The 230,686-nt window shown below is 64.8% G+C and carries 191 protein-coding genes, 1 tRNA gene, 6 pseudogenes and 1 riboswitch (1 of these 199 cut by a window edge); of the genes and pseudogenes, 72 read left to right on the top strand and 126 right to left on the bottom strand.

Annotation, left to right across the window (positions count from 1 at the left end):
- The 13 genes and pseudogenes from urtE (BGP02_RS09560) to ureG form a co-directional block, all read left to right on the top strand.
- On the top strand, positions 1–117 hold the end of the coding sequence (gene urtE, locus BGP02_RS09560) for an urea ABC transporter ATP-binding subunit UrtE (protein ID WP_017234029.1). It extends 585 nt beyond the left edge of the window; only the last 117 of its 702 coding nucleotides appear in the window; the start codon falls outside the window, past its left edge; it ends in the stop codon at positions 115–117.
- A gap of 77 nt (positions 118–194) precedes the next feature.
- Positions 195–1,046, top strand: coding sequence for an urease accessory protein UreD (locus BGP02_RS09555; RefSeq protein ID WP_286798399.1), 852 nt, complete (start codon positions 195–197; stop codon positions 1,044–1,046).
- Positions 1,047–1,470: 424 nt separating this feature from the next.
- Positions 1,471–2,241, top strand: coding sequence for a transporter substrate-binding domain-containing protein (locus BGP02_RS09550; protein ID WP_286798496.1), 771 nt, complete (start codon positions 1,471–1,473; stop codon positions 2,239–2,241).
- Between the two features lie 40 nt (positions 2,242–2,281).
- On the top strand, positions 2,282–2,968 hold the full coding sequence (locus BGP02_RS09545) for an amino acid ABC transporter permease (RefSeq protein ID WP_017234026.1): 687 nt from the start codon (positions 2,282–2,284) through the stop codon (positions 2,966–2,968).
- Positions 2,965–3,615 carry an amino acid ABC transporter permease gene (locus BGP02_RS09540; RefSeq protein WP_286798398.1) on the top strand — a complete coding sequence of 217 codons (651 nt, stop codon included), beginning with the start codon at positions 2,965–2,967 and terminating at the stop codon, positions 3,613–3,615. The genes BGP02_RS09545 and BGP02_RS09540 overlap by 4 nt, the downstream gene beginning before the upstream one ends.
- Complete coding sequence (locus BGP02_RS09535; protein WP_017234024.1) at positions 3,602–4,324, top strand: amino acid ABC transporter ATP-binding protein; 723 nt, start codon at positions 3,602–3,604, stop codon at positions 4,322–4,324. Before BGP02_RS09540 ends, BGP02_RS09535 begins: the two co-directional genes overlap by 14 nt.
- A gap of 164 nt (positions 4,325–4,488) precedes the next feature.
- On the top strand, positions 4,489–4,791 hold the full coding sequence (locus BGP02_RS09530) for an urease subunit gamma (RefSeq protein ID WP_017234023.1): 303 nt from the start codon (positions 4,489–4,491) through the stop codon (positions 4,789–4,791).
- 233 nt (positions 4,792–5,024) lie between these two features.
- Entirely contained in the window at positions 5,025–5,600 is a 576-nt protein-coding gene (locus tag BGP02_RS09525; protein WP_017234022.1) for a HupE/UreJ family protein, read from the top strand.
- A gap of 45 nt (positions 5,601–5,645) precedes the next feature.
- A complete protein-coding gene (locus BGP02_RS09520) occupies positions 5,646–5,951 on the top strand; it encodes an urease subunit beta (RefSeq protein WP_017234021.1) in 306 nt (101 codons plus the stop codon).
- Positions 5,948–7,648, top strand: coding sequence for an urease subunit alpha (gene ureC, locus BGP02_RS09515; protein WP_286798396.1), 1,701 nt, complete (start codon positions 5,948–5,950; stop codon positions 7,646–7,648). The genes BGP02_RS09520 and ureC overlap by 4 nt, the downstream gene beginning before the upstream one ends.
- Positions 7,649–7,708: 60 nt before the next feature.
- Positions 7,709–8,377 (top strand): annotated as a pseudogene (gene ureE / locus BGP02_RS09510) (urease accessory protein UreE); the annotation flags it as partial.
- 94 nt (positions 8,378–8,471) lie between these two features.
- Positions 8,472–9,197: an urease accessory protein UreF gene (locus tag BGP02_RS09505; RefSeq protein ID WP_017234018.1), complete on the top strand. Its 726-nt coding sequence runs from the start codon at positions 8,472–8,474 to the stop codon at positions 9,195–9,197.
- Between the two features lie 98 nt (positions 9,198–9,295).
- Positions 9,296–9,934 carry an urease accessory protein UreG gene (ureG, locus tag BGP02_RS09500; protein WP_017234017.1) on the top strand — a complete coding sequence of 213 codons (639 nt, stop codon included), beginning with the start codon at positions 9,296–9,298 and terminating at the stop codon, positions 9,932–9,934.
- A 32-nt stretch (positions 9,935–9,966) separates the two neighbouring features.
- Here ureG and BGP02_RS22350 read toward each other — a convergent pair whose 3' ends face one another.
- The 14 genes from BGP02_RS22350 to BGP02_RS09435 all read right to left on the bottom strand — a co-directional run bounded on the left by BGP02_RS22350 (position 9,967) and on the right by BGP02_RS09435 (position 23,033).
- A complete protein-coding gene (locus BGP02_RS22350; RefSeq protein ID WP_083902303.1) occupies positions 9,967–10,269 on the bottom strand; it encodes a type II toxin-antitoxin system RelE/ParE family toxin in 303 nt (100 codons plus the stop codon).
- Complete coding sequence (locus BGP02_RS09495) at positions 10,266–10,676, bottom strand: hypothetical protein (RefSeq protein ID WP_017234016.1); 411 nt, start codon at positions 10,674–10,676, stop codon at positions 10,266–10,268. Before BGP02_RS09495 ends, BGP02_RS22350 begins: the two co-directional genes overlap by 4 nt.
- A gap of 146 nt (positions 10,677–10,822) precedes the next feature.
- Positions 10,823–11,788, bottom strand: a complete 966-nt coding sequence (locus BGP02_RS09490; RefSeq protein WP_150562112.1) for a TraB/GumN family protein — start codon at positions 11,786–11,788, stop codon at positions 10,823–10,825.
- 32 nt (positions 11,789–11,820) lie between these two features.
- Complete coding sequence (locus tag BGP02_RS09485) at positions 11,821–12,867, bottom strand: peptide ABC transporter ATP-binding protein (protein ID WP_083902301.1); 1,047 nt, start codon at positions 12,865–12,867, stop codon at positions 11,821–11,823.
- On the bottom strand, positions 12,864–13,868 hold the full coding sequence (locus BGP02_RS09480; RefSeq protein WP_261939383.1) for an ABC transporter ATP-binding protein: 1,005 nt from the start codon (positions 13,866–13,868) through the stop codon (positions 12,864–12,866). Before BGP02_RS09480 ends, BGP02_RS09485 begins: the two co-directional genes overlap by 4 nt.
- Positions 13,865–14,785 (bottom strand): ABC transporter permease subunit, encoded by a 921-nt coding sequence (locus BGP02_RS09475; protein ID WP_017234012.1) that lies wholly within the window; start codon positions 14,783–14,785, stop codon positions 13,865–13,867. The genes BGP02_RS09480 and BGP02_RS09475 overlap by 4 nt, the downstream gene beginning before the upstream one ends.
- A gap of 12 nt (positions 14,786–14,797) precedes the next feature.
- Complete coding sequence (locus BGP02_RS09470) at positions 14,798–15,802, bottom strand: ABC transporter permease subunit (protein ID WP_017234011.1); 1,005 nt, start codon at positions 15,800–15,802, stop codon at positions 14,798–14,800.
- A gap of 229 nt (positions 15,803–16,031) precedes the next feature.
- A complete protein-coding gene (locus BGP02_RS09465; protein WP_017234010.1) occupies positions 16,032–17,672 on the bottom strand; it encodes an ABC transporter substrate-binding protein in 1,641 nt (546 codons plus the stop codon).
- 204 nt (positions 17,673–17,876) lie between these two features.
- Complete coding sequence (gene metF / locus BGP02_RS09460) at positions 17,877–18,707, bottom strand: methylenetetrahydrofolate reductase [NAD(P)H] (protein WP_017234009.1); 831 nt, start codon at positions 18,705–18,707, stop codon at positions 17,877–17,879.
- Between the two features lie 26 nt (positions 18,708–18,733).
- A complete protein-coding gene (locus BGP02_RS09455) occupies positions 18,734–19,573 on the bottom strand; it encodes a TlyA family RNA methyltransferase (RefSeq protein ID WP_261939384.1) in 840 nt (279 codons plus the stop codon).
- A gap of 47 nt (positions 19,574–19,620) precedes the next feature.
- Positions 19,621–19,980: a phage holin family protein gene (locus tag BGP02_RS09450; RefSeq protein ID WP_017234007.1), complete on the bottom strand. Its 360-nt coding sequence runs from the start codon at positions 19,978–19,980 to the stop codon at positions 19,621–19,623.
- Between the two features lie 173 nt (positions 19,981–20,153).
- The gene (ahcY, locus tag BGP02_RS09445) at positions 20,154–21,569 is read right to left on the bottom strand and encodes an adenosylhomocysteinase (RefSeq protein WP_017234006.1); all 1,416 of its coding nucleotides are present in this window, start codon (positions 21,567–21,569) and stop codon (positions 20,154–20,156) included.
- A 32-nt stretch (positions 21,570–21,601) separates the two neighbouring features.
- Positions 21,602–21,727: riboswitch (S-adenosyl-L-homocysteine riboswitch) on the bottom strand.
- A 108-nt stretch (positions 21,728–21,835) separates the two neighbouring features.
- Positions 21,836–22,519, bottom strand: a complete 684-nt coding sequence (locus BGP02_RS09440) for an LrgB family protein (RefSeq protein ID WP_017234005.1) — start codon at positions 22,517–22,519, stop codon at positions 21,836–21,838.
- 70 nt (positions 22,520–22,589) lie between these two features.
- Positions 22,590–23,033, bottom strand: a complete 444-nt coding sequence (locus BGP02_RS09435; protein ID WP_017234004.1) for a CidA/LrgA family protein — start codon at positions 23,031–23,033, stop codon at positions 22,590–22,592.
- 196 nt (positions 23,034–23,229) lie between these two features.
- Here BGP02_RS09435 and BGP02_RS09430 point away from each other — a divergent pair, with 196 nt between their 5' ends.
- Complete coding sequence (locus BGP02_RS09430; RefSeq protein ID WP_017234003.1) at positions 23,230–24,174, top strand: LysR family transcriptional regulator; 945 nt, start codon at positions 23,230–23,232, stop codon at positions 24,172–24,174.
- Between the two features lie 93 nt (positions 24,175–24,267).
- Positions 24,268–25,041, top strand: coding sequence for an exodeoxyribonuclease III (locus BGP02_RS09425; protein WP_039830358.1), 774 nt, complete (start codon positions 24,268–24,270; stop codon positions 25,039–25,041).
- 88 nt (positions 25,042–25,129) lie between these two features.
- Here BGP02_RS09425 and BGP02_RS09420 read toward each other — a convergent pair whose 3' ends face one another.
- The 19 genes from BGP02_RS09420 to BGP02_RS09330 form a co-directional block, all read right to left on the bottom strand.
- Entirely contained in the window at positions 25,130–26,425 is a 1,296-nt protein-coding gene (locus BGP02_RS09420) for an AmpG family muropeptide MFS transporter (protein WP_286798395.1), read from the bottom strand.
- Between the two features lie 106 nt (positions 26,426–26,531).
- On the bottom strand, positions 26,532–27,194 hold the full coding sequence (gene metW, locus BGP02_RS09415) for a methionine biosynthesis protein MetW (RefSeq protein ID WP_017234000.1): 663 nt from the start codon (positions 27,192–27,194) through the stop codon (positions 26,532–26,534).
- Positions 27,191–28,372, bottom strand: coding sequence for a homoserine O-succinyltransferase MetX (gene metX, locus BGP02_RS09410; RefSeq protein ID WP_017233999.1), 1,182 nt, complete (start codon positions 28,370–28,372; stop codon positions 27,191–27,193). The genes metW and metX overlap by 4 nt, the downstream gene beginning before the upstream one ends.
- Positions 28,373–28,683: 311 nt before the next feature.
- The gene (slmA, locus tag BGP02_RS09405; protein ID WP_017233998.1) at positions 28,684–29,340 is read right to left on the bottom strand and encodes a nucleoid occlusion factor SlmA; all 657 of its coding nucleotides are present in this window, start codon (positions 29,338–29,340) and stop codon (positions 28,684–28,686) included.
- Positions 29,341–29,350: 10 nt separating this feature from the next.
- Complete coding sequence (locus BGP02_RS09400) at positions 29,351–30,154, bottom strand: HAD-IA family hydrolase (protein WP_017233997.1); 804 nt, start codon at positions 30,152–30,154, stop codon at positions 29,351–29,353.
- A gap of 270 nt (positions 30,155–30,424) precedes the next feature.
- Positions 30,425–31,504, bottom strand: coding sequence for a porin (locus tag BGP02_RS09395; protein ID WP_369751577.1), 1,080 nt, complete (start codon positions 31,502–31,504; stop codon positions 30,425–30,427).
- Between the two features lie 195 nt (positions 31,505–31,699).
- The gene (locus BGP02_RS09390) at positions 31,700–32,182 is read right to left on the bottom strand and encodes a nuclear transport factor 2 family protein (protein ID WP_017233995.1); all 483 of its coding nucleotides are present in this window, start codon (positions 32,180–32,182) and stop codon (positions 31,700–31,702) included.
- Complete coding sequence (locus BGP02_RS09385) at positions 32,179–32,934, bottom strand: alpha/beta fold hydrolase (RefSeq protein WP_286798394.1); 756 nt, start codon at positions 32,932–32,934, stop codon at positions 32,179–32,181. The genes BGP02_RS09390 and BGP02_RS09385 overlap by 4 nt, the downstream gene beginning before the upstream one ends.
- Positions 32,931–34,049, bottom strand: a complete 1,119-nt coding sequence (locus BGP02_RS09380; RefSeq protein WP_017233993.1) for a 4-oxalomesaconate tautomerase — start codon at positions 34,047–34,049, stop codon at positions 32,931–32,933. Before BGP02_RS09380 ends, BGP02_RS09385 begins: the two co-directional genes overlap by 4 nt.
- A 10-nt stretch (positions 34,050–34,059) precedes the next feature.
- Positions 34,060–34,764 (bottom strand): 4-carboxy-4-hydroxy-2-oxoadipate aldolase/oxaloacetate decarboxylase, encoded by a 705-nt coding sequence (locus BGP02_RS09375; protein WP_017233992.1) that lies wholly within the window; start codon positions 34,762–34,764, stop codon positions 34,060–34,062.
- On the bottom strand, positions 34,761–35,516 hold the full coding sequence (locus tag BGP02_RS09370) for a PIG-L deacetylase family protein (protein ID WP_286798393.1): 756 nt from the start codon (positions 35,514–35,516) through the stop codon (positions 34,761–34,763). The genes BGP02_RS09375 and BGP02_RS09370 overlap by 4 nt, the downstream gene beginning before the upstream one ends.
- 35 nt (positions 35,517–35,551) lie before the next feature.
- Positions 35,552–36,271: an ABC transporter ATP-binding protein gene (locus tag BGP02_RS09365; RefSeq protein ID WP_017233991.1), complete on the bottom strand. Its 720-nt coding sequence runs from the start codon at positions 36,269–36,271 to the stop codon at positions 35,552–35,554.
- Entirely contained in the window at positions 36,264–37,016 is a 753-nt protein-coding gene (locus tag BGP02_RS09360; protein WP_017233990.1) for an ABC transporter ATP-binding protein, read from the bottom strand. The genes BGP02_RS09365 and BGP02_RS09360 overlap by 8 nt, the downstream gene beginning before the upstream one ends.
- Positions 37,013–38,101 (bottom strand): branched-chain amino acid ABC transporter permease, encoded by a 1,089-nt coding sequence (locus BGP02_RS09355; RefSeq protein WP_261939390.1) that lies wholly within the window; start codon positions 38,099–38,101, stop codon positions 37,013–37,015. The genes BGP02_RS09360 and BGP02_RS09355 overlap by 4 nt, the downstream gene beginning before the upstream one ends.
- Before the next feature lie 10 nt (positions 38,102–38,111).
- Positions 38,112–38,984: a branched-chain amino acid ABC transporter permease gene (locus BGP02_RS09350; protein WP_286798392.1), complete on the bottom strand. Its 873-nt coding sequence runs from the start codon at positions 38,982–38,984 to the stop codon at positions 38,112–38,114.
- A 37-nt stretch (positions 38,985–39,021) separates the two neighbouring features.
- Entirely contained in the window at positions 39,022–40,218 is a 1,197-nt protein-coding gene (locus tag BGP02_RS09345; protein ID WP_261939391.1) for an ABC transporter substrate-binding protein, read from the bottom strand.
- A 389-nt stretch (positions 40,219–40,607) separates the two neighbouring features.
- Entirely contained in the window at positions 40,608–41,948 is a 1,341-nt protein-coding gene (locus BGP02_RS09340; protein ID WP_150562099.1) for a LysR family transcriptional regulator, read from the bottom strand.
- Between the two features lie 19 nt (positions 41,949–41,967).
- Entirely contained in the window at positions 41,968–42,327 is a 360-nt protein-coding gene (locus tag BGP02_RS09335; RefSeq protein ID WP_017233985.1) for a hypothetical protein, read from the bottom strand.
- Positions 42,324–43,166, bottom strand: coding sequence for a gallate dioxygenase (locus BGP02_RS09330; protein WP_017233984.1), 843 nt, complete (start codon positions 43,164–43,166; stop codon positions 42,324–42,326). The genes BGP02_RS09335 and BGP02_RS09330 overlap by 4 nt, the downstream gene beginning before the upstream one ends.
- A gap of 211 nt (positions 43,167–43,377) precedes the next feature.
- Here BGP02_RS09330 and BGP02_RS09325 point away from each other — a divergent pair, with 211 nt between their 5' ends.
- The 3 genes from BGP02_RS09325 to BGP02_RS09315 all read left to right on the top strand — a co-directional run bounded on the left by BGP02_RS09325 (position 43,378) and on the right by BGP02_RS09315 (position 46,145).
- Positions 43,378–44,046, top strand: coding sequence for a GntR family transcriptional regulator (locus BGP02_RS09325; protein WP_017233983.1), 669 nt, complete (start codon positions 43,378–43,380; stop codon positions 44,044–44,046).
- An 84-nt stretch (positions 44,047–44,130) separates the two neighbouring features.
- On the top strand, positions 44,131–45,204 hold the full coding sequence (locus BGP02_RS09320; RefSeq protein ID WP_268567149.1) for a Rieske 2Fe-2S domain-containing protein: 1,074 nt from the start codon (positions 44,131–44,133) through the stop codon (positions 45,202–45,204).
- Positions 45,201–46,145, top strand: coding sequence for a PDR/VanB family oxidoreductase (locus BGP02_RS09315; RefSeq protein WP_017233981.1), 945 nt, complete (start codon positions 45,201–45,203; stop codon positions 46,143–46,145). Before BGP02_RS09320 ends, BGP02_RS09315 begins: the two co-directional genes overlap by 4 nt.
- A 115-nt stretch (positions 46,146–46,260) precedes the next feature.
- On the opposite strand, the gene BGP02_RS09310 is transcribed toward BGP02_RS09315, so the two are convergent.
- The 3 genes from BGP02_RS09310 to mdlC form a co-directional block, all read right to left on the bottom strand.
- Positions 46,261–47,628 (bottom strand): MFS transporter, encoded by a 1,368-nt coding sequence (locus BGP02_RS09310; RefSeq protein ID WP_017233980.1) that lies wholly within the window; start codon positions 47,626–47,628, stop codon positions 46,261–46,263.
- A gap of 94 nt (positions 47,629–47,722) precedes the next feature.
- Positions 47,723–49,192 (bottom strand): aldehyde dehydrogenase, encoded by a 1,470-nt coding sequence (locus tag BGP02_RS09305; RefSeq protein WP_261939394.1) that lies wholly within the window; start codon positions 49,190–49,192, stop codon positions 47,723–47,725.
- A gap of 53 nt (positions 49,193–49,245) precedes the next feature.
- On the bottom strand, positions 49,246–50,874 hold the full coding sequence (gene mdlC / locus BGP02_RS09300) for a benzoylformate decarboxylase (RefSeq protein ID WP_286798391.1): 1,629 nt from the start codon (positions 50,872–50,874) through the stop codon (positions 49,246–49,248).
- Positions 50,875–51,125: 251 nt separating this feature from the next.
- Between mdlC and BGP02_RS09295 the strand changes: the two genes are divergently transcribed.
- The gene (locus tag BGP02_RS09295) at positions 51,126–52,031 is read left to right on the top strand and encodes a LysR family transcriptional regulator (protein WP_268567146.1); all 906 of its coding nucleotides are present in this window, start codon (positions 51,126–51,128) and stop codon (positions 52,029–52,031) included.
- A 15-nt stretch (positions 52,032–52,046) separates the two neighbouring features.
- On the opposite strand, the gene BGP02_RS09290 is transcribed toward BGP02_RS09295, so the two are convergent.
- From BGP02_RS09290 to BGP02_RS09280, 3 genes are all read right to left on the bottom strand, one after another.
- Positions 52,047–52,745, bottom strand: coding sequence for a Dph6-related ATP pyrophosphatase (locus BGP02_RS09290; protein ID WP_286798390.1), 699 nt, complete (start codon positions 52,743–52,745; stop codon positions 52,047–52,049).
- Positions 52,746–52,859: 114 nt separating this feature from the next.
- On the bottom strand, positions 52,860–53,765 hold the full coding sequence (gene argB, locus BGP02_RS09285; RefSeq protein ID WP_017235112.1) for an acetylglutamate kinase: 906 nt from the start codon (positions 53,763–53,765) through the stop codon (positions 52,860–52,862).
- A 662-nt stretch (positions 53,766–54,427) separates the two neighbouring features.
- Positions 54,428–54,955, bottom strand: coding sequence for a copper chaperone PCu(A)C (locus BGP02_RS09280; RefSeq protein ID WP_017235113.1), 528 nt, complete (start codon positions 54,953–54,955; stop codon positions 54,428–54,430).
- 241 nt (positions 54,956–55,196) lie between these two features.
- Here BGP02_RS09280 and BGP02_RS09275 point away from each other — a divergent pair, with 241 nt between their 5' ends.
- Together BGP02_RS09275 and BGP02_RS09270 are read left to right on the top strand one after the other, a co-directional pair.
- Positions 55,197–56,465 (top strand): ATP-binding protein, encoded by a 1,269-nt coding sequence (locus BGP02_RS09275; RefSeq protein WP_286798389.1) that lies wholly within the window; start codon positions 55,197–55,199, stop codon positions 56,463–56,465.
- On the top strand, positions 56,462–57,004 hold the full coding sequence (locus BGP02_RS09270; protein WP_017235115.1) for a response regulator transcription factor: 543 nt from the start codon (positions 56,462–56,464) through the stop codon (positions 57,002–57,004). Before BGP02_RS09275 ends, BGP02_RS09270 begins: the two co-directional genes overlap by 4 nt.
- 75 nt (positions 57,005–57,079) lie before the next feature.
- Here the strand turns inward: BGP02_RS09270 and hslU are convergent, their stop codons facing one another.
- The 7 genes from hslU to BGP02_RS09235 all read right to left on the bottom strand — a co-directional run bounded on the left by hslU (position 57,080) and on the right by BGP02_RS09235 (position 64,983).
- A complete protein-coding gene (gene hslU / locus BGP02_RS09265) occupies positions 57,080–58,438 on the bottom strand; it encodes an ATP-dependent protease ATPase subunit HslU (protein ID WP_017235116.1) in 1,359 nt (452 codons plus the stop codon).
- A gap of 107 nt (positions 58,439–58,545) precedes the next feature.
- Positions 58,546–59,097 carry an ATP-dependent protease subunit HslV gene (gene hslV, locus BGP02_RS09260; protein WP_017235117.1) on the bottom strand — a complete coding sequence of 184 codons (552 nt, stop codon included), beginning with the start codon at positions 59,095–59,097 and terminating at the stop codon, positions 58,546–58,548.
- Positions 59,098–59,385: 288 nt separating this feature from the next.
- Positions 59,386–61,575: a TonB-dependent receptor gene (locus BGP02_RS09255; protein ID WP_286798388.1), complete on the bottom strand. Its 2,190-nt coding sequence runs from the start codon at positions 61,573–61,575 to the stop codon at positions 59,386–59,388.
- A gap of 225 nt (positions 61,576–61,800) precedes the next feature.
- Positions 61,801–62,283: a hypothetical protein gene (locus BGP02_RS09250; RefSeq protein WP_157211529.1), complete on the bottom strand. Its 483-nt coding sequence runs from the start codon at positions 62,281–62,283 to the stop codon at positions 61,801–61,803.
- 236 nt (positions 62,284–62,519) lie between these two features.
- Positions 62,520–62,939, bottom strand: coding sequence for an RNA polymerase-binding protein DksA (gene dksA / locus BGP02_RS09245; protein ID WP_130027651.1), 420 nt, complete (start codon positions 62,937–62,939; stop codon positions 62,520–62,522).
- A 390-nt stretch (positions 62,940–63,329) separates the two neighbouring features.
- On the bottom strand, positions 63,330–64,397 hold the full coding sequence (locus BGP02_RS09240; RefSeq protein WP_017235121.1) for a CobW family GTP-binding protein: 1,068 nt from the start codon (positions 64,395–64,397) through the stop codon (positions 63,330–63,332).
- Positions 64,398–64,488: 91 nt separating this feature from the next.
- Positions 64,489–64,983, bottom strand: a complete 495-nt coding sequence (locus BGP02_RS09235; RefSeq protein WP_017235122.1) for a Fur family transcriptional regulator — start codon at positions 64,981–64,983, stop codon at positions 64,489–64,491.
- A 144-nt stretch (positions 64,984–65,127) separates the two neighbouring features.
- Between BGP02_RS09235 and BGP02_RS09230 the strand changes: the two genes are divergently transcribed.
- Entirely contained in the window at positions 65,128–66,003 is an 876-nt protein-coding gene (locus tag BGP02_RS09230) for an EamA family transporter (protein WP_261939400.1), read from the top strand.
- A gap of 19 nt (positions 66,004–66,022) precedes the next feature.
- Here BGP02_RS09230 and BGP02_RS09225 read toward each other — a convergent pair whose 3' ends face one another.
- The 5 genes from BGP02_RS09225 to BGP02_RS09205 all read right to left on the bottom strand — a co-directional run bounded on the left by BGP02_RS09225 (position 66,023) and on the right by BGP02_RS09205 (position 71,091).
- A complete protein-coding gene (locus BGP02_RS09225) occupies positions 66,023–67,237 on the bottom strand; it encodes a class I SAM-dependent rRNA methyltransferase (RefSeq protein WP_026132182.1) in 1,215 nt (404 codons plus the stop codon).
- A gap of 120 nt (positions 67,238–67,357) precedes the next feature.
- Positions 67,358–68,404: a tyrosine recombinase XerC gene (gene xerC, locus BGP02_RS09220; protein WP_261939401.1), complete on the bottom strand. Its 1,047-nt coding sequence runs from the start codon at positions 68,402–68,404 to the stop codon at positions 67,358–67,360.
- A 58-nt stretch (positions 68,405–68,462) separates the two neighbouring features.
- A complete protein-coding gene (locus tag BGP02_RS09215; RefSeq protein ID WP_130024549.1) occupies positions 68,463–69,131 on the bottom strand; it encodes a DUF484 family protein in 669 nt (222 codons plus the stop codon).
- 168 nt (positions 69,132–69,299) lie between these two features.
- Positions 69,300–70,151: a diaminopimelate epimerase gene (dapF, locus tag BGP02_RS09210; RefSeq protein WP_026132183.1), complete on the bottom strand. Its 852-nt coding sequence runs from the start codon at positions 70,149–70,151 to the stop codon at positions 69,300–69,302.
- A 43-nt stretch (positions 70,152–70,194) separates the two neighbouring features.
- Positions 70,195–71,091, bottom strand: coding sequence for a lipid A biosynthesis lauroyl acyltransferase (locus tag BGP02_RS09205; RefSeq protein WP_017235128.1), 897 nt, complete (start codon positions 71,089–71,091; stop codon positions 70,195–70,197).
- A 188-nt stretch (positions 71,092–71,279) separates the two neighbouring features.
- Here BGP02_RS09205 and metK point away from each other — a divergent pair, with 188 nt between their 5' ends.
- Positions 71,280–72,458 (top strand): methionine adenosyltransferase, encoded by a 1,179-nt coding sequence (gene metK / locus BGP02_RS09200; RefSeq protein ID WP_017235129.1) that lies wholly within the window; start codon positions 71,280–71,282, stop codon positions 72,456–72,458.
- Positions 72,459–72,586: 128 nt separating this feature from the next.
- Here the strand turns inward: metK and BGP02_RS09195 are convergent, their stop codons facing one another.
- Positions 72,587–74,065 (bottom strand): coniferyl aldehyde dehydrogenase, encoded by a 1,479-nt coding sequence (locus BGP02_RS09195; RefSeq protein WP_017235130.1) that lies wholly within the window; start codon positions 74,063–74,065, stop codon positions 72,587–72,589.
- Positions 74,066–74,135: 70 nt separating this feature from the next.
- Positions 74,136–75,800, bottom strand: coding sequence for an isovaleryl-CoA dehydrogenase (locus BGP02_RS09190; protein WP_017235131.1), 1,665 nt, complete (start codon positions 75,798–75,800; stop codon positions 74,136–74,138).
- Positions 75,801–76,089: 289 nt separating this feature from the next.
- Between BGP02_RS09190 and BGP02_RS09185 the strand changes: the two genes are divergently transcribed.
- Positions 76,090–77,769: a GMC family oxidoreductase gene (locus BGP02_RS09185; RefSeq protein ID WP_017235132.1), complete on the top strand. Its 1,680-nt coding sequence runs from the start codon at positions 76,090–76,092 to the stop codon at positions 77,767–77,769.
- On the opposite strand, the gene BGP02_RS09180 is transcribed toward BGP02_RS09185, so the two are convergent.
- The 13 genes from BGP02_RS09180 to gatC form a co-directional block, all read right to left on the bottom strand.
- Entirely contained in the window at positions 77,740–78,633 is an 894-nt protein-coding gene (locus tag BGP02_RS09180; RefSeq protein ID WP_261939403.1) for a prepilin peptidase, read from the bottom strand. The genes BGP02_RS09185 and BGP02_RS09180 overlap by 30 nt on opposite strands.
- Positions 78,633–79,631: a type II secretion system F family protein gene (locus BGP02_RS09175; protein ID WP_157211530.1), complete on the bottom strand. Its 999-nt coding sequence runs from the start codon at positions 79,629–79,631 to the stop codon at positions 78,633–78,635. Before BGP02_RS09175 ends, BGP02_RS09180 begins: the two co-directional genes overlap by 1 nt.
- A 135-nt stretch (positions 79,632–79,766) precedes the next feature.
- On the bottom strand, positions 79,767–81,485 hold the full coding sequence (locus BGP02_RS09170; RefSeq protein ID WP_017235135.1) for a GspE/PulE family protein: 1,719 nt from the start codon (positions 81,483–81,485) through the stop codon (positions 79,767–79,769).
- Positions 81,469–81,930 (bottom strand): hypothetical protein, encoded by a 462-nt coding sequence (locus tag BGP02_RS09165; protein ID WP_286798387.1) that lies wholly within the window; start codon positions 81,928–81,930, stop codon positions 81,469–81,471. The genes BGP02_RS09170 and BGP02_RS09165 overlap by 17 nt, the downstream gene beginning before the upstream one ends.
- Positions 81,920–83,284, bottom strand: a complete 1,365-nt coding sequence (gene pilO2 / locus BGP02_RS09160; RefSeq protein WP_261939404.1) for a type 4b pilus protein PilO2 — start codon at positions 83,282–83,284, stop codon at positions 81,920–81,922. The genes BGP02_RS09165 and pilO2 overlap by 11 nt, the downstream gene beginning before the upstream one ends.
- A 1-nt stretch (position 83,285) precedes the next feature.
- Positions 83,286–85,067, bottom strand: a complete 1,782-nt coding sequence (locus tag BGP02_RS09155; protein ID WP_026132186.1) for a secretin N-terminal domain-containing protein — start codon at positions 85,065–85,067, stop codon at positions 83,286–83,288.
- Positions 85,068–85,119: 52 nt separating this feature from the next.
- Complete coding sequence (locus BGP02_RS09150; RefSeq protein WP_017235139.1) at positions 85,120–85,677, bottom strand: toxin co-regulated pilus biosynthesis Q family protein; 558 nt, start codon at positions 85,675–85,677, stop codon at positions 85,120–85,122.
- Between the two features lie 55 nt (positions 85,678–85,732).
- Positions 85,733–86,380, bottom strand: coding sequence for a type 4 pilus major pilin (locus BGP02_RS09145; RefSeq protein WP_017235140.1), 648 nt, complete (start codon positions 86,378–86,380; stop codon positions 85,733–85,735).
- 491 nt (positions 86,381–86,871) lie between these two features.
- Positions 86,872–87,678 carry a polyphosphate kinase 2 family protein gene (locus BGP02_RS09140; protein WP_017235141.1) on the bottom strand — a complete coding sequence of 269 codons (807 nt, stop codon included), beginning with the start codon at positions 87,676–87,678 and terminating at the stop codon, positions 86,872–86,874.
- A gap of 126 nt (positions 87,679–87,804) precedes the next feature.
- Entirely contained in the window at positions 87,805–89,277 is a 1,473-nt protein-coding gene (gene gatB, locus BGP02_RS09135) for an Asp-tRNA(Asn)/Glu-tRNA(Gln) amidotransferase subunit GatB (RefSeq protein ID WP_017235142.1), read from the bottom strand.
- A gap of 127 nt (positions 89,278–89,404) precedes the next feature.
- Positions 89,405–89,896, bottom strand: a complete 492-nt coding sequence (locus BGP02_RS09130; RefSeq protein ID WP_150562071.1) for a hypothetical protein — start codon at positions 89,894–89,896, stop codon at positions 89,405–89,407.
- 2 nt (positions 89,897–89,898) lie between these two features.
- Positions 89,899–91,389: an Asp-tRNA(Asn)/Glu-tRNA(Gln) amidotransferase subunit GatA gene (gene gatA, locus BGP02_RS09125; RefSeq protein WP_261939405.1), complete on the bottom strand. Its 1,491-nt coding sequence runs from the start codon at positions 91,387–91,389 to the stop codon at positions 89,899–89,901.
- Positions 91,390–91,511: 122 nt separating this feature from the next.
- Positions 91,512–91,811 carry an Asp-tRNA(Asn)/Glu-tRNA(Gln) amidotransferase subunit GatC gene (gatC, locus tag BGP02_RS09120; protein ID WP_017231545.1) on the bottom strand — a complete coding sequence of 100 codons (300 nt, stop codon included), beginning with the start codon at positions 91,809–91,811 and terminating at the stop codon, positions 91,512–91,514.
- Positions 91,812–92,361: 550 nt separating this feature from the next.
- Between gatC and BGP02_RS09115 the strand changes: the two genes are divergently transcribed.
- The 5 genes from BGP02_RS09115 to rodA all read left to right on the top strand — a co-directional run bounded on the left by BGP02_RS09115 (position 92,362) and on the right by rodA (position 98,485).
- Positions 92,362–93,405: a rod shape-determining protein gene (locus tag BGP02_RS09115; protein ID WP_010805637.1), complete on the top strand. Its 1,044-nt coding sequence runs from the start codon at positions 92,362–92,364 to the stop codon at positions 93,403–93,405.
- A 184-nt stretch (positions 93,406–93,589) separates the two neighbouring features.
- A complete protein-coding gene (gene mreC / locus BGP02_RS09110) occupies positions 93,590–94,558 on the top strand; it encodes a rod shape-determining protein MreC (protein WP_261939406.1) in 969 nt (322 codons plus the stop codon).
- A gap of 9 nt (positions 94,559–94,567) precedes the next feature.
- The gene (gene mreD, locus BGP02_RS09105; protein WP_286798386.1) at positions 94,568–95,080 is read left to right on the top strand and encodes a rod shape-determining protein MreD; all 513 of its coding nucleotides are present in this window, start codon (positions 94,568–94,570) and stop codon (positions 95,078–95,080) included.
- A 43-nt stretch (positions 95,081–95,123) separates the two neighbouring features.
- A complete protein-coding gene (gene mrdA / locus BGP02_RS09100; protein WP_286798385.1) occupies positions 95,124–97,337 on the top strand; it encodes a penicillin-binding protein 2 in 2,214 nt (737 codons plus the stop codon).
- The gene (gene rodA / locus BGP02_RS09095; protein WP_286798495.1) at positions 97,337–98,485 is read left to right on the top strand and encodes a rod shape-determining protein RodA; all 1,149 of its coding nucleotides are present in this window, start codon (positions 97,337–97,339) and stop codon (positions 98,483–98,485) included. Before mrdA ends, rodA begins: the two co-directional genes overlap by 1 nt.
- Here the strand turns inward: rodA and BGP02_RS09090 are convergent.
- From BGP02_RS09090 to def, 14 genes and pseudogenes are all read right to left on the bottom strand, one after another.
- Entirely contained in the window at positions 98,482–99,195 is a 714-nt protein-coding gene (locus BGP02_RS09090; RefSeq protein ID WP_157211336.1) for a tetratricopeptide repeat protein, read from the bottom strand. The genes rodA and BGP02_RS09090 overlap by 4 nt on opposite strands.
- Positions 99,196–99,365: 170 nt before the next feature.
- The gene (locus BGP02_RS09085) at positions 99,366–99,788 is read right to left on the bottom strand and encodes a DsrE family protein (protein ID WP_017231977.1); all 423 of its coding nucleotides are present in this window, start codon (positions 99,786–99,788) and stop codon (positions 99,366–99,368) included.
- A gap of 608 nt (positions 99,789–100,396) precedes the next feature.
- On the bottom strand, positions 100,397–100,837 hold the full coding sequence (gene queD / locus BGP02_RS09080) for a 6-carboxytetrahydropterin synthase QueD (RefSeq protein WP_425494863.1): 441 nt from the start codon (positions 100,835–100,837) through the stop codon (positions 100,397–100,399).
- Between the two features lie 12 nt (positions 100,838–100,849).
- A complete protein-coding gene (gene queE / locus BGP02_RS09075) occupies positions 100,850–101,485 on the bottom strand; it encodes a 7-carboxy-7-deazaguanine synthase (protein ID WP_017231980.1) in 636 nt (211 codons plus the stop codon).
- Between the two features lie 22 nt (positions 101,486–101,507).
- Positions 101,508–102,245 (bottom strand): 7-cyano-7-deazaguanine synthase QueC, encoded by a 738-nt coding sequence (gene queC / locus BGP02_RS09070; protein ID WP_017231981.1) that lies wholly within the window; start codon positions 102,243–102,245, stop codon positions 101,508–101,510.
- 210 nt (positions 102,246–102,455) lie between these two features.
- Positions 102,456–102,531 (bottom strand) — tRNA-Phe (locus tag BGP02_RS09065).
- Between the two features lie 105 nt (positions 102,532–102,636).
- Positions 102,637–103,377 (bottom strand): response regulator, encoded by a 741-nt coding sequence (locus tag BGP02_RS09060; RefSeq protein ID WP_261939409.1) that lies wholly within the window; start codon positions 103,375–103,377, stop codon positions 102,637–102,639.
- Complete coding sequence (locus tag BGP02_RS09055) at positions 103,378–105,669, bottom strand: sensor histidine kinase (protein ID WP_254440897.1); 2,292 nt, start codon at positions 105,667–105,669, stop codon at positions 103,378–103,380.
- Positions 105,670–105,868: 199 nt separating this feature from the next.
- Positions 105,869–106,462, bottom strand: a pseudogene (locus BGP02_RS09050) (DUF4390 domain-containing protein); the annotation flags it as partial.
- Complete coding sequence (gene rsmB / locus BGP02_RS09045; RefSeq protein WP_017231985.1) at positions 106,459–107,772, bottom strand: 16S rRNA (cytosine(967)-C(5))-methyltransferase RsmB; 1,314 nt, start codon at positions 107,770–107,772, stop codon at positions 106,459–106,461. The pseudogene BGP02_RS09050 and the gene rsmB, both read right to left, overlap by 4 nt.
- A gap of 172 nt (positions 107,773–107,944) precedes the next feature.
- Entirely contained in the window at positions 107,945–108,805 is an 861-nt protein-coding gene (gene htpX, locus BGP02_RS09040; RefSeq protein WP_017231986.1) for a zinc metalloprotease HtpX, read from the bottom strand.
- A 211-nt stretch (positions 108,806–109,016) separates the two neighbouring features.
- Positions 109,017–110,000 carry a methionyl-tRNA formyltransferase gene (fmt, locus tag BGP02_RS09035; protein WP_150562017.1) on the bottom strand — a complete coding sequence of 328 codons (984 nt, stop codon included), beginning with the start codon at positions 109,998–110,000 and terminating at the stop codon, positions 109,017–109,019.
- A gap of 29 nt (positions 110,001–110,029) precedes the next feature.
- The gene (locus BGP02_RS09030) at positions 110,030–111,778 is read right to left on the bottom strand and encodes an ArnT family glycosyltransferase (protein ID WP_286798384.1); all 1,749 of its coding nucleotides are present in this window, start codon (positions 111,776–111,778) and stop codon (positions 110,030–110,032) included.
- Positions 111,779–111,924: 146 nt separating this feature from the next.
- Entirely contained in the window at positions 111,925–112,428 is a 504-nt protein-coding gene (def, locus tag BGP02_RS09025) for a peptide deformylase (RefSeq protein WP_026131609.1), read from the bottom strand.
- Positions 112,429–112,665: 237 nt separating this feature from the next.
- Between def and dprA the strand changes: the two genes are divergently transcribed.
- From dprA to BGP02_RS09010, 3 genes are all read left to right on the top strand, one after another.
- The gene (gene dprA, locus BGP02_RS09020; protein ID WP_286798383.1) at positions 112,666–114,006 is read left to right on the top strand and encodes a DNA-processing protein DprA; all 1,341 of its coding nucleotides are present in this window, start codon (positions 112,666–112,668) and stop codon (positions 114,004–114,006) included.
- A 91-nt stretch (positions 114,007–114,097) separates the two neighbouring features.
- Positions 114,098–114,487, top strand: coding sequence for a thioredoxin family protein (locus tag BGP02_RS09015; protein ID WP_150562014.1), 390 nt, complete (start codon positions 114,098–114,100; stop codon positions 114,485–114,487).
- Between the two features lie 225 nt (positions 114,488–114,712).
- Positions 114,713–117,400, top strand: coding sequence for a DNA topoisomerase III (locus BGP02_RS09010; RefSeq protein ID WP_286798382.1), 2,688 nt, complete (start codon positions 114,713–114,715; stop codon positions 117,398–117,400).
- A gap of 98 nt (positions 117,401–117,498) precedes the next feature.
- On the opposite strand, the gene BGP02_RS09005 is transcribed toward BGP02_RS09010, so the two are convergent.
- Positions 117,499–118,467 (bottom strand): LysR family transcriptional regulator, encoded by a 969-nt coding sequence (locus BGP02_RS09005; protein WP_017233789.1) that lies wholly within the window; start codon positions 118,465–118,467, stop codon positions 117,499–117,501.
- 614 nt (positions 118,468–119,081) lie between these two features.
- On the opposite strand from BGP02_RS09005, the pseudogene hemN reads away from it, so the two are divergent.
- Positions 119,082–120,443: pseudogene (hemN, locus tag BGP02_RS09000) on the top strand (oxygen-independent coproporphyrinogen III oxidase); the annotation flags it as partial.
- Between the two features lie 106 nt (positions 120,444–120,549).
- Here hemN and BGP02_RS08995 read toward each other — a convergent pair.
- Both BGP02_RS08995 and BGP02_RS08990 read right to left on the bottom strand, forming a co-directional pair.
- A complete protein-coding gene (locus tag BGP02_RS08995; RefSeq protein ID WP_017233791.1) occupies positions 120,550–120,747 on the bottom strand; it encodes a YbdD/YjiX family protein in 198 nt (65 codons plus the stop codon).
- Between the two features lie 16 nt (positions 120,748–120,763).
- Complete coding sequence (locus BGP02_RS08990; protein WP_017233792.1) at positions 120,764–122,830, bottom strand: carbon starvation CstA family protein; 2,067 nt, start codon at positions 122,828–122,830, stop codon at positions 120,764–120,766.
- A 365-nt stretch (positions 122,831–123,195) separates the two neighbouring features.
- On the opposite strand from BGP02_RS08990, the gene BGP02_RS08985 reads away from it, so the two are divergent.
- A complete protein-coding gene (locus tag BGP02_RS08985; protein WP_017233793.1) occupies positions 123,196–124,581 on the top strand; it encodes a cache domain-containing protein in 1,386 nt (461 codons plus the stop codon).
- Positions 124,578–125,210 (top strand): response regulator transcription factor, encoded by a 633-nt coding sequence (locus BGP02_RS08980; RefSeq protein WP_150562011.1) that lies wholly within the window; start codon positions 124,578–124,580, stop codon positions 125,208–125,210. The genes BGP02_RS08985 and BGP02_RS08980 overlap by 4 nt, the downstream gene beginning before the upstream one ends.
- Positions 125,211–125,284: 74 nt before the next feature.
- Here the strand turns inward: BGP02_RS08980 and BGP02_RS08975 are convergent, their stop codons facing one another.
- From BGP02_RS08975 to BGP02_RS08965, 3 genes are all read right to left on the bottom strand, one after another.
- Positions 125,285–125,704: a type II toxin-antitoxin system VapC family toxin gene (locus tag BGP02_RS08975; protein WP_017233795.1), complete on the bottom strand. Its 420-nt coding sequence runs from the start codon at positions 125,702–125,704 to the stop codon at positions 125,285–125,287.
- A 15-nt stretch (positions 125,705–125,719) separates the two neighbouring features.
- The gene (locus tag BGP02_RS08970) at positions 125,720–125,920 is read right to left on the bottom strand and encodes a DNA-binding protein (RefSeq protein ID WP_130024507.1); all 201 of its coding nucleotides are present in this window, start codon (positions 125,918–125,920) and stop codon (positions 125,720–125,722) included.
- A gap of 251 nt (positions 125,921–126,171) precedes the next feature.
- On the bottom strand, positions 126,172–128,061 hold the full coding sequence (locus BGP02_RS08965) for a phosphoenolpyruvate carboxykinase (GTP) (protein ID WP_286798381.1): 1,890 nt from the start codon (positions 128,059–128,061) through the stop codon (positions 126,172–126,174).
- A 562-nt stretch (positions 128,062–128,623) separates the two neighbouring features.
- Here BGP02_RS08965 and BGP02_RS08960 point away from each other — a divergent pair.
- The gene (locus BGP02_RS08960; RefSeq protein WP_130024506.1) at positions 128,624–129,634 is read left to right on the top strand and encodes a D-2-hydroxyacid dehydrogenase family protein; all 1,011 of its coding nucleotides are present in this window, start codon (positions 128,624–128,626) and stop codon (positions 129,632–129,634) included.
- Between the two features lie 23 nt (positions 129,635–129,657).
- On the opposite strand, the gene BGP02_RS08955 is transcribed toward BGP02_RS08960, so the two are convergent.
- The 3 genes from BGP02_RS08955 to BGP02_RS08945 all read right to left on the bottom strand — a co-directional run bounded on the left by BGP02_RS08955 (position 129,658) and on the right by BGP02_RS08945 (position 131,688).
- Positions 129,658–130,506, bottom strand: coding sequence for a patatin-like phospholipase family protein (locus tag BGP02_RS08955; protein WP_261939416.1), 849 nt, complete (start codon positions 130,504–130,506; stop codon positions 129,658–129,660).
- 55 nt (positions 130,507–130,561) lie between these two features.
- Complete coding sequence (locus BGP02_RS08950) at positions 130,562–130,963, bottom strand: PaaI family thioesterase (RefSeq protein WP_130024504.1); 402 nt, start codon at positions 130,961–130,963, stop codon at positions 130,562–130,564.
- Between the two features lie 137 nt (positions 130,964–131,100).
- Positions 131,101–131,688 (bottom strand): hypothetical protein, encoded by a 588-nt coding sequence (locus BGP02_RS08945; protein WP_268567133.1) that lies wholly within the window; start codon positions 131,686–131,688, stop codon positions 131,101–131,103.
- 383 nt (positions 131,689–132,071) lie between these two features.
- On the opposite strand from BGP02_RS08945, the gene BGP02_RS08940 reads away from it, so the two are divergent.
- Together BGP02_RS08940 and BGP02_RS08935 are read left to right on the top strand one after the other, a co-directional pair.
- Positions 132,072–132,479, top strand: coding sequence for a DoxX family protein (locus BGP02_RS08940; protein ID WP_017233802.1), 408 nt, complete (start codon positions 132,072–132,074; stop codon positions 132,477–132,479).
- Between the two features lie 235 nt (positions 132,480–132,714).
- Positions 132,715–133,275, top strand: a complete 561-nt coding sequence (locus tag BGP02_RS08935; protein ID WP_286798380.1) for a Spy/CpxP family protein refolding chaperone — start codon at positions 132,715–132,717, stop codon at positions 133,273–133,275.
- A 57-nt stretch (positions 133,276–133,332) separates the two neighbouring features.
- On the opposite strand, the gene BGP02_RS08930 is transcribed toward BGP02_RS08935, so the two are convergent.
- Complete coding sequence (locus BGP02_RS08930; RefSeq protein ID WP_017233804.1) at positions 133,333–134,019, bottom strand: Fe2+-dependent dioxygenase; 687 nt, start codon at positions 134,017–134,019, stop codon at positions 133,333–133,335.
- A 15-nt stretch (positions 134,020–134,034) separates the two neighbouring features.
- Positions 134,035–136,269: a TonB-dependent receptor gene (locus BGP02_RS08925; RefSeq protein WP_017233805.1), complete on the bottom strand. Its 2,235-nt coding sequence runs from the start codon at positions 136,267–136,269 to the stop codon at positions 134,035–134,037.
- A gap of 527 nt (positions 136,270–136,796) precedes the next feature.
- Between BGP02_RS08925 and BGP02_RS08920 the strand changes: the two genes are divergently transcribed.
- From BGP02_RS08920 to BGP02_RS08910, 3 genes are all read left to right on the top strand, one after another.
- Entirely contained in the window at positions 136,797–140,555 is a 3,759-nt protein-coding gene (locus tag BGP02_RS08920; RefSeq protein ID WP_261939419.1) for an AfsR/SARP family transcriptional regulator, read from the top strand.
- A gap of 109 nt (positions 140,556–140,664) precedes the next feature.
- On the top strand, positions 140,665–141,261 hold the full coding sequence (locus BGP02_RS08915) for a molybdopterin-dependent oxidoreductase (RefSeq protein WP_157211561.1): 597 nt from the start codon (positions 140,665–140,667) through the stop codon (positions 141,259–141,261).
- A gap of 63 nt (positions 141,262–141,324) precedes the next feature.
- Entirely contained in the window at positions 141,325–142,395 is a 1,071-nt protein-coding gene (locus BGP02_RS08910) for an agmatine deiminase family protein (protein ID WP_083902411.1), read from the top strand.
- Positions 142,396–142,611: 216 nt separating this feature from the next.
- Here BGP02_RS08910 and BGP02_RS08905 read toward each other — a convergent pair.
- Positions 142,612–143,454 (bottom strand): annotated as a pseudogene (locus BGP02_RS08905) (FadR/GntR family transcriptional regulator); the annotation flags it as partial.
- A gap of 291 nt (positions 143,455–143,745) precedes the next feature.
- On the opposite strand from BGP02_RS08905, the gene BGP02_RS08900 reads away from it, so the two are divergent.
- The 7 genes from BGP02_RS08900 to BGP02_RS08870 all read left to right on the top strand — a co-directional run bounded on the left by BGP02_RS08900 (position 143,746) and on the right by BGP02_RS08870 (position 151,297).
- Positions 143,746–144,951, top strand: coding sequence for an ABC transporter substrate-binding protein (locus BGP02_RS08900; RefSeq protein WP_017235693.1), 1,206 nt, complete (start codon positions 143,746–143,748; stop codon positions 144,949–144,951).
- Positions 144,952–145,103: 152 nt separating this feature from the next.
- Positions 145,104–145,961, top strand: coding sequence for a branched-chain amino acid ABC transporter permease (locus tag BGP02_RS08895; protein WP_017235692.1), 858 nt, complete (start codon positions 145,104–145,106; stop codon positions 145,959–145,961).
- Positions 145,961–146,950, top strand: coding sequence for a branched-chain amino acid ABC transporter permease (locus BGP02_RS08890; protein ID WP_150562500.1), 990 nt, complete (start codon positions 145,961–145,963; stop codon positions 146,948–146,950). Before BGP02_RS08895 ends, BGP02_RS08890 begins: the two co-directional genes overlap by 1 nt.
- A complete protein-coding gene (locus BGP02_RS08885; RefSeq protein WP_150562000.1) occupies positions 146,947–147,714 on the top strand; it encodes an ABC transporter ATP-binding protein in 768 nt (255 codons plus the stop codon). The genes BGP02_RS08890 and BGP02_RS08885 overlap by 4 nt, the downstream gene beginning before the upstream one ends.
- Positions 147,711–148,412, top strand: coding sequence for an ABC transporter ATP-binding protein (locus tag BGP02_RS08880; RefSeq protein ID WP_017235689.1), 702 nt, complete (start codon positions 147,711–147,713; stop codon positions 148,410–148,412). Before BGP02_RS08885 ends, BGP02_RS08880 begins: the two co-directional genes overlap by 4 nt.
- A gap of 126 nt (positions 148,413–148,538) precedes the next feature.
- Positions 148,539–149,801 carry a Zn-dependent hydrolase gene (locus BGP02_RS08875; RefSeq protein ID WP_017235688.1) on the top strand — a complete coding sequence of 421 codons (1,263 nt, stop codon included), beginning with the start codon at positions 148,539–148,541 and terminating at the stop codon, positions 149,799–149,801.
- On the top strand, positions 149,798–151,297 hold the full coding sequence (locus BGP02_RS08870; RefSeq protein ID WP_017235687.1) for a M81 family metallopeptidase: 1,500 nt from the start codon (positions 149,798–149,800) through the stop codon (positions 151,295–151,297). Before BGP02_RS08875 ends, BGP02_RS08870 begins: the two co-directional genes overlap by 4 nt.
- Before the next feature lie 35 nt (positions 151,298–151,332).
- Here BGP02_RS08870 and BGP02_RS08865 read toward each other — a convergent pair whose 3' ends face one another.
- From BGP02_RS08865 to urtA, 8 genes are all read right to left on the bottom strand, one after another.
- Positions 151,333–152,361 (bottom strand): aliphatic amidase, encoded by a 1,029-nt coding sequence (locus BGP02_RS08865; RefSeq protein WP_026132312.1) that lies wholly within the window; start codon positions 152,359–152,361, stop codon positions 151,333–151,335.
- Positions 152,362–152,440: 79 nt separating this feature from the next.
- Positions 152,441–152,794, bottom strand: a complete 354-nt coding sequence (locus BGP02_RS08860) for an FmdB family zinc ribbon protein (RefSeq protein ID WP_017235685.1) — start codon at positions 152,792–152,794, stop codon at positions 152,441–152,443.
- Between the two features lie 52 nt (positions 152,795–152,846).
- Positions 152,847–154,085: a formamidase gene (fmdA, locus tag BGP02_RS08855; RefSeq protein ID WP_017235684.1), complete on the bottom strand. Its 1,239-nt coding sequence runs from the start codon at positions 154,083–154,085 to the stop codon at positions 152,847–152,849.
- A 68-nt stretch (positions 154,086–154,153) separates the two neighbouring features.
- Positions 154,154–154,843: an urea ABC transporter ATP-binding subunit UrtE gene (gene urtE / locus BGP02_RS08850; RefSeq protein WP_017235683.1), complete on the bottom strand. Its 690-nt coding sequence runs from the start codon at positions 154,841–154,843 to the stop codon at positions 154,154–154,156.
- 14 nt (positions 154,844–154,857) lie between these two features.
- On the bottom strand, positions 154,858–155,601 hold the full coding sequence (gene urtD / locus BGP02_RS08845; RefSeq protein ID WP_261939422.1) for an urea ABC transporter ATP-binding protein UrtD: 744 nt from the start codon (positions 155,599–155,601) through the stop codon (positions 154,858–154,860).
- Entirely contained in the window at positions 155,598–156,782 is a 1,185-nt protein-coding gene (urtC, locus tag BGP02_RS08840; RefSeq protein ID WP_017235682.1) for an urea ABC transporter permease subunit UrtC, read from the bottom strand. The genes urtD and urtC overlap by 4 nt, the downstream gene beginning before the upstream one ends.
- 58 nt (positions 156,783–156,840) lie before the next feature.
- Positions 156,841–157,758 (bottom strand): urea ABC transporter permease subunit UrtB, encoded by a 918-nt coding sequence (gene urtB, locus BGP02_RS08835; RefSeq protein ID WP_017235681.1) that lies wholly within the window; start codon positions 157,756–157,758, stop codon positions 156,841–156,843.
- Between the two features lie 55 nt (positions 157,759–157,813).
- On the bottom strand, positions 157,814–159,088 hold the full coding sequence (urtA, locus tag BGP02_RS08830; protein ID WP_017235680.1) for an urea ABC transporter substrate-binding protein: 1,275 nt from the start codon (positions 159,086–159,088) through the stop codon (positions 157,814–157,816).
- A 206-nt stretch (positions 159,089–159,294) separates the two neighbouring features.
- On the opposite strand from urtA, the gene BGP02_RS08825 reads away from it, so the two are divergent.
- Positions 159,295–162,720, top strand: coding sequence for a hybrid sensor histidine kinase/response regulator (locus BGP02_RS08825; RefSeq protein WP_502688476.1), 3,426 nt, complete (start codon positions 159,295–159,297; stop codon positions 162,718–162,720).
- Positions 162,683–163,669 carry a response regulator transcription factor gene (locus BGP02_RS08820; protein ID WP_198288742.1) on the top strand — a complete coding sequence of 329 codons (987 nt, stop codon included), beginning with the start codon at positions 162,683–162,685 and terminating at the stop codon, positions 163,667–163,669. The genes BGP02_RS08825 and BGP02_RS08820 overlap by 38 nt, the downstream gene beginning before the upstream one ends.
- A gap of 64 nt (positions 163,670–163,733) precedes the next feature.
- Here the strand turns inward: BGP02_RS08820 and BGP02_RS08815 are convergent, their stop codons facing one another.
- Both BGP02_RS08815 and BGP02_RS08810 read right to left on the bottom strand, forming a co-directional pair.
- The gene (locus BGP02_RS08815) at positions 163,734–165,044 is read right to left on the bottom strand and encodes an MFS transporter (RefSeq protein WP_017235677.1); all 1,311 of its coding nucleotides are present in this window, start codon (positions 165,042–165,044) and stop codon (positions 163,734–163,736) included.
- Entirely contained in the window at positions 165,041–166,231 is a 1,191-nt protein-coding gene (locus BGP02_RS08810; RefSeq protein WP_150561990.1) for a M20 aminoacylase family protein, read from the bottom strand. Before BGP02_RS08810 ends, BGP02_RS08815 begins: the two co-directional genes overlap by 4 nt.
- Before the next feature lie 267 nt (positions 166,232–166,498).
- On the opposite strand from BGP02_RS08810, the gene BGP02_RS08805 reads away from it, so the two are divergent.
- From BGP02_RS08805 to BGP02_RS08795, 3 genes are all read left to right on the top strand, one after another.
- The gene (locus BGP02_RS08805) at positions 166,499–167,419 is read left to right on the top strand and encodes a LysR family transcriptional regulator (protein ID WP_017235675.1); all 921 of its coding nucleotides are present in this window, start codon (positions 166,499–166,501) and stop codon (positions 167,417–167,419) included.
- An 85-nt stretch (positions 167,420–167,504) separates the two neighbouring features.
- Complete coding sequence (locus BGP02_RS08800) at positions 167,505–168,932, top strand: TAXI family TRAP transporter solute-binding subunit (RefSeq protein ID WP_268567126.1); 1,428 nt, start codon at positions 167,505–167,507, stop codon at positions 168,930–168,932.
- 133 nt (positions 168,933–169,065) lie between these two features.
- On the top strand, positions 169,066–169,716 hold the full coding sequence (locus BGP02_RS08795) for a GNAT family N-acetyltransferase (protein WP_268567125.1): 651 nt from the start codon (positions 169,066–169,068) through the stop codon (positions 169,714–169,716).
- On the opposite strand, the gene BGP02_RS08790 is transcribed toward BGP02_RS08795, so the two are convergent.
- The 10 genes and pseudogenes from BGP02_RS08790 to BGP02_RS08745 all read right to left on the bottom strand — a co-directional run bounded on the left by BGP02_RS08790 (position 169,683) and on the right by BGP02_RS08745 (position 181,590).
- Positions 169,683–170,420: a glutathione S-transferase gene (locus BGP02_RS08790; RefSeq protein WP_017235672.1), complete on the bottom strand. Its 738-nt coding sequence runs from the start codon at positions 170,418–170,420 to the stop codon at positions 169,683–169,685. The two genes, BGP02_RS08795 and BGP02_RS08790, sit on opposite strands and share 34 nt — an antisense overlap.
- An 18-nt stretch (positions 170,421–170,438) precedes the next feature.
- Positions 170,439–171,482: a diguanylate cyclase gene (locus BGP02_RS08785; RefSeq protein ID WP_502688474.1), complete on the bottom strand. Its 1,044-nt coding sequence runs from the start codon at positions 171,480–171,482 to the stop codon at positions 170,439–170,441.
- A 13-nt stretch (positions 171,483–171,495) separates the two neighbouring features.
- Positions 171,496–172,504 (bottom strand): annotated as a pseudogene (cheB, locus tag BGP02_RS08780) (chemotaxis-specific protein-glutamate methyltransferase CheB).
- Positions 172,501–174,924, bottom strand: coding sequence for a hybrid sensor histidine kinase/response regulator (locus tag BGP02_RS08775; RefSeq protein WP_268567124.1), 2,424 nt, complete (start codon positions 174,922–174,924; stop codon positions 172,501–172,503). Before BGP02_RS08775 ends, cheB begins: the two are co-directional and overlap by 4 nt.
- The gene (locus BGP02_RS08770) at positions 174,921–175,574 is read right to left on the bottom strand and encodes a chemotaxis protein CheW (protein ID WP_286798378.1); all 654 of its coding nucleotides are present in this window, start codon (positions 175,572–175,574) and stop codon (positions 174,921–174,923) included. The genes BGP02_RS08775 and BGP02_RS08770 overlap by 4 nt, the downstream gene beginning before the upstream one ends.
- Positions 175,571–177,049, bottom strand: coding sequence for a CheR family methyltransferase (locus BGP02_RS08765; protein ID WP_268567123.1), 1,479 nt, complete (start codon positions 177,047–177,049; stop codon positions 175,571–175,573). The genes BGP02_RS08770 and BGP02_RS08765 overlap by 4 nt, the downstream gene beginning before the upstream one ends.
- Positions 177,046–177,534, bottom strand: coding sequence for a chemotaxis protein CheW (locus BGP02_RS08760; RefSeq protein ID WP_017233682.1), 489 nt, complete (start codon positions 177,532–177,534; stop codon positions 177,046–177,048). Before BGP02_RS08760 ends, BGP02_RS08765 begins: the two co-directional genes overlap by 4 nt.
- 35 nt (positions 177,535–177,569) lie before the next feature.
- Complete coding sequence (locus BGP02_RS08755) at positions 177,570–179,243, bottom strand: methyl-accepting chemotaxis protein (protein ID WP_017233683.1); 1,674 nt, start codon at positions 179,241–179,243, stop codon at positions 177,570–177,572.
- 155 nt (positions 179,244–179,398) lie between these two features.
- Positions 179,399–180,250, bottom strand: coding sequence for a beta-keto acid cleavage family enzyme (locus BGP02_RS08750; protein ID WP_017233684.1), 852 nt, complete (start codon positions 180,248–180,250; stop codon positions 179,399–179,401).
- Positions 180,250–181,590 (bottom strand): aspartate aminotransferase family protein, encoded by a 1,341-nt coding sequence (locus BGP02_RS08745; RefSeq protein WP_261939430.1) that lies wholly within the window; start codon positions 181,588–181,590, stop codon positions 180,250–180,252. Before BGP02_RS08745 ends, BGP02_RS08750 begins: the two co-directional genes overlap by 1 nt.
- Positions 181,591–181,855: 265 nt before the next feature.
- Here BGP02_RS08745 and BGP02_RS08740 point away from each other — a divergent pair, with 265 nt between their 5' ends.
- Positions 181,856–182,788: a MurR/RpiR family transcriptional regulator gene (locus tag BGP02_RS08740; RefSeq protein ID WP_051060163.1), complete on the top strand. Its 933-nt coding sequence runs from the start codon at positions 181,856–181,858 to the stop codon at positions 182,786–182,788.
- On the opposite strand, the gene BGP02_RS08735 is transcribed toward BGP02_RS08740, so the two are convergent.
- Complete coding sequence (locus BGP02_RS08735; RefSeq protein ID WP_261939431.1) at positions 182,772–183,989, bottom strand: MFS transporter; 1,218 nt, start codon at positions 183,987–183,989, stop codon at positions 182,772–182,774. The genes BGP02_RS08740 and BGP02_RS08735 overlap by 17 nt on opposite strands.
- A 130-nt stretch (positions 183,990–184,119) precedes the next feature.
- Here BGP02_RS08735 and BGP02_RS08730 point away from each other — a divergent pair, with 130 nt between their 5' ends.
- A complete protein-coding gene (locus tag BGP02_RS08730) occupies positions 184,120–185,484 on the top strand; it encodes an aminotransferase-like domain-containing protein (protein ID WP_017233688.1) in 1,365 nt (454 codons plus the stop codon).
- A 130-nt stretch (positions 185,485–185,614) separates the two neighbouring features.
- The gene (locus BGP02_RS08725) at positions 185,615–186,028 is read left to right on the top strand and encodes an RT0821/Lpp0805 family surface protein (RefSeq protein ID WP_017233689.1); all 414 of its coding nucleotides are present in this window, start codon (positions 185,615–185,617) and stop codon (positions 186,026–186,028) included.
- A gap of 113 nt (positions 186,029–186,141) precedes the next feature.
- On the opposite strand, the gene BGP02_RS08720 is transcribed toward BGP02_RS08725, so the two are convergent.
- Positions 186,142–187,377 (bottom strand): MFS transporter, encoded by a 1,236-nt coding sequence (locus BGP02_RS08720; protein ID WP_017233690.1) that lies wholly within the window; start codon positions 187,375–187,377, stop codon positions 186,142–186,144.
- Between the two features lie 411 nt (positions 187,378–187,788).
- Here BGP02_RS08720 and BGP02_RS08715 point away from each other — a divergent pair, with 411 nt between their 5' ends.
- Both BGP02_RS08715 and BGP02_RS08710 read left to right on the top strand, forming a co-directional pair.
- Positions 187,789–189,393 (top strand): EAL domain-containing protein, encoded by a 1,605-nt coding sequence (locus BGP02_RS08715; RefSeq protein WP_286798377.1) that lies wholly within the window; start codon positions 187,789–187,791, stop codon positions 189,391–189,393.
- A gap of 609 nt (positions 189,394–190,002) precedes the next feature.
- Positions 190,003–190,854 carry a TOBE domain-containing protein gene (locus tag BGP02_RS08710; RefSeq protein WP_150561976.1) on the top strand — a complete coding sequence of 284 codons (852 nt, stop codon included), beginning with the start codon at positions 190,003–190,005 and terminating at the stop codon, positions 190,852–190,854.
- Positions 190,855–190,881: 27 nt separating this feature from the next.
- Here BGP02_RS08710 and BGP02_RS08705 read toward each other — a convergent pair whose 3' ends face one another.
- Entirely contained in the window at positions 190,882–192,075 is a 1,194-nt protein-coding gene (locus BGP02_RS08705) for an MFS transporter (protein WP_017233694.1), read from the bottom strand.
- A 180-nt stretch (positions 192,076–192,255) separates the two neighbouring features.
- On the opposite strand from BGP02_RS08705, the gene BGP02_RS08700 reads away from it, so the two are divergent.
- Positions 192,256–193,164 (top strand): LysR family transcriptional regulator, encoded by a 909-nt coding sequence (locus BGP02_RS08700; protein WP_017233695.1) that lies wholly within the window; start codon positions 192,256–192,258, stop codon positions 193,162–193,164.
- Between the two features lie 99 nt (positions 193,165–193,263).
- Here the strand turns inward: BGP02_RS08700 and BGP02_RS08695 are convergent, their stop codons facing one another.
- On the bottom strand, positions 193,264–194,544 hold the full coding sequence (locus tag BGP02_RS08695) for an MFS transporter (RefSeq protein ID WP_017233696.1): 1,281 nt from the start codon (positions 194,542–194,544) through the stop codon (positions 193,264–193,266).
- A gap of 256 nt (positions 194,545–194,800) precedes the next feature.
- Between BGP02_RS08695 and BGP02_RS08690 the strand changes: the two genes are divergently transcribed.
- Both BGP02_RS08690 and BGP02_RS08685 read left to right on the top strand, forming a co-directional pair.
- Positions 194,801–195,694, top strand: coding sequence for a LysR family transcriptional regulator (locus BGP02_RS08690; protein ID WP_017233697.1), 894 nt, complete (start codon positions 194,801–194,803; stop codon positions 195,692–195,694).
- Positions 195,695–195,743: 49 nt separating this feature from the next.
- On the top strand, positions 195,744–196,121 hold the full coding sequence (locus BGP02_RS08685; protein WP_017233698.1) for a hypothetical protein: 378 nt from the start codon (positions 195,744–195,746) through the stop codon (positions 196,119–196,121).
- Positions 196,122–196,183: 62 nt separating this feature from the next.
- On the opposite strand, the gene BGP02_RS08680 is transcribed toward BGP02_RS08685, so the two are convergent.
- Positions 196,184–196,537, bottom strand: coding sequence for a DUF2288 domain-containing protein (locus BGP02_RS08680; RefSeq protein WP_017233699.1), 354 nt, complete (start codon positions 196,535–196,537; stop codon positions 196,184–196,186).
- A 191-nt stretch (positions 196,538–196,728) separates the two neighbouring features.
- On the opposite strand from BGP02_RS08680, the gene BGP02_RS08675 reads away from it, so the two are divergent.
- Positions 196,729–197,151, top strand: coding sequence for a hypothetical protein (locus BGP02_RS08675; RefSeq protein WP_017233700.1), 423 nt, complete (start codon positions 196,729–196,731; stop codon positions 197,149–197,151).
- Between the two features lie 134 nt (positions 197,152–197,285).
- Here BGP02_RS08675 and BGP02_RS08670 read toward each other — a convergent pair whose 3' ends face one another.
- The 3 genes from BGP02_RS08670 to pepE form a co-directional block, all read right to left on the bottom strand.
- A complete protein-coding gene (locus BGP02_RS08670) occupies positions 197,286–198,200 on the bottom strand; it encodes a DMT family transporter (RefSeq protein ID WP_286798376.1) in 915 nt (304 codons plus the stop codon).
- 41 nt (positions 198,201–198,241) lie between these two features.
- Complete coding sequence (locus BGP02_RS08665; protein WP_017233702.1) at positions 198,242–199,216, bottom strand: fatty acid desaturase family protein; 975 nt, start codon at positions 199,214–199,216, stop codon at positions 198,242–198,244.
- Between the two features lie 232 nt (positions 199,217–199,448).
- Complete coding sequence (gene pepE, locus BGP02_RS08660) at positions 199,449–200,162, bottom strand: dipeptidase PepE (protein WP_286798375.1); 714 nt, start codon at positions 200,160–200,162, stop codon at positions 199,449–199,451.
- 462 nt (positions 200,163–200,624) lie between these two features.
- Here pepE and BGP02_RS08655 point away from each other — a divergent pair, with 462 nt between their 5' ends.
- From BGP02_RS08655 to BGP02_RS08645, 3 genes are all read left to right on the top strand, one after another.
- On the top strand, positions 200,625–202,805 hold the full coding sequence (locus BGP02_RS08655) for a malate synthase G (protein WP_017233704.1): 2,181 nt from the start codon (positions 200,625–200,627) through the stop codon (positions 202,803–202,805).
- A gap of 95 nt (positions 202,806–202,900) precedes the next feature.
- A complete protein-coding gene (locus BGP02_RS08650; protein ID WP_017233705.1) occupies positions 202,901–204,178 on the top strand; it encodes a DUF445 domain-containing protein in 1,278 nt (425 codons plus the stop codon).
- Positions 204,179–204,929: 751 nt separating this feature from the next.
- Positions 204,930–205,175 carry a hypothetical protein gene (locus BGP02_RS08645; RefSeq protein WP_017233708.1) on the top strand — a complete coding sequence of 82 codons (246 nt, stop codon included), beginning with the start codon at positions 204,930–204,932 and terminating at the stop codon, positions 205,173–205,175.
- A 99-nt stretch (positions 205,176–205,274) separates the two neighbouring features.
- Here the strand turns inward: BGP02_RS08645 and BGP02_RS08640 are convergent, their stop codons facing one another.
- Positions 205,275–206,582, bottom strand: a complete 1,308-nt coding sequence (locus tag BGP02_RS08640; RefSeq protein ID WP_150551197.1) for an MFS transporter — start codon at positions 206,580–206,582, stop codon at positions 205,275–205,277.
- Between the two features lie 200 nt (positions 206,583–206,782).
- The gene (gene psrA, locus BGP02_RS08635; protein ID WP_026131907.1) at positions 206,783–207,880 is read right to left on the bottom strand and encodes an iron-containing alcohol dehydrogenase PsrA; all 1,098 of its coding nucleotides are present in this window, start codon (positions 207,878–207,880) and stop codon (positions 206,783–206,785) included.
- 148 nt (positions 207,881–208,028) lie between these two features.
- On the opposite strand from psrA, the gene BGP02_RS08630 reads away from it, so the two are divergent.
- Positions 208,029–208,892, top strand: coding sequence for a LysR substrate-binding domain-containing protein (locus BGP02_RS08630; protein WP_150605927.1), 864 nt, complete (start codon positions 208,029–208,031; stop codon positions 208,890–208,892).
- Positions 208,893–208,955: 63 nt separating this feature from the next.
- Here the strand turns inward: BGP02_RS08630 and BGP02_RS08625 are convergent, their stop codons facing one another.
- The 3 genes from BGP02_RS08625 to uvrA all read right to left on the bottom strand — a co-directional run bounded on the left by BGP02_RS08625 (position 208,956) and on the right by uvrA (position 216,564).
- The gene (locus BGP02_RS08625; protein ID WP_017233712.1) at positions 208,956–209,807 is read right to left on the bottom strand and encodes an undecaprenyl-diphosphate phosphatase; all 852 of its coding nucleotides are present in this window, start codon (positions 209,805–209,807) and stop codon (positions 208,956–208,958) included.
- A 415-nt stretch (positions 209,808–210,222) separates the two neighbouring features.
- The gene (locus BGP02_RS08620; protein WP_017233713.1) at positions 210,223–210,525 is read right to left on the bottom strand and encodes a DUF4148 domain-containing protein; all 303 of its coding nucleotides are present in this window, start codon (positions 210,523–210,525) and stop codon (positions 210,223–210,225) included.
- A 36-nt stretch (positions 210,526–210,561) separates the two neighbouring features.
- Positions 210,562–216,564, bottom strand: coding sequence for an excinuclease ABC subunit UvrA (gene uvrA, locus BGP02_RS08615; protein WP_286798374.1), 6,003 nt, complete (start codon positions 216,562–216,564; stop codon positions 210,562–210,564).
- 272 nt (positions 216,565–216,836) lie between these two features.
- Here uvrA and BGP02_RS08610 point away from each other — a divergent pair, with 272 nt between their 5' ends.
- Positions 216,837–218,504 carry a C40 family peptidase gene (locus tag BGP02_RS08610; protein ID WP_286798373.1) on the top strand — a complete coding sequence of 556 codons (1,668 nt, stop codon included), beginning with the start codon at positions 216,837–216,839 and terminating at the stop codon, positions 218,502–218,504.
- A 63-nt stretch (positions 218,505–218,567) separates the two neighbouring features.
- On the opposite strand, the gene BGP02_RS08605 is transcribed toward BGP02_RS08610, so the two are convergent.
- Positions 218,568–219,227, bottom strand: coding sequence for a TetR/AcrR family transcriptional regulator (locus BGP02_RS08605; protein ID WP_017233716.1), 660 nt, complete (start codon positions 219,225–219,227; stop codon positions 218,568–218,570).
- Positions 219,228–219,382: 155 nt separating this feature from the next.
- Here BGP02_RS08605 and BGP02_RS08600 point away from each other — a divergent pair, with 155 nt between their 5' ends.
- The 5 genes and pseudogenes from BGP02_RS08600 to BGP02_RS08585 all read left to right on the top strand — a co-directional run.
- Positions 219,383–220,675 carry an NAD(P)/FAD-dependent oxidoreductase gene (locus BGP02_RS08600; protein WP_268567116.1) on the top strand — a complete coding sequence of 431 codons (1,293 nt, stop codon included), beginning with the start codon at positions 219,383–219,385 and terminating at the stop codon, positions 220,673–220,675.
- Between the two features lie 125 nt (positions 220,676–220,800).
- On the top strand, positions 220,801–221,154 hold the full coding sequence (locus tag BGP02_RS08595) for a DUF3331 domain-containing protein (RefSeq protein ID WP_174974907.1): 354 nt from the start codon (positions 220,801–220,803) through the stop codon (positions 221,152–221,154).
- 601 nt (positions 221,155–221,755) lie between these two features.
- Positions 221,756–223,522, top strand: coding sequence for a ShlB/FhaC/HecB family hemolysin secretion/activation protein (locus BGP02_RS08590; RefSeq protein WP_502688473.1), 1,767 nt, complete (start codon positions 221,756–221,758; stop codon positions 223,520–223,522).
- A 60-nt stretch (positions 223,523–223,582) separates the two neighbouring features.
- Positions 223,583–223,744, top strand: a pseudogene (locus BGP02_RS22345) (ESPR-type extended signal peptide-containing protein); the annotation flags it as partial.
- Between the two features lie 66 nt (positions 223,745–223,810).
- A partial coding sequence (locus BGP02_RS08585; protein ID WP_286798372.1) for a two-partner secretion domain-containing protein occupies positions 223,811–230,686 on the top strand: 6,876 nt, incomplete at its 3' end.

Genomic DNA, 230,686 nt, shown 5'->3' with positions numbered 1-230,686 from the left:
GACTTTGCCCTGCAACTCGCGGATCACTATCGCGTGATGAGTCGGGGCGCCATCGTGGCGAGCGGCCTCGGCAAGGACATGGAAGCCGACGGCGTACGGCATCAGGTGGCCGTGTGAGACAGAGGCGGCAGGTTTCGATGTCGCGCGCGGGCGGCGCGTGCTAGATTCGCGCCATCCATTGCCGAACGATTTTCATGAATTCTCCGCACACGCCCAGCGCCGGCTGGCACGCCGCGCTGACGCTCGGCTTCGCCCGTCACGAAGCGCGCACCGTTCTCGCCACGCGACGCCACCACGGCCCGCTCGTCGTCCAGAAGTCACTTCATCCGGAAGGCCCCGGCATTTGTCATGCCGTTGTCGTACATCCGCCCGGCGGGATTGCGGGCGGCGACACGCTGTCCATCGACGTCGAGGTCGGTCCCAACGCGCACGCCGTATTGACCACGCCGGGGGCGACCAAGTGGTACAAGTCGCAAGGCCGATTCGGGACGCAGGACATCAGCCTCACCGTAAGCGACGGCGCGAAGCTCGACTGGCTGCCGCTCGAGAACATCGTGTTCGAGCATGCGGATGCGCGCCAATGCATCACCGTGAAGCTTGGCGAGAACGCGTCCGTCATCGGCTGGGACGCCACGCTGCTCGGCCGTCAGGCGGCAGGTGAGCAGTGGACGCACGGCCAATGGCGCGCGCGCTTCGAACTGCGCGATGCGACGGATCGTCTGCTGTGGGCGGAACAGGCCGTGCTCGACGCCGACGATGCGCAACGCACCGGCACCACCGCGCTGGCGGGTTTCCCCATCTTCGCCACGCTGTGGGCCGTCGGTGCCGCTTGCACACGCGAGCTGGCCGAGTCGCTCGCCCAAGGCCTGCCGTTCGACGACACGCTGCGCGCGGGGATCACGTGCCTGCCGGGCAACGTGCTCGTGCTGCGCGTGCTCGGCTACGACATGGAGACGGTACGGCGGTTGCTGGTCTCGCATTGGCTGACGCTGCGCCCGCTCGTTCACGGCGTGCCCGCCGAGCCGCTGCGACTCTGGGCGACGTAAGACGGCCTCCCTCCCGTCACACACACCACACGCACCATAACGGTGACGCGCGCGCTGCCGCGTCATCCTCTCCGGCCCGAATTCGCACCAATGCTGGGCTTCCCTCCCCGTTTTCGCCACTTCCCGTTGTCGTCGCCATTGCTGTCGCCGTAGCCGTCGGCACGGCACGTTGCGCGTGCGTGCGCTCCATCTCATCAGCCCCGTGACCTGAAGCATTGCCGGGCACGATTCCTGCTAGATCACTGTATCGACCGGTCAGACCAGATGTACCGGCCGCCGGAACACTCCTGTTACCGGAATGCTTCGCCCCCCGATCCACGAGGTTGCCTCTATGCTGCCGTTCATTCGTAGTGCCTTCTCTCACGACACCGTTGCCGCCACGCTCGGCGCACGCGCACGGACCCGTCGCGCGTTCACCACGCTGATGCTGGTCGTGAGCGCAATCACCGTCTTCGCCGTGGCCGTGCCGCGCACCGCGCATGCCGACGGACTCGACGACATCATCAAGCGTGGCACCCTGCGCGTAGCCGTGCCGCAAGACTTCCCGCCGTTCGGTTCGATCGGCGCCGACATGAAGCCGGTCGGCTACGACATCGACGCTGCCGCCTTGCTCGCCAAGGGCATGGGCGTGAAGCTGGAACTGGTGCCGGTGACGAGCGCCAACCGCATCCCCTACCTCACGACGAACAAGGCCGACCTGGTGATCTCCAGCCTCGGCAAGAACGCCGAGCGCGAGAAGGTCATCGATTTCTCGCAAGCGTATGCGCCGTTCTACAACGGCGTGTTCGGGCCCAAGGATCTCGCGGTGTCCAAGCCCGCCGACCTGTCGGGCAAGACCGTCGGTGTGACGCGCGGCGCCGTCGAAGACCTCGAACTCTCGAAGATCGCCCCGGCCGACGTCACGATCAAGCGCTTCGAAGACAACAACGGCACGATCTCGGCGTTCCTGTCCGGGCAGGTGCAATTGGTCGCCACGGGCAACGTCGTGGCTGCGGCCATTCTCGCCAAGCACCCGCCCAAGTTGCCGGAGCCGAAGTTTCTCATCAAGAACTCGCCGTGCTTCGTCGGCCTGAACAAGAACGAGCCGCGGCTGCTCGCCAAGGTCAACGAGATTCTCGCCGCGGCGAAGAAGGATGGCGCGCTGAGCAACGTCTCGCAGAAGTGGCTCGGCATGCCGCTGCCGACGAATCTCTGATCTTGACATCCCGCCCCTCGCGACTCCTCACCGGCTTCACATGCATTACGTTCTCGATTTTGCCGATCTGCGGCAATACCTGATGCTCTTCGTGCGCGGCGCCGCGCTGACGGTTGTGCTCACGGCCGTGTCCACGGTCGCGGGCGTGAGCCTCGGCGCGCTGTGCGCCGTCGCCCGCGAGGAAGGCGCGGTGTGGCTCAAAGCCATTACCGGGCTGTACGTCGAGCTGATCCGCAACACGCCGTTCATTGTGCAGCTCTTCTTCATCTTCTTCGGACTGCCGAGTCTTGGCATTCATATCGACGAGACGACCGCCGCCGTGCTCGCCATGAGCGTGAACCTGGGCGCGTACGCCACCGAGATCATTCGCGCTGGCATGCGAGCGGTGCCGCGCGGTCTGTCCGAAGCGGGACTGTCGCTCGCCATGACGCGCGGCCAGATCCTGCGTCATGTGATCTTGCCGCAGGCGTTTGCCAAGGTGTTCCCCGCACTCGCCAGCCAGATCGTGATCGTGATGCTGGGGTCGGCCGTCGTCTCGCAGATTTCCGTGCCCGATCTGTCATACGCCGCCAACTTCGTGCAGTCGCGCACGTTCCGGGCGTTCGAGAGCTATCTGATCGTCACCGCCGTGTACCTCGCGCTCGCGATCGCACTGCGCCGTGTGCTGACGCGCTGCGCACGGCGCCTCTTTCGCGGCACGGTCAACGTCAAGGCAGGTGCCCGATGATCGATTTCTCGACGTGGGACATGCTGCACGGCCTGCTGCTGGCAGCCCGCTGGACACTCGCCCTGTCGGCCATCGCCTTCGTCTGCGGCGGCGGCGTCGCCCTGATGTTGCTTGTCGTGCGCGTTGGACGCGTTTCCTGGGCAGCACGCGCCGTGGCGCTGTATATCGAAGTGTTCCAGGGCACGCCGCTGCTCATGCAGTTGTTCCTGGTGTTCTTCGGCTTGCCGCTGCTCGGTCTCGACGTCTCGCCCTGGGTCGCGGCGGCCGTGTGCCTCACGCTCTACACGAGCGCCTATCTCACGGAGATTTGGCGCGGTTGCGTCGACGCGATTCCGCACGGCCAATGGGAAGCCTCGTCGAGTCTCGCCATGCGATACGGCGAGCAACTGCGTCACGTGATCTTGCCGCAGGCACTGCGCATTGCCATCGCGCCCACGGTCGGCTTCTCGGTGCAGGTCGTCAAGAGCACGGCGCTCGCGTCGATCATCGGCTTCGACGAACTCACCAAGACCGGCACCATGCTCACCAACGCGACGTTCCAGCCGTTCACCGTGTACGGCCTCGTCGCGCTGCTCTACTTTGCTGCCTGCTATCCGCTGTCGCTGTGGGCGCGTCATCTCGAAAGGAAACTCCATGTCGCTCATTGAAGTCAGGGGCATGCAAAAGCGCTTCGGCGAAACCCCCGTGCTCAAGGGCATCGATCTGGACGTCGAGCGCGGCCAGGTCGTGTCGATCATCGGCAAGAGCGGGTCGGGCAAGAGCACATTGCTGCGCACGCTCAACGGCCTGGAGCGGTTCGACGCGGGCAGTGTCGCCGTGGAGGGCGTGCACGTCGGAGCGCGCGACACCGATCTGCGCGCATTGCGTCTGAAAGTCGGCATGGTGTTCCAGCAGTACAACCTGTTTCCGCATCTGTCGGCCGGCGAGAACGTGATGCTCGCGCAGAAGGTGGTGAAGAAGACGCCGGGCGCCGAAGCGCGCGACGTTGCCCGCGCCATGCTCGATAAGGTGGGACTGGCCGACAAGTTCGACAGCTATCCATCGCAGCTCTCGGGCGGTCAACAGCAGCGTGTGGCGATCGCCCGCTCGCTCGCCATGCGTCCGGCCGTGATGCTGTGCGACGAGATCACCTCGGCACTGGATCCCGAGTTGGTCGCCGAAGTGCTGGGGGTGCTCGAAAACCTCGCCGCCGAAGGCATGACGCTGATTCTCGTCACGCACGAGATGCGCTTCGCCCGTCATGTGTCGGACCGCGTGGTGTTCATGCATCAGGGCAAGATCTGGGAGTCCGGCGCGCCGGAAACCCTCTTCACGCAGCCGTCGACACCAGAATTGCAGCGCTTTCTCTGCCAATGACGACGCCGATGACCGACACCTGCCGCCGCGTCGTTTCGCACAGTTTTGGTGCGTGCCACGCAGGCGGCAAAACCCAGTGGCGCGGACAAGAACGTGCGCCTATGATGTGCGGCAACGGCGACCGCCCCACGACCCTTTCGCATTGACGTTCCCCCCCGTTCACGATGAAGCTCACTCCGCGCGAAAAAGACAAGTTGCTCATCTTCACCGCCGCCTTGCTCGCCGAACGTCGGCGTGCGCGCGGGCTGAAACTGAATTACCCGGAGGCCGTGGCCTTCATCAGCGCCGCCCTCATGGAAGGCGCGCGCGACGGACGCACCGTGGCCGACCTGATGCATTACGGCACCACGCTGCTCTCGCGCGACGACGTGATGGAAGGCGTGCCCGAAATGATTCCGGACATTCAGGTCGAAGCCACGTTTCCGGACGGCACCAAGCTCGTCACCGTGCACCACCCGATTCCCTGAAGGACGCACGCGCGGAATGCCGAGCGTACGAAGGTGGCCCTCATCGCCGTTCGTTCTCGGTCACCCTTGTCCTTCGCTTCGCATTCGATTCTCTGTCGTCGACAACCCCATCTTAAGGACGTCTCATGTCAGTGGCTCGCCTCCCTATTGCCCATGATGCCCATGAAGTGACCGTCGCGTACGCGGCGGATGCTTCCCCGGCCCCCGGTCGCACGTACCCTCGCGTCGTGCGTGTGACGACTGGCCTCGCGCTGCTCGCCGCTTCGAGTCTGGCGCTCGCGCACCCCGGTCATCCGGGCCATGACGCGGCGGGCAGTTTCGTCGCAGGTTTCGTGCATCCGCTCACCGGCGCCGATCACCTTTGCGCCATGATCGTGGTTGGCTTGTGGAGTGCGCTCACGTCGAAACGTGTCTGGCTCGCCCCGTTGGCTTTCGTCGCCATGCTTGCTGCAGGCGGGTTACTCGGCATGGCGTATGGCGCGGGGCTGCCGGGCGTCGAGCCGATGATTGCCGTCTCGCTGCTCGTGCTGGGACTCATGCTCGCGACGCGCGCGAAGCTACCCGCCGCAGCGGGGGCTGCTGTCGTCGGCGCGTTCGCGATCTTCCATGGGGTGGCTCACGGTGCGGAATTGCCGGTCGAGGCGAGCGCCATGCATTACATGGCCGGCTTTCTGCTCGCGACCGGCGTGCTGCACAGTCTGGGCATCGTGGCCGGCGTTGCGCTGCGTCGCCGTACCGCGTGGTTGCCGCGCGTGCTCGGCGCGGGCGTGCTCGCCTACGGCGCGGCGCTGCTCGTCGCGGCGGCCTGAACGGCCAAGGTTGCGCGCATCCTTCAATTCCTCCAAGAGACGCTCATGATTCCCGGAGAACTGTTGCCCGCCGCAGGTGACGTCACGCTGAACGAGGGTCGCCCGACCCTCAGCGTGAGCGTTGCCAACACCGGCGATCGCCCGATCCAGATCGGCTCGCATTTTCACTTCTACGAAGTCAACGACGCGCTGCAATTCGACCGCGAAGCGACGCGCGGCTTTCGCCTGAACATTGCGTCCGGCACCGCGGTGCGCTTCGAGCCGGGGCAGCAACGCACGGTCGAACTGGTCGCGTTGGCGGGGGACCGCCGCGTCTTCGGCTTCGCGGGTCGCGTGATGGGGGCGCTATGAAGATTTCACGCCGCGCCTATGCGGAAATGTTCGGCCCCACGACGGGCGACCGGCTGCGGCTCGCCGACACGGAACTCATCGTCGAGATCGAGCGCGACTATACGATCTACGGCGAAGAAGTGAAGTTCGGCGGCGGCAAGGTGATTCGCGACGGCATGGGCCAATCGCAGCGCACGCGTGCCGACGTCGTGGATACCGTCATCACCAATGCCGTCATCATCGACCACTGGGGCATCGTCAAAGCCGACATCGGACTCAAGGACGGCCGGATCTGGGGCATCGGCAAGGCGGGCAATCCGGACATCCAGCCCGGCGTGACCATTCCACTGGGCGGCGCGACGGAAGTGATCGCCGGCGAAGGCATGATCGTCACGGCAGGCGGCATCGACTCGCACATCCACTTCATTTGCCCGCAACAGATCGACGAGGCGCTCTCGTCCGGCGTGACCACGCTGCTCGGCGGCGGCACCGGGCCGGCGACCGGCACGAACGCCACCACCTGCACGCCGGGGCCGTGGCACCTGGAGCGCATGCTGCAAGCGGCCGACGGCTGGCCGATCAACCTCGGCTTTCTCGGCAAGGGCAACGTCAGCCAGCCCGCCCCGCTGATGGAGCAGATCGAGGCCGGCGCGATCGGCCTGAAGCTGCACGAAGACTGGGGCTCCACGCCGGCCGCCATCGACGCCTGCCTGTCGGTGGCCGATGCGACCGATACGCAGGTCGCCATCCACACCGACACGCTCAACGAGGGCGGCTTCGTCGAAGCCACCGTTGCGGCCATCAAGGGCCGCACGATCCACACGTACCACACCGAGGGCGCCGGGGGCGGTCACGCACCGGATATTCTCAAAGTGTGCGGCGAGGCGAACGTGCTGCCGTCGTCCACCAACCCGACGCGGCCGTACACCATCAACACGCTCGACGAGCATCTCGACATGTTGATGGTCTGCCATCACCTCGATCCGGCCATCGCGGAAGACATTGCGTTCGCCGAATCGCGCATTCGCCGCGAAACGATTGCCGCCGAAGACATCCTGCATGACCTTGGCGCACTGTCGATGATCTCGTCGGACTCTCAGGCCATGGGGCGCGTCGGCGAGGTCGTCATGCGCACGTGGCAGACGGCGCACAAGATGAAGGTGCAGCGCGGCGCGCTCGGCACCGACTCGGCGCAGGCCGACAACTTCCGCGTCAAGCGCTACGTGGCGAAGTACACGATCAACCCGGCGATCACACACGGCATGGCCCATGAGATCGGCTCGGTGGAGGTCGGCAAATGGGCCGACCTGGTCCTGTGGGAACCGGCGTTCTTCGGCGTGAAGCCGTCGCTGATTCTCAAGGGCGGCATGATTACGTCAGCGCTCATGGGGGACCCGAACGCGTCCATCCCGACGCCTCAGCCGGTGCACTATCGCGAAATGTTCGGCGCGCGCGCCGGGGCGCTGGCGCGCACGGCGCTCACGTTTGTGTCGCAGGCGGCGTACGATGGCGACGTGGCCGGCCGCTATGGACTGGCCAAGCGCATCGTGCCGGTGCGCAATATCCGGCAGGTGACCAAGGCCAACATGATCCACAACGACTGGCTGCCGCATATCAGCGTCGACCCCGAGACCTATCAGGTCATCGCCGACGGGCAGTTGCTGACCTGCGAGCCTGCGAGCGTGCTGCCGATGGCGCAACGTTACTTCCTCTTCTGAGCTATGTCGCAAGCCCCCGAATCGCCCCACCCGGCAGATAACGCCGCCCCTCCCACGACGCTGCGCCGCGTCGAGAAACGCCTCGAGGCCGGACGCCTGGCTGCGCCGCTCATGCGGCGTGCCCCGGCGCTCGTGCTGCCGTTCGATGCGCGCAGCAAGAGCCGCCTGCGCGCCACGCTGGAGACCGGCGAAGACGTCGCCCTGTTCCTGCCGCGTGGCACCGTGCTGCGCGGCGGTGACGGGCTCGTGGCCGACGACGGCGGTCTCATTCGCGTGGAAGCCGCCCCCGAGACGGTGCTGCTCGTCACGGCCGCCACGCCGCTCGCGCTGACCCGCGCGGCATACCATCTCGGCAATCGGCATACGCCTGTCGAAGTGGGCGATGGTTATCTCAAGCTCGAATACGACCCGGTGCTGCGCGACATGTTGCTGCGACTCGACGTCGACGTAGCCGAAGCCTTGATGCCGTTCGAACCCGAAGCGGGTGCCTATGGCGGCGGCCACAAGCATGGTCACGATGCGACCTTCGCCGAAGACATGGCGCTCGCCCAGCGCGTGTTCCATGAGCATCATGGACATTCGCACGAGCATGAGCATGATCACGGGCACGATCATGACCATGATCGCGGCCATGTTCACGGCCCGGGGTGCCATCACGATCACGCGGCGGTTCACGCGCATGGCCCGGATTGCGCGCACTCGCACGCTCACGACGATCATCACGGCCATGCCCATGTTCACGGCCCCGATTGCGGGCATGACCACTCCCATACGCCGGACAGCACCACTACCGGCAATGCGCCTTTCCCTGTGAGTCCGACCGATGACGGCAAGTCTGGCCAGTCCTCTCGCTGAACCGGTTGCCACCGCGTCGTTGCAGTCACTCGCGGCGCTGCTGCATCTCGCATCGCCGGCGCTGCCCATCGGCGCGTTCAGCTATTCACAAGGGCTCGAAGCCGCGGTGGAACATGGCATCATCCACGATGCCCCGAGCGCCGAGCGCTGGATTGCCAGCCAGCTCGACGGCGTATTCACGACCGGCGAGATGGCCCTGCTCGCCAGACAGTGGCGCCACTGGCAAGCGGGCGATGTCGCGTCGCTCACCCGTGTGAACGAATGGCTACTCGCCACGCGCGAGGCGGCCGAGTTGCGTGCGGAAACCGAGCAGATGGGCTGGTCGCTCACGCAACTGGCGATCTCCCTCGAATGGGGGAATCCGATACAGCGCGAACACCTGTCCTCGCTGCGTCCGATCGCGTTGCCAACGGCCTTCGCCTTTGCGGCGCTGACGCATGGCGCTCCGCTGCTGGACACGCTCGTCGCTTACGCGTTCAGTTGGCTCGAGAATCAGGTGGCCGGCGCGCTCAAAGCCGTGCCGCTCGGACAATTGGCCGCGCAACGGGTCATCGTGGCATTGCGCCCTCGTGTGGTCGATGCCGCGCATCGAGCCGCGTCGTTGCCGGATGACCGGATCAATACCTTTTCCCCGGCGCTCGCCATTCTCGCGTCGCGTCACGAAACACAGTATTCACGCTTGTTCCGTTCGTGAGACGCGATACGTCGCGTCCACGATTTTCGTCATTTCGCTATTTCGCTATTTCGCTATTTCGTCACCTCTCCTTTTTTCCGCCACCCACGACATTCGCCATGACGACTTCTGCCAACGCCCGTCGTACCAAGAAGAATCCGCCGCTGCGTGTCGGCATCGGAGGCCCGGTCGGCTCCGGCAAGACCACCCTGACCGAGATGCTCTGCAAAGCCATGCGCGAGCGCTACGATCTCGTCGTCATCACCAACGACATCTATACGAAGGAAGACCAGCGCCTGCTCACGGTTGCCGGTGCGCTGGCGCCCGAGCGCATCCTTGGCGTCGAGACCGGCGGTTGCCCGCACACGGCCATCCGGGAGGATGCATCGATCAACCTCGAGGCCGTCGAACGCATGCTCGAACGCTTTCCTGACGCCGACGTGGTGTTCATCGAATCAGGCGGCGACAACCTCGCGGCCACATTCAGTCCCGAACTCTCGGATCTCACGATCTACGTGATCGATGTGGCCGGTGGCGAGAAGATCCCCCGCAAGGGCGGCCCCGGCATCACCAAGTCCGATCTCCTCGTCATCAACAAGACCGATCTCGCCCCCTACGTCGGGGCATCGCTGGACATCATGCGGTCGGATACGCAAAAGATGCGCGGCATGCGTCCGTTCGTCATGGGGAACATGAGGGAAGGCAAAGGCCTTCAGGAGATCATCCGTTTTATCGAGGCACGGGGGATGCTGGCTTGAGGTCATGCACGAAGCCGCCGGCCGGGGATACGTCAGTCGTGGAATGGGTAGTCCCTGGGAGGCCAGGGACGACTGACGTTGTGTAATTTGAGAATGGTGACTTTGTTCTCCTTTAGACGGTAAATGATTCGGTATCGCTTGTGAGAAACAAGTTCTCGGGTATTGGGTAAGCGCCCGGGACGACCAATGGCAGGAAACGAGCGCAGTGTTTTCACTGCGCGTTTCAGCGAATCCTCAAAATCGAGGGCGACGTGGAGGTTGAAATTCTCCAGCGACATCCTGGCGATGGTGCGATCCCTTTGGGCATGCTTTGACCATTGGATCGTTGCAATCACAGCCGTTTCAGAACGCTCCGTCTCCACGCCTCAGCCTCGGCGCTGACCACCTCATCGGGTACCGTGCGGCCGGCGTCGGCGTCCCGCAGCCCCAGTAGGATGCCCACAAACTCGTCGACGTGGATCTCGCTGGGGTCATGCGGGAACTCGAAATACGCTTCATTGAGGTCGACGGAGCATCCGGTCTTTACGACTTCGCTGGGCAGCTTGCGGCCGGCGGCCACGTCGGCAAGTCCGCGGATCGTTGCTTCGTAGAGGATCTGCGCCTCTTCTTCAACGCTGAGCGCGTAATGCTCTATGCGCTCAACGGGCTCAACCGGCTCGGACGGCTCAAAAGGCGTGGAAGGAATGGCATGCGCCGGCGCTTGGCGCACGGCAAGATCGGCGCTTTGATCGACAATTGGCATCGTGGCTCCTGACAAGGATTTGGGCGGGGGGCCACTCACACGAGTGTGACCAAATTAATCGTCAGGGATGGGGGAGTCAATCGGGTGGGCTTGTTTCTCGGGCGATTCCTAGCCGGATCGCCCGCCTGTCTCAGGTCCGTTTCAGACTACCGCTGCGCCACGGAAAATCCATGCTCCCGCAGCAGTTGCAGCACCCCATGCGGGCCGCCGAGATGGAGCGTGCCGATGGCGACGAAGACCGGCTTGCCCGGGTCCGCCAGAAACAGCATGCGCGCCAGAAAACGCCGATTGCGCGAGTACAGAATGCGCTCGTCGATCGCGTCGGCCAGTGCCACGTTGCGGCGCACTTGCGCCGCCTTGCCCTGAGACCAGTCGAACACCAGCTCGGCATCCCCGGCCCGCCACAGACGGTGCAACTCCTCTACCTGCGCCGTGGCGGTCTTGGGTGTGAGCACCAGCTCCTGCGCCAGCAGTTCGTTTTGCTGAGCCGACGTCAGTCCGGTGAAGGCATCCATCTGCTCCGCCAGCGATTCGAGACCGACGATGCGCCCGCGATAGATGTTCTCCAACTGGTTCTCGGTGCCGTACTCCGTTTGCAGATCGGCCCCCATCGAATCCAGCGTCTCGACGAGCAGCGCCGCCAGCCACGGACGCATGTGACGAATCTCGGCCAGCATTGCCGGATTGCCCTTGAGACGCGCGCGCAGCTTACGCCACAGCGCCCCCGGGATAAGCCTCGGCAGACAGGCGCGTGAGCACATGCCGTACTTCTGCACGTCGTCCTGGGACATCGTCAGGTCGTCGGGCGACAACTCGAATGCCACCACCGACGACACGCGCAGCGCATCGACCACGACTTTGCGAAACGGGTAGTCGTCCGGCTTGCCGACGTGCAGGGTGCCCATCACGTAGATGGTCATGTCGCCCTTGCGGGCTTCGTAAAACGGGAGATTGGCGCCGGGCGGCGATTCGCCCGGCTCGGGCACGACCAGCGGCAACGTTCGCGGCGCCACGGCTTGCGGCGTTACGATCGACGCCGCGTCCAGCGTGATGGCGAACGTCATCAGCAGGCAACCGAGCAGCCAGCCGGCCAATGCAGCGCCCCGACTCACATGCGTCGCGCGTGGTGGTCCACCCAATCTCGTCATCCCTCAATGTCTTCAACCCGATGGCACGCCACCAGACGCCCGTCGAGCTTGCGCAGTTGCGGCACTTCTTCGCGGCAACGGTCTATCGCGTACGGACAGCGCGGTGCAAACGCACACCCCGGCGGTGGCCGCAGCGGCGAGGGCAACTCGCCGGTCAGCGCCATCTTCACGCGCCGCTCGGCGGCCTTGATCGCCGGCGTCGCCGACATCAGCGCCTTGGTGTACGGATGCAGCGGCTTGCCGAACACGGCGGCCTTGGGGCCGTGTTCGACCGCGCGGCCGAGATACATCACCATGACGTCGTCGGCCACATGCTCGACCACGGCGAGATTATGCGACACGAATACGTAACTCGTCGCGTATCGGTCCTGCAAATCCATGAAAAGATTCAGGATCTGTGCCTGAATTGAGACATCCAGGGCCGAAACCGGCTCGTCCGCGACCACGATGGCCGGCGACAGGATCATCGCCCGGGCAATCGCCACCCGCTGCCGCTGCCCGCCAGAGAACATGTGCGGATAGCGCGCCACATGTTCCGGACGCAGCCCCACCGTGCGCATCATCGCCGCGATCGTCTCGCCGCGTTCGGCACGGCTCGCCGAGGTGTTGATGGACAGCGGCTCGTCGAGCGCCTGCCCCACCGTCTTGCGAGGGTTGAGCGACGCATACGGGTTCTGGAACACCATCTGGATCCGCGTGCGCAGCGGCGCCAGCGCCCCCGCCGACGCCGCCGTGGTCTCGGTCGCGTCGACCACGAGTCTGCCGGACGTCGGTGCTTCGATCAACGTCAGCACCCGCGCCAGCGTCGATTTGCCGCACCCCGACTCACCGACCACGGCCAGCGTACGACCGGCGGCCAGCGAGAACGACACGCCGTTGAGTGCCTTGACCGTGGCCTGTGGGCGCATGAAGCCACGATTGACGGCGTAGAAGCGCGTCAAATCGTGCGCGGCGAGCACCACGCGGCTGCCGCCGCGGTCAGCTTCATGTGCGTCCGGGGCCTGCGGCACTCCCGGAGGTGTCGCGAAAACAGTTTCACTCATTGCGCACCTCCTGTCGTGCGTTCTTCCGCCAACGCATGCGGCAGCGGCTTGAAGCATCGCACCTGGGGCGAGCCCGAAGCGTTCGGCCCGACGTAGGGCTGCAACGCCGGGGGCACCGTGCGGCAATGGTCGTCGGCATACGGACAACGCGGCGAAAGCAGACAGCCCGTCGGCCGATCGTCGCGCCCCGGCACCATGCCCGGCAACGTACGCAGTCGCCGCACGCCCCGGTTGTGCTCGGGAATCGCTGCGAGCAACGCCTCCGTGTAGGGATGATGCGGGGCATCGAACAGCGCCGGCACCTGCTGGTTTTCGATCACCTGCCCCGCATACATGACGGCCACCCGGTGCGCGACTTCGGCCACGACGGCGAGATCATGGGAGATCAGCACGAGCGCCATGCCGTGATCCTTCTGCAATTGCAGCAGCAAGGCCATGATCTGCGCCTGGATGGTGACGTCGAGCGCGGTGGTCGGCTCGTCGGCAATGAGCAGCTTCGGGCGACAGGCAATCGCCATCGCAATCATCACCCGCTGGTTCATTCCGCCGGAGAGCTGATGCGGATACGCGCCGACCCGGTTCGCGGCATCGGGAATTTCGACCTGCTCCAGCAACTCGACGACGCGATTGTGCAACGCACGTCCGCGCAGCCCCATGTGGCGGCGCAACACCTCGGCGATCTGATAGCCAACGGTGTAGCTCGGATTCAGGCTGGAAAGCGCGTCCTGAAAGATCATCGACACGTCGCGGCCGACGATGCCGCGCCGCTCGCGCGACGACGCGCGCAGCAGATCGCGTCCGTCGAAGCGTACTTCATCGGCACGTACGCGGCCTGGCGCGTCGACCAGCCCCATGAGCGCGAGCATCGTCACACTCTTGCCCGAACCGGATTCGCCGACCACGCCAAGAATCTCACCCTGGCCGACATCGAGGTCAATGCCCTCGACCGCGCGTGCGCCGTCGAAGTCGACCGAAAGATTTCGAATGGAGAGCAGGCTCATGCGATTCGCTTCAATTTGGGGTCAAGTGCGTCGCGCAGGCCGTCGCCGACCAGGTTGATGGCGAGCACCGAGATGACGATCGCAAGTCCCGGCAGCGTCACAATCCACCAGGCACTTTCCATGTAGTCGCGTGCGGAGGCAAGCATCGAGCCCCACTCGGCGAGCGGCGGTTGCACGCCCAGGCCAAGAAAGCCGAGCGCCGCCGCATCGAGAATGGCCACCGAGAAACTCAGCGTGGCCTGCACGATGAGCGGCGCCGCGCAGTTCGGCAACACCGTCGAGAACATCAGTCGCAGCGTGCCCGCCCCGGCCATGCGCGAGGCAATGACATATTCGCGCTGCAACTCGCCAATCGCCGCTGCGCGCGTCAAACGCACATACGCCGGCAACGTCACGATCGCGATGGCGATGGTCGTGTTGGCGAGGCCCGGGCCGATCACGGCGACCACGGCCACGGCCAGCAACAGCGACGGCAACGCCATCATCATGTCCATCAACCGCATGATCGGCGTGTCGAGCCAGCGTGGGAAGAATGCCGCCAGCAGCCCCAGCAGAATGCCCGGAATCAGCGAGAGCACCACCGACGACAGACCGATCCAGAACGACAGGCGTGCGCCATAGATCAGACGCGAAAGAATGTCGCGGCCGGCCTCGTCGGTCCCGAGCAGGAACTGAAGCTTGCCGCCGTCGAACCAGGCGGGCGGAATCTTCACGAAGTCGCGATATTGCTCGATGGGGCTGTGCGGCGCGATCCATGGCGCGAAGATCGCCGCCACGAACATCGACAACAGCACGATGGCCGCGGCCGTTGCACCACGGTTCGCGGTGAAGCTGCGCAGGAACTCCCGGAACAACCGCGCACGAGGTGTGGCCGTCACGGCGGCGGGGGGCGGCAGCGTAGCCGGTGTATCGCTCATGATTGACGTCCCTCAGTGCCGGATGCGCGGGTTGACGACGCCATAGAGCACGTCGACCAGCAGGTTGACCAGGATCACGCCCGTTGCGATGAGCAAAATGCCGCCCTGCACCACCGGATAGTCGCGTCGCAGAATGGCATCGATCAGCCATTTGCCGATGCCGGGCCACGAGAACACGTTCTCGGTCAGCACCGCACCGGCGAGCAGCGCGCCGACTTGCAGACCAATCACGGTGATGACCGGAATCAGCGCATTGCGCAACGCATGCACGACGATCACGCGCCACGGGGAGAGTCCCTTCGCACGCGCCGTACGGATGTAGTCCTCGCGAAGCACTTCGAGCATTGCCGAGCGCGTCATTCGGGCAATCACCGCGAGCGGCACGGTGCCGAGCACAATGGTGGGCAGAATCAGATGACTCACCGCGGAACTGAACGCCCCTTCGTCGCCCGAGAGCAATGTGTCGATGAGCATGAAGCCGGTGACGTGCGGCACATCGTACTCCACGCCAATGCGGCCGGAGACGGGCGTCCATTGCAGGTAGACGGAGAAGAACATGATGAGCAGCAGGCCCCACCAGAAAATCGGCATGGAGTAGCCCGTGAGGGCCGCGCCCATCGTGGTGTGGTCGAGCATTTTGCCGCGCCGCAGCGACGCCGCCACGCCGGCGGGCAAGCCGACTGCGAGCGCGAAGATCATTGCGCACAGGGCAAGTTCGAGCGTCGCGGGAAAGCGGGCGAAGAACTCGTGAAGCACCCCCTCGTTGGTGACGATGGAGCGCCCGAGGTCGCCTTGCGCCGCGTGCTTCAGATAGACGAAATATTGCGTGGTGAGCGGCTGATCGAGACCCAGGCGCTTCATCGCCTCGGCGTGCATGACCGGGTCGAGATTTCGCTCGCCCACGAGCACTTCGATCGGATCGCCGGGAATCAGGTGAATGAGCGCGAACGCCAGGACGGTGATGCCGATGAACGTCGGGATCACCATGCCCAGTCGTCTCATGACGAATCTCAGCATAGGAGGTTTCCGTGGGGGCTTCGCGCACCGCCCATCCCCTGTGCGGGGACGGATGGCGCTATGCCGCGTGAATCAATCATGGACGATCCTTTGTCCTGTTGCGGCAGGCGGACTCGGGCGCGGCGGCCGAGTCTGCCTGCGTGATACCGGGATGACGACGGACGGCGACAGATAGCGACCGACACCCGGCGTCAGCCGGATGCGGTCATCAACGCGCCCGCCGGGTGCCTTACTCCAGCGATACGCCAATGAAGCTGTTGCGGCCGAACGGGCTCAGCTTGAAGCCCTTCACGTTCGTGGCCATCGGCTTGTACTGCGTGGAGTGCGCGATGGGCGAGAACGGCAGTTGTTGCGCGAAGATCTCCTGTGCCTGCGTGTAGAGCTTCGTGCGCAAGGCGACGTCCGTGGTCTGGCGTGCTTGCTTGATGAGATCGTCGAACGGCTTGTAGCACCACTTCGAGAAGTTGTTGCCGTTGACCGAATCGCAGCCGAGCAACACGCCGAGCCAATTGTCCGGGTCGCCGTTGTCGCCGGTCCAGCCAATGAGCAACGCGTCGTGCTCACCCGCCTTGGCGCGCTTGATGTACTCACCCCACTCGTACGTGACGATATTGGCCTTCACGCCGATCTTTGCCCAGTCGGCCTGAATCATCTCGGCCATGAGCTTGCCGTTCGGGTTATACGGACGTTGCACCGGCATGGCCCACAGCGTGATTTCCATGTTCTTCACGCCCGCCTTCTCAAGCAGCGCACGGGCTTTCTCCGGGTCGTAGCCAGCCGACTTGATGTTCTTGTCGTAGGACCACTGCGTCGGCGGCATCGGTGCGCCGTTCGACAACTGTCCGGCCGAGCCATAGACGGACTGGAGAATCGCCTTCTTGTTGATCGCCATGTCGAGTGCCTGGCGCACTTCCACACGATCGAGCGGCTTCTTCTGCACGTTGTACGCCACGTAGCCGAGGTTGAAGCCGACCTGGTCCGGCATCTTGAGCTTCGACGCCTTGCCCTGCGCCGCGATCTCGGCCTTGATCGCATCGACATCGGCCGGGCGCGGGTAGGTCGTGATCTGGCATTCGTTGCGCTTGAGCTTCTGAATGCGAACGTTGGCGTCGGTCGTGATCGCGAAGATCAGCTTGCTGACCTTCGGCGGCAGACTCGTGTTCCAGTATTCCTTGTTGCCATCGAAGCGCAGCGTGGCATCTTTCGTATAGCTGCGGAAGATGAACGGCCCGGTACCGACCGGCTTGAGCGCGATATCGCGAGCGTTGTTCGCCGCGAGCAGCTTGTCGGCGTACTCCTTCGAGAGGATCGATGCGAACGGCATCGCCAGGTTCTGAAGGAACGGGGCGTCGACCTTCTTCAGCACGAAGCGAACGGTGTACGGATCAACGACCTCGATGTGGTCGATATCAGCCTGCAGACCCATGTCGACGAAATACGGAAACTCCGTCGGATAGGCCTTGCGGAAGGGCATGTCGCGATCGCCCATGCGATCGAAGGTGAACTTCACATCCTCGGCATTGAAATCGCGCGTGGGTTTGAAGTACTCCGTGGTGTGGAACTTGACGCCCTTGCGCAGATGGAATGTGTAGATCTTGTTGTCCGGCGAGATGTCCCACGACTCCGCGAGTGAGGGCATCACGCCCGTCTCGCCCGGCTTGAACGCGATCAGGCGATTGTAGATGGCGTCGGCAGGATCGAAATCGGTGCCGGTAGTGAGCTGGCCCGGATCGAAGCCGACCGGGCTGCCCTCGGAGCAGTACACGAGGGTCTTGTTCGGGATTTCGACAGCTGCGGCGGGCCGGATCACGGCCACACCGGCAAGCAACGTCGCAGCCAAAAGCAAACGCAGGGTGTGAGTCTGTTTCATAGGCTCCTCGGGATCGGGTGTGATGCCCGGCAACGGTCTGTCGCCGAGCCTACCGGGGATATTACTGAAGCTTCCCCCGTGCCACAACACGCCAAATCCCTAGCAAACCGCCTATTTGTGGTGTTTTTGATTAGGAAATCACTGAATTGTGATTAGAATTGACTTCCCATCCGCCCACCGTTCGGCCAACGATTTCGCGACGCGTTACAGACCGAGTCGCTGCCACATCGCCTTGGTGGCCGACGCCGCGTTGAGGGTATAGAAGTGCAATCCGGGCACGCCCTGCGCGAGCAGCCGTTCGCATAGCGCCGTCACCACATCGAGCCCGAAGGCGCGGATCGAGTCGCGATCGTCGCCAAAGCCTTCGAGACGCTTGGCAATCCATCGCGGCACTTCAGCACCGCACATCTCCGAGAAGCGCATCATTTGCGAATAGTTCGTGATCGGCATGATCCCCGGCACGATCGGCACGTCGACACCGAGACGCGATGCATCGTCGACGAAACGGAAATAGGCATCCGCATTGAAGAAGTATTGCGTGATGGCCGCATTCGCCCCCGCCTTCACCTTGTGGGCGAAATGCTCGAGGTCCAGGCGCGGCGACTTCGCCTGCGGATGGTACTCCGGGTAGGCCGCCACCTCGATGTGGAACCATTCGCCGGTTTCGGCACGAATGAACTCGACCAGCTCCGACGCGTAACGAAACTCGCCGATCTCCCCCATTCCCGACGGCAGATCGCCGCGCAGCGCCACGATGTGGCGGATGCCGTGTTGGCGATACGTCTGCAGAATCTCGCGGATGTTGTCCTTGGTCGAACCGACGCAAGAAAGGTGGGGGGCCGCCTCCACGCCTTCGCGTTGGATTTCGACAACCGTATCGAGCGTACCCTGCTGCGTGGAGCCGCCGGCACCGAACGTCACCGAGACAAACTTGGGGCCGAGCGGGAAGAGTTGCTGGCGCGTGGCGCGCAGCTTCTCCGCGCCCTCCGCCGTCTTGGGCGGGAAGAATTCGAAACTGAAGGAAGGTTGCGTCATGATCGTTCTATTATCGAGAGAGTCGTTCATGCCGCGCGCGTCGCGTGCACGAAGAACTCCCGGTTGCCGTCACCGCCAGCGATAGGACTGTCGAGCCATGCGGCTACCGTCAGTCCCAACGTCTCACAGGCGGCGCGGATTTTTGTCTCCACTTGCGCATACTGCGCGGCATCTCGCACCAGGCCGCCGCGGCCAATGTGCTCACGCCCCACTTCGAACTGCGGTTTGACCAGCATCAGCAAATCGCCGGTCGCGCCCAGCAGCGGCGCCACGGCCGGCAACACCAGTGTGAGCGAAATGAACGACACATCCCCGACGATCAGGTCAAAGCCTGCCTCGGGAACAGCCGCCATCGTCGACGCCGGTTCGCCCTGTGCGCCGCCCTCCGCCGCCTGCTGTGCCAGACGCGCATCGAGCGTCTCACGCGACAGATGCCGCGCGTTGATCCCTTCGAGCGACACGAGCCGCGGCTCGCGCGCCAGTCGTCGATGCAGTTGCCCGTGACCGACGTCGACCCCGACCACCCGCGCCGCCCCCGCCTGCAAGAGGCAGTCGGCAAAACCGCCGGTCGACAACCCGACGTCGAGCGCGACGCGGCCGGTGACGTCGAGCCGCGTTTGCGCCAGCGCGCCCGCCAGCTTCAACCCGCCTCGCGACACGTAGCGGTCCTCGCCGGGCAGGCCGTCGGCGGCGGCACGTACTTCCAGATCTTCGTCGCTCGCCACAACCTCGCTGGCTTTCTTCACGGCCGTTTCGGTGCCCGCGTAATAAACACGTGCGGCATCGATCAGACGTTGCGCGGCGGTGCGCGATGCGGCCAAGCCTCGGGCGACGAGGGCTTGATCGGCACGAAGGGCTTGCGACATGACAGCGAATTTCCTGCAATACAAGGTCGACGACGACGCGTCGACCGTTACACGTTGGTAGCGCGGTCGCCGCCGAACACCAGCGCCGACAGAATCCACGAGATCAGGCTATACAGCAGCGAGCCGAAGAGCGCCGCCCAGAAGCCCGAGACTTCAAAGCCCTTGACGACATGCGCCGCCAGCCAGAACAACAGCGCATTGATCACGAAGATGAACAACCCGAGCGTGAGCACCGTGACCGGCAACGTCAGCACGACGAGCAACGGCCGGAGAAACGCGTTGATCAGGCCGAGCACGATCGCAACGACCAGGGCCGTCCCGATGCCCTTGAGCTGAATGCCCGACACAACGTGCGGCAAAACGAGAAGTGCAATGGCATTGATGAGCCAAATCAGCAGCAGACGCATGGCAAGCTCCGAAGGACAGGCCGGTGCGGGAGGTCGTTCCCGGCACCGGCAGTGACAAAAACCAACGCGGCGCACGATGTCGCCGCGCGAAACCGTTGCCCGTCACCCGTGCCTTGCAGCGCACCGGCGACGGTCGGTAAGACACGTTATTGATCGGTAGCGATCGCGACCGATCAATAACGGTAATGCGCCGGCTTGAACGGACCGTTCTTGTCGACGCTGATGTAGTTCGCCTGATCGTCGGTGAGCACCGTCAGTTCGGCGCCGATACGTCCCAGGTGCAGGCGCGCGACCTTCTCGTCCAAATGCTTCGGCAGCACGTACACGCTGTTCTTGTACTTGTCGCCATGCACGAACAATTCGATCTGCGCGAGCGTCTGATTGGTGAACGAGTTGCTCATCACGAACGACGGGTGGCCCGTGGCGCAGCCCAGGTTCACGAGGCGGCCTTCCGCCAGCAGGATGATGCGCTTGCCGTCCGGGAAGATGATGTGATCGACCTGCGGCTTGATGTTTTCCCACTCGTACTTGCGGGTCGACGCCACATTGATTTCCGAATCGAAGTGACCGATGTTGCACACGATGGCCTGGTGCTTCATGGCCGCCATGTGGTCGTGATCGATCACGTGGAAGTTGCCCGTGGCCGTCACGAAGATGTCGGCCTTGTCGGCGGCGTATTCCATCGTCACCACGCGGTAGCCTTCCATCGCGGCCTGCAGCGCGCAGATCGGATCGATTTCCGTGACCCACACCGTGGCGCCCAGACCGCGCAGGCTTTGCGCGCAGCCCTTGCCCACGTCACCGTAGCCCGCCACGAGGGCGATCTTGCCGGCGATCATCACGTCGGTCGCGCGCTTGATACCGTCGACCAGCGACTCGCGGCAGCCGTACAGGTTGTCGAACTTCGACTTGGTGACCGAGTCGTTCACGTTGATGGCCGGGAACGGCAGCGTGCCGTCCTTTTCCATCTGATACAGACGGTGCACGCCCGTGGTGGTTTCTTCGGTCACGCCCTGGATCTGGGCCAGGCGCTTGCTGTACCACTGCGGATCGATGGCGATGTGGCGCTTGATCGACGCATACAGCGCGACTTCTTCCTCGTTGGTCGGGTTGCCGACAACCGACAGATCCTTCTCGGCCTTGCTGCCCAGAATCAGCAGCAGCGTGGCGTCGCCGCCGTCGTCGAGAATCATGTTGGCGAACTCGCCGTTCGGCCATTCGAAGATGCGGTGGCTGTATTCCCAGTATTCGTCGAGCGACTCACCCTTGAAGGCGAACACGGGGATCCCGGCAGCGGCGATGGCCGCCGCGGCGTGATCCTGCGTCGAGAAGATGTTGCACGAGGCCCAGCGCACTTCGGCGCCGAGGGCGATAAGCGTCTCGATGAGCACGCCCGTCTGGATGGTCATGTGCAGCGAGCCGGCGATGCGCGCGCCCTTGAGCGGCTGGCTGGCCTTGAATTCGGCACGCGTGGCCACCAGACCCGGCATCTCGCTCTCGGCGATGGTCAGCTCTTTGCGGCCCCAATCGGCCAATTTGATATCGGCAACATGGAAATCGGAGAATTTTGAATCGACTACGGCGTTCATCACGCCTCCTTTCTCTAAAAGACTAGATAGTTGGGACGTGAGCGCCGTTCTTGGGGCCCACACGCCATGCGCTCCGGAGGTAACCGGCGGCCGGCGGGGCCAATAGGAAGGATCTTGAGCCTGGCAGCACGGTGGCTGTCGCAACGCTCCTCAAGACCCCGGCATTGTAGCAAAACTGATGCGCGCCGTCGGGGCAAGGGCAACGCCCGAAGGGATATTTTTCGAGGGGGAGGCGCGAGCGGCACGGCGCCCGTGCCGACCGGTCGTCAGATGGGCAGATGGGCGAGCAACGGCGCGGCAAAGACCATCACGATGCCGTTGATCATCATGACGAGACTGGCCACGACACCCTCTTCGCTGCCGATCTGGCGCGCCTTGGCGGTGCCGAAGCCGTGGGCCCCCGCGCCGAACGGCGCGCCGCGCGCCATACGGGTGCGCAGCGGCAACCACGACAGCAGCGCCTCGCCGAGCAACATGCCGATAAACCCGGTGATGATGACGAAAAGCCCCACCAGATCGCGCGAGCCGCCGACCTTGTCGGAGACCGCAAGGGCAAACGGTGTCGATATCGACCGGGCGAGCAGGCTGCGCGCCATTTCGGGGGGCAGCTCGAACAGGCGGGCAAGCACGAAGGAGCTTCCCACGGCCACGACCATCGCGACGAGCACGCCGACGATCAGTGCAAAGGCATGCCGGCGAATGATGTCGCGATGCTCATAGATCGGCACGGCAAACGCGATCGTCGTCGGGCCAAGCAGCCACACGAGCCAGCGCGAGTCTGAGATGTACGTCGTGTACGAAATGTCGCCGCCGACCATCACGGCGATGAGCAGGACCGGCGCAAGAATGGCCGGGCCGAGCCACACCTTGCCGAAACGCGCATAGAGACGCTTCGACACGTAATAGAAGACGACCGTGAGAACGAGCAGCAGGAGCGCCGTATGATTCATGGCAAGACCCGGCAAGCGCCAGCAGGATTGGGCGCCGCTGCGACAGCGGCGACTTGGCACACGTCACGCATCAGCGGGCGTCGTGCGCGTGCGCACGGCGAACGAGGGCGCGCTTGAGATGACGCTCGGCGCGGCAGGCCAGATCGACCGCCAACGCCGTCGAGACCATCACGAGCACCGTGCCGACGCCGATCACGGCGAGCAATTGCAGGCCCTCTTGGCGCAGCAGATCGGTGTATTGCATGACGGCCGCGACCATCGGCACGAAGAAGAGAATCATTTCCGCCAGAAACCAGTCGGCACCGCGCTTGATCTTCTCCGTCTTCAGCACACCGCTCATGAGCAGTGCCACCACGGCGAGCAGCCCCAGTACGCCACCCGGCAGCGGGAGATGAAAATGCCGCGATGCAGCATCCGCCACCAGATAGATACCGGTGAGCAGCGCGATCTGCCAAACCACGTCAACCACGCCCTTGCTACGGCGATACATACGGCTGGCAATCATCTTGGTCATGGCGGGCTCCCGGGTGTGGCATCAATATGAGACGGAGTATAGGAAGCACCGCAACATAAATATAATGAATTAGAATTATCAAATCGATTCCAAATTGGAATAATTTAAGTATTAACCCTAATGGTGCGTGAGAAAGCCATACAGGACGGGGCTTTCCCGCCGATCGCACCAAAGCGGTGCAAACGAGAGATCCAAAATGGAACTGCGCGCGTTGCGAGGATTTGTGGAAGTGGTGCGACAGCAGAGCTTCACGGCGGCGGCCGAGGCGCTGTTTGTCACGCAACCGACCGTGAGCAAGATGGTCAAGGCGTTGGAAGACGAGTTGGGTACGCCGCTGATGTTGCGCGAGGAGCGCGGCATGGGGCGCAGGCTCCAATTGACCGATGCGGGACGCGTCGTCTTCGAGCGCGGGCAGGATGTGCTCGCCGCTTACGCGCGCCTGCAGCAGGAGGTGGCCGATCTCGAGACGGTCGCGCGCGGCGAATTGTCGATCGGGATTCCGCCGCTCGGCGGCGACTTGTTCATCCCGGTGATCGGCGCGTTTCATCAGCACTACCCGGATATCGAGATGAAGCTCTTCGAAACCGGCTCGCGTGCCATCGAACAGGCGTTGCTGGCCGGCGACATCGAATTGGGCGCCGTGCTGCTGCCGGTCGATCCCACGATTCTCGACGTGCTGCCCGTGTGCCATTACCCGTTGCGGTTGATTGCACCGCGCGATTCACGCTGGGAAGGCCGCGCCTCCATCGGTCTGGGCGAGTTGCGCGACGAACCGTTTGTCTTTTACGGCGAGGGATTTGCCTTGTCCGAACTGGTCATCACCGCATGTCGTCGCGCGGGCTTCACGCCCAAGATTGCGGGACGCTCCAGCCAGTGGGACTTCATTGCGTCGATGGTGGACAACGGCGTCGGCATCGCCTTGCTGCCCGAGCCCTTCTGCGCGCGGCTCGACCCGAAACGCTTCGTGATCGCGAACGTGCGCGACCCCGAGATTCCGTGGGATCTGGCGATGGCGTGGCGGCGCGACTCGTATCTGTCGCACGCGGCGCGACGCTGGCTCGCGCTCGCGCGCGACCTGCTCGGCCCGGGCGGCGACGGCGAGGCCAAGGCGGCCATCGCCGGCGGCGCCCGGCGGACGTGACATCTGGCCGTCGACCGGCGACCGGCTGGCGATTGCGGTATCCTTGCCGCTGACATTTTCCCCTTGCCGCGTCAGCGCGGCGCATCGACACTCATGCGCATCATTACCGCGAATCTGAACGGCGTGCGATCGGCCGCCAAGAAGGGCTTTTTCGAGTGGTTCGGCAATCAGGACGCCGACATCCTGTGCGTGCAGGAAATCAAGGCGCAGTTGCCGGACATGACAGCGGACTTCCTCACGCCCCACGACTACCAGGGCCACTTCCATTACGCGCAGAAGAAGGGCTACAGCGGCGCGGGCGTCTACGTGCGACGCGAGCCGGACGACGTCGTCGTCGGCTGGGGCAATGCGGAGTTCGATGCCGAGGGCCGCTATGTCGAAGTGCGTTACGGCAACCTGTCGGTCATTTCGGTGTACATCCCGTCGGGCTCGAGTGGTGAGGAACGACAAACCGCCAAGTTCCGCTTCATGGCCGACTTCATGCCGCATCTGCTCGCGCTCAAGGCGGCGGGACGCGAGGTCGTCCTGTGCGGCGACGTGAACATCGCGCACAAGGAAATCGACATCAAGAACTGGAAGGGCAACCTGAAGAACTCAGGCTTCCTGCCAGAAGAGCGCGCCTGGCTCACCCAGTTGTTCGACGACCACGGCTATGTCGACGTCTTCCGCACGCTCGACCCGCGCGCCGATCAATACACGTGGTGGAGCAATCGCGGACAAGCCTATGCGAAGAACGTCGGCTGGCGCATCGACTACCAGATCGCCACGCCCGGCATCGCCGGCAAAGCCAAGACAACCTCCGTGTTTCGCGACATCAAGTTCAGCGACCACGCGCCGCTTACGGTCGACTACGATCACGCGCTGTAATCCAGACGCCCAAGGGGCCGGCACGCTCGTGCCGCGCCCGAGCCATAGCATCACAGCGAAGGCGACGAACGGTGCCGGCCCCTTCGCGTCAGCGCGACCCGCTTGCCGCGGGCACGCCATCGCCGTCGTCATCGTCGGCTCCCCAGGGGGCGACCTTCGGCAAGAGCAGCATGCCCGGCACGGCCAGCAACGTGCAGATGAGGAAGAACGTCACCCAGCCCACGCCGTCGACGATATACCCGGTGCCCGCGTTCGCGAACGTGCGTGGCACCGACGCCAGACTCGTGAACAGCGCGAACTGCGTCGCCGTGTAACGCGGGTCGGTGGTACGGGCAATGTAGGCGGTAAACGCCGCCGTGCCCAACCCGGCCGTGAACGCTTCGAAGGCGATCACCGCGCCCAGCCCCGTGACGACCGGCCCTGCCTTCGCCAGCCACGCGAAGCCCAGCACCGACACCAGTTGCAGCACGCCGAACACCCATAGCCCACGGTTGATGCCAAGTTTGATCAGCCAAACCCCGCCGATGATGCCCCCCGCCACGCTCGCCCACAGGCTCGTCGCCTTGGCGACCACGCCGATCTGCGTCTTCGTGAATCCCAGATCCAGGTAGAACGACGTGGCCAGCGACGTCGCCATCGAATCGCCCAACTTGTAGAGAAAGATAAACGCGAGCACCAACAGCGCCTTTGCCCAGCCGCCGCGCGTGACGAACTCGTGGAACGGCTCGACCACCGCCTCGCGCAGCGTCTTCGGCGGCGTACCGCGAATCGCCGGCTCCTTGACGACGAGCGTCATCACGATGCCCGGCAGCATGAACGCCGCCGTCGCGAAGAACACCTGCGACCACGGCAGATGATCGGCCATGATGAGAGCCAGGGACCCCGGCACGAGTCCCGCCACCTTGTAGGCATTCACGTGCATCGCCGTGCCGAGCCCCTGCTCGCGGTCGGACAGCAACTCACGCCGATAGGCATCCAGAGAAATGTCCAGACTGGCGCTGAAGAACGCCAGCGCGGCCGCGAGCGCGGCAATCGTCATCAGGTCGCGCTGCGGCGAATACGTTCCCATGAGCGCCACCACACCTGCCACCAGCAGTTGCGTGACGAACATCCAGCCGCGTCGCCGTCCCGGCTTCCATCCGAACACGTTGGGCGCGAAGCGATCCATGAGCGGCGCCCACAGGAACTTCCACGTGTACGGAAACTGGATGAGGGCGAACAGGCCGATGGCCTTGAGGTCCACGTGCTCGCTGCGCAGCCACGCCTGCACCAGGTTGAGCAGGATGAACAGCGGCAAGCCGGAGGTGAAACCGAGAATCACGCAGATGAGCATCCGCGTGGGGTGGAAGACGCGCCCGTCGTCGGGCGGCAGCGAATCGGTCATGGAAAGGACAGTTGGGGCCAGCCGCCCGCGGTGCACGGCACCCGGCCCCCTTTGCCTTCACCCGCCAGGGGCCCGGCGCTTCGCTGCCCCGTTAGCTGCCGTCGGTTCAGGAACGCTTGACGCGATAGACCGCAAGACTACCACGCCAGTTCGCGCCCACGGACACGAGTCGCCCGTTATGCAGCACGGCCCGATCGAGAATCTGCACACCGACGTCCGGGGCCAACGCCTCGAAGTCCTTGATGGTCAGCACGCGCACGTTCGGCGTGTTATGCCACTGGAACGGCAGGCTCTTCGACACCGGCATGCGTCCCTGCAACACCGACAGCCGGTGCGGCCAATAACCAAAATTCGGGAACGACACGATCGCTTCGCGGCCGACCCGCACGGTCTCGCGCAGAATGTCCGCCGTGCGGTGAAGCGTCTGCAAGGTCTGCGACAGAATGACCGTATCGAAGCTCTGATCCTCAAAGAGCTTCAGCCCGTCTTCCATGTTTTGCTGGATGACGTTGATGCCGCGCTGCGCCGAGGCCAGCACGCCAGCGTCGTCGATCTCTACGCCGTAGCCGCTCACGTCGAGTTCGTCGATCAGCAAACGCAGCAGCGAGCCGTCGCTGCACCCGAGATCGAGCACCTGCGACGACGGTTCGATCCATCGCGCGATCACCCGGAAATCGGGCCGCTCGGCCAGCGACGCCGCAATACGGCCCCGCGACGCCGCGAGCGCCGCCGCCTGGGCGCTGTTCACCGGTACCGTGGACTGACTCATACCCCGACCTCCTGGGCGATACGTTCGTAGTAGGCGCGCACCAGGTTGTGATAGCGCGCATCGGTGAGCAGGAAGGCGTCGTGCCCGTGCGGCGCGTCGATCTCGGCGTAGCTCACGGTACGGCGCGTGTCGAGCAGCGCCTTGACGATCTCGCGCGAGCGCGCGGGCGCGAAACGCCAATCGGTCGCGAACGACACAATCAGGTACTTGGCCGTGGTGTGCGACAACGCCTTCGCCAGATCGCCGCCCACGGTGCGGGCCGGGTCGAAATAATCGAGCGCGCGCGTGATCAGCAGATAGGTGTTGGCGTCGAAGTACTCGGCGAATTTGTCGCCCTGATAGCGCAGGTACGACTCCACCTCAAACTCCACGTCGAAGCTGAAGCGATAGCCTTCGTCCTGCGCGTTGCCGTCGCCCTTTACGCCGTCGGCCATCACCTCGGCACGGCGCAGCGCGCGGCCGAACTTGGTCGCCATGTCCTCGTCGGACAGATAGGTGATGTGGCCGATCATGCGCGCCACGCGCAGACCGCGACGCGGCACCACGCCATGCGCGTAATAGTTGCCACCGTAGAAGTCCGGATCGGAAAGGATGGCCGAGCGCGCCACTTCGTTGAAGGCGATGTTCTGCGCCGAGAGCTTCGGTGTGGAGGCGATCACCAGACAATGCCCAATGCGCTCCGGATACATGATGCTCCACGCCAACGCCTGCATGCCGCCGAGACTGCCGCCCATCACCGCCGCGAACTTGTGGATGCCGAACGCATCGGCCACGCGCGCCTGCGCATTGACCCAGTCTTCGACGGTCACGACGGGGAAGCGGGCGCCGTACGGTGTGCCTGTGGCTGGGTCGAGACTCATCGGCCCGGTCGAGCCGAAGCACGAGCCGAGGTTGTTCACGCCGATGACGAAGAAGCGATTCGTGTCGAGCGGCTTGCCGGGCCCGACCATGTTGTCCCACCAGCCGATGTCCTTGGGATTGTCGGCGGCGATACCGGCCACATGATGCGACGCATTGAGCGCGTGACACACCAGCACCGCATTGCTGCGATCGGCGTTCAATTCACCGTAGGTCTCGACCATCAGGTCGTAGCCGGCGAGCATGCTGCCGTTCTGCAGTGCCAGCGGCTCAGCGAAGTGCATCCGCTGCGGTGTGACGATTCCGATTGAAGATTCCATAACTCCCTTTCCGAAACATGCCGGGGCCAGCGCCCCAGTCGACAAGGGTCGACGGACGGCGTCCTGAAGCGTTCTGTGCGGGAAAAGGGGTCGACGGAAAAACGGCGGCGTGCGCGCACGACCTCTTTAGCCGCATTTTTAATGAATGCCCTCTGCCGGGAAGCCCCCTGTCAGAGTCATTCGCGCGCCCGCAAGCGAGTCACCAAATCGGCGCGCCAATCATCGCGTCAAAGCCTGTCAAACGTACGTCGGCCTCGGCGCGGGAAGCAAAAGTATAACGTAATCCGCGCCGTCGGCGCAGACCCGGGATCTTAGCGCAGGAGCGCGGCGATCTGGGGCTCGGCCCCCTCGACCGGCGAGCGCTTGAAGCCGCTCTTGGCGAAGCGATGCCAGCGGCCGAGCACGTAAGACACGAGCAGGTTGGCGCGCGAGTTGGCATCGAACGTCTCCGGCAGCGTGCCCTGTGCACACGCCAGACGCAACACCTGGCGCAGCGAGGCCTCGATGCGGTCGAGCAACTGGTTCATGCGCTCCTGCAAGCGCTCGTGTTCGCCGACCAGCGCTTCGCCGGTCAGCACGCGCGTCATGCCGGGGTTCTTCTCTGCGAACCCGAGCAGCATCAGCACGATGGCGCGTGCTTGCGTCACGCCGTCCTGATCCTGCGCGGAGATCTGGTTGATCAAACCGAAGATGGTCTGTTCGATGAACTCGATCAGACCCTCGAACATCTGGGCCTTGCTCGCGAAGTGGCGATAGAGCGCCGCTTCGGAAACGTCGAGACGCGCGGCGAGCGCGGCCGTGGTGATCTTTTCGCCCTTGGGCGTCTCGAGCATGGCGGCGAGGGTCTGCAACACCTGCACCCGGCGCTCACCCGGCTTGGGGCGGGTTGTCTTCACTGGCGCGGGCACGGCCTCAAGCGCATCGGCGGCGCCGTAACCGGCACCGCTCGAAGAGTTTTCCTGCTGCATCGTCTGGTCGTTATCGGTAGGTATTTTTGGGTCGGGCGGCTCGGGCTGCGCGTCTCGCACCGGCCCCGGTCGCAAGGCGCGCCCGTAACTCGCGCAGAGATTGTACTTTGATATCCACGTAGTGTGGGCGCCCACTGCGCGGCATGGCATCGCCAAGACTGTTTCTGGCCGGCAGATGCCCCGTGATCCAGACCGTCTTGATACCGAAATGCCGGAGGTGCTTGAGGTGGGAGCGCGTGTCTTCGACCAGCCACGTCCGATACGGCGCGAGGCCCTCGCGCACCAGCAGACGACGCAACATGATCGCGTCCGGTTTGGCGCGCCAGGCCCGGCGGTCCGCCATGTCCTCGATGCTCACGCAGCGCTCGAAATGTCGGCGAATGCCCAGCGCCTCGACAATCGGCAGGGCGTAATGCGCGGGCGCATTGGTCAGGAGAATTTTGCGCCCGGGCAGGCCGGCGAGCAGGCGGGCGATCCCGCGCTCGGCGCGCAGCACCTCGACCAGCGGCGGCAGCTCGTGCACGCGCGCCAGAAACTCATGTGGATCGATGGCGTGATGCTTGATGAGGCCCAGCAGCACGGCCCCATACTTCGCCGTGTAGTCGGTACGCAGACGATTGGCTTCGTCGGGCGGCAGCCCCAGCTTCTCGACGATATAGGCCGTCATCGCGCGATTGATGCGCGGAAAGATCGCGTGCGACGCGCGATGCAGCGTGTTGTCCAGATCGAACAGCCAGACCGGACCGCGCGTGCCGTGTTCGCTGCGGGCGCGGGGCGCCCGGCGTCGCCGGCTCAGAACGTGAGAAGAAGACACGAAGATAGCGGATTCATGCGAGGAGATACGGGGAGATGGCTGCCGCGCCCCGACAGCCACCCTTCCTGTCGCAGAACACATTGCCGCCATGGCTAGGCACGATGCTAGCGCGTGAATCCCGCTTTGACAAACCTCGGGGCGCAGCACCGCATCACGTGGGGATCGCCCCCCCGGACGATCCCCACGCCTGAACGACACGCGATGCTGCGCGATCTGGCCGTTGTCATGGCGCCTCGATGACGTCTTTCGCGTCATCGCCAGCGCCACCGATCAGAACGTGTGCTGAATGCCCAGCATCGTGCCGAACTGATTACCGCCCGTGGCAACCGAGCCGCCTGCGGCAATCGCCACCGCGCCGTTTTGGCTGTTTGCCACCCAGCCGACCAGGCCATACAGCGACGTGCGCTTCGAGAGCGAGTACGAGGCGCGGCCGATGAGCATCGTCGCGTTGGCACGGCTCTTCAACTGGTAGCGAATGGCCTGCGCGTCGAACGCCCACGTGATCGTCGGCAGATAGCTCACGCCGATGAAGTAGATGTCCGAGCGCAGCGAGGCGGCATCGGCGCTCACGTTACGGTGAATCCAGCCACCGCCCACGCGTCCCGTCGACCATTTGTAGTACGCGTTGATGACCGAGTGCGAGTCGGTGTAACGCGAGCTGGTCAGCGGGGCCGCGGCGCCCGTGTTGCCGCGCATCTGGTCGTACGATGCCGAAATGCCGAAGTTCTGGTAGTCGTAGCCGATCAGGCCCGTGAACTGCTTGCAGGCCTGGTAGTTGCCGGCGACGTTGCCCGCGCAGTTCGTGGCCGACGGACCGCCGGCGGACGAGCCATCGCGCCCGAAGCTATACGTCGCGCCGAGCGTCACGCCGGAGAATTTACCCATGTAGCCGACCGCGCTGTCGCTACGTGCGCTGGCGATGTACGGATCGACGCTGGCCAGCGAGAAGATCGACGGTCCGATCACGTCGGCGTTGCCGGTCACGTAGAACGTCATGTTGTTCTGACGGCCGAGGAGCACCGTGCCCCAATCGCCCGACAGACCGACGTTCGCCTGACGGCCGAACAGACGTCCGCCGTAGTTCAGGTTGCCGGTGCCCGGCTGGAAGCCGCTTTCCAACGTGAAGACGGCTTTCAGGCCGCCGCCCAGATCTTCCACGCCCTTGAAGCCGAAGCGCGACGGCACCTTGCCCGTGAGGGTCGGCTCGCCGATGAAGCTACCGCCCGTGGCGGCGTTGTTGTAGTAGGCGATGCCGGTATCGACGATCCCGTACAGCGTCACGTTGCTTTGTGCGTGCGCCAGGCCCGCCCCCAGCAGCAGGCCAGCGGCCAATGCATGTTTCACTTTCACTTCTGTCCCCTTGTTTTTGAAATACACAGCAACTACAGACTTCAACCTCCGGACCGTTGGCAACCTCGCCGGCCCAGTCTTTTGCAAGACGGCATGCTGGCCGCCTCGGGTACTGCCCTTGGAACCACCGCCCTGACTGCGCCCTCGGCCGGGTTCAAGTGCAGGGATGGCGCGACGTGCGATGCTGTTTTTTCCTCACGCCTCGCGTACGAAAGCGAAACGCGCTTCGCGGCGGGCAATGCGCCAACCCTGCGCGGTCCGCACGAACGTGTCTTCGAACTCCCCCATGACCTGCCGGCCCTGTGCCGGACGTCCGAATGGCCCCGGCACATCGTGTGCCGAGCCGCTCCAGAGCAACACCGTGCTGCTGCCGATTGCGCGCGTCGGCGACGTGACATCGATCAGCACGTTGCCTACGAGATGCCGCGTGAGCCGATCGACTGGACGCTGCGCATAGGCAGCCGCAATGGCGACGGGGCCAATGAGCGCGTCGCCGTTGGGGCGCACGAGCACCCCCGCCTCGGCAAACAGCGCGGCGAGTCCCTGCGCGTCGCGCCGGTCGTTGCAGGCGACGAAGCGCATCACCAGGTCGTGGCAAGCCTGTTTGGCCAGCAGGGCGTCGAGCGATTGCGGGTCGACGCCGGGCGTCAGGTCCTGATCGGCGGCATCGTTCGTCATGCGTCGCGCCCCTCGGTGGGTGCGGTGCCCGACGCGGGCCATGCCAGCCACGTCCGCATGGCCTGCGCCACGTCCTGCGGGCGCTCCATCGGACTCATATGGCCACTGTGTTCTATGACGTGCAGCACGCTCCCCGGGATGAGCCCCGCCATCACTTCGTGACGCGCGAGCGGGCTCCAGGTGTCCTGCCGGGCGCACAACACGAGCGTCGGACAGCGAACGCCGCCCAACAGCGACGTTGCATCCGGTCGACCGAGCAATGCATGAATCTGGGCGGCAAACTGATCGGGGTGGCTGCGCTCGATCATGTCGAGAATCGCGCCGAACAGCGGCGTGCCGATCTGGTCGGGATGCACCATCCCGGTCGCCCATACCTGCCCCATCGCCCGCATGCCGGCTTCGCGCGCGCGCGCGAGCAAGGCGGCGCGTCCGGCACGTTCCTTCTCGGCCGCCTCGCCGTCGGGCAGCGCCTGATAACCCGTGTCGAGCAGCGCAAGATGCGTGACGCGATGCGGTGCGCGACGCACCACTTCCAGCGCCACGCGTCCGCCCATCGAGTGCCCTGCGAGGGCGAAGCACGGCTCGGCGGTACTTGCCAACACGTGATCGGCCATCGCGTCGATGGTGTCGAGCATGCCCCACGTGGGAACGCGGCAATCGTATTGCGGCAGCGCTGCCGCGGTGGCTGCCCAGGCCACGTGATCGCAAAGCAAGCCGGGGAGCAGGAGCAACGGGGAACGTTCGACACTCATGGTTTTCCTCCCTGCGGCCAAGCACGATTCGGTATGCACACCTCGCCGTCGAAGAGCCAGCGCGCGGTGCGCAGCAGGCCGGCGCCGGCGACATCCGGCGCACCGTCGGCATCAACGCCGAGCGCGAGGCGCACGGTGAATTCGCCCGTCGGGTGTTCGATGGCGAGCAGCGGCGCGTCGTCGTCCGGCACCACGGCCATCGCGTGGCAAACGGTGCCCGGCAGCGCGGCAGCCGTCGCCACGCTCACTGCCGCCAACACGCCGATGGACGAGTGGCAACGATGTGGGATGAAACAACGTGTCGCGAGGGCGCCACCGGCCTTCGGCGGCGCGACGAGACACATCTTGGGCACCGTGCGCGAACGCACGTCGCCAAGATGCATGCGCGGGCCGACGGCCAGTCGAATGGCCTCGATCCGGTCGCGCATCGTCTGAAACGCTGGCGCCGAGTCGAGCTGCTCGCAAGACTCAGCGCCAGTGATGCCCAGGTCCGCCGCGCGCAGGAGCACGAGCGGCATGCCGTTGTCGATGCATGTCACCGTGATGCCGTCCACGACGTCCTGACGCTGCCCCGTCGGGAACAGCGCACCGCAGGAGGAACCTGCCGTATCGCGAAACATCAACGGAATCGGGGCAGCCGTGCCCGGCACACCGTCGATGGCCACGTCGCCGTCGTACTTCACCACGCCGCGCGGGGTCTGCACGGTGGCCACCGCCACCTGCCCCGTATTGAGCATGTGAATGCCGACGTCCGTCACGTCACCCGGTGCGCTCACGAGCCCCCGCTCGATCGCGAACGGCCCCACCCCGGCGAGAAGGTTGCCGCAGTTCTGTCCATAGTCGACACGCGCTTCATCGACCACGACCTGGGCAAAGAGATAGTCCACGTCGGCGTCGGGCCGCGTGGCGCGCGAGACGATGGCGACCTTGCTCGTGAGCGGATTCGCACCGCCCATGCCGTCGATCTGACGTGCGTCGGGCGAGCCCATCGCCGCGAGCAGCACGGCGTCGCGCGCGGCGCCCTGCTCAGGCAAATCCTCGGCGAGGAAGTACAACCCCTTCGAGGTGCCGCCCCGCATGACGGCCGCCCGGATACGCGTTTGCGAATGCGTCACGTCGCGGTCCTCATTCGCCTTGCAGCTCGTCGAGCGAATCGACGTAGCGCAAGCCCTTCGCGGCAAGGCGTTCGCGCATCTTGTAATAGTCGAGCCCCAGCGTGCCGCCCGCGAGCACACCGCGCTTGTAGGCTTCGTCGGCACCGCGTGCGGCCGCCGCCTTGGCCACGGCCTCGGCGTTCGCGAACGGCACCACGACCACGCCGTCGTCGTCCGCGACGATCACGTCGCCCGGGTTCACGATCTGATGGGCGCACACGACCGGCACGTTCACCGAGCCGAGCGTCTCCTTGACCGTGCCCTGTGACGAGATGGCCTTCGACCACACCGGAAACCGCATGTCGGTGAGCGTGCCGATGTCGCGACAGCCCGCATCGATGACGAGGCCGGCGACACCGCGCGCCTTCATCGACGTGGCGAGCAGGTCGCCGAAGTAGCCGTCGTCGCAAGGCGACGTCACGCCAACCACAACGATGTCGCCCGGCTGCGCCTGCTCCACGGCAACGTGCAGCATCCAGTTGTCCGAGGGCGGCGCGAGCACCGTGACCGCGCTGCCGGCCACCGCAGCGCCGGCGTAGATCGGGCGCAGGTACGTGGCCATCAGGCCGAGCCGGCTCTGCGCTTCGTGCACCGTGGCACTGCCTGCGCTGCGCAGCACGTCGAGCGTGGCGGCGTCGACACGGGGAATTTGACGAACGACGACGCCGCGGATCATGACAGTTGCTCCGTCACGACCGGCGTGAGGCGCATGAGCCCCTCTGCGTACTTGATGTCGCGCGCGGCGGCGATGCCGATGTTGCGCTTGGCCTGCACGCCGCGTTGCAACGCCACGCGCGTGTAGTAATCCCACAAGTGCTCCTGCCCCGCCATGCACTCGATGGCGGCACGCTTCGTGTCCCACACCGGCGTGATGTCGACGAAGGTGTTCGGGATCCATTCGCACTGCTCGGTCTGATGCGGCTCGAACGCGAGCACGGCGGGAGCGCCGATGATCTTTCCGCCCGGCTTGTGGCCCTCGGCCTGCGCAATGACGCGGGCTTCCTGCGTGACGTGCATCGCGAGCGGATGATCGAAGTTATACGGATCCTTCTCCGAGTGGCTCAGCACGAACGACGGTTGCAGCTCGCGATAGATGTCGACGAGCCGGAAGAGCGTTTCGTCGGATACGCGCATCGGGTAGTCGCCGATATCGAGGAATTCGATTTCCGCGCCGAGAATATCGGCCGCGCGCTGCGCTTCTTCGCGACGCGCGACCTTGACCTTCGCCTCGGTCATGTCCGCGCCCTTGCGCCAGAGCTTGGCCGACTCGCCACGCTCGCCGAAGGACAGGCACACGACCTTCATGCGATAACCCTGCGCGACATGCGTGGCAATCGTGCCCGCCGCACGCCAGACGAAGTCCGCCGAATGGGCGCTGACCACAAGGCCGGCCAATCCGCCGGTGAGGGTGTGCTGTGATGTGCTCATATGTTTGACGTCAATACGTGTTGTGCTGTGCCCGTTCAGGCACTTTCCAAGCCGACCAGCGTGCCGAGCAGTTCCGGCGATGCGGCCAGTTCGCTGCTGCGTCCCGTCCAGACCTCGCGGCCCCGGTCGAGCACCAGTGCGCGGTCCGTCAGCTCCAATCCCAGTTCCGCGTGCTGTTCCACGAGCACCACGCCCATGCCGCCGTCCGCGCGCAGCTTCCAGAACGCATCGACCAGTTGATCGACGATCACCGGTGCGAGCCCTTCGAATGGCTCGTCGAACAGCAGCACGCGCGGATTGCCGATCAACGCGCGGCCGATGGCCAGCATCTGCTGCTCGCCGCCCGAGAGTTGGTTGCCCAGGTTGCGACGCCGCTGGTGCAGGCGTGGGAACAGGTCGTACACGCGATCAAGCGTCCAGGCGCCGTCGGCCGGCCCCATCGCGGACACCTGCAGGTTTTCTTCGACGGTGAGCGACTTGAAGATCTCGCGTTCCTGTGGCACCAGCGCCAACCCGGCGCGCGCTCGCTTGTACGCGGGCCACGACGAGATATCGTCATGGCGATAACGCACCACGCCGCCGTGGCGCGTGGTCAGTCCCAGCAGGCTGAGCAGCAGCGTGCTCTTGCCCACGCCGTTGCGACCGAGAATGGCGAGCGCTTCTCCCGACGCCAGACGCAGGCTCACGTCTTCGAGCACAATGGTCTCGCCGTACCCGGCGCTGAGCCCGCCGGCTTCGAGCACGATGTCAGTCATGATGGCGACGCCCCAGATAAATGTCGCGCACGCGCGGATCGCGGCGCACGTCGTCCTTCTCGCCTTCCATCAGCACCGCGCCTTCGACCAGCACCGTGATGCGGCGCGCGAACCGGAAGACCAGATCCATGTCGTGTTCGATGACCATCACCGCCACGTCTTCGGGCAAGCGCTCCAGCAATTCGAATAGCTTGCGGCCCTGCCCTGACGGCACCCCGGCCACGGGTTCGTCGAGCAGCAGCACCTTGGGATCGAGCGCCAGACCGAGCGCGATTTCGACCTGACGACGTTGGCCGTAGGCCAACTCGTCGATGCGCCTGCCCGCGAGATCGAGCATGCCGAGCGCGCGCAAACGCTCCGCCGCTTCCTCTACGACTGCCGGACGGCTGGCCATCGGCTTGCCGACGCGACCGTCGAGGCCGCTGCGCGCCGAGAGGGCGAGCGCAACGTTCTCGGCCACGGTGAGTGTGTCGAATAGCGTGTTGAGCTGGAACGTGCGCGCCAGACCGAGCTTCACGCGCTTGTGCGACGGCATCGATGTCACGTCGGTGCCCCCCACGCGCACCACGCCCGCGTTCGGTTTGAGCACGCCCGTGAGCAGATTCATCAACGTGCTCTTGCCGGCGCCGTTCGGGCCGATCAGCGCGTGTCGCGCGCCCACGGGCAGCGACAGGCTGACGTTGCGTGTGACGTCGAGCTGGCCGAAACGCTTGGACAGCCCCTGAATGTCGAGTGCAGCGCTCACGGTGTCACCTCCTTGTCCGTGGTCGTTGCCTGGGTGTTGCCGATGGTGTCCGTCACGATCGCGCGCGGGTCGCGACGCCGCGCACGGGAGACGCGAGCGGCAAAGCGATCCACCAGTCCGATCAGGCCGTCGGGCGCGAAGCGCACCACGACAATGAGCAACACGCCGAGGGCGGCGAGCCAGTTCGTCGGGTCGATGGCCGCGATGCGATCGGACAACACCATGAAGACGATGGCACCGAGGGCCGCGCCATAGAGGCGTCCGGTGCCGCCCAGGGCGAGCATCACGAGCACGTTGGCCGACAGCGTAAACGACAGTGTGTCGAGGGCGACGATATTATTGACCTGTGCCGAGAGCGCGCCCGCGACGCCGGCCAGGGCGGCGGCGAGGGTGTAAAGCATCAGGCGCCGCAAGCCGACGCGCACACCGAGCAGCGACATACGCGTGGCGTTCTCGCGAATGCCCTTCACGGTCAGACCGAACGGCGAGTTCACGAGGAATTGCGTGAACAAATACACGACGAGCAGCACCGCGAGTGCGTAGAGATACGCCGTATGTCCATAGATATCGAACTCGAACTTGCCCAGCACCGGCGCGATGGTGTAGCCGGTCAGGCCGTCGTCGCCCATCGTGATCGACTTCGCGACGTTGCCGGCCTCATAGAGCAGCGTGGCGCACACGAGCGTGAGCATGATCTGCGTGAGCCCACTTACCCGTAGCACGACGACGCCGGTGACGAGCCCCACCAGCGCCGCTACCACGGCACCCGCGACCAGCCCGAGCAGCGGGTCGGGCGAGACGTGCAGCGCGAAGAGACCGGCCGCGTAGGCACCGCTGCCGAAGAATGCCGCGTGCCCGAGTGTCTCGATGCCGCAATAGCCCTGCACGAGATCAAGCGAGAGCGCAAAGATGATCATGATCAGCACGCTCGTGGCGAGCGCGAGATACAGATCGGCGAAGAAGTAAGTGGCAACGGCAGCGAGAAGCAACACCGCATCGAGTGCACCGAGACGTTTGCGTCGCAGCGCGGGGACAACGTGCGTCGTGCCTGCGGCCGACGGCAGCGGATTCGTATGAGACATCATGACCCTCCGCTCAGGCGCGCCCGACCAACCCTTGCGGGCGGATCAGCAGAATGGCCAGCACGGCCAGGTAAATCATGAAAGCGCCGAGCGCTGGCACGTAATAGCGCCCCAGCGTGTCGATCAGGCCGAGCAGCAGGCCTGCATAGAGCGAGCCGCGCAGACTGCCGAGACCACCGGCCGCCACCACGATCAGCACGAGCACCAGATACTTCAGACCGTAATAAGGCTCAAGCGGCAGGATCTGGCTCGACAGCGCGCCGCCTAGTCCGGACAGCCCGCATCCGATGGCAAATGTGATCGAGAACACGAGCGGCACGTCGATGCCAACGCAGCGCGCCATGCGCGGGTTGTCCACGGCCGCGCGCAGCTTCGCGCCGAACGGCGTGCGCTCCAGCCCCCACCAGATGCCGAGGGCCACGACCGCGCTGCAGACCAGGGCGAAGATGCGATAGATGGACACGGAGAATGCACCGAAGTCCCATGTGCCGCGCAGTGCCTCGGGAATGGGAATCGACTGCAGCTCGGTCCCGGCGAGATGCTTGGCCAGCGCGCAGATGATGAACGCGAGCCCGATCGTCATGAGCAATTGCCCCAGACCGTTGGCCGTGTAGACCCAGCGATACAACGTGCGTTCGAGCACAGCACCGAGCACCATGGTGCCCGCCACACCGACGAGCAACGCGGCGAAGAAATCGAGCCCGGCACGCTGCATGGCCCACAAGGTGAAATATCCGCCGATCATGGCGAAGGCGGAGTGCGCGAGATTGACCACGCGCATTACGCCCAACGTGACCGTGAGACCCACGGAGATGAGGAACAGCAACATCCCGTAGGCCACACCGTCGATCGACAACGACAGGAAAGTGGCAAGCGATTGCGTCATGACGAATTACCGAACGAACTGAGCGACAACGCCTGCGTTACTTGGCGGCCACTTGGGGGTGGCTCACATGCCACGGCTCGACCACCGACTTGAAGGTCTCGATGGGCTTGTTGCCCAGCTTTCCGTCGATGTTCTCCACCCGGCGGATATACACGTTCTGCACGATCTCACGCGTCTTCGGATCGATCGACACCGGACCCCGGGCGCTCGTCCAGGCGAAACCCTTCACGGCGGCGATCGCCTTGTCGCCATCCTTCTTGCCCTTTGTGGCCTTGATCATCTGTGCGATGACGGTCATCGAGTCGTAGGCCGACACCGAGGCAATCGACGGCAGCGCCCCCGGACCGTACTTCGCCTTGTAGGCCTTCACGAATGAGGTGTTTTCCGGCGACGTCAGGTACGGCGAATAATGCAGGGCGGTAATCGTGCCGATTGCGCTGTCGCCGATGGCCGGCAAATCGGACTCCATCGTCTCCGTCGTTGCGAAGAGCTGGATACCCGCTTTGTCGAGTTCGCGCTCCTTGAACGCCTTGACGAAGCCGGCTGACATCGGCCCCACCGGCATGAACAGGAAGAGGGCATCCGGCTTGGCATCGCGAACACGTTGCAGATAACTCGAAAAATCGGTCGTGCCGAGCGGCACCTTCACTTCGGTGGCAATCTTGCCGCCCGCCTTCTTGAACGTCTCGCTGTAGGCGTCGATCGCGTCGTAGCCTGGCGCGAAGTCGGCCACCACGATGGCCGCGTTCTTCACGCCCTTGCTGGCGGCGTACTCTACGAGCGGCACGCTCACGGCCCACTGCGTGAAGCCCGTACGCACGAAATACGGCGACTTGAGCGTCACACTGGACGTGCCCGAATTGCCAATGACGAGCGGCGTCTTGGTCTGCGTCGCCACATCGGCCATGGCCAGCACGTTCGGCGTGAACGAACCGCCGAACAGGTACTGCACCTGATCGCGCACCACCAGCTCCTGCGCCAGCTGACGCGTGCGTTGCGGGTTGACGCCGCCTTCGTCACGCTCAAGGATCACGAGCGTGTCGTCGCCCACTTTGCTCTTGTGCTGCTCGAGCCACAGGTTGACGCCGCGACGATACTCCGTGCCCCACCAGGACGCCGAGCCTGAGAACAGCCCCAGCATGCCGACCTTGATTTCCTCGGCATGCGCCGAGACAGCGGTGAATTGGCAAACACTCGCAAGTGCTACAGCAAGCCACAGATGGCGCTTCATCATGATGTCGTCTCCTCGTCGGCGTCGAGCGCCGCTCCGCTTTTTCGATGTGGCACGCCGGGGGGCGGGCCTTTTCAAGGTATGGGAAACAGCTTAGGCAGCCGAGCGCGGCGCGTCGAATGAAACTCCCGCGTCGAGCGTCGCGTTTTTCGTATATCCCCGAGATTTCCCTTACGTGACGGGACGCATTTCGCGAGCGAGATTTCGCAGTGCGAGACGTTTTGCGTTCCCATGGTGGAACGCCCGCCGCAAAAGGCGCGGCGGGAAGGCGTCACGGCACATTTCAAGTCGAATGACTCGGAAGGAAGAGAACGCGTCGACACATGCAAGCCATGGCGAAATCAGCGAATTTCGCCGCGCTCGCGAACCGTATCGCGAGCCTGTCACGCGTCTTACGTCGGATGCTGCATTGTCGGGGCCAGCGCGCGCAGCTCGTCGAGCAATTGCTCAGCGGCCGGGGACAGCAAGCCGTCGCGCCGCGTGGCGACACCGATCGCACGACGTGCATGCTGCAACGGCACCGGTACAACGGCCAGCTCGCCGGTGCGCAACTCCGACGTGATCTGCACCGGCGAGAGCAACGCAAGCCGGTCGCTCGATGACAATAACCCGCGTACCACCGGTGAACTGCTCGCGTGCACCTGCGTACGCGGCAATGCCAGACCCTCCGCATGAAACACGCGCTCGAATACCCGGCGCGCGGGCGTGGAGGGCAGCGGGCTCACCCAGCCGTACTCGGCCAGTTCCGCGAGCGTGGGCGTGCGGCCCGACGACAGGCAGGGATGGTCGGCACGGGCGACCACCGACAGGTGATCCTCGAACAGCGCCTCCTGGCGAATGTCCTGCGGCACGTCGCTCGCTCGCAAGGCGCCGACGATCATGTCGACGTCGGCCTGTCGCAACTGGCGAATCAGGGCTTCGTAGGTGCCGTCCACCACTGTCACATTCAGATACGGCGACTGGTACAGCAGACTGTCGATGGCTTTGGGCAGCAGAAAGCCACTGGACAGCGGCAACGCGGCAACGATCACGGTGCCTTGCTGACGCCCCCCGAATGGCGCGAGTTCGTCTTCGGCGATCGCCAGCTCGGCCAGCGCGCGCTTGACCGGGCCGAGCAACGCCTGCGCCTCGTCCGTCAGACGCGTGCCGCGCGGCGTGCGTCGAAACAGCTTGATACCGATCAGATCTTCGAGCTGATCGAGATTGCGCTGGATGGTCGGTTGAGAGCATTGCAGGCGGCTCGCCGCGAGCGGCCCGCTACCCAGCTCCGCGACCGCGATGAAGCTGGTGAGTTGCTGGGGAGCGACAACCGCCGCGAAGCGACTTGCGGCCCGCGCACCGCCGTCGGCCTGCGACGCCGTGGCGGCAAACGCGTCGCGATACCCGTTGGCCAACTCCGCGAGTGCGCGCGTGGCGCGCACACCCAGGCGCTGACCGGCCGCGTTCGGCGTCAGGCCGCGCGCGCTGCGGTGAAACAACGGAAAGCCCAGCTCCGCCTCGATATCGGAGATCGAGCGTGCAACGGCCGACTGTGAGAGATGCAGCATGCGCGCCGCACGCGCTACCGAATCGCATTCCAGCACGGCGACCATCGCGCGCAGGCCGCGCAATTTTCGGCACAGGAGCGTCGCCTCGTTGCTCTGTGGCGCACGGCTCCATGTGCCGCGCTCGTGACAGGCGAGTTGAGGGGCGGCCAACGGCGTGGTCAGGCTGATCGACGTGTCGATGGACATGCGCGGTGCGTCGCCGGGTTCAGCGCAGGGTCGGCACGCGGCGCGTGGCCATGAACTCGTCGAGCGTCTCGCCGCGCATGAGCGCATAGACTTCGAGGTTCGTCTTGCGCACCACGCGAGCGAATTTTTCGAGCACGAAGAAATTCACGCCGTGACGCACGAGTCCAAGCCAGTCCTGCGCTTGCACCATCGCCTGTTCGTCGGCGGTCAGACCGGCGGCGGTCATCGCAGCAACGGGGTCGCCGAGAAACGACTCCCGATTGTCGGCGCGAATCATGTGCCAGAAGAAGCGATTGAGCTTGAGCGTGCGATGGCTCACGCGCAAGTCGAACGCGTACGTGCCGGTGATCGCCTCGATGCCTTCGAGCTGCGGGTTCATGCGGCGTCCTCCTCGTAGAGCGCGACGGTCATGGCCGTCGTCGTCGCCAGGTAGTAGTTCAGATGCAGACGCTTGATGCGCGGGCCCAGCGCACCGCGCATCGACAGCCACATGATTTGCTCCACGCTCTCGGCACCGCCGCGCTCGACGTAATCCACATGCCTGAGTTCGGTCAGCGTCTCGGGCTGATGTTCGAGCAACGACAGGAATTCGCGATCCCACGCTTCGTCGTTGTAGCCCGCGCGCTCGCCGTGGATCTGGTGCGAGAGACCGCCCGTGCCCACCACCACCACGCGCAGATCTTCCGGATACGACTCGATGGCGCGGCGCACGGCCTGACCGAGGCGATAGCAGCGGCGCCCCGTCGGCAATGGGTATTGCAAAACGTTGATGGCGATCGGCACGACCGTACCCGGCCAGTCCGGCTTGTGCGGCCACAGCAGCGGCAGCGGCGACGCGCAGCCGTGATCGATGGGCTTGTCCTGAAATACGGTGATGTCGAATTCGTCGTTCACGAGCGACTCGGCAATGTGTGCCTGCAGCGCGACGTCGCCCCGAATCGGCGGCAACGGACGCAGCCCGGCCCCTTCGTCGGCGATCGGGAACGAGTCACCCACGCCGAGCGCGAACGTCGGATACATGTCGAAGAAAAACGTGGTCGCGTGATCGTTGTAGAAGAACACCAGCACATCGGCCTGCTTCTCCGCCAGCCACTTCGCCACGGGCTCGTAGCCCTGGAACAGCGGCGCCCACGCGGGATCCTGCTGCTTGCCCTTGTCGTACGCCACGCCGATGGTCGGCACATGCGACGTACCGATCCCCCCAATGATCTTTGCCACGTGAAGTCTCCGTCCTTTGTCTTGTCATGCGTGGGCGATGCCATGCGATCCCCCACCGTTATGCTGCGGCGAGTCTATACGGGATCCCATATGCACATAAAGCAGGGTATTTACTGATGCAATGTCTTATTATGGGATCCCATAATAAAAAAGCCGGGTCTGGAAGCCTCCAGAATGACCGGCACGAATTTCCGCCATCGAAAGGAGACGCATGCTGCATCCCACGCCCACCACGGTTCAGTTGCGCGAGATGATTCTCAAGGGTGAACTTGCGCCGGGCGAGCGTCTGGCCGAAGCCAAGCTCGCGGAGCAACTCGGTGTCTCGCGCATGCCGGTGCGGCAGGCATTGCCGGTGCTTGCCGAGGAAGGGCTGGTCGTGCGTGCCGGTCAGCGCGGCTACGCGGTGCGAGCGCATACGCGTGAGGAAAGTGTCGAGGCGCTGCATCTGCGTGGCGCGCTCGAAGGTTATGCCGCGCGTCTGCTGGCCGAAAAGGGCGCAAGCGCCGAGCTGCTCAAGCAGTTGCGCGACCTGTTGGCCGAAGGCGACGCCCTGCTCGCCGACCATACGATGACAGCCGAAGTACAGATCGGTTACGCGTCGCTCAACGCGCGCTTTCATGACCTGCTCGTCGTCGGCGCGCAGAATCCGCTGCTCGAAGGCTTCGTCGCGCGCTGCAATCTGGTGCCTTTCGTCGCGCCGCGTACGGTGGCCTTCGGACACAAGGACCGACGCCAGTACGCCGACATCATCGCGTACGCGCATCGCCAGCATCACGCGATTGTCGAGGCGATTGCCGCCCGTCAGCCCGATCGTGCCGAGTTCATGTGCCGCGAGCACATCGTCACCCAGGAACACAGCATGGGCGCGCAGTTGCTCTGACACGCGTCCCTCGACTTCATCCCGACCATCCTCTATCGACACGAGAGCGCGCCCGTCGACGGCGCGCCAAGGAGACAAACGAACATGTTTCTGAAAAATACCTGGTACGTCGCATGCACGCCGGACGAGTTCGCCGACAAGCCATTGGGCCGCAAGGTCTGCAACGAAGCGATGGTGTTTTTCCGTGAAGCCAACGGCAACGTCGCGGCCCTGGAAGACTTCTGTCCGCATCGCGGCGCGGCGCTGTCGCTGGGCTTCGTCAAGGACGGCCACCTCGTGTGCGGCTATCACGGCCTGACGGTCGACGGCGGCGGCAAGTGCACGAAGATGGTCGGCCAGCGCGTCGGCGGCTTCCCGAAAACGCGCGCGTATCCGTGCGTGGAGCGTTACGGCTTCGTGTGGGTCTGGCCGGGCGACGCCGCGCTCGCAAATCCCGACGAGATTCCTCACCTGGAATGGGCGGTGAGCGATCAGTGGGCCTACGGCGGTGGCCTGTATCACATCAAGTGCGACTATCGACTGATGATCGACAACCTGATGGATCTGACGCACGAGACCTACGTGCACGCGACGAGCATCGGTCAGGACGAGATCGAGGAAGCCCCGCCGAAGACGACGGTCGAGGGGGATAGCGTGATCACGGCGCGTCATATGGAGAACATCAAGGCCCCGCCGTTCTGGGCGAGCGCACTGCGCGCGAACGGCCTGGACGACCAGGTGCCGTGCGACCGCTGGCAGGTGTGCCGCTTCACGCCGCCGAGTCACGTGATGATCGAAGTGGGTGTGGCGCACGCGGGTCATGGCGGTTACGACGCCCCGGCCGACAAGAAGGCCGGCAGCATCGTGGTCGACTTCATCACGCCCGAGACCGACGAATCGATCTGGTACTTCTGGGGCATGGCGCGTAACTTCAAGCCCGAAGATGCCGAGCTGACCGCCGCGATCAAGCGCGGCCAGGGCGGTATCTTCGCCGAGGACCAGGAAGTGCTCGAAGCCCAGCAACGCAACCTCTCGGCGTATCCGGAGAAGAAGATCCTGAAGCTCAACATCGACGCCGGCGGCGTGCAGTCGCGCAAGGTGCTCGATCGGCTGATCGAGGCCGAACGGGCCGCAAAGGGGATCGCGGGCAGCCTGGGGAACGCGGAGAACGCGGCATGAAGGTCCGGCTCGCGAGCAAGCGCGATGTCGCCACCGACATCTGCGAATTCGAATGGGTGAGTGTCGACGGCACGCCCTTGCCGGCCTTCACCGCGGGTGCGCACATCGACGTGCATGTCGCCGACGGGCTCGTGCGGCAGTACTCGTTGTGCAATGCGCCCGGTGAGACCCATCGCTATTGCGTGGGTGTACTGCGCGACCCGGCGTCGCGCGGCGGTTCGACCGCCATGCATGCGCTCACGCCCGGCACGACGGTGGAGATCAGCGCGCCGCGCAATCACTTCCCGTTGGTGGAACACGCCACGCACAGCATCCTGCTTGCCGGAGGGATCGGCGTGACGCCGATTCTGTGCATGGCCGAAGCGTTGTGCGCCCGCGGCGCGTCGTTCGAAGTGCATTACGGCACGCGTGAACCGGCGCGCACGGCGTTTCGCGATCGTTTCGCGCGCGACGATCTCGCGGCGAAGACGCACCTGTACTTCGACAGCGAAGGCGAGCGCGCCGATCTCGACGCGATTCTTGCGCAACCGTCCGTCGGCAAGCACCTGTATGTCTGCGGCCCGGCAGGATTCATCGACGCCGTGCTGGCACGCGCAGAAGCGGCGCAGTGGCCGGAAGGCAATGTGCATCGCGAGTACTTCGCCGCACCGGTGCCGTCGGACACGGCGGGCGACAAGGCATTCCAGGTCAAGCTGCATTCGAGCGGTCGCGTGATCGACGTGAAGGCGGGCGAGACCATTGTCGCGGCGCTCGCCGCGCACGGCGTGGAAGTGCAGATGTCGTGCGAGCAAGGCGTGTGCGGCACGTGCCTCACGCGGGTGATCGACGGCACCCCGGAGCATCGCGATGTCTACCTGACCGACGACGAGCGCGCCGCCAACGACCAGATCCTGCCGTGCTGCTCGCGCAGCCGGTCGCCCATGCTGGTGCTCGATCTGTAACGCATCCTTGTCCTCACCGAAGGAAATCGCCCCGCTTCGCATCGCGAGCGGGGCTGACTTTTCTTGATGACCTGACCGCGTCGCGAACGCCATCGACGTCTCTATGTCGTGGGCCTCACAGCACCCGGGCCTTCGTCTCCCGGACGAGGAACGTCGAGATCAGCGCCATCGCGGCGAGCACGAGGAAGTAGACGATGACCGGCCAGATGTGGCCATGGCTCCAGGCAAGCAGACTCGCCGCGATCATCGGTGCGAGTCCGCCCCCCAGCACGGTACCGATCTGCTTGCCGAGCGACACGCCCGAGAAGCGTACGCGCGTATCGAACAGTTCCGAGAAGAAGCTGCCTTCGGGACCGAACATCATCGGGTGAATCAGGCCCGCGCCGATCACGATGGCGAGCACGACCAGCGCCGTCTCCTTGCTGCCCATCATCAGGAAGAACGGATAGATGAAGATCGCCGTGGCAGCCAGCCCCAACAGGAACATCGGACGGCGGCCCAGCTTGTCGGAGAGCATGCCGAACGTCGGGATCGTCAGCATGGCGAGCAGGTTCGCGTACAACACGCCGTCAGCCATCATGTTGCGCGGCAAGCCGAGCGTCTTGGTGCCATACGACAGCGAGAAAATCGCGACCAGGTAAAAGAAGCTCGTCTCGGCCAGGCAGATGAAGAACGTGACGAGCGTCGGCCGCCAGTAATGCGTGAGCACTTCCACGACCGGCACTTTCGCGATGTCGCGATGCTGCTCCGCCGCCTTGAAGCTCGGCGACTCCTCGACTTTCAGGCGCACGTAGGTGCCCAGCGCCACGAGCAGCAGGCTCACGAGAAACGGCACGCGCCAGCCCCACGCGAGCAGATCCTTTTCGGGCAGGCGGGTAATCAGCACGATAGCGAGCGACGCGCCAACGATCGACGTCGGCCCGGCGGCCTGGATCAGTCCGCCGAACAGGCCGCGTAAGTGCGCGGGGGCCGCCTCGACGGTCATCAGCAACCCGCCGACCGACTCGCCACCGAGCGCAAATCCCTGCACGAAGCGCAGCGTCACGAGCATGATCGGCGCCCACATGCCGACCTGGTCGTAGGTCGGCAACAGACCGATCATCGTGGTGGCCACGCCCATCAGAATCAGCGTGAACAGCAGGATCGACTTGCGACCGATGCGGTCGCCGAAGTGTCCGAATACAATGCCGCCGATCGGCCGCGCGAGGAAGCCTACGGCGAACGTGGCGAATACGGCGATCATGCCGGTCATCGCGTCGAGCTGCGGGAAGAACAGCCGATCGAACACGATGGGCGCGAGAAAGCCGTAGACGAAAAAGTCATACCACTCGATGGCGGTACCGAAGCAACTAGCCGCCACTACGCGGCCGAAATTCGCCGTCGCGCCAGCGGTGTTCGCTTCAGGGTGGTGCGCGTCGCCGGCCTGGGTGTGGCCGGACGTGGCGCCGGCAGTCGCCGGCGCAGTCTCAAACGGTTGTGACACGGTTGTCTCCTCCGGCCGTCTGTTCCGGTGTCCCGGCTGCGGCGGTATGGTGGTCCTGCATGACATCATCGGTGCGCTGGCGACTGGACGTCGCTCAGAACGGGTAATGACGCGGGGTGGTCTGCACCGTCATCCAGCGCAGATCGGTAAATTCGTGAATGCCGGCTTTGCCGCCGAAACGTCCCCAGCCGCTCGACTTCACGCCGCCGAACGGCATCTGCGCTTCGTCGTGCACTGTGGGGCCATTGATGTGGCAGATGCCCGATTCGATGCGCTTGGCCACGCCCATCGCGCGGGCGATGTCGCGACTGAACACGGCGCACGACAGGCCATAGGCGTTGTCGTTGGCGCAGGCGATGGCGGCTTCGTCGTCCTTCACGCGCACAATGCCCTTGACCGGACCGAACGACTCTTCGCGGTAGATCTGCATGTCCGGCGTGACGTGATCGAGCAACGTCGCAGGCATGAGCGTGGTGTCGGCACGGCCGCCGCACAGCAGCGTTGCGCCCTTGGCAAGCGCATCGTCGATCAACGCATTGCAGCGCGCGACGGTCGCCATGTCGATCACCGAGCCCAGTACGACCGGGCCGTCGCGCGGATCGCCCAGCGGCAGTGCGCGCGCCTTGGCGGCGAGCTTGTCGACGAAGGCGTCGGCAATCGATTCCGCCACCACGATGCGCTCCGTCGACATGCAGATCTGGCCGGAGTTGGCGAACGCGCCGAACGCGACACCGTTGACGGCCGCGTCGAGATCGGCATCGTCGAGCACAAGACACGGCGCCTTGCCGCCCAGCTCCAGCACCGCCGGCTTGAGATGCTCGGCGCACAGCGTGGCGATGATGCGGCCGACGCGCGTCGAGCCGGTGAAGTTCACGCGACGCACCGCAGGCGCGGCGATCAGCGCTTCGACGATGGCGCCCGCGTCTTTCGGTGCATTCGTAATGAAGTTCACGACGCCCGGCGGCAGACCGGCTTCGTCGAGCGCATCGGCAATCAGGCCGTGCGTGGCCGGGCACAGCTCCGAGCCCTTGAAGACGACGGTGTTGCCGCAGGCGAGCGGCAGCGCGAGCGAGCGCACGCCAAGAATCACCGGCGCGTTCCACGGCGCGATGCCCAGCACTACGCCGGCGGCCTGACGCACGCCCATCGCGAGGCTGCCCGGCACATCCGAGGGGATGATCTCGCCGGCGATCTGCGTCGTCATGGCGGCGGCTTCGCGCAGCCCCTGCGCCGCCAGATGCACGTTGAAGCCGGCCCACAGACCTGACGCTCCCGTTTCCGCCGCCATGGCCGCCTGAAACGCCTCGATCTTCGCTTCGAGCCGGTCGGCGGCCTTCATCAACAGCGCGCGCCGTTCGCCGGGACCGGTGTTCGACCAGGCGGGGAACGCGTCCCACGCGGCGCGCACCGCGGCGCGGGCGTCGTCGACCGTGGCGGCGGGGGCGCGCGAGGCGACCTCGCCGTCCAGCGGATTGCGTCGCTCGAACGTGGCGCCGTGTGTGGCGCCGACGCGCTTGCCGGCGATCAACATCGTCAGCGCTTTGGGATCTTGCTGGGCTTGCATGGTGTTTTGTCTCCTGGCTCGGTAGTTCGTCTCGGGATGGCACGCGCCGTGCGTCACGTCACCACGATCTCGACAAGACGCGTCTCGCCGCTCGCGAGTGCCTGCGACAGGACGCCGTGCAACTCGCCGCCCTGCGCGACGCGTTGCGCGCGCACGCCCATGCCTTCGGCCAGACGCACGAAATCCAGATCGGGCAGATCGGTCCCCTGCACCGGATCGGTGGGGCCGAAGCCGAACGACGGCGCGAAGTCCTGCAACGCGGCGTAGCGCCGATTATTCAGGATAACGAACGTGATTGGCAGCCTGGCTTGCGCCGCGCTCCACAAGCCTTGAATCGAGTACATCGCGGAGCCATCGCCAATCAGGCCGATGACGCGCCGCCCGGGATGCGCCATCGCCACCCCGACGGCCGCGGGCATCGAGTAGCCGAGACCGCCGCTGTTCATCGTGTAGAACGTGCCCGGCTGCGAGAACGGCAGGTATTGCTGCATGACAGAGCGTGCGCTCGGCGCCTCCTCGACGACGATGTCGTGCGCCGCGCGAACGCTCGCGAGCGTTTGCAGTGCGAAGGCCGTCGACATGCGCTCGCCTGCCGCGTTCGGCAGCGCCACCGGCGGCATGCTGCGCGGCGGCGGCAACGCGCGCTCGCCGGGCACCTCACGCGCAAGCAAGGCTTCGACACCGAGTCGCACGTTACCGACGACGGAGGCGCCGACCGGCGTCCACGCGGCCACGCCCGGATCTTCGATCAACTGGAACAGCGAAGCGCCCTCGGGCACGTGCGGCCCGGTCCCTTCCACGTGATACGTGAACGCCGGGGCGCCAATCACAAGAATCAGATCGTGGCCGCCCAGCAGATCGACGATCTTCTCGCGCATCGGCGGCAGGAAACCGGCAAACAGCCGGTGATCTTCCGGGAACGCGCAGCGCGCGGACATCGGTGCGGTGAAGACGCGCGCGTGATGCCGCTCGGCCAACGCGCGCACGGCATCGAACGCCCCGGCGCGGTCAATCGACGAGCCGACCACGAACACCGGACGCAAGCATGCATCGAGCGCCGCCCCCAGTTGGGCAAGTGCGAACGGATCGGGCTGCACCCGCGTGCTCACCTGACGCGGCGGCAACGCCTCGGCCGGCCGGTCCCAATCATCGACCGGAATGGAGACGAAGACCGGCCCCTTCGGTTCCTGCATGGCGATGTGATAGGCGCGGGCCAGCGCCATCGGCACGTCTTCGGCGCGCGCCGGCTCCAGACTGAACTTGACGTACGGTTGCGGCAACTCGGTCGCACGCACCGACGCGAGGAACGGATCGAACGGGAGAATCGAGCGCGCCTGCTGTCCGGCCGTCACGATGAGCGGCGTCTGGTTCTTGTAGGCGGTAAAGATGTTGCCCATCGCGTTGCCGACACCGGCGGCCGAGTGCAGGTTGACGAACGCCGCGTTGCCGCTCGCCTGCGCATAACCATCGGCCATGCCGACAACGACGGCCTCCTGCAGGCCCAGCACGTACTCGAAGTCCGGCGGGAAGTCGCGGAACAACGGCAGCTCGGTCGAACCGGGGTTGGCGAATACCTTTGTCATGCCATGGCGGCGCATCAGATCGATGACCACCTCGCGAACCGTCAGGGTCTGAGGGTCGCCGGCGCGTTGGCCGGCACGAAGTTCTCGGCTGTCTTTCATGGGGGCTGTCGTCTCCTGCCACCGTCTACGGGCGAACGCGTGACGGCGGGCGGTTGTCGTAGCTCGGGCCGCGCGATCAGTTGCGGGTCTCGGCGAGCGCTTCGACGAGTATAGGGAGTCGATATATGCACCGGAATTGCTTTTGCGTGCCGAAGTCATTACGATTTTGCATGACTTATGCGCCGCCCTGCTGCCACGTTGCCGGAGCGGCGCTCGGTCTCGTTCCGACCTCTGGAGTGCCCTCCCCCCTCATGAGCCTCAATCTCCAGCAATTGCGCGCTTTCACGACCATCGTCGAGACCGGCAGTCTCGGACGCGCCGCGACCGAGCTGCATCTCACGCAGCCCGCGCTGAGCCGTACCATCAAACGGCTCGAAGCCGATCTCGGCGCGCCGCTGTTCGAGCGTCACAGCAAGGGGATGGCCTTGACGGCATTCGGGCAAGCGTTGCTGCCGCACGCCATGTTGCTCGAGCGCGAAGCCGAGCATGCGCGTGAAGAAATCGATGCGCTGCGCGGGCTCGCGAAAGGCACGATCAAGGTCGGCGCGGTCGGCGCCATCGCCAGCCATGTGCTGCCGCTCGCGGTCGAGCGCGTGCTCGACCGCTGGCCGAACCTGCGCGTGGAAATCATCGAAGGGGTTTGGGACCGGCTCGCCCAGGGACTGATGCACCACGAGATCGATCTGGCGCTCTCGACTGTGGCCCCCGACACCGATGACATCGTCGCGATCTCCGACTGCCATTGGAAGGACGACAGCTATGTGGTCGCCGCGTGCGACCATCCGTTGCGCCAGCGCGGCACGCTCACACTGGCCGACACACTCGGAGAACGCTGGGCGATTCCGCCGCGCGGCACCGCGCCATACGCGCATGTGGAAAGCGTGTTCGCCTCGCATGGGCTGGCGTTGCCCAGCATTGTCGTGGAGACGCGCTCCGTCCCGGTGCTCAAGAGCATGGTCGCGCGATGCGGCTTTCTGACGTGGATGCCCGAGCCGATGTATGACGTCGAAGCACGCGCGCGTGTGATGGACACCCTGGCGATCCCGACCGTTCACGCCACGCGCACGCTCACGGCCTTCCGCCGCCGTCAAGGGATCTTGCCAAGCCCCGCCGCCAAGCTGCTCGACGAACTGCGTCGGCTGACGGCGCCCGGCTGATGCCGTGGGCGCCGGTCAGCCGCCCGCTGCCACGATCTGCGCGCGGTGGTACGGCGTGCCGCCGTACTCTTTGGGGCCGTGAATCGTCTCGACACACTCGATGCGCCACGGCACCGGGCGCGTGAAGCGAGGGCCATCGTAGGCGAACGTGTGGAACTCGCCGTTCTCACCGCACGCGTCGACGTGCGCCGGCAGGTCCGCCAGCAGCGAGGCATCGTATTCGCGGCCGACGAATTCCGGCCCGAGGTGCCGACCGTCCACACAGACGATCACCGCCCGATAGCCCAGCGAGATGAATTCGTGCGCGAGTGTCAGGCGCTCGCGTTGCCACAGCGGCAATACGGCGGTCATGCCCGCCGCCGCGCAGACCTTCTCTTCCCAATCGCGATGCGGCTGCAGATCGATATCGCCGAACAAGCCATGCGTGATGCCCTCGGCCCGCATCGCCAGCAAGCGGGCGACGAACGCCGCCTCGTATTCGCGCCAGCCGGCATGGCCGACGTCGAGCGCGATGCCGAGTGCGTCCGCCTGCGCCTGCATCAATTCACGCGGCAAACCATGCGAGCGCGAGCTGTCGCCCGTTTCGTCGAACATCGCAAGCAGACGACGCACCTCGTAGTGCGGCTCGCCGCGCGTGTCGCCAGACAATGCGTGATGCAGGGCAAGGCAGGAATCCTTGCCGCCGCTCCAGGAGAAAAAGGCGGGGGTGGGCATGCGGTCTCGCGAAAAAGGGGTCACACCAAAACAAAGCGGACCCCGCAGGGTCCGCCTTCGATACTCGGGGGGGCCGTGCGATGTTGGCATCGTCACCGCCCCCACACGTCGCACTCAATGCGAGCGGATCATCGTGCCGAATGGCTGTTCCGTCAGGATTTCGAGCAGCACCGAATGCTCGATGCGGCCGTCGACGATGTGCACCGACTTCACGCCGCTCTTCGCAGCGTCGAGTGCCGACGAGATCTTCGGCAGCATGCCGCCCGAGATCGTGCCGTCGGCGAATAGGTCGTCGATCTCGCGCGCCGACAGGTCGGTCAGCAGATTGCCGTCCTTGTCCATCACGCCCGGGATGTTGGTCATCATCACCAACTTCTCGGCGCCCAACACCGTGGCGAGCTTGCCGGCCACGAGGTCGGCGTTGATGTTGTACGCCTGGCCATCTTCCCCAACGCCGATCGGCGAAATCACCGGGATGAAAGCGTCGTCTTGCAGCGCACGCACCACGGCCGGATTGATCGAGTCGACTTCACCGACGAAACCGATGTCGAGCAGCTTGCCGGCGTTTTCGCGATCCGGAATCAACATCTTGCGCGCGTTGATCAGGCCGCCGTCCTTGCCGGTGAGACCCACCGCCTGGCCGCCGTACTGGTTGATCAGCATGACGATGTCCTGCTGGACTTCGCCGCCGAGCACCCACTCAACCACTTCCATCGTCTCTTCGTCGGTCACGCGCATGCCCTGGACGAACGTGCCCTGCTTGCCGATCTTCTTGAGCGCCTGATCGATCTGCGGACCGCCCCCATGCACCACCACCGGGTTGATGCCCACGAGCTTGAGAAGAATGACGTCGCGCGCGAAGCCTCGCTTCAGGCGCTCTTCGGTCATTGCGTTGCCGCCGTATTTAATCACCACGGTCTTGCCGTGATATTTGCGGATATACGGCATCGCCTCAGCCAGAACTTCGGCCTTGAGAGCAGGAGCGATGTCGTCGATGGAAGACGGTTGCAGATCGGACATGGCGGGAAGGTTTTTCGCAGGTGGACCAGAAACACGGCGAATTGTACAGCCAAGGCGCCCGGCCGTGCGGGGCTTTGACGGGATTCGACAGGGTCTGGGACTTGCGTCGGTCGATGCCCATGGCGACCCTTCGTCACATGCGGGGCGGCAACCGCAAATGCGGCGATTCTCGCCCCGTCAGCGGCGCAGGGCCGCGCGTGCGTATCTCCCCTTTGGCCTCTCCATGCACGCCCGTCAGCGGCCGATTTTTACCGCGTCCCCTTTCGCTCCCGATTTACGCGCTGCGCCCCCCCGCCAGAGGCCAGCCCCTGACAACGCCGCCGCTGTTGCAGTTGTGCAACTCGTTTCGCCGCGGGGCACCTGTCTATGCCCCGCCTGTCTTCGCGCGGCGCTGCTTGCGGCCGGTGCGGGAATCAGCGGCACCGCCGCCGCCCGTGCGACGTCCGCCAACCTCACCAACCCCACCGACCTCGCGACCATTGCCAATCCCGACTGACCCCGGCCGACGGCCCGGCACCCCGGGCGCGCCAGGCGCCGGTGACGGAGGCCGCCCCCCCGTGTAACGGGCGCCCACCCGGCCGCCGACACCCGCCGTGCCGCGAAACATCAGCTTCTGCCGGGTACCGAGCGTCTTGTTGGCCATGGCCCGAACCGCCGGCGCTCTATTGACTATGGGCGGCGCCGTGCGCCATGCCGGCCATACCGCTCATACCATTCATACCACTCATGCCGGCGCCCGCAGGCCCGCTCGCCGTCAGGTCGAGCACAGGGATCTGAACCTGCTGCTCGGACATCTTGTGATCGGCGGATTCGAAGCGCAACGTGACCGGTACGGTGTCGCCCTTCTTGAGCGGCGTCTTCAGGTCGCTGAGCATGATGTGATAGCCGCCCGGCTTGAGCTGCACGGGCTGATTGGCCGGCAGCGGCAAACCGCTCGGCAGGGCGCGCATTTTCATGAGCGTGCCTTCGAGCTTCATTTCATGCACTTCGGCGTTTGCGGCGGCGGGGGTGCTCACGCCCACGAGCGTGGTCGCCCGAGGCGCCTGCAACGTCATGAAAATGCCGGTCGCACTCTGACCCGGCACGGTGCCGCGTGCCCACGCGTCGGACACCGTCACCTGCCCCACCTGTGCGTAGGCCGAAGCCATGCCGAGACTCAGTGCGGCAACTGCCCATAGCTTGTGCTTCATGCAAACTCCTTATCGTTGTCGACGGAAGGCTTCCGCCCTGTATCGCATGAGAGGTTACGCGACACCCTGCCGCGCAAGACGTGGATGCTCATTGTAGTCGCGCCCCGCCTCACGCGGGAACGCGTTGCGTGATGCCGATCATCGGCGCCTCATCGGTTCTTCATCGGCACCCATGCGGCAGAGTGTCGCAGCGCCCTGCGACGCGGGATAGGCCGTGACCCGGACTTGGTACACTTGTCGTATGACCCATTTCCCCATCGAGCGAGCCAACGTCGTTCAGCTCTTCTGGTTGCGCTGTCTGGCCATCGTCGGCCAGTTGGCGACGATCGGCGTCGTGCAACTCTGGCTCGGCGTACGTCTGCCGCTCGAGCCGATGCTCACCATCATCGCCCTCGAAGTGCTGTTCAACGTCCTCACGTGGGTGCGCACGCGGCGAGGTATCGAGCGCGCCCGGCGCCGCACCGATCTGGACCTGATGAGCCAGTTGCTCGTCGATCTGGCCGCGCTCACGGCGCTGCTGTTCTTCTCGGGCGGCGCGACCAACCCGTTCGTCTCCCTCTTCCTGCCGGGCCTGGCGATCGCCGCCGCCGTGCTGCCATGGCGCAACGCGTCGCAACTGGCGCTGCTCTCGCTGGTCGCGTATGGCGCGCTGAACTTTCAGTACGTGCCGCTCGATCTGGCAGACCCGGGCAATCTGCTGCGCCTGCATCTGGCCGGCATGTGGGTCAACTTCGTGGTCAGCGTGCTCGTGATCGCGTGGTTCGTTTCGCGGATGTCGCGGGCCTTGCGCGCGCGCGACGCGCAACTCGCCCGCGCCGAACAGCGGCTGCTGCGCGACGAGCGGATGGCCGCTCTCGGCGCTCAGGCCGCGAGCGTGGCGCACGAACTCGGCACCCCGCTCTCGACCATGGCCGTGGTCGTCGGCGAACTGCGCAGCGAGAGCCTGGGCAATGCCGCGTTGAAGCCCTACGAGCCGGATCTGCAGACGCTTGAACAACAAATCGCGCTGTGCAAGAGCGCCATCGGCCACGTGCAGACGCGTGCGGCGGCACCGGTGCGGCAGGCGTTGGCCGAATGGTTGCCGGCGTTCACCACGCAATGGCGCTTACGGCATCCGCAAGTCCAGTTCCAGATGCACGTGCCGCCGAAGTTGACCGCGCGCATCGAAGACACCGTGCAAGTTGGCCAGATCCTGACCATCGTGCTCGATAACGCCGCGTATTTCAGCCCGTCGTCGGTCACCCTCGACGTGGCGGTCACGCCGGACGACATCCGCTTCACGGTCTGCGACGAAGGCCCCGGCATGACCGCCGAGCTGCGTACCCGGCTGGGAAATTCACCCGTCATGAGTACGCACGGCGGACAAGGCATGGGCCTGTATCTGGCCTTTGCCAGTGCCCAGCGTCTCGGCGGCGACATCGTCCTCACCCCCAACACGCCGCAAGGCACGCGCGCCGAGCTGCGCCTGCCGATGGCCACTTTCCTCTTCGGCTCGCGGAGTCAGACATGAACGCCTCCCACTTCCTTCTTATCGACGACGACGTCGTTTTCGCCGAAACGCTCGCCCGCGCGCTGACGCGGCGCGGCTACGACGTGCAGATCGCCGCCGACAGTGCCGCGGCGCTGCTCGCGGCGCGCACGCGCCAGTTCGACCTGATCTCGGTCGACCTCCATCTGGGCCATGACTCGGGACTGCCGCTCATCGCACCATTGCGCGCGTTGCAACCGAAATCACGCATGCTGGTGCTCACCGGCTACGCGAGCATTGCGACGGCGGTGCAAGCCGTCAAGGATGGCGCCGACAACTACCTGGCCAAGCCGGCCAACGCCGACACCATCCTCGCGTCGCTGCGCAGCGATGCGAGCGAGACCCAGGCCGACGAAGCCATCGAAAACCCCTCGCCGCTGTCGGTCGCGCGCCTCGAATGGGAGCACATTCAACGCGTGCTCACCGAGCACAACGGCAACATCTCCGCCACGGCACGCGCGCTGAACATGCATCGGCGCACGCTGCAGCGCAAACTGCTCAAGCGTCCGGTGAAGCAGTAACGCCCATCGTCAAATCGTCAAACGCAAAAAAAGGCCCCGAGGGGCCTTTTTCACATTGCAACGAACGTCACGCCATCACAGCACGTAGCGCGACAGATCTTCGTTCTGCGCCACTTCCTCGAGGAAGCGATTGACGTAGCCGGCGTCGATCGACACCACTTCGTTCGCCTGCTTGCCGGCGTTGTACGAGATGTCCTCGAGCAGCTTTTCGATGACGGTGTATAGACGTCGCGCCCCGATGTTTTCCGTCTTCTCGTTCACAGAGAAAGCGATTTCCGCGAGCCGCTTGATGCCGTCCGGCGCGAAGTCGAGCGTCACGTCTTCCGTGGCGAGCAAGGCCTGATACTGCTTCACGAGGCTGGCATCCGTCTGCGTGAGGATCGCTTCGAAATCCTGGACCGACAGCGATTCGAGTTCGACGCGAATCGGGAAGCGGCCCTGCAGTTCCGGAATCAGATCGCTCGGCTTGGCCAGATGGAACGCCCCGCTCGCGATGAACAGAATGTGATCCGTCTTGATCATGCCGAACTTCGTGCTCACGGTCGTGCCTTCCACGAGCGGCAGCAGGTCGCGCTGCACGCCCTGACGCGACACGTCGCCGCCACCCACTTCGCTGCGCGTGGCGATCTTGTCGATTTCGTCGAGGAACACGATGCCGTTCTGCTCGACGTTGCGCAAGGCCAGTTGCTTGACCTCCTCGTCGTTGAGCATCTTCGACGCTTCTTCGTCGGTCAGCACCTTGAGCGCGTCCTTGATCTTGAGCTTCTGGCGCTTCTTGCGCTGGTTGCCCAGATTCGCGAACATGCCCTTGATCTGCTCGGTCATCTCTTCCATGCCCGGCGGGCCCATGATCTCCATGCCCTGCGCCGGAATTTCCACTTCCAACTCGACTTCCTTGTCGTCGAGCTGACCTTCGCGCAGACGTTTGCGGAACGTCTGGCGCGTGGCGTTATCCTCGCTGCTGGCCTCGACCTCGTGCGACGCCGAACCGAAACGGATGTCGCGCGACGACTCGCGCCCGCTCGGCAGCAACAGATCGAGAATGCGATCCTCGGCGCGATCTTCCGCCGTGGTGCGCACCTTCTTCATTTCAGCTTCACGCGTCTGCTTGATCGCGATTTCCGCGAGGTCGCGCACGATGCTGTCCACGTCGCGCCCCACGTAGCCGACTTCGGTGAACTTGGTCGCCTCGACCTTGATGAATGGCGCGTCGGCCAGCTTGGCCAAACGGCGCGCGATTTCGGTCTTGCCGACACCGGTCGGACCGATCATCAGAATGTTCTTCGGCGTGATTTCCTGACGCAGGGGATCGGCCACCTGCTGACGGCGCCAGCGGTTGCGCAACGCCACCGCGACGGCCTTCTTGGCCTTGTGCTGGCCGATGATGTGTTTGTCGAGTTCGGAAACGATCTCTGAGGGGGTCATATGGGTCATGACGTTCGCCAAATTAGGGGGTTCGCACGGAGGGTGACGTCCGGCCGGTCACCTGCCGACCGGCCAATCGTGCCGCAGGAGGGAGGCCCGCTGCGGCACGCGCGTCGTCACTGCGCTGCCTTCGGGGGCAGCGCCTCGATGATGTGATTGCCGTTGGTGTAGATGCACATTTCGCCCGCGATCGTCAGCGCCTTCTTGACGACTTCCGCCGGCGTCAGGTCCGTGTTCTCGACCAGCGCGCGGGCGGCCGCCTGGGCGTACGATCCGCCCGAACCGATCGCGGCAACGCCACCCTCCGGATCGAGCACATCGCCGTTGCCGGTGATGACCAGCGTGGTCTCGGCATCAGCGACGATCATCATCGCTTCGAGCCGGCGCAGCATGCGGTCGGTACGCCAATCCTTGGCCAGTTCCACCGCCGAGCGCGTCAAATGCCCCTGGTGCTTCTGGAGCTTCGCCTCGAAACGATCGAGCAGCGAGAAGGCATCGGCCGTCGCACCCGCGAAGCCAACCATGACCTTGCCGTCGTAAATCGTGCGAACCTTGCGGGCGGTGCCCTTCATCACGATGTTGCCGAGGGTGACCTGACCGTCGCCGCCAAGCGCGACCTGATCGCCGCGCCGAACGCAGACGATGGTGGTGCCGTGATATTGCTCCATGCCTGTTCCTTTTCGGGGGCGACGTGCGCCCCGTAACGATTGGCCCGGCCGTGCGCGCCACACAACCGTGACGACGTGCCCGACCGGGCGAGATGTCACTGTAGTTTAGGGCAATCGAAAGAATATCAAGAGGCGTCGACGGCAACACGCCCGCCCTGCTTGACGCCCTCGAGGCGATGTCGCACAACGTGGCATGGATCGTGAAATTCGCGCGGCAATGCGCCGCGCGAATCGCCTACTGCGAGGAAATTTCTCGGAAATTACTCCGTTTTTGCGGCACGATCCCGCTCAGAACGTGGTGCGCAAACCCACGCGAACCGAGCGCCCCCCCTGCGGCGCAATGTCGCGCAGCACCGAGCTGGCCAAACGTACCTCCTGGTTGGTCAGGTTCTCTCCCTTCAAGTACGCCAGCCACTGCGCGCCACCCGCCTTGAACTGATAGGTGAGCGCCGCTCCGAGCGTGGTGTAGCCACGGGTCGTCAGATCGTTGGCAGGCACGCGGCCTTGAGGACTCGCGTGCACCATTTCCAGTCGCGCGCCCCAGTGACCCAACGCATAGGCAAGCGCCGCCGTCAGACGCAATGGTGCGATGCGCGGCAGCGGTTCGCCCGTCTCGCGGTTGCGCGCGATCGTGTAGTCGCCGCGCAGTTCGAGATCGAGGTTGCCGTGACCGCGCCAAAGGCGCGCACGGCCTTCGGCTTCCATTCCGTAGAGGTCGGCTGGCACACCCGCGTAGTGATAGACCGGCAAACTCTGGCCGCCCTCATCGATCGTGCGCCCCGTATTGTTGAGTGCGATGAAGTTGTTGAAGCGGCTGTAGAAGAGACCGACGCTGGCCTTGTTCGGGCCCTGTTCATAGCGTAGCGACAGGTCCGTCGAAAACGCCTTTTCAATCGCGGCCTGCGGACTGCCGATTTCCCAGACCCCGGTCGCCAGGTGCGGGCCGTTCGCATACAGCTCATAGAACGTGGGCGCGCGCTCGGTGTACGAGGTGTTGAGCGCGACCGACCACGCGGGGGCCAATGCGAAGACCGCACCCGCCGACACGCTGCCCGGCGTGAAGTCGCGCGACGGCAGATTGTCGAAGCGTTCATTACCGCCCGCCGTCGGCTTGACGCTCGAGTGCTCGATGCGCGCGCCGAACGAGAGGTTGATCGCCGGATGCATCGCCCACTCTTCGAGGGCAAACAGCGCGACGTTGCGCGTGTCGCTCTTCGGCACAAAGGCCTCTTCACCTAGCGCTGAGAAGGTGTTCTGCGAGAACTGCACGCCCACGGCGCCGTCGAGTGGCCCGAGCTTCGCGTGACGCGCTTCGATACGGCCTTCGTAGCCGTGATTCTTGAAGGTCGTCCCCGTCTCGCCGTTTTCGATTTCCTTGTGCTCGTAATCGGTGTAGCCAAAGTTGAACTTGAGAGCGGTGATCGGGCCGCTCAGGTCGCGGATCTCGCTGGCCAATGCCAAACGCTGCTGCCGCAGCCGAATGCGTGTGTCCGCCTCGGCCACGGTGCCGTAATCCGAGTCGTAACCGGAGTACGACAGGCCCGTATAGCCGTCGGCCCACGTCCACGACGCACCGACAGCCGCGCCACCCACCTGCCCCTGGCTGTTGGGCAAGGTGCCCGACGGTTGCGGCGTGTCGTCGTCGTCGCGGGCGCGTTGTTGCGCCGAACGGGCGAAGCCGGGAATGCGCAGGTCCGCGCTTTTTCGGGCGAAGCCGTCAACGTGGAACGCGAACTCGCCGTTGCCGAATTCAAGTTGCGCGGCCCCGGCACGCTCGCGGTTCGCACCGCCATAGCTGAAGTCCGTCGCACCGGAAATGCCGGTGATGGATTCTCGCGGAATGCGGTTGTCAATGGTGTTGATCACGCCGCCGACCGCATTGCCGCCATAGAGCAGTGCCGCAGGGCCCCGCACGACTTCTACGCGTTCGATCGTCAGCGGATCCTGCGCCACGGCGTGATCGTAGGATAGCGACGAGGCGTCGAGCGCCGCCGTGCCGTTCTGCAACACGCGAATGCGGTCGCCGTCGAGGCCACGAATGATGGGGCGACTGACGTTCGGGCCGTACGATGTGGCCGACACGCCCGGCAGCCCGTCAAGCGTCTCGCCCAACGTGCCTGCACGGCGCAACGCCAGCGCCTTCCCGTCGAGTTCGGTAAGTGGCACGGTCAAGTCGGCAGCGGCGCGCCCAAGCGGATTGCCGGTCACGAAGGTGGTTGGCAACGTCACTTCAGGCCTCGCCGGGACGGCAGCGGCAGACGTTGCTTCCAAGGGTGCATCGGACACATCGGCCGCCTGCACGGACGCGCTTGCCGCAGCGAGCGCGCTGAACGTCAGCGCTGCGGCGAGCGGGCGCGGCGAGTTCACCGGCCACGGGCGGCGTGCCCGGCGGGAAGCCGAAGGGGCCTCGATGGGGAAAGCGGGAGCTAGCAAGGGCGTCGCGCGCTCACGCGCGGCGTTCAAAGCAGAAAGTGCCATGTCGGTATCGGGTGTGTTGGGTCGGTGCGCGGGAGCCTCGTCAACGGGCTCCCGAGGATTCCGGGCCTCGGCGCGAACGAAGCCCCGCCGCGTCGGCGATGATGGGCCGACGAGCGTGCAGCCGCCGCCATCGCGGGCCCGAAGGCTGCGAGGGTCGGTACGGACCGTGGCAGGGATTCGCGCAGTCAGCGCGGAGAAGTTCGAATGGCGCGAATACGCGTGGCGTCAGATCGCGAGCGGCGGTGCGCGGGAGTCGAACGGTCGTCGGTGAACGCTCGGGTGACGGCGCCCGGTCGCGCGCTGGGGGAGGCTCGCGATGACGGTATCGCTTCCCCACGACAGGACGGCCACGGCCATGGCCGCGGCCAGCGTGGCGCCTTCGAACAGATGGCAATGGTGGTGGGAGTTGCCGAAATCGACGGACACCGTGCCGACCGCTTGGGCGCGACCGTCTGCGGCCATCGCGAGATCCGCACCTCCCGCCTCGTCCGGATCATTCGCCTCGCCCGCCGCTGACCGGCTCGCATCTGCCGAAACCGGCGGCACGCCGGACAACCTTCGGGCATGCAGAATTTCGTGTTGCAGCCCCCAGATCTGTACGCCGATCAGCGCAACGATGAGCCACGCGACCCAACCGCTTCGCCCACACCCCACCCGCGTGCGCAAACGCGCGCGCCAAAAGCGAGAAGCGGATTCGATAGACGGCATAGGCGGCCACAATTGCAACTGAGTTGCAATTGTGGCATAAAGTTGGCTCGACGGCGAGCGTCAGCAAGCGTTGCGTGCAAGCCACAGTTCCGGGAGGAACGGGCCGCGGTCGACCGGACGACGTCAAAAAACGGCAACAAAAAAGGCACGTCGAGACGACGTGCCTTTGGCAAACCGGGCGCCGACGGACCTGACCTGCCGCCACCGCGCGGCGTCGGGCCGGTTGTGCGATGCGATCAGTCGCCGAACAGCTTCTGACGCAATTCGCGACGCTCTTGCGCTTCGAGCGACAGGGTGGCGGTCGGGCGGGCGAGCAGACGCGGAACGCCGATCGGCTCTCCGGTTTCTTCGCACCAGCCATATTCGCCCGATTCGATGCGAGCGAGCGACTGTTGCACCTTCTTCAGCAGCTTGCGTTCACGATCGCGGGTACGCAGCTCAAGCGCGTGCTCCTCTTCAATCGTGGCGCGGTCGGCCGGATCCGGGACGAGAATGGTTTCGCGCAGGTTCTCGGTGGTTTGACCGGCGTTACGCAAAATGTCAGCCTGCAGGTTTTCCAGACGATCCTTGAAGAAGGCGAGTTGATCTTCATTCATGTAGTCCTTCTCGCCCATCTTCAGAATTTCGGCCTCGGTCAAAAGTCTTTTCTTGCTCATGGGTTTTTGTGGCGTCTCTTTCGGATAGTCCGGTGACGCCCCTGCAGCGAGTGGGACGTCTTGCTTACCGGCGATGCCGCGGGCGGCTTCTTGGGTTACGTTCCTACCGGACGATTTGGGCGCCCCGTGCTTGGCGGCGGCCTTTTCGCCCGTCTTCGAATTACCTGCTGGAGCCCGCTTGGCGCCCGCTTCCGACGCCGGCTCTGACCGGCGCGTGGGGCCTGCGGTGGCAGTCTTGCGAGAGGCGGTAGCCATGGCGGTGCTCCCCTGCCAGCCCTCCGAAGTGCCGCGTTGGTTCGCTGGCGGCAGCCCCAGTGGGCACGTATTGTAACCGAATCGTTCAACAGCCCTGATTAAGGGGTTTCCCGTTGCACGGTTCGCCGGTCCCGCTCAGACCAGACAGCGCTCCAGCCCTTGCAGGATGATCTCTTTCGGCAGCTCGGCACCAATAAACACCATCTTGGTGTTCGGCGTCTCATCGGGCTGCCATTTCGCGCCCACGTCGCTGCCCATCATCTGGTGAACGCCCTGGAACACGACCCGGCGGTCGATGCCACGCATGTTTAATACACCTTTATAACGCAATAAGCGTTCGCCGTACACCTGTAGGATGCTCCCGAGGAAATCCTCCAGCTTCGCCGGATCGAAGGCTTTCTCGCTGCGAAAGACAAACGATTTGATGGCGTCGTCGTGGTGGGCATGGGCGTGACCGTGGTCGTGCCCCTCGTGCGCGCACTGGTCATGATCGTGATCGCAGTGCGAGTGATCGTGATCATGGCTGTGATCGTGATCGTGCGCGTGGTCGTCGGCGCCCAGGAATTCCGGATCGATGTCGAGCTTGTCGTTCAGGTTGAAGCCGTGAAGGTCGAAGATCTGCTTGAGCTCGGCCTGGCCGAAGTCGACTTCCTGCTGCGGCGCGCGCGGATTCATGTGCGCGAGGCGATGCTTCAGGTCGTCCAGCGCCTCGGGCGTGACCAGATCGGCTTTGGTGATGAACAGGCGATCGGCAAACCCCACCTGGCGCTGCACCACTTCGTGCTGATCGAGCTGCTGCTGGGCGTGCTTCGCGTCGACCAGCGTGATGATGGCGTCGAGCCGGTAGGTGTCGGCCACCTCGTCGTCGATGAAGAAGGTTTGCGCCACCGGGCCGGGGTTGGCCAGGCCGGTCGTCTCGATGACCACGCGGTCGAACTGGATCGCACCCGCGTCGCGCTGGCTGTTCAGGTCGGACAGCGCCTTCACCAGGTCGCCACGGATCGTACAGCAGATGCAGCCGTTGCTCATCTGTACGATCTGCTCGGCGTTGTCGTGCACGAGGATGTCGTTATCGATGTTCTCTTCACCGAATTCATTTTCGATGACGGCGATCTTCATGCCATGCGCCTCGGTCAGGATGCGCTTGAGCAGCGTGGTTTTTCCGCTGCCGAGAAAGCCGGTCAGGATGGTGACGGGGGTCATGAATGCTATGTCCTGTTGTAATGCGGCGTACTCGACGCCGTCTCAATGTCGCCCACTGTACCCGAGGTAACGAAAAGCGGCTGGGGACGCGTCAGTTGGGGGCGCCCGCGCACTGTGCGCAAGTGCCATGAATCATCAGCTCGACCTGTTCGCCCACGAAACCCTTGGGCAGGCGCTTGAGTTCGCGCTCACTCAATTGGGGATGCTGGGGCCAATCGTCAAGACAGAAGGTCCGGTGGCAGCGTACGCAACGAAAATGTCCGTGTTGCGTATGCGGACGCGGCGATGCCGCACGCTGCGGGTCGACATGCTCGGCCATGACGAAGCGGAAGATTCGGTCGTCACCGGCCTGCTTGATGGCCCAGCCCTGCGCGACCAGCCAATCGAGCACGCGGTAGGCCGTTACGCGGTCGAGCGGATCGGCGTCGGTGGCCAGATCGGCCAGCACTTCCTGGTGCGTGAGCGGACGGCCCGCCTTGAGCAGCATCGCCAGCACGCGCACGCGTCCAGAGGTCACGCGGCCCGATTGCTCTTGCAAGCTCGTACGGGCGGCTTCCAGATAAGGTTGTAGTTGAATAAGGCTCATAAATCGATTTAAGCACAGCACCGCCAGCACTGCAACGGAGTTGCAAAAGTAGGCATTTCCCGAGCCCTGAAGGCCGCCGACCGAATCTGTCCGGAGGTGAACGGGCAATGCGTCATACAATTGACGCAAAAAACACCGCTCACCATGTCGCTCACCGCTCTCGCCCTCGTTGTTACCGCCGCATTCCTGCATGCCACCTGGAATTTCCTCGCCAAGCGCATCGACACGCGCGAAGGCGGCGGCCCGCAGCTCGTCTTCCTCTATGCGCTGCTGACCGTCGTGCTGTACACGCCGCTGGCGATGTTTTTCCTGATCGGTTCAAACGCCAGTTGGCCGAATGCGCTGGGTTGGGGCGTGATCGCCACGAGCGCCATGCTGCACTACGGCTACACGCTAGTCCTGCAGCGCGGCTACCGGGTGGGCGACCTGTCGGTCGTCTATCCGCTCGCACGGGGCACCGGGCCATTGCTGTCGTCGCTGGGCGCCATCGTGCTGCTGGGGGAACGCCCGGGCTGGCTGGCGCTTTTCGGGATCGGGCTGGTGGTCGTCGGCGTGCTGATCATCGCCGGGGGCGAGCGCCTGTTCCGGCGCGACACCATGCACGCGGGCGCGGGCTGGGGCGTGCTGACCGGCGGATTCATCGCAGCGTATACGCTGGCCGACGCCTACGCCATCCGCACCCTGCTGCTTGCACCGCTCGTCTATTACTACCTGGAGAATGTGCTGCGAGTCGTGCTCTCGGCACCGATGGCGTGCTCGCGTCCCGCCCGCATGGTCATGGTGTGGCAGGCGAACTGGCGCAAGATCGTGCTGATCTCGCTTATCTCGCCGATGTCCTACTTCCTGATCCTGACGGCGCTCAAGTACGCGCCGGTGTCGCACGTCGCCCCAGCGCGGGAGATGTCGATGATGATTGCCGCGCTGTTGGGCGTGCGGCTGCTGGGCGAAGGGGAGATGCACCGCCGCGTGGGCGGTGCCGTGTTGATCGCGCTGGGCGTGGTCGCACTGACACTGGGTTGACGCCCACAGAAGCGAGCGCTTACATACGCTGCAACCAAAGCCCCTTGAGATATTCGCCTTCGGGGAACTGGGTGAGCATGGGGTGATCCATGCCCGCCGACAGGCGCCGCAGAATGCGGGCGTCCACGCCGGCATCCACGGCCGCGCCCGCCACGATCTTCTGGAACAGATCGGCATCGATCGCGCCTGAGCACGAGTACGTCAGCAGCTGGCCGCCCGGGCGCAGCAGCTTGAAACCGGCCAGATTGATGTCCTTGTACGCCCGTGCGGCACGCTCCACGTGATGGGCCGACGGTGCGAACTTGGGCGGATCGAGCACGATCATGTCGAACAGGCGCCCCTCTTCGCGCAACGCGCGCAGGGTCTTGAAGACATCGGCGTCGCGCCATTCGGCGCGCGCGGCGTCGAAACCGTTGAGTTCGACATTGCGCGCGCCGATGGCCAACGCGTCGCCCGACGAGTCGATGGACAACACGCTCTGCGCCCCGCCCGCCAGCGCCGCCAGCGAAAAGCCCCCGGTATAGCAGAAGCAGTTGAGCACGTCGCGGCCCTTGGCCTGCTGCTTCACCAGCAGACGATTGTCGCGCTGATCGACATAGAAGCCGGTCTTGTGCCCGTTGCGCACGTCGACGTAATACTTCACGCCACACTCGTACGTCGTGAGCAAGTCGGGCGCCTGGGGCGGCTCAGCCCCCGCCAGCACGCCAGTGAGGCTCGGCAGACCTTCGCGCTCGCGCACGGCGGCGTCGGAGCGCTCGTAGACATTGGGGCAGCCGGTCGCGCCGACGAGGGCATTCACGATCGCGTCTTTCCAGACTTCCACGCCCGCCGCCATGAACTGGCAAACGATCTGGTCCGTCACCGGCGCACCGGGCGCGGACTGATAACGGTCGACGATCAGACCCGGCAGGCCGTCGGCCTCGCCGAAGATCAGGCGGGTCGCCCCGGTGTCGTGCACCATCTGCTCGCGATAAGCGAGGGCGGCGGTCACGCGACGCTTGAAGAACGCATGATCGACCGGCTCGTTTTCATCGAACGTCCACACGCGTGCGCGGATGGCCGAGACCGGGCTGAAGGCGGCGCGAGCGAGAAATCGCCCGTCGGCGGCGCGCACCACGACCGTCGCGCCGGAAGCCGGTTTGCCGTCCACGCGTGCCACGGCGGTGGCGTAAATCCAGGGGTGACGGCGCAGCAAGGACTTTTCTTTGCCGGGCTTGAGGGTCAAGGTATTCATGCGGGACGGACCAACGGTTGACGACGGGGTGACGGCAAGTCATCCAGCAGACGGAGAACATGCGGGACTTGCTGAGGAAGGACGCGATTCTACACCGAGTCGCGCCGCCCACCGCAACGCTCAGGGCTTCTTGCGCGAGCGCGGATGCGCCTGATCGTAAACCTTCGCGAGATGCTGGAAGTCGAGCTTCGTGTAGATCTGTGTCGTCGAAATATTGCTGTGCCCCAACATCTCCTGCACGGCGCGAAGATCGCCGGACGATTGCAGGACGTGCGTGGCGAACGAGTGACGCAGCATGTGCGGGTGCACGTGTGTCGGCAGCCCGGCCGCCAGCGCGTGGCGCGACAGCCCCTGCTGCACCGCGCGCGCGCCGATGCGCTTGCCGCGCGCCGACAGGAACAGCGCATGCGGCTCAGCCGTTGCCAGTTCTGCCCGCATGTCCAGCCAACCGGCCAGCGCCTGCGCCGCTTTCTCGCCCACGGGCACGCGGCGTCGCTTGTTCCCCTTGCCGGTCACGACCACCTCGCGTTCGGGCAAATCAAGCCAGCTCACGGAACGGTAGCCCTCGGCCTCGACGTAGCGATGATCGAGGCTCGTGAGTTCCGACAGGCGCAGGCCAGACGAGTACAGCAGCTCGAACATCGCCCGATTGCGCACGGCCTCGGCCGACGTGCCGGAGACGAACTCGACGAGCGCCGATGCCTGATCCGGCGACAGCGCTTTCGGCAACGGCTTGGGTTGTTTCGGCGCGCGCACGCCGTCGACGGGATTGGCCGCCAGCGACGTGCGCTGGGCAAGCCACGCGAAGTAGCCTCGCCAGGCGGAGAGCTTGCGGGCGATGGAGCGGCCGACGAGGCCCTCGCTGTGCAACTGCATGGCGAAGCGGCGAATGTCTCCATGCTCCAGCGATTCGAGCGGGCGGCCGCGCGCCAAACGCTGCAACTGGCGCAAGTCGCGCGTGTAGTTTTCCAGGGTGAGCTCGGCGAGCTTGCGCTCGCTGGCGAGCGACGTCAGGTAGTGGCGGATGCCCGGTTCGAGCGGCGTCTCGTCGTCCGACGCCTCTGCGTGCGCCCCGGGCTTGCGCGCGCGTTCCGGCGCGGCGCGCCCGGCGCGCGCCTTGGGCGTGGCCACGCTGGCAGGACGCGGCGATCGGGTCGAGGTGACCATAAGGCGTGGTGAAAGGTGCCGTCAGCGCGTCAGTCCGCCCGGGCGCCGGCGACGCGCATCAATCGTTCGCGCGCAGCTTGCTGAGCGCCGCGCCGGCCAGTTCCCCGATCTGCGTCAGGAAGTCGGTCGCCATGCCTTCATGGAAACGGCGGGCGTCTTCCGAGCCCATGACCAGCAGGCCGAAGACCGGCCCATCCGTGACTTGCGGGTCACGCAGCGCGAGCAGCGCCACCGACGCCGGATCGCTCGGCGCGCCGAGCCATGTCACGGCTTCGAAACCGGTGTTGGCACCGCAATAGGGAGTCGCCAGGCTCGAGGCGAAGATCTTGACCTCTTCGCTCACGCTGCGGGCGAACTCGGCCGGTTGGTACGGCGCGGCCACGTTCCACACACGAACGGCCGCAAAGGGGACGTTGAAAACGTCGCGCAGGCCGCGGGCAATCGCGTCGGGCAACGCGTGCGGATCGCGCTCGCCGAGCAGGCCGAGGTTCCAGCGATGCAGCTTGGCCGAGATGTCGTCGTTCTCGTGCCCGTAGCGCATCAATTCGGCGAGGCGTCGCTCGATCTGCTTGGTCTTTTCGCGCTGCATCTCGATCTGGCGCTCTTGCAGCGACACGGCGCGCTGGCCGTGCGGGCTGGTGAGCCGCACGCCGGCCAGCAATTCGGCATGGCGTTCGAAGAAGTCGGGATGCGCGATCAGGTATTCCGCAATATCTCGGTCGTTCATGAGTGTCCGTCTGCTGTTCGTCAACTGCCGCCGACCGCCGCTGCGCACGAGGCACAACGGTGGCGCACGGCCGCCTGGGTCGCTAAATCAGAGTCCGTCAGAAACCAAAATCTTACTGTGCTGCGCCCGCGGCCTGCCCGCGCGGAACACCGGGACCGACGTTTGGCGTCAGATCTCGATCGTCCCTTCGAAGACCGTGGTGGCGGGTCCCGTCATGATGACGGGACCGCTTGCGCCGTCCCAGTCGATGGTGAGCGTGCCGCCGTGCGTTTCGATGGCCACGGGCGCGGCCAGCAGCCCGCGGCGGATGCCTGCCACTGCCGCCGCGCATGCGCCGGTGCCGCAGGCGAGCGTCTCGCCCGCACCGCGCTCGTACACGCGCAGACGCGCCTGATGCTTGTCCACCACCTGCAGGAAGCCCGCATTCACGCGGCGCGGGAAGCGCGCATGACGCTCGATCAGCGGGCCGTCCGTTTCCACCGGCGCGGTATCGACGTTCTCCACCACCTGCACGGCATGCGGATTGCCCATCGAGACCACGGAAATCCACGTCGTCTTGCCGGCCACGTCGAGCGGCCAGAGCGTGTCGTCGCCCTCGCGACGACCTGCCAGCCCGCTGGCGTCGAACGGCACATCCGACGCCGTGAGGATCGGCGCGCCCATGTCCACGCTGACCTGGCCGTCGTCGCGCATCGTGAGCGTGATCAAGCCCTGCTGCACCTCGACGCGCACCGTGCGCTTGTCGGTCAACCCCGTGTCGCGCACGAACTTGACGAAGCAGCGCGCCCCATTGCCACAATGCTCCACCTCACCGCCGTCGGCGTTGAAGATGCGATAGCGGAAGTCAACGCCAGGCTGCGTCGAGCGTTCGACGAGCAGGAGCTGGTCTGCGCCGACGCCGAAATGGCGGTCGGCGAGCGCCCGCCACTGGTCGGGCGTGAAATCGATGGATTGCGAGATGCCGTCGATCACGACGAAGTCGTTGCCGGCACCCTGCATCTTGGTGAATTTGAGCTTCATGGCGCTATTGTAGTGGAGAAGGCCGACGCGCATCCGGCGCCTGTCAGTACACGCTTGGCTCGCCGGGCGGGCGCGTCTTGAAGCGCTTGTGCACCCAGTAGTACTGCTCCGGCATCTTCAGGATTTGTTCTTCGAGGAACGCGTTCATCCGGCGCGCATCGGCGTCGGGGTCGCCGCTGGGATAGTTTTCCCACACCGGGAAGACCTTGAGGCGGTAGCCCTTGTAGTTGGGCAGCACCTCGCCGATGAACGGCAGGATCTGGGCCCGGCCGACTTCGGCCAGACGGGACACGGACGTCAGCGTACAAGTGTTCACGCCGAAGAACGGCACAAACGTGGAATTTCGCGCGCCATAGTCCATGTCGGCCGCCAGCATGACCGGCTTGCCCTTTCGGAACATGCGCAGCACATCGCGGGCACTGTCGCCGCGCGCGATCATTTCCGCGTCGAAACGACCGCGCTGCTCGCGGGCCATGGCGTCGAACGCCGGGTTGGACATCGGCGTGTAGAGCGACGCGCACGGCCGGTGCAGCGAATAGTTGATGAACACCGAGCCCGCCTCGATGCCCACGAAGTGGAACCCGAGCAGGATCGTCGGTGGCATATTCGGGTCGAGCAGGTCGACCGCCGAGTCGAGTTCGATCAGCCGCTCCAGCTTCTTGCCGTCGGCGAACCATTGCACGCTGCGCTCCGCGTAGCTGCGAATGGCATGCACGAACGACGCCTTGGCCACGCGCTCACGCGTCGCCTCGTCCCAATGCGGGAAACACAGCCGCAAATTGGTGTGCACAACGCGCTTTCGCGAGCTGGGAATCAGGTACAACAGGTGCCCGAGACCCGCGCCAAAGCGCGCGACCCAGCCATAGGGCAGCAGGTTGAGCCCGCGCAGCAGGCCAACGCTCAGGTAGTAGCCGAGGGATTTCTTGGGTGTGGTTGCCATGTCGCAAGCAGGATTTCTTCAGGGGCGTATAATAAGCGACATCGCCGAGTTAACTGACAACTTGCGGGGCGATTCGAATGTGCCACCCTATCGAGGCAGCGCATACGACCAATTTTCCGCTAAAGCGTCGCCGCTTCCCCTCCGATGACGGCAACGTGAGTCGCCAAATTCGTTTAGAGGAGCCAGAAGTGGCGAACGATTATCTCTTTACTTCCGAATCGGTCTCCGAAGGTCACCCGGACAAGGTAGCCGACCAGATTTCGGATGCCGTGCTCGACGCCATCCTGAAGCAAGACAAGTACGCGCGCGTTGCCGCAGAAACGCTGTGCAACACGGGTCTCGTCGTGCTCGCGGGTGAAATCACCACGACCGCCACGGTCGACTATCAGCAAGTCGCGCGCGAGACCATCCGCCGCATCGGCTACGACAACACCGACTACGGTATCGACTACAAGGGTTGCGCGGTGCTGGTCGCCTACGACCGCCAGTCGCCGGACATCGCCCAGGGCGTGGACCGTGCGCATGACGACAACCTCGATCAGGGCGCCGGCGACCAGGGCCTGATGTTCGGCTACGCCTGCGACGAAACGCCGGAACTCATGCCGCTGCCGATCTATCTGTCGCACCGCCTGGTCGAGCGCCAGTCGCAAGTGCGCCGTGACGGTCGTCTGCCCTGGCTGCGCCCGGATGCCAAGTCGCAAGTCACCATCAAGTACGAAAACGGCCGTCCGCACAGCATCGACACCGTCGTGCTCTCGACGCAGCACCATCCGGACATCGCGCTGGAAGCCCTGCGCGAAGCCGTCATCGAAGAAGTCATCAAGCCGGTGCTGCCGGCCGACCTGATCAAGGGCGACATCAAGTTCCTGGTGAACCCGACCGGTCGCTTCGTGATCGGTGGCCCGCAGGGCGACGCCGGCCTCACGGGCCGCAAGATCATCGTCGACACGTACGGCGGCGCCGCACCGCACGGCGGTGGCGCGTTCTCGGGCAAGGATCCGTCGAAGGTCGATCGCTCGGCCGCCTACGCGGGCCGCTATGTCGCGAAGAACATCGTGGCGGCCGGTCTCGCCTCGAAGTGCGTGATCCAGGTCTCGTACGCCATCGGCGTGGCGCGACCGACGTCGGTCATGGTCAACACGTTCGGCACGGGCAAGATCAGCGATCAGCGTATCGCCGAGTTGGTCGAGAAGCACTTCGACCTGCGTCCTAAGGGCATCATCCAGATGCTCGACCTGCTGCGTCCGATCTACGAGAAGACCGCCGCCTACGGTCACTTCGGCCGTGAAGAGCCGGAATTCTCGTGGGAAGCGACCGACCGCGCCGACATCCTGTTGGCCGACGCCGGCCTGCGCGCGGTGGCCTGATCCGGCATCGCTAGCGTGGTGCCCGCCGGTCTCGACCGGCGAGCACCCAACAAAACCCCCGCTCGGGTCGAACCGGCGGGGGTTTTGTTTTATCGCGACGTCGGATGCCCGACGTCAGAGCTCAGAGGTCAGCGCATCAATTGCCGGATCATCGTGGCGAATACCTTGCCATACGGCGGGTTGAGCAGGCCGGCGCCGTTCCAGCGCGCCTGCCGGAAGATCGGCTTCTCCTTGGAGAACGTCCGGAAGCCCGCCTCACCGTGGTACCCCCCCATGCCCGACGGCCCCACGCCACCGAACGGCAGCGCATGCTCCGCAACGTGCAGCAGCGTGTCGTTGATCGTCACGCCGCCGGAAATCGTGCCGTCGACGACACGGCCAATGCGCGTATTGTCGGTATCGAACACATACAGCGCGAGCGGACGCGCACGCTCATTGACATAGGCGATGGCGGCGTCCAGGTCATCGTAGGGCACCACCGGCAACAGCGGCCCGAAGATCTCCTCGCGCATCACGCGCATGCCGTCATGCACGCCAGTGAGCACCACGGGCGGCAGACGCCTGCGCGCCGCCTGCGCCGGGGTATCGAACAGCGCGTGCGACGTGGCGCCCTGCGCCGCCGCCTCGGCGGCAAGCCCGGACAACCGCTCGAAGTGCCGCGACGACACAATGCTCGTGTATTGCGGATTGTTCACGGCGTCGGGGTACAGACGCGCCGCCACCTGCCGCGCCGTGGCAACGAAGGCGTCGAGCTTGTCGCGCGGCACGAGCACATAGTCGGGCGCCACACAGGTCTGACCCGCGTTGACCAGCTTGCCGAGCATGATGCGCTCCACCGCGTGCTCCCAGCGCGCGCCCGGCCCGATGATGGCCGGCGACTTGCCACCGAGTTCGAGCGTCACCGGCGTGAGGTGTTCGCTGGCCGCACGCATCACATGATGGCCGATCGACGTCGCGCCAGTGAACAGCAGATGGTCGAACGCCAGCGTCGAGAACGCCCTCGCGACCCGTGCATCGCCAGTCACGACCGTGACCCACTCCGGCGGGAACGTCTCGGCCACGGCGGCCGCAAACGCATCCGCGAAGCGCGGCGTGACCTCGGAGACCTTGATCATCACCCGATTGCCGGCGGCCAAGGCGTCGGTGAGCGGACCGACGGCCAGAAACAACGGGTAATTCCACGGCACGATCACACCGACGACGCCGAGCGGCTGCGGCACGACGGCGCGTCGCGCAGGCAGCATCCACAGGTTTGCCCAGCCGCGCGACCCGCGCATCCAGCGGCGCGTGTGCGCGAGCGCATGCTTCAGGTTGCCGTGCGACGGGAACAGTTCGAGCATGTCCGTTTCCTGCGCCGAGCGGCCGCCGAAATCCGCATCGATGGCGTTCGCGAACGTTTCACGATACTTGTGAAGCATCGCTTGCAGCGCTTTCAGGTGACGCTTGCGCGTCGGCCAATCGACTTGCGGCGCCGCGTCGTGTGCGCGGCGCATCGCGTCGAAGCGCGGCAATAGCGACGCGCGGGCGATGTCGTCGTCGGTCGAGGTATCCGGTGCCGACGACGGTGTCGCCTCATGCAACCCGTTCAATTCATGTTGGTATCCCATGCCTTCTCCTCCCTGAGGTCGCAGGTGGCCCCGTCGGTGCCGCCCAACGCCATCGATATATTGTTATCCGTTATGCGAGAAAAGCCCGGTCGAGCCAGGCACGTTGCACTGCCACCGCGAGCGTGTCCGGCATCACGCCGTACACCCGCCCGCCCGCGTTCGAGAATCGGCTCTCGATGAAGCCATGCGCCAACTCGGCCGGCGCGTGTTCGAGCAACAATGCCGCCTGTGCCAGCAGTACCACCTGCTGTGCAATCGCACGCGCGCGGGTCGCGTGCGTTGCCTGATCGGCCGCCAGCCAACCGTGCAACTGCGCCAACGCCGCGCGCAGCGGCGCATGCGATCCCGTGCGCTCACCGATCCATCGGAACCAGTACTGTGCGACGTCAGGCTCGCGGCTCATGGCGCGCAGCACGTCGAGACACATCACGTTGCCCGAGCCTTCCCAGATCGAATTGACGGGCGCCTCGCGATACAGCCGCGCGAGCGGGCCGGTCTCGACGTAGCCGTTGCCGCCCCACACCTCCATGCACTCGCCCGCGAGTTCGAGCGCGCGCTTGCATACCCAGAATTTCGCGGCGGGCAACACGATGCGGCGCCACGCCCGCTCACACAGCGAATCGTTGTCGGACACGCCCGCGTCGAACGCCTGCGCCAGCCGCATCGCCAGCCACGTCGCCGCTTCCGACTCCAGCGCCAGATCCGCGAGCACCGTCGTCATCAGATCCTGATCGACGAGCTTCGCCCCGAACGCCGAGCGATGGCGCGCGTGATGAATCGCCTGCACGACACCCGCGCGCATCATTGCCGCGCTGCCGATCACGCAGTCGAGCCGCGTATACGTCGCCATCTCGATGATCGTGGGAATACCGCGCCCCGGCGCACCCACGCGTGTGCCATACGCGCCCTGCAACTCGACTTCACTGCTCGCGTTGGAGCGATTGCCGAGCTTGTCCTTGAGACGTTGCACTTGCACACCGTTCTTGCGCCCGTCCGGCGCGTAGCGCGGCACGAAGAAGCAGGACAACGCTTCGCTGTCGGCGTCGCGTGCGAGCACCAGATGCGCGTCGCACTGCGGCGCCGAGAAGAACCATTTGTGCCCGACGAGCGAGAACGTGCCGTCGCCGCAATCGGTGGCCGTGGTGGTGTTGGTGCGCACGTCGGAGCCGCCTTGCTTCTCCGTCATCCCCATGCCGATAAGAATGGCGTGCTTCTGCGCGAGCGGCACGTCGCGCGGGTCGTGCTGTGGCGCGAGCAACTTGTCCTTGATCGACGCGAAGGCCGTGGGCTCCTTGGCGAGCACCGGAATGCTCGCGAACGTCATGGTCGTAGGGCACAACGCACCGGCCTCGTTCTGCGCGTGCAGGAAATACGCCGCCGTGCGCGCCGTCATCGCGCCGTCGCGCGGATGCGCCCACGGCAATGACTGCAGTTCGGCCCCCCGCAACAAACCCATGAGCGCATGCCACGACGGATGAAACTCGACGCGATCGATGCGATTGCCTTGCGAATCGAACGATTGCAGTTCCGGCGCGTGACGATTGGCCGCCTCCGCCCACGCCTGCACCTCGGCTTCGCCCAGGCGAGCGCCCTGACGGTAAAGCGTTGTCGCATGCCACCCCGCGCCGAAGGCCGCCACTGCGGCTTGCAACGCGGCGTCGGTGGCGTAAAGGTTGTAGTCCGTAAGCGGCGGCACCTGATTGGTGACGTCGTGGGTCTGCCAGGCTTGCGTCATCCGTGTCTCCGTATGCCCAATTGCCGTATGTGACGGTCACGCCATGGGGATCCTTTCATCATAGCGGCTAGGTCCGCGCGCTCCCATAAATTAGAGGATTGCTTCACATCCCCCCCGAGCGCAGGGATTGTCTGCTTACAATGAGTGCCGCTCCGAGGCGTCGCCCATGCGGCGGCACCGCGCGCAGCGAGACACGAGACAATCGCGCTCAGAACGACAAGCAAAAAGCAGCGAACAAAACGTCAAAAAAAGCGGTAGATGCAGTGCCCATCCAAGGGAGGATGACAGCATGGACTACGACTACATCATTGTCGGCGGCGGCTCGGCCGGTTGTGCGTTGGCGGCGCGATTGGCCGACGGTGCGCCGGGCAGCACGATCGCGCTGATCGAAGCGGGTCCGCCCGACAACAGCTTTCTCGTACGGCTGCCGCTCGGTCTCGCCGCATTGGTGCCGTTCCGATCGCGGCGCAACTATGGCTATCGCACAACGCCGCAGGCGGGGCTGGCCGGACGTCAGGGCTATCAGCCGCGCGGACGCGGTCTAGGTGGCTCGAGTTCGATCAACGCGATGATCTACACGCGCGGTCACCCGGACGATTACAACGCGTGGGCGCAGGCCGGCTGCACCGGCTGGGGATGGGACGACGTGCTGCCGTACTTCCGTCGCAACGAGAACAATGAACGCGGTGCGGATGCCTGGCACGGTACCGGCGGCCCGCTCAACGTTGCCGATCTGCGCACGGTCAATCCGTTCTCGCAACACTATGTCGACGCGGCGCGCGAAGCCGGGTATCCCGTGAGCGACGACTTCAACGGTCCGCACTACGAAGGCGCGGGCATCTATCAGGTGACCCAAAAAGACGGGCAGCGCTGGAACGCCGCGCGCGCCTATCTGCAAGGAAAATCACGCGCAAATCTTCATGTCATCACCGATGCGCTGGTGCAGCGCGTTGTCTTCGATGGCAAGCGCGCGACCGGCGTCAAAGTGCAACGGCGCGGCGCGCTGGAGACGCTGCGCGCACGCGCTGAAGTCGTGCTGAGCGCCGGAGCGTTCAATTCGCCGCAGTTGCTGATGTGCTCCGGAATCGGCCCTGCCGAACACTTGCGCTCGCATGGCGTGGAGGTGCACGTCGATGCCCCGGGTGTCGGAGAGAACCTGCAGGATCACATCGACTTCATCATCAACAAGTACGTGGCGCATCGCGATCTGGTCGGCTACACGCCCGCGGGATTGTGGCATCTGCTCACGCAAGGGCTGGACTATCTTCGCGAGCGGCGCGGCCTGTTCGCCAGCAACGTGGCCGAAGCCGGTGGCTTCCTCAAGAGCGATCCGTCACTGGCGTGCCCCGATTTGCAGATGCACTTCCTCGTGGGCATCTGCGACGACCATAATCGTCGGCTACATCTGCGGCGTGGCCTGTCGTTGCATGCCTGCGTACTGCGTCCGAAAAGCCGCGGACGCGTGACGCTTGCCAGCGCCGACATGCGCGACGCGCCGCGGATCGACCCGGCCTTTCTGCAAGCGCAGGAGGACGTCGACACGTTGCTGCGCGGGGTGCGCGTGATTCGTCGGATTCTCGCAGCGCCGTCGCTCGCGCGGTTCGGCGGCGAGGAGCTGCACAGCCGGGGCATCGAGTCGGACGAAGCGCTCACCGCGCTGATACGTGCGCGCGCCGACACCATCTACCACCCGGTCGGCACCTGCCGCATGGGCAGCGATGCGGCGTCGGTCGTCGATCCGGAACTGAGGGTTCGCGGCGTGGAAGGTTTGCGCGTGGTCGATGCGTCGATCATGCCCACGCTCATCGGCGGCAACACCAACGCCCCGTCGATGATGATCGGCGAAAAGGCCGCGGACCTGATGTTGTCCGGCGCGGGTCGATTGACGCAGCGCGTTGGATCGACATCCGTCGACACCGCGCCGCACGCACCAGCGACGTTAGCCGCCCGGGCGCAGCCACAGATCTAGGAAAGGCTCGCCCCACAGCCGGCTCGCCACCGCGCCCAAGCATAGCCAGGGACCAAACGGCAGCGGCTCGCGCAACGCGCGGCCGCGCCACACGCCGAGGCCCGCAAAAGCGAGCGTGGCCGCCACCGCGCCGAAGGCCAGCATCAGCGGCGTGCCGATCCACCCCAGCCATGCCCCACACGCGGCGACGAGCTTGGCGTCGCCGCCGCCCAGTCCGTCGACACCGGTCAGCGCCCGGTACGCGCCCGCCATCGCCGCCATGACGCCATATCCCAACGCAGCGCCAAGCACGGCTTCGTCGATGGGCAATGTCAGGCCCGCGACGCTGCCCAGCAAGCCCGCCCACAGTAGCGGCAACGTGAGCGCATCGGGCAACAACCGCGTATCAATGTCGATCAGCGCGAGCGCCAGCAGTGCCGCGCCGAAGCCGCACCATGCCAGCATCGCGAGGTACTGCATCGAAGGGACGAACGCCCACGCGAGCGTTGCGAACATGATCCCTACGGCTAGTTCGACAAGCGGATAGCGCAGGGAAATCGCCGCGCGGCAATTTGCGCAGCGGCCGCGCAGGAGGACAAAGCCTAGCACCGGGACATTGTGACGCGCCGCGATGCGCGTCTCGCAATGCGGGCAGTGCGATGGCGGCCAGGCGAGGTTGAAGGCGGGCACGACCGGCGGCGCCTCGCCCGCCCACGACGCCGCGTCGTATGCCCATTGCCGCTCCAGCATGCGCGGCAGGCGGCAGACGACCACGTTCAGGAAGCTGCCCACCAGCAGCCCCAGCGTCGCCATCGCGGCCACCACGGCTTCGCGCGGCAGCGCCCGGAAGGCGTCTCCAACGTTATCGATGAGCAACGCCATCATCAGAACATCGACTCCGCGTACTCACCCGCCGCGTGACCGATCTGCAACATGCCGCCCACGGTGAAGATGATCGTCAGCCCGACCAACGCCATCAGCACCGAGCGTAGCGCGGCAGATCGCGCCTTGACGCGCTCCGCGACTTCCTCGATGGTCATCAGGCCGATCTTGCGAATGCCGGCATCGAAGTTGGTGCGTCCCGAGTATTCGACCAGACGATCGAAGACTTCCTCGTTGAAGATGCCGGTATCCATCGCCTTGACCATGCTTCGCTCGCTCTTGAGCGACGCCCGCATGCGCAGCAAATGCGAGCGCATCCAGGGCGAGGCGCCCGCGAGCATGAGTGACACGGCGTCGAACACCGACGTCTTTGCGCCGGTCAGCGCGGCCAGTGACACCAGAAACTCCCCGGCGCGCACGTCGCGATACACGGCATAGGGGCCGAAGTTCTCGACGCGCTGCCGCATCGGCCCCGTCCATCGGCTCAGCGACAGCAAGACCGCCACCACGATCACGACCGGCACGCCATAGAGCAGTGGCCACCAGTTCGCCACGAACCCGGACACGATATACAGCCCCGCGCCCACGAGGGGAAACATCTCCGGCGGCATGATCTCGGTCATGATCGGCATCATGCCGTAGGCCACGCCCAACTGGATCGCGGCGAGCAGCACCGACATGAAGATCGGCAGCACAACGGCCCCGGCGATCGCCGCGCGCGTTTGCTGCTGCAAGGTAACCACCCGCGCCAGAAAGCGCAGCGTGCCGGCCAGGTCGCCCTTCTCGCCGGCCGAAATCACGATCAGATCTTCGTCGGGGATCGTGCCCTGCCACGACTTTCGCAGGTTCTTCGAGCTGGCGCGATCGCGCCATATCGCATAGAGGGGCGCCATCGGACTGCGCCGCTCCTTGGCGCGTGCATACCGACGCGAGAATAGCTCGAACGGATTGGCACCGTCCTCGATAGCGTCGGCAAAGTCGCTGTAGAACTTCGCTCGCATTTTGCGAAAGTGACGTTTCGCGCGACTCAGGCCCGGGTAAGAATCACGCGCGGGAGATAGCTTGGCAAGCAGACGATTGACGGCTTCTAGCATAGGAAATTGGGCGACGTTTCAAACAAGTTTCGTGAGGACGACTTACACACTCGAGAGTCGGCGCGGGGGTTGGGGCGATGTGGAGCCCCCTTTCCATATCTGGAATTTCTTGAGCTTGTAGAACGAGGCTTCGATGTCATGCGGATCGACGCGACCCTGCGCCATCTTGTAGATCGCATGCTCCATCGCCGATTTTCCGTGCATGACAGGGCTCGTGAGATCGCCATCGTGGTACGTACGCCAGTGGCGCTGCGCCTCCCAGAATTTCGACTGTCGCAGCAGTTCGAGCAACTCCTCGGTCACCTCGCACACCTCGGCCACGACCGTCTGCCCCGCCGTACCCCGTTCCTTGCAGTGCCCGCACCCCGGCCCCGCCACGCACACGCGCGCCGTGTCGATACCGAGACTACCGATCACGCCCAGCGTCATCTCGTCGAGCTTGCCGACGGCCGGCAACTTGCAGTGATCGCACAACACCGGGATCAGTTTTTGATACACCATCGCGGTGAGAAAGTTGGGCGACGTCACGGCCGAGACTGGCATGCCGATCTCGTCGCTGATCAGGCGCGGAATGATGCCGAAGGCGCTCGACGCGTGCACGGTCGAGAGTACCTGGTGGCCCGTCTCGGTCATCGATTTCGCGAAAGACCCGGTTTCGACATCGCGGATCTCGCCAGGCATGAGCTTGTCCGGGTCGCCGCGCAACAGCACCTTGGCTGCCGCACCGAAGGCCGATTCGCCGTGACCGTCTTCGGCACGCCGTTGAATCGGGATCTGCGTCACATGCGGCTGGATGTATTCGACCGGATCTTCGATGGAGAAGAATTTCTTACCGGCGTCGCGCTCGTACATCATCATGGTGCGCAGCGTCGTCGACTTTCCCGAGCCCGTCTCGCCGGCGATGATCGTCAATCCGGGGCTGCGATACACCGCGTTCTCCAGCACTTCGATCTGATCCTCGGAGTACCCGAGTTCAGCGAGCGTCATGACATCGTCGTCGACGGCCTCGTTCACAAGCAAACGCAGCACCACGTCGACGCCACGATTCTCCTTGATGCTCTGCAAGCGCAGTTGGTACTTGCGATTGCGCAGGTTCAGCGGAATGGAGCAACTCTGGTGCTGGGCTTCATCGAAGTGATTGTGGCTTCGGCTGCTGGGGTCGGCGCGCGAGTTGTAGGCCGCCGAAACGGCATCGAGCATGGCATGGTAGTCGCGCGAAAGGCGATCCAGCTCGCCGGTCGCACGAAGCTTGCCGTGGATGCGCATGCGCACGCGCACATGCCGGCCCTCGCGAAACTCGAAATGAATATCGGAGGCACGCGCATCGATCGCCCGCTCGATGATCAGATCGAAGTTTCGATAGGCGCCCGTGCGCTGCTCCTCGGCTCGGGCACCCGTTTCGCTATGCTGCTGGAGGCGCGACTGCATGAGCAGAATCTCTTCGGTCGTGCCCACGTAGACACCCTCGAGATCGAGCCGATGCGTCGCGCGTACTGCCTGTTCGAACCGCGCGAGCAGATCGGACCCCTGCATGCGAACGAACGTCGTGTGTTCGAGCAGCACCAGGAACAGGCGCGGCTTGATGGCCACGAGCACCAGCGATCCGTTCTCGGCGCCGGCCAGGGTAATGCCGAGATCCTGACGCCAGCCCTGCGTCTGGATATCTTCGATGCGAAGGTCGGCAATCGGCCGCGCCACCGCGCCGCCGCGTCCATTGACGCGCGAAAATGCCGCCTGGAAGCGGTCAGAGATCGTCGCCATTGCGCCGCCCTGGTGACCCCTGCCTTGCACTGCCCGCCTGCGTCGCGCCCATCGCATTGGGTAACAACAGGCGACGTGGCTTGCCGCCTCGCGCCACGTCGACGTAGTCGCTGCCGATCTTCACCACTCGCCAGTCGCCAAACCGGTCGCCGTCACTCACGCTGTAGCCAAAACGACCGTCAACGCGCAGATAGGCCACCGTGGTGTCGTCAACGCCGTGAATGAACAGCAGCTCTGGCGCTACGTCGGGCGTCGCGCCCGTGACGGGCTGAGGCTCGCCCCCCGCCGCCGCGCTCTGGGCGGCCGTGGCTTCCTGCGACGACTTGAGATGCGCACGCGCAAAGGTGTCGATCGTCTCGGCGGCACGCACAGGCGTGATCGCCATCGGCAACGAGAGCATCGCGGTCATCGCGAACCCTGCGGTGAGGCGAAGCTTAGTGGACATAGTATGTTCCTTGAGCGGAGAAGACCGGTTTGGTGTCGTCGATCACAATCGTCAACTCGCGCAACGACATGTTGCCCGCGCGCATCATCAAACCGGCCACGGAGTCGACAAAGGCCAGGTGCCCGGCCATCTTCCATTCGCCCTTGGCGATCGGCGGCGGCACATCACTGCGCCCCGCCGCCCCCGGTGGGGCATTGACGAGCGGTTTGGGCATGGACAGCGAAATGTCCATGCCGTAGTCGCCGAGCGATTGCAGACGGGCGCCTGCCGTGCGCAGGAACTGCGTGCGCGGCACGGGCGTCACGCGCGCATCGCCATCGTCGCCATCGTCGCTAACGTCTTCGTCGTCGGCGAGCGCTGTGGCGGCATTCGCGGCCGACGCCGTCGTAGCCGGCTTCGACACAGGTACGAGGGTATCGGGCGGCGTCATCATTTCCGTTGCATTGTCGAGATCGACGATTTGCGCGTTCGGGCGCTGGGAGAGAAGCAGATCGAACGTGCCACCCTCCTGGCGACGCCACTGGATCTCGCAGGCATGGGTGTTGCACGCGATGGCTGCGGGACGCCATCCGCCAGCACTCGCCGGCAATGACTGAATCGCGTATTGCAAGCGCCTGACATACGACGCCCCGGCCGAGAACGGCTCCGCGGCGATCGCCCGCGCAAGTGCCTGCTTGTAGGCGTCGATCGGATCGACCTGATTGGCCGCCGCAAGCTTCGCCTGCTGCATGTCGTCATACCAGGACCATCCCCACCAACCGGCGCCACCGACGAGACAGAGCGTCGCGAACGAGAGGGCCGCGATCTTCAGTTGCCGCGCCGGCAGAGGCTTGCGCACCTCCCGCAGCCGCGCATCCTGCGGGACATCCCCATGCATTTGCTTCGCGATGTCGTCCAGCGTGAGCGCCACGTCAGCACCGCCGCAACTCAAGGGGGCGATACCGGCAATCGTGATCTTGCCCTCGATCTCCGCGGCCCATTGCTCCAGCCTCGCGGCAACTTCAGCGGCGGGCATCACCAGATCCAGTTCCGGACGGCGATCGCGCAACGTAATGAAGAGCGTTGCCGAGGCATTGTCGGGATCGGGATGCAGGAACGCGACGTTTGGCGCATCGACCATGGCGCCGAGCACCGCGCCGAGTGCATATCGCTCCGGCACGCTTTGCCCTGTGATGGCGGGATCCATCGCAAACAATCCTACGGTACGCGTACCTGCGCCGTCATCCGCCACGGCGAAGTGCGACGCATCGCGGCTCCTGGCGAGACCCCGGATCTCCGTGGGCTCTTTTTGCAGGCCGAGCAATGTCTCCCACTGCGCACCGACAACGAGCTGGTTGGTCAATATGCGCGTCATGTCACACGCCCTCGGTCAGTTCCGGCGAAATCAGGATGACGACTTCCTTGACCTGCTGACGCGCCTCCTTCGTGCCGCCTTCGTAATTGAAGATGCCGTCGCGGTCGGTCGAATCGTCTGTGCGACGGAAGCCGCTGAGTACCAGCGTATCGCCCGACTTGAGCGACGCCCGCTGCATGGTCTGGATCGATGCCGTGATCGGCAACTGCATGAACGAGCCCACGCCGAGACCGTCATCGCCGCTCGAGCGTCCGTTCGCTCTGCCGCCGACCCCCACCTTGACGCCATCGGATCCAATTTCCGCGGTGACATCCGAACCGCCGTCGCTGACGCCCGCATTGCTGCCGCTGGGCGCCTCCTTACCCGTGCGCAAATTGATCTTGTCGAGCTTCCTGAGGTCGGACATGTCGATCTGCACCTGCAACATCACGCTTCGGTTGTCCATGAGCGTGGGCAACAGGTTCATCACGAAACCGGTGGTCAGCACGGACTGCTCGGCGGTCACGACCGCCTGTCCACCGTAGTTACCGGGCGACATTTTTGTTTGCGCGACAAAGCCCTGATTCTGGGTGACGGCAACCGGCGCCGGCTGGTTGTTCAGCGTGACGACCGTGGTGTCGATCACCGTGCTCACGCGCCCCTGTTGACTGAGCGCGCGGATAAACGCGTTGGAGCCCTTGAATCGCCCGCTGTCGAGTGTTCTGAGCTGCATACCGCCTTTGCGCGACATCAGCGATCCGCCGGCGGCGGGACCGGCCAGCCCCAGCGTAATGCCGCTCGCGGCCTGGTACACCAGGTCCCAGTCGACGCCGACGGCCGAATTTTCTTCCAGCGAGACGGAATACACCTGCACGCGCAACTTGACCTGACGGCCGAGCACCGCGTTCTCGGATTCGATATAACTCGCTACGCGTTCAACGACGTCGGCCGTGTCGCTCACGACCAGCGAACTCGTCACGACCGAGGGCGTGACACGTCCGCCCTCGGAGAGCATGTCCGTGACTGTCTTGACGAGATCCGACCAGTAATCGAGTTCGGACTCCACGCTCACGTTGGCGTCAGCGTTGAAGCTCAGGTCGACGCCGCCCGCCGAGCCGCTCGCCCCGCCACCGCCGGAGGCGCCGCGATTGGCCTGCATTTGCGAAGCCTTGCCCACGGACGCCCGATACGACGAGCTGCCGGGCATCATCTTGATCTGGAAGGTTCGTGTGACATACCTCGCGAAGTGAACGACACCGTCACGATAGGTCCAGTGCGTCCCGGTTCGATTGGCGATGGTGTCCAGCAAACCCGACAGCGTGCCGGAGAATTGCAACGGCACCGTCGGCTCGCCGGTCTCGGCACAGTTGAGTTGGAAGAGGTTCGTCGGACTGCCGCCGCCGTTACCCCCGCGACTCGGCCCGCGGGCACCAGGTGCGCCACCGCCCCCGGTGCCCGCGGCGCACGACACGTCCGAGGCCATGCGGATCGTCAGGCCATTGCCCCGGGCCACCTGTGCCAGCACGACCGACATCGGAAGCGGCGCACCGGTCGCAAAGCGTACGTTGCGCTTGAAGAAGTCCGGCAACGCGACCGACGCGTTGATCGGGACGGAGCGCTTCGCCAGCCACGCCCCCTCGACGTGTTCAATGGCGCGAATCGGGGCTGCCGAATGCGCGTCGAACGCCGATCGCGCGCTCGTTTGCGCTTGCGAGACGTTGGCATCGGTCTTGGAGAGCATGCCGGGCGTACCGCACGCCGTCAGGAACAGGGTGGCGCACAACACGCCTAGTCGCTTACTCATGGATTGCCGCTTCCGTGATGATGGCTGCGCCGGGGGGGGTGCGCTGCGCTTGTTATTGAGTGGCGTGAACGACGCGCAGCACCCGGTTGGCCTCGTGGACCTTCACGCGAATGGGGGCGTCGGTGTTCTGCAACGAGACCACGACCTGCTCGACGATGCCGAGGAAGTCGCCCGTGAACGTTGCCGGATACTCGATGGGGAAGTCGCGGTCGATTTCCCAGGCGAGTTGCCAGCCGTGCGCCTCCAGGTAGCGCGCAAGCGCCACGGAGACACGGCCGTCGCCCGGCGACATCAGCAGTTCGAGAAGCTCGCGGACTTCGACCTGTGCCGCCAGCGGCTCGGGCGATGCCGCGGCCTGCGAAGCCGCGTCTGGCGTCGAGTCCACATCCGGCGGCGCATCGTTCGGCGGTGCCATGTCCAGCGCGCTCGCGAACGAACGTTGCGACGATGCGCCTGCCGCCGCATCGCCCGACATCAACGGCTGATGGCTGGCGAACGCGATCGGCAGATCGGCAGATCGATGCGCCCCATCGGAAGTCTCGAAAGCGAAAGCCGTACTCGACCATACAGCTGACGCGACAGCAGCGGTCAGCACTATTTTGATGTGCATGGTTTCCTCACGTCGAATTCAATGCCGAAATGCTGGATGGGGTTCGACCATGGGATCAGGAGCCGCTGATGGTGAAATCGAGCTTGGCCTTGGTAAGATCGTTCTTCTCGTCCGCGTTAGTGCCGCCAGAATTCGACGACTTGCAAGCCTCCGCCAACTTGCCCATCTGGAAGCTTGTTTTCAGATTTTTAAGCGTCGTGCCGTTCACAGATATCGTCGCGAAGTTCGAATGCAACGTCGTCATGAATTTTTGACATTGGTCGCTGGGAACATCCTCCGACGTAACCTGAACCCCGAAATTCGGACCATCGTTGATAGCGGCAGTGATAGGTGCCATCTTCATGGTCCCGCCGAACCGGTTCAAGTATTCACCATCAACGTTACCCGGCGACGGCGTCATCGCCCCGAACAGCCCCATATTGTCCATATCCTTCGGGGTCGTCTTGGCGGTCAACTGCCCCGACAGCACGGCGTTCTGCACCGACACCACCGCCATCTGCCAGTCCTTGATCTCCTGGTTCACCCGGACCGAATTCATCAGCCTGGGCACACCCACCATCGCGCCGGCCATGATCAGCCCCATAACCGCCACGGCGACGGACAACTCCACCAGCGTCACACCGCGCTGACGGCGCTTGCTCCACCGGCCAACCATGTTGTTCTTCATTTGCACGAGTGCGCCCTCGTTCACTTGCATGTCCATACCCCTCTTCCTGAGCAAATCGATTGGAAAAGCCGCGCGCCTTTGCGGTGACATCCGTGCGCTGCGACAGGGGCGATTTATGCCTGAACACCCGGCACCGCGTTATCGCGTGTTATCCGAATTTTTCGCAAAATGACAATTCCGGGGGGCAGGAAAGCACCCATCTGCGTGCCAATTTCGATAAGTCGCTGTCTATCGCCAAACGGCGAACAAGCGTCCTGAAGGAAGTTCAGAGCAAGGAGGGGCAAGGATCGACGCGAACGAGTGTTGCGTCAGGGGTCGTCGTGGCCGTCAGAATCGGCCCAACCGCAGCAAGAGTATTCCCAACGTCGCGTGCCGACGTCATCATTCAGCGGTTTCACAAGGCGCGTGGCGCGCCTGCGTACGCAGATCGGGACGGTGACGCAACGCGCCGTGGAAGACCGGACGCACAGCGGATTTGCGCCGCCCGCCGCCGAAAACGCGACGCCGGTCGCGTCAGCGCACCGCAGTCATTCCACCTTCATGCCCGCGAGTTCCGGTCGTGCGGGCGGGTAGGACAGATTCAGGTCGGTCAGCGCCTGCACCAGCAACTCAGCCACCATCAGGTTGCGGTGACGTTTCGAGTCGGACGGCACGACGTACCACGGCGCGTGTTCCGTCGACGTGGCCGATAGCGCCGCCTCGTAAGCCTTGGTGTAATGCGGCCAGAAGCTGCGTTCCTTCAGATCGTTCAGTTCGAACTTCCAGTGCTTGTTCGGATCGTCGATGCGCTCCTGCAAGCGCTTGCGCTGCTCGTCGGACGAGATATACAGGAAGCACTTGACGATGCGCGTGTGGTTGTCAGCCAGCAGACGCTCGAAGTTGTTGATGTGCGCGTAGCGTCGCTTGCACTCGTCGGCGTCGATCCAGTCGTGCACGCGCGTGATGAGCACGTCTTCGTAATGGCTGCGATTGAAGATCACCAACTCGCCCGCCCCCGGCACGACGCTATGGACACGCCACAGAAAGTCGCGCGCCAGTTCCGTGGGCGTGGGCGACTTGAAATTCGCCACGCGAATGCCGAGCGGATCGACGTTCTGGAACACCGCGCGGATGGTGCTGTCCTTGCCGCTGGTGTCCATGCCCTGCAACACGAGCAGGACACGTTGCCGGCTGTTGGCGTGCAGAAGCGTCTGCAACTCGTCGAGCTTGAGCGCCAGCTCGGCCATGCGCGCCTTGTCGTCGCCCTTGCTCTCGCCGGTAAATGGCGTATCGGCCGGATCGTAATCCGACAGGTCGAGCTTCTTGCCGAGCGGTACGCGGTATTTCTCGAACATCGCCAACTCCTCGTGACAGGCCTGCGGGCTAGTATCTCGCAAAATCAAAAGCGCGGCGCCGAACCGGCCACCGCGCTTTTTGCCTGAGGGATTCTCGTCGCCGCGTTGGCGCCGGGTTCTCCCGCGTCAGGCCCCGAGCTTCTTCTTGAGCAACTCGTTGACCTGGGCCGGATTGGCCTTGCCCTTGGTGGCCTTCATCGCCTGGCCGACCAAGGCGTTGAATGCCTTCTCCTTGCCCGCGCGGAACTCTTCGACGGACTTGGCGTTGGCGGCCAGCACCTCGTCGATGATCTTCTCGATCGCACCCGTGTCGGTGATCTGCTTCAGCCCCTTCGCTTCGATGAGGCGATCCGCCGCGCCCTCATCGGTGGCGCGCTCCTCCCACATCAACTGGAAGACCTCCTTGGCGATCTTGTTGGAGATCGTGTTGTCGGCGATGCGAGCGAGCAGACCCGCGAGCTGCGCGCTCGAGACCGGGCTTTGCTCGATGCCGATGTCTTCACGGTTCAGCAGGGACGACAGCTCGCCCATGATCCAGTTCGCGGCCGGCTTGGCACTCGCCTTGCCCGCCTTCGCGACCACGGCTTCGAAGTATGACGCTTGGGCTTTCGATTGGGTGAGCACAGCGGCGTCGTAGTCGGACAAGCCGTACGACTCGACGAAGCGCGCCTGCATGCCGGCGGGCAGCTCGGGCAACCCGGCGCGCACGCGCTCGATCCATGCGTTATCGATCACGAGCGGCAGCAGATCCGGATCCGGGAAGTAGCGATAGTCGTGCGCGTCTTCCTTGCTGCGCATCGAACGCGTTTCCTTCTTGTCCGGATCGTACAGACGCGTTTCCTGCACCACCGTGCCGCCGTCTTCGATCAACTCGATCTGACGGCGCACTTCGTACTGAATCGCCTCTTCGAGAAAGCGGAACGAGTTCAGGTTCTTGATTTCGGCACGCGTGCCGAATGCCTGCTGACCGACCGGACGCACAGAGACGTTGGCGTCGCAGCGGAAAGAGCCTTCCTGCATGTTGCCATCGCAAATACCGAGCCACACCACGAGTCCGTGCAACGCTTTCGCGTACGCCACGGCTTCGGCCGCGCTGCGCATGTCGGGCTCGGTCACAATTTCGAGCAACGGCGTGCCGGCGCGGTTCAGGTCGATGCCGGTCATGCCGGCGAAGTCTTCGTGCAGCGACTTGCCCGCGTCTTCCTCAAGGTGCGCACGCGTGAGCGTCACGACTTTTTCATAGGCTTCGCGACCGGTGCGTGCATCCGCCTCGACCTGAATCTTCAACGAGCCGCCCTGCACCACCGGAATTTCATACTGGCTGATCTGATAGCCCTTCGGCAGGTCGGGGTAGAAGTAATTCTTGCGCGCGAAGATGCTGCGCGGCGCAATCGTCGCCCCAATGGCCAGGCCGAATTCGATCGCGCGCTCGACAGCCCCGCGATTGAGCACCGGCAACACGCCCGGCAGCGCCAGATCCACGGGGCAGGCCTGCGTGTTGGGGGCCGCGCCGAACTGCGTCGATGCGCCCGAGAAAATCTTGGAAGCGGTGGAGAGCTGTGTGTGCGTCTCCAGACCAATAACGACTTCCCATTGCATAAGGTTCACCCTGTCTCAACTTGTCGGCATGGCGCGTTCGCCCTGCCCTTGCCGCCGGTCGTCGCCGCGACGGTGACGCTCCGGCCTCTGTTCCTGTTCGCCGATGCTGGCTGGCGCTGGTTCGCGTCTACCGGCGAGTATCCGCCGCGCAAATCCCAGAGCGCGGATCGAAACTCACCGGCCAGGCGTTCTGGTAAATGCCCGGCGTGCAATACGCCTCGCAATTGGCATGACCGATGGTCACGTTGCCCGGATCCTGCCAGATGAGCAGTTTGCAGCTTCCGCTGTTCGCCCGCAGTTCGATGCTCGGACGCCACTGCGTCTGGTGGAAATCCGCCAGATTAAAGTGGCAGCTCCCGCGCTGGCCGACCCACAGACGCCAGTCGAGCGACTGCACCTGGTTGGCCGACACCTTGAGCGTTGCCTGCTCGCGGAAACCGTCTTCGTCCGTCTGCGAGCAGTAGCCCGACAGATTGATCTCGCGGTAGGCGATCGGCGTAGGACGCCCGAACGGCAGGCTGCACGACGCGAGCGTGAGCACCATGCCGGCGAGCGCCAGCCCCTTCGATACCCACGCGGCGTGCGGGGCGAGCGACGTCGTCAAGCGTTGGCGGCGCACGATCAGACGCCTGCCGGAGCGCGCTTGTGCCAGTCGGTCGCGCGCTGGAACGCGTCGGCCACTTGCAGCAGGCGGGCTTCGTCGAAGTAGTTGCCAATCAGTTGCAGACCGACCGGACGCGCATCGCGCCCCGCGCCGACCGGCAGGCTCATCCCCGGCAAACCGGCCAGGCTCACCGACAGCGTGTAGATGTCGGCCAGGTACATCTGCACCGGATCGGCGCTCTTCTCGCCGAGGTTCCACGCGACCGACGGCGCCACCGGACCCATGATGACGTCGCACTGCGCGAACGCATTCTGGAAGTCCTGCGCGATCAAACGGCGAATCTTCTGCGCCTGCAGGTAGTAGGCATCGTAGTAGCCGTGCGAGAGCACGTACGCGCCCACGAGAATGCGGCGTTTGACTTCGGTGCCGAAGCCTTCGGCGCGCGACTTCTTGTACATGTCGAGCAGATCGCGGTACTCGGCCGCGCGGTGGCCGTAGCGCACGCCGTCGAAACGCGACAGGTTCGACGAGGCTTCGGCCGGTGCCAACACGTAGTACACGGGAATCGACAGTTCGGTCTTCGGCAGCGACACCGGCACGCGCACGGCGCCGAGCCGCTCGAACTCACGCAATGCGTTGTCGATCGCTTCGCGCACGTCGGCGTCGAGACCTTCACCGAAGTACTCGGCCGGCAAGCCGATGCGCAGACCGGCCAACGGCTTGTCGGCCGTGGCGCCGTCGAGCGGCTTGCCCAGACCGCGCGCGAAGTCTTCGTCGGCGCGCTCCAGGCTGGTCGAGTCGCGTTCGTCGAAACCCGCCATGCCGTTGAGCATCCACGCGCAATCCGCCGCGCTATGACCGAACGGGCCGCCCTGGTCGAGCGACGAAGCGAACGCGATCATCCCGTAACGCGACACGCGGCCATACGTCGGCTTGATGCCGGTCACGCCGCAGAACGCCGCCGGCTGACGGATCGAGCCGCCGGTGTCGGTTCCGGTGGCGACCGGCGCGAGACGCGCGGCCACCGCGGCAGCCGACCCGCCCGACGAGCCGCCGGGCACGGCGCGCGTGTCCCACGGGTTCTTCACCGGGCCGTAATACGAGTTTTCGTTCGACGAGCCCATGGCGAACTCGTCCATATTGGTCTTGCCCAGCGTGACCATGCCCGCGTGCGCCAGGCGCTCGACGACGGCGGCGTCGTATGGACTGACGTAGTTCTCGAGCATGCGAGAGCCAGCGGTGCTGCGCCAGCCGCGCGTGACGAATACGTCCTTGTGCGCAACGGGAATGCCCAGCAACGGCCGGTTCGCGCCCTCGCCGGCGGCGATGCGCGCGTCGGCGGCACGCGCCTGCGCGAGGCTCGCCTCGGCGTCGACGTGCACGAATGCGTTCAGATCGGCGGCCCCGGCAATGCGGTCCAGATAGTGCTGCGTCAGTTCGACGCTCGAGACGCGCTTGGCGTCGAGCGCAGCGCGCAAATCCTGCAAATGAATCAGATCTTGTTCCATGGTGGCTGCTGTGCGTTATAGCGCATGAAGGCATGAGGGCATGCGGGGCGCCGAGGGCGCGCGGCAATCCGTTGCGCGAGCGTCCGGCGCACCGGAGGCATACATCGCGCAACGGGCCGGACTCATTCGATGACCTTCGGCACCAGATAGAGGCCGTCCTGCACGGCGGGCGCGGGGCGCTGATTGGCTTCGCGATCGACCTGCTCCGTCACCGCGTCGGTCCGCAGACGCTGGGCGACCGCCTGAATTTGCTCGATCGGATGTGCCAGCGGGGCTACACCTTTCGTGTCGACCGACTGCATCTGCTCGACGAGCGCGAAGAAGCCGTTCAGCTCCTTTTCCATGTGAGCGGCCTCGTCATCGGCCAGCTCGAGACGCGCGAGGTGGGCGATGCGTTTGACGTCTGAGAGATTCAAAGCCATGAAGAAATCCCGAAAAAATGCGCATTGGAGAGCAGCCGGGTGCATGCCTGACGCCAATATTAGGGACAGAATGCGGAGAATGTGCGGACGGCGTTGGGTTCGTCCACCGTTTTACTCCGTGCACCGGGCCGCGCAGGAGGGCTGGCGCGCCGTGCCACAAGGCTCCCGGCGGGCGCACCGGGGGCGTCGAATGGGGTGTCAACGTGCTCGTTTTTCCTGCAAAACCTGCGAAATTATAAGGTATCATTGCGCATTAAATTTGCGTCGGAGCGTGTTTTTGCACCCTTCGACGCTGTCGCGCAGGTGGGCCACGGCCAGTCCGGGGGGCGCGACAGACGTTCGCGCAGTCCATTGGAAGACCCTGACGCGACGGATGGATAACGGCAGCCCCGCCTCCTGCCCGGTACCGCATTCCTCGGTTTGTCCGCACGTTTCGCGAGCCGCCGCGTGGCGCCTGGCGATTTTTTTGCGAACAGGCCGGAACCCAGATGACAGGCCGCCGTCCCAGTCACATCCATTGGGACGGCCTCACGCAGACACAGGATTTTGCATGTTCGGTTTTCTTCGAAGCTATTTCTCCAACGACCTGGCCATTGACCTGGGCACCGCCAACACGCTCATCTACATGCGCGGCAAGGGCGTCGTGCTCGACGAACCGTCGGTCGTCGCCATTCGCCAGGAAGGCGGCCCGAGCGGCAAGAAGACGATTCAAGCCGTCGGCAAGGAAGCCAAGCAAATGCTTGGCAAGGTGCCGGGCAACATCGAGGCGATTCGCCCGATGAAGGACGGCGTGATCGCCGACTTCACCGTGACCGAGCAGATGATCAAGCAGTTCATCAAGATGGCTCACGAGTCGCGCCTGTTCTCGCCGTCGCCGCGCATCATCATCTGCGTGCCGTGCGGCTCGACCCAGGTCGAGCGCCGCGCCATCAAGGAAGCCGCGCACGGCGCGGGCGCCTCGCAGGTGTATCTGATCGAAGAGCCGATGGCCGCAGCCATCGGTGCCGGCCTGCCGGTCTCGGAAGCCACGGGCTCGATGGTCGTCGACATCGGTGGCGGCACGACCGAGGTGGGCGTGATCTCGCTGGGCGGTATCGTCTACAAGGGATCGGTACGTGTCGGTGGCGACAAGTTCGACGAAGCCATCGTCAACTACATCCGCCGCAACTACGGCATGCTGATCGGCGAACAGACCGCCGAAGCGATCAAGAAGGAAATCGGCTCGGCCTTCCCGGGTTCCGAAGTCAAGGAAATGGAAGTCAAGGGTCGCAACCTGTCGGAAGGGATTCCGCGCGCTTTCACCATTTCGAGCAACGAAATCCTCGAAGCGCTGACCGATCCGCTCAACCAGATCGTGTCGTCGGTGAAGATCGCCCTCGAACAAACGCCGCCGGAACTGGGTGCCGACATCGCCGAGCGCGGCATGATGCTCACGGGCGGCGGCGCGCTGCTGCGCGATCTCGACCGTCTGCTCGCCGAAGAAACGGGCCTGCCGGTGCTGGTCGCCGAAGACCCGCTTACCTGCGTGGTGCGTGGCTCGGGCATGGCGCTCGAGCGCATGGACAAGCTCGGCAGCATTTTCTCTTACGAGTAAGCTAACGTGCGTGGTTCGTCGTCCGGCGCGGTGGGGCCATCCCTTCCCCCCCTCGCCCGACACGACTGGCCACGCAGCAAGACCACGCGCACGGAGCTTGTCGTCATGCCGCGCCGTCGCACCCGACTGACACCATTCGCGCACCGCGGCGCCTCGCTGCGCGTGCTCCCCTGAAGGGCCCACCATGCAGTACAGTCCGCCGCCACTGTTCAAACAGGGTCCGTCGGCGTTGGCCCGGCTGATCTGTTTCGTCGCGCTTGCCATCGGCCTGCTCGTGGTCGACTCGCACTACAACACGCTGGAACGGGTTCGGGCCGTTGTCGGCACCGCCCTGTATCCGGTGCAACGCATGATGCTGTTGCCGCGCGACGCCATTCTCGGCGTGGCGGGCTTCTTCTCGACCGAATCGCAACTCTCGGGCGAGAACCGGGCGCTTCTCGCGCAAAACCTTGAGCTCTCCGTGCAGGCTCAACGCAATAACCAGTTGACCGCCGAGAACGAACATCTGCGCCAGATGCTCGCCTTGCGCGAGCGCCTGCCCGTGCCGAGCATTCCCGCCGAGATCGAGTACGACACACGCGACCCGTTCACGCAGCGCGTGGTCATCGATCGCGGCACAAAGCATGGCGTGAAGCTCGGCGCCCCGGTGGTCACGGAACAGGGTCTGCTCGGTCAGGTCTCGCGCGTCTTCCTGCTGCAAAGCGAAGTCACGCTGCTCACCGACAAAGAGCAAGCCGTGCCCGTGCAAGTCACGCGCAGCGGTGTGCATAGCGTGATCTACGGCGGGCTGCGCGGCAACGTGCTGGACCTGCGCTTCATTCCACTGTCGGCCGACGTCAAGGTCGGCGACGAAATCGCCACGAGCGGCCTGGACGGCATCTACCCCGCCGGCCTGCCCGTGGCCCGCATCACCAAGGTTGACCGCGTGTCCGACACCGCGTTCGCGCGCATTCTGTGTCAGCCGGTGGCCAATCTGCGCAGCCAGCGTCAGGTGCTGGTGCTGCAATACACCACGCCGCTCGCCCTGCATCCAGACGCCGCCGCTGATCTCGCGCGCGCCTCCGATCCGTCGGCAAGCGGCGAGAAGCCCGGCCAGAAGGGCGGCATGCGCGCCGATCCGAAGCGCGCCCCGGCCACCCGCAAGGGTCATTGAGGAATCGATATGACACGACCGCAATACATTCTGCTGCCGGTCAATCCGTACTTCATCGCGATCAGTCTCGTGGTGGCGTTTCTGGTCAACCTGATGCCGTGGGGCCACGCCCCCGCCATGCCCGACTTCGTCGCGCTGGTGTTGATGTTCTGGAACATCCACCAGCCGCGCAAGGTGGGCATGGGCGTGGCGTTCCTCGTTGGCCTGCTCATGGACGTGCACAACGCCGGCCTGCTGGGCGAGCACGCGCTCGCTTACACGCTGCTGTCCTACGGCGCGATCATGATTCACCGCCGTGTCCTGTTTTTTACGCTGCTTGGCCAGGCGCTGACGGTGCTGCCGTTGCTGCTGCTCGCGCACGTGGTGCCATTCATCATTCGTCTGGCGACCGGTGCGGCGTTTCCGGGCTGGTGGCCGCTCGCGGCGGGGTTTGTCGAAGCCCTGCTCTGGCCGGTGATCAGTATTCTGTTGCTGGCGCCGCAGAAGCGCGCCGTCGACCGCGACGACACGCGTCCGATCTGATGGGCCCCGTCCCCACCCGATCGCGCCACCGAGCCCTGCTTGCATGACCGAGTTCAAGAATCCCCAGCAACAACTGCAGACGTTTCATCTGCGGATCACAGCAGCTGCATTTTTCGTGCTGATCTGCTTTGGCCTGCTCGGCGTACGCTTCGTCTACCTGCAGGTCTTCCGCCATAACCAGTACGCGCTGCAAGCCGACGAAAATCGCGTCTCGCTCGCGCCGATCGTGCCCAACCGGGGCGTGATCATGGATCGCAACGGCGTGGTGCTCGCGCGCAATTATTCCGCTTACACGCTGGAAATCACGCCGTCGAAGATCGGCCGTCCGCTGGAAGATCTCATCACCGATCTGTCCGACGTGATCGAGATCACGCCGCGCGACCGCGCCCGCTTCAAGAAGCTCATGGACGACAGCAAGAGCTTCGAGAGCCTGCCGATCCGCACACGCCTGACCGACGAGGAAGTCGCGCGCTTCACCGCGCAGCGCTTCCGCTTTCCCGGCGTGGATGTGCACGCGCGGCTCTTCCGCCAGTACCCGCTGGGCGAGACCGCCGCGCACGTGATCGGCTACATCGGCCGGATCTCGCAGCGCGATCGCCAGCGGATCGAGGCGATGAGCGAAGAGAACGACAGCGACAGCGCCAAGTACGACATCCGCCGCGACGTCAACAACTACAAGGGCACCGATTACATCGGCAAGATCGGCGTCGAACAGAGCTACGAGACGCAGCTCCATGGCATCACTGGTTTCGAGGAAATCGAAGTCACTGCCGGTGGCCGCCCGGTGCGCACGATCTCGCGCACCCCGGCCACGCCCGGCGACAATCTGGTGCTGTCGCTCGACATCAAGCTCCAGCAAGTGGCCGAGCAAGCGTTCGCCGGGCGGCGCGGCGCCGTCGTGGCGATCGAGCCGAAGACGGGCGACGTGCTGGCGTTCGTCTCGGCGCCGAGCTTCGATCCGAACATGTTCGTCGAAGGGATCGACCAGCAAAACTGGGACGCCCTGAACAATTCGCCCGACCGGCCGCTGCTCAACCGTCCCTTGCGCGGCACCTATCCGATCGGCTCGACGTACAAGCCGTTCATGGCGCTCGCCGCCCTCGAACTGGGCAAGCGCACCACGAGCTGGGGCTTCCAGGACACGGGCGCATTCACCCTCGGGAACCACACGTTCCGCAACGACGTTCGCAACGGCCAGGGCTGGATCGACATGTACCGTTCGATCGTGGTGTCGAACGACACGTATTACTACATGCTCGCGCACGATATGGGCGTGAATGCGATTCACGACTTCATGGCGCCGCTCGGCTTCGGTCAGTTGACGGGCATCGACATCGAAGGCGAGGCGCGCGGCATTCTGCCGTCGACCGAATGGAAGCGCAAGGCGTACAAGAAGCCCGCGCAGCAGAAATGGTACGACGGCGAGACCGTCAGTCTGGGCATCGGGCAAGGCTACAACTCGTTCACGATCCTGCAACTTGCGCACGCGACGGCCACGCTGGCCAACAACGGCGTGGTGATGAAGCCTCACCTCGTGAAGGCCATCGAGGATCCCGTCACGCACGCACGCCAGCTCACCGTGCCGCACGAAAGCGCACGGCTGCCCTACAAGCAGGCGAACATCGATTTCGTCAAACGCGCGATGGTCGGGGTGATCAAGGAAGGCACCGGCCGTCAGGCATTCGCGGGCGCGCCGTACGAGGCCGGTGGCAAGACCGGCACGGCGCAGGTCTACTCGCTCGGCAAGAACGAGAAGTACAACCACAACGCTATCCCCGAATTCAAGCGCGATCATGCCTTGTTCATCGCGTTCGCCCCCGCCGACGATCCGAAGATCGCCGTCGCACTGATCGTCGAGAACGCGGGATGGGGCGCCGCACAAGCCGGTCCGGTCGCGCGTCGTCTGCTCGACTACTACCTCATCGACGAGCCGAAGGAGCGCGCCGCCGAAGCGGCGGCGTTGCAAGCGGCCGCATCGGGTCCGGGACCGGCATCGGGCGTCTCGGCCGTGTCCGCCGCACCTGACGCCGCCCCCGCCAGCGCTGCCGAACTGAGCGGGCGCACGACCGTGGCACGCGTCGCCCCGGTCGCGTCCAACGCGACGGCGAGCGTGTCGCGTACCGCCGACGGCAAGGCTTCCGCTGCCGGTGCACCGAAGCCCGCCCCGGCGCCGCATCGTCAGCCGGCCGTGAGTCCGACCGTCGCCGACGAAGCTCGCCATCGCGCGGCCATTCGCGCGCAAGGAGGAACGCCATGATGGCGCTCGACAAACATACGTGGAAACAGCAGGTGAAACGCCTGTTCGTCGGTTTCGACAGGCCCCTGGCGCTGATCGTCTTCCTGCTGTTGTGCGTGGGACTGGTCACGCTCTATAGCGCCAGCATCGATGTGCCCGGGCGCGTCGAAGACCAGATCCGCAACATCGTGCTGACGTTCATTCTGATGTGGCTGCTGGCGATGCTGCCCACGCAGACACTGATGAAGTTCGCGGTGCCGCTCTATACGGCCGGCGTAGCACTGCTCATTGCGGTCGCGATGTTCGGGCTGACGAAGAAAGGGGCGAAGCGCTGGCTGAACGTGGGGATGGTGATCCAGCCGTCCGAGATCATGAAGATCGCCATGCCGCTGATGCTGGCGTGGTACTTCCAGAAGCGCGAAGGCAATATTCGCTGGTTCGACTATCTGGTCGCCATGGTGTTGCTCGGCTTGCCCGTGGGGCTGATCGCCAAGCAGCCTGACCTCGGCACCGGCCTGCTGGTGGCCGCCGCCGGACTTTACGTGATTTATCTGGCCGGGCTGTCGTGGAAGCTCATTCTGCCGGTACTCGTCGCTGTCGTGATCGGCATTGGCACCGTTCTGGCCGTGCAGGACAAGATCTGTCAGCCGGGGGTCGAATGGTACTTCCTGCACGACTACCAGAAGCACCGTGTGTGCACGCTGCTGGACCCAACGTCGGATCCGCTCGGCAAGGGCTTCCACACGATCCAGTCGGTCATTGCCATCGGCTCGGGCGGCACAACCGGCAAGGGCTGGCTCAAGGGAACGCAGGCCCACCTCGAGTTCATTCCCGAGAAGCACACCGACTTTATTTTCGCGGTGTTCGCCGAAGAGTTCGGGCTGATCGGCGAAGCCGTGCTGCTGGTGCTGTATCTGCTGCTGGTCGCGCGCGGGCTGGTGATCGCGGCCTCCGGCGCCACCTTGTTCGGGCGCCTGTTGGCGGGGTCCGTCACGATGATCTTCTTCACCTACGCCTTCGTGAACATGGGCATGGTGAGCGGCATTCTACCGGTGGTCGGCGTTCCGCTACCGTTCATGAGCTACGGCGGCACCGCGCTGGTGACGCTCGGCCTGGGGATCGGCATTCTGATGAGCGTGGCGCGCGAGAAGCGCCTGATGCAAAGCTAACGGGCCGGCGCAGGGGACAGGGTGGGCGCGGGCCCCCGATTCATCGCATCGAGCTTGCCTTGGGCGGCCACGTCGCCCTGGGCGGCGGCCTTTTCGTACCATAGACGCGCACGTCCGAGATCTGGCGTCACGACGCCATAGCCCCGCTCGTAGTAGCTCGCCACGATGTACTGCGACGGCAGATCGCCACCGCGCGCGGCTTTCTCGTACCAACCAAACGCTGTCTTGTAATCCTTGGGCACGCCGCGCCCGATGAAATACTCGTTCGCGATGGCCGCCTGCGCCTGCACATGGCCCTGCTTCGCCGCCTTTTCGTACCAGAGATTGGCCTGGGGAATCGATTTTCCGACGACATAGCCGTCGTCGAACATCTTGCCGTAGACGTACTGCGCCTGGGTCATGCCTGCGTTCGCCGCGCGCTCGAGCCACTGCACGGCGCCGCTCGGATCGGGCGTGCCGCCCTCGCCGTTGAGAAGCATCATGGCGTAGTCGAACTGGGCGAGACGATTGCCCTGCTCGGCCGCCCGGCGAAACTCACCGAGTGCCTGCGACTGCTGGCCCGCCTCATAGTGCTGCACGGCCTGATCGGTCAGCCCCTGGGCCGGGGCTTGCGCGGCGGCTACCGCATAAGGAATCGGCTGGCAGGCCGCCCCCACCAACGTGGCGGCGAGACCGGTGAGCAGCCGGCGCATGGCGTAAGACGTCGACATCGCGAATCTCCCGAGACAGGCTTTGGACGTATTGTGCGCCAAATGGACAAGATGCGCCGGGGCGAATGCCGGCGCCGGTTTCGCCGCCGTGTTGACGATCGAGATCGCGTCGGCCAAGGTGAAAGCCCCGGCGTAGGGCCAGGGCTTGGATGGGCGGCAAGACGTCCGACTTACGGCTTGATGTACGCGTAACCCTTTTGCTGCAAGCGCGTGAGTTCGACGACACCGGACGGCGTGAAGTCCGCGTCGAGCACAAACTGGTCCTTCTTCAGGTTGCGCTGCTTCATCGTGATTTCACACACCTCGAACTTGACGCCACGCGCATGCAACGCCGCGATCAGCGGCCCGACGGTCGCGGCGTCCTTGTAACTTTCCATCAGGAAGTCGACCCCCTTCGCGTGCGCGACGACCACGATGTCGGTATCCGGCACCGTGTCGAGCTGGTTGCGAACGTTGCGCAAAGCGGCCAGCGCCTGTTGCTCGGCGTCGTTGATGTGATACACGACCTTGTCGCGCGCGAATGCCGGTGTGGCAGGCACGGCGAATGCCGCGAACAGGAATGCGGCCAGCAAGCCGCGCAGCAGCGTCTTCATTTGTGGAGTCTCCTATTGGTTACGTGGTGTCAGCCGCATCATAGCGCGTTGGCCCGCCCCAGGGCATCGCTCGGGCCCGGCGCGCCGGGCGTCACATCCCGCACCGAATACGGCGGCGGCCCCTCTCACCCCGCGTCGGTCTGCGTCGCGGCATCGAAACAGACCACTCGCTCCTCTCGCGCCGGAACGGGCAACCGCGCAGGGCCTGCGGGTCCCGAACTCACAAAATCTGCGCGCAATTCGCCGTGATCGAGCGGCGATGCGCTTAGCTGCCGCCGTGGGGGCACGGCAGCCACCGGTCGATTCACCACCTGATCCAGGGAATGCGGATTGCCGTGCGAATCTCGCCGCCGCATTGCGACAAGCTGTACCAAGGACTGCACGTTCTGCGCAATCACGTCGCTGCCCACTGAAATTCTAGTCATGCCAACTCCTGAAATGAAAAAACCCGCCAGACTCAAGATCTGGCGGGTTGGCACTTTCGGTCAGGTGGCCACTGGCCGCCGTCGAATTCGCCGGCGGGAGTGTCGAATTCGTGGCGGCGTGGGCGTCACCCCAGCGACGGGAGGACGCAGCATCAACGAAGATCTCGCAAGCGTCGAAGCGTATTACGCCGTGACTTCCGACCAGCAGTTCGGCGTCTCGTACAGACGCAGGCGCACCAGGCGCAAGTCGCGGCCGTAATGCGCGTCAAAGACGTGGCTCAGCGTGTCGAAGGCAGCCGCCGCCAGATTCTCGACGGTCGGCACCCGGTCGAAGACCACCGTCTTGTGGTCGGGCATCGTCTCGAGAAAATTGCGCACGGCCGTGTCGCCCTCATAAACGAGGAACGCGTGGTCCCACACCGACACGAGATGCTCATTGGCCAGGGCCTTCACGTCGGCGAAGTCCATCACCATGCCATTGTCGGAGGCCCCGCTCTCGCGGCTCACTTCGCCCGCGAGCGTGATCTCGAGCACATAGCGATGCCCGTGCAGGTTGCGGCACTGGCTTCGGTGGTCGGGAATGCGGTGGCCCGCATCGAATTCGAGTTTCCGGGTAATCGTAATCACGGCAACGGCTCAGGGAATATTCAGGTATTTGTGCGTCTGCATCGACAACGACCAGCGCGGATGCGCTTTGCAATAGTCGATCGCCAACTTCGTATTCGTGTCGCGCAGCGGTCCGTCCATCGGCTGGAGGTAGAAGTACTGGAAATCGAGCGCTTCGTACTCAGCCAGACGTTGGCGATCTTGCGGCACCACAACTTTCAGCTCATCGCCGCGCGTGACGATCAGCTCGGCATCGGCCTTCGGGCTCACGCACACCCAGTCGATCCCCTCGGGGATCGCTTGCGTGCCGTTGGTCTCCACCGCGATGCGAAAGCCCTCGGCGTGCAGCGCGTCGATGAGCGGCGCGTCGAGCTGCAGCAGCGGCTCACCGCCCGTGCATACGACGAACCGGTGGGCGCGCTCGCCCGCCGGCCACAACGCCACGATTTGCGCGACGAGATCGGCCGGCGTACGGTACTTGCCGCCATTCTCGCCGTCGGTGCCGATGAAGTCGGTGTCGCAGAACTGGCAGACGGCGTCCGCGCGGTCCTCTTCGCGGCCGGTCCACAGGTTGCATCCCGCAAACCGGCAGAACACCGCCGGACGTCCGGCGTTGGCGCCCTCGCCCTGCAAGGTGTAGAAGATTTCCTTTACCGCGTACGTCATGTTGCCCTCGATTCTCCCAGGATCAGACCGCGCTGCGATCGTGATCGTGACCGCGCGCGCGCCACTGCTCGAAACCGCGCTGGCGCAACTGGCAGGCCGGACATTCGCCGCATCCGTAACCCCACGCATGCAGCACGCTGCGCTCGCCCAGATAGCACGTGTGCGTGTCTTCGCGCACGGTCTCGACCAGCGCGTCGCCGCCCAGATCCTGCGCCATCTGCCACGTGTCCGCCTTGTCGATCCACATCAGCGGCGTCTCGACGATAAAACGTTGGTCCATGCCCAGATTGAGCGCGACCTGCAGCGCCTTCATGGTGTCGTCGCGGCAATCGGGGTAGCCCGAAAAATCCGTCTCGCACATGCCGCCGACCAGCACGCGCAAACCGCGTCGATACGCAATGGTCGCACCAATCGTCAGGAACAGCAGATTCCGGCCCGGCACGAAGGTGTTCGGCAGATGGTTTGCCGCCATTGCGATCGTGGTCTCGCGCGTCAGCGACGTCTCGCTGATCTGGCCCAGGATCGACAGGTCGATCATGTGATCGTCGCCGAGGCGCGGCGCCCACTGCGCAAACCGCGCGCGCAGCTTGGCCAGCACGTCGGTGCGGCATTCCAGTTCCACCCGGTGGCGCTGGCCGTAATCGAAGCCCAGCGTTTCGACGCGCGCATAGCGCGACAGTGCCCACGCGAGGCAGGTGGTCGAATCCTGTCCACCGGAGAACAGGACCAGAGCGGAATCAGTGCTTGTCGTCATGATCATGCGCTAGCAGTATCGCCCTCGCCGTCAGGGCGACGGGGGCCGGGGCACGCGCTTGCGGCCGCCCCTCGGGCAGCCCGCGTGCGGGATAGGTCACGCGATTGTGAACCGCGACGCCCGGCATGGCTATCGTCAGGGCGTGATACCCATCATCGGGCAGCGTTTTCGTTCAAACGCAAAAAGGGCTTGCGATGTACGCAAGCCCTTCGAATTTGGTGGCCTGGGTCGGAATCGAACCAACGACACGCGGATTTTCAATCCGCTGCTCTACCAACTGAGCTACCGGGCCAAGAGAAAGCGATTATAGAGACTGCCGACGCTTCGCGCAAGCCCTTCGTTGAAAAAATCCGCTGGAAAGCGGCGTCGCAGCGCGCTCGGGCGCGCCGCACCTCCGTCATGTCTTGCTCTTCGAGAGCTCCACGCCCAGTTGCTTGAGCTTGCGATACAGGTGCGTGCGCTCCAGGCCCGTTTTCTCGGCCACGCGCGTCATGCTGCCGTGCTCCTTGGCCAGATGGTAGGCGAAGTAGGCACGCTCGAACGCATCGCGCGCCTCGCGCAGCGGAACGTCGAACGAGATGTCGCCCGACATGCCCACCACCGCCCCCGCGACGCCGCCATCGAGATCGTGCGCGCCGAGCGGCGCGTGATGCACCGCCGAGCCGTTCAGGCCCCCGCCCACGTGGCGCGGTTCGCTCTCGCCGAAGACGCCCGCGTCAGGCGCGTCGTCATCGGCGGCGAATGCGCTGGGCGCGCCGCCAGACAGTTCGCGTTTGCCGCGCGCGAGCCCCTGCTCCACCGCCTGCAACAGCTTCTGCAGGGCAATGGGCTTTTCGAGGAAATTGAGGGCACCGATCTTGGTCGCCTCGACGGCGGTATCGATCGTGGCGTGGCCCGACATCATGATCACGGGCATCGTCAACAACTGCTGCGCCGCCCATTCCTTGAGCAAGGTTACGCCGTCGGTATCGGGCATCCAGATATCGAGCAGCACGAGATCGGGCGTGTGCGCGGCGCGAAAGGCCCGCGCTTCCTGCGCGTTCTCCGCGACCTCCACGACATGCCCCTCGTCGCTCAGAATCTCGGAGAGCAGCTCCCGGATCCCCATTTCGTCATCCACCACCAAAATGGTTGCCATTTACGCTACCTTCGTGTGTTCTGCCGGCTTGTTGCGCGACAGTTCCTGGTCGTCAGCCAATTGAGTAAACAAGATCGAAATCTGTGCGCCTGCACTGCCTTCGCCCTCGGGTAATGGCCGGTTGCGAATGTCGATGCGCGCCTGATGCTCGTCGATGATCTTCTTGACCATCGCGAGTCCGAGTCCGGTGCCCTTCGACTTCGTGGTCACGTAGGGCTCGAATGCGCGGGTCAGAATGCGCGCCGGGAAGCCCGGCCCGTTGTCCGTGATCGTCAAGCGCACTGCCGTGCGTTTCGGTTCGCCGGGCTGCATGTCCGTTCCTGCGTATTCTACTGTCTTCGTTTCCACCGTGATAAGAGGCTTTTCGGTTGCGCTGACGGCATCTTGAGCATTCTGCAGCAGATTATGAATAACCTGACGCAATTGCGTCGAGTCGCCGCGTATCTCCGGCAGGTCCGCATCCAGATTCGGACGAATCGCGCCGCGCCCTTCATCCACCCCGTATAACGTCAGCACCTCGCCGATCAACTCGTTGAGTTGCAGCGAATGCATGATCGCTGGCGGCAGTCGCGCGTAGTCGCGGAAATCGTCGACCATGCGCTTCATGGCCGCCACCTGGTTGACGATGGTCGTCGCGCCCCGGCGCAGCACCTCGGCATCGGCCGGCGGCAGCTTGTCGGACAATTTCATTTGCAGCCGCTCGGCGGAGAGCTGGATCGGTGTGAGCGGATTCTTGATCTCGTGTGCCAGACGCCGCGCCACCTCGGCCCACGCGACCGAACGCTGTGCCGAAATCACATCGCTGATATCGTCGAACACCACGACGTAGCCGCCGCCCGCACGCGTCGGCACGCCCGCCACCGCGACCATCGGCTCCGGCAAATGCGAACCGCGCACGAGCAGCGTCACGGCATCGGTCTCGCCCGGCAGCGTCAGACCGATCTGCTGCTGCCAGTGCCCGCCCGGGCCGAGATCGGCGTTCGCATCGCGATCGGCGAACGCGCGACGCAGCGTCTCACCAAACTCCACCAACGCCGGAATATGCGCAGGCGAGCGGTTCAGCTCACCCTGCAAGCTCTGCTTGAAGATACGTTCGGCGCCGGCATTGGCCGTCGTCAGGCGGAAGTCGCGATCGAAGACGAACACGCCGGCCGTGAGGCTCGACAGAATACTCTCCAAGTGCGCCTTCGAACTTTCAAGCGCCAGCCGATTGCGCTCGACCGTGGCGCGCGCGTCGGACAACTGACGCGTCATGGCATTGAACGCCTGCGTCAGGAAGCCCAATTCGTCGTTGGTGCGCATTTCCCCTTTCGGCGACAAATCGCCTGCCGCGACTTCCTGCGTGCCGCGTGCCAGCAGGAAGAGCGGCCGCGCGAGCTGGTTGCCGAGTGCTAGCGCGAGCATCATCGCCACGAACGTGGCGAGGAACAGCGACAGCGTCAGCGTGCCGATATACATCTTGCGCAGGCCCGTGCGGCCCAGCGCCTTTTCCTGATATTCGCGATAGGCGCTCTGCACCGCCTCGGCGTTCTGCGCAAGATTGGCCGGCACCAGTTGCGTGACTTGCAGGAAACGCTCTTCGTCTTGCAATGACGACGTGTACCCGGAAGGAATGCGGATCACCACGCGCCAGCGCAATTGATCGCGTGCCTGATGCTTGTCGTAGCCCTCGCTGCCGCCTTCGATGGCCGTATAGCCGCGCGACTGTGTGCGCGCCTGACGCAGCATGAGCGGCGTCGGCAGATCCGGCACCAGCGCATTGAAGCTGCCAGACGCCGACGCGAGCACACGCCCATTGCCGTCGACGATGGTCGCGTCTTGCAGGCCGAACTGGTCACGCATGCGCAGCAGCGCGAGCGTTCCCCCCTTGTCGCCGCTCGACGCAAGGTTGTCGGCCACGAGTTGCGCCTTGGCGCTGAGGTCCGACAGACCGTTGTTGAGGATGGCGCGTCCGAGTTCGAGGCCGGAGTCGAGCGCCGTCTCGACGCGCACGTCGAACCACGACTCGATGCTGCGCGAGACGAACTGCAGCGACACCAGATAGATGATGCCGCCCGGCAGCACCCCCACCAGCGCGAAGAAGATGGCCAGCTTGGCGAGAAGTCGCGTGCCGAAGCGTCGCTCGCGCAGCCGCGCAAGAATGATCCAGACGAGCGCACCGACGATGAAGACGAAGATGATCGCCACCGCGATGTTCGCCGTGTAGAGCAGCGAATAGTAGCGATCGAAGAATTCGGTATTGGCCGATGCCAGCGCAAGCAGGCCGAACAGCCCGATGGCCACGAGCGCCATCGTGACGATCAGCGTGCGAATGACGATGCGCTTGAGCAGGCCGCCGCCGTTACTTGACACGGGCGACTCCGGGCGGCAGCGCCGCGCTGAAGGCAAGTGGCAAATGGCCCCTCAGACGGAACGCATGATTCACGGGGTCGAGCGGCGTGCTCGTCGCTACGACCGGGAGCGCCGGAGCGCTGGCCGCCGCCGACGGTGGCGCGGGCGAGAACATGAAGCGCGCCCAGTCGGAGCTGAGATTCCAGTCGCGATTGTTGACCGCGTCGATCTGGAACGGCTTGGGCATCAGCGCATTGTCGAGCCGCATGCGTACCGAGGCCTGATATTGCGTGCCAGGTTTGACGACGCCCTTCTCGATGACGCGCCAACCGCTCACATTGCGCACGAGCGCGAGCGCCTCGCGCAACGAGCCGAAGCCAAGCTGCAATCCGCTGTTGCTGCTGTTCCCACTATTGCTGGAGACGCGATACTGACGCGTGAGCGGCTGGAACCACAACCGCACGCTCTGCGACGTGGTCACGACCTTCTCGTCGAACCAGTACCAGCGAGAGCGAGTGAGTTCGAAGTCGGTTGTGAAATAGAGCGAGATGCCGCGATTGACCGCGTCCTCCAGGCTGCTGTTGAGCTCAAAGGCAAAGCGCGCGTCGAGCAACCAGCCGCCCTCGGACGGCTCGAGCCGCGCTTCGCGCACCTGGATGTCATTTTCGGCGCGCGCGGGCGCAGCGAAGCCGAGCGCAAAAACGCACAGCAGCAGCGGCAGCAAACTGGCCAGTAGCCGTTGGGAAAAGGTCACCGTTTCTGGAAGCGAGCGTAATAGAAGCCGTCGTGGGCGCCGCCAGGGGTCATCAGCAATTGCCCGGGAGCGTCCAATCGTACCGCATCTGTGCGAATACGTTCAAACCATTGCGCTTGCTGCTCATTTTCCGCCGGGAAGATCGAGCACGTCGCATAGATCAACTCGCCGCCCACGGCCAACGTGTCCCAGAGCGCCAGCAAAATGCGCCGCTGCTCTTCGACCAGGGCCGCAATGTCGGCCCGGCGACGCAGCCAGCGAATATCCGGATGACGCCGCACGATGCCGGACGCCGAACACGGCACGTCCGCCAGAATGCGATCGAACGGCATGCCGTCCCAGCCGCCGCCAGACCACTTCGACGGTGTGCCGGCGTCGCCGATCCGCACGTCCGCACTGAGTCCCAGGCGCTCGAGGTTTTCGTAGATGCGCGGCACGCGCAGGCGATCCGACTCGAGCGCCGTGACTTGCACGTCGGCCATTTCCAGCAAATGGCCGGTCTTGCCGCCGGGGGCGGCGCACGCGTCCAGCACCCTCATGCCGGCACGCGGTGACTCGCCCAGCACGAGCGGCGCGGCCAGTTGTGCCCCGGCGTCCTGCACCGACACCCATCCGTCGGCAAAACCGGGCAGACGGTCCACCGGCACGGCTTGCGCGAGCCGCAACGCGACCGGACCGATGATCTCGGCGTCCATGCCCGCCGCCGCCAGACTTGCCTGCATGGCGGCCACACTGACGCGACGTGTGTTCACGCGCAGCGTCATCGGCCCGCGGCTGTCGCCGGCGGCGAGCAACGTCTCCCATTGATCGGGATAGCCTGCGCGCACGGTGTCGATCCACCACGCGGGGTAGTTCCAGCGGGCTTCGGGCTGCTTCGCGATCTCGGCCATCAGGCGCTCGCGCTCGCGCAGGAAGCGACGCAGCACAGCGTTGGCCAACCCCTTCGCGGCGACGGTGCGACGCTGCACGGCAATCGCCTCCACGGCCTGGTCGACGACCGTAAATTCGGTGTACGCAGCATCCTCGGCGGCGTCTTGCAGCAACGCCAATGCGCACAGCAGGATGTCGCGCACGCGCGCTTGCAGTGCGGGCTTGACGAGCAAGGCGAGCAACGCGCGGCTGCTGCCCAGCCGGCGCACGGCGCGGTAAGCGAGATCTTGTGCGGCGGCCCGCACGGTCGGTGCGCATTGCGTGGTGGCCTGGGCCAGCGCTTGCGGCAATGCGGTGCCCTTCTGGACGGATTCGAGGGCCTGCGCGGCGCGCTGCAGCGCATAGGCCAGGGATTCGGTGGGCAGACTCGATTGCGGCATGGGCTTTCTACAAACGAACATGCCCGCGCGACGGCGGGCATGGGAGATATCGGACGGCTGTCGGGCCACAGAATAGCAGACTGGTGATGCGCGCCGGACGGTGACGCCCGCGCCGGCGGGCGAGGCCATGGCCGGCGAGCTCAGGCCTCACTTTCGTGCATGCGGCGCGCGATCAGGCCGGATACTGCCCGGTGCGCGCCATCTCCATCAGTCGGGCGACGCGCTCCTCGGTCGCCGGGTGTGTCGAGAACAAATTCGCGATCGCGCCGCCGGACAGCGGGTTCATGATCATCATCTGCGCCGTGGCCGGATGCTGCTCGGCCGCCTCGAACGGAATACCCTGCGCATAACGATGAATCTTGTCGAGCGCCATCGCCAGCGACTGCGGGTCGCCGGAGATTTCCGCGCCGCCGCGGTCCGCCTCGAATTCACGCGCGCGCGAAATCGCCATCTGGATCAGCGAGGCGGCCAACGGCGCGAGGATCGCCACGGCAATGCTCGCGATCGGATTGGAGGGGCGGCCGTTCTCGTCGCGCCCACCGAAGAACATGGCGAAGTTGGCGAGCGCGGAAATCGCACCGGCCATCGTGGCGGAAATCGTCGAAATGAGAATGTCGCGATGTTTCACGTGCGCCAGCTCATGCGCCATCACGCCGCGCAGCTCTCGATCGGAGAGCACACGCAAAATGCCGGTCGTGGCAGCCACGGCCGCGTTCTCGGGATTGCGCCCGGTCGCGAACGCGTTGGGCGCGTCCTCGTTGATCAGGTAGACCTTCGGCATCGGCAGCCCGGCACGCTGCGACAACTCGCGCACCATGTTGTAAAACTGCGGTGCGCTTGTCTCGTCGACTTGCTGCGCGTTGTACATGCGCAGCACCATCTTGTCCGAGAACCAGTAGGAAAAGAAATTCATCGCCAGCGCGAACGCCAGCGCGAGCATCATGCCCTGCCTGCCGCCGATCATGCCGCCCACCACCATGAACAACGCGGTGATGGCCGCCATCAGCAGGGTGGTCTTCATCCAATTGAACATGGTGTTCTCCTCTGCAAATCTTGATGACCCGAGGAAACCACGCACTTTGCGTGTCCTCGGGCGTTAGATGGTGCCGGTCGTCAAAAATTCAACGGCAGCGGCGTTCGCATCGATACTTTTCAGACGTTCGCTGGAATTTCCCGCCGATTCCGTGACGTTTTACGATTTTTCCGTACGGTTTCAATGAACAGAACGGTCGATTCGGTCGATATTACTTCGCCGGCGGGTGGCCTGCCGCGAAAACATCGCCGGGCGCCAGTGCGAACCCCGCAAGGAATTCACGTACCGGCAGACGTTTGCCGCCCGGCTTCTGGCACTCGGTCACATGAAGCGCGCCCGCCCCGCATGCGACGACGATCGCGTCGGCGCTCACGTCGAGAACGGTGCCGGGGGCAGCCCCCGGCTTGCCCGCCACGGCGCACGCGCGCCACAGCTTGACGGGGGTGTCGTGCACTGTGCCGAGCGCCCCCGGGAAAGGATCGAACGCCCGGACCTGGCGCGCCAGTCCCTCGGCGGGTTTGCGCCAATCGAGCACCGCTTCCTGCTTGGCGATCTTTTCCGCGTAGGTCACCCCGGCGTCGGGCTGGGCAACACTCGGCAGATGCCCGTCGCGCGCGAGCTGACGCAAGGCGTCGACGATCAACTTGCCGCCAAGCGCCGCCATGCGGTCGTGCAGCGTCGCCGTGGTGTCGTCCGGGCGGATGGGCTCGGCCTCGCGCAGAATCATCGCGCCGGTGTCGAGGCCGGCGTCCATCTGCATGATAGTGATGCCGGTCTCGGCGTCGCCCGCCTCGATGGCACGATGGATCGGTGCCGCACCGCGCCAGCGCGGCAACAGCGAGCCATGAATGTTCAGGCACCCGTATCGAGGCAGATCGAGCACTTCCTGCGGCAGGATCAGGCCGTAAGCGGCCACGACCATGACATCGGGTGCCAGCGCGCGCAGTTGTTCGATGGCGGCCGCGGCTTCCTCCGGAAACTTGCCGTTACGGCGCAGCGACGCCGGCTGCGACACCGGCATGCCATGCGTCTGGGCGTATCGTTTGACCGGACTGGCGTGCAGCTTCATGCCGCGACCGGCCGGACGATCCGGCTGAGTGAGCACCAACTCGACAGGGAAGTCAGCGGCGTCGATGGCGGCAAGCGCGGTTTGTGCGAATTCCGGCGTACCGGCGAAGACGATGCGAAGCGTCATGACGAACTTCCTTGGGCTAACGCGATAACTTATTTGACGGTGCCGGCGGCGGACGCGGCCACCGCAGTCGAAGGCGCCACGAAGGCGCGGAAGCGCTCGTTGGTATCGCCTGCACGGCCGCCCTGCCAGATCTCACGCCAGCCGTCCGGCGCGGGGATGCGCGCGTTGGCCTTGTCGAGCACCAGCAGCACGTCGCAGCGCGACGCATCCGCCAGATCCGGAAGCTGTACCGGACGCACGTCGATGAAATAGTCGAGCATGGCGCGCTCCGACTCGCCGACGTTGAACGACCCGACGCATCGGGTCGCCAATGGCGTGCCATGTGGCGCCGCATGGGCAAGCGACTCACGCAGTCCCTCGAACGGCGTGCGGTAGCTGCGAGCCTCGTTGATCCAGGGCAGCAACAGCGTGGAAAGCGTTCCCCAGACGAACATCAGCCCGGCGAAACCGAAGACCAGGGCACCGAGCTGACGGCGGTGCACGATGGCACTCACCCACAACGCGGCGACGACAACCGCCGCGAGCACCAGCCCCGGCGAGAACGGCAGCACGTAATCGAGAGGCAGCCACTTGCCGATCGGGCCCGCGGCGACGTGCCCGTTCCCGGTCAGTTGCAGCCCCCAACGCACCCAGAGGAACAGTCCCAGCGCACTCATGAGCACGAGCGCCACGCCCGACCACGCCTTCTCGAGCCACGTTGGCAAGCGTGCGTTCGCACCCAGCACCGCGATAGCCGGAAAGAGCGGCAACATATAGATGTCGCGAATGGCCGACGACGCGACGAGCGTCGCCACGAACAAGCCGGCGTACAGCCAGAGCATGGCCTGCTCCGGAAAATCGATCACGTAACGCCGTAACCCGCCGCCCTGTCGCAGTTGCGCGATCAGCGCGCCCAGCGCGAGCCAGCCCGCCGGAAAGGTCAGCCCGATCAGGCTCGCGAGATCGCTGCCATAGGTCGTGCGTTCTCCGCCGAGATGGACAAAGCCGAAGAACCGACCGAAGTTGTTATCCCAGAACCACTCAATGAAAAGTGGCTCCGAGGCATGCCAGAACAACGCAGGCCAGATCACCAGCCACGGCAGCGACGCCAGCACCGCCCAGCCGAGCGCCCCCGCATAGCGGCGCGTACGATACGCCGGCACGGCGAGCACGACCAGTGCGGTGAGACCCAGCACACCGGGCACCAGCAGGCCCTTGCTCAGAAAGGCAATACCGGCGCCCGTGCCAAACAGGAGTCCCCACAAGCGCGACGAGTTCTCGGCTTTCGCCAGACGGGCCAGCGCCGCCAGCGCGAGCGCGGCGCCTGCCAGTTGCGGCACATCCGCCGTCAGTTTGTGAATGTTCTCGATGGCCCCGAAGCTGCCGACCATGAGCATGGGCGCGAGCCAGTTGAATGTGTCCGTATTTTGCGTATCCGCAGGGCCGTAGAGGCGTTGCGCCAGCCGGCCGACGCAGATCACCGCAACGACCAGCCAAGCGAGCACCGCGAGCTGGGCCGCATCGAAGACCGGCAGCACACCGGACGCCAGCCGAGCGAAGAACGCGCCCGTCCAGTACATCACGGGGGGCTTCTCCACGAACGGATCGGCGGCCACGTGCGGCACGACCAGATCGTGGCCGCGAAAGAAGTTGAGCACCATGCCTACGGAATACGGCTCGTCGGCTTTCCAGGGGTCGCGGTCGAACAGGCCCGCCAGCAGGAAGGCAAACAGGAGCGCGGCGCTCAGCCAGTAGATCGTGCGGGTGCGGGAGGACGACGAAGCGATGGCGATGGACATCTCGGCAAACAGTCGGGAGTTGGCCCGACGGCAGACGTTCGATGACGCCCCGTCGCAGCGGCAGAAAGCGGACACACGCGCCCGCGAGCGCTGCAAGTATAGAGGACTTTACCGGCCGCGCCCACGCTGGGCGCCGCCGGAGTGGTTCAGGCGCGTTCGACCTGTTTTTTCATCTTTTGCTTGATGCGGTTGCGCTTGAGCGGCGAGAGATACTCGACGAACACGCGGCCCTTGAGGTGATCCATCTCGTGCTGGATGCACACGGCGAGCAGGCCGTCGGCGTCCAGTTCGAACGCCTCACCCTGCTCGTTCAGGGCGCGCACGCGCACGCGGTCGGCGCGCTCGACTTCGTCGTAGATGCCGGGCACCGAGAGGCAGCCCTCTTCATAAACCTTCTGTTCGTCGCTGCGCCAGACGATCTCGGGATTGATGAACACGCGCAATTCGTCGCGCGTTTCCGAGAGATCCATCACGATGACTTGCTCGTGCACGTCGATCTGCGTGGCCGCGAGGCCAATGCCGGGGGCGTCGTACATGGTCTCGGCCATGTCCTTGACGAGCTTGCGGATCCGATCGTCGACCTTGGCAACCGGCTTGGCCACCTTGTGCAGACGCGGATCGGGATATTGAAGAATTGTCAGTAATGCCATGATGAAAACGGGAATTCGCCGCATTGCCCTGCGAGTGGCCGTGAACGCACAATCCTGCGATGGCAGCTGCGTCGCGATGCTCGCGCCGCAGGGGATATCCGCCTTGGCCCCCCGGTCAATGCTTACCGGATGATGAAAAATTTTAGCATAGCGCCCCTCTCGACGCTGACGGCGGGCCACGCGCGCCCCGCCCGAGCCTCTTGCGCCGAGCCCTGTCCCGAGGCCCGTTCTGACGTCATGTCCCGCGAAAGCGCCCTTCACACCGACGCCACGCACGATAGCCCTCATATCGGGGCCGACCGCGCGGAAATCAAGGACTGGCTGCGGCTGTGCCACACGCCCGGGGTACCCCCGGCTGCGGTACGGCGTCTGCTGAGGGCATTCGGGGTGCCTGAAGCGATCTTCCGGGCGTCGCGCGCCAGGCTCGCTGGCGTGCTGCCGGACACGCTCGTGGACAGGCTGCTCGCGCCGATGTCCGCCGAGTTGACGGCACAGATCGCCGGTACCGTCGACTGGGCCAGTCGTCCCGGGTGTGCGGTCGTCACGTTGTCCGAGCCGGCCTACCCGCGTGAGCTGCTGACGCTTGGCGACGCCCCCCCAATCCTGTATTGCCGCGGCGATGCCGGTCTGCCAAACCGCGCCGGGGCCATTGCGGCGGCGCTTGTCGGCAGCCGCCGCGCCACGCCGCAGGGACGCGACAACGCGCGACACTTCGCCCGCGCGCTCGGCGACGCGGGCGTGACCGTCGTGTCGGGGCTGGCGGCAGGCATCGACGCTGCCGCGCACGAAGGCGCGCTCGAGACGGCGGGCGGCACCTGCGCCGTCGTGGGCACGGGGCCTGATCTCGTCTACCCGACGCATCATCGCGACTTGGCCGAGCGCATCGCTGAGCGCGGCCTCGTGCTGTCCGCGTTCCCCGTGGGCACACCACCGCGTGCCGATCACTTCCCGCGGCGCAACCGGCTGATTGCCGCGCTCGCACGGTGCACCGTGGTCGTCGAGGCCACCACGCACTCGGGATCGCTGATCACAGCACGTCTGGCAGGCGATCTGGGCCGAGACGTGCTCGCCGTGCCCGGCTCGATCCACGCGCCGCAAAGCCGCGGCTGCCACACGTTGATCCGCGACGGTGCCACGCTCGCGACATCGCCCGACGACGTCTTCGAAGCCTTGGGCATTGCGCCGCCCGCGCCGAGCGTGGAAACGCTCCCCCTGTCGGACAGGGGAAGCGCGGGAAATGCGCGCAAAAGCGCACATGGCGGACAGGCCCGTGTATCGAGGCGCCCGCCGTCCGACGGCGCGGCGACCGATCCATTCAGCATGGCGGAGACCGTGCGCGCCAGTGGCCCACCGACGGCCCGCGCCACCGTGGCGACGCCCACCGCCGCGCCCCCCGGCATGGCAGCAGTCCTGGAAGCGCTGGGGTATGATCCGGTCAGCGCGGACACCCTTTGCGGGCGCACCGGCCTGGCGATCACCACCGTGCTTGCGCATCTGAGCGTGCTTGAACTCGACGGCCGGATCGCCCGACTGGCCGGCGGACGATTTGCCCGGCAGACCGACCGGGGCGTACGCTGACGAATGCCCGGGTCGCCGAGGCCGATGCCTGAAATGCGCCGGTCGCCGCTGCGCCCCCTCCCAATTCCGAGATACCGACATCACCGACACCATGCCCGTTTTCGATCCTGTGGCCGACCGCTCCGCGCTGGCTGCCGCGCTGGCCGATGGCAACACGCGTCTCGTGGCCTGCATGTGCGCGGCGTGGTGCGGCACCTGCCGCGAGTATGCGCAGGCGTTCGAGCAATTGGCGGCCCGCCATCCGGCGCTGTGCTTCGTCTGGGTGGATATCGAGACGCACGCCGACTGGCTCGACGATCACGACATCGAGAACTTTCCGACCCTGCTCGTTCAGGATGCGCAGCAGCCGGCGGGACAGGCCCGTTTTTTTGGCCCAGTGCTGCCGGCCGTCGGCATTCTCGAGCGTATGCTCGACGCGCGAGTGCTGGGCGACGCGACGGTGGCCGCCCCTGCGCTGCGCGAGCACCTGCTTGCCGGATAGCCCCGTCGGAGCCGACCGGCAAGCGCATCAGGCAAAGCGCGACGCCGTGTCGCAGCGGTGGGGCCGCGCCGCCGGGCCTGCGCTTGCCGCCGGCTTGCGACGCGCTTATGATGTGCCGCTTTCAGGCATGCCTTGTGCCCGATCCGACGGCAACGCCGGACTGGCTATATGTTATAAAGCCAACGAATGTCGCTTGCCGACGCCCCCTCACCATTACCTAACGTCATGTCAAAAGCTCTGATCATTGCCGAGAAACCGTCCGTCGCGAATGACATCGCGCGGGCGTTGGGCGGCTTTACCAAGCATGACGAGTACTTCGAGAACGACGACTACGTCGTCTCGTCGGCAGTTGGCCACCTCGTCGAAATCGGCGCGCCGGAAGACTATGAAGTCAAACGCGGCAAGTGGAGTTTCGCCAACCTTCCCGTGATTCCTCCGCATTTCGACCTCAAGCCGATCGCCAAGAGCGAGTCGCGTCTGAAGGTGCTCACGCGGCTCATCAAGCGCAAGGACGTGGACGTCCTGATCAACGCCTGTGACGCGGGACGCGAAGGGGAACTGATTTTTCGCCTGATTGCGCAACACGCGAAGGCGAAGCAGCCGGTCAGGCGGCTGTGGCTGCAATCGATGACGCCGCAGTCGATTCGTGACGGCTTCAGTCGCCTGCGCAGCGACGACGACATGCTGCCGCTGGCCGACGCCGCGCGCAGCCGCGCCGAAGCCGACTGGCTCGTGGGCATCAACGGCACGCGTGCCATGACCGCGTTCAACAGCAAGGGCGGTGGTTTCTTCCTGACGACCGTCGGTCGCGTGCAGACGCCGACGCTGTCGATCGTGGTCGAGCGCGAAGAGAAGATTCGCAAGTTCGTGTCGCGCGACTACTGGGAAGTGCGCGCCGATTTCGTTGCCGCCTCAGGCTTCTACGAAGGCCGCTGGTTCGATCCGAGCTTCAAGCGCAACGAATTCGATCCGGAGCAGCGCGATTCGCGTCTGTGGAGCGTTGCGGCGGCCGAGTCGGTCGTGGCGGCGGTGCGCGGCAAGCAGGGCACGGTCACGGAAGAATCGAAGCCGTCGACGCAACTCTCACCGCTGCTGTTCGACCTGACGAGCTTGCAGCGCGAGGCCAACGGCCGCTTCGGTTTCTCTGCCAAGAACACGCTGGGTCTGGCGCAGGCGCTGTATGAAAAGCACAAGGTGCTGACGTACCCGCGTACCGACGCGCGCGCGCTGCCGGAAGACTATCTGGCCACCGTCAAGGAGACGATGGCCGTGCTCAAGGAGAGCAACAACTACCACCAGTTCGCCAACCAGATCCTGAGCAAGGACTGGGTCAAGCCGAACAAGCGGATCTTCGACAACAGCAAGATCAGCGATCACTTCGCCATCATCCCGACGCTGCAGGCGCCGAAGAACCTCTCCGAGCCGGAACAAAAGCTGTACGACCTCGTCGTCAAGCGCTTCCTGGCGGTGTTCTTCCCGGCGGCCGAGTATCAGGTGACGACCCGGATCACGGAAGTGGTGGGCCATCACTTCAAGACCGAAGGCAAGGTGCTCGTCAACGCTGGCTGGCTGGCCATTTACGGCAAGGAAGCGCAGGGCGACGGGAAAGACGGCAAGGAAGAGCAGCCGAACCTCGTGCCGGTCGCGAAGGACGAGAAGGTTGGCGTCGACAAGGTCGAATCGGTCGGCCTGCAAACCAAGCCTCCGGCACGGTACAGCGAAGCGACGCTGCTCTCGGCGATGGAAGGCGCGGGCAAGCTCGTTGAAGAGGGAGAGTGGCGCGAGGCGATGGCGGGCAAGGGTCTGGGGACCCCGGCCACGCGGGCGGCCATCATTGAAGGGTTGCTGACGGAAAAGTATCTCGTGCGCGAAGGCCGCGAGTTGCATCCGACCGCCAAGGCCTTCCAGTTGATGACACTGCTGCGCGGGCTCGGCGTCGACGAACTCACGCTGCCCGAACTCACGGGCGAATGGGAAGCCAAGCTCTCGCAAATCGAGCGCGGCGGCCTCAAGCGTGATGAGTTCATGCACGAGATCGCGCAAATGACGCAGACCATCGTCAAGCGCGCGAAGGAATACGACTCGGACACGATCCCGGGCGACTACGCCACGCTCACCACGCCGTGTCCGCATTGCGGCAGCGTGGTCAAAGAGAACTATCGGCGCTTCGCGTGCACGAGCTGCGCCTTCTCGATCTCGAAGATCCCGGGCGGGCGTCAGTTCGAAATCCCGGAAGTCGAGGACCTGCTCAAGAACAAGACCATCGGACCGCTGTCGGGATTCCGCAGCAAGATGGGCCGTCCGTTCTCGGCCATTCTCAAGCTCTCGCCCGACGACGAGATGGGTTACAAGCTCGAGTTCGACTTCGGCCAGGACAGCGGCGACGAAGACGGTGAGGCCCCCGATTTCACGGGACAGGAGCCGGTCGGCAAGTGTCCGAAGTGCGGCGGAAACGTGTTCGAGCACGGCATGCGTTATGTCTGCGAGAACGCCGTCGCCAGCCCGAAGACTTGCGACTTCACGTCGGGCAAGGTGATTCTCCAGCAGGAAATCACGCGCGAGCAGATTCACAAGTTGCTGACCGAGGGCAAGACGGATCTGCTGACGAGCTTCAAGTCGTCGCGTACGGGGCGAACGTTCAAGGCGTATCTGGCCAAGCAGAAGGACGGCACCATCGGCTTCGAATTCGAAGCGAAGGCACCGAAGAAGACGGCTGCGAAGGCTGGCGACGCCGAGGCTGACGGCAAAGCCGCCCCGGCGCGCAAGACGGCAACGAAGACCGCGGCGGCGAAGGCACCGGCCAAGAAGACAGCGGCCCGGAAAACGACGGCCAAAGCCAAGCCGGTCAAGAAGGAAGCCACGTCCGGCGCGTCCAACAACGCTGCCGTCGAGGACGAGGATCCGCCGTTCTAAGCGGATCGAGTACGGCATCGCCCGGTTGTCGCCGGGCAATGAAAACGGCCACTTCCTTGCGGGAGTGGCCGTTTTTTCATCTCGCGAAGCGCACTACGTCACACCGAAATGCCCGTGGTGGGCGCGCTCGGCGACGGGATCTTGGGGGGCACCCAGCGTTCGGCCGCCGAAATGCCTTCGTTCTGGCGGAAATACTCGACGGTGAGATCGATGAAACCGCGCGTCTTGGCCGACAGATACTTCCGGCTGGGATAGACGAGCGAGACATCGACCGGCGTTTGGGAGTAGTTGCGCATCAGCGCGACGAGATCGCCGTCGCGCACATCGTGCCCCACGAGATATGACGGCAGGAACGCAATGCCGTGCCCCAGCAGCACCGATTGACGCAGCAGCGCCGTGTTGTTGCAGATGAACTTGTTCTGCACACGCACGCGCACCTCGCCGTCCGGGCCGGAAAACACGCGGTCTTCGCTCCAGATGTCATTCGGCAGACCGAGCACACCGTGCTCGCCCAGCTCTTGGGGCGTGACCGGTTCGCCGTGCTCGGCGATATACGCCGGCGAAGCACACAACATCACGCGCGTCTCGGCGAGCACGCGTGAAATCAGGCTTTCGCTGTTGATCATGCGCGTGAGCAGAATGCCGCAATCGTAGCCCTCTTCCACCAGATCGACCGCCCGGTCGGTCAGCGCGAGATCGACCACGACCTTCGGGTGCAACTCCTGGTACTTCTTGACGAGCGGTGCGAGGTTGCGTAGACCGAACGACACCGGCGCAACGACCTTCAAGGTGCCTTTCGGATCGCGTGAGGCGCTGGAGATGAGGGCGTCGGCCTCGTCGACTTCGTCGATGATCTGCCGGCAGCGTTCGAGATACACCTGCCCGGCACCGGTCAGCGACAGACTGCGCGTGGTGCGATTGAGCAGGCGAACACCGAGATGCGATTCCAGTTCGGCGACGTGCCGCGTGACCACGGCGGCCGACAGGTCCATCTGGGCAGCCGTACGGGCAAAGCTGCCGTTGTCGGCCACTTTGACGAAAACGCGCATCGATTGCAGACGATCCATAGTGTTTCCAATCGTGATGTGCCGCGTCGTACTGGCAAGGACAAGCATGGGCGGGCCGGCCATTCACCGGCGCTGCGCGCACCCGCGGGCACCGGCCTGACCCCCGCCCCGGATCGTTCCGGGGTGGGCCGTGCGTGCCGCCAGGGCTGTCGACACGGCGGGGAGACTTCAATAAGGCGCTAGCTTACCGTAGGCAGCCGAAACTTGCCTGACGTGGCAACGATTTTGGTGCATGACCGCCCTGTGACATGCGCCTCAGGGCACCGGGATCCGCGACAGATGCGGGAATTCACTCGACGTCGTCAGCCATCACGTCTGCTTCTCGCCACTTTCGCGCCACTTTCGCGCCGTGAGCCGGGTGTTTGACGCAGGTCAGGGCGCGGCGTTCGCAGCGCCGCTACAGTCCTCTATCACCTACTGTTACAGGCCGCGTCATGACTCCGCTCCGCCTTTCGTCGACGCCTTGCGCCAACGCCGCAGCCCCCAGCGAACCGCACGCTGGTACGCCATGTCCCGGCTGTGCGTCGCGGACGTCGTCCGAGGGTCACGGGCATTCACGATGCGGCACGCCGCCGGCGCCGCGAAACACCGCGGCCCCGTCCGCCCCGCTTCACTTCGATGCACAACTGCTCGCCCGTTACGACGTGAACGGGCCGCGCTACACCTCGTACCCGACGGCACTGCAATTCCGTGACAACTTCGGCGCTGACGACTATGCGCGCGCAGCCGCGCAGTCCAAGCGCACTGGCAAACCGCTGTCGCTGTATGTCCACGTGCCGTTCTGCGACACGGTGTGCTTCTACTGCGCGTGCACCAAGATCGTCACGCACAATCGCGCCCACGCGCAGGCCTACGTCGAGCGCCTGCATACCGAGATCGCGCGGCAGGCGTCGCTGCTCGGCGCCGGCCGCGGGCTCGCGCAGATGCATTGGGGCGGGGGCACGCCGACGTTCCTGTCGTTGGAACAGATCGCCTCCCTTGTCGAGGCCATCAGCCGCCATTTCGTGATGACGCTCGACGACAGCGCCGAGTACGCCATCGAAATCGACCCGCGCAGTGCCGGCCCGGCATCGATCCGCGCCTTGCGCGCGCTCGGGTTCAATCGTCTGTCCATCGGGGTGCAGGATTTCGATCCCCGTGTCCAGGCGGCGATTCATCGCGTGCAGCCGCGCGCGCTGGTCGAAGCCACGCTCGACGCCGCGCGAAGCTGTGGTTTCCGGTCGGTCAACTTCGATCTGATCTACGGCCTGCCGTATCAAACGCCCGAGTCGTTCTCGAATACGCTCGACGCCGTGATCGAGATGGCGCCGGAGCGCCTGTCGGTCTTCAGCTACGCGCATCTGCCGCAACAGTTCAAAATGCAGCGCTGCCTGCCCGACGCCCTGCCGGACGGCCCGCAAAAGCTGGCGCTGTTGCAGACGATCATTGCCCGCCTGAGCGCAGCGGGCTATGTCTATATCGGCATGGATCACTTCGCGCGGCCCGACGATGAACTCGCCCGTGCGCAGGCCGCTGGCAGTCTGCATCGCAACTTCCAGGGTTACAGCACACGGGCCGATTGCGACCTCGTCGGGGTGGGCATGTCGGCCATCGGCCGGGTGGGGGATAGCTACGCACAGAACGCCAAGACCCTGAAGGCGTATTACGAAGCCATCGATGCCGGCGGACTCGCCATCGCGCGTGGCGTGCGACTCGATGACGACGACCATATCCGGCGCGACGTCATTTCGCGCCTGATGTGCCACATGTCGCTGGAATTCGCGCCCCTCGAACAGGCTTACGACATCCGCTTCGCCAGCTATTTTGCGAGTGAGCTGGGCGAGTTGGCCGAGCTGGCGGCCGATGGTCTCGTGGCCATCGAGGCCCACGGACTGCGCATCTTGCCGGCCGGACGCTTGCTGGTTCGCGTCGTCGCCCAGGTCTTCGATCGCTATCGTCGCGGTAACGCTCACTCGCGATGCGCAAAAGTGATGTGAGCGCAGCGCGGGTCGGCCCATGAAAAAACGCCCGGTGAAGTGCTCACCGGGCGTTCTCACTTTCTGGGTTGACGAGGCTGACGAGGCGATTGAGGCCAACGACGCCTCAGCAGCATCGTCCGCCGCCTTTGCCGCCGTAGCGCGCTTCCTGCCGTTCCCGGAAGAACGCCTCGTAGCTCATGACCGGCTGATCCGGGTGCGTGGCCTGCATATGCGCGACATAGGTGTCGTAGTCGGGCAGGCCGACCATCAGACGCATGGCCTGCCCCAGATACCGGCCCACCTTACCGACTTCATCGAGCATGGCGTCGCCCCCGGCCTCAGACCTGACGACCGGTCGGCATCGGCTCGAACGGCGTTTCGCGAGCCGTCGGCTTGTTGGCCTGGCGTGCCACGAGGATGGTGCGTACGCCGAAGATCGCCACGGATACGACCACGAACATAAACACGCCGGAGAGCGTTGCATCGACGTAATCGTTGAACACGATCTGCTGCATCTGCGCGACCGACTTGGCCGGCGCGAGCAACTTGCCGTCGGCGAGCGCCGCCTGATAATTGGCCGCGTGCGCCAGGAAGCCGACCTTCGGATTCGCATCGAACATCTTCTGCCACCCGGCCGTGAGCGTGCAGGCCAGCAGCCACAGCGTGGGCAGGACCGTCACCCAGGCAAAGCGCTCGCGCTTGAGCTTGTAGAGCACGCACGTCGCGAGGATCAGCGCGATCGCGGCCAGCATCTGGTTGGAGATACCGAACAGCGGCCACAGCGTATTGATGCCGCCCAGCGGATCGACCACGCCCTGGTACAGGAAGTAGCCCCACGCAGCCACGCACAGACCGGTGGCGGTCAGGTTCGCGGGCCACGAATCCGTGCGCTTGAGCGACGGCACGAATGTCCCCAGCAGATCCTGCAGCATGAAGCGGCCGGCACGCGTGCCTGCATCGACCGCCGTCAGGATGAACAACGCTTCGAACAGAATCGCGAAGTGATACCAGAACGCCATCATCGCTTCGCCGCCGACCACCTTGTGCAGGATCTGGGCCATGCCGACGGCGAGCGTCGGCGCGCCACCGGCACGCGAGATGATCGTGTTCTCGCCCACGGCGTGTGCGGTGGCGGTGAGCACGTCCGGCGTGATGGCAAAGCCCCAGCCCGAGACGACGTGCGCCACGGCTTCGGGCGTCGTACCGATCACGGCGGCCGGGCTGTTCATCGCGAAATACACGCCCGGATCGATCACCGAGGCCGCGACCAGCGCCATGATGGCCACGAACGACTCCATCAGCATGCCGCCGTAACCGATGAAGCGCGCGTTGAGTTCGTTATCGAGCAGCTTGGGGGTGGTGCCCGACGAGATCAATGCATGGAAGCCGGACACGGCCCCGCACGCGATCGTAATGAAGAGGAACGGGAACAACTTGCCCGACCAGACCGGGCCGCTGCCGTCGACGAACTGCGTGAGCGCGGGCATCTTCAGCTCGGGTGCGACCACCAGAATGCCGATGGCCAGCGCCATGATCGTGCCGATCTTCAGGAACGTCGACAGATAATCGCGCGGCGCAAGCAACAACCACACAGGCAACACCGATGCGACAAAACCGTAACCGATCAGCATCCACGTGAGTTGCTTGCCGTCGAACGTGAACAGCGGCGCAAAGGTGGCGCTGTCGTGCACGTTCTGGCCGAAAAAGATCGCGGCCATCAGCATCACGAAGCCGATGATCGACACTTCCCCGATGCGGCCCGGACGGATGTAGCGTGTATAGACGCCCATGAACAGCGCGATCGGGATCGTCAGTCCGACGGTGAACGTGCCCCACGGCGAACCGGCCAGCGCCTTGACCACGATCAGCGCCAGCACGGCCAGAATGATGATCATGATGAGGAACGCGCCGAACAGCGCGATCACCCCGGGAATCATGCCGAGTTCGGACTTCACGAGATCGCCCAGCGAGCGGCCGTCGCGGCGCGTGGAAATGAACAGCACCATGAAGTCCTGCACTGCGCCCGCGAACACCACTCCGGCGAGAATCCACAACATGCCCGGCAAATAGCCCATTTGCGCGGCGAGCACCGGGCCGACGAGCGGTCCTGCGCCGGCAATGGCCGCGAAGTGGTGCCCGAACAGCACATAGCGATTGGTCGGCACGTAGTCCAGGCCGTCGTTATGGCGCCAGGCCGGCGTCATGCGCGAGCCGTCGAGTTGCGCGACGCGCGTCGCGATGAACTTGCTGTAGAAACGATAAGCGATCAGATACACGCAGACAGCCGCGATCACGATCCAGAGTGCGCTGACGGTTTCGCCGCGCGATAGAGCCACCGTGCCAAGCGCGCAAGCGCCGACGACGGCCACCGCTGCCCAGGGCAGTTGTTGCCAGATGCGATTCATTGTCTCTCCTCGGAACTGCCTCCTTCAGGCAGCAACCCGGGACCGCGCCGTTGCGGCACTGCCCCGCCTCTTGACCCGGCACCATGACGGCACCGTGGAACGTGGCTCGCAGCACGCGCCCCTCTTTCGGGGGCCTGCGCACAGCAAGGACCGGTGGTGCTACGCAGCGCATCGGCGTGTGAACATCCGAACTGGCGTAACACCGGCGAGACGCTGACGAATGACACTCGGCAGCCCCGGCCACGATTCGGCGTGTAGTATTGGCGTTTGCCCGCTGCGCCACAAGCGCGAAACTACGCAGGCCCGCTACGTGCTATTACGTAGCGAAGCCCCGTGAAACGCGGCATTGCAGCTTTCCGAATGCCATGAATCTCCGACAGAAATTTTTCGTCCTGGCGCTGTTGCCGGTGGCCCTGGCGATGGTCGCCATCGCGCTGGCCGTGCGACACCAAGGCAACGAGCTTTCGAGCGCGCAGCACGACGCTGTGCAAACCACATCGCTGGCCAACAAGCGGGCGGAGCTGCTGCATTACGTGGGCCTTGCGCGCAAGGCCATCGAGCCGCTGTACGACGGCCCCGACACGCCCGCCGCCCGCGAGGCGGCCCTCGCCATCCTTGCCCGCCTGGAGTTCGGCAAGGACGGCTACTTTTTCGTCTACGATCTCGAAGGCCGCAGCCTGATGCACCCGCGCCAACCCGAGCTCGTCGGCCACAATCTCTGGTCGCTCAAGGATGCGTCGGGCGCGCCCACGATCCAGCGCCTGATCGCGGCGGCGCGCGCCGGCGGCGGCTACGTGCAATATCCGTGGGAAAAGCCGTCCCTGCACCAGATGGCGCCAAAGCTCGGCTACGTCGTCGCCCTGCCCCGCTGGAACTGGATGATCGGCACCGGGATTTATCTCGACGACGTCGAAGCTACGCTGCGCGCGTCGGACGAGCGCGCGCAGGCGAACATCGATCGCACGCTGATCTGGATCACCCTCATCGCCTCGACATGCCTGGCGATCGTGGCCCTGTGCGGGCTCGTCGTGAACATCACCGAACTCAAGACCGCCGATGCGAAGTTGCGCCAACTGGCGCGTCAGGTGGTGGAATCGCAGGAAGTCGAGCGCGCGCGCATTTCGCGCGAACTGCATGATGGCATCAGCCAATTGCTGGTGTCGGTCAAGCTACTGCTCGAGTCGGCGTCGATGCGTTTGCCGGGCTCGCCCGCCGCCGCCAGCACCGCGCTGGGCGTGGCCATCGAGCGGTTGAACGGCACGCTCGGGGAAGTACGACGTATTTCGCAGGCGCTGCGCCCGGCCATGCTCGACGATCTCGGTCTGGCCGCGGCCATCGACCAGCTCGCACGGGAGTTCGGCTCGCATGCGAATCTGCCTGTCGAGATGCAAGTCGAAGGCGACGCCCCCGTGCTGGACGACAACATCAAAACAATGCTCTATCGCATCGCGCAGGAAGCGCTGACCAACATCGAACGCCATGCGCACGCGTCGCGCGTTTCGATCCTGCTGATGTTCAAACCCGACGGCATTCACCTGTCGATTGCTGACGACGGCTGCGGATTCGACGTGACCGACGTGCATCACAATCCCAGCCATGGCATCGGCCTGCGCAATATGCGCGAGCGGCTCGATGCCGTCGGCGGCGTTCTCGGCATTCAGTCGTGGCCGGGTCTTACCACCATCAGCGCGTGGGTGCCCCTCACGCCCGCCGCCGCGAAAGCGGCGCTTCGTACAGCCTCACACCAATGACGCAAGCGCATCCCATTCGACTGCTCCTGATCGACGATCACCCGCTCGTGCGCGATGGACTGCGCGCACGCTTCGATGCCTCGCCCAACCTGCAGGTCGTCGGTGAGGCGGGCAATGCACAGGAAGCGCTCACGCGGGCGAAGACATCGTCGCCGGATCTGGCGCTGATGGACATCAGCATGCGCGGCACGAACGGCATTGAACTGACGGCCCAGTTTCGCGAGCAGTTCCCCCACATCGCCGTGCTGATCCTCTCGATGCATGACAACGCCGAATATGTGCGTCAGGCCGTCCGCGCCGGCGCACGCGGCTACGTGCTCAAGGATGCCCCCGCCCACGAGATCGTGACCGCCATCGAACGCGTGGCGCGCGGCGATTCGTACTACAGCGCCGCCATTGCCGCGCGCGTGGTGCAGGCCTCGACGTCGCACGCGCCCATCGATACGCTTACACCTCGCGAACGCGAAATCCTCTCGCGGATCGCGCGCGGACTGGCAAACAAGCAAATTGCCACGGAAATGGATTTGTCGGTCCGCACCGTGGAGACGCACCGGCTCAACATCAAGCGCAAGCTCGGCATCGAGGGGCAGGCGGAGTTGATCAAGTTTGCGGTGGAGAATCGACTGTAGGTCGCGTGGGGGCGCCTGTCGAGCGCACGGCGCGCATGGGTCGAGTGACGGTACGGCGCTCACACCGACCGTGATCAGTGCACAAATGGGTTGTATACCTCCACGCCGGTACTGGAAAAATCCCTCACGTTGCGCGTGACCACGACAAGCCGATGCACCAGCGCAGTGGCAGCGATCAACTTGTCGATGGGGTGCTCGGAATGGGGCACGCGTAGACGTGCCCAAACGTTACAGATCGTCTGGTCCACCGGCAAAATCTCTCGCGCGTAATCGCGTTTCAGCTTTTCGAGCCATGCCTCGATCAGCACCGCCTGTCGCGCATCATTCCGGTGCCGAAGGACTTTCACACCACGCTGTAGTTCTCCCAGCGTGATGACCGAAAGAAAGCGCGGTGATTGATCACGATCGGTCCGACGGATAAAGCGCTGAACCCCTTCGTCACCGCCCCCGCATTTCCGACACTCGCTAATAACGTTCGTATCGAGTAAATACATCGGACACTCATTGCCTTAATTGATACGTTCAAAATCGCTGTCCAGTCCAACATTCGGCATGGCCAACAGTGCTTCCCCCAGCGAGCGAAACCCCGGAACCCGCGCCACGTTATCCAGAATCGTCAGCACTTCTTCCTCCGGGGTTCTCCCGTACATGGCCGCACGCGACCGAATCGATCGCATGAGCGGTTCGTCAATACCTTCGATCAACATCATGTGCATCAGCGCCTCCTGGGGTTCCGAATGGAAAAGTCGTTGTCCGAACAGAACAACAGGAGAAATGCTATCACCACAGTCCTATCGAAAACCGCCCCGATCCTTGCCTGGCAAGCCTTTCGGAAGTCTCACAAGGCAACAAAAATCCCACCGAAGTCTCCCTCGGTGGGATCGTTGTGTGCATCCTTAACTTGATCCGTGATGCCGGCGTCTCGCAAGTTCAGCGCGCGATCATTCGATCATCGGACGAATCACGACTTCAGGCGACGCTCGATGTCGGTCTTCGTGTCGAGCAACGCTTGCGGCAGACGATGATTGAACGTGTCGAACAGTTCGGTGTGGAGCTTCAACTCCTCGTGCCAGGCAGCCGAGTCCATCGAGGTCACGTCGTCGAACTGCGACGGCGTGAACGACAGACCGTTCCAGTTCAGGTCCTCGTAGCGTGGTGTGATGCCGAACGCGTTCTCCACCCCTTGCGCCGTGCCGTCGATACGGCCGAGCATCCACGCCAGCACGCGCATGTTCTCGCCGAAGCCCGGCCACACGAACTTGCCGTCCGCGCCCTTGCGGAACCAGTTCACGCAGTAGATCTTCGGCAACGCGGCGCCAAGCTTGTCCAGATGCGCGCCGGTATCGAGCCAGTGCTGGAAGTAGTCGCTCATGTTGTAGCCGCAGAACGGCAGCATAGCGAACGGATCGCGGCGCACCACCCCCTGCTGGCCCGCCGCCGCGGCCGTCGTCTCCGAGCCCATGGTCGCGGCCATGTACACGCCCTCGGTCCAGTCGCGCGCTTCTGTCACCAGCGGCACGGTCGTCGAACGGCGGCCGCCGAAGATGAACGCATCGATCGCCACCCCGGCCGGGTTTTCCCAGTCGGCATCGATCGACGGACATTGCGATGCCGGTGCCGTGAACCGCGAATTCGGATGCGCCGCCTTGCGGCCCGTCTCCTTCGCGCTCTCCGGCGTCCAGTCCTTGCCCTGCCAGTCGATCAGATGCGCCGGCGGCGCGTCGGTCAGGCCTTCCCACCACACATCGCCGTCGTCCGTCAACGCCACGTTGGTGAAGATGACGTTCTCACCGAGCGTCGCCAGCGCGTTCGGGTTGGTCTTCTCGCTGGTCCCCGGGGCCACGCCGAAGAAGCCGGCTTCCGGATTGATCGCGTATAGACGGCCATCGCGGCCCGGCTTGATCCAGGCGATGTCGTCGCCAATGGTCTCGACCTTCCAGCCGTCGAAGCCCTTCGGCGGGATCAGCATGGCAAAGTTGGTCTTGCCGCAGGCCGACGGGAACGCCGCCGCCACGTGATACTTCCTGCCCTCGGGCGACGTCACGCCGAGAATCAGCATATGTTCGGCGAGCCAGCCTTCGTCGCGGCCCATCTTCGAGGCGATGCGCAGCGCGAAACACTTCTTGCCCAGCAGCGCATTGCCGCCGTAGCCCGAGCCATAGCTCCAGATTTCGCGGGTTTCCGGAAAATGCACGATGTACTTCGTGTTGTTGCACGGCCATGCCACGTCCTGCTCACCGGCGGCGAGCGGCTTGCCCACCGTATGAACGCAAGGCACGAACTCGCCGTCGGCGCCCAGAACGTCATACACGGCACGGCCCATGCGCGTCATGATGCGCATGTTCACGGCCACGTACGGTGTGTCGGACAATTCCACGCCGATATGGGCAATCGGCGAGCCGAGCGGACCCATCGAGAACGGTACGACATACATCGTGCGACCGCGCATGCAGCCCTGGAACAGGCCGTCGAGCGTCGTGCGCATTTCATGCGGATCGATCCAGTGATTGGTCGGGCCCGCGTCTTCGCGCGTTTCGCTGCAGATGAACGTGCGGTCTTCCACCCGCGCGACATCCGACGGATCGGAGAGCGCGAGGAACGAGTTCGGGCGCTTGGCCGGGTTGAGCCGCTTCATCGTGCCGGCAGCCACCATCTGCTCGCACAGACGGTCGTATTCCTCCTGTGAGCCGTCGCACCAGACGACACGCTCGGGCTGGGTAATCGCCGCGATGTGCGACACCCAGTCGATCAGCTTGCGATGACGCACCCAGGCGGGCAGATCACGGGTAGCGACATTGGACGAGGAGGAGGAGGCGTTGAGCGCGCTTGCGCTCACACTGGCTTGCGTCATGGGGGTTGTCTCCATGCAGAGTCGGGAAATCGAGGCGGACGCCGGGCGTCCGTCGTGCAGGCACCGTGGATGGCCGGGCGACCCTTCCGGTTGGGGATACCGGAAGGGCAGGATAGCCCCGGCGATCGCCGTGTGCGCAGAACCTTAACGCGCACGCAGGCATGGGCCGCACGAAGTACGGAGCGTGTTGTGTGGCTTGCGACGCACGCAAGTCCACACGCGGGACAGCAGGGGGCAACACGCGCACCGATACGTGCGCATCAGGCGTCTCGCTCACCGGGTCCGACTTGCTTTTGCGGGGTGGGTTCGATTTTTTGCCATCGTGTTGAGGCGGTTTCGCCATGGTTGCCAGGACACCTGCCATACTATGCAAAACGAGGCGTCAGCATACCACCGCGCAAATCGCGTCGGTGCTGCGTCGCAACAAGGCCGGCGCTGGGTGGCCCCGACAAACGCCGTCCCTGTGGTCGACCCGTTCGTCCGCCGGTCGCGGCGGCCTCAGACCCATGTTCCGCCCGCGCAGAGCGCTCGCCGTCCTGCGCCGATCCGATTACGTTTTGCCATGAAAATTGCCATTCTCGACGACTATCAGGACGCCGTTCGCAAGCTCGACTGCTTCTCCCTGCTGGCTGGTCACGACGTCAAGGTCTTCAACAACACGGTCAAGGGCGTCGGGCAACTCGCCGCCCGTGTCGGCGAAGCGGAAGTGCTCGTTCTGGTTCGCGAGCGCACCGCCATCACCGCCCAGCTCATCGACAAACTGCCGCGTCTGCGCATCATCAGCCAGACCGGGCGTGCCGGCGCGCACATCGACATCGACGCCTGCACCGCCCGCGGCGTGGCCGTGCTCGAGGGCATCGGCTCGCCGACCGCGCCGGCCGAACTCACCTGGGCACTGATCATGGCCGCCCAGCGCCGGATTCCTCAATATGTCTCCAGCCTCAAACACGGTGCGTGGCAGCAGTCCGGTCTGAAATCGTCGAGCATGCCGGCGAATTTCGGGCTGGGTCAGGTGCTGCGCGGTCAGACACTCGGCCTCTGGGGCTACGGCAAGATCGGCCGACTCGTGGCAGGCTACGGCCGCGCGTTCGGCATGGAAGTGATGGTCTGGGGACGTGAAGGATCGCGAGAAGCCGCCGCCGCCGATGGCTTGCGCGTGGCGAACAGCAAGGAAGAACTGTTCACGCAAAGCGACGTGCTGTCGTTGCACCTGCGCCTGAACGACGAGACGCGTCACCTCGTCAAACTCGACGACCTGCTGCACATGAAGCCCACGGCACTGTTCGTGAATACGAGCCGTGCGGAACTGGTCGAAGAGAACGCATTGATCACGGCACTCAATCGGGGCCGCCCCGGCATGGCCGCCATCGACGTCTTCGAGAGCGAGCCGATTCTGCAGGGCAACCCCCTGCTGCGACTGGAGAATTGCGTGTGCACGCCGCACATCGGCTACGTCGAGCGGGAAAGCTACGAGCTGTATTTCCGCGTGGCCTTCCAGAATATCGTCGATTTCCTGAACGGCGACCGCTCGCACGTCGCCAACCCGGCCGCGCTGCTCGGCTTCGGGCGCTGACATCCGCCGCGCCGGCGAGGCGCCTACGCCATCGTGTCCCGATGTCGCAGGAAAGTTTCGCCGTCCTGGCGACCCAGCGCGAATGCCGGGCCCATCATGTCGGGGCGAGTGTAATCCCAACTCGAAATCGGCACGGGCACCGACGGCTGCACGTACAAGCGGTCCTGCCCGGCGTGATGTTGCGTAAAGATCTGCGGACGTGGATAGCGCCGCGTCACCAGCACCAGCACTCGCCCCGGCGTGGCGTCGAGCGCATCGACCGGTACGTTGTCGACCATGCCGCCGTCGAGCACAGGGCGACCGTCGCGCCGCAGAATCGGCGTGAACGGCGGCGTGCATGACGATTGCAGCATCAGATCGGCCAGATCCGCTGTCGTTCGGCAGTCCTGCGCGCGCACGAATTCGGGGGTAAAACCGAGCTGCCTCGCGAGCGTTGGATGCAACGTGCGACGCACGTGCTTGTCAATGTTGTAAGCCACTAGCCCCGCCGCCGTCGCCATGCGTGGCCCCAGCCAGCGCGGGATGTGTGACAGTCCCACGCGAATCTCCGGCGCCGCGGCAAGTTTGTCGAGCTGGCCATCATAGATGGCGAGCAGCGCCTGACGATAGATGCGGTAATGTGGAAACACCCGCTCACGGCGCACCAGATTGCCCCAATAGGCATTCTTGCGATTGCTCGCGAGCGCCTGCCGGTAGTAATCCATCACCCAGTCCGACGAGCGCATGTGCAGCATGCACGCCGTGGCCGCGCCGGCCGAAATACCGGTGATGACACGCGGGCGCAGCGGCATGTCGCGCGTCACGCGTTCCCAGAATCCCGCCTGCCACCAGCAACGGTTGCCGCCCCCGGCGAATACGATCTGATCGAACACTTGCCCTCCTCGGTGCTATCGCGCGAGCCACGTCGACCGCCTCGCGCCTGTGTGCTCACAGCAGCGCGTAGGTCGTCGTCGCATGCACGGCCATCTTGCCCGACGCGTCGAGAATTTCGATTTCGCCGAACACCAGGTTCTTGCCGCGACGCAGAATTCGCGCGATCACGCGCAGATCGCCATCGGTCACCGGGCGCATGAACTGCGTGTTGAGCGTGACGGTTGTCATCGGCTGGAAGCCGCCGAGCGCGGCTGAGAGTGCCACCACCATCGCCGTGTCGGCCACGGCCATGAACACCTGCCCGCAGATCACGCCACCACCATGCTTGAATGCGGCATCGAACGGCAATCTCAGCTCGCTTTGCTCCGGTCCGGTCGCCTCGATCCGCAGATTCAATTGCCGCACCCATGGCGACACGAGTCCGTCGAGCATCTTCTGCGCTTGCACCAGCTCCATCCTGAGCGTCCTCCGGTTTCGTTGAGACGCCGATGATAGCCCCAAAACAGAAGCGCCACCCCGCCAGGGGTGGCGCTTGCGTCATCCACCAGGGTCATGCGCCTCAGTCATGCGCGCGAATAACCCTCAGCGGCCGATCATCCGTTCGTCTTGTCGTGACGAATCCGTCGGCTCTGATGATTCTCGCGGTGCTGCACGCCGGCCTGCTCGCCCGCGCTCACGTGACCGTTTTTGCCCGCGTGCGCTTCGGCGGCGTCGACATGCGCCTGCCCGCGCTCAAGGCTACCGGCCTGCTGGTTGGTCAACGTACCAGCGGCTTGTCCTTGCGCGATGCGCTTCTCCTGATTGACGTTGCGTTGCACGTCAGCCTGCATGCGCTCCGACGACGCCGATCCGGGATTCGCTGCCCGGTCGTTGTGCTTGAGCTGCTCGATCTTTGCGCTCTCCTTGTTCTGGGCGCGGGCGATGCGGGCCTTCTCGGCCGCCGTATCGCCGGTGTGATCGGCGTGCGCCTGCATCCGGTCGATCTTCGCCTCGCCCTTCTCGAGACGCGACGCTTCCTTCGTCGTCAACTGACCGCTCTTGAGGCCATTGTCGATGCGCTGCTGTTGCTTGACGTCGCGCGACGTCTCGGTCGTGGGCGTCTGGGCAAACGCCTGCGAGGCGAACACTCCGCCCAAGGCAAGGGTCGCGGCGCTCAGAATCACGGTTTTGCGGACGTTCATGATGGAATCCTTATTGGCTTTGCACTGCTTTGAGTTGGCCTGAACGCGCATGCGGTGATGCGTCTTCAGGAAACCGGCGGGGATCCGGGCCGTTGGCGGGATTGCCAGCGAATGACCGTGTCCTTATGCGGTTTAACGGCGCAGGCGAGCGCCGCGCCGACAGCCGGCGTGTAACCGGGCAGTCCGAAAAGTAACCACGTGTAATCGGCGCGCCTGTCGCGATTCGCGCTATGTCCCTGAAATCGATAGGACACCCGCAGACAGCGCCGTAACGATTTGATACAGTGGTGCCCATTTGGCCGGCACGCGGCGCTAGCGAGCGTGCCACTCCGTACCTGTCAGCCCCCTTACGCGAACTCGCGAGTCAAGAAGGAGCCTTCCCCATGCAGAGCACCAGAGACGATCTCGGCAAACTGATCTTGCGCCTTACCCTCGGCATCCTGCTGCTGTTTCACGGCGTCAGCAAGGTCATCAACGGGATCGGCTTCATCGAGGGCATGATCACGTCGCACGGCCTGCCGAGCTTTCTCGCCTACGGCGTCTATCTCGGCGAACTGCTCGCCCCGGTCCTGCTGATTCTCGGCGTTCTCACCCGTCTGGGCGGCCTGCTCGTCGTGGGCAATATGGTGATCGCGTTCTCGCTGGTGCACCTGAACCAACTCGGCGATCTCGCGAAGACCGGCGGCTGGTCGCTCGAACTGCAAGCCTTCTACTTGTTCACGGGCGTTTGCCTGATGCTCTTCGGTGCGGGCCGCTACAGCGTGTCGGGCGGTCGCGGCGCCTGGGACTGATCGAAGGACGAAGCGCGTCAGGCGTGCCCTTTTGCGCGCACTATCGCACGCAGTTCATGAACGGCCCGCCCTTGTCGACACCCGGCAAGGGCGGGCCGAGTCGTTTCGGAATATTGCGAATCCCGGCGCTGGTAACGTCAGGTAATACACCGGTTGCACTTTGCAACGTGTTCGGTGCGGCGATGACTTACTCTGAAACTGCCAATTCCGGCAGTATCCACAGGGAGTCAACACCATGCGCAAACTGAAGATCGCCGCCGCGTCGGCCATCCTCGTCGCCACCTCGATGCTCGGCGTCGCCTATGCCGCCGATGCCGCGGCACCGGCCACGGCACCCCATGCCGCCGCGTACCACATGCGCGGCGAGCGCGGCCCGTGGGGGCTCGGCGACATGCACAAGCTGCACGATCAATTGAAACTCGACGCGCAGCAGGAACAAGCGTGGCAGCAGGCAGTGACCACGTCGAAGCAGAATCACGACGCCATGCGCAAGAATGGCGAACAGTTCCGGCAGATGATGGCGCAGACGAAGGATCAGAAGATCCTCGACCTGGCCGGCATGCGCGCCGCCCGCGAGAAGGCGTTCGACCAGAACCGTCAGCTTCGCAGCCAGACGGAAGATGCCTGGTTGAACGTGTACAACGGTCTGAACAACGACCAGAAGACGCTCGTGAGCACCACGATCAAGGCGCGCTGGGCCAAGATGAAGACCTGGCACGACGAGGCAAGGCAACATCGCGGTCCGATGCACAAGAACGCCCCGGCCCCGCAACCGCCGGCCGGTCAAGCGCAGTAAGTCACATCGGTGCGAGTCCAGCGCCGCCGGGCACGATGGCCCGGCGCGCGCCGGCGCTCAGGTCTCGCTCCACAGGCGTAGCAGGTTGTGATAGCAGCCGACGAGCGAGCGCCGCGCGGTCTCGTCAGCGTCCGACGCGTTGAGACGCTGGATCGCGTTGTCCATGTCGAAGAGCAGCGTGCGCTGCGTGTCGTCCCGCACGAGACTCTGCACCCAGAAGAAGCACCCGACCCGCGTGCCGCGCGTGATAGGGTTCACGCGATGCAGGCTGGTCGCCGGATACAGCACCATGTCGCCTGCGGCCAATTTCACCTCGTGCGCCCCGTACTGATCCTCGATCACCAGTTCTCCGCCGTCGTACGCATCCGGCGACGCGAGAAAGAGCGTGGCGGAGATATCCGTGCGAATGCGCATGCCGCTGCCCGGCTGCAAACGAATCGCCCCGTCCACGTGGTGACCGAAGTGCATGCCTTCGCCGTAGCGGTTGAACATCGGCGCGTACACCTTGTTCGGCAATGCCGCGCTGATAAACAGCGGATGGCGCTCCAGCGCACCGAGAATCACGTCGCCCAGTTCGCGAGCCACGGCTGAGCGCTCGTCGATCTGCTGGTTTTGTTTGACGGGCGCCCCCTGATAGCCCGCCGTGGCCAGGCCGTCGACCCATGCGTCGCCCGCGTTGTCGAGCGCTGCGCGAACCCAGCGCACCTGCTCGGCATTGAGGACATTCGGAATGCGTAGCAACATCGACGTGCGTCTCCGTCAGAACCGGTAAGTGCCCGTGAGCAGCGCCGTGCGCCCGATGCCCGGCGCAGCCCGTCCGCCGTCGGACGGCACCAGCGCGTCGAAGTAGGTCTTGTTGAACACGTTGAGCAGGTTGAGGCGAATGTCGTATTTCGGCTGATGATAAGCGATCGTGGCGTCCCAGCGAGTGTAACCGCCCACGCGAATCAGGTTCGTGTTCGCCGCATAGCGCATTGACATGTACTTCATGCCGCCGCCCACCTCCCAGTGACCGAGCGTATAGGTCGACCAGAGCGTCAGCGAATGTCGCGGCGTGTTGGCCAGCACATTGCCCTGCGTGCCGTCGTTCGCCTGCACCACTTCCGAGTTCAGGAACATATAGCCGCCCATCACCTGCCAGTTCGACGTGATACGGCCTGTGGCGCTCACCTGCGCACCGCGAATGCGCACCTTGCCTGCGTTCGTGTATTCGCCCGACGTGCCGGTCTGCGTGCGCGCATTGTCCTGCGTGACCTGGAACAGTGCGGTGTTGATCGCCAGATTGTCGTCGAACAGATTCCACTTGCTGCCGACTTCGAACGATTCGTTCGTCGCGGGCGGCAGGGCCTGCGTGTTGTTGGTGACGGTGAGCGTTTCAAGCGACGGGTTGAACGACGTGCCATAGGAGAAGTAATACGACTGTGCCTCGCTTGGCTGATAGATCACGCCCGTGCGCACGCTCGTATGGTTGACCGTTTGCGTCGCGTAGCCCGGCGAACTGACGGTGTTCGAAAGCTGCGCCTTGAAGCGATCCCAGCGCAGGCCGCCCACAATCTTCCAGTGGCGGCTCAGCTCAACGGTATCGTTCGCGTAGAACGCGACCGTCTGTGCCGTTCCCTGCGCCAGGTTACCGGCGGTCGTCGTGACATTCGGCAGATTCGCGTAGTACGCCGTACTGCTGGCGGGAATCCAGCCGAGGAAGCCCGTCGACTGTCCAGCGCCGGTGCGCGAATACGCCTGATTTTCATAGGTGTCCTGCCCGAACTCCGCGCCGGCGATCAGGGTGTGCTTGATCGGTCCGGTCGAGAACGTCTTCACGACGTCGGTCTGGTTGAACAGCGACGAGTCGGTGATCTTGCGATCGTGACTCTGCAACTGCACCCAGAGCTGATCGAGCGAATACGACGGAAGTCCCGCCGTCGGACGGGCCGGCAGCGACGTGAATCCCCCGGTGCCGTTGGCGACGCCCACGGCATGCGGCGACGTTTCGATGGCGTCGATGACATAGCGGCTGTATTGCGTCTGGTTCGTGATCTTCAGACTGTCGTCGACCCTGTGCTCGATCTTGGCCGAGAGGCTCATTACGTCCTGCACCGTGCGGTCGGTCGTCAGGCCGTAGAACTGTTGCTTCGAGACCGGCAGCGGACTGCCGTTGTAGCCCACGGTGCCGTAGTCCGCCATATCGCGGTTATGTTGGACGAGCGCGGAAAGCGTGATCTGTGTGGGCGTACCGATGCCAAGCTTGAGCGTGGGCGCAACGCCCCAATCCCGATTGTTCATGACGTCGCGCGTCGTATGAATATTTTGCGCAAAGCCGTTGATCCGGAACGCGGCAGTCTCCGAGAGCGGATGATTGAGGTCGAACGAGGTGCGGTACTGGTCGTTCGTGCCGAGCGTTCCGGAGACTTCGTTCAGCGGCTTGAGATTGGCCTGCTTGCTCACCTGGTTGATGACGCCACCGGTCGAACCCCGGCCGAACAGCATGGACGACGGGCCTTCGAGCACCTCGATGGCCTCGAGATCGAACGTATCGCGATAGTACTGGCCGCGATCGCGGAAGCCGTCGAGATAGATGTCGGTGCGTGCCGCGAAACCGCGCAGATTGATGTTGTTGCCGATCTGCCCGCCCTCCGCACCGCCAAGCGTAATGGCCGGCGAATTGCGCAGCGCATCGGCGAACGACGTGGCGCCCTGCGCCTGCATGACCGCCTTGTCGATCACGGTGACCGATTGCGGGATGTCGCGGATCGCCGTGGGCACCTTGCCGCCGACGGTCGAGATGTCGCGCTGGTAATCATCACGAATCGACGTGCCGGACACTTCGGTCTGCGGCAACGTGGCGGCCTGCGCCGCGCCTTGCGTCGTGGTCTGCGTCGTGCCCGAGGTCGGGGCGTCAAACGTGCTCTGTGCCATGGCGGGCGAGGCGTAAGCGACGGCGAACGGCGTGGCGAAGAGGGCCATCATGGCCACCGTCAGAGGCTTGCGTTGCATCATGATCGATCGGTTTCGAAAGGCGTCGTGGTAGGAATAAGGAGGGAGAACACCGACGGGTCGCGCCGAGCCCCACGCTGACGTCTCATCCGCGGTCGATGCCCTCGATATGGAGCGCGAATATAAATGAGAATGATTTACATTACAATTGCTTTACGACGACTGACGTAAATCTCCGACAGTCGTCTCGCGTCCGGCAGCACCTTGGCAGCACGACCGAACGCCCGATCGATCGCGGCGTGTGACCGCAGGGGCGGCGCGACGCCCGCAATGACATGTGAATTCCTCGGGTATTGCCGAAGAAATCGAGACTCGTGTTTATACTTTGGGCTGCAGTACTGAAAGCATTCGGCCGGAGCCCCCCCGGAACGGCCTTGACGTTTCGCCAGATTGCCGATGCGCCGGTCCCGATGGCAGCCCATGCCGCGCGCCGGATCCGTCGGTCGGGCTCGACGACATCTTGAATTCGCCGCACCGGTGCCACTCCCCTGGGGTGTGCGCCGGTGTTGCCTATTTGCCGTCCAGGGACAATGCAAGCCACCAGATCGCTCTACCTGCTGGGACCGATGCGGGTCGAACAAGGCAAACAAGCCTGCGCCGTGAAATACACGAAAGCGCGGGGCCTGTTGGCCTACCTCGCCCTGCAACCGGGCTTCCATACGCGCGGTGCACTCGCCGACCTGTTCTGGCCCGATGAAGATGGCCAGGGGGGCCGCGACAAGCTCAAGCGCATGCTCTTCCATCTGCGCGACACCCTCGGCGACGAACTCTTCGAATCCGACCGCCAGGTTGTGCGTCTGCGCCCCGAGACCGGCCTCTGGATCGACGCGCATGTCTTCGCGAGCATGATCGAGCAGGCGAATCGCACGCTCGACGCCGTGACGGGCCTGGATCTGGCCGCACATCTACAACATCTCGCCGACGCCGTCGCGCTCTACCAAGGCCCCTTCCTGCACGGACTGTCGGTACGCGACACCCCCGATCTCGAACAGTGGATCGAGCTCCAACGCGACGAATATCAGCGCCGCCGTGTCTTTGGCGAGCGGCTGCTCGCCGACGGTTACGCCCGTCTGGGCGATCTCGATCAGGCACTCGCGCACGCACGCCAGCTCGTCGCGCTCGCCCCGTTCGACGAATCGGGCTGGCACTGCCTGCTCGCGCTGCTACTGCGTGCCGGACGCCGCGACGAAGCCGAGACCGAATACCGCCGTCTGCGCGACATCCTCGACGAAGAACTCGGTGAGCTGCCCGGCGAGGCGCTCACCCAGCTGCTGGAGACGCCGCCCGCGCGCATGGAACAGCGCGCGACGGGCCCGGAGCGCCGCCAACTGACGGTCGTGGCCATCGAACTCGCGCCGAACGGCATCGACGATCCTGACCAGCTCGTGGGCACGATGCGCCCGCCGCTCGTGCAGTGCGAGACGATCCTGCGCCAGTCGTGGGGCTACACGGTGCGCACGCCGACAGGCGGCCTGCTCGGCTATTTCGGCTATCCCACCGCCCTCGAAGGCGCCGGACGGCATGCCGTCGAAGCCGCCATGCGCTGCGTGCAGGCAAGCTCCGCGCGCGTCGGCATCGGTGTGGGCATTCACACCGGGCTGGTCATCAGCTCGGTGGCGGACGACAGTCCCGACACCGGCGGGCGCGTCTCGCGCTCGGCCACGCAGCTTGCCGACATGGCGCTGCCCGGCGAAGTGTTGATCTGCGACGCCACGCAACGTCTCATTGGCGTGGCCATCCCCACCACGTCACACGGCAGCGTGCGCGAGCGCCACGCCCATCGCGAGATTCCCGTGTTTCGCGTCAATCCCGACCCGACGCCGGAACGCCGTTCGCGCCGTCGCGCGGCGATGCTCTTCGGCCGCGATGCCACCCTGGCGGAACTCACCGCCGCGCACACGGCCATGCGCGACGCGAGCGCCGGACACGGCGTGCTGGCACTCGTGATCGGCGAAGCCGGTATCGGCAAATCGGCGCTGGTGCGGCATTTCGTGGAAACGCGCGGCCTGCGCGCGATCGAACTGGCCTGCGCGCCTGACGGCGCCGGCACGCCCTTCCACCCGATCGCGCGCTGGCTGCGCGCGCGATCCGTCGACGACGCTGCGGAACTCCCACAACCCGCCCTGCTGGCTCATCGCCGCCTGTGCGCCCTGTTTGACCGGCATGCCGACGCCAACGTGCCGCACGCGTGGAAACAGGCGGTACTCGACGAGACGCCCGCCCTGCTCTCCGCCCTGTTGCCCGATGGCGGCGTGCTGGTGCTCGACGATGCCCACTGGGCCGACCCATCCACGCTGGAATGGCTCGCGCTCGTGGCGGAAAATCCGCCGCGCGGCCGCCTGTTGATGGTGTGCGCCCGGCCCGAATTCGAGCAACCGTGGCGTCATCACGTGGGCATGCGCCGGATCGACCTGGCACCGCTCGACGCTGGCGCCGCCGCGTCGATCGTGCGCGCGGCGACCCCGCGCGTGGCCCTGCCCGCCGCCCTGCGCGAGCGCATCGTGCATCTGGCCGAGGGCGTGCCGCTGTTCCTGCAAGAGTTGGCGCGGGCCACGGCGGCCCAACATGGCGCCCGCACCGCCGCCGGCGCCATGCCCATGCCCGCGAGCCTTCAGGAACTGATGATGGCGCGTATCGACGCGGCGGGCAGCGCCAAGCCGGTCGCCCACTTCGCCTCGTGTCTCGGCCCGGCATTTCAGGCCGATCTGCTCGCCGCCGCGAGCGGGCGTTCGATGGCGCTCGTCGAGCGAGCGCTCGACACGCTCGCCGCCTGCGCACTGGTGCAGCGACAGGACAATGGCCGCTACGTCTTCCGCCACGCGCTGCTGCACAAGGCCGCTTACGACGCGCAGCCGCAGGAACGCCGTCAGGACGCGCACCGCCGAATCGCGCTCGCCATGCGCGAGCACGCCGCCGCCGCGCAGACCGAACCCGAAGTGCTCGCCTGGCATTTCCGTCAGGCCGACGAACCGGACGCCGCCATCGAGCACTACCGTCTCGCGGGCGAGTATGCGACCGGGCGCCAGGCGTTCCGCGAAGCGTGTGCGCACTACCAGAGCGCGCTCGACGTGCTGCGTCAGACCGGCACCGGTGCTCAGACCGCACAGCGCGAGCTGCAACTGCGCATGGCGCTCGGCGTGCCGCTCGTCTCGCTGCACGGCTATGGCTCAGAGCCGGCGCGCCACAACTTCGAGACGGCCCTCGCGCTCGCGCAGCCAATGGGCGACGACGTCGCGCTGTTCCCGGTCTTCTGGGGACTGTGGCTCGGCTCGAGCTCCTGGAGCGGCTTCGAGCGCAGCATCGAACTCGCACGCAAGCTCATCCTCATCGCGGAACAGGCCGGTGCCGCACCGTTGCTAGCCCATGCTTACTACGCGCTGGGCAACAGCCTGTGCTGCCACGGCGACTTCGGCGGCGCGGTCACGGCGCTGGAAAGCAGCCTGGCCCACTATCGTCCCGAGCACGCCGACACCGGCCTGGGCGAAGACGCGCGCATCACCGCACTCTCGTTCCTCTCGTGGGCGTACTGGTTCGTCGGACGGCACGACGCGTCGCTCGCGGCCAGCGAAGCGGCGCTGGCGATGGGGCGTCAACAAGGCCGCCGCTATTCCTTTTCGTTCGCCCTGGTGTTTGCCGCGATGCTGCGACGCCTGCGTCGCGAGGTCGCCTCCGCCGAAGCGCTGGCGAGCGAGGCCATCGAAGTCGCGTCGGAGACCGGCGTGGCGCTCTGGGCACTCGCCGGACAGACGATTCGCGGCTGGGCGCTCGCCTCACGCGGCGACGTGAGCGGCCTCGAGCGCATTACCGACAGCGTAGGACGCCTAAGCGAAATCATGGGCGGCGTCGAGGGCATCTTCTTCGGGCTGCTCGTGGAAGCGTGTGCCGGCACGGGCGACATTGCGCTCGGACTGCATGCGGCCGAACGCGGCACCCATGTGACCGCGCGCCGCAGCGACGCCCATTGGCAAGCGGAATTCCTGCGCCAGAAGGGGAGTTTTCTGCGCGCAGGTCATCATCCCGACGACGCCGTGCGCCCGTGGCTCGAGCATGCACTGCAGATCGCGCAGGCGCAGGCGTCGCCAATGCTCACCCTGCGCGCATCCGTCAGTCTGTTGCGCCTGGGCGGAGGCAACGCGCCGGGCGATGCCGAGTACGTGGCCGTGCTGCGTGCAGCGCTCGACGCACTGCAAGGCGGCGAGACCCTCGCCGACGTGCAGGAGGCGCGCGCGGTGATCGCCGACGTTTTCGCGCGCAGGCCCGTCCTGCGCACCGCCCGCTACGGTAGCTGATCGGGCACGGGCAAGCGAATAGCGGCTATCAGGCGCGACGTATGTCCGTGCGGGGCCCGGCCGCTATATTGCGGCGACCGGTGCCCCCACGCCCAACCACCGAACCGACATGTCTCTCGACTCCATGCGCGCGCCCGACGGCGCCTCGCCAGACACTCGCCTCACCGCCAGCGGTGCACCGCCCGCTTCGGTGAGTCCCCTGCCTCCCCTCCCGCTCGCGCACCTCGCACCCGCGGCGCCTCACGCGTTGGTATCGCGGGAAGTGGTCGTCTCCGGCTGCGTCAAGCGTCGTTACTCCTTCGATCTCTGCGCGCTGATGCGCCTGCCGACGCAACTGACCGGGCCGCTCGACGTCGTCTGCCTGTCAGGCAGAATGGTGCGCTGCGCGAGCGAATACAAAGGCGTCAGGCTGAGCGCACTGCTCGACATCGCGCAACTGTGCCTGCCGCACGCACGCGACTTCACGCGAGCCTTCGTATTGGCGCAGGGTGCCGACGGCTACACCGTCATGTTCTCGTGGCACGAGCTGTACAACACGCCGGTAGGCATCGGCGCACTCGTGGTCTATGAACGCGACGGACAGCCGCTTGACGATGACGAAGGCGGCATTGGCCTAATCTCGACGAGCGATTTTCGCGTGGCGCTACGCCAGGTACGTGCACTCAAGCGGCTCTCCGTCCATTTGGCCGATTCCCCGCCCCGTTGACGCGCCCCGCGCCGAGCGTGAGCCGCTTACACTGGCGGCACTTTACTCACGGTCACGCGAACGATGACACCCCCTCACCACACACTAGTCGCGACGCACGCGAACGCCGCCGGCCGCTGGCGGATGCCGCCCGAGTGGCATCCGCATGCCGCCTGCTGGATGGCGTGGCCGAGCCACACGGTCATGTCGGGCGCCCGCCGGCATGAGGTCGTCGGCGAGCTGGGACGCATGGCCCACGCGATCGCGCACTTTGAGCCGTTGCATGTGGCGGTCGATCCGCATCATCTCGACGAAGCACGCAGCCTCCTGCCGGCCAGCGCCACACTTCACCCGATGCCCGTCGACGATCACTGGATGCGCGACAACGGCCCGACCTTCGTGCTCGACGACGCCGGGGCACTGCACGCGCTGCGCTGGAACTTCAACGGTTGGGGACAGAAGATCCGGCCGATGCCGGACGCCGATCCGAAGCTCGCGAAACGCGTCTCGCTGGCGCTCGACGTGGCCACGACGTCGATGCCGCTCGTGGCCGAGGGCGGGTCGTGGCATGTGGATGGCGAGGGCACGCTGATCGTGACGCAGACGTCGGTGCTCAATCCGAATCGCAACCCCGGACTGACGCGGCGTGAGGCGGAAGACGTGTTCCGTCATTGGCTGGGCGTGACGCACGTCGTGTGGTTGCCAGGCTCGCGACTCGATACGATCACCGACGGTCACGTCGACGGCATCGCGAGCTTCGTGCGCCCTAGCGTGTTGCTCGCCACCGGGGCCGACGGCAATGACGAATGGGCGCGTGAGGCGAGGGAAAACCTGCGAGCGCTGCGCCTGGCGCGCGATGCCCGCGGGCGGCCCTTCGAGATCGGCCTGCTGCCCTGCATCGACTTCGACGCGCTGCCCGCCGCCGTCGCGGACGATCCCGACTTCGCGCCGGAGTATGTGAATTTCTATTTGCCAAACGGTGGCGTAGTGATGGCGTCATTCGGCGATCCGGCGGCGGACGCGCAGGCGCGCGACATCGTGCAGCAGGCGTTCCCCGACCGACGCATCGCGCAGGTGCCGCTGCGTGGCATTGCGCGGCGCGGAGGCGGGATTCACTGCTGCACGCAACAACAACCGGCGCCGATCTCGCCCTGAGTTGTCGGCGCGCGCAACGCCCCGCGTCCGCCCCGGCCCGCCTTAACTCGACCCCGTACGACGTTTGCGCGCGGGCGCAGTCTTCGTCGCCGCTTCGGCCTTCGTGCCGGGGGTCTTCGGCTTTGCTGACGGCTTCCCGACGGCCTTCGTCGTCGGCTTCTCGGCCGGCTTCACGACAGGCTTCGTCGCGGGCTTCGCTACACGCTTTCCCTCGCCCGCCGGCGCACGCGGCGCGTTCGTCGCGAGTTGCGAGCGCACGCGCTGCTGCATGTCGACGATGTCCGAATCGAGAATGAGACGACCGCGCAGTTTCCCGTTCATCCGCTTGATATAGGTGCGCGCTTCCTGCATGTGAACCTGCATGAGTTCACGCACGCGTTGCGAATCCCCTGCGCGCGCCGCGTCAGTAATCCGACGATGGATATCGACGTTCGCCGTACCGAACTTCTCGTGCTCGCGCCGCGGCGTCTCGTTGCCGAACACAATCAGTTGGCGAATCATCTCGTTGACGAGTTCGCAGGTGAACCGCAGAAAGCTGTTGGGATTGGCCGCCGCGAGAATGTCGTGGAAGTCCATATCGGCCTGACGCTGGCGCAGCAATTCGCGCCGGTCGTGCGACGCTGGACTGCAACACGCCATGTTGTGTTCCAGCGCGTCGAAGTCGGCCTCGGTCAGATGCGGCACCGCACCCGCGGCTAGCTCCGGCTCAAGCAATTGGCGCACCGTGTAAATGTCGTCGATGCTCACTTCCTTGAAGAACAGGTAGTTCTGCATGAGCTGGAAGGTGCGATCGAGCGGCACCTCCACCACCATGCCGCCGCCCGACGGACCGGTGCTCACCTTGATGAGACCCTGCACTTCGAGCGACTTGAGCGCTTCGCGAATGGTGCTCTTCGACACCGCGAACATCTGCTGCAATTCCACTTCGCGCGGCAGACGATCGCCAGGCAGCAGGTTGCCTTCGGTTATCAGGCGCTTGATGGCTTCGGCGACCAGATCGCCACGTTTTTGTTGTTTGATTTCCAACGGCTCTCTCACCGTCTGCGCATCTCGTGCCATAAGGCGCCTCACAAGGGTCCGTTCACGTGGCTTGCCGGCTTGCGAACGTGTTCTACCGGCGGTGCCGGATGAGAATTTTTTCCGATTGACACCCCGAAATATTATACCTACGATCAAATTCATCCTATTTATCATAATAAATATGACGGATAGGGATAAGGCCCCGGACGTTGTCAGCTGTCACACTCAGGTCGCTGCCGCAGATCCATTCTCGGATCGCCGGCCGGTCGGCGTGCGACGCGCTGCACGTTTGCACCCCATGAACGATTGCTCCCTTCCCTGGAGACCCAATTGAATCGTCGTGAACTGTTGAAGCTCGCCGCTGCGGCGTCTCTGCCTGCCTCCTTGATCTCCGCGCGCGATGTGTTCGCGCAAACCACCGGCGCCATCCAGTTGGCGTGTCCGGTACCGATGTCGGGGCCGTTCGCGGCCAACGGCAAGTTTGCCGATCTGGGCATGAAGCTCGTTGTCGAGCAGTACGGCAAGGTCGTTGGCCGACCGCTCGCCTATACCACCCTCGATACCGAAGGCAAGCCCGCCACGGCCATCCGTCGCGTGCAGGAAATCGCGCAGCAGAAGGGCGCGCGCTTCTTCGCGGGCGGCATTCTGTCGTCCGAAGCGCTCGCCATGGGTAAGGAAGTCGAGAAGGCCGGCGGCATATTCATCACCACGGCCGGCGCCGACGAAATTACGGGCAAGGACTGCAACAGCGCCACGTTCCGCTGGTCGGTGCCGACCTTCGGCGCCATCGAGCAAACGGTGCGCCCGCTCATCGAATCGATGCCCAAGGCCAAGCGCTGGTACACGATTACGCCGCAATACGTGTTCGGCGAAGGCTTGCTCACGGCCGCGAAGAACGTCTTCAAGGAAAAAGGCATCGAGCACGTTGGCAACAGCTACCACTCGCTGTCGGAGAAGGAGTTCTCGGGCTATCTCACCAACGCGGTCGCCGCCAAGCCCGACGTGCTGCTGCTCCTGAACTTCGGCTCGCAATCGTCCGACACGCTGCGTCAGGCCGTGAGCTTCGGCATGAAGAACAACTGCACGATCCTGATGGCGTGGGCCTCTGGCCTGGAGCAGTTCGAGACGCTCGGCGCCGATCTGTGCGACGGGGTCTACTTCGGCGCGCAGTACTGGCACGCGGTGGCCTCGCCGCTGAACCTCGATCTCGTCAAGCGCACGCAGGCACGCTTCAAGCAGAACCCGAACTACAGCCTCGCGGGCTCATATATCTGCACGAAGCTCATGCTCGACGGCATGATCAAGGCCGGCAGCGCCGATCCGAAGGCCGTCATCGCCGCGATGGAAGGCATGAAGTACGACGGGCTCACCGGGCCGGAAGAGATCCGCAAGGGTGACCACCAGGTGCTCAAGAACTATTACCTGCTCAAGGGCAAGGCCAAGTCGAAGATGCGCAACGCCGACGATTTCGCCGACATTGTCAGCGCCGGGAAATCGTTCCTGCCGCTCGACAAGACCGAGTGCAAGCTGGCCTGAGCGGCTAGCGCAGCGCGCCGCCGCTGCGCGAACGCTCACGCCGTGTCGCTCGCGGGGACGCCTGGCCGTCCCCGCAAGTGTCGTCTGTGCCGCGCGGCGAAAGCCGGACGGCGCACGGTGCTCCACGTCCACCCAAGCTCTCCGGGACGCGCATGAACGTCTATATTCTGCAGGTCATCAACGGCGTCGGGATCGGCATGCTGTATTTCCTGCTCGCCGTCGGGTTATCCATCATCTTCGGCCTGCTGCGCTTCGTGAACTTCGCGCACGGGGCCTTCTATGTGCTCGGCGCGTATTGCTGCTACCAGGCGATGCAATGGGGCCTGTCGTTCTGGCTCGCGCTGATCGTCTGCCCGATCGTCGTCGGCGCCCTCGCATGGATCGCCGAGAAACTGCTGCTGTCGCGCATCTACGAGAAAGCGCACGAGTTTCACATCCTCGTCACGGTCGGCCTGGCGCTCGTCGTGCAGGAACTGGTCATCATCGTCTGGGGCCCGCTCGGCGATAACGTGGCCGTGCCCGCGGCGCTCGACGGCGTGGTGATGTGGGGCAGCTTCATCTATCCGAAGTACCGGCTCTTCCTCATCGGCTTCACCGTCGTGTTCGCCGCCGTGCTCTGGTGGCTGCTCGAAGGCACGCGCCTGGGCAGTGCGGTGCGCGCGGGCAGCGAGTCGTCCGAGATGGTGTCGCTGCTCGGCATCAACGTGTTCCGGGTGTTCAGCCTTGCGTTCGCGCTCGGCGCGGGCACTGCCGCGCTGGCGGGGGTATTGGCGGCGCCGGTGCGCGGTGTCGACCCGTTCATGGGGATCGAGGCGCTGGGCATCGCCTTCGTGGTGGTCGTCATCGGTGGCATGGGCAGTTTCGCCGGGGCGCTCGTGGGCGGCCTCGTGATCGGTATCGTGCAAAGCCTGATGAGCACGATCTGGCCGGAAGGCGCACGACTGATGATCTATGTGGCGATGGCAGCGGTGCTGCTCATGCGCCCGCACGGCCTGCTCGGGAGGGGATGATGCTGGTACGTTACCGTTTTTGGCTGCTCGCCGCCGCCGTCACGCTGATCCTGCCGGTCACGCTGTCCTCGGGCACGCTCGCGACTGAAGTGCTCATCTACGCCCTGGCCGCGCTCGGTTGCAATCTGCTGCTAGGCTACACCGGTCTGCTCTCGTTCGGACAGGGCATCTTCTTCGGCCTGGGCAGCTACACGCTGGGTATTCTGCTCACGCGTTGGGCGCTGCCCATGCCGCTCGCCGTGGTCGCATCGATCGTGTTGGGCGCTGCGGTCGCGGCCATCGTCGGCAGCTTCGCGATCCGGCAGAAGGGTACCTACTTCGTGATGCTCACGCTGGCGTGCGCGCAGATGTTCTACTTCGTGGCCTACACCGCGACGGACTGGACGGGCGGCGACAACGGGCTGCTCGACATCCCGCGCCAGTCGCTCGCATTGGGCGGCAAGACGCTGATCCCGCTCGAGACGCCCTGGCAGTACTACACCTTCGTCGCCGTCGTCTTCCTGATCGTCTTCGCGGGGCTGTTGCGCGTGGCCGATTCCGTGTTCGGCCGCACGCTCCTCGCCATTCGCGACAACGAGGCCCGCGCGGCCGCCGTCGGCTATCACGTGAAGACCTTCAAACTCGTGGCCTTCGCCATCTCGGGTGCCGTCACGGCCTTGGCCGGAGCGTTGCACGCGCTCATGACGGGCATCGCACCGCTGTCCAACATCGAGTACCACTCGAGCGAAATGATCCTCGTGATGACGGTGATCGGCGGCACGGGCAATCTCTTCGCGTCAGTGCTGGGCGCGGCGTTCTACGTGCTCGCCGCCGATTGGCTCTCCACGCTCTGGCCGCGCTGGCTGCTGTTGCTCGGCCTGCTGCTCATCGCCGTGAGTCTGTTCATGCATCGCGGACTGTGGGGCGTAGGCGAATCGCTGTGGTGTCGCATCACCGGCAAGCGCGGCGGGCCCAACGGCAAACTGGATACGCAGGGAGACCCGACATGAGCGACGCTCTCATCGAAGCCGCCGGCATCGTCAAACGCTACGGCAAGTTCACCGCGCTGCACGGCGTCGATCTGCGAGTGGCCCCGCGCACGGTACACTCGGTCATCGGCCCGAACGGCGCGGGCAAAACCACGCTGTTTCACATGCTCACCGGCACGGTGCCCGTCTCCGGCGGGCGCATCCTGTTCGACGGTCACGACGTGACCACCGAAGCCGATTACCGGCGTGTCCAACGCGGCATTGCGCGTTCGTTCCAGGTGACGGCGCTCTTCCAGAATCTGTCTGTACGCGAAAACCTGCGCCTGGCCGCGCTGGGCGTGACGCCGCGCCGTGCGCTCTCGTGCTGGCGCAAGGCCGACGGCCCGCGCGCCTGCGCGTCCGTCGTTGACGACGTGCTCACGCGGCTCGCGCTCACGCGTCATGCCGGCACCGCGGCGGGTGCGCTCTCGCACGGGCAGCAACGCCGTCTCGAGGTGGGCATGGCGCTCGCGGCGCGTCCCAAGGCGATCTTCCTCGACGAGCCGACGTCGGGCATGGGCATCGACGATCTCGACGACATGAAGCAGCTCATTCGCGGCCTGCGCGACGATCACACCGTCGTGCTCATCGAGCACAACATGAACATCGTGATGGACATCTCCGACACGATCACCGTCATGCAGCAAGGGCGCGTGCTCGTCGAAGGCAAGCCGGATGCCATTCGCGCCGACGACCGCGTGCGCGCCGCCTATCTCGGCAACATGATTACCGGAGGCCGCGCATGATTCTCGACGTCGCAGGCATTCACAGCTATTACGGCAAGAGTCACATTCTGCAAGGCGTCACGCTGAGCGTGAGCGACGGCGAACTCGTCACGCTGCTCGGTCGCAACGGCGCGGGCAAGTCGACCACGCTCAAGACCATCGCGGGCGTTGTACCGCCCAAGGCGGGCAGCATCTCGTTCCTGGGCAAGCCCGTCGCCGGGCAACCGGCGCACCGAATCGCCGCACGCGGCGTGTGCTTCGTGCCCGAGCATCGCGGCATCTTCAAACTGCTCACCGTCGAGGAGAACCTCAAGCTCGGAGCCCGACGCGATTCGCCGTGGCAGCTTGCCGACATCTATCGCATCTTTCCGCGCTTGCAGGAGCGTCGCAAGAACGGTGGCGCGCAACTCTCTGGCGGCGAGCAGCAGATGCTGGCCATCGGACGCGCGCTGATGAATCACCCGCGCCTGCTCATGCTCGACGAGCCGGTCGAAGGACTCGCCCCGGTGATCGTCGAGGAAATCGTGGCGCAGTTGAAGCTCATCAAGCAAGCCGGTGTCGCGATTCTGCTCGTCGAACAGAATCTGGAGGTCTGCACGCAGCTCGCCGACCGGCATTACATCGTCGAGCAAGGCGTGATCGTGTACGGCGCGGACAACGCCGCGTTTCTCGCGGACGAGGTCGTCAAGGACCGTTACCTCGGTGTGGGCGTGGCTTGAGCCGCGCGGCCCCAATTTCCCCCGAAGCGCGCCGCCACGCCCCCATGCGACGGGGCGAGCGCGTCACTCTGCCAACGCAGGCGTCAGCGCGACCGTCGCGGCGTCTGCCCTGAAGGACTGATGAACATGGAACGTCTCGATCAACCGGCAGCCGCAGTACGCGTCGACGGCGCGCGCCTGTGGGACAGCCTCATGCAACTCGCGCAAATCGGCGCGACCGAGAAGGGGGGCGTGTGCCGCCTCGCGCTGACCGATCTCGACCGGCAGGGCCGCGATCGGTTTGTCACGTGGGCCGAAGAGATCGGCTGCACGGTGCGTGTCGACGCGATCGGCAACATTTTTGCGCGGCGCGCCGGCCGCAACGACGCGCTGCCGCCCGTCATGACCGGCAGCCACATCGACACCCAGCCGACCGGTGGCAAGTTCGACGGCAACTACGGCGTACTCGCCGGGCTCGAAGTGCTGCGCACGCTCAACGACAACGGCATCGTGACCGAGGCCCCGCTCGAAGTCGCCGTCTGGACCAACGAGGAGGGGTCGCGTTTCGTGCCCGTGATGATGGGGTCCGGTGTTTACGCAGGCGCCTTCACGCTGGATCACGCGCTCGCGCAGAGAGATCGAGAGGGCGTCAGCGTCGCCGACGCGTTGCGCGCCATCGGCTACGCGGGGTCCGCGCCGGCGGTGGGTCAAGCGGGCGCGGTCGGCGCGTACTTTGAAGCGCACATCGAGCAAGGCCCGGTCCTCGAAGCGCATGGGAAGACGATCGGTGTCGTGCAGGGCGCCCTCGGTCAGCGCTGGTACGACGTAACCGTCACGGGCATGGAGGCCCACGCGGGCCCTACGCCCATGGAGCTACGCCGCGACGCGCTGCTCGCCGCCGCGCAGCTGATCCAGGCGGTCAACCGCATCGCCTGCGAGCACGCGCCCCATGCGCGCGGCACCGTGGGCTGGGTCGACAACTATCCGAATTCGCGCAACGTGATTCCGGGCCGCGTGACGCTCTCCGTCGATCTGCGCGCGGCCGACGACGCCACGCTCGACGCGCTCGACGCCAAGCTGCGCGCCGAGTGCGACGCGTTGCGCACGAACGGCATCGACGTCGCCATCGAGCCGGTCGTGTACTTCCCGCCGCAGCCATTTGCCCCGGCACTGGTCGACGCGATTCGCTCGGGCGCGCAGGCACTCGGGCTGTCGTCGATGGATGCCATCAGCGGTGCGGGGCACGACGCAGTCTATCTGGCGCGCGTCGCGCCGACGGCGATGATCTTCGTGCCGTGCAAGGACGGCATCAGTCACAACGAAATCGAAGATGCCGATCCGGTGCATCTCGAAGCGGGTTGCAACGTGCTGTTGCAAGCGATGTTGCAACGCGCAGGAGGTGCCGCATGAAAGTGATGATCGCGCGGATGAATCACGAGACGAATACATTCTCGCCGGTGCCCACACCGCTCGACGCCTTCGGCCCTCTAGGACCCACGTATGACGAAGCGGCCTATCGCGACAACAAGGGCATGCGTACGGCGATGGCCGCGTTCATCGATCTCGCCGAGGCCGCCGGGGCGCAGATGGTGACCCCCGTCAGCGCTGCCGCCAACCCGAGCGGTCCGGTGGCGGCGAGCGCCTACGACGCCCTGTGCGACCGGATTGTGGCTGCGGCGAGCGGCGTCGATGCGATCCTGCTCGACCTGCATGGGGCGATGGTCGCGGAAAACAGCGACGACGGCGAGGGCGATCTGCTCGAGCGCGTGCGCGCCGCCGCGCCGGATACGCCGATTGCCGTTGCGCTCGACCTGCATGCCAACGTCACGCAAAAGATCGTAGAGAATGCCGATATCGTCGTGGGGTTCAAGACGTATCCGCACATCGACATGTACGAGACAGGCGAGCACGCCGGCCGTCTGCTCTTCGAAAGGCTCGCCGGCAAACGCCGCCCTCGCGTGGTATGGCAACAACCGCCGTTGATGGTGCATACGCTATGCAGCACGAGCCACGGGGGCGCGATGAAGCGCGCGCTCGACGCCGCGCGGCGCGCCGAAGCCGAAGAGGGTATTCCGGCCGTGTCGGTGTTTTCGGGATTTTCGCTCGCGGACATCCCCGCGCCTTGCATCAGTGTGGTCGTGACGGCGGGCGACGGGGAGAGCGGCGTGGCACATGCTCAGGCCGTCGCTGACCGTATCGCCGCGCAGATATGGGAGGCGCGTGACGAGTTCGTCTACCGCAGCGCGCCGCTCGTCGATTCGATTGTCGAAGCGAAGCGTCTGGCCGACGGCGCCGACAAGCCGGTGTTGCTGCTCGATCACAGCGACAACTGCATGTCAGGCGGCACGTGCGACACGATGGACGTGCTCGAAGCGGCGCTCGCGGCCGGGCTCACCGGCATCGGCGTCGGTCCGCTGTGCGATCCGGAAGCGGTCGCGACGTTGATCGCCGCAGGCGAGGGCGCCGAGGTGACGCTGGCCGTCGGCAACAAACGTGCGCTGACGCAATTGGGCATCGTCAAGACACCGCCGGTGCTCACCGGCATCGTGCGCAAGATCGGCGACGGCGAGTATGTCGTGAGCGGTCCGACCTATACGGGGCAACGCTGCTACATGGGCCGCACGGTGCTGTTCGATATCGGGCCGGCGCGCATCGTGGTGACGGAGCGCACGCACGAGCCGTGGGACCACGGCGTGTTCACCTGCGTTGGCCTCGACCCGCGCAACGAGCGCTTCCTGCTGCTCAAGTCCCGCATGTACTGCCGTCCGGTGTTCGTGCCGATCTCCGCCGGGCTGGTCGAATGCGACAGCGACGGCGTGACGAGTTCAAATTACGCGCTGTTCCCGTTCTCGCGCGTGAATCGTCCGGTGTATCCGCTGGATCGGGAGGTGAAGTTCGGCGGATGAGTACACGGTGGCGGGCCTTTACGGCCCGCCACCGCTCAACCTCCCCCACAAGGAATCCCGTCAATCGGGCACTCTTCAGTTCCGGGTGTCGAGCGGGTGATAGCCTCGACTTTGCGCTGCGTGCCTTGCGGGTCGGTGACCCAATCGCGGTAGAACCCGAACGGGCAATCGGCGACGCCGTTCGCGCTTTCGCCGGAATTGATCGTCCCGGTGTATCCGCGGTGAAGCAGCTTATACAGATGGTTTTGCGACTGCATGTTCTTGCGTGCGTCGCGAATCGCGCTCACGGACAGTTCCGCGTATTGCACGCCCATCTCTTCCTCGCCGCATTCACCGAGTGTGCGGCCGTCGAAGCCGACGATCGCCGAGTGGCCGAAGTACGAATACACACCGTCCCAGCCCGTCGCGTTCGCGACAGCCACATACGTGTTGTTCATCCACGCCATCGCCTTCGCCACAAGCACCTGCTGATCCTTGGCCGGATACATATATCCCTGACAACGCACCACCAGCTCCGCGCCGTTCATCGTGCAATCCCGCCAGATCTCCGGATAGTTGCCGTCATCGCAGATGATCAGACTGATCTTCAGCCCCTTCGGTCCCTCCGTCACGTAAGTGCGGTCGCCGGGGTACCAGCCCTCGATCGGTGTCCACGGCATGATCTTGCGATACTTCTGCACGATCTCCCCGCGATTGTCGATCAGCACCAGCGTGTTGTAAGGCACCTTGTTCGGATGATCCTCGTGCCGCTCACCCGTGAGCGAAAACACCCCCCACACATTCGCCTTGCGACATGCCGCCGAGAAAATATCCGTCTCTTCGCCCGGCACCGTCGCTGCGGTGTCGAACATCTCCTGCCGGTCGTACATGATCCCGTGCGTCGAGTACTCGGGAAAGATCACGAGATCCATACCGGGCAACCCCTGCTTCATGCCGACGACCATGTCGGCGATCTTGCGCGCGTTCTCCAATACCTCCGCCTTCGTATGCAAACGCGGCATCTTGTAGTTGACGACCGCAACGCCCACCCCGTCGCGGCTACTCGAAATATCTCCATGTCGCATGAGTCGTTACTCCTTCAAAACTCGCAGTTCCGACGCACGGCCCAGAGGCCCCGGGCCGTAACAAACCCTTCCAAGAGAATCAATGGCTGATCATCCATGGCCGTCCTGCCGGCCGCTTCAGCCCGCCCGTTGCCGTGGACGTCTGCCCACTCGCCCCCGCCAGCGCCACCTTGCCGCCGGCGCAGCAACTGCACCCTGATCGATGACGCGACGACGGCCCGTCGCCCGAATGACGCGGGGCATGTGCCGCCCGCTCGTTCGTGGCGTGCGCCGCACGACTCGCACCTCCCATCAACGCAAGCGATGGCGCCGTCATCACGCGCGTGCCCTCGCCCCCACAATCCGGGCAATGGCACGGCGTGTCGCGATCCGCCATGCGCCGCATGACAGCGAACGGTCCGCACGTCGCACATTCGAAGTCATAAATCGGCATCTCCGCCTCCTGTTGTCCTATGTCGTGAGTGATGCTCGTGACGCACGCCGCGTCAGCCCTTCACCAGATCCGGCGAACACGGCATGTCGACACTGCCCGTCACGTGACGAATCGGTCCGTCGGCATTCGGACGGATGTCGAAGTCGAAGATCTGCGTGGGCAACCACAGCGTCGCACATGCATTCGGAATGTCGACCACGCCACTGATATGCCCCTGCACCGGCGCACAACCGAGCAACGAGTACGCCTGCGCTCCCGAGTAACCGAACTTCTTCAGATACTCGATGGCGTTCAGGCATGCCTGACGATAGGCGACCGTGACATCCAGATAGTGCTGCCCACCCTGCTCGTCGACGGAAATACCCTCGAAGATCAGATAGTCGTTGTACGCCGGCGTAATGGGACTCGGCTGGAACACCGGATTGCGAATGCCGTACTTTTCCATGCCGCCTTTGATCACGTTGACACGCATGTGCACCCACCCCGCCATCTCGATGGCGCCGCAAAACGTGATCTCGCCGTCCCCCTGGCTGAAGTGAAGGTCGCCCACAGACAGCCCTGCGCCATCGACATACACCGGGAAGAAGACCTTCGACCCGCGCGAGAGATCCTTGATGTCGCAGTTCCCACCATGCTCGCGCGGCGGCACCGTGCGCGCGCCTTCGGCGGCCGCCTTGTTGCGCGCGTCGCCCGTCAGCTTGCCCATGTGCGCCGTCGCGGCGAACGGCGGGTTGGCAAGCGGCGGCACGCGGTCCGGCGCCGTCGCGATCAGGCCGACCTCGCGCTCGTTCCATGTCTGAAGCAATGTCGGATCCGGCAGGCAGCCGATCAGTCCCGGGTGAATCAGTCCGGCGAAATTCACGCCCGGAATATGCCGCGAACTCGTGTAAAGCCCGTGGAAATCCCAGATCGACTTCTGCGCATGCGGAAAATGATCGGTCAGAAAGCCACCGCCGTTCGTCTTCGAGAAGAAGCCGTTGAAGCCCCACTGACTGTCCTGCTTCGCACCGATGTCGAGCAGATCGACGACCAGCAAATCGCCGGGCTGCGCACCATGCACGCCCACCGGCCCCGAAAGAAAATGCACGATCGACAGGTCGATATCGCGAACATCGTCGGCGCTGTCATTATTCTTGATGAAGCCACCGGTCCAGTCGTACGTCTCAAGAATGAAGTCGTCGCCGGGATTCACCCAGCACGCCATCGGAATGTCCGGATGCCAACGGTTGTGCACCTGCTCGTTTTCGTACGCGGATTGGTTCAGGTCGACCTTGATGAGAGTTTCGGCCATTGCATTCGCTCCTGGTTTCAAATGCCGGCGCCAGACACCGGCGATCAATGACGCCACGCGGCGTCGGATTACACGGAGAGGTATTCGCGTATGCGCCCGGCATCACCGGCGTCGCGCGTGCTCTGATGAACGAAGCGCCCGCCCTCGATAACGAACAATCGGTCCGCCACGTCCATCGCGAAACTCAGCACCTGCTCGGAAACGACGACGGCGATGTTGCGCGTCGCTCGAATGTGATTGAGCGCCCGGGCAATGTCCTTGATGACGGACGGCTGAATCCCCTCGGTCGGCTCGTCGAGCAGCAGTACCTTGGGATTGGTCGCGAGCGCGCGCGCAATGGCGAGCTGTTGCTGCTGTCCGCCGGAGAGATTGCCGCCCTTGCGGCGGCGCATGTCGAACAGCACGGGAAACAACGCGTAGAGATCGTCGGGAACGGACTGGCTCGCCGCATTCTCGAGCCCGGTCTGGATGTTCTCTTCGACGGTGAGCGATGCAAAGATCTGACGACCCTGCGGAACGTAACCGATTCCCTTGGACACGCGCCGGAAGCTCTCGTCCCTCGATACGTCGACACCGTCCACACGAACGGTGCCGCGATTCGCGGGCAACATACCGATCAACGACTTGAACAACGTTGTTTTTCCCATCCCGTTGCGGCCCATCACCGCAACGCTTTCGCCGCTGGCGACGGAAAAGCCGATGCCGTGCAGCACCTCGCTCTGGCCATAGCTGACGACAAGATCATCGACTTCCAACATGATGTGTCCCCCGATCAGTGTCCGAGATAAACTTCGATCACACGCGGGTCGGATTGCACCTTGGCCATCGGGCCCTCGGCGAGAATCGTTCCCTGGTGCATCACGGTGACCTTGTGCGCGATCCGCTCAACGAAAGCCATGTCGTGCTCGATGACGATCATCGAGCGGTTGCGACAGATTCGATCGAGCAGATCAGCCGTCAGTTCGCGCTCGCGCACGCTCATGCCGGCAATCGGCTCATCCAGCATCAAAAGTTCGGGATCCTGCATAAGAAGCATACCAATTTCCAGCCACTGCTTCTGTCCGTGCGAGAGCAAGCCGGCTTCGAGGTCGAGCGAGGCCGACAGACCGATCTCGTCGGCAACCGATCGGACACGATCCGCAACCTCGCTATCCGTGCGGTAGAAAAGCGCGCCGAACACGCCGCGCCCACGCGGGAACGACACTTCGAGGTTTTGCGCGACGCTCAGGTTTTCGTAGATCGACGGCGTCTGAAACTTGCGGCCTATGCCCCTGTGCACGCGTCTGAACTCGGCCAGTCGCGTGATTTCCTCGTTGCGAAACTTGATGCTGCCCGCCGTCTCCTTCGTCTTGCCGCAGATAAGATCGAGCAGCGTCGTCTTGCCGGCGCCGTTGGGACCGATCACGACGCGCAACTCACCCCGCTCCAGATACAGATTCAGCGAATCGATGGCCTTGAACCCGTCGAACGAAACGCTGAGGTCTTCTATCGCCAGAAGAAAGTCGGTGTTGCTCATACTTTTCGCTCCTTGTCTGTCGCGCTCCCGGCGCCGAGAAAACGGCGAATTCGCGGGCGCACATGCGCCTCGAAAAGCCCCGCCAGACCGTTCGGGAAGGCCATCACCACGCCGATGAACATGGCCGCCATCAGATACAGCCAGAGATTGGGGAAACTCTCGGAGAACCAGCTTTTGCCCAGATTGACGAGAATCGCGCCGTACACCGCGCCGACAAGCGACATACGTCCGCCGACCGCCGCATAGATCACCATCTCGATGGACGGCACGATGCCCACGAACGACGGCGACATGAAACCGACTTGAAGCGTGAACATCGCGCCGCCGATCGCAGCAAGCAACGCGGCGAAGCAGAATGAGAACACCTTGAACATCGAGACGTCATAGCCCGAGAACCGCACGCGGTCTTCCTTGTCTCGCATGGCCAGCAGCAGCGTACCGAGCTTGCCGCGCTGCACCCACCGGCACACCAGCAACGCGACGATCAGCAGCGCCGCGTTGACGAAGTAAAGAACGAGCTTCGCGTGGTCGGTGCGAATGTCCCAGCCGAGCAGCGTGCGCAGATCGGTGATGCCGTTCACCCCGCCGGTATATCCCTGTTGGCCGATGATAAGCACCGACAGAATCAGCGCCACGGCCTGCGTGATGATCGCGAAATACACACCGCCGACCCGCCGTTTGAACATTGCGTAACCGATCACGAAGGCAAGCGCCGTCGGCACGACAAGCACCGCGACAATCGAGAACGGCAGAGAGTGAAACGGCTTCCACATATCGGGCAGCGCGGTAAGCTGATTCCAGTCCATGAAGTCCGGAATGCCCGGGGTGGTCTGTGTACTCGTGGCCGCGGCGCTCGACGATTCGAGCTTGAGAAACATGGCCATCGCATAACCGCCAAGCCCGAAGAAGACGCCCTGCCCGAGGCTTAGCACGCCGCCGTAACCCCATGCGATCACCAGTCCGATGGCGACGAATGCGTACGTCAGGTACTTGCCCATGAGGTTCAGGCGAAACGCGTCGAGCGCGAGCGGAAACACGACGACGATGAGCACGGCCAGAATCACGATGCCCGCGTAGCCTGAAGCGTCGAAGCGCGCCAGCGTTGCGCGCCAGCCGACGCTCGGGACGGGAGCCTCGGAGCGGAGGGAGACGCCGCCCGCCGAGGTTTGGATGGGTTCCATGTACATCTCTCCATACAGAGGAATCGGTCGACGACCGGGACACCGGCGCACCGGTGGATCACGCGCGCCGGACTTTCGAGGCGAACAGGCCCTGCGGGCGCAGCATCAGAATGACCACCACGGTGAGGAGCGTCGCCACGCGGGCAATCGAACCGGAAAGGAAAAACTCGCTGATCGACTGCATCTGTGCAATGCCGAAGGCCGAGGCCACCGTACCGAGCAGGCTCGCCGCGCCGCCGAACGTCACCACCAGGAACGAATCGACGATATAGAGCGAGCCGCTGGTCGGCCCTGTCGACCCGATGGCCGTGAACGCCGCACCGGCGACGCCGGCGATGCCGCAGCCGATTGCGAATGTCATCCGGTCGGTGCGGCGGGTATTGATGCCCGCCGCATTCGCCATCGGCCGGTTGGCGACGGTCGCACGCACACGCAGCCCCCAGCGCGAGCGGTACAGCGCCAACAACAGGCCGCCCGTCATGACGAGCGCAAGCGCCATCACGAACATGCCGCTCACCGGAATGTCGAGACCCGGCGTCGGCTCCCACGACCCCATGAGCCAGTCGGGCAGCACCGGACTGACTTCTTTCGGTCCGAACGTTGAACGGAACACTTGCTGCATACCCAGACTCAGGCCCCAGGTGGCGAGCAACGTGTCGAGCGGACGCCGGTACAGATGTCGGATCAGCGCCCATTCCGCCAGCCATCCCGCCCCAAAGGCGAGCACGAAGGCGGCGACGATGGCGAAGAAGAAATACACCGGCGCGAATATCGGCCAGACGTTCTGGGTGACCCACGAGAACATGTAGACGCTATAGGCGCCGATCGTCATGAATTCGCCGTGCGCCATGTTGATGACGCCCATCTGCCCGAAAATCACGGCCAGTCCGAGCCCCATGAGCAGCAGAACACTGAACAGGCTCAGTCCCGCAAAGCCTTGCATCAGCGTGATATTGAGAATGTCGTTGGCGGACATCTGACGCTCCTCGCGCAACGACCGTCCGGTCGTCGCGCCTGTGCGAGTTGAGGGATTACATGTAGCCCTTCGGGAACGGATCCGGGTGGATCGGCTCCGGCGAACTCGCCACGACCTTGAACTGTCCGTCCGCCTGCCCTTCGCCGATCAGCGATCGGCTCCACAGGTGATGGTTCGGGTCGACCTTCGCGTAGCCCTGGGGTGCGTTGGGCAGTTCAATGCCCGCTGAGGCAGCGACGACCTTGTTCACGTCGAAGCTGCCCGCGCGCTCACACGCGGTCTTCCAGATCCAGGGGCCGAGGTAGGCCGCCTGTGTCACGTCGCCGATCACCGATTTCGCACCGTAGCGCGCCTTGAATGCGGCGACGAACTTTTTGTTGTTGTCGTTATCCAGCGATTGGAAGTACTTCATCGACGAGTAGAAGCCCGCGAAGTTTTCGCCCCCAATGCCCAGCACTTCGTCTTCCGTGACGGAAAGGGTCAGCAGGAATTGCTTCTGGGGTGTGATGCCCGCTGCCCTGAGTTGCTTGTAGAACGCCACGTTCGAGCCGCCCACCACCGTCGCGAAAATGCAGTCAGGACGCGCGAGCTTGATCTTGTTCATCAGCGAATTGAACTCGGTCGTGCCGAGCGGGTAATACTCTTCGCCGACCACCTTCGCGTGCAGATGCTGCTCGATATGACGGCGCGCGATCTTGTTCGACGTGCGCGGCCAGATGTAGTCGGAACCGATCAGGAAGAACGACTTGGCCTTCTTCGTGTTCGACGCCCAGTCGAGCGCCCAGAGAATCTGCTGCGTGGCTTCCTGACCGGTGTAGAAGACGTTCTTCGACTGCTCCAGACCTTCATAGAACGTCGGGTAGTACAGCAAGCCGTTGTCCTTCTCGAACACCGGCAGCACCGCCTTGCGCGAGGCCGACGTCCAGCAACCGAAAACGGCCGCGACGTGGTCGCTCTCGAGCAGCTTCTTGGATTTCTCGGCAAAAGTCGGCCAGTCGGACGCACCGTCTTCCTGAATGATGTTGATCTTACGTCCGAGTACGCCGCCCATCGCATTGATCTGCTCGATGGCAAGACGCTCTGCCTGAATCGAGCCCGTCTCGGAAATGGCCATCGTGCCGGTTGCCGAGTGCAACTGGCCGACCGTGACCGTGGTGTCGGTCACGGCGAGACCGGTGGTGTTCACCTTGGCCGTAGGCGGCACCTGTGCGAACGACGTTCGCGGCAGGCCCAGCGCCATGAGCGGGGCCGCGGCAAGGCCGCCGAGCAGCCGCCTGCGCAGCGGCGAAGCCATGCGCTCGTCATCTTCGAATCGATCGTCTGCGGACATCACGTTCTCCTGATCATAGGCCCTGTGCAAGAAGCGCGGCGGGCGGGTTTCACGGGTTTGAACGCAATGTAGGGAGCCAATTTGACGATCGGAATACGTCGATTGACGTATTCCCCAGGTGGGGCGGTGGAATGTAATTTGCTTTGGGCTTTACATCCAACGCTTTTTGCACCAATCCGGATCGCCTTCACGTCTTCATGGCCAAGATGCACCAAAGTTCAGTCAGCGCGCCCAGCACTCAGCGCATCGTAAAGGTGCGGCGGGATTACAACGCCTGGGTCGGCGACGAAACGCTGGAAGACTATGCGCTGCGCTTCACCCCGCGCTCGTTTCGCCGCTGGTCGGAATTACGCGTCGCGACCACGGCAATCGGCGGCGTATCGTTTCTGGTGCTGGAGGCCATCGGCGGTAGCCTTGTCATCAATTACGGCTTCACCAACGCGCTCTGGGCCATTGCCGCCGTTTCGATCCTGATTTTCCTGACGAGCCTGCCGATCAGCTATTACGCGGCGCGCTACGGCGTCGACATGGATCTGCTCACGCGCGGCGCCGGCTTCGGTTACATAGGCTCGACGGTGACGTCGTTTCTTTACGCCATCTTCACATTCCTGTTCTTCGCACTCGAAGCGGCCATCATGGCGCTGGCGTTACAGCTCTATTTCCACATCTCGCTGGCGCTCGCGTATGTCGTGAGTTCGGTCGTCGTGATCCCGCTGGTGATGTTCGGCATCACGCTCATCAACCGGCTGCAAAGTTGGACACAGCCGCTGTGGATCGTGCTGTTCGTGTTGCCCTACGCCGCAGTGCTGTGGCACCACCCCGGGATGCTGCGCGAGTGGACCACGTTCGCGGGATTCGCCCCGCAAGGCCGGGCGTTCAGTCTCATTGCGTTCGGACAGGCGTCGACAGTCGTGTTCGCGCTGATCGTGCAGATCGGCGAACAGGTGGACTATCTGCGCTTCCTGCCGCCGCTGACGACGCGCAACCGCAAGCGCTGGTGGCTCGCGCTACTGTGCGCCGGCCCGGGCTGGATCGTACCCGGTGCGCTGAAGATGCTCGGCGGCGCCTTCCTCGCATTTGTGGCGATCCAGAACGAAGTGGGGGTCGCGCAAGCCGCGCAGCCCACGCAGATGTATCTCGTCGCCTATCACATCCTCCTCGATCCGGCAGGGCTGGCCGGTTGGGCGCTGCCGGCCATGACGCTTTTCGTCATCGTCTCGCAGCTCAAGATCAATGTGACGAACGCGTATGCGGGATCGCTGGCCTGGTCGAACTTCTTTGCACGTCTCACGCACAGTCATCCGGGGCGCGTGGTGTGGCTCGTCTTCAACGTGATGATCGCGCTGCTGCTCGTGGAGATCGGTGTCTTCGAGGTCATCGGCAAAGTGCTCTCGCTGTATGCGAATGTTGCCGTGGCCTGGATAGGCGCGCTGTGCGCCGATCTCGTCATCAACAAACCATTGGGATACAGCCCGCGTCACATCGAGTTCAAACGCGCGCATCTCTATGATGTGAATCCCGTCGGGCTGGGCGCGATGTTGCTGGGCGTCGTGGCGGCCCTCACGGCGCGGGCAGGCGCCTTCGGCGAGCTTGGCGAGGCGATGTCGATGTTTCTCGCCTTCGGCGTGGCGTTCGTCTGCGCGCCGATCATTGCCATCGCGACACGCGGAAAGTACTACCTCGCGCGCAAGCCGCAATCGACCGGCGACGCCAGATCGCTGCGCTGCGCGATCTGCGAGCACGCGTTCGAGCCGGAGGACACGGCCCACTGTCCGGCCTATGGCGGCACGATCTGCTCGCTTTGCTGCTCGCTGGACTCCCGTTGCCATGATCGCTGCAAGCCGCACGCGCGCTTCTCCGCGCAGGCCGATCGCGCATTGCACTGCGTGTTTCCGCGCCTGCGGCTGGGGCCCGCGGCGTTGCGGCTCATTCGCTATGCGAGCCTCGTGCTGGCCATCCTTGCCGTGTTGGCTGGCGTTCTGCTACTGATCTGGTCACAGAGTGTGGCGTCGATCAGCGCGGCGGAAGTCGGGGTCATAGGAAGCAGCTTCCTCAAGATCTTCTTCTCGCTCGCCCTCGTGGGCTGCATCGCGGCATGGTGGTTCGTGCTGGAGCGCGAGAGCCGCCGCGTCACGGAAGAGGAATCGCAACGGCAAAACGAATTGCTGATGCAGGAAATCGAAGCGCACCAGAAGACCGACGAGGCGCTCAAGCGCGCGAGCGCGGCCGCCGAGTCGGCGAATCGGGCCAAGAGCCGTTACGTATCGGGCCTCAGTCACGAACTACGGACGCCGCTCAACAGCATCCTCGGCTATGCGCAGCTTCTGATGCAGGCGAAGGAAGAACTGTCCCCCACGCGCTACAACGCGGTTCGCACCATCCATCGCAGCGGCGAGCATCTGCTCGCGCTGGTCGACGGACTACTGGACGTCGCGCGCATCGAAGCCGGCAAGCTGCAATTGAACATCACGAAAGTGTCGCTGACCGATTTCGTGTCTCACCTGTCGTCGATGATGAGTCCGTTGGCGATGGAGAAAGCGCTCGCCTTCGATGTCCAGGTCGTCGGTCGAATCCCGGGGACGGTGAAGTGCGATCAGAAGTACCTCGGGCAAATTCTCACCAACCTGATCGGCAACGCAATTCGCTTCACGTCTGCAGGGACGGTGACGCTGCGCGTGAGTCACGCGCTGGACACGCTGAAGTTCGAGGTGATCGATACCGGACCCGGCATCGCGCCGGAGGAAATGGCGCGTCTCTTCCTGCCGTTCGAGCGTGGCGACGCCGCCCATGCGGACGATCACGGTGCGGGCCTCGGGCTGACGATCTGCCGATTGCTCACGCATGCGCTCGGCGGCAGTCTGGACGCGCACAGCGAGATCGGGCGCGGCACGCACTTCGTGGTGAAACTCTTCGCACCGGCAGTGAGAAGCGCACCTGATGTCTACACCGAGTTGGCGGGTATTCGCGGGTACGCCGGGTCGCGCCGTACGATTCTCGTGGTGGACGACCTGGCCGATCAGCGCGGGATCGTCGTCCAATTGCTCACGCCGCTGGGCTTCGACGTGACCGAAGTCGCCAGCGGTCCCGACGCGTTGCGATGGCTCGGCACTCACACCGCTGACGCGATCATCATGGACATCTCAATGCCGTTGATGGACGGCTACGAAACCAGCCGCCTGATTCGTGAGAATCAGCTCTCGGCGGCGCCCGTCGTATTGCTCTCGGCCAACGCTTTCGCCGACGATCGCGAGCGTGCCTGCGCGTCCGGCTGCGCAGGCTATCTGGCCAAGCCGTTGCAGGTGAATCTGTTGCTCGACAAGCTCGCACAACTGCTTGCGCTGGAATGGATTGCATCGGAACCGACGACGACGCCCAGCCCGGCGCGGGCGGAGACATCGGCGGCGACGTCCGACGCCATTCAGCTCGCGCTGCCCGAGGGGGTGCTTCAGCGTATCCGCGAGCATCTCGACGTCGGCTATGTGCAGGGGGTCGTCGAGCAACTCGACGAGGCGCGGCGCGTCCACCCGGCACTGTCCGCCCAGATCGAAACGCTACGCGCACTTGCCGAACGCTTTCAGCTAAGGGAACTTGAAAATGAGCTTGTCCACCTGCCCCGCGCCACCGGTGCATGATGCGCCCACGGAGGCGAGCGCCCCGCCGGAGTGGCTGGGAAACCGTCCCATCGTGCTGATCGTGGACGACACGCCCGACAATCTCGCCTTTCTCTCCGATACCCTGCAAGCGAACGGTTACGCGGTGCTCGTCGCGTTAAGCGGCGAGGCGGCATTGAAGTGTCTGGCGCGGGTCACGCCGGACGTCGTGCTGCTCGACGCGATAATGCCCGCGATGGACGGCTTCGAGACCTGCACGCGGATCAAACAGGACCCACGTTACGAGCATCTTCCGGTCATCTTCATGACGTCGCTGACGGAAAGCGAGCATGTCGTGCGGGGCTTTCGCGTCGGGGGCATCGATTACGTGACGAAACCCGTGCGCCCGGAAGAGGTGTGCGCGCGCATTGGCGCGCATGTGGTGCGCTCGCGCGCGCAATCCTATGCACAGGCAGCGCTCTCGCTCGGCGCGCGCGCGGCGCTTATCGTCTCGGAAGACGGCGCGATCTGCTGGCAGAGTCCTCAGGCGGCGCGGCAGATCGCGGCGTACGGCGCAACGCACGAGGACGTCGCCAAACCGCGTTTGCCCGCGCCGTTGCTGCACTGGTTCGTGGCCTGGCTTGCGCAAGGCGCGCAGGCGAATGTCGTCCATGAATGCGTGCTCGAGAACGTTCGCCGTTCCGCCACGGCCGCCCCGGCCCCGAAGACCGGCGAGTGGATCGTCACGCTCACGGAAGCCGACGACACCGCTTACTGCTCGGCGCTTGCCCTGCACTTCGGCCTGACCGCACGTGAAGCCGAAGTGCTCCTGTGGGTGTCCCGCGGCAAAGCCAATCGCGACATCGGGGACATCCTCGGCATGGCGCCCCGCACCGTCAACAAGCACCTCGAACACCTGTTCCGAAAGCTCCACGTGGAAACCCGCGCGACCGCCGCCGCGCTGGTCATGAAAGTCCTCGATCGGCGGTGAAGTCGGCGCCATGCGGCGAAACGGATTGGCACTGCGTTCGCGCTGGGCTACCGACCTCAGACGCTTACTCGTCGAGCACCTTGTTGCCGGTCTCTTCAAACATCGACACGGCGATGAGCGAGATGATCACGCAGACGATCATGTACCAGGCCGGCGCCATCTTGTTGCCCGTCGCACGAATCAACCAGCCGGCCACGAGCTGCGCCGTACCGCCGAACACCGACACCGCGATGGCATACGCGCTCGACATGTAGCCCGCGCGCAGATGTTTCGGGAAGTTCTCCGGCATCAGCGCGTAAGCGGGGGCCGACCCCATTGTGTAGCAGAGCATGAGGACAATCAGCGCCGCCAGGACGACCGGCAGCGAGGGGAAATGCGTCATGATCCAGAATGCCGGATACAGCAGCACGACGAGCGCCACGCGGCCGATGATCGTGAGCGGCTTGCGTCGCCCCATCTTGTCCGACAACGCGCCATAGATCGGGCACATCACCAGCGAGATCGTGCTGGCCGCCACGCCGGTCAACATCGACATTTTCGGCGGCAGGCCCAGGTACTGAATGCAGTACGTCGGCATGTAATACATCATCACGTACGTCGACACCGACATCCCCATGATCGAGAAGATCGTGAGGAACCAGTTGCGCACGTACACGCCGCGCTTGGGGTCGTCGCGACCGGCGATCGTCTTCGCCTTCGGCGGTTCTTCCTGAATGTGACGACGCAGGTAGATCCCGACCGGAGCAATCAGCGTACCGAGCAGGAACGGAATCCGCCAGCCCCAGCTGTGCATGATGTCGTCCGAGAGCAGGAAGCCCAGGCTCGCGGCCAGGCCCGAGCCGAGCAGCGCGGCCGCGCCCTGGCTCGCCAACTGCCAGCTCGCGCGAAAGCCGCGGCGCTTCGCACCGCCCATTTCCAGCAAGGTGGCGGTCGCCGCACCGAATTCACCGCCTTGCGCGAAACCTTGCAGCAGGCGCGCCGCGACGATCAGCAACGGCGCGGCCAGACCGATCTGCGCATACGTGGGCGCGAGGCCGATGGCCGCCGAACCGAGTGCCATCAAGCCGATGGTCAACGTGAGCGCCGGCTTGCGGCCGGCACGGTCCGCGTAGCGGCCCAGCACGAAACCGCCGAGCGGGCGCATCACAAAGCCCACCGCGAACACGGCGAACGCCAGCAGCGACGACGTGACAGGATCGTGGGCCGGGAAGAACTGCTTGCCGATGGTCAGCGCGAAATAACTGTAGACCGTGAAGTCGAAGAACTCCAGCAGGTTGCCGATGACGGCGGCAAACACGATCTTGCGTTGTTGCGCAGCGGTCATCGGCGACGGCTGTGCGCCGTCAAGCGTCAATGTGGAAGTGGCGATGCTCATGCGCGCTCCTTGGCAAGAAAGCGTTCGACCAGACGGGTCCAGAAGGCCGCGCCGATGGTCAGGTTGTCGTCGTTGAAATCGTACTTGGCGTTGTGCAGCATCGGCTTGCCCTCGCCGTTCCCCAGGCGAATGAAGCAGCCCGGCACCTTCTGCAGGTAGTACGCGAAGTCTTCGCTGCCCGCGATCGGCGGGAACGGCGAGATGACGTGCTCGGCGCCCACCAGCTCTTCGGCCACGCCGCAGGCGAACGCTGTCTCCGCCTCGGTATTCACGAGCACCGGGTAGCCACGGATATAGTCGATGTCGGCGCTCGCGCCATAGCCCTCGGTATGCGAGGTCACCAGCGCGCGAATGCGCGCCTCCAGCGTGGCACGCACGTCCGCCGAAAACGAGCGCACGCTCAGCTCCAGCACGGCCTCCTCGGGAATCACGTTCGGCGCAAAGCCGGCATGGAACGTGCCGACCGTCACGACGGCGGCTTCGGTCGGGTCGACGTTGCGCGCGACCACGGTTTGCAGCGCCATCACCAGGCTGCTGCCGATCATCACCGGATCGATCGCCAGATGCGGTCGCGCCGCATGACCGCCACGGCCGTGGATACGAATCTTGACGGTGTCGCACGCGGCCATCAGCGGGCCGGCGCGGAAGCCGAACGTGCCCGTGGGTACGCCCGGGTGATTGTGCAGACCGAAGATCGCCTCGCACGGGAAGCGTTCGAACAAGCCGTCGGCGATCATCTGTTCCGCACCGCTGTTCGAACCGGCTTCTTCCGCCGGCTGGAAAATCAGATGAACAGTGCCGTCGAAATTGCGTGTCTTCGCAAGTTGCTGCGCGGCACCGAGCAGCACGGTCGTGTGACCGTCGTGGCCGCAGGCGTGCATCTTGCCGTCGTGCACGCTGGCATAGGCGAGGCCGGTCTGTTCGTGAATCGGCAGCGCGTCCATGTCGGCGCGCACGCCGACGGTGCGACCGCTCGTGCCCGCAGTGAGCGAGGCCACCACGCCGTGACCGCCGACATGACGCGTGACCTGATACCCCCAGCCTTCGAGCTTTTGCGCCACGTAGCGCGACGTGTCGACTTCCTCGTAGGACAGTTCGGGGTGTTGATGGATGTGGTGACGCATTTCGGCCAGCGGCGCGCGCGCCTCCAGCAAATCGCTCACTTCGCAGTAGCGAGTCTCGCTCATCGGGGGCTCCTCTCTCTTGTTGAATAACGCGGAGTATTGCACCGACGAAAATTCCCACCCATGACGCAAACCACGTCAAAATGTTGCTTTCAAGTCAACAATCGGTCGCCCTGGCAAAGTAGCGAGATGGCGACGCCATCGACAAAAAATTGTTTTTATTCAATGGTTTGACGAGATTATCCTGGGGCCGTCGACGCGAACTTGACCGCCCCCGGCCGGCGTCGGGTCAGACCGACGCATTCCCACGAACACAACACTGAGAAGCGAATGACCTACGAGGCGTGGATCGACGACATCGGCGAGCGTGCGCTCAAGTATCTTGCCGAAATTGCCGCGACGGGCGGCGTGCGCATGGCCGCCGAGTCGCTCGGCGTGAATCCGTCCGTGGTCAGCCGGCAGATCGCGGCGCTCGAGCGGCGTCTGCGCTTTCCGCTGATCGAACGGCGCGGACGCAATGTGAGCGTCACCGAGATCGGTCAGGTGCTCATCGACTACTACCGCGACGGCCAACGGCGTCAGCGTGACCTGTCGGCGCGGCTGGAGGAATACCGGCATCTGAAGCGAGGGCGCGTGGCGATCGGTGTCGGGGAAGGGTTCATCGGACGCCTGATCGCACAGGCGTTGCAGCGCTTTTCGATGAGCTACCCGGACATCCTCGTCGAAATACGCTCCGGCCCGACGCCCGCCGTGCTCTCGCTCGTGCGCGACGACGTCGTGGATATCGGACTATGCGCGCGCTCCGCCGACGATCCGGCCATGCGCATTCATCCGTTCGCCGCAAAGGCCCTGTGCGCCGTGGTCGCCCCCACCCATCGTTTCGCAACCATGGCGAGTGTGCCGCCCTCGGAATTGGCGCACGAACGGCTCATCTTCATGACCGAGGCCCACGGCGTGCAGCAATTCGTGCACTCGGTGCTCGACACCGCGCGCCTGAACGTGACGCCCGCCTACCGCGTCGATCTGTTCAACACCGCGCAGACGCTAGCGGCGGCGGGCCTTGGCGTGGCCTTCATGTCGGCGATCACCGCGCGACGCGGCATCGAGCTTGGCGAGCTGGTCGCCGTGCCCATCGATCATCCGATCGCGACCGGCTTCTCCAGCCAGATGATGACGCGCGTGGGCCGGCGTCTGTCGCCCGCCGCCGATCACCTCTGGAAGCAACTTGCGCAGAGCCTCGCGCATCGTTGACGAAGACACCCGGCCCGATCAGTCAGCATAGATGGCGTATGATCGGCCGGGTGTTGGATATGCGGGTCAAGCCTGCCTGCTTTCGATGACGACCGATTCGAACTCACCCGCCCACCGGCGAATCCGCGCCCGCTTCGTCGCCATTTCCTGGCGCGACCTCGCCGTATCCTTCGGCCCCGTCATCCTCCTGTCGATGGCGGCCATCTGGCTCGCCGTATGGCTCGTACGACCGGCGCCGCCGCGCACCGTGACAATCAGCGCCGGCCCTGAAGGCAGCTCCTTCTGGAACGCCGCACAACGCTACAAGACGATCCTCGCGCGCGACGGCATCACACTCGTCGTGCTCACGTCCGAAGGCTCGCGCCAGAACGTGGAGCGGCTCGCCGACGCATCGCAAAACGTCGACCTGGGGCTGGTGCAGGGGGGCGTGTCGCAAGGCCTCGACGTCGATGGCCTGGTCTCGCTCGGCAGCGTGTTCTATGCGCCGATTTCCGTGTTCTATCGTGGGGCGCGCGTCACGAAGCTGTCTGACCTGACAGGCAAGCGCATCGCCATCGGTCGCGAAGGCAGTGGCGCACGCGCGCTGTCGCTCGCGCTGCTCAAGGCGAACGGCATCGAGCCGGGCGGTGCGACCCGGCTCACGGCATACGACGGACAGGATGCCGCGCAGGCCTTGATCGACGGGCGCGTCGACGCCGCCATGCTCACCGGCGACACCGCCACCGGCCCGACATTGGGCAAGCTGATCCGCACGCCCGGTGTGCGGCTGATGGACTTCGCGCAGGCCGATGCCTACACGCGTCGTTTCACGTATCTGAATCAACTCACATTGCCGCGCGGCGTTTTCGACCTCGGTCGCAACCTGCCGGCACAACCGGTACACGTCATCAGCCCGACGGTCGAACTCGTCGCGCGCGACAGCCTGCATCCGGCACTCTCCGACCTGTTGATCGAAGCCGCGCGAGAGGTGCACGGCAAGGCCAACCTGCTGCAACGCGCCGGGGAATTCCCATCGGCTCAGGTCCACGAATTCCCGATTTCCGACGACGCCGCTCGCTACTACAAGTCCGGCAAGGGGTTTCTGTACCGGCATTTGCCGTTCTGGGTCGCAAGTCTCGCCGATCGCATCGTCGTGTTGCTCGTGCCGATCCTCGTCGTGCTGATTCCGGCATTCCGGCTGGTGCCGTCGCTGTATAGCTGGCGCGTGAAATCGCGGTTGTACCGCTGGTACGGCGCGCTCATCGCGCTCGAACGCGAAGCGCTGGCCGACGACGCCCACACCGAATACCGAAGCCTGCGCCATCGACTCGACGCCATCGAGGCCGCCGTCAATCGGCTGAAGATCCCGCTCGCGTACGCCGACCAGTTCTATGTGCTGCGTGAACACATCGGCTTCGTGCGGCATCGGCTCGATGTCATGAACGCGGCGCCGGGGGCAGACGGCAACGACGCCCCCTGGCACCCCGGCGATGCGCCACCGGCCGACAGTGACGACCGCCTGCGCGGCACTTGAGCATGGCAAAGCAATGCTTATGCGTCGCATAACCAACAGAAGCTTTTCTTATGGATTGACGAAGCGCACACTGCTCAAAGTCACGGGCCGGAACACCGGTCCGTTGTGAAATCCAACGCACGGGTCTGTTCGTATGTCGTCGTCCTCCGCTCACGCCTCCGTCTCCACCGCGCCGCAAGGCGCCGGCACTGAATCCGCCCGTCACGCGTGCACGGTGCGCCCCGTGCGCGATGACGACCTGCCGACGCTCACGGCCATCTACGCTCATCACGTGCGCACTGGCACGGCGTCGTTCGAGGAAGTGCCGCCCGACGAGGCCGAGATGCGCGCGCGTTGCACGAAGGGTCTCGACGCCGGACTGCCGTACCTCGTTGCAGAGCGCGACGGCAAGGTCCTCGGCTACGCGTACGCCACACACTACCGGCCGCGCTCGGCCTATCGCTTCACGCTCGAAGACTCGGTGTACATCGCGGCCGATTCGACGGGCCAGGGCGTCGGGCGCGCGCTGTTGCTCGCGCTCATCGCACGTTGCGAAGGCGGCCCGTGGCGGCAATTGGTCGCGAACGTCGGCGACAGCGGCAACGCGGCCTCGCTGGCGCTGCACAAGGCATGCGGCTTCACGCAGACGGGCGTGCTCAAATCCGTCGGGTTCAAATTCGGCCGGTGGATCGACACCGTGCTCATGCAGCGGCCGTTGAACGCCGGCGACGCGACGCTGCCGGCGTCAGTCGAACCCGGCCAGCCGCCACGTCAGAACGGCGAGGTGCGGTCCAGTGCCTTGTAGTGACGGAAGATGCCCGTGGTGTTGAACGGAATGCGGCGCGGCGACTTCAGGTAGGCCGCGACGCGCGGCACGCGCGCCACCGCGTCGTGTACCGCCTGGCAGCGCGGGAACGCCTTGGCAAATCCCGACATCGCGCGCGGAAACGCGTAGTCCAGCCCGGCAATCACCTGGAAGAGCGAGAGATCGGCGTACGACATCGTCCCTTCGGAAAGCCAGCCGCCCGCGTGTGGATTGTTCGCCAGCACGCGCTCGAAGTACGCAAAGAATTTAGGCAGGCGGTACTCGATGAGGTCTGCCGTGCGCTTGCGCGCTTCCGTGCGCTGCTGACTGTAGTACAAGCGGCTCGCGATGGGATGATGGCTGTCGTGTACCTCGACCACGAGATCGGCCAGTGTGAGCTGCAACTGGTTGACCCAACGTCGCGCACGCGGTGACTCGCCCACCAGACCGAGATGCGGACCGAGATACGCAAGAATGTTTGCCGTCTGCCCGATCAATTCGTCGCCCACGCGCAGGAAAGGCGGTGCGTAGGGCGGATCCTGGCAAACCGGGTCGTCCATCGTGCGCATCAGGCCGTCCATGCCCTGCCCGGGCGCGTCGCCCTGCACGATCTCTACGTACGGCGTGCCGGTGGCTTCGAAGGCGAGGCGGACAAATTCCCCGCGCCCTTGCAGGCCCGGCCAATAGAACAGCTCGAAGGTCATGTACCCTCCTCAGCAGGCTCAGGAAGCGCCCGGCTGCATCTCCACGCGATTCTTGCCCAGTTGCTTGGCGCGGTAGAGCGCCAGATCCGCCGATTCGATCAATGAGGTCGAGGCCATGTGGGTGCGCGGCACCAACGACGCGCCGCCGATACTGACGGTGACGTGCTGGCCGTTGGCCGAGCCGATGTGCGGAATCGCCATCGCATCGATCTGCGCGCGCACCTTCTCGGCGATCAGGGCCGCGCCACTCGCCGTCGTGTTCGGCAGCACGATCACGAACTCCTCGCCGCCGAAGCGCGCGGCGAGATCGGCCGGACGCGACGCCGCATCGGCAATCGTGGTGGCGACGCGGCGCAGGACGTCGTCGCCTGCGATGTGACCATACGTATCGTTATAGATCTTGAAATTGTCGACGTCGATCATGAGCAACGCCAGTTCGCGTTGCTCGCGCAGCGCGCGGCGCCATTCCGCGCTGAAGTACTCGTCGAAATAGCGGCGATTTGCCAGCCCGGTCAGGCCATCGGAATGCGTAAGCCGCTGCAGTTCGAGATTCGTCTCCAGCAACTGCTGCTGGCTCTCGCGCAGCGCGCGGTACGCCTCGTCGCGCTGCAGCAGGTTCATGTACGAGCGCGAGTGATAGCGAATGCGCGCGATCAGTTCGATGGGATCGGGCAGCTTGACCAGATAGTCGTTGGCGCCCGCCGCGAACGCTTCGCGCTTGATGGTCGACTCTTCCTTCGTCGAGAGCACGATGATCGGAATGTCGCGCGTGAGCGGACTGGCACGATACTGCCGCACCAGCGACAAACCGTCGGTTCCCGGCATCACGAGATCTTGCAGGATGACGGTCGGACGCGTGGTTTCGGCCACGCGTTGCGCATCGTCCGGACTCGAACAATAGTGGAAGTCGATGTTCGCCTCCCCCGCGAGCGCGCGGCGAATCGCTTCACCGACCATCGCCTGGTCATCAACGAGCAACACCATCGCCGATGATTCGTTCAGGCTGCTTTCGGCGCCCGCCGCTTGCGCGACCGGCTTGGGGGGGCGTGGCGTTATCGTCATGTTTTGCGTCCTGTCATACCGTTCCAAATAGCGTCACCAGTTGCGGCGCAATGCTCGCCAGCGGCAGAATCTGCGACGCCGCACCGGCCTCTGCCGCCGCTTTGGGCATGCCATACACCGCACTCGTCTCGCGATCCTGCGCAATCGTGATAAAGCCCTGCGCGCGCATGGCGCCGAGCCCGGCCGCGCCGTCGCGGCCCATGCCCGTGAGCAGCACGCCCACCGCGCGCGCGCCAGTTCTCGGCCACGCTTTGCAGGAAAACGTCGATGGACGGACGATACACCGCGTCCGTCGGGTCGTCGGTAAACGCGCATCGGCCACTCGCGTCCATGCGCAGATGTCGATTGCCGCCAGCGAGCAGCACCACGCCGGCGCTCGGACGCTCGCCCGCTCGCGCCAAACGCACGGTGAGCGGCGTTTGCTGATCGAGCCAGTCCGCCATGCCCGGGGCAAACGCTTCGTCCACGTGCTGTACGACGACCACGCCCGCGCCAAAGTTCACCGGCAATCGCCCCAGCAACGCGGCGAGTGCCGCGGGCCCGCCGGCGGACGCCCCGATGGCGACCAGCATGTCGGTCCTCGCAGGCGCGCGCGGTGGTGCGGCGCTCGGCTGCGGCAGACGCGCGTCGGCCTGCTGGGCCGCGATGGCCTCGATCTTCGCCAGCAGCGACGATGCCGGCCGCGCCCGATCCGTGCCGCCGAGCACCGGCGTGTCGACGGCATCCAGCGCGCCGGCGCCCATCGCGTCGAACACGAGACTCGCATGATGACCCACGTCCGACGTCACGATGAGAATCGGACAGGGCGAGCGCCGCATGATCTCACGCGTGGCCGCCACGCCGTCCATCACGGGCATGACGAGATCCATCAGCACGAGGTCCGGCGGGGTGGGCGTGCACATCGACACCGCCTGTGCCCCATCGTGCGCCACCCATGCCACGTCGAACCCCGGTCGTTGCGCAAGCGTGCGACGCAGCGCCTCGACGGCGATGCTCGAATCGTTGACGATCCCAATCCTCATGACCCCGGCTCCCCGATGAGGTCCACCACGGCGCGCAACAACGCGTCGTCGTGAAAGCTGCCTTTCGCGAGGTAATAATCGGCGCCGGCATCGAGTCCGCGCTGTCGATCCTCCTCACGATCCTTGTAAGACACGATCATGACCGGCAACGCTGCCGTACGCGCGTCGCGCTTGATGAGCGTGACCAGTTCCACGCCGTCCATGCGCGGCATGTCGACGTCGGTAATCACCATATCGAACGTCTCGCTGCGCACGGCATTCCAACCCTCCATACCGTCGACGGCGACGCGCACCTCATAGCCGCGCGCGGCCAGCAGTTTGCGTTCGAGTTCGCGCACGGTCAACGAATCGTCGACGACGAGCACGCGCTTGCTGGCACGTCCGCTCGCCTGGGCGGCGCGCACCGGCACCCGTTCGAGCGACCCCAGCTCCACCGCCTTGGCAATGGAGCGCACCAGATCGGCCGTGTCGATGATGAGCAACGGGGCGCCGTCTTCCGTGAGCGCCCCGGCGGCAATATTGGGTACCTTGCCGAGCCGGGTGTCGAGCGGTTGCACGACGAGCATGCGCTCGCCCAGGAACTTGTCGACGGCCAGCCCGTAACGCGCGTCGCCGTCGCCGAACACGACCACCGGTTGATCCCCCGCCACCGCGACCGGCGCACTGCCGCACAGGACTTGCTGCGCGCTCACGAGTCCGATCTGCTTGCCGTCGAGCGTGAAGTGCGGACGCCCCTCGAGCACAGCGATGTGCTCTTGCGGGAGCGCCAGCGTGCGCGACAGGTTCGCGAGCGGCAACGCATACGGCTCGCCCGCGATCTCCACGAGCAGGCTGCGCACCACGGAGAGCGTGAGCGGCAACTGCAGAATGACTTTCGTGCCGCGCCCCGGCGTGTGCTCGATGCGCACGGTGCCGCGCACCGTCGCCACCATCGCCCGCACCGCGTCGAGTCCAACGCCGCGTCCGGAGACATCCGTCACCGTATCGCGCAGCGTGAAGCCGGGCAGCATCAGGAATTCGAGCAGCTCGCTGTCGTCGAGCCGCTGTGCCGTGTCCGGCGCAGCCAGCCCGCGCGCGACCACCGCCCGTCGCACGCGCTCGAGATCGATGCCCGCACCGTCGTCCGCTACGCTCACAAGCAACAGCCCCGCGCTGTGCCGCGCGCTGAGCGTGATAACGCCCTCGGCCGGCTTGCCCGCCGCCGCGCGCTCGGCCGGGCGCTCCAATCCGTGGTCGACGGCATTGCGCAGCAAATGGCCGAGTGGCGCTTCAAGCTGATCGAGAATGTCGCGGTCGACCGGCGTATGCGCGCCACGAATCTCCAGCCGCGCTGGCTTGCCGAGCGAGCGGCCCAGGTCGCGCACCATGCGCGCAAATCCGCCCAGCCGGTCGTCGAGCGGACGCATCCGGCACGCGAGCGCTTCGTCGTACAGCCGCTGCGACAGTTGCGTCGAGCGACGGTCGAACTCGTCCAGCTCGTGCATCTGCTCGGCCAACAACTGCCCGCCGACGCTCAGTGCGCGTCGCAGATCGGCCAGCGCCGCGAGCAACACCTGACGGTCTTCATCGGAACGATCCACCACTTGCGCAAGCGCCGAGCTCACGCGGTCCAATGCATCGCCCGCCTCATGCTGATGACGCTTGAGCCGCTGCAACGACTGCGCGAACGGCTGCGTCCAGCGCGACGCCACCAACCCTTCGCTGGAGAGTCGCAGCAGTCGGTTCAGATTGTCCGCCGACACACGCAACGCGCGCGACGCGGGGTCGGCGACGTCATTGTCGTTGGTCGTGTCGTAGTTGTCGCGCACGTCGTAGGGCTCGGGCGGGCCGGGCGGGGCCGGCGACGCCGGCGATACGGGCGCGGCGATCGTCATGGCGTCGGGCGCGGGCGGTGTCGCCGACGTCGGCATGCCGTAACTGGCGTAATCGAATGCCGTGGGTTCGGCCGACGGCGTGGGCGTCGCGGCGCTCACGGGGGCGGCATGGGCGGGCGTCTGCACCGCTTCACTCGTCAACGTGGCGAGCTGCCCGGTGAACGACGTGACGAAGGCGTCGATTTCCGCTTTGCCCGCGCCCTGCGCCCAGTTCGGATCGCGGCCCGGCGGATGCGCCAGACGCATCAGCAGATCGACACCCTGCAGCAGGCGGTCGATGAGCGTTGCGTCGAGCAGAAGGGCGCCGCGTTGTGCCGCGACGAAGGCATCTTCGAGCACGTGGGCGAGCGCCACGCCGGCGTCGACGCCCACGATACGCGCCGCCCCCTTGAGCGAATGCGCGGCCCGCATGCAGGCTTCGAGCCGCGACGCGTCGGTCGGCACGCGCTCGAGCGCCAGCAATCCATCGCCGAGCACTTGCGCCTGCGTCTGCGTTTCCATACGGAACAGATCAAGCAGCGTGGCGTCGTGCAGGTCGTCGCTCATGCGAGGCTCCTGTCGAATGCCGCACCCACACGCAACGGATCCAGCACGCCGACAACGTGCTCGCGCCAGGGCAACACGGCGACCGCCAGGCCGTCGCTCGCACCGAACGCCGTCGAGGGCACCGCGCCAAGCGCTTCGCGGGCGGGCGTGACCGTGCCATGCACCTCGGCCACGGGAAACGCGCTCAAGTGGTGACCGTGGCGCAGCGCCAGCAGGCGCGACGCGCTCGCGCGCATCGCATTCGACGGGGCCGTCTCGGCGCGCGGGACCGATTGCACGCCGAGCAGGGCTTCCAAAGACACGCACGGAACGAGCGCGCCGCGCAGGTTGACCAATCCGAGGCAGGCGGGTTGACGGTGTCCGGGCACCGAATGCCAGCCGCACATCGGCGCCACGGATTCGATGGCCGACGCCGGTAGCGCGAGCCATTCGTCGCCCAGACGGAAGAGCAACAGCGGCGTGCCGCGCGCCGCCGCCTCTCGACCCGCCACAGCGCGCCACGGGGCCGGGTCAACCGGCACGACCGGCAGGCGATCGAGCAGTTCGGCCGCCTGGCGGTGCAACGCACCGGGGTGCGAGGGCTCTGGGGAATTCGGGTGGCGTGCGTCGGACACCGAATCGGCCTCATGCACGAAGTCGCGATTTGTCATCGATGTCGGGTCCCGTCACGCGGCACATTGTCAGGTGGTGCACTCGACGTTGTCGCCTTGCGTTGGGTGGCATCCGTGCGTTCGGCACGTTCAGCACGTTCGAGCAGACGACGCGCGCCGGCGGCGTCGCCACGCGCGTCGAGTTGTGCCGCGCAATGCACAAGCGCTTCGTAATGTCCCGGGTCGAGATACAGCGCACGACGATAATGGACGAGTGCGCCCTGAGCATCGCCCCGCGCGTCTTCGACCAAGCCGAGCAGATACTCGGCCTGCGCGTTCGCGCGATCGGTCGCAAGCACGGTGCGGCACAATGCGACGGCGCGCACAAAATCGCCCGCGTCGGCCGCCACGCGCGCCTGTTCGAGTTGCGCATCGACGGCAGCGGCATTGGACGCAGCGGCAGCAGCGGTAGCGGACGCAGCCGCAACAGCGGCGCGGGGCGCTGCGGGCGGCTTCGCCACAACGTTCGGCCTCGCCTGCAGCGGGGCAGGCGTGCCCGTGAGACCGACATGGGCCACGAACCGACCCTCGGCGCGTCGCTGCGCCGCGGCGTCGACGGCACTCACCGGCGGCATCATGTTGAACGATTCGAGCGTTCCCGCAATGCGCGACACGCCGGCGGGTGGTGGCACCACGTCGCGCACCGGCCCGGCGACGCGAAACGCGAACGCCTGCACGTGTCCGGTCGACGTCAAGCCATTGCTGGTCAATGTGCCGCCTTCCGCCGGCCCGGCGAAGAGTGTCGCGCCCATGCGCATGAGGCGTTCGAGCGCGGCGATCGCCCGGCGCTGCCCTTCGCGGTCGAAGTAGATCAGCACGTTGCGGAAGAACACGAAGTCGAACGTGCCCAGCCGATCGACCAGCGTGGCATCGAACAGATTGCCCGCGTGCCAGCGCACCTGTGTGCTCAGCGCCCCGACGACGCGATAGCCGTCGTCATCCGGCGTGAAATAGCGTTCGCGAAACGACAGCGATTCGGGCGGGCCGCGAAACGAGTTGCGACCGTAGCGCCCCTCACGCGCGAGGGCAAGTCCACGTTCACTGATATCGAGCGCGTCGACGGTGAAATCGCTGGCACCGAACCCCGCGTCGAACATCGCCATGGCCATCGAGTAGGGTTCCTCGCCCGTGGCACACGGCAGGCTCAACAGCCTCAGCGGCTGGCCTTCACGCACCGTGCCGCGTCGCGTGGCCCGTTCGTCGCGCGCCAATTGCCCCAGCACCGTGAACGCCTCGCGATGCCGGAAGAACCATGTCTCGGGCACGACGACCGCTTCGATCAACGCCTGAAGCTCCTGCGGCGATTGCTGCAGCCATTGCCAGTATTGCGAATAGGCGGGTGCGTCTTGCATCTCGGGTGGGAGCGCGGCAAGCCGCGCGCGCACGGCACGCTCGATGGCATGTGCCCCGAGCGTTTGCGCGTCGAGCCCCATGGTCTCGCGCAGCAGGCGTTCGATGTCGTGGACACGGCTCATGACGACGCCTCCGGTGTCTCGGCCAACGCGTCGCGCGCGGCGTCGAAGAGCAGCGCGCGCGCCTCGTCGGTCAGCAGTTGATCGATTCGCACCCACTGCACGAGGCCGTCGTCGGTGTCGAGCACGGGGCCGAGGTAACGGCCTTCGGGCAGATCGACACCGCTCGCCTGGAACGCCGAGGCGTCGGCGCGCAACGTGTCGGTCGCGCGCTCGACGCGCACCCCGAGACGGCGCGCATTGGGCCCGGGCGCCGGGTAATGCACGAGCACCAGACGCGTGGATCGGCGCTCGGGCGCGCTCACCCCCGTGGCCAGCCGCGTCAGGTCGATAACGGGCACCGGCTCGCCACGATAGCTGAACGCCCCGGCCACCCACGCCGGCGCGGCAGGCAGGTGCTTGAGCGCGAGCCACGGCAGCACCTCAGCCACCTGACTGGCTTCGATGACGTAGTGATCGGTCCCGATGGCGAAACGCAGGAACAACATGGCGAGGTCCGCGAATGACGAAGTGGCGCGTTACTTCACGCCAGCCCCACGGGCGGCAGCGTCTGCACCTTGAAGCGCGAGACGCCGCTCTTGAGTCCGTTGGCGACGTGATTGAGTTCTTCGATGGCCTGACTCGATTGCTGCAGCGATTCGGCGGTCTGCTGCGCCGCCTCGGAGAGTTGCACCAGCGCCTGATTGATCTGCTCGGCCCCGGTCGCCTGCGCCTGCATGCCTTCGTTGACGACCTGGAAGCGCGGCGAAAGCGTTTGCACCTGCGCGATGATCTGGGCGAGCTGATCGCCGACCTGACGCATCTCGTCCATGCCGCGCCGCACCTCCTCGGTGAACTTGTCCATGCCCATCACCCCGGCCGACACGGCCGATTGAATCTCCTTGATCATCTGTTCGATGTCGTAAGTGGCCACCGCCGTCTGATCGGCCAGCCGCCGGATCTCGGTCGCCACCACGGCAAAGCCGCGTCCGTACTCGCCCGCCTTTTCGGCCTCGATGGCCGCATTGAGCGAGAGCAGGTTGGTCTGGTCGGCCACCTTCGTGATCGTAGTGACGACCTGATTGATGTTGCCCGCCTTCTCGTTGAGGATGCCGAGCTTGCCGTTGACCGACCCCGCCGCCTCCACGACGTGACGCATGGCGTCCTCCATGCGCGTGAGGCCAACGTGCCCCGTGCCCGCCAGCGACGCCGCATGTTCGGCCACGCCCGCGACCTCGGTCATGGTGCGGGCCAGATCGCGCGACGTAGCGAAGATCTCGCGCGAGGTCGCGCCGATTTCCGTCGTCGTCGCCGCCGTCTCCGAGGCCGTGGCTTGCTGCTCACGCGACGTGGCGGCAATCTCGGTCACCGACGTCGTTACCTGCAACGCCGACTTCTGCGCCTGTCCGACCAGCCCCGTGAGTTCATCCGTCATCCGGTTGAAGCCCGCCTCCAGCGCGCCGAATTCGTCGCGCCGGTCCAGATCGAGACGCTGCGTCAGATCGCCCGAGCGCATCACTTCCAGAATCTGCATGACACTCCCGAGCGGCACACTGATGGCGCGGAACAGCAACCAGCCGCACAGCAACGCGCACGCGAGCGCCACGACCAGCGTGATGAGCAGCGTTGCCTGAGCCGCCGTCACAGACTGGCTGATATTGCGAGTCGACTCGTCAGCAAAGGTCTTGTTGGTATCGACCATATGCTGGATCGCCGTGCGCCCGCGGCCCCACTCCGGGTAAAGCTGCTCCGACACCATCGAACGCGCCGCGGCGATCTGACCGTCGGCAACCAGCTTGAGCACCTGATTGCTGACGCTGCCATACTGCTGGCGCACGCTGCGCACCTCGTCGTACTGGACGCGGTCGATGCTGCGGTTGACGGTCGTGCCGTATTCCTTGATCCAGTCGTCGATCTTGCCATTGGCGGCGCGAAGCACATCGAGATCGCTCGCTCGGGCCTTGTCGTTGTCGTCGACGGACACGACCTGCTGAAGCATCTGGTAGCTCTCGAACCAGGCGCCGCGCAGCATCGTGCTGTAGTACAGGCCGGGCGTGGAGTCGGTCTCCACGCTGATCGCCTCCTGCTGGATGGTCATCAGCCGCGTAAAGGCGATGCCGGCCATGAGGGCCATCAAGGCGATGATCAGGCCAAAACTGGCCAGAATGCGATGTCGGATCGACCAGTGTTTCACGCCGCGCTCCCGTTCGTTGTGCATACCCGGTGCCGGGGGAGGGGCGACGCGGGCCTGTTTGAGGTTACGCCGATTCTATTACAGTGGCCCGGTCGGGCAACGTCGGTCAGACCTTGTATTTGGGTTTATTTCTGAATTGAGGCGGTCCGGGCACCCGCGGCGGCGCCCGCAACGGCCATTCAGCGGGTCAGGTCGCGAAGGGCGTCGGCCGTCATGGGCACGAGCGCGAGTGGGGCTGCGGCCGCCGTCAACGCGCCGAGCGACGCCGCGTTATCGGGCGAGACGCTGCCATCCGGCAGGTAGAGATTGTTTTCGAAGCCGATCCGGGCGTGACCCCCATGCAACACGGCCGCCAGCGCGCACTCCGCCTCGCGCGGTCCGAACGCGCACATCGCCCACGGTGTGGCCGTGATCGCCTCGCCCAGCGCTTGTGCCCCCGTCTGCCAGGCCGCGAGAAACGGCAGCAGGTCCGACGGCGACGACAACTGCCCCTTGCTGTAACGGCCCAGTACGAACAAGACCCAATGACGGCCCGGACGGATCGCCCCGCTGGCTCGCAAGCGCCAGTAGTGCGCCACATCCTGGGTGTCGTACAGGATGTACTGCGTCGTGATCCGGGCTTGCCAGAGCCACGCGAAGAACGCTTCGGCGGCGGGCGCATGCGCTGCGTCGGGCAGCACTTCGCGCAACGCCACCGAAATCGCTTCGGGATGCAAGGCACGCACCGTCGCGATTTGTTGCTCGGGGGTATAACAGCCGACTGCCTCGGTCGTCACCTGCAGTACGAGTTCGTTGCCGACGGCACGTTGCACCGCATCGATCCCCGCCGTGTAGTCGGACACTTCGAGGCTGTGCGTGCCATCGGCCTTGCGAACGTGCAGGTGGATCATCGCCGCGCCCGCGTCCAGACAGGCCTTGGCGCATGCACCGAGTTCGTCCGGCGTCATGGGCAGCGCACGATGATCGACGTGCGTGCGTCGGGCGCCGTTGGGCGCGACGGCCAGCGCGAAAGTCCGTGTCGTGCCGGTCATCATGCGCCTCCCGTCATCACGCCGGTGACGTCGGCCACCGCCAACGCCAACCGTTCCACGATGCGGTCGATGTCCGCCGGCTGACAGATGAACGGCGGTGCGATCAACGCGTGATCGCCATGCACGCCATCGACCGTGCCCCCCATCGGATAGATCAGCAGACCGCGCGCCTTGGCCGCCGCCTTGAGCCGTGCGTGCATCTTGTCGGCCGTCGGGAGTGTCTGCCTGGTCGCACGGTCGGCGACGAATTCGACACCGACGAACAGCCCCCGGCCACGCACATCGCCCACGTTAGGGTGATCTGCGAAGACTTCGCGCAGGCGCTCACGCAGTTGCTCGCCACGCGCTTGCACGTTCTCCAGCAGATGCTCCTCGGCAATCGTGCGCTGCACGGCCAGCGCCGCCGCGCAGGCCATCGCGTGCCCCAGATACGTGTGACCGTGCTGGAAGAAGCCCGAGCCGCCGACCACGGCATTGAAGATTTTATCGGTGCACAGCATCGCTCCGATCGGCTGATAGCCAGCGCCCAGTCCCTTGGCGATGACGAGAATGTCCGGCACCACGCCGTCTTCCTCGCACGCGAACAGGTAGCCCGTGCGCCCCATGCCCGACATCACTTCGTCGAGCAGCAGGAGCACGCCGTACTTGTCACACACGGCGCGAATGCGTTTGAAATAGTCGCCCACCGGCGGCACCGCGCCCGCCGTCGCGCCCACCACGGTTTCCGCGACAAACGCGATCACCCGATCGGCGCCGAGTTCGAGGATTTTCGCTTCGAGTTCGTCGGCCAGACGCTGGACATACGCAGCGTCACCCTCGCCCTCAAGCCGTTCGCGATACGCGAAGCAGGGCGAAACGTGGTGCGCCGGCACCAGCAGCGGCAGGAACGGCTCGCGTCGCCACGCGTTACCGCCGATGGCCAGCGCACCAAGGGTGTTGCCGTGATAGCTCTGACGGCGCGCAATGAAGTACTGACGCTGCGGCTGGCCGATCTCGACGAAGTACTGCCGCGCCAGCTTGAGTGCCGCCTCCACGCCCTCCGATCCGCCACTGACGAAATACACGTGATTCAAATCGCCGGGCGCGCTCGCGGCCAGCGTGTCGGCCAATTGCTCGGCGACTTCCGTCGTGAAGAACGAGGTATGCGCGTAAGCCAGTTGCGCCGCCTGCTGCTGCATCGCCTCGATCACGCGCGGGTGACCGTGTCCCAGACATGAGACGGCCGCGCCGCCGCATGCGTCGAGATAACGCTGGCCCGTGCTGTCGATCAGCTCGATGCCCTGGCCGCCGACCGCGACGGGCAAGGTTTGGCGCGGATTGCGGTGAAACACATGAGTCATGCCTGAACCTCTGACGGAAAGATGGCGCGTCGCGCGATGACCGCTCAGCCACCCATTTACGCGAACGATGGGGCTCAGTGTAGGGGCATCGCGTCGCTTTTGCAACATATGTTTCACTCGTTTTGTTGTCGCAACACTTTGCTCAATCGCCTGAACTTGCCCGACGCTTGCGCATCGGCCGGGCCGACGGGGGAAAGCGCGTGCGTGGTCGGGGCATTTCATGCAACAATCGTTACATTCCCTCGTCGCCGTGTTGCCATCCCCTATGCCTGAAGCTCCCGCGTTGCCGCAGACGCTCGAACAACTCAACACCTTGCTGCGCGCGCGCTATCCCCAGCTCAGCCCGCAATTTCAGGCGGGCGCGCGTTTCTTGCTCGACCACCCGCAGCGTGTTCCGATCAGCTCCATGCGTGCGATTGCCGCCGAGGCGGGCGTGCAGCCGGCCACCTTCGTGCGACTCGCGCAGCATCTCGGCTTCGACGGTTGGCACGGCCTGCGCGAACTGTTTCTCGAATCGATCCGGCTGGGGCCGCAGCCCTATGCGAGTCGCGCTCGTCAGGTCATCCGTGAGGGCGATGCCGCCCGCATGGTGCCCGAGATGTTCCGCGTGCAGCACAACAACCTCGACCTGACCGAAGCGGGCGCGAATGCGTCGCTGGGAGCGGCCGTCGATTTGCTTGCCAATGCGGGCACCGTGCATGTCGCCGGCTTCCGGGCGTGCTTTCCCATCGCGTTCACGTTCCAATACATCTATCGGCTGTTCCGGCCGACGGTGCATCTGATTCGCGGCGAGGCCGGCACGCTCGAGATGGAGTTGCGTGCGCTCTCGGCACGCGATGTGGTGGTCGTCATCAGCTTTGCCCCGTATTCGAACGAAGCGCTGATCGTCGCGCGAGCGGCACGCTCGGCGGGGGCGCGTGTGCTCGCGCTCACCGACTCCACGGTCTCGCCGCTCGCCCTCGACGCCGATGCGACGGTGCTGTTCTCGCATGAGAGTCCGTCGTTCTTTCCGTCGATCACCGCCGGGATCGCCGTCGTCGAGACGCTCGTGGAAATGCTGCTCGCCCGAAAGGGGCGCGGGGCGGTGCGCGCCCTGGAACTGGCCGAAGACCAGTTGCACGGCACCGGCGCTTACGTGAGCCCGACGGGGGGTGAGGGAAGCGCGGGAAGCGGCACCCGCGTCAAACGAGACGCGTGAGCGTAGCGGCCGGGCGGCGTAGCGTCACCGCGAGCGCGGCGCTGCCCGCGATCAACGCCGCAGCCAACAGGGCCAAGGCGACGAGCATGCCCACGTGGTCCGCGAGCCAGCCAATCGTGACCGCCGGCACCGAGAAGCCGAAATACGCGAACAGGAAGTACCCCGCCACCGCACGTGCGCGCATGGCCGGCGCGACCGCCGCATTGACCGCCGCCAACCCGCCCAGATAAGTGAAGCCGTAACACGCCGAACTGGCGATCGCCGCACCGGCCAGCAATACGGGCAAGTTCGCATAACCGACCCCGAACGTCAGCACCACGAAGCCGAGCGGCACGAGCAAAAGTCCGGCGCGCACCGCCTGAACGGGTGCCATGCGTCGCGCGGCCGGTTGAAACAACAATCCCGTCGAGATCACGAAAAACGTGGCAAATCCCGCCCACGCCTCGTGCCCGCGCGCTGCCAGCGCCGCTGGCACCACGCCGATGACGACGCCCACCGCAGCCCACGCGAGTAGTATCGCCATGCCCAGCGGGACGGTGCCGGGCGCAAGCACCGGCCAGCGCAACCACGATGTGCTCCGATGACGCACCGGCGCGGGCAGCGCCGCCACCGCAACGGCCGCCACAAAGGCGAACGGCAGATACGCCCACAGACTCACGGGCGGCAGCGTCGACGGTGCCGCCACGAGGCACACGCCGGTGAGGAGCGCGCCAGTGCCAAAGCCCAGCGATGTGGCCGCCGCGACAAGCGCCGCCCCGCGCGTGGCTGCGTCTTCGCGCGTGCCATATAGCTCGGTCATGTACGCGGTGCCGCTGCCCGCCACGAGTCCCGTCGCCAATCCGTAACATGCCCTGGCGCCACCAAGTGCGACGAGTGTCGGCCAGTGCAGCGTCAGCGCCGTGCCTACCAGACCAAGCAGCAACGCGATGGCCAACGGCACGCGGTGCCCCACACGATCGGACAATCCCGCGAGAAACAGCAATGTCGGCACGAGCGCGCCGACATAGCACGCGAAGGCAAGCGCCTGCGCCCCCGCGCCGTGCCCGCTTGCCGCGGCATAGTGCGGCACCAGCGGCGCTTGCAGATTCACGGCGAACGTGACGACGAATAACTGTAGCGCCAGCAACGGAATCGCCCAGCGCGGCGTTGTTTGGGGTGACTGGCAAGGGTCTGTGTCGACTGGGATCAAGGAATGAGTCATGCAGTGAGCCAACAATGAAGCGACCGTAAATGGCCAAGGAGGACGCGGTATGGCTTCAAGTATTGCCAGCTCGCCAATCCAGTGCAATTATTGAATTGTCCCGATATCAATTTCCGTCCCCGCGCTTCGCATGGCTGCCCCTGCCCGCTATATCGAACACGTCGAACGTCTCGCCGAAGCCATTGCGGGCGGCGAACTCGCATCGGGCGCCCGACTGCCACCGCAACGCGATTACGCCGATGCGCACGGACTTGCCCTCTCCACCGTTACACGGATTTACACCGAACTCGCGCGACGTGGCCTAGCCGTCGGCGAAGTGGGGCGCGGCACTTTCGTGCGCTCGCCTGCCGTCGGCGCGGCGGCGGCGTTCGCGCAATGGGCCCCCGCGCCGGGCGCGATCGGCGGTGTCGATCTGGCGTTCAACTATCCGGTCTTGCCCGAGCAGACCGACGCGTTGCGTCAAGCACTGCGAGAGACGGCCGCCGCTGGGGACCTGAGCGCCTTGCTCGCCCACACGCCACACGACGGGCATCCGTCCGATCGGCGAGCGGCGGCGCAATGGCTATCCCGGCGCGACGGCACGCCCGTCTCGCCCGATGAGCTCGTCATCTGTGCCGGAGGCCAGCACGCGCTTGACGTTCTGCAGTTGGCGCTGTGTCGCGCGGGCGAGCCGGTAGCCGTCGAAGCCCTGACGTATCCCGGCTGGAAAGCGCTCGCGGCCTTGCGTGATATTCCACTCGTTGCCGTGTCGATGACACCGGGAGGGCTCGATCCGGGGGCACTCGATACGGCGTGTCGCGCGCTTGCAGGACGTTTGCGCCTCGTCTACACGATGCCCACGCTGCATAACCCGCTGGGGGCTGTGATGCCGCTCGCACAGCGGCGGGCGCTAGTGGAGGTGGCGCGGCGTCACGACCTGCTGCTGGTGGACGACAGCGCCTACGGCTTTCTCGTCGCCGACGCCCCGCCCGCCCTTCGCCTGCTCGCGCCCGAGCGTACGGTTGAGGTTTGCAGTCTCTCCAAGCCGGGCGCGCCGGGCCTGCGTATCGCCTATCTGGTTGCGCCGCCCGCGTTGCTGCCACGTGTGCACGCGGCAATGCGGGCGAGCGCCTGGAGTGCGGCGCCGTTGATGGCGCAATTGGCGTCGCGCTGGCTCGGCGACGGCACGATCGATCGCTGGACGACGCGCAAGCGCGCGTTGGCGGCGCAGCGTCAGACCATCGCGCAGGCCTGCTTCGCGGGCCTTGGCGCTACGGGGTATGTCGGGGCGTTTCACCAGTTGCTGCCCGTGCCCGCGCCGACGCGCTGCGACGACGTCGTCGCGGCCCTGCAAATGCGGGGGATTGCGGTGACGCCCGTCGACGCGTTCGCTGCGCCCGGGCAGACGGCGCCCGCCGCCATCCGCATCGCCCTGGGTACGCCGCAGAGCGACACCGTGCTCAAGGCCGCGCTCGAGCAGGTCGCCGATGTCGTGAAAGCACTCGCGCGCCGATGACGCACAGGATGACGCCGCCCCTGGTTTCTTTTATGATCGATGCGCTCGCCTGCGGCGAAGGCGTCGACGCAAGACCCGACGCGGCGTTGCGCAGGATCCGTCCCCCTGTCGACACTCTCAAGGACTCCGAATGTCGCCTTTCCGTCTGTCGCTTGCCCGCTCGTTCGGGCTTGGCACGGCGCTCGTCGTCGGCGCCACCCTGGCCGCGCCGGCGTTTGCCGCCTCCAACCTTCTCTTCATGAGCAACTCGCCGCTGGCCTATCTGCACAAGGCCGACAATGCGTCGCTCGCCAAAGCGGCCAGCAACGTGCTGTCCCATCAGCAGGACAACGAAACCGTCGACTGGAGCAACAAGGGCACCGGCAACCCCGTGGCCATTACAGCGCAACTCACGCCGACCAACACCCAGAAAGACGACACCCGTACCTGCCGCGACCTGATCTTGGTTCTCGGCGCAAAGGGGCAGGAAGTCACCCTCAAGCTGCCGACCTGCAAGAAGGGCGATAACGGCCAATGGGAACTGCAAAAGCGCGGCGCTCAGTAAGCATTCAGTCGTCCTCCAGGCAAAAAAACCGCTGGCCCGTGATTTTCGGGACCCGCGGTTTTTCATTGCGCCACCCGTGCGCCGGGCACGGGTGAATCCTGCCGACAGCCGCCTCAGGCCGCCGCCGTCTTCTTGTGGCCTTCGACGTCGGGCAACAGGATCGTCACGATCCCGAGCAGCGGCAAATAGGCACAGACGTGGTAGACGAAGTCGATACTCGTCGAGTCGGCCAGTTGTCCGAGCACGGCCGCGCCCACGCCACCCATCCCGAATGCGAAGCCGAAGAACAGCCCCGACACCGTTCCGACCTTGCCCGGAATCAACTCCTGCGCATAGACGAGAATCGCCGAGAACGCCGACGCCAGGATCAAGCCGATCACCACCGTCAGGATGCCGGTCCAGAACAGGTCCGCATACGGCAGCATCAGCGTGAAGGGTGCCGCCCCCAGGATCGACCCCCAGATCACATACTTGCGACCGATCTTGTCGCCCAGCGGACCGCCGATCATCGTGCCCGCCGCCACGGCGAACAGGAATACGAACAGATGCACCTGGGCGCTTTGCACCGACACATGGAACTTGCTGATCAGATAGAACGTGAAGTAGCTGCTGATGCTCGCGAGATAGAAGTACTTCGAGAAGATCAGCACCAGCAGAATGCCGATGGCGAACATCACCTTGCCGCGCGACAGGTGGGCGTGCCCGCCTCGGCGCGCGGCCGGTTTGCCCTTGCTCGCGGCGCGCTGCCCGGCGTACCAGCGACTGACGTGGAACAGCACGAAGATCGCGACGAGCGCGGCCACGGAAAACCACGCCACGCTGCCACGGCCATGCGGTGCAATGATGAGCGCCGCAAGTAACGGGCCGAGTGACGAACCGACATTGCCGCCGACCTGGAAAAACGATTGCGCCAGGCCGTGGCGTCCGCCCGAGGCCATGCGCGCCACGCGCGACGACTCGGGGTGGAACACCGACGAGCCCATGCCGACCAGCGCGGCGGCCACGAGCAGCATGCCGAAGTTCGGCGCGACAGCCAGCAGCAGCAGGCCAGCCAGCGTAAAGCCCATGCCGACCGGCAGGGAATACGGCTTCGGATGTTTGTCGGTGTATAGGCCTACGACCGGCTGCAGCAACGACGCCGTGACCTGGTAGGTCAGCGTAATCAGACCGACCTGCGCGAAGCTCAGATCGAAACTCGCCTTGAGCAGTGGGTAGATGGCCAGGATCAACGACTGGATCATGTCGTTGAGCAAATGGGAGAAGCTGATCGCGGACAGCACACGGAACGCGGTGCCTTTGGCGGCCGGCGAGGGAGCGCCGGGAAGGGACGTGACAGGTTGGCTCGACATGGGAGGGGGATTTGACGTCAAAAGCTTCAGGAAATCAGCACGCTTCCGGCAGTTTTCGTGCAAATAGACCTGACTTTGGGACTTGGCCTATTTTTTGCCGGAAATCTAATATGTGAAGTGTAGAGCATGCGTAAATTGCGGTTACGCCAACTTTTGTCGCGATTCCGCCATCCGGCCCGCGGCGGCACCTCTCACAAAGACCGATAAAAGACGCTTGCCGGTAACCTTGAACCGCCCACCGGACATCCGCCGGGCCCTCTCAGGCACACGTCGCCAACGGCGCGTGCGGGTTTATCGGGCGTTGGTGACCGTCAGGGATTCGTGTAGAGTCGATTGACGAGTTGTGCCGTGCAACATGAAGCACGCGAAGCACACGAAAGGGCCCCCTCCTTCCTTGGTTGGCAGCAGAACATGATTCAACACTCCAGAGTCGTGCAGTGGCTGGTGACCGGGCTCGTCGTGACGGTCACGCTCTTTGTCGTCCTGATCCTTGGCTGGCTGCGCGTTCATCACATGTCTCAGGTGTTCCTGCAACAAGAAGCGCAACGACAGCGCGCGGCACTCGAGCGCATTGTCGGTACGGCCGAGGACACCCTCAAAGGCGCCGCCCCCTGGGTCGGCCGCGCTTGCGGCGAGGTCAACAGCTCGTTGCAGGCCACGGGCACGCTCAGCCCCTACTTCCGTTCCATCTGGCTCGTCTCCCACGGGAAGATGTATTGCTCGTCGGTAATTCGCTCCGACGAGGCCATCGAAATGCCTTTGCCGGCTGAACTCGTGCCGTTGCTGACCGGCACGCCCGAAATGTTTGTCGACAGCACGCCCTATGTGCGCAACTCCCCCGCACTGGCATTGTTCATCCCGACGTCGGCCACCGACGGTGTCCTGGGCTTTATCGACAGCGTGTATCTCACCGAGTCGTTGCATAGCGTCAAGACCAACGAGCTTGCCTGGACGGCAATGACCATCGGGAAAGTGTCGCTGACGTCCGAAGGCCCGCGGCTCGAATCCGTCGGCATCGCCACCCGCGGGGCTCAGGTCACGCTCGACTCGGACCATTTCTCGACGTCGCTTGCCGGCAGCGCCACCCTGACGCGCTCATTGATCGCCACGCAGGCGCCGATCTTTCTGGCATTCGGCGTGGTGATCTCGATTTTGCTCGGCATCCTGACGTTCCGCCATCTCGGCCCGGCCCAGTTCATGCGGCGGAAAATCGCGCTGGGCATCAAACGCCATGAGTTCAAGGTCTACTACCAGCCCGTGATGGAGCTGGCCACGGGCCGCTGCGCCGGGGCCGAAGCGCTGATGCGCTGGCATCACCCTGAGGCCGGTCTCGTGCGCCCCGACGCCTTCATCCCGATCGCGGAAAGCAATGGCCTGATCATCGAACTCACTCGTTCGCTGCTGAAGCAGATTCGCAACGATGTCTCCCGAGGCGCGCTGCCGCAGGGGTTTCACATTGCGGTCAATCTTGCGGAGCGGCATTTGCGCGACACGACCATCGTGCACGACATCGAACGCCTTTACGGTTCGCTTAACGAGACGTATCCGATGATCGCGGAAATCACCGAGCGTTATGTGATTCGCGACACCGCCGCGGCGCGCCATGTGATGGCGGAACTCCAGCGTCACGGCGTGGAAACGGCCTTGGACGACTTCGGTGCCGAAAACAACTCCATCGGCTATCTGAAGCGCTACGACTTCAATTATCTGAAGATCGACAAGGAGTTCCTGCCCGTTACCGAAGACGATACGGTCACGCGCAATATCTGCGATTCCATCATCCATCTGGCCGAGCGGCTGGACATGACAATCGTGGCGGAGGGTGTCGAAAGCGAGATGCAGGCGAGTTATCTGCGCGAACGCAACGTCACCTACGCCCAGGGATATCTGTTCGCGCGTCCGATCGCGTTCGACGAGTTGGTACAGTTTGCGATAGCCCACGCGGGCAGAGGCCCGGCGTCGGTGAACTCGGCGTCGGCGAGCGTCGTGCCACTCACGCCTCTCAAGGCAGGTTAAACGCTCATTGCCCTGGCGCGTACCGAAAGCGCCCGACCGGTGACGACCATCGGCCTGGCCCTTGCGTCACGCCGCAACCCGGTCAGAAGACCAATTGCGGCATGTTGCTGCGTGGCGTGGGCATGGCGGCCGCCCGTGTGCTGTCACGCATTTCGGCACGCAGCAACCACAACCGTCGCGCGACAAAATGTCTGAAGCGCATTTCACCTGCGGAGAAAGAGATTTGCATCTGATGCCGCTTGCCGTTGGGCAGCATGCGAACCAGACGATAGTATCGAGCCCCGTCAACCGTTTCCTTGATATTCCTGACGCGCATCATTTCACCCCGTTTCTGTTGTGTCAGGTGAGTAGGCACTTCGACAACCGTCGCAGTCCCGGTGGACCCGTATCAGACGTGGACTTCAGCCTGACGCGCGACTCACCGGCCAGGGGGGGGCATGCGGCGAAATTCAATGTAGAGGAGCAACGTCCCCCATTCGTCCCCCAAAGAATAATCCGGCGTCGGCTTCGTTGGTGCGTGGCAACACTTCCCTGTCCGGCGTCGGTGTTCGCAGGTCCGCCGGCCCTCTACAATGCGCTTACCTGCCAAGTCCAATAGAAAACAACTTTATGGTTTCCGAACCGCCTTCAACGCCTAACGGGGTTTCGCATCATGGACTGGACGATGCGCTGCAAGTGAGCGGATCGCTTTGGGTGCATCGTGGCAATGCGTCGCTTGGCGGCCACGCCAGAATTGCGTTGCTCGAACAGATCGCCGCGCATGGGTCGATCACGGCCGCCGCGAAAGCCGCCGGCATGAGTTACAAGGCCGCATGGGACGCCGTGGATGCGATGAATCAGCTCGCCGGCGAACCGCTGGTGGCACGCAGCACGGGCGGCCGTGGCGGTGGTGGCACCCGCCTCACCGCACGCGGCGCGAAGCTCGTGGCAGCGTTCCGGGCGGTGGAGGTGGCGCAACGGCAATTCCTCGCGCGCGTGGCGACCGATCTGGAACATTTCGACGAGCAGTGGCCCATCATCGCGCGGCTGGGACTTCAGACCAGTGCACGCAATCAGTTGCACGGCACGGTCACCGCGATTCGGCGCTGCGGCGTGAATGACGAAGTGACGCTCACGTTGCCCGGCGGTGAAGCGATCACAGCGTCGCTCACGCACCACAGCACGCAGACGCTGGGGCTGGCGACCGGCAGCGATGCGTTCGCACTCATCAAGGCCCCGTGGATCGAAATCGCGCGCGGCGCCGATCTCGCGGGTTTGGCGACCGCGAACCGCCTTTCAGGCACGGTGGACGCCATCGCCGACGACGCGGGACAGGCCGAAGTCATTCTGGCGTTACCCGGCGGCAGCCGGCTCGCCGCCGTCATGCCGCATGACACGCTGACCGCTCGCGGGTTGACGGTGGGTGTCGGCGCGACGGCCGCGTTCGCGGCCGCCAGTGTGATTCTGGGGGTCATGGCCTGACGCACTCGCGTCGGGCCCGCGCGTGGATCACAACGCGGGCGTTTCGCAGTTGGGCACGACGGATGGCTTTGCGTCGCGACGATCCAGACGCAGGCTCAGCAGCGCCACGCCCACGCCCGCCAGCGGCGCGAGCGCCGCCACCCAGGGCACGGCCGTCAGCCCGGGACCGTGTTCGATAACGAAGCCGCCGAGCCACGCGCCGATGGCGTTGCCGAGGTTGAACGCGGCGATATTGAAGCTCGACGCCAGGCTTTCCCCCGCCCCCGAGGCCTTTTCCATCACCCACAGTTGCAGCGGCGCGACCGTCGCGAAGGCGGTTGCGCCGAGCAGGGCCACGAAGACGATGGCCAGCCAGTGCGAGTGCAACGCGAACGTCATCAGCCCCAGCACCCCAGCGAGCGCCAGCAGGCTGCCCAGCACTGTCGGCACCACGCGACGATCCGCAAACTTGCCGCCCAGCAGGTTGCCGACGACCAGACCGCCACCGAAGATCAACAGAATCGGTGAGACCGCGCCCTCGGCAAAACCGGTCACTTCGGTCAACAGCGGGGCGATGTACGTGAACACGCCGAACACGCCCACCCAGCCGAGCACCGTCGTGAGCAATCCGAGCAGCACGGGACGGCGTGCCAGCGCCCGCAGATCCGCCCGCCAGTCACCCGCATCCTTAGGCGCGGCGATCTTCGGCACGAACCCGGCGATCACGAGAAACGCGAGCGCACCGATCAGCGTCACCGCCCAGAAGCTCGCGCGCCAGCCAAAGTGCTGCCCCAGCCAAGTACCGAAGGGCACGCCGAGAATATTGGCGACGGTCAGCCCCGTGAACATCACGGCGATGGCCGACGCACGGCGCTCGCGCGGCACGAGGCCGGTGGCGACCACCGAACCGACGCCGAAGAACGTGCCGTGCGCGAACGACGTCAGCACGCGGGCTGCCATCAGCGCCGCATAGCTCGGCGCCAGCGCACAGGCGGCATTGCCGATGGTGAAGATCGCCATGAGCACCAGCAGAACGGTCTTGCGCGGCCAGCGCGCAGTGACCGTGGTCATGAGTGGGGCGCCGACCACGACACCCAGGGCATAGCCGGAGATCAGCAGGCCGGCGGCCGCGATCGAGACGCCGAAATCGGCGCCGACGTTGAGCAGCAGACCCATGATGACGAATTCCGTCACGCCAATGCCAAAGGCACCGGCGGTCAGGGCATAGAGAGCGATAGGCACGAAAGACTCCTGTCTCGGGATCAAGGAAGGTCAGGCCACTCAGGGAATGGCGATACACGAATGTGCGGAATATAGACGCCCTTGCATTGGTGAAATAGACTGCGCAAAGGAACATGATTTGTGACTTGATGTCACAATGGCCCGCATCCCCTTTCACAGGAACGCCGGAGGACACCGCCGATGGGTCGACAGGACGTCAATCGCTCCGGCGATATGGAAGTTTTCTCGCGTGTGGTCGAGCTTGGCGGCTTCTCGGCGGCGGCGCGCGCGCTGCATATGACGCCGTCCGCCGTGAGCAAGCTGATTGCGCGGCTCGAGGCGCGTCTGGGTGCCCGCTTGTTCAATCGTTCGACGCGCCGCCTGCAACTCACCCCCGAGGGCACGGCCTTTCACGAGCGGGCGATGCGCGTGCTGGCCGACATCGAAGCCGCAGAGCGCGAAGCGGCGGCGGGTGCGGTGCCGCGCGGGCTGCTGCGGGTGAATTCCAGCGTACCGATCGGCTCGCACTATCTGCTGCCGGTCATTCCGGCATTTCTCGCGCAATACCCCGAGATCCGTCTCGATCTGACACTCACCGACACGGTCGTCGATCTGCTGGAGCAACGCGCCGACGTCGCCGTACGGGCCGGCCCGCTGCGCGATTCCCGGCTGGTCGCTCGCAAGCTCGGCGAGAGTCGTGTGCATGTGGTGGCGTCACCGGACTATCTCGCCCGCAACGGCCCATTGCGCACGCCGGCCGACCTGATTCACCACAACGTCATGGCCTTCAATTTCGACCGTCAGGTGCAGGGTTGGCCATTTCTCGACGGCGCCGGCGGCATCACGCACTACCCGCAGGTCGGCAATATGGTCGTGAGCGACGGCGAGATCATGCGCAAGCTCGCGGTCCAGGGGCTGGGGCTGGCCCGCCATTCGCGCTACCACGTCGACGACGATCTGCGCGCCGGCCGGCTCGTCACCGTGCTCGATGACTACAACCCGGGCGATCTGGAGCCCGTGCATGCGGTGTATGTGGGGCAGGGCGGCCATTTGCCCGCACGCGTGCGGGCGTTCCTCGACTTTCTCGTGGCGAACGTGCGTCTGCCGTAGCGGGGCAAGCGTGTGGCACGCGTCGAGCCCATTTCACGCGCTTCCGCCATTGACAGACGTAACGCGCCCGGGGCCTGGCGCCCAGGGCTGCGCGAACGATCAAGCCCGCGCCAGGCCGCGATGCGACCAGACAAAGAGCGGCCATGCCAGCGCGGCACACACGAGCCCGCCGGCCCACACCAGTCCCCAGCCGCCAATCGACAGCAGCAGCGGAATCGCGAGCGGCGTGAGGAACATCGTCATAAACACACCGGTGTTGCCGATACCTAGCGCCGTTCCCGCACGCGACGCCCCGGCAAGCGTGGCCAACTCAGTGAATGCCACCCCATGCCAGGCCGACGCCACCACACCTCCCGCAATCAGCAGCGCGATCATCCACGGCGTGCCATGCGCCAGCCATTCCGGGCGATGCGTCAGCGCCGTCACGAGCAGCGCCAGCGAGGCGAAGACCGCCCCCACCGCCATCGCGCACAGACGCAGATATTGCGGACGGTTGCGGCGCTTGTCGGTGAAGCGCCCGCTCCACACCCGCGTGATGGCGGCCCCCGCCTGTACGGCGCCAAGCGTGAGCGAGATGGTTGCCACGCTGGCGTGCGCCACATCATGCAGAAACACCGTGCCGAACGTGAGCACCGCGATCTGCGGCATCGCAAGGACCGCCATGCCCAGCGCCGTACTCAGCAGGCGGGCATCGCGCAACGGCGAATAGCTTGCGGCCGCGCGTGCGTCGGCGGCCGTCTCCCCGCGTGCCGACTTGCCGGCGTCCTCCTGCAGTGCCTCCGGCGGTTCGAGCAGCCACCGCCATGCTACGACCGCGGCAGCAAACGACGCCGCAGCCAGCCCGGCATAGACCGCTTCGAAGCCGAAGTGCTGCGCCGCGCCGGGCAACACCAGCGCGCCGACCCCGCCGCCGAGCGGCACGGCGCATTGCCGCACACTCATTGCCAGTCCTCGCTCGCGATCGTGAAACCAGCGCATGATGGCGCGCCCGCTCGAGCCATTGACGCTGCCACCGAGGATGCCGATCGCCAGCATCCCCGCCGCAAGCATCGGCATCGACGGGACGAAATGCGCCGTCGGCACACCCCAGATCGCCAGGCCAACAAGCGCGAACGCCGTCACCATCAATCCGACAAGCAGCACGCGCCGGTCGCCCCAGCGGTCGGTGAGCATGCCCCACGGCAGTTCGGAGACGGCGATGCCCAGCCCGATCATGCCGAGCACGATGCCGAGATCGCTATTGGCCAGGGCGTAGGCGCTGCGCATTTGCACTGCGGTGGCGGGAATGCCACCCATCGCAGCGGCAAAGCTGGCATTGGCGGCCACGCCAACACCCAGCACCTTCCAGCGGTGGTTGCGGCCCAAGCCGCGGGGGGCCATCGAGGCATTCGATGCCGGGGCCATCCGACGGGCAGTGGCGGGAGCGGTACACAGACGTTCGTTCATGTGTGACGGTGCGCGGCCCGCAGGCACACGGCTCATAGGGGAAGAGGGGGGGAGTCGCGGCGTCCGACGCGTGCCGATGCACAGTTCGGGCCACCATGAACCGCATCCTACGGATAGACATTGCATCGGAAAAGCGGGAAAATTCGATGCCGTATATCGTGTTTTCCGGATCATCATCGCAAGGGCCACCATGAACCCCCGCGCCTTCGACCTCACGCAGTTGCGTACGTTTATCGCCATCCACGACGCCGGCAGCATTTCGGCGGCAGCGGAGCAGATCTTCCTGTCGCAATCGACGGTCAGCGAGCAACTTCAGAAGCTCGAAGCGCGCGCCGGCCAGCCGTTGCTGGTGCGATCGCGCAAAGGCATGCGTCCGACCCCGGCGGGCACGCGGTTGCTCACCTATGCACGGCAGATCTCGGCACTGTCCGAGGCAGCGTTCGAGGATCTGCAGGGCGTGCTGCTCGATGGCGAGTTGCGCATCGCCATCACCGACTATTACCGTCCGCACGACGTCGGCCGCGTGCTCAAGCGATTCACGAGCCTTTACCCGCGCCTGCGGCTGCATGTGAGCGCCATGCAAAGCGCGCAGATCGAGCGCACCGCCCTGACCGGCGAACACTTCGACGTAGGGTTGGTGTTGCGTCTGATGAACGAGGATATCGGCCGTGGCGCGAAGGCGCTGGGCTACCGGACGTCGGGCACGCTGGTGCGCCGCGAGCGTCTCGTGTGGGCGATGTCGTCGACGCTGGGCGAGCCGCTGGGCGAGCCGCTGCCGCTGGTGACAATGCCGCCGTCATGCACGCTGCAAAGCCTCGTACTCACCGTACTGGAGCGGCACAACGTGCCCTATCGCATCTCCCACTCGGCGGCGGGCGTGGCCGGCATGCAGTTGGCGCTCGGCGCGGGGCTGGGGATTTCGTGCCTGAATGAATCGGCACTCACCCCCGATCTCGTCGTATGTCCACCGTCGCTTGGCCTGCCCCCGCTGCCGCGCGCGGAATTCCACCTGCTGCCCGGACGCGCCGACGAGACCGACCTGATCCGTCACGCCCGCAATGCGCTGCTGCGCCTGTTCGCGTGATACCTTTGCCCCCTGATCCCGATTTTGTCCGCTCATTGCGGTTGCCGTCATGCCGGAAGCCACGCCGATTCGTCTGAATTTCAACACCCGCCGCGCGCTGCTGTTCGCGCTGACGGCCGAGCGTCTGTCGGCCTTTTACGAACATGGGCAGTGGATGACAGACAAGCAGGGCGCGACGCTCGCGCAACTGTGGCTGTCGCGCTCGAAGCTTCAGCTACCGCTCGAAGAGCGCCGCCTGCTTTCAACGTTGAGCGACGATTTCGCGCGCGAACTGGCCGGCACGCTCTCGCGCGAAGCCGGCCTGTATACGGCGCATGAAATGACGGAATCGCTCGACGCGGACTATGCGTTTGCGTCGGCGGTGGCGCAGGATCTGTTGGAAGACTGCACACGGCGCCTCATCGAGGCGGGAATTCCGGAGTCATGACGGCGTAGCGAATTCGAGGCGTTGACGGGGTTTATCAGCGCGCGCGTCACGCCATCACGCCATCATGCAACGATGCCACGTTCCTGTACGAGCACCCACGGCGCGACAACCACTGCCCAAAGCTCCGGCGTGCGCGCGGAGAAATCGGCGGCTTGCTCGGCCTGCATGCGCTGCACCAAGGCCGACGATAGCCATTGCGACACGGTGGCCTTATCGTCGTTGGCAACCGCCTCGGCGACCGATACGAGGTCGACGCCGGGCGCCACATACAGCAGCACACCGCGCGCGAAGAACGATTCCAGATCCTTCCAGTCGATCTTGGCGGTTTCACCGAGCAGGCGCAAATAGACGTCGCTGGCACCGGACGCGGCGGCTTGGGAAGCTTGAACTGATTGGGCGGACTTGGGCGAATCCATGACAACGGGCTCCAGAGGGCGCGGGTCGACGACAACGACTGCGCCGGGCAAGCGTAAATAACGAAAACCCGCATTGTAATGTGCCCCGGCATGCGCGACGGTGGTAGCATCGGAACCCCACGTAGCGCGCCGGTGCCGCAGCGACATGGCACGACCGCCGCGGGGTGGCTAACGTTTTACCGAGGAACCGCATGTCCAAACAAAAAACCGATCCCAAGCTGGAACAAGCGCTGACGCGCGGCGATCTCGCCATGCGCCAGATCAACTCTGCCCGTGCGACCGCGCTGCTGCGCGCCCTGGGCGAGATGATCGTGGCAGCGTCGGCAACGATCGGCGTCGAAGCGGTGGTCGACGTGCCCAATGGCGACAAGGTCTACGACCCGGAAGAGGGTGTGTGGCCGCAGGCGCTCATGCTGTCATTCGACGGCCCCATCGAAGAGGCCGACGAAGAAGAGCTGCGCACCGTGCGGTTGAGCGCTGAAAAGTATCCGGAAACCTTCGAAGTGGTGTGGCACCGCGCCGATGGCAAGATGGGTCGCCATGAAGCGCGTCCGCTCGCGATGGTCGCGTTTCTGACCGACGTCGAAGTACCTTGGCTCGACGACGAAGCCTGATCCCGAATCGGTCCTGACACTGTCGCTGTCGCTGACGGTACGAGGGGGCGGCATCGCCGCTGTCGCTTGTGCTGCGTGCCGGTAATCCGCCGCCCGAGGCTCACACCTGGGCGGCGGTTTCGTTTGCGCAGGGGCTACACGTCGTAGCGTGCCGACGTTGCGCCATCCCCCGGTCGATCCCAGACTGCAATCACGAGTCCGATGGCGATGAAGCCTGCGCCGAGCATGCCTTCCTGACTCAGCCGGTCGCCGAAGAGCGCGAATCCGAACAGCGTCGCGAACAGGGGATCGCTGGTCTCGATGATCTGCACTTTGCTGGCCTGGCCGCCGGCTACCGCCCGCGTGGTCAAGTAGAAGCCCCCGATTGTCGGCAGCAACACCAGCGCGCATAGCGTCATCCAGGCCGCGCCGCTGGGCATGGCGAATCCCTCGCGCATCAGGGGTATCGACAGAAAGGCACTGCCGAACCCGAACAGCCAGACGAGCTGCGGCAATCCCGAGCCGATCCTGAACCACTTGGCGAGGAAGATGAACAGCGCGTAGCCGCATCCACCGGCCAGCGCCAGGGCGATGCCCGCGGTGCTGCCGTCGATGCCGCTTTCGAACAGGCCCATCACACCGACGCCGAGGACGATTGCCAGAAAGGCGGCCGTCTTCCGACGCGTTGTCGTCTCCCCGAGAAACCGACCGGACAACGCGAGCGTCGCGCCGCCCGCCGCATACGTGAGGAACGAGACGAGCGGAATCGATGCGTGCGAGAACGCCGTCGTCTCGAAGTGGTAAAGGCTGAAAATGCCGAGAAACGCGAGACATGCAAACTGAGGCCAGCGACGGGCCAGCCGAACGGTCTGCGTGCCGAGATCGTGACGACAGGCACAGAGCAGCGACACCACGACGAAGGCACCGAAGCATTTCCAGAAGGCGATCATCGCGGGCGTGGCCCCTTGATCGAATCCGGTTCGCGTCAACACGCCGATCGTGCCGTTCAGAACGGCGGCGACCAGCGCGCAAATCTCCGGCCCGTAGGCTGTGCGATTAAATACGCCCATTTTCCGATGTGAACTTAATAGATAGGCAATAAGCGACGCACTCATGGCGTTTGAGGTGCTCTGACGAAGTCGACAAAGGTCACGCGGCCGCTTTGATCCGACGAGAAGATTCCTCCCCACTTGTCATCCCATTCGGAAAACGCGGTGTCTGCTCGAAGAATCCGGGTGGCGGCAGCGAGATTCCAATGCGGGATCCCCGGCAACAGATGATGCGTAAGATGGAATGAATCGCCGTGCATCCCGATGAAGATGCGTTCAACCCAGCACGAATAACGGTTTCGGGCGCCGAAGCACCACTCACTGGATGCGTCCATGAACGGGTAATGCTCGGACAATTCACTGAACCAACCAATTACTGGAAAAACCAGGATCAGCGGAATCCACCAAAAGAACATAAGATTCGCCAGCCATCCCTGCGAATAGGCAATCACAGCCATCGACGCATGAAAGGCAAGAATCAACCAGGATTCTGCTTGGGATTCGTTTGGGCGCACAGAAAAAGACAGGCGACTCAGAATCAGGGACTTGATATAGCGGAGTGTGAACCGGCCATATATCGCGCTCAGTACGAATCGCCGGAAGAAGTCTGGGCCTCGTTGGGTCTCATATATCCCTGCGCCCAGCAGCTCCCGATAATCGGGATCGTGATTGGCATCGCCGAGGTGTGAGTGATGCAAAATTACGTGGGATTGCCGATAGGCAAACATGGATTGCATGATTGGCCAACCGCAGAATACTCGGCTCACAACCCGATTCAAAGCCTTGGATCTGAACAGCGTCCCGTGCGCCCCATCATGGAAAAGACTTGCTAATGCACGCTGTCTAGCCCCGATGATCAGAACTGACAACGGATACAGCAGCGGCTGCACCTCTAATGACAGCAGGCAGCCGGCAAGAATCCAAACGTAATCGAGAACGATAGAAAAAAGCCCTCGATGGTTGTTTCGCTCGCACAATGCCTTGATGCGGCTCTTTTGATCTCCGGTAAGCGCGAGACTCGTGTATTTCCGTACCATGTTCCCCCTCCGCCAAACGTTCCGATGACGGAAGGGGACATCCCCATTTTTCCGTCAACGCTCATCACGCTCCGAGGGGGAAGCGCGCACCAAATTTGATTTCGCATTCTGCCAGCGGAAATACACCTGCAGAATGCAATTGGGTGCGAAAAGTCAGATTTAAGAATTTTCGGATATTCGATCCGGCCCGAAGCCGGCCGTCATCTGCGCGACGGCACAATGCCCGCGCGTATCAGATCGACGCCAGCGCAAACGTGCGGCCCGTCGCGAGCTTGTCCACGACACCGCCCTGCTTGAAATGCAACGCGTCGAATTCACCGAGCACGGTGGCGTTCGCGCCCTGCACATGCAGCGCCGTACCCTCTGGAATGGCAACGACGCGTTCGTCCGGATTGATCGCCAGATACTCGGCCAGACGCTCCTCGCGCGATTCACCGTTGTGCCCCGTCGGCTTCCCACTGATGAAATGCGGATTCACCTGGAACGGAATCAGGTTGAGCGCTTTGAGCGTCGGCGGCTCGACGATCGGCATGTCGTTGGTCGTGCGAATGGTCGGGCACACCACGTTCGCCCCGGCGCTCCACCCCACGTAAGGCATCCCCGCGTTCACACGCTCGCGCAGCAGGCCCACGATGCCCGCGTTGTACAGGCGATCGAGCAGCACGAACGTATTGCCCCCGCCCACCACGACGGCCTGCGCCTGCTCGACGGCGGTGCGCGGATCCTTGTGATGATGAATCGACTCGAGGGCATAGCCCAGCCGCTCGAACGTCGGCTTCACGCGCGATTCATACTCGTCGTAGCTGTACGTGATGCCCCCGGCGTACGGCACGAACAACACGTGTTTCGCGCGATCCCTGAGCACCGCATGCACCTGATCGTCGGCATGCGCCAGAAAGCCCTGGCTGCCCTTGCGGGAACTGCTCATCATCAAGATCTGTTTCACGACTCATGCCTCCAGGGCAGATGTTTTCGGGGGAACGGCCCGGCGCGGGCGCGTCGCGCACCTTCGGCGCAAACGGTGAGTGTACCCGTCACCTCAACACAGGCACGACGCACCTCGAACCGCGTAGCGGTCGCCGCCGCGTACGGCGCCCCCATTTCTCATGAAGTGAAATGCCATATCGAATGCTGCAAACGCACCACCCGCTTTCGGTATCCGACGCAAAGCCCCGTGGCGCCGGCCTCATACGCAAATCCTTATGCCGCCTATAAGTTGCGGGAGTATCACGACGCGAAATCCCGGGTTTCCGAGCGCCCGGAGAAGGATTACACTCAGGGTCTTATATAAGACTGCCCCTTATCGTCAACCACCCGGTCGTCATCCTCACGCCAACCGCGTGGGTGTCTCGGCAAGGTCACTGGACGAAATCGCGTCAACCTGGTTTTCAAACTCGAGTACAGCATCATGACTTCCACTTCCCAGCGTGGCGGCCTGACGGTCGCAGACAATCTGATCGCGTTCATCGAAAAGGAAGCCCTGCCGGGCACCGGTGTCGATGTCGATGCGTTCTGGAAAGGCTTCGACGCCATCGTTCATGACCTCGGCCCGAAGAATCGCGCCTTGCTCGCCGAACGCGACCGCCTGCAAAGCGAACTCGACACCTGGCACCGTGCCAACCCGGGCCCCATCGCCGACGCCGCAGCCTATCGCGCGTTCCTCGAAAGGATCGGTTACCTGTTGCCCGCGCCTGCCAGCGTGCAGGCCACCACGGCCAACGTCGACCATGAAATTGCCGAGCAGGCCGGTCCGCAGCTCGTGGTGCCGCTCTCCAACGCCCGCTACGCCCTGAACGCCGCCAACGCGCGCTGGGGCAGCCTGTACGACGCGCTCTACGGCACCGACGCCATCCCTGAAACGGACGGCACAGAAAAGGGCACCGGCTACAACCCGAAGCGCGGCGAACGCGTGATCGCCTTCGCACGCGGCTTCCTCGATCAGGCCGCACCGCTGGCCGACGGCTCGCATAAGGACGCCACCGGCTATCGTGTCGAGAACGGCAAACTCATCGTCACGACCAAGACCGGCGAGACGGGCCTGGCCACGCCTGCCCTGTTCGTCGGCTATCAAGGCGACGCCGCGGCGCCGACGGCCGTGCTGCTCAAGCACTACGGTCTGCACTTCGAGATCCAGTTCGACGCCAGCCACCCGATCGGCAAGACCGACGCGGCGCATATCAAGGACGTGCTCGTCGAAGCCGCCGTCACGACCATCATCGACTGTGAAGACTCGGTCGCCGCCGTGGACGCCGACGACAAGGTCGACCTCTATCGCAACTGGCTCGGCCTGATGCAAGGCACGCTGACGGAAGCCGTGGAAAAGGGCGGCAAGACGTTCACGCGCCGTCTGAACGCCGACCGCGAATACACCGGCGCCAACGGCCAACCGGTGACGCTGCACGGCCGCTCGCTGCTGTTCATCCGTAACGTCGGTCACCTGATGACCAACCCGGCGATCACCGATCGCGAAGGCCGCGAGATTCCGGAAGGCATTCTCGACGGCGTGGTCACCGTGCTCGCGTCGCTGCATGACCGCAAGCATCGACTGAACTCGCGCACCGGCTCGATCTACATCGTCAAGCCGAAGATGCACGGCCCGGCCGAAGTGGCCTTCGCCGATGAACTGTTCGGCCGCATCGAAGCGCTGTACGACCTGCCGCGCAACACGCTCAAGATGGGCATCATGGACGAAGAGCGTCGCACGAGCGTGAACCTCTCGGCCTGTATCGCCGCCGCCGCGTCGCGCGTTGCATTCATCAACACGGGCTTCCTCGATCGCACGGGCGACGAGATGCACACCGCGATGGAAGCCGGTCCGATGATGCGCAAGGGCGACATGAAGTCGTCGGCATGGATCACGGCCTACGAGAAAAGCAACGTGCTCGTGGGTCTGGCCGCCGGCCTGCGGGGCCGCGCGCAGATCGGCAAGGGTATGTGGGCCATGCCGGATCTGATGCAAGCCATGCTCGAGCAGAAGATCGCGCATCCGAAGGCCGGGGCGAACACCGCCTGGGTGCCGTCGCCGACCGCCGCCACGCTGCACGCCCTGCACTATCACATGGTCGACGTGCAGGCCGTCCAGCAGGAACTCGAGAAGATCGACTACGCGAAGGAACGCGACACGCTGCTCACGGGCCTGCTGACGGTGCCGGTCGTGGCGAAAGCCGAATGGTCTGCCGACGAAATCCGCAAGGAGATCGAGAACAACGCGCAGGGCATTCTGGGCTACGTCGTTCGCTGGATCGACCAGGGCGTGGGCTGCTCGAAGGTGCCGGACATCAACGACATCGGCCTGATGGAAGACCGCGCCACGCTGCGCATTTCGAGCCAGCATCTGGCGAACTGGCTGCGTCACGGCGTCATCACGCGCGCGCAGGTCGAAGAGACCTTCAAGCGCATGGCCGCCGTGGTCGACAAGCAGAACGCAGGCGACGCGCACTATCGTCCGATGGCGCCGAACTTCGACGACTCGCTGGCGTTCCAGGCGGCAAGCGCCCTGGTGTTCGAAGGGCTGACGCAGCCCAGCGGCTACACCGAGCCGCTGCTGCACAAGTACCGTCTGGAACTGAAGGCGAAGCAACGCGGGTAATCGCACGACGATAAGTCGATCGGTTCGCGGCTTATCATTGGACGCTCGACGGGGTAACCTGTCGGGCGTCTTTGTATTTTAGGAGCCGGCTGCGCATGGACCCCGCCATCGCCCTGCAACGCGCCGAGCGTCGCGCCCTGTGGTTTCTTGTGGCCGCGCTGGTGATCTTCGTCGCCACGCTCTTCATGCCGGAGCACTTCGTCACGGGCTGGATCCGGGCAGCGGCCGAAGCCGCGATGGTCGGCGGACTGGCGGACTGGTTCGCGGTCGAAGCGCTGTTCCGGCGCATTCCGATCCCAGGGCTCGCGCGGCACACGAATATCCTGATTCGCAAGAAAGACGCCCTCGGCGACGGTCTCGCCCGCTTCGTGCGCGAGAAGTTTCTCGACACCCCCTCGGTCGTTCGGCTCATCCGGCAACAAAACCCGGCGGACGCCGTCGCGCACTGGCTCGGCTCGTACGAGAACACGCGTCAGTTGAGCGCGGTGCTGGTGAAAGTGGCCAGCGGTGTGCTCGACGTGATGGACGAGCGCAACGTGCAGGCCTTTATCCGCCGCGCGCTCGACACGATGATCGACCGGCTCGACCTGTCGCAATCGGCGGCCGCCATGCTCGACACGCTCACGCGCGACGGCCGTCATCAAGCGCTGCTCGACGAGACGCTCGACTACCTCGTCGAGCTCCTCAATGAGCCGCAGACGCGCGAATTCATTTCGGCGCGCATCGTCGACTGGCTCAAGAGTGATCATCCGAAGAAGGAGAAGGTGCTGCCGTCGGAGTGGATCGGCAACAAGGGCTCCGACATGATTTCGGCGGCCGTCACCCGCCTGCTGGCGCAAATGGAAGCGGACGAATCGCATCAATTGCGTCAGGCGTTCGATCGCGCGGTCGCGGGACTGATCGAGCGGCTCAAGCACGACGCCGACTTCCAGGCGAAGCTCGACGCTTTCAAGACCCAACTGAAAGGCGACACCGCGTTGAACGCCTATGTCGGCGGTCTGTGGAACGAGTGGCGAAGCTGGGTGAAGCGCGACCTCGCGCGCGACGACTCGGTGATCGGCGCCAAGATCACCGGCGCGGCCGCGTGGATGGGTCAGGAGCTGGCGCGAAGCGACTCGCTGCGCAAAGCGCTCGACGCGCAATTGCTGGATGCCGCCGAGCGCATGGCACCGGGGTTTGCCGACTTCGTGACCGAGCACATCCGCGCCACAGTGCATGGCTGGAATGCCGAACATCTGTCGCAACAAATCCGCCTGAGCGTCGGACAGGACCTGCAGTACATCCGCATCAACGGCACACTCGTCGGTGGACTGATCGGCGCCGTGCTCTATTTGATTGCCCAGGCACCGGTGCTGCTTTCGCGCGGCCACTGACGAGCATCGGCGTCGGACCGGGTAGCAAACGCGCACCGCTCAACCGGACTGAATCTGCCGCCGCCCCCCTTTTGCTGCGTTGCGCCGACCGTTGCACAAATACCGGCCAACCCTAGGGAAAACCCGTGGTTTTTTCGCAACGCAGCGGCGTTGGCACCTCGCGGATTGCCGAATTCCAAAAAACCAATGAAAATCAATCACTTAATACGAGCAATAGGGGTGGATGCCACCGGTCTGACGCGGATCACAGCACGAATTAGAGGGAAATGTCGCGGCGCGCAACAACTTGTTTGATCTGACGGGGTTTATCGCGAAGTGCGACAGCAGTAGAGTGACAACATGATGAAGTCAGTCGACGTCGTGGCTCGCAGGGTGCACCGCACCGCGGACGACGCCGGCTCGTACAGGAGCATTACCATGGCTGCCCTCGGTTCTTTCCTTCTGCTGGCGAGTGCCTCGCTGCTCACCGCGTCGTATCTGCGCAGCCGTGCCGCGCGTACGCGCCGTCAGCAAGCGCGCGTGACGCGTCGCTGAACGCTTCGACGCCAAGCGATACCGGGCGCATCACTGCGGCGCATAGTGTCTGAGCTCGTTGTCCTGCACAACGAATCAGGCTTTTCGACGTTTGATTGTTTCATTTTCAGCAATACTCCCTTCTCCGGGAGCGCATTTTTCTCCTTGCTGCGTGGGCGTAGATTGGCGCCAATGATGGCGCCCATGGTGGACGTCTCGCCAGACAGGAGAAATGAAAATGAAGTCCATTCTGATCGCTTCGGCCTTCGCTGCCGCGCTGTTGAGCGCAGGTGCCGCGAGCGCCGCCGAGAATGCCCAATCGGCTGCCCAACCGCAGCAACCCCAGACGCAAGCGCAAGTTCAAGTGCGAACGCAGGCCCAGCCGGGTGCCGTGGCAGCCACCACGCAAACGACGACCGTCGCCCCGGCCTATGAAGTCCCGGGCCGCGTGAATCGCGCCGGTTCGATCTACTTCGGTCAGTAAGCTGCGCAATAAAACGGCAAGCCGGGGCGCTGCCCACCGGCCTGCCGAATTCCCGATGCTCGGGCACCCCCACACGCCTCCCCGTCCCGTCGTTCCCCCTCAGTAGGTTCGCTTCATCGCTGCCGCACACGCGGCGGACAGGCATCCCACCGCCAGCACATACACCGCGATCCACCATGGTTTGTGACCGCCGTATTCGAGCAGCGTCGCCGCCACCAACGGTGTGATCGAGCTGGAAACGATTCCCGACACTTGATACACGACCGAGATGCCCGTGTAACGAACCCGCGTGTCGAACAGTTCGCAGAACATCGACGCCTCAGGACCATAGACGAACGCATATACAACGCCCAGCGGCACAATCACCGCGAGCGACACCCACCAGACGCTCGTCGCATAGTGCATCACCGCCAATGCCGGAATCGCCGACACGCCACAGGCCAACGCACCCCAGCCGAACACTCGACGGCGTCCCACGCGGTCCGACAGCTTTGCGGCATACGGAATCGTGACGATCAAGACCATGGCCGCGAGCGTGACCGCCAGCAGGATCGGCGTCTTCGGAAAGTGCAGCGTGCCAACGAGATACGAGATGGCGAACACCGCATAGACATTGAACACCACGCCATCGATGTAACGCGCGCCCCAGCCCAGCAGCACGTTACGCCGGTAATCGCGCGCAATCTCCGAGAGCGGCACATGCGCGACGCGCTGACTGTCCTTGATGCGCGCGAACTCGGGCGTCTCCAGCACGCGCAGCCGGATGAACATACCCACCGCCACGAGCACCACGCTGAGCATGAACGCCAGACGCCAGCCCCATGCCATGAACTGTGCATCGGTCAGTGTCGACGAGAGCAGCGCGACCACACCGGTCGACAGGCACAACCCCACGGCGAGCCCGATCTGCGGATACGCCGCGAACCGCCCGCGCCGGTCGCGCGGCGCGTACTCAAACGCCATGAGCACCGCGCCGCCCCATTCGCCGCCCAATCCAATGCCCTGCAACAGACGCAGGAACAGCAGAATCAGCGGGGCCGCCATGCCAATACTGTCGTAGGTCGGCACCAGTCCGATCAGGAACGTCGACACCCCCATGATGGAGAGCGTGACAATGAGCAATGGCTTGCGTCCCAACCGGTCGCCGAAATGGCCGAACAGGATGCCCCCGATCGGCCGCGTGGCGAATCCCACCGCGTAGACCGTATAGGCGAGCGCGGTGGCAATGAAGGCATCGCCGCTGGGAAAGAAGAGCTTGTTGAAGACGAGGCCTGTCACAGTGCCGTACAGGAAGAAGTCATACCATTCGACGGTCGTGCCGATCAGGCTGGCCAGCGCGACCGTGCGCACCGCTTTTTCGGCGGAGACGGCATCGCTGCCGCCCACGCCCGTGAGAACCTGTTCCATTGCGCCTCCTGTTGATGCGCCGCGCCGTGGCGGCGCGCTGCGACGCACCGGTCTGCGCCGGGCGTCTGTCTCCTGGATGTCTCGGTGCCGCCTTTGGATCACGCGGCTATGTTTTGATGATGCGGATTACGGGGACTGCGGGTAAGACGCGAAAACACGCATGCGCGCGAACGCATACGACCGTAGCGGCCACCTGACGATCAGGCGGTGGCGCCGATGAAATTGCGTCCGCGCGGACCGTCGAGCGCGGCGGCGATCATCGCGCTCGATTCCGGCTCGGACACGCCATAGGCCGAAAACTCGGTCGCCACGCCCAAACCGTTGAGAAACGCGGTGAGCTTGTCCGGGGCGCGGCCAATGTCGCCGTCGAACACCTGCGCCAGCACCGCGTCGCGATCGACACGGCGGCCTATCGCCAGACGCATCACCGCCGGCAAGGTGAACGAGCACGCAATGCCGTGCGGGAGTCCATGTCGAATCGTCATGTCGTACGAAATGGAATGCGCCAACGCGGTCTTCGTGTTGGAGAACGCCATGCCCGCTTGCAGTGCCGCGAGCGCCGCCTGAGCGCGCAACGTCTCGTCGTCCAGTGACACCATCAGCTGCGGCAACACGCGCATCATGTCGCGCGCCGCCGTCACGGCGAAGGTGTCGGAAATCGGATTGGCGTTGACATTCCAGATCGCCTCGAGCGCGTGCGAGAGGGCGTCGAGCCCGCTTTGCAGCGTGATGGCGTGCGGCAGCGAGCGCGTCAGTTGCGGATCGACAATCGCCGCCTCCGGCCACGTCTCGGGTAAATGCAGCGAGTACTTCTTGTGCTTCACATGACGATCCCACAGCGTGGCCCACGGGGTGACTTCGCTGCCGGTGCCGGCCGTCGTCGGAACGGTGATGAGACGCTTGGTCCGCGATGGCCGGAAGTCGCCCCCCGCATCAAGCGCATCGACGAGCGTCGCAAAGCGATCATCCTCGCCCGCGACCATCAACAGCTTGGCCGTGTCGAGCGCGCTGCCGCCGCCCAGCGCCACGATCACCTCGCACTGGCCGTACCGCCGCCAGAAATCGCTGTACATCGGGGCGAGTTCGCGCACATCCGGGTTCGGGCTGACACGATCGATCGTCCCCGCCAGCCGTTGCCCGAGCAGCGCTTCGACGCGTCCCGTCATGCCGAGCGCCCGCGCTTCGGGCATGGTGACGAGCACAACCCGCCGCTCGCCGACCAATTCGGGCAACTGAGCAAGGGCACCCGCACCGAAGCGAACATCGACCGGATTATGGAAACGTGAACATGCAGTCATGGTGAGGAGGTGCCGCTGCACCCGCGGGCGCTGCGATCGATTGACGAAGATTGAGCTGGATTATGGTGAGGACCGTTCTATACTTCCAATTCACAATTTTTCGTTAAAGTATTGATAAAACCTATACCTCGTCACGGGAGCGTCATCGATGCGGATTACCCAACTGCGCTCGTTCCATGCGGTGGCGCACCACGGCAGCGTGACGCGCGCGGCCCAGGCGCTGCATGTGAGCCAGCCCACGATGACCACGCAGATTCGTGCGCTGGAGGAGACCTACGGTGTCGAACTGTTCTACCGGCACGGTCGTGGACTGACGCTCACGCCGACCGGAAAATCGTTGTATGCGGTGAGCCTGCGTATCTTCTCCGACGAAGCCGAAGCGCTTGGTCTGCTCAAGGAGCACGGTGAGCTACGCACCGGCGAACTACGCCTGGGTGCCGTCGGACCGCATCACGCGATGGAGATCGTGGCGGCATTCCAGCCGCGTTACCCCGGCATTCGCATTTCCATGCGGCCGGGCAATTCCGAAGAGATGATCGAGAGCCTGCTGGCCTACCGCACGGACGTGGCGGTGCTCGCGCGCTATCACGACGACGCGCGTCTGCATGCCGTGCCCTATCGCACGCATCCGGTCGTGCTGTTGGTGCCGCGCGCCCACCGCTTCGCCAAGCGACGCAGCGTGCCGCTCGCGGCGCTGGCTGACGAGCCGATGCTCATGCGCGAGCCGGGATCGACCACGCGTCACGCGCTCGAAGCGGCGTTGCAAGCGGCGGGGGTGACACCGACCGTGGCGATGGAGATCGGCAGTCGCGAAGCGATTCGCGAGGCGGTGATTCTGGGGCTGGGAATCGCTGCAGTGTCGGCGCGTGAGCATACGCCCGACGCGCGACTTGCCACCGTATCGATCAGCGACGCACGCGTGGAGACGACAACGGTCGTTGTGTGCCTGGCGCAGCGGCGAGCGTCGCGAGCGATTGCGGCGTTTCTGGAGGTCGTGGCGGGACTGGTGTAACGCCCGTGGGTATGGCGTGGGCAGTGCCTGGCACGCCGCCCACGCAAGACGTCACCTGACCGATTACAGATATTGGCTCGCCGCCAGCACGACGCCCGAGGCCACGAGGCAGTAGATGCCGAACAGATACCAGCGGCCGTGTTCGAGCCAGCGCGACAACCAGCGCAGCGCCACCAGACCGGCAAGGAAGCTGAACACCATGCCGACGAGGCTCGGCGTGAGCACCGTCATGTAGTGACCGGAGAACGATTGCGCGCCGCCCGACTTGTACAGGCGGTAAGCTTCCTTGGCGATCACCGGCGGCGTGAGCACCACGGCCAGCGCGAAGCTGAATTCCTCGACACGAATTTTATCGAGCCCGCGCATCATCCCCGTCGAGATGGTCGATCCCGAGCGCGAGAAACCGCGGAACGGCAGGCACAAGCCCTGCACCGCGCCGATCCAGGCCGAGTCGGCACCGCGCAACGGGCGATCGCCCATCGGCGGACGCTTGCTGCCCGAAATCAGAATCAGGATGCCCGCCATCGCGAGGCCGCCGGAGATGATGTACAGATTGCCGAACAAGTGCTCGATCTCGGCGTGTTGGGAGCCACGCATCAAGACCTTCTCGATAAACAGCATCAAGGCCAGCCCGATCACGCCCGTGAAGCCCGTCGCGATGACGACTTGCTTCGCGTTATGCATGAAATCGTGCTTCGACGAGAAATAGCGCTCGCGCCACGACTTCCAGAAATAGACGATGACGGCGAGCATCGTGCCGGTGTGCAGCATGACGAGCAACAACGTCATGGCGGGCGCCGACGGGTCAAGACCCATCAGTTTCTCGGCCATGATCACGTGTGCCGAACTCGACACGGGAAGCAACTCCGCCACGCCTTGCACAATCGCGAGCACGAGCACTTGCAGATAATCCATGCGAAATCCTTGTGAAATGGGCAAGGAGCCTACGCCGGATACATGACACTTTCGTGACGGTCACATGACGGCGGCGCCGGTTCCCTGCCCACCACCGGCTGCCGCGCATGATACTCCAACAGACGTGTCACGAAGTGAGCAAGTGAGCCGTTTCCGACGGACACCTTGGGTCAATGCGGCGCGACTTGCCCACCGGAAATCCACAGCTTGGTCACAGGTGCGCCACAGCTTACCCACAGGGTTATCGACAGATTTGTCCACAGGGCGCGACGCATCGCAAAGGGGGACGCACAAAACAAAATCGGCCACGCGAAGTGGCCGATTTGTGATCGGAGGCGCCGCCCCGGAGTCCCGACGCGCCGCACAGGCGCTGGCTCACGGGAGGTGCCGCCAGTACTGCGATGGGTGACGCGAATCAGCTACCGAAGTACGTGCTGCCGGCAAGGGCAAGGTTGATGATCGACCCCGGGGTCGCGGCTACCGCTGCAGCGCCCGAGTTGGCGATCGACTTCGGATAAACCGAATCGTGTTGCTGCAGCAGACCGGCTTGCTGGGCTTGCGCCAGTTCCTGACCGACCTGAGCGCGGGTCAGCATGCTGGTTTGCGGCACCCACGAGAATTCCGTCGGGCCGTCGAAGGCATCGCTGGCAAAGGCCGAACCGGCCGACACGGCCAACATTGCGGAAACCAGGGCTGAGGTAATAAGAGCGCGCTTCATGATGTTTTCTCCTGTCTGTTTGAGTCGCGGCGATGTTCAATTCATCGTCGACAATTGCAGTCTATTGGCATCGACATGCGCAATAAAGACGATATTCGTCCATATTAAATTGCTGAATATGAAATAATCGGGTTGACTTTGGGCGATTCTGCCCATCTCGGTGCGCGCACACTTACGCGCCCAATGAAAACGGGACGCCATCAGGCGTCCCGCGTGCGTCAGCGCATCGGGTGACGTCGCGGCGACGACCGTCCCGCCGTTCTTGCCGCCCTCCGGGCCCATATCGACGATCCAGTCGGCTTCGGCAATCACATCGAGGTTGTGCTCGATGACGACGACGGTATGCCCGCCATTCACCAGCCGATGGAGCACATGGATCAGACGCGCCACGTCCGCCATGTGAAGGCCGACCGTGGGCTCGTCGAGCACATACAGCGTGTGCGGCGTCTTTTGTCCGCGGCGCGTGACGTCGTCGCGCACCTTGGTCAACTCCGTCACCAGCTTGATGCGCTGTGCCTCACCCCCCGACAACGTCGGCGACGGCTGCCCCAGCGTGAGATAGCCGAGCCCGACGTCCTGCATCAGTTGCAGCGGATGCGCAATGCTCGGCATCGACGCGAAGAACTCGACGGCTTCGTCCACTTCCATCGTCAGCACGTCGCCTATGCTCTTGCCGCGCCACGTGACGGCCAGCGTCTCGGCGTTGAACCGCTGCCCGTGACAGACGTCGCACAGCACCTTCACGTCGGCGAGGAAGCTCATGCCGATGGTGCGCACGCCCTGCCCCTCGCACGCCGGACAACGGCCTTCGCCGGTATTGAACGAGAAGCGCGACGCCGCATAACCACGGGCGCGGGCTTCGAGCGTATCGGCAAACAAGCGGCGAATCGTGTCCCAGAAGCCGATATACGTGGCCGGGCACGAGCGCGGTGTCTTGCCGATGGGCGTCTGATCGACTTCGAGCACGCGATCGATCGCCTCCCAGCCGGCCACCGACGCGCAACCGTGCCACGCGTGCACCACAGGACTGCGTGGCACCGCCGGTGCCGCCGACGTCGCACGCGGCTTACCGTCCGCCTTCACCGCGTGACGCACCGTGCCCTTGCGGGCACGTCGCTCGGCGGGTGACGACAGCACCGAACGCCCCACCGCGTCGAGCAGGTTCGTCATCAGCACGTCGCGGGCGAGCGTCGATTTTCCCGACCCCGACACGCCGGTAATGGCCGTAAGTCGCGCCAACGGCAACGACGCCGTCACGTCCTTCAGATTGTGGAGCGTGGCGCCATGCACCGTCAGCCAATTCGGCGGCACCGCCTCGACGCCGGTCGCAGGCGCAATGACTTCACGGCGTGGATGAATCGGGTGTTGCAACGGTTGCGCCAGGAACTTGCCGGTCAGCGACTCGGGGTGCGAGGCCAGATCGGCGACGCTGCCCTGCGCGACCAGCATGCCGCCACGTTTGCCCGCACCGGGACCGATGTCGATGATGTGATCCGCGCGGCGAATCGTGTCTTCGTCGTGCTCGACCACCACCAGCGTGTTGCCCTGATCGCCCAACTTGCGCAACGCGCCGAGCAGAATGCCGTTATCACGCGGGTGCAGGCCGATGGTCGGCTCGTCGAGCACGTAGCAAACACCCTGCAGATTGCTGCCGAGTTGCGCCGCCAGTCGAATGCGCTGCGACTCGCCGCCCGAGAGCGTCGGCGCCGCGCGATCGAGCGTGAGATAGCCGAGCCCGACTTCCTCGAGAAATGCCAGACGCCCCTGAATCTCACTGATCAGATCGCGCGCGATGCTCGCTTCGCGACCGTGCAATTCGAGGCCTTCGATCCACTCGCGCACATCGGTCACGGTCCACTGCGCAACGCCAGAGATGGCGTGCTCGTCGAACGTCACCGCGCGCGCGACGGTATTGAGCCGCGCCCCGTGGCAATCCGGACACGGCTGATCGCCCACGCCCTCCGGCTCCTGCTCCTCCGACGGCAACGAATGCTCGCGCCCCCGGTTGTCCTGATTGAGCACGGTGTCGTCGAACGCTTCGCGCTGCTCGCGCGTGAGCGCCAGGCCCGTGCCCACGCACGTTTGACACCAGCCATGCTTGCTGTTGAACGAAAACATGCGCGGATCGAGATCCGGATAGCTCGTGCCGCACACCGGGCAGGCGCGCTTGACCGAGAACACCTCGATCTGGCCCACGCCTTCGCCCGGTTGCTCGTTGCCCATCGCGTCGCCGAGACCGTCGAGCGGCGCGAGCAGATGCATCACGCCCTTGCCTTGCTCGAGCGCCGCCGCCAGCAGCGTGCGCAGCAAGCCTTCGGTCTCGGGCGTGACGATCACGTCGCCCACCGGCAGTTCGATGGTGTGCTCGCGGAATCGATCGAGCTTTGGCCACGGGTCGACCGGCAGGAACACCCCATCGACACGCAGATGCGAATGCCCGCGCGCCTTGGCCCACTTCGCGAGATCGGTGTAGATCCCCTTGCGGCCCACGACCAGCGGCGCGAGCAGCCCCACATGCTGGCCGCGCCGATCGCGCATCAGTTGCGCGACGATGGAATCGGGGCTTTGCGCCGTAACGGGCGAACCGTCGTGAATGCAGTGTTGAATGCCGAGCTTGACGTACAGCAGACGCAGGAAGTGCCAGACTTCGGTCGTGGTCGCCACCGTACTCTTGCGTCCGCCGCGCGAGAGGCGCTGCTCGATGGCGACCGTCGGTGGGATGCCATACACCGCATCCACTTCCGGGCGCCCCGCCGGTTGCACGATGGATCGCGCATAGGCGTTGAGCGATTCGAGATAACGGCGTTGCCCTTCGTTGAAGAGGATGTCGAAGGCCAGCGTCGACTTGCCCGACCCCGAGACACCCGTGATCACACTGAACTTGCCGCGCGGAATGGCGACGTCGAGCGCTTTCAGGTTGTGCTCGCGGGCGTTGACGATACGAATGTCATTGCCGCCGGCCGGCTTGCGCTGCGCGCGTGCCGCACGCAAGGCCGTTTGCAGCGGCATACCCGGATCAGCGACGGCATCGGCCGCCGCCGCTGACCGGCCGGGCGCCACGATATTACGTTCATAGTCGGCCAGGGCGCGCCCGGTGTGCGACCCCTCGCACGCCACCACCTGCGCGAGCGTACCCGCGCACAGCACTTCACCGCCGCCCTCGCCGCCTTCCGGCCCAAGGTCGATGATCCAGTCGGCCGCGCGCACCACATCGAGATTGTGTTCGATGACGAGCAGCGAATTGCCGCCGTCGAGCAGCTTGGCGAACGCGCGCATGAGCTTGGCGATGTCGTCGAAATGCAGCCCTGTTGTCGGTTCGTCGAAAATGAAGAGCCGACCGCGATGCGCTACCTTCTGTCCGCTCGCCGTCTTCTTCTGCGCCGCTTCCGCCAGGAAACCCGCAAGCTTCAGGCGCTGGGCTTCGCCGCCGGAGAGCGTGGGCACCGGCTGACCGAGCTTGACGTATTCGAGACCCACGTCGACGATCGGCTGCAAGACGCGCAACACTTCGCGATCCGACGAGAACAACTTCACCGCCTCGTTGACGGTCAACTCGAGCACGTCCGACACGCTCAGCTCGCGCATCGCTTCACCGGGCACGGCGCGCTGAATCTTCACGTCGAGCACTTCGGCGCGATAGCGCTTGCCATCGCAATCGGGGCAACGCAGATACACGTCGCTCAGGAACTGCATCTCCACGTGTTCGAAGCCCGAGCCGCCGCATGTCGGGCAGCGCCCGTTGCCGGAATTGAAGCTGAAGGTACTGGCGTTGTAGCCCCGTTGCAGCGCCGCTGGCACGGCTGCGAACAGTTTGCGAATCTCGTCGAACGCGCCGACATAGCTCGCCGGGTTCGAGCGTGCCGTCTTGCCGATCGGCGACTGATCGACGAACACCACGCCCGACAATTGTTCGGCGCCGATGAGTTCGTCGTGGGCCCCCGGGGCTTCGGTCGGGTCGCCGAAGTGGCGCGCGAGTGCCGGGTTGAGGACGTCCTGCACCAGCGTCGATTTGCCGGATCCGGACACGCCGGTCACGCACACGAGCCGCCCAAGCGGAATCTCGACACTGACCTGCTTGAGGTTGTGTTCGCGCACGCCGGTGAGCGTGAGGCGCGGCGTCGCGGCGTCGACCGGGCGCGCGCGCCAGTTCGACGCGTTCGCCACGTGCTTGCGTCCGCCCAGGTAGCTGCCGGTCAGCGTATCGGCATGGCGCACTTCCTCTGGCGTGCCGTCGAAGACGATCTGGCCGCCGCGCTCCCCGGGTCCCGGCCCCATGTCGATCACGCGGTCGGCGGCCAGCATCACCGCCGGATCGTGCTCGACCACCACCAGCGTATTGCCCGCGTCACGCAGGCGATGCATGGCGGCGACGATGCGGTCCATGTCGCGCGGATGCAGGCCGATACTCGGCTCGTCGAGCACAAATAGCGTATTGACGAGCGACGTGCCGAGCGCCGTCGTCAGATTGATACGCTGCACTTCGCCGCCCGAGAGCGTGCGGCTCTGACGGTCGAGCGTGAGGTAGCCGATGCCCACGTCGCACAGATACTTCAGCCGCGTGCCGACCTCTTCCTGCAACAGCTTGAGGGCGTCGTCGAGCAGGCTCGACGGCAACGTGAGCGAATCGAAGAACTGACGCACACGCGAAATCGGCATGAGCATCAGGTCGTGCATGGTGAGGCCGGGCAGCGCTTCGAGCGACTCGCGCGACCACGCCACGCCACGCGGCATGACGCGCTGGGCGGGCGGCAAAACCGCGTCGGCGTTCTCCTTCGAGCCGAGCCGCCAGAGCAAACCCTCCGTCTTCAGGCGAGCACCGCCGCAGGTCTCGCACGTGGTGTAGCTGCGGTACTTCGAGAGCAGCACGCGAATGTGCATCTTGTACGCCTTCGACTCCAGATAGCCGAAGAAGCGGCGGATGCCATACCACTGCTTGTTCCACTCGCCTTTCCAGTCGGGATCGCCTTCAATGACCCACTCGCGATGCTCGGGCGAGAGTTTCGACCAGGGCGTGTCGCGCGGAATGCTCGCCTTGCCCGCGTATTCGAGCAGGTCGTCCTGAATTTCTTTCCACGCCGGCGTCTGAATGGTCTTGATCGCGCCGCCGCGCAGCGTCTTGCGCTCGTCCGGGATCACCAGACCGAGGTCGACACCGATCACGCGGCCGAACCCGCGACAGGCTTCGCAGGCGCCATAGGCCGAGTTGAACGAGAAAAGCGCCGGTTGCGGATCGGCGTAGTGCAGGTCGCTGTCGGGGCAGTGCAGATCCTGCGAATAGCGCCAGATGTCGGGCTCACCTTCGTCGGCCAGCACGTAGACATTCACACGGCCGCGCCCGCGCTTGAGCGACGCCTCGATGGCTTCCATCGCGCGCGCCTTCTCGGTGTTCTGCAGGCGGAAGCGGTCGGCGACGACATCGAGCACCTTGCGCGCGCCGTCTGCCGATGCGACTTCGCGTTCGGCCTGCACGCGCGTGTAGCCCGATGCCGAGAGCCATTGTTCGACCTCGTCGGCCGTGACACTGCCCGGCAACTCGACGGGGAACGTAACGACCAGACGCGGATCGCCGGGCGCGGTGCGCGCCATCAGGTCAGCGTAGATCGTCTCGGGGGTGTCGTGTCGCACCGGCTGTGCCGTCTCGCGATCGAACAGCGCCGCCGCGCGGGCGAACAGCAGCTTGAGGTGGTCGTTGAGTTCGGTCATCGTGCCGACCGTCGAGCGCGAGCTGCGCACGGGGTTGGTCTGATCGATGGCGATGGCCGGCGGCACGCCTTCCACGTGATCGACCTGCGGACGATCCATGCGGTCGAGGAACTGGCGGGCGTAGGCACTGAAGGTTTCGACGTAGCGGCGCTGGCCTTCGGCAAACAGCGTGTCGAAGACCAGGCTCGACTTGCCGGAACCGGACGGGCCGGTCACGACGGTCATTTCACCGGTCTGGAGATCGACGTCGAGATTCTTGAGGTTGTGCTGGCGGGCACCACGAATACGAATGGCGTGGTTGGACGACGGGTCGGGTTTCGGGGATGAGGTATCCACTGGATCAGGGCCGCTTGGTTGACAATGAACAGCGTGACGTCTGACAGCGCGCGTGCGCGCCTCGGGGGAACTACTGTATCAGGCCGATGCGACAGTCGCTGACAGCATCCACGCGTCGCTCGGCTTGACGTGATTGTACTGTATATTTGTACAGCATTCACACCACCCCCGAAGGCACGGCAGCGCCTCGTTGCATGCCTCGCCGCGCGCTTCAATTTCACGCCTGTGTCGATGGAGTAGCATGACGACATCCGGACTCTCTTTCGCATAACATGGGTGCCCTCCTTGCGGCGCGCGGCGTGATCGTGCGTGCCACGTCTTCCGTCGCGCATGTCATGCACATCACTCGGCGCAACGCCTCGAACGCCCCGCGGCGCCCCGTTACCCGCCTTGCCGGCCTCACGTCGCTGCTGCCGCTCGTCGTGCTCGCGGCGTGCGCAGGCGCACCGCAACCGCCCACGGCGTCTCAGTCGGCGGCGGCTGGCACGGCAACGCACTACAACGTCGGCCGCTTCCCCATCGAGCATTACGATCAGAACGTCGATCACTGGATCCGGCCCGATGCGCCCGACTACGATCGGCCGCTGCTCTCCGCGCAGGAGCAAACGCGTCGGTTCGAGGCCTTCCGCGCGCGCTACTTCGGCATCTCGCCGCGCGACCCATCGCCGTGGAACGGTACGTGGCTGTCGACATCGCTGCTCAACGCCGCCGGTGCGCAGCAGATCGCGGATTCGCAAGCGCGGCGCGCCAGACGTTTCGATAACGGCGTGCCCGGCGTTGCCAAGACCTATGGCGAGAACTTCCATGCGCACACGTCGGCGTGGATCCGCGCCATCGAAACCAACATGGCGCTGGCGCAACTCGACGCCGATCAGGCCGGTGGGCAATACGATCCGCGCCGTCGCGGCATCACTGTCGATAACGCGCTGGTACGACAGCTCCCCACGCACGACCCGGCCTTCTACGATTTTCATCAGGCGGGCGAAGGCTATCCGTTCGATGCCCTGCAGGACTCCGCGCTGCGTCCCGGCACACCCGTCTACACGCTCGCCCGCAGCGCCGACGGCGCGTGGCTGCTCGTCTATTCGCCGGATCTGATCGGCTGGGTCGATGCCCGCACCGTGGCCTCGGTCGACGAGCATTTCATCGCCACGTGGCGTGACGCGGCACAGCGCCGCCTCGGCGCCATCGTGCGCGCCGACGTGGCCTTGGCCGACACGCCGCCCGGCGCGACCGCGCCCATCTACCGAACGTTTGCACCGATCGGCTCCGTGCTGCCTGTGATGCTGCGCGACGGGCAACAGGTCGCGATGTTCCCCGTGGCCGATCTTCGGCGTCAGGCACACATTCGCACGACCGCGCTCGACGCCTCGACGCTGGTGCCGATGCCATGGACAATCACGCCGCGTCATATGGCGCAGGTGATGAAGCAACTGATCGGGCGTCCGTACGGGTGGGGCAACACGCTGTTCTACAACGACTGCTCGGCAGAGACGCGCAGTCTCTTCGCCCCGTTCGGCGTGTGGCTGCCGCGCCATTCGTCGGATCAGTTACGGGCGGGCGTACGCACCGACCTGCGCGCCGCCGATATCGACACAAGGTTGCGCACGCTGGCCGAGCGCGGCCGGCCGCTGATGACGCTCATCCATATCAATGGCCACATCATGCTGTACCTAGGCAATGCGCAGCGCGACGGCGAAAGCGTGCCGATGACCTATCAGAACGTGTGGGGCTTGTCGCCGGCGGATAACAGTCGTCGCAATGTCATCGGTGGCTCGGTGATCCTGCCGTTGCTCAAAACTTACCCGGAAGATCCCGAGGCTCGCTCGCTCGCGGGCAAGTCGCTGTTTGAGATCAGCGTGATCGGCAGCGAGACCTCGGCAAACGGGGACGCCACGCGCGTACCGAGCACGGATACTCCGGAGGAGATGCCACAGTAAAACGCTCGCCGGCGCGGTGCCGCAAAGCCTATAAGACGCTTGCGCACCGCCTGCGCCGGCGGATCACTGCCGAATCAGCGCCATCGCGCAGTCGAGCACGGTGCGCTTGAGATCGGCCATGCCTTCGGGCGGCAGGAACGGTCCCATCATGTGGCGATACGACACTGTCTTGCTGATGGCCGACGTCAGCATGAAAAACATCACGTCGGCGTCCTGCCCCGGGCGCTTCTGCGCTTCGAGCCAGTCGGCCACGAGCGGCACCATCGCGTCGCGATACGGGCGCACCAGTCGCTGCATGATGATGTCGAGCCGCTCACCTTCCTCGGTCGCGGCCGTCGAGAAGAACATACCGATGTCCGGATTCTCGAAGACGACTTCCACGAACCCTCGTACCGCCTGCTCGATACGCTCGGCAGGTTCCAGCGGCGCGTGCCGCAGCGCCAGCGTCTGCTCGATCATCGAGCGCGTGAGCGTCGCGATCTGATCGACGACCGCGATCCACAGGGCCTCCTTCGAGCCGAAGTGGTGCGAGATCAGGGCGGCGTCGACCCCGGACGCCTCCGCGATCTGCCGCACGCTGCTCGCATAGAAACCGCGCTGCGCAAAGATACGCCGCGCGTTAAGCAACAACGCGTCGGCCCCATGCGAGCAGTTGCACGTGGGACGCCCACGTGTGCGTTTGCGGGGCGGTTCAGCTTGCGAGACGGCTTTGTTCGGAGTCATGGAGCAATGGGTGGGTCGAGTTCGCGACAGCAATGCGCCAAGTCTACCCGACCCTAACGCCTCTGCCTGCCCAGGCAATTGCCATTTGACACGCCGGGGCCACGCTCGCTATTATGCGCTTATTCATCACTTGTTGAATTTGGCATTTCCCCCAAATGTCTCGTGCAAACCGAATCGTGATTGTCGGTGGCGGTATCGCCGGCCTGAAGCTGGCAACGCGGCTGGGCCGCACGCTCGGGCTGGCCGGCACGACGCATGTGACGCTGGTCGACAGTCACCCCACCCATCTTTGGAAGCCGATGCTGCATACCGTGGCGGCAGGCACGCGCGATGTCACGCATACACAAGTGACGTATCTCGCCCATGCGTGCGGCAATGGCTTTACGTATCAGGCGGGGCGCATGTGCGGGCTGGATAGAACGCGCCGGGAGGTTGTGCTCGGGGAGATGGACGCGCCCGACGGCTCGCGTTTGTTGGGCGAGCGTCGTGTGCCATACGACGCGCTCGTGCTGGCGCTCGGCTCGCAGGCCGACGATGCGTGTCTGCCCGGTGTGCGCGACGTCTGCCATTTCATCGACAGTCAGCCGCAGGCCGAGGCATTTCAAGCGGCATTGCGATGTGAAGCGCTGCGCAGCGCCGTGAACGACGACGCGCTGCGTGTCGTGATCGCCGGTGGCGGCGCCACGGGCGTGGAACTCGCGGCGGAGCTGAGCCGCACGTTCGCGCTGGCGGCCGGCTATGGCGATCCGCGCATTGGCGAGCGGCTGAAGCTCACGCTCGTCGAGCGTGGTCCGCGTGTGCTCGGGGCGTTTCCGCCGGAGGTGTCCGAGTCGACGCAGGCGGGGCTCGAGCGCCTGGGCTTTCGCGTGCTGACGGACACCCGCATTGTGTGCGCCGACCGCGACGGTTTCTATCGTGACGACGGTCAGTTGATTCCCGGCGACCTGCTCGTGTGGGCGGCGGGCGTGAAAGCGCCGGACGTCTTGCAGGGCATTGGCGGGCTCTTGACCAACGATGCCAACCAGATCGTGGTGCGTCCAACGTTGCAGACGGCACAAGACGAGCGAATCTTTGCGCTGGGCGACTGTGCGTCGCTCGTGCCCGCGAAGGGCGAGTGCCCGTTGCCGCCAACGGCCCAGGTCGCCACGCAGCAGGCGGCGCATCTGGGCCGACATCTTGGCGCGTGGTTTGAGGGACGCGCGATTCCGCCGTTCGTCTATCGCGATCCTGGCGCGTCGGTCTCGCTTTCCGGCTACAACGCGTTTGGCGCCCTTGGGCGATTCGGCTTTTTCAAGGGTGGCATCGTGCGCGGACGCTTCGCGCAATGGAGCCACGCCATGTTGTATCGGCGCCATCAGCATGCGCTGCACGGGTTCGCCCGCGCGACGGTGCTGTTGGGCGCGGAAAAACTCGGCGGCCTTCGCGGGCCGCGCACCCGGCTGGCCTGACCATGCGAAGCGACCGAACTCACTGCCCCAAACGAAGCGGTACCCACCGCGATGCCTGCACATCCCCGACGTCCGCGACGTCACGGACTTCGCGCACGTCGCGCGCCGCGCCGCGCGATCAAGGCGTGTGGCAACACACCGTGGCGATGCTCGATGCCGAACCGGTCGTGTGCCGGCCCGTCATTCCCTACACGCGCCGCGCGCCCATCGTGCGTGTGCTGGAGATCTCCAGCGAACTGACGATCACCGTGTCGTGGAACGACGCCATGGGCGGCAACTACGGTGCGCAGATCTGGCGCATTCGCCGGGCGAATCATCCTGGTGTTTGCGCGTTGACGGGCGAGACGATCGACGTGGGCGACTTCGTCTATCGGCCGCTGTTCGGCGATGTGCCGCCGCTCAATGTCGACGCGATGATATTGGCCGAGCCCATTCGTGCCATGCGCGAATCCAGCAGCCGGGAACTCGAACCGGCATAACACCGCGACTGACAACCCCGTATGGATCGGCCGCCGGGGTATTTGGCGCGAAGTCCGCGCGCGCCTCAAACACGGTGCGCGCACACGCCACGAGCCCGACACTCGATCCTTGATTCGTCGCGGTCGACAATCTTCCTGTCCCGTTGAACGACGCTCCGCACTCAGCGGAGCTTCGCCGCCCGGCGAAGCGCACAACGCCGTTCGCCCCCCGTTCCGCGCGTCCTCCCCTCATTCCGCCCTTCGTCAACCGAACGCCGCTACCACCGCCGCCTTTCGGGCGACATTGACGACCGACGCGTTCTGACGTCGCGCCCGACGCATCCAGACTCGAAAATTCCCGACCAGAACAAGAAGTCTGTTTTTGACTTAACCATTAGTCTTGCTAACGTTTTTCGTTGAACCACCGCCGCACTACCGCGGTGAAGTCCAACGTCTCAATGCCCCCTCGTCACGTTCAGTGACATCCCACTCCGGCATCGCCGTTATCTCCCTACGCTGCGTAGATCGATTGCGCGTTGGCGCGAGTGGCTGCCGTTGATGACGATCCACACGTCGACCGTAATTCGCTCAATCCGCACTTTGAAATCGCCGCAAAGCCCTGATGCCGATCACCAAAACGAAAGCCGTGCTGCTGGCCTGTTCGCTGTTCGCGATGGCGGCGCAGGCGCAGCAAACGTCCGCACCCACCCCCGCCGACACGGCGGCCGCCGCCCGAACAGGCGTCGAGCAAGACCAGTTGATCCAACAACAGCGAGAGGCACAACAACGCGAGGCGGCGGTCAGCGCGCCATCGGTACGCTCAACACGTGACGATGCGCCTGCCTGGCCTGCGCTACCCAACGAGACCCCATGCTTTCGGGTCGACACATTCGTCTTTGAAATCCCGACGACATCGCAAGAGACCCTCGGGGCAACCGCTGCCGAGACGCAGTCGCTGGGCCGATTTACGTTCGCCCGGGATTGGGTCGGGCGCTATGCCGGCGCCTGCATAGGCAAGCAGGGATTGGACGCGCTTGTCAAAGGCCTGCAAAAGGTCGTCTTAAGTCGCGGCTACCTCACGACGCGCGTGCTACTGCCTGAACAGGACCTCGCGAGCGGTACGCTCCGATTCGCGTTGATCCCCGGCGTCATCCGTCAAGTGCGCTTTGCCGATCCAGCGCTGCGGGGCACGTGGAAGAGCGCCTTCCCGACGCGTGACGGCGAGTTGCTGGATCTGCGTGATCTCGAGCAGGGTCTCGAGCAGATGAAGCGCGTGTCGAATCAGGACGTCTCGATGCAAATCGTGCCGGCGGATCTGCCGGGCCAGAGCGACGTTGTGCTCGATGTAAGGCGCACCAAACCCTGGACCGTCGTGGCGTCTGTGGACAACGCCGGGTCACGCGCAACGGGTCAACTGCAAGGCAGCCTCTCGGCCGGTGTGTACAACCCGCTCGGCCTGAACGACATCTTCAATGTCGGGGTTTCACAGGATCTGCTGTTCAAAGACCACGATCTGGGCTCGCGTGGCTGGCATGGGAGCTACGCGATTCCGTGGGGCTTCTGGAGCGCAACGCTCGCGGCCTACACCAGCCGCTACTACCAGCGAATTGCGGGCGTCAACGAGACGTTCATCGCAAGCGGCAACTCGAAGACGCTCGACGCCACGCTCAGCCGCGTGCTCTCCCGCAGCCAGAACCACGTGTTTGGCACCCAGCTCCGGCTGTCGCGCCAGTTCGGTCAAAGTTTCATTGAAGACATCGAGATCACACAACAGCGACGTAACAACACGCTCGTCGAGTGGGGCCTGACGGATCGGCACTATTTCGGTGCCGCGCAACTCGATGCGGCGCTTGCGTACCGGCAAGGAATCGGCGCGCTCGGTGCGCAGGATGACCTTCTCGCGGCCTCGGGAGGCCCGACTTACCGCTATCGCATGGCCGTGCTCGACGCGAACCTCGCCGTCGGCTTTGCCGTGGCGCAGCAGCCGATTCGCTACGTGACGACCTTCCACGGCCAATACACCGGCAACACGCTTTACTACATCGACAACCTTTCCATCGGCAGCCGCTACACCGTGCGGGGCTTCGACGGCGAGACGATGCTCTCGGCCGCGCGCGGATTCTATTGGCGCAACGAGCTTCAGGTGCCGCTCGGTCAGACCGGACAGTCCGTATACGCGGGACTCGATTACGGCCGGGTCTGGGGACCGCAACCCGTCGCGCAAGACGGCACACAGCTCGTCGGCGCCGTCATCGGTCTCAAAGGGAGCGATGCCACCCGCTTTGGCGGCTACGGCTACGACGTGTTCCTGGGCACACCGATCTACAAGCCATCCGGTTTTCCCACAGCGCAAGTCACGGTCGGATTTCAACTGACCGCCCAACTTTGAGGCTTCCAGCGCATCGGGGTGGCAAGCCGATCCGCATCGCGATGACGGTATCCGCATTCCATGACCGCCTGGCGGATCCCCGCCGCGGCATTTCTCTTCAGGTCGTTCACGAAAATGAATAAGAACCTTTTCCGATTGGTGTACAGCCGGCCACGGGGCATGCTGGTGGCGGTAGCTGAAACGGTCAGCGCGGGCGCTCAGGCGGATGCCCGTCAGACACGACGCCTCGGTTCGGCCCGACAGGTTTCGCGGCGCCTCTCGTGCGTCTCGCCTTTCTCGATGCGATGCGTGGCCTTCGCCACCCTCGTGACATTGGGGGCAGTCCCCGCGCGGGTGCTGGCGCAAGTGACGGGCGCGGGTGAGCGAGCTCCTTCCGTTGTGCAGACCCCGAACGGTCTCCCGCAAATCAACATCAACACGCCCAGCGCGGCGGGCGTGTCTCAGAACACCTATTCCCAGTTCGATGTGCCGCGCGGCGGCGCGATCCTGAACAACGCGTCCGCGATGACGCAGACGCAGCAAGCCGGGATGATCAACGGCAACCCGAACCTTGGCCCGGGCCAGTCCGCGAGGATTATTCTGAATCAGGTCAACAGCACCGCGCCGAGCCAGCTGAGAGGCTTTCTAGAGGTCGCGGGCAGCCGGGCCGAAGTCATCGTGGCAAACGGGTCGGGGATCGTGGTCGATGGCGGCGGCTTCATCAACACCACGCGCGGCATTCTTACGACCGGCACACCGATCCTCGACGCCAACGGTGGGCTGCGCGGCTTTCAGGTGACGGGTGGCAGCATTGCCGTTCAGGGCGTGGGGCTGAACGCGAGCAACGTTGACCAGGTCGATCTGATCGCCCGTGCGGTGCAGGCCAATGCCGCGATCTACGGCAATGCGCTGAACGTCATCACCGGCACGAACCAGGTCGATCACGACACGCTTTCGGCGAGCGCCATCAGCAGCACTGGCGCCTCCCCGGGGGTCTCGATCGACGTCAGCGCACTCGGCGGCATGTACGCCAACCGCATCATGCTGGTGGGGACGGAGAAGGGCGTCGGTGTGTCGAACGCGGGCGAGATCGCCGCGCAAGCCGGCGACCTCACGCTTACCAGTGCGGGACAGCTTGTGCAGTCCGGCAAGCTGAACGCGAGCGGCAACGTCGGCATCGACGTGGGCAGCGTTGCCAACAGCGGCACGATCTACGCAAAACAGAGCACGAGCCTCCGCGCGTCGGACATCGTCACGAACGACGGGACGCTGGCGGCGCAACGAGATCTGTCTGTCATGGCGAGCCGCCTGACATCGACCGGTACGCTGGGCGCCGGCGTGAACGGCGACGGTTCGGTCGGCAGCGGCGGCGACCTGTCGGTAGCGGCATCGGCACAGCTCAACGTGAGCGGCCTTGGCGTGGCGGGCGGCAACGCGATGTTCACGGGCGGCGGGCTCAATCTCGCGGGCAGCGAAACGTCCACCAACGGTGACCTGACGTTGATAGCCAGCATAGGCGACCTGAACCTCGCTGGCGCGACCACGCGCGCAGCGGGGCAAGTGACGGCTCAGGTCGCGGGAGCGCTGATCAACGATTACGGCACGCTCGCGGGGGCTCAAGGCGTGACGCTCAACGCGGCCTGGCTCTCCAATGCGGCGGGCAAGATTGCGTCACAAGCCATGCTCATTGCGCGGACCTCGGGGCAATTGACGAACCTGGGCGGCGAAATCGTCTCTGCAGGCACCATGCAATTGCGTGGCGGCACCATCGCAAACGACCGCGGCACCCTGCAGAGCGGCGCTGCGCTGTCCCTTGTGGGAGATTCGCTGGACAATACGGCGGGCCGCATCACCTCCCTGAATGGCGATGGCCTGACGGTCACGGTCACGGGTGCGCTCACGAACACGATCGGCACGACCGCCACCGGTTCGCAGGGGGGCGTAATCGGCGGCAATGGTGCTGTCACGCTCATGGCGGGAAGCGTTGTGAACCAAGGCAGGGTGAGTGGGCAGACGGACCTGCAAGTCGGCACCGGGTCGCTCGATAACAGCGATGGCACGCTGCAAGCGGCGGGGAATACGACGATCGACGCCGGCACGCAACTGACCAACCACCGCGGCAATATCGTCGCCGGTCAGGCCGCGACGGTGAGTGCCGCGACACTCGACAACAGTGCTGGGACTCTGCAGGCGACACAACTGTCGCTGGGTGCCACCAATCTCGTCAATCACGCGGGCACGATCACGCAGACGGGTACCGGGTCGATGCGCGTCGCCGTCCTGGGCTTGCTTGACAATTCGGCGGGCGGCACGCTGCAGACGAATAGCGTGGATCTCACGTTGGCGCCGTCCATGCTCGATAACCACGGCGGCACGATCACGCACGCGGGCGCCGGCGCGCTCACGGTGAATGCCGGTAACGGAACCGGCACGATCTCGAATGCGGGCGGCAAGATCACCAGCAACGGGCAGGTCGTCGCGCGGGCGAGGAGCCTGGACAACGCAGCGGGTCTGATCATGGGGCAGACCGGGCTTACGGCGACGCTTGGCGGCGCGGTCGATAACGCAAACGGCAAGCTGCTGTCGAACACCGACCTGACGCTCACGAGCGACACGCTGGCGAACGATGGCGGCGAGATTGGCGCAGGCACGAACGAGACGATCCGCACCGGTTCACTGACAAACAAGGGCGGCGCCATCGTGGCGCCGAACCTGAGCTTGACGACGAACGCCACGTTGAACAACAGCGGCGGCAACGTGAAGGCGAATCAGTTGGCATTGTCCGCGACCCACCTTCTGAATCACGGGGGAACGATCACGCATTACGGTGCCTCGCCGATGACCATCGACGTCAGGCATACGCTCGACAACTCGGCGGGCGGCACGATCCAGAGTCACGCCCAGGATCTGACGCTTGCGCCTACCCTTCTCAACAACAGCGGTGGCAAGATCCTTGCGTCCGGCACGGGACGGCTGACGATCGCGCCGGGCAACGGTGCGGGGACGCTGCTGAACGCAGGCGGCGAAATCATTGCGGGTGGGCAACTGGCGCTGAACGTCGGCAGCCTGAACAACTTGGCGGGCATGCTTGCCGCACGGGGCAACGCCACGGCGAAAGTGTCGGGTGACGTGAACAACACGCAAGGGGTCGTGCGCTCGCTCGCCTCCCTGTCCGTCATCGGCGGTAGTGCCCTCGACAATACGAACGGCCGGATCCAGTCGGGAGCCGACGGCGACGACAGCACGCTCGCGGTGCAGGTCGCGTCCATCGACAACACTCGCGGTCTCATCGGCAATCTCGGCACGGGCGACGCGACGATTCAGGGCGGCACGCGGGTCGTCAACGGCGCCGGCGCGATCACGGGCAACGGTCGTGTGGCCCTCAGCGCATCGACAATCTCGAACACGTTGGGCGGACAACTGAGCGGCGCGACCGTCTCGATCGACGCCGACACGCTCGATAACACGGGCGGCGGGATCGGCAACTTGTCCGGTTCGCGCGGAGACGTGGCCATCAAGACGGCGGGTGCGCTCACGAATACCAGCGGCCAGATCGGTGCGACGAACGACCTGAACGTGACGGCGGCAACGCTTGCGGGCGGCGGCGCCTACGGTGCGGCCCACGATGTAGCGGTGAACGTCGAGGGCGACTTCGCGATGACGCCGACGTTGAAGCTGGCTGCGGGGCACGAACTTGCGATTACGCTGTCCGGCACGTTCACGAACGACACACGGGTCGAAGCGGTCGAGAACCTGAACATCACGGCGGGGGATATCGCCAACAGCGGCGCGATGATGGCTGGCGGGACACTTACGACGCACTCGAACACGCTGCAAAACACGGGCACCCTGGTGGGCGGCGACGTATCGCTCAATGCGACATCGCGACTATCGAACGTCGGTCCAACGGCGCTCATTGGCGCGACAAACAGCGAAGGGACGCTGGAACTGCTGGCGCCGATCATCGAGAACCGCGACGACACGACGGCCACCGATACGCAGGCGACCGCCGCCATTTATGGTCTTGGCCGCGTTGTCCTCGCCGGGGGCAAGGACGCGAGCGGCAACTATACCCAGGCAAAGCTGATCCGCAATCAATCGGCCCTGATCCAGTCCACACGCGAAATGGCGCTGCACGCCAATCAGGTCACGAATACGCGGCGACAGATGCAGACGTCGGGCTTCACGTCGTCGGTCTCGGCGGATCTTCTCGCCAGTCTTGGCATCAGCCTGAGCGGACGTACCGGGAAAATCAATACGCGAGATCCTAACGCTATTGGTGGTGTGTACGTCGAACCGCCGCACGGGGGTGAATGGAACAGCGACTACATCTACACGAGTTACACGGGCGCAGCCGTGGCGAATACGGTGACATCGATTAGCCCGCAAGCGCAGATCGTGTCCGGCGCGGACTTGAATGCTTCGTCGGTGGGCCTGTTCCAGAACTACTGGAGCGCGGTGTCGGCCGCAGGCGCGATCGCGGCACCGCTGACGCTCGACCAGAATAGCTGGCAAGGCCAGGTCGCTCCTGCCGTACGCGTCAGGTACTCGGGGCAGTATCACTACAACAATTACGACAATAGCAAGCACGACTGGCAATTGCCGTTCGGCGATGCTCGCTTCGTGACGATGCGTCCCGGCGGCTTCACGCAGGTGGCACCTGCAGATACTCGAACCTACGCTCTGCCCGCCTACGAATCGACCTTTGTTGCAGGCGGCACGCTGTCGGGGACGGGAGTGAGCATCGACAATACGGCTGGTAATGCAGGCGTGATGCCGCTCGGCCTTGCGGCCGGCCAGTCGGTGACTGGCGTGAACATCAGCGCGTTGGACGGCAAGGCGAGCGGTACGAGGGCGGTCACAACGTCCGTTCAGGGCAACAGGGTGCAGATCGATGCGGTCATCGCGCGGGCCACGGCGGTAGGCGTGATTGCCAACCTGACAATCCCGCAAGGGGGGTTGTTCCGGCCAGCCACCGCGCCGGACGCGACATACCTGATCGAGTCAAACCCTGCCTTTACGAACGTCAAGACGTTCCTGTCGAGTGACTACTACCTTCAGCAGATTGGGATAAATCCGCAAACGACCGCAAAGCGTCTGGGAGATGGCATGTACGAGCAGCAGCTTGTGCGAAACCAGATCACGGCGCTCACCGGCAAGGCAGTGCTCGGTCCCTACGGCGATACACAGGCGATGTATGAAGCGATGATGAACTCGGGCGCAGCCCTTGCGAAGTCGCTGAACCTGTCGTTAGGCATGAGCCTGTCTGCCGAGCAAGTCGCGGCACTCACCCGTCATGTAGTCATCATGCAAACGCAAATCGTCGATGGACAAGCCGTGCTGGTGCCGGTGGTCTATCTTGCGCAGACGGAACAGCAACAGATGAGCGGACCGCTGATCGCGGCGAACGACATCGACCTGAAGCAGGCGCAGACGTTCACCAACAGCGGTACGGTGCAGGCGACCCGCGCGCTCACCATCGATGCTACGTCCATCGACAATGCATTTGGTGGGTTGCGAAGCGACGGAGTGATGTCGCTGACGACAAAGGGCGATGTCGACTTGAGTTCGGCCACAGTGAACACCGGAAGTCTGACACTCAGCGCCGGGGGCGACCTGCTGCTGAGCACGATCACGAGCCAGGTCAGTCAGGTGAGCACCACGGGTGCCACGCGCGTCTCGACGACGCTCGGTCCCATCGCAAGTGTGACGGTAAGGGGCGATGCCGCGATCGTGACAGGTGGCAATGTCGAGCAGAACGCAGGCACGCTGAACGTGGGCGGAAACCTCGGCATGGCCATTGGCGGCAACTGGGAACTTGGCACGGTACAGACCGGCGAGCGGAAGGTCGTCGAGCGTGCGAACGGTGTATCGGATACCAACTTCAACGCGGCGACGGGGAGCGCAGTCACGGTGGGAGGCGTATCGCAGATAGGCGTGGGAGGTAATCTGACGGCCACGGGAGCGGCCCTCAACCTGAACGGAGGTGGCGCGCTGGCGGCGAAGGGCGATGTGACGTTGCGAGCGGCAGTGACGACCTCAACGTTACAAAGCAACAGCGCGGATAGCGACAGTAGCGGCAGTTACTCAGAATCGAAGCGGCAATCTGACGACGCGGTGATCGGCACAACCTTGCAAAGCGGCGACAGTCTCACGATTGCCTCAGGCAAGAATATCAACCTGGCGGGCAGCGGCATAACACTCGCCCAGGGCGCGGCAACGCTGGCGGCAGCCGGTGACATCAACATCGGTGAAATCACCGAGACGCACGAATTTCAAAGCCGGCACGACGGTAGTCGCAGTGGAGTGGTGAGCGGAAAAAGCACAACGAGTACGCTGGACATGAAAGCCACCCAAGCCAACGGCAGCCTGATTTCGGCGGACACCGTGGCGATCGCTGCGGGCAACGATTTGAGCGTTCGGGGGAGCACGATTGTCGGAAACAAGGATGTCGTCCTACAGGCGGGTCACGATTTACGGATCGATTCGACGCAGAGCGTTAGCGAGACCCGTTCATTCCACGAGGAGACGAGCACGGGTCTGGGTTCGTCAGGTGGTGTAGGGATTTCGTACGGCACTAATGAGCAGAAGGACTGGGCCAACGACAGCAGCGTGACCCAAACGGGTAGCCTTATCGGCAGCGTTAGCGGTAACGTCAGTATGGCGGCCGGCAATGACTTGCTGGTTCGTGGCAGCGAAATCGTCGCGGGTGGGAACATAACGGGCATCGGGCAAAACGTCACCGTCGAATCCGCGCTCAATCGTGAGCATCACGACGAAACGCACGAGATGAAGAGCTCTGGCTTCACGTTGGCGGTTAAGTCGCCGGTGATCGACGCGATACAGAACGTTGCTGGGCAGGTGCGCGCGGCGGCGGATTCCGGCGGCGATACGCGTGTTTCGGCGTTGCGCGGTTACGCTGCGGCCAGTGGCGCCGTCGGCGCGCTTGGCGAAGGGAAGGGAGCGCTCGATGCGCTCGCCAGCGGTGCCAAACCGGAAGCCAAGATCGAGTTGAGCTGGGGGACGTCGAGCAGCAAGTCGACCTCGTCGTCCGACAGCGCGCAGAATATTTCGAGCAACATCAAGGCGGGAGGCACGGCGGCGTTCATTGCGACCGGGGATGCGGCGTCGGGGAAAGGCAACGTCAACATCATCGGCTCGAACATCGATGCGAAGGACGTTCTC

This window comes from Pandoraea sp. 64-18, assembly GCF_001899225.1.
GTDB lineage: Bacteria > Pseudomonadota > Gammaproteobacteria > Burkholderiales > Burkholderiaceae > Pandoraea > Pandoraea cepalis.
This window is presented reverse-complemented; position numbering and strand designations above follow the sequence as displayed.

Bases quoted from the DNA above. Each gene is read 5' to 3' on its own strand.
- BGP02_RS09555 (WP_286798399.1), top strand. From the start codon at position 195: ATGAATTCTCCGCACACGCCCAGCGCCGGCTGGCACGCCGCGCTGACG.
- BGP02_RS09550 (WP_286798496.1), top strand. From the start codon at position 1,471: ATGCTGGTCGTGAGCGCAATCACCGTCTTCGCCGTGGCCGTGCCGCGC.
- BGP02_RS09545 (WP_017234026.1), top strand. From the start codon at position 2,282: ATGCATTACGTTCTCGATTTTGCCGATCTGCGGCAATACCTGATGCTC.
- BGP02_RS09540 (WP_286798398.1), top strand. From the start codon at position 2,965: ATGATCGATTTCTCGACGTGGGACATGCTGCACGGCCTGCTGCTGGCA.
- BGP02_RS09535 (WP_017234024.1), top strand. From the start codon at position 3,602: ATGTCGCTCATTGAAGTCAGGGGCATGCAAAAGCGCTTCGGCGAAACC.
- BGP02_RS09530 (WP_017234023.1), top strand. From the start codon at position 4,489: ATGAAGCTCACTCCGCGCGAAAAAGACAAGTTGCTCATCTTCACCGCC.
- BGP02_RS09520 (WP_017234021.1), top strand. From the start codon at position 5,646: ATGATTCCCGGAGAACTGTTGCCCGCCGCAGGTGACGTCACGCTGAAC.
- ureC (WP_286798396.1), top strand. From the start codon at position 5,948: ATGAAGATTTCACGCCGCGCCTATGCGGAAATGTTCGGCCCCACGACG.
- BGP02_RS09505 (WP_017234018.1), top strand. From the start codon at position 8,472: ATGACGGCAAGTCTGGCCAGTCCTCTCGCTGAACCGGTTGCCACCGCG.
- ureG (WP_017234017.1), top strand. From the start codon at position 9,296: ATGACGACTTCTGCCAACGCCCGTCGTACCAAGAAGAATCCGCCGCTG.
- BGP02_RS09495 (WP_017234016.1), bottom strand. From the start codon at position 10,676: ATGCCAATTGTCGATCAAAGCGCCGATCTTGCCGTGCGCCAAGCGCCG.
- BGP02_RS09485 (WP_083902301.1), bottom strand. From the start codon at position 12,867: ATGAGTGAAACTGTTTTCGCGACACCTCCGGGAGTGCCGCAGGCCCCG.
- BGP02_RS09480 (WP_261939383.1), bottom strand. From the start codon at position 13,868: ATGAGCCTGCTCTCCATTCGAAATCTTTCGGTCGACTTCGACGGCGCA.
- BGP02_RS09475 (WP_017234012.1), bottom strand. From the start codon at position 14,785: ATGAGCGATACACCGGCTACGCTGCCGCCCCCCGCCGCCGTGACGGCC.
- BGP02_RS09470 (WP_017234011.1), bottom strand. From the start codon at position 15,802: ATGCTGAGATTCGTCATGAGACGACTGGGCATGGTGATCCCGACGTTC.
- BGP02_RS09465 (WP_017234010.1), bottom strand. From the start codon at position 17,672: ATGAAACAGACTCACACCCTGCGTTTGCTTTTGGCTGCGACGTTGCTT.
- metF (WP_017234009.1), bottom strand. From the start codon at position 18,707: ATGACGCAACCTTCCTTCAGTTTCGAATTCTTCCCGCCCAAGACGGCG.
- BGP02_RS09455 (WP_261939384.1), bottom strand. From the start codon at position 19,573: ATGTCGCAAGCCCTTCGTGCCGATCAAGCCCTCGTCGCCCGAGGCTTG.
- BGP02_RS09450 (WP_017234007.1), bottom strand. From the start codon at position 19,980: ATGCGTCTGCTGCTGATTTGGCTCATCAATGCCATTGCACTTCTCGTT.
- ahcY (WP_017234006.1), bottom strand. From the start codon at position 21,569: ATGAACGCCGTAGTCGATTCAAAATTCTCCGATTTCCATGTTGCCGAT.
- BGP02_RS09440 (WP_017234005.1), bottom strand. From the start codon at position 22,519: ATGAATCATACGGCGCTCCTGCTGCTCGTTCTCACGGTCGTCTTCTAT.
- BGP02_RS09435 (WP_017234004.1), bottom strand. From the start codon at position 23,033: ATGACCAAGATGATTGCCAGCCGTATGTATCGCCGTAGCAAGGGCGTG.
- BGP02_RS09430 (WP_017234003.1), top strand. From the start codon at position 23,230: ATGGAACTGCGCGCGTTGCGAGGATTTGTGGAAGTGGTGCGACAGCAG.
- BGP02_RS09425 (WP_039830358.1), top strand. From the start codon at position 24,268: ATGCGCATCATTACCGCGAATCTGAACGGCGTGCGATCGGCCGCCAAG.
- BGP02_RS09420 (WP_286798395.1), bottom strand. From the start codon at position 26,425: ATGACCGATTCGCTGCCGCCCGACGACGGGCGCGTCTTCCACCCCACG.
- metW (WP_017234000.1), bottom strand. From the start codon at position 27,194: ATGAGTCAGTCCACGGTACCGGTGAACAGCGCCCAGGCGGCGGCGCTC.
- metX (WP_017233999.1), bottom strand. From the start codon at position 28,372: ATGGAATCTTCAATCGGAATCGTCACACCGCAGCGGATGCACTTCGCT.
- slmA (WP_017233998.1), bottom strand. From the start codon at position 29,340: ATGCAGCAGGAAAACTCTTCGAGCGGTGCCGGTTACGGCGCCGCCGAT.
- BGP02_RS09390 (WP_017233995.1), bottom strand. From the start codon at position 32,182: ATGACGAACGATGCCGCCGATCAGGACCTGACGCCCGGCGTCGACCCG.
- BGP02_RS09385 (WP_286798394.1), bottom strand. From the start codon at position 32,934: ATGAGTGTCGAACGTTCCCCGTTGCTCCTGCTCCCCGGCTTGCTTTGC.
- BGP02_RS09375 (WP_017233992.1), bottom strand. From the start codon at position 34,764: ATGATCCGCGGCGTCGTCGTTCGTCAAATTCCCCGTGTCGACGCCGCC.
- BGP02_RS09370 (WP_286798393.1), bottom strand. From the start codon at position 35,516: ATGAGCACATCACAGCACACCCTCACCGGCGGATTGGCCGGCCTTGTG.
- BGP02_RS09365 (WP_017233991.1), bottom strand. From the start codon at position 36,271: ATGACTGACATCGTGCTCGAAGCCGGCGGGCTCAGCGCCGGGTACGGC.
- BGP02_RS09355 (WP_261939390.1), bottom strand. From the start codon at position 38,101: ATGATGTCTCATACGAATCCGCTGCCGTCGGCCGCAGGCACGACGCAC.
- BGP02_RS09350 (WP_286798392.1), bottom strand. From the start codon at position 38,984: ATGACGCAATCGCTTGCCACTTTCCTGTCGTTGTCGATCGACGGTGTG.
- BGP02_RS09345 (WP_261939391.1), bottom strand. From the start codon at position 40,218: ATGATGAAGCGCCATCTGTGGCTTGCTGTAGCACTTGCGAGTGTTTGC.
- BGP02_RS09340 (WP_150562099.1), bottom strand. From the start codon at position 41,948: ATGTCCATCGACACGTCGATCAGCCTGACCACGCCGTTGGCCGCCCCT.
- BGP02_RS09335 (WP_017233985.1), bottom strand. From the start codon at position 42,327: ATGAACCCGCAGCTCGAAGGCATCGAGGCGATCACCGGCACGTACGCG.
- BGP02_RS09325 (WP_017233983.1), top strand. From the start codon at position 43,378: ATGCTGCATCCCACGCCCACCACGGTTCAGTTGCGCGAGATGATTCTC.
- BGP02_RS09320 (WP_268567149.1), top strand. From the start codon at position 44,131: ATGTTTCTGAAAAATACCTGGTACGTCGCATGCACGCCGGACGAGTTC.
- BGP02_RS09315 (WP_017233981.1), top strand. From the start codon at position 45,201: ATGAAGGTCCGGCTCGCGAGCAAGCGCGATGTCGCCACCGACATCTGC.
- BGP02_RS09305 (WP_261939394.1), bottom strand. From the start codon at position 49,192: ATGCAAGCCCAGCAAGATCCCAAAGCGCTGACGATGTTGATCGCCGGC.
- mdlC (WP_286798391.1), bottom strand. From the start codon at position 50,874: ATGAAAGACAGCCGAGAACTTCGTGCCGGCCAACGCGCCGGCGACCCT.
- BGP02_RS09295 (WP_268567146.1), top strand. From the start codon at position 51,126: ATGAGCCTCAATCTCCAGCAATTGCGCGCTTTCACGACCATCGTCGAG.
- BGP02_RS09290 (WP_286798390.1), bottom strand. From the start codon at position 52,745: ATGCCCACCCCCGCCTTTTTCTCCTGGAGCGGCGGCAAGGATTCCTGC.
- argB (WP_017235112.1), bottom strand. From the start codon at position 53,765: ATGTCCGATCTGCAACCGTCTTCCATCGACGACATCGCTCCTGCTCTC.
- BGP02_RS09280 (WP_017235113.1), bottom strand. From the start codon at position 54,955: ATGAAGCACAAGCTATGGGCAGTTGCCGCACTGAGTCTCGGCATGGCT.
- BGP02_RS09275 (WP_286798389.1), top strand. From the start codon at position 55,197: ATGACCCATTTCCCCATCGAGCGAGCCAACGTCGTTCAGCTCTTCTGG.
- BGP02_RS09270 (WP_017235115.1), top strand. From the start codon at position 56,462: ATGAACGCCTCCCACTTCCTTCTTATCGACGACGACGTCGTTTTCGCC.
- hslU (WP_017235116.1), bottom strand. From the start codon at position 58,438: ATGACCCATATGACCCCCTCAGAGATCGTTTCCGAACTCGACAAACAC.
- hslV (WP_017235117.1), bottom strand. From the start codon at position 59,097: ATGGAGCAATATCACGGCACCACCATCGTCTGCGTTCGGCGCGGCGAT.
- BGP02_RS09255 (WP_286798388.1), bottom strand. From the start codon at position 61,575: ATGGCACTTTCTGCTTTGAACGCCGCGCGTGAGCGCGCGACGCCCTTG.
- BGP02_RS09250 (WP_157211529.1), bottom strand. From the start codon at position 62,283: ATGCCGTCTATCGAATCCGCTTCTCGCTTTTGGCGCGCGCGTTTGCGC.
- dksA (WP_130027651.1), bottom strand. From the start codon at position 62,939: ATGAGCAAGAAAAGACTTTTGACCGAGGCCGAAATTCTGAAGATGGGC.
- BGP02_RS09240 (WP_017235121.1), bottom strand. From the start codon at position 64,397: ATGACCCCCGTCACCATCCTGACCGGCTTTCTCGGCAGCGGAAAAACC.
- BGP02_RS09235 (WP_017235122.1), bottom strand. From the start codon at position 64,983: ATGAGCCTTATTCAACTACAACCTTATCTGGAAGCCGCCCGTACGAGC.
- BGP02_RS09230 (WP_261939400.1), top strand. From the start codon at position 65,128: ATGTCGCTCACCGCTCTCGCCCTCGTTGTTACCGCCGCATTCCTGCAT.
- BGP02_RS09225 (WP_026132182.1), bottom strand. From the start codon at position 67,237: ATGAATACCTTGACCCTCAAGCCCGGCAAAGAAAAGTCCTTGCTGCGC.
- xerC (WP_261939401.1), bottom strand. From the start codon at position 68,404: ATGGTCACCTCGACCCGATCGCCGCGTCCTGCCAGCGTGGCCACGCCC.
- BGP02_RS09215 (WP_130024549.1), bottom strand. From the start codon at position 69,131: ATGAACGACCGAGATATTGCGGAATACCTGATCGCGCATCCCGACTTC.
- dapF (WP_026132183.1), bottom strand. From the start codon at position 70,151: ATGAAGCTCAAATTCACCAAGATGCAGGGTGCCGGCAACGACTTCGTC.
- BGP02_RS09205 (WP_017235128.1), bottom strand. From the start codon at position 71,091: ATGGCAACCACACCCAAGAAATCCCTCGGCTACTACCTGAGCGTTGGC.
- BGP02_RS09195 (WP_017235130.1), bottom strand. From the start codon at position 74,065: ATGGGATACCAACATGAATTGAACGGGTTGCATGAGGCGACACCGTCG.
- BGP02_RS09190 (WP_017235131.1), bottom strand. From the start codon at position 75,800: ATGACGCAAGCCTGGCAGACCCACGACGTCACCAATCAGGTGCCGCCG.
- BGP02_RS09185 (WP_017235132.1), top strand. From the start codon at position 76,090: ATGGACTACGACTACATCATTGTCGGCGGCGGCTCGGCCGGTTGTGCG.
- BGP02_RS09180 (WP_261939403.1), bottom strand. From the start codon at position 78,633: ATGATGGCGTTGCTCATCGATAACGTTGGAGACGCCTTCCGGGCGCTG.
- BGP02_RS09175 (WP_157211530.1), bottom strand. From the start codon at position 79,631: ATGCGAGCGAAGTTCTACAGCGACTTTGCCGACGCTATCGAGGACGGT.
- BGP02_RS09170 (WP_017235135.1), bottom strand. From the start codon at position 81,485: ATGGCGACGATCTCTGACCGCTTCCAGGCGGCATTTTCGCGCGTCAAT.
- BGP02_RS09165 (WP_286798387.1), bottom strand. From the start codon at position 81,930: ATGTCCACTAAGCTTCGCCTCACCGCAGGGTTCGCGATGACCGCGATG.
- pilO2 (WP_261939404.1), bottom strand. From the start codon at position 83,284: ATGACGCGCATATTGACCAACCAGCTCGTTGTCGGTGCGCAGTGGGAG.
- BGP02_RS09155 (WP_026132186.1), bottom strand. From the start codon at position 85,067: ATGAGTAAGCGACTAGGCGTGTTGTGCGCCACCCTGTTCCTGACGGCG.
- BGP02_RS09150 (WP_017235139.1), bottom strand. From the start codon at position 85,677: ATGCACATCAAAATAGTGCTGACCGCTGCTGTCGCGTCAGCTGTATGG.
- BGP02_RS09145 (WP_017235140.1), bottom strand. From the start codon at position 86,380: ATGGACATGCAAGTGAACGAGGGCGCACTCGTGCAAATGAAGAACAAC.
- BGP02_RS09140 (WP_017235141.1), bottom strand. From the start codon at position 87,678: ATGTTCGAGAAATACCGCGTACCGCTCGGCAAGAAGCTCGACCTGTCG.
- gatB (WP_017235142.1), bottom strand. From the start codon at position 89,277: ATGCAATGGGAAGTCGTTATTGGTCTGGAGACGCACACACAGCTCTCC.
- gatA (WP_261939405.1), bottom strand. From the start codon at position 91,389: ATGGAACAAGATCTGATTCATTTGCAGGATTTGCGCGCTGCGCTCGAC.
- gatC (WP_017231545.1), bottom strand. From the start codon at position 91,811: ATGGCTTTGAATCTCTCAGACGTCAAACGCATCGCCCACCTCGCGCGT.
- BGP02_RS09115 (WP_010805637.1), top strand. From the start codon at position 92,362: ATGTTCGGTTTTCTTCGAAGCTATTTCTCCAACGACCTGGCCATTGAC.
- mreC (WP_261939406.1), top strand. From the start codon at position 93,590: ATGCAGTACAGTCCGCCGCCACTGTTCAAACAGGGTCCGTCGGCGTTG.
- mreD (WP_286798386.1), top strand. From the start codon at position 94,568: ATGACACGACCGCAATACATTCTGCTGCCGGTCAATCCGTACTTCATC.
- mrdA (WP_286798385.1), top strand. From the start codon at position 95,124: ATGACCGAGTTCAAGAATCCCCAGCAACAACTGCAGACGTTTCATCTG.
- rodA (WP_286798495.1), top strand. From the start codon at position 97,337: ATGGCGCTCGACAAACATACGTGGAAACAGCAGGTGAAACGCCTGTTC.
- BGP02_RS09090 (WP_157211336.1), bottom strand. From the start codon at position 99,195: ATGTCGACGTCTTACGCCATGCGCCGGCTGCTCACCGGTCTCGCCGCC.
- BGP02_RS09085 (WP_017231977.1), bottom strand. From the start codon at position 99,788: ATGAAGACGCTGCTGCGCGGCTTGCTGGCCGCATTCCTGTTCGCGGCA.
- queE (WP_017231980.1), bottom strand. From the start codon at position 101,485: ATGACGTACGCGGTAAAGGAAATCTTCTACACCTTGCAGGGCGAGGGC.
- queC (WP_017231981.1), bottom strand. From the start codon at position 102,245: ATGATCATGACGACAAGCACTGATTCCGCTCTGGTCCTGTTCTCCGGT.
- BGP02_RS09060 (WP_261939409.1), bottom strand. From the start codon at position 103,377: ATGGCAACCATTTTGGTGGTGGATGACGAAATGGGGATCCGGGAGCTG.
- BGP02_RS09055 (WP_254440897.1), bottom strand. From the start codon at position 105,669: ATGGCGCTCGTGGCCATCGGGCTGTTCGGCCTGCTTGCGCTGGCATCG.
- rsmB (WP_017231985.1), bottom strand. From the start codon at position 107,772: ATGCCGCAATCGAGTCTGCCCACCGAATCCCTGGCCTATGCGCTGCAG.
- htpX (WP_017231986.1), bottom strand. From the start codon at position 108,805: ATGTTCAATTGGATGAAGACCACCCTGCTGATGGCGGCCATCACCGCG.
- fmt (WP_150562017.1), bottom strand. From the start codon at position 110,000: ATGACGCTTCGCATCGTCTTCGCCGGTACGCCGGAATTCGCACAAACC.
- BGP02_RS09030 (WP_286798384.1), bottom strand. From the start codon at position 111,778: ATGTCCATCGCCATCGCTTCGTCGTCCTCCCGCACCCGCACGATCTAC.
- def (WP_026131609.1), bottom strand. From the start codon at position 112,428: ATGGCATTACTGACAATTCTTCAATATCCCGATCCGCGTCTGCACAAG.
- dprA (WP_286798383.1), top strand. From the start codon at position 112,666: ATGTCCCGCGAAAGCGCCCTTCACACCGACGCCACGCACGATAGCCCT.
- BGP02_RS09015 (WP_150562014.1), top strand. From the start codon at position 114,098: ATGCCCGTTTTCGATCCTGTGGCCGACCGCTCCGCGCTGGCTGCCGCG.
- BGP02_RS09010 (WP_286798382.1), top strand. From the start codon at position 114,713: ATGTCAAAAGCTCTGATCATTGCCGAGAAACCGTCCGTCGCGAATGAC.
- BGP02_RS09005 (WP_017233789.1), bottom strand. From the start codon at position 118,467: ATGGATCGTCTGCAATCGATGCGCGTTTTCGTCAAAGTGGCCGACAAC.
- BGP02_RS08995 (WP_017233791.1), bottom strand. From the start codon at position 120,747: ATGCTCGATGAAGTCGGTAAGGTGGGCCGGTATCTGGGGCAGGCCATG.
- BGP02_RS08990 (WP_017233792.1), bottom strand. From the start codon at position 122,830: ATGAATCGCATCTGGCAACAACTGCCCTGGGCAGCGGTGGCCGTCGTC.
- BGP02_RS08985 (WP_017233793.1), top strand. From the start codon at position 123,196: ATGAATCTCCGACAGAAATTTTTCGTCCTGGCGCTGTTGCCGGTGGCC.
- BGP02_RS08980 (WP_150562011.1), top strand. From the start codon at position 124,578: ATGACGCAAGCGCATCCCATTCGACTGCTCCTGATCGACGATCACCCG.
- BGP02_RS08975 (WP_017233795.1), bottom strand. From the start codon at position 125,704: ATGTATTTACTCGATACGAACGTTATTAGCGAGTGTCGGAAATGCGGG.
- BGP02_RS08970 (WP_130024507.1), bottom strand. From the start codon at position 125,920: ATGATGTTGATCGAAGGTATTGACGAACCGCTCATGCGATCGATTCGG.
- BGP02_RS08965 (WP_286798381.1), bottom strand. From the start codon at position 128,061: ATGACGCAAGCCAGTGTGAGCGCAAGCGCGCTCAACGCCTCCTCCTCC.
- BGP02_RS08960 (WP_130024506.1), top strand. From the start codon at position 128,624: ATGAAAATTGCCATTCTCGACGACTATCAGGACGCCGTTCGCAAGCTC.
- BGP02_RS08950 (WP_130024504.1), bottom strand. From the start codon at position 130,963: ATGGAGCTGGTGCAAGCGCAGAAGATGCTCGACGGACTCGTGTCGCCA.
- BGP02_RS08945 (WP_268567133.1), bottom strand. From the start codon at position 131,688: ATGAACGTCCGCAAAACCGTGATTCTGAGCGCCGCGACCCTTGCCTTG.
- BGP02_RS08940 (WP_017233802.1), top strand. From the start codon at position 132,072: ATGCAGAGCACCAGAGACGATCTCGGCAAACTGATCTTGCGCCTTACC.
- BGP02_RS08935 (WP_286798380.1), top strand. From the start codon at position 132,715: ATGCGCAAACTGAAGATCGCCGCCGCGTCGGCCATCCTCGTCGCCACC.
- BGP02_RS08930 (WP_017233804.1), bottom strand. From the start codon at position 134,019: ATGTTGCTACGCATTCCGAATGTCCTCAATGCCGAGCAGGTGCGCTGG.
- BGP02_RS08925 (WP_017233805.1), bottom strand. From the start codon at position 136,269: ATGATGCAACGCAAGCCTCTGACGGTGGCCATGATGGCCCTCTTCGCC.
- BGP02_RS08920 (WP_261939419.1), top strand. From the start codon at position 136,797: ATGCAAGCCACCAGATCGCTCTACCTGCTGGGACCGATGCGGGTCGAA.
- BGP02_RS08915 (WP_157211561.1), top strand. From the start codon at position 140,665: ATGTCTCTCGACTCCATGCGCGCGCCCGACGGCGCCTCGCCAGACACT.
- BGP02_RS08910 (WP_083902411.1), top strand. From the start codon at position 141,325: ATGACACCCCCTCACCACACACTAGTCGCGACGCACGCGAACGCCGCC.
- BGP02_RS08895 (WP_017235692.1), top strand. From the start codon at position 145,104: ATGAACGTCTATATTCTGCAGGTCATCAACGGCGTCGGGATCGGCATG.
- BGP02_RS08890 (WP_150562500.1), top strand. From the start codon at position 145,961: ATGCTGGTACGTTACCGTTTTTGGCTGCTCGCCGCCGCCGTCACGCTG.
- BGP02_RS08885 (WP_150562000.1), top strand. From the start codon at position 146,947: ATGAGCGACGCTCTCATCGAAGCCGCCGGCATCGTCAAACGCTACGGC.
- BGP02_RS08880 (WP_017235689.1), top strand. From the start codon at position 147,711: ATGATTCTCGACGTCGCAGGCATTCACAGCTATTACGGCAAGAGTCAC.
- BGP02_RS08875 (WP_017235688.1), top strand. From the start codon at position 148,539: ATGGAACGTCTCGATCAACCGGCAGCCGCAGTACGCGTCGACGGCGCG.
- BGP02_RS08870 (WP_017235687.1), top strand. From the start codon at position 149,798: ATGAAAGTGATGATCGCGCGGATGAATCACGAGACGAATACATTCTCG.
- BGP02_RS08865 (WP_026132312.1), bottom strand. From the start codon at position 152,361: ATGCGACATGGAGATATTTCGAGTAGCCGCGACGGGGTGGGCGTTGCG.
- BGP02_RS08860 (WP_017235685.1), bottom strand. From the start codon at position 152,794: ATGCCGATTTATGACTTCGAATGTGCGACGTGCGGACCGTTCGCTGTC.
- fmdA (WP_017235684.1), bottom strand. From the start codon at position 154,085: ATGGCCGAAACTCTCATCAAGGTCGACCTGAACCAATCCGCGTACGAA.
- urtE (WP_017235683.1), bottom strand. From the start codon at position 154,843: ATGTTGGAAGTCGATGATCTTGTCGTCAGCTATGGCCAGAGCGAGGTG.
- urtD (WP_261939422.1), bottom strand. From the start codon at position 155,601: ATGAGCAACACCGACTTTCTTCTGGCGATAGAAGACCTCAGCGTTTCG.
- urtC (WP_017235682.1), bottom strand. From the start codon at position 156,782: ATGGAACCCATCCAAACCTCGGCGGGCGGCGTCTCCCTCCGCTCCGAG.
- urtB (WP_017235681.1), bottom strand. From the start codon at position 157,758: ATGTCCGCCAACGACATTCTCAATATCACGCTGATGCAAGGCTTTGCG.
- urtA (WP_017235680.1), bottom strand. From the start codon at position 159,088: ATGTCCGCAGACGATCGATTCGAAGATGACGAGCGCATGGCTTCGCCG.
- BGP02_RS08825 (WP_502688476.1), top strand. From the start codon at position 159,295: ATGCACCAAAGTTCAGTCAGCGCGCCCAGCACTCAGCGCATCGTAAAG.
- BGP02_RS08820 (WP_198288742.1), top strand. From the start codon at position 162,683: ATGAGCTTGTCCACCTGCCCCGCGCCACCGGTGCATGATGCGCCCACG.
- BGP02_RS08815 (WP_017235677.1), bottom strand. From the start codon at position 165,044: ATGAGCATCGCCACTTCCACATTGACGCTTGACGGCGCACAGCCGTCG.
- BGP02_RS08810 (WP_150561990.1), bottom strand. From the start codon at position 166,231: ATGAGCGAGACTCGCTACTGCGAAGTGAGCGATTTGCTGGAGGCGCGC.
- BGP02_RS08805 (WP_017235675.1), top strand. From the start codon at position 166,499: ATGACCTACGAGGCGTGGATCGACGACATCGGCGAGCGTGCGCTCAAG.
- BGP02_RS08800 (WP_268567126.1), top strand. From the start codon at position 167,505: ATGACGACCGATTCGAACTCACCCGCCCACCGGCGAATCCGCGCCCGC.
- BGP02_RS08795 (WP_268567125.1), top strand. From the start codon at position 169,066: ATGTCGTCGTCCTCCGCTCACGCCTCCGTCTCCACCGCGCCGCAAGGC.
- BGP02_RS08790 (WP_017235672.1), bottom strand. From the start codon at position 170,420: ATGACCTTCGAGCTGTTCTATTGGCCGGGCCTGCAAGGGCGCGGGGAA.
- BGP02_RS08785 (WP_502688474.1), bottom strand. From the start codon at position 171,482: ATGACGATAACGCCACGCCCCCCCAAGCCGGTCGCGCAAGCGGCGGGC.
- BGP02_RS08775 (WP_268567124.1), bottom strand. From the start codon at position 174,924: ATGAGCGACGACCTGCACGACGCCACGCTGCTTGATCTGTTCCGTATG.
- BGP02_RS08770 (WP_286798378.1), bottom strand. From the start codon at position 175,574: ATGACAAATCGCGACTTCGTGCATGAGGCCGATTCGGTGTCCGACGCA.
- BGP02_RS08765 (WP_268567123.1), bottom strand. From the start codon at position 177,049: ATGAGCCGTGTCCACGACATCGAACGCCTGCTGCGCGAGACCATGGGG.
- BGP02_RS08760 (WP_017233682.1), bottom strand. From the start codon at position 177,534: ATGTTGTTCCTGCGTTTCGCCATCGGGACCGATCACTACGTCATCGAA.
- BGP02_RS08755 (WP_017233683.1), bottom strand. From the start codon at position 179,243: ATGCACAACGAACGGGAGCGCGGCGTGAAACACTGGTCGATCCGACAT.
- BGP02_RS08750 (WP_017233684.1), bottom strand. From the start codon at position 180,250: ATGACCGGCACGACACGGACTTTCGCGCTGGCCGTCGCGCCCAACGGC.
- BGP02_RS08745 (WP_261939430.1), bottom strand. From the start codon at position 181,590: ATGACTCATGTGTTTCACCGCAATCCGCGCCAAACCTTGCCCGTCGCG.
- BGP02_RS08740 (WP_051060163.1), top strand. From the start codon at position 181,856: ATGCCTGAAGCTCCCGCGTTGCCGCAGACGCTCGAACAACTCAACACC.
- BGP02_RS08735 (WP_261939431.1), bottom strand. From the start codon at position 183,989: ATGACTCATTCCTTGATCCCAGTCGACACAGACCCTTGCCAGTCACCC.
- BGP02_RS08730 (WP_017233688.1), top strand. From the start codon at position 184,120: ATGGCTGCCCCTGCCCGCTATATCGAACACGTCGAACGTCTCGCCGAA.
- BGP02_RS08725 (WP_017233689.1), top strand. From the start codon at position 185,615: ATGTCGCCTTTCCGTCTGTCGCTTGCCCGCTCGTTCGGGCTTGGCACG.
- BGP02_RS08720 (WP_017233690.1), bottom strand. From the start codon at position 187,377: ATGTCGAGCCAACCTGTCACGTCCCTTCCCGGCGCTCCCTCGCCGGCC.
- BGP02_RS08715 (WP_286798377.1), top strand. From the start codon at position 187,789: ATGATTCAACACTCCAGAGTCGTGCAGTGGCTGGTGACCGGGCTCGTC.
- BGP02_RS08710 (WP_150561976.1), top strand. From the start codon at position 190,003: ATGGTTTCCGAACCGCCTTCAACGCCTAACGGGGTTTCGCATCATGGA.
- BGP02_RS08700 (WP_017233695.1), top strand. From the start codon at position 192,256: ATGGGTCGACAGGACGTCAATCGCTCCGGCGATATGGAAGTTTTCTCG.
- BGP02_RS08695 (WP_017233696.1), bottom strand. From the start codon at position 194,544: ATGGCCCCCCGCGGCTTGGGCCGCAACCACCGCTGGAAGGTGCTGGGT.
- BGP02_RS08690 (WP_017233697.1), top strand. From the start codon at position 194,801: ATGAACCCCCGCGCCTTCGACCTCACGCAGTTGCGTACGTTTATCGCC.
- BGP02_RS08685 (WP_017233698.1), top strand. From the start codon at position 195,744: ATGCCGGAAGCCACGCCGATTCGTCTGAATTTCAACACCCGCCGCGCG.
- BGP02_RS08680 (WP_017233699.1), bottom strand. From the start codon at position 196,537: ATGGATTCGCCCAAGTCCGCCCAATCAGTTCAAGCTTCCCAAGCCGCC.
- BGP02_RS08675 (WP_017233700.1), top strand. From the start codon at position 196,729: ATGTCCAAACAAAAAACCGATCCCAAGCTGGAACAAGCGCTGACGCGC.
- BGP02_RS08670 (WP_286798376.1), bottom strand. From the start codon at position 198,200: ATGGGCGTATTTAATCGCACAGCCTACGGGCCGGAGATTTGCGCGCTG.
- BGP02_RS08665 (WP_017233702.1), bottom strand. From the start codon at position 199,216: ATGGTACGGAAATACACGAGTCTCGCGCTTACCGGAGATCAAAAGAGC.
- BGP02_RS08655 (WP_017233704.1), top strand. From the start codon at position 200,625: ATGACTTCCACTTCCCAGCGTGGCGGCCTGACGGTCGCAGACAATCTG.
- BGP02_RS08650 (WP_017233705.1), top strand. From the start codon at position 202,901: ATGGACCCCGCCATCGCCCTGCAACGCGCCGAGCGTCGCGCCCTGTGG.
- BGP02_RS08645 (WP_017233708.1), top strand. From the start codon at position 204,930: ATGAAGTCCATTCTGATCGCTTCGGCCTTCGCTGCCGCGCTGTTGAGC.
- BGP02_RS08640 (WP_150551197.1), bottom strand. From the start codon at position 206,582: ATGGAACAGGTTCTCACGGGCGTGGGCGGCAGCGATGCCGTCTCCGCC.
- psrA (WP_026131907.1), bottom strand. From the start codon at position 207,880: ATGACTGCATGTTCACGTTTCCATAATCCGGTCGATGTTCGCTTCGGT.
- BGP02_RS08630 (WP_150605927.1), top strand. From the start codon at position 208,029: ATGCGGATTACCCAACTGCGCTCGTTCCATGCGGTGGCGCACCACGGC.
- BGP02_RS08625 (WP_017233712.1), bottom strand. From the start codon at position 209,807: ATGGATTATCTGCAAGTGCTCGTGCTCGCGATTGTGCAAGGCGTGGCG.
- BGP02_RS08620 (WP_017233713.1), bottom strand. From the start codon at position 210,525: ATGAAGCGCGCTCTTATTACCTCAGCCCTGGTTTCCGCAATGTTGGCC.
- BGP02_RS08610 (WP_286798373.1), top strand. From the start codon at position 216,837: ATGGGTGCCCTCCTTGCGGCGCGCGGCGTGATCGTGCGTGCCACGTCT.
- BGP02_RS08605 (WP_017233716.1), bottom strand. From the start codon at position 219,227: ATGACTCCGAACAAAGCCGTCTCGCAAGCTGAACCGCCCCGCAAACGC.
- BGP02_RS08600 (WP_268567116.1), top strand. From the start codon at position 219,383: ATGTCTCGTGCAAACCGAATCGTGATTGTCGGTGGCGGTATCGCCGGC.
- BGP02_RS08590 (WP_502688473.1), top strand. From the start codon at position 221,756: ATGCCGATCACCAAAACGAAAGCCGTGCTGCTGGCCTGTTCGCTGTTC.